Consider the following 223,216-nt stretch of genomic DNA (forward strand, 5'->3'; position numbering starts at 1 on the left):
GCCCAGGCCCCAGTTGTAGTGGAGTTTACACGTCACCACCGCCGATGACTGCCCGGTTTTGCCGTAAGTCGTTGAAAAATGGGGTCAAAGCTAAATGCAGCCGGCTCGCCGTCGTTTTCAAAGGTGCCCTTGTGCCCACTGAGCATCGCCTGGCCTGCCCAGGCGACATTCTTTTCACCGGAGAGTAACGAGGAATCCATGAAGGTTCTTGTAGCTGTCAAACGAGTGGTCGACTATAACGTCAAGGTCCGTGTCAAAGCGGACAACTCCGGCGTCGATCTCGCCAACGTCAAGATGTCCATGAACCCTTTCTGCGAAATCGCCGTGGAAGAGGCCGTGCGTCTGAAGGAAAAGGGCGTTGCCACTGAAATCGTCGTGGTCACCATCGGCCCGAGCACTGCCCAGGAACAACTGCGCACTGCGCTGGCACTGGGCGCCGACCGCGCCATCCTGGTGGAAGCCGCCGAAGAGTTGAACTCCCTGGCCGTGGCCAAGCTGCTCAAGGCCGTTGTCGACAAGGAACAGCCACAGCTGGTGATCCTGGGCAAACAGGCCATCGACAGCGACAACAACCAGACCGGCCAGATGCTGGCCGCGCTGACCGGTTTCGGCCAGGGTACCTTCGCCTCCAAGGTCGAGGTTGCTGGCGACAAGGTCAACGTAACCCGTGAAATCGACGGCGGCCTGCAGACCGTGGCGCTGAACCTGCCTGCCATCGTCACCACCGACCTGCGTCTGAACGAGCCTCGTTATGCGTCCCTGCCTAACATCATGAAGGCCAAGAAGAAGCCGTTGGAAACCGTGACCCCGGACGCCCTCGGTGTTTCCGTCGCCTCCACCAACAAGACCATCAAGGTTGAAGCCCCGGCTGCACGCAGCGCTGGCATCAAGGTCAAGTCGGTCGCAGAACTGGTCGAGAAACTGAAAAACGAAGCGAAGGTAATCTGAATGACTATCCTGGTTATCGCTGAACACGAGAAGGGTGCTGTAGCCCCGGCTACCCTGAACACCGTCGCAGCTGCCGCGAAAATCGGTGGTGATGTGCATGTGCTGGTCGCTGGCCAGGGCGTGGGCGCCGTGGCTGACGCTGCTGCCAAGATCGCGGGCGTCGCCAAGGTGCTGGTCGCCGACAACGCTGCCTACGCGCACTTCCTGCCGGAAAACGTCGCGCCGCTGGTGGTCGAACTGGCCGCCAACTACAGCCACGTGCTGGCGCCGGCCACCTCCAACGGCAAGAACGTGCTGCCGCGCGTGGCTGCCCAACTGGACGTGGACCAGATCTCCGAGATCATCTCGGTGGAATCGGCTGACACCTTCAAGCGTCCGATCTACGCCGGTAACGCCATTGCCACCGTGCAATCGAGCGCCGCCATCAAGGTCATCACCGTGCGTGCCACCGGCTTCGACGCCGTGGCCGCCGAGGGTGGTTCGGCCGCTGTCGAAGCCGTGGGCGCTGCCCATGACGCCGGCAAATCGTCCTTCGTGGGTGAAGAACTGGCCACGTCCGATCGTCCTGAACTGACTGCTGCCAAGATCGTCGTGTCCGGCGGCCGCGGCATGCAGAACGGCGACAACTTCAAGCACCTGTACGCCCTGGCCGACAAGCTGGGCGCTGCCGTCGGCGCCTCGCGCGCTGCGGTCGACGCAGGCTTCGTGCCCAACGACATGCAGGTCGGCCAGACCGGCAAGATCGTCGCGCCACAGCTGTACATCGCCGTCGGTATCTCCGGCGCCATCCAGCACCTGGCCGGCATGAAGGACTCCAAGGTGATCGTCGCGATCAACAAGGACGAAGAAGCGCCGATCTTCCAGGTGGCTGATTACGGCCTGGTCGCTGACCTGTTCGAAGCGGTACCCGAGCTGGAAAAGCTGGTCTGATCCAGCGGCTTCACTTATAAAAGAGCCCGGTCCTGTGACCGGGTTTTTTTATGCGTGTGGATAAGGAACACGGCATGACGCGAGCTACAACAATGGGCGCCTGGATACTGGTGATAATGGCGGCGCTGCCGTCGCTGGCAACTGCCGCGGGCAAGTGCGAGCGCCTGGTGGCCACCGGCAGCCCGGATGCCCAGCCCTTCTCCTGGCGCGACCCCGACGACCCCCAGCACCTGATCGGCGCCAACGTCGACCAGCTCAAGCGCATTGGCGAGGAGTTGGGCATCCAGGTGGAGGTGTTGTACAGCGGCAAGCGCGCCCAGGCACTGGACGAGGTGCGCAGTGGGCGCATGGACCTGCTGGTGGATGCGCCCATGGCATTCGACGAGCTCGAGACCCTGGACTACATCCACCCACGCCTGGCACTCAACGACTACCTGGTGTGGACCCGTGCAGGCTCGTCAATGGTGTACCACACCGTCGGCGACCTCCATGGCCATGCGGGCACGGTGTCGGCCAGGGCGCGCCTGGGGGCCTCATTCAAGCGTTTTGCTGACGAGAACCTGGGGCTGGTGCCGGCCGACTCACTGACGGCAGCGTTCCAGCAACTGATGCTGGGCAAGGTTGAATACGTGGTGGCCGGCCGCTACGCCGGTCAAGCGGTGTCACAGGCCCTGGGCCTGGGTAATGACGTGGTGGCCCATGAGACCCCGCTCGACCGCCCAGGCCTGTATCTGGCGCTGTCGCACAACTCCGCCTGCAATGACCCGTGGCTGCGCGGACAACTGGCGAAAAAGATGACAGAATTGCCCGCGGCCGGCCAGCCCGAAGCGGTATTGCAGCGCAATGTCGAACGGTGGAAGGCGCGGCTGAAGCAACCGCTCAGTGCCCCAGAACAGTAGGGAACCCGTGTGAGAATTCAAGCTTTTACCGCCATCGTGGCACTGCTGGCCCTGGCGGGTTGCGCCAGCGACCCGGCGCCCAGCGAGCAATTGCGCCTGACTGAACAGGCAGTGGAGCAGGCGCGCGCCGTGGGGGCCACCGACGACGTGGCGGAAATGAAACTGGCCAGCGATAAGCTGGCCGCTGCGCTGGCGGCCAATGGCAGTCAGTCGTATCGCCAGGCTCGCCTGTTGGCCGAGCAGGCCGAACTCGACGCACGGCTGGCGGAAGCCAAGGTGCTGACCGAAAAGAGCCAACAGCAGCTGACCCAGGTCAACACCCGTATCGTGCGCCTGCACAAGCAGCTGGGAGAAGTACAATGAGCCTGTCATCGCGCCTGGGTGGCGGCCTGATCGCCTTGGGTTGCGTGGGCCTGTTCGGTTGCGCCACCCATGAAAGCCCGCAGGTGACCGTGCAGCAGGCCAGCGCTAGCCTGCAGAAGGTCAAGGACGATGCCGATGTGCTGCGCAGCGCGCCCCGTGACGTCATTCGTGCCAGCGAGTCGTTGTCGCGCGCCGAACGCTTGGCCAGTTACTGGGGGACACGTGAAGACGTCGCCCAGTACGCCTACCTCAGCCAGCGCTACAGCGAAATCGCCCGCGAGCACACGCAATTGGTGCTGAACAAGGAAAAGCTGGCCCGCCAGGACCTGGAGCGCCAGCGCCTGCAACTGGCCCTGCGTGAGTCCAAGCTCAATAGCGTCCAGCAGCAAGGCAAGGCGTTGGAGGAGCAGTTCGTCAGCATGGCTACCACCGAGACTGACCGCGGCCTGGTGCTCACCTTGGGCGACGTGTTGTTCGACAGCGGCGAGGCCGACCTGAAGCCTTCCGCGAACCGGATGATTCTCAAGCTGGTGCAGTTCCTGCAATTGAACCCCAAGCGCGTCGTGCGCATAGAGGGGTATACCGACAACACGGGTGACAGCGACTTCAACCTGGAGCTGTCCAAGGACCGCGCCCAGACCGTCGCCGACACCCTGGTAGACCTGGGCATCGATGAGAAGCGTCTGCAGGTCCAGGGCTATGGCGACCAGTACCCGGTGGAAGCCAATGCCTCGGAGCGGGGCAGGGCGATGAACCGTCGGGTCGAGATCGTCTTTTCCGACGAAAAGGGCGTGCTCGGCGCTGCTCGCTGACCTGTCAAGGTGCCTGGGCCCGCTGTGGGCCTGGGCGTCATGCGCTGACCCTGACCCCGCAAGCTGCTCGCATTCGAGCAACTGTCCCCGTACACTTTTCAACTGTTCCGGTATTACCCTTACAATATCGCCTGATCAGCCGAGAAGCACGCCATGACCAGCCTTCTGCTCTACCAGCGTATCGCCCAGCAATTGGCCGAGGACATTCGCCGTGGCGTGTACCAGCCGGGGGAGCGCGTACCGTCGGTGCGCAAGATGAGTTCGCAGCTCAATGTCAGCCATGCGACGGTGCTGCAGGCTTATGCCAACCTTGAAGACCAGGGGCTGATCCGGGCCCGGCCTCAGTCGGGCTACTATGTGCACCAGACACCAGCCCTGACCGCGCCTACCCCGGACATCGCTCGCGTCGAGCGCCCCGGGCTGGTGACCCGCGCCAGCATCATCCAGCAGGTGCTGGTTGAGTCGAGACGCGAGGGCGTGTTTCCCCTGGGGGCGGCGGTGCCCCATGTGGATTACTTGCCGGTACGGGCGCTGCACCAGCAGATCGCCAAGGTGACCCGCTTCCACAGCCCGCGGGCGTTCAGCTACATGTTCAGCCCGGGCTTTGAGCCTTTGCGTCGCCAGGTAGCGATTCGCATGCGCGACGCGGGGGTGGTGGTCGACCCCTCCGAAGTGGTCATCACCCACGGTTGCGTGGATGCACTGCAGATGTCGCTGCGGGTGCTGACCCGGCCGGGCGACCTGATCGCCGCCGAGTCGCCCACCTACTATGGCTTGCTGCAATTGGCCGACCTCCTGGGCCTGAAGGTGATCGAGATCCCCAGCGACCCCGCCACGGGGATCAGCCTGGAAGCCCTGCAATTGGCCGCCAACCAGTGGTCGATCAAGGCGCTGGTGCTGACCCCGCGCCTGAGCAACCCCTTGGGCGGTACCATGCCCGAAGAGCGCATGAAGCACCTGCTGCGCCTGGCATCGGATTTCGATATCCAGATCGTCGAGGACGATATCTACGGCGAGCTGATGTTCGACCAGGGCAAGACCAAGGCCCTCAAGGCGTACGACCGCCTGGGCCATGTGGTGTACTGCTCGAGTTTTTCCAAGACCCTGTCGCCCGGCGTGCGCATCGGCTGGATGATTCCCGGCAAATACCTGGCGGAAATACAGCGCCTGCAGACCTTCAGTACCCATTCGGCGTGCAGCGTGACCCAGATGGGTATCGCCAGCTACCTGGAGAACGGCGGCTATGACCGCCATCTTCGCTATATTCGCCACGAATACCGCAAGAACCTCAGCGCCTACCAGTTGGCGGTGCAGCAGTATTTTCCCGATGGCACCCAGATAACCCGGCCCTTGGGCGGGTTCATTCTATGGGTCAGCCTGCCTGGGCGGGTCAACACCCAGGCCCTGCATGTGCGTGCGCTCGAGCAAGGCATCAGTATCGCCCCGGGGCTGATCTTCAGTAATACCGAGCAGTTCAACCATTGCATCCGCCTCAATTGCGGTATTCCGTGGAACAAGGAGGCGGAACGGGTGCTGATGACCCTGGGCATGCTGGCGGAGCAGCTGTGCCAGGAAGTGGCCAGCGGCCAGTTTTACTGAGTCTTTACCCTCCGCGGTGAGCAGGGGGCTTGCCAGCGAGCGCTCTAACGGGGAGCATAGAGGCTTGTGCTGCCACTTCTGCCCGTGTCTATGAATGCTCTGCGTTGTATTGGACTGCTCGTGCTGTGCCTGGGATCCGGCGTTGTCTTTGCTCAATCGACTCCCCCGGCCGTGAACCCTCTGCTCGTTGCCCAGGCGGACGCTGCCGCCGCGCCTGCGAGCAAGCCGGCGAAAAAGGCGGTGCCGGTGAAAAAGCCGGTAGCCAAGGCCAAACCGGCGAAGAAACCCGTGGCCGCCAAAAGCAAGGGCCGCAAGCAGGAGGATGCCATCGCCACCGACCTGCCCAAGGCGAAGCTGGACCTGTCTTTGCCCAAGACCATGGTCAATGAGCTGCAACCGGAGAAAAAAATCCAGGCTGCGGCGCCCGCGCGGGAAAAATCTCTGTTGCCTTCCTATTTCGACGAGAAGAAGACCGAGGACTTTCAGCTCAACGGTCGCTTGCTGAGCAACGAGCTGCAACTGCAGCGCCGCGGCGATAACGCCCGTGACGTTGAGGGCGCGGCGCTGGATTTCGAGTTCAAGCAATAATCGGACGGGCGGATGGCAGGATCGCCCGGTCGAATTTCCTGGCTGCCCGATTTCAAACGTTCGTTTAAGCCGCTACTATCCCGGTTCATTCCATTCATTTGCCCCACGTGAGGTCGCTGTCGTCATGATGTGCCGTGAAGGCTGTGGCGCTTGCTGCATTGCCCCTTCCATTTCTTCGCCCATTCCCGGTATGCCCCAGGGCAAGCCGGCGGGGCAGCGCTGTGTGCAGCTCAACGCCGATAACCTCTGCCAGTTGTTTGGCCGGCCAGAGCGGCCGGCGGTGTGTGGCGGTTTTCAGGCCGACCCCGAAGTGTGCGGTGAAAGCACCGAGCAAGCGATACAGTTGATTGGTTGGTGGGAAGCGATGACGTCTGTGGCCTGACACCCGTGAATGAATCCGATGTGCCTCTAGGACGATAAGGAAGATAAATATGGGTTCGCTGCATCGTATGGCTGTTGTGGGTGGGTTGATGGCGTTGGTCGCCACCGGGGCGTATGCCGAAGACTGGCAGACTGCCAGGGACGAAGACGGCATCAAGGTGTCCTTGGCCGCGGTGCCAGGGTCTGATTACAAAGCCTATCGGGGTATGACCACCATCAAGGCGCCGCTGGCCAAGGTCAGGGCGCTGCAGGAGGATGCAGCGGGCTCATGCGCCTGGATCCATGAATGCAAGATGCAGAAGCTGCTCAAGGCCGAGGGTGACAAAACCTGGGTCTATGCCCAGTTCAACACGCCTTGGCCAGTGACGCCACGTGACTCCGTGCTGGAGATAACCACCGTGCAGGCGGCTGATGGCAGCCTGACGCGCAACCTCAAGGAAGTGCCAACCTATGTGCCTGCAGAGAAGGGCTTCGTGCGGGTCGCCCAGGTGGACGGTTTCTGGAAGCTGGTGCCCAAGGGGGCTGACAGCACTGAAGTGACCTATCAGGTGCACACCGAGCCAGGTGGCAGCGTGCCATCCTTCGTCGCCAACAAGTTCGTGGTGGACGCGCCGTTCAATACCCTCAAGAACCTGCGCGAAAAAGCCGAAAAATAACCGAGAATCGCGAACACAAAAAAAGCTGCCCTCGGGCAGCTTTTTTCGTCAGGCCTGAAAACTTACGTGCGGTCTTCCAGGCTGCTCACGTCGCGCGAGTCGTAGCCGGTGTACAGCTGGCGCGGACGGCCAATCTTGTACGGGCTGGAGAGCATTTCCTTCCAGTGCGAGATCCAGCCCACGGTGCGAGCCAGGGCGAAGATCACGGTGAACATGCTGGTGGGAATGCCGATCGCTTTCAGGATGATGCCCGAGTAGAAATCGACGTTCGGGTACAGCGAGCGCTCGATGAAGTAAGGATCGGTGAGGGCGATCTCTTCCAGGCGCATGGCCAGTTCCAGCTGCGGGTCGTTCTTGATGCCCAGTTCGTTCAGGACTTCGTCGCAGGTCTGCTTCATCACGGTGGCGCGCGGGTCGCGGTTTTTATACACGCGGTGGCCGAAGCCCATCAGCTTGAACGGATCGTTCTTGTCCTTGGCCTTGGCGATGAACGTGTCGATGTTGGACACGTCGCCAATTTCGTCGAGCATGGTGAGAACGGCTTCGTTCGCACCGCCGTGGGCAGGGCCCCACAGCGCGGCGATACCGGCAGCGATGCAGGCGAACGGGTTGGCACCCGACGAGCCCGCCAGGCGCACGGTGGACGTCGAGGCATTCTGCTCGTGGTCGGCGTGCAGGATGAAGATGCGGTCCATGGCCTTGGCCAGGATCGGACTGATCGGTTTGATCTCGCACGGGGTGTTGAACATCATGTGCAGGAAGTTTTCCGCGTACGTCAGGTCGTTGCGCGGGTACATCATGGGTTGGCCCATGGAGTACTTGTACACCATCGCTGCCAGGGTCGGCATCTTGGCGACCAGGCGCACGGCGGAGATCTCGCGGTGCTGCGGGTTGTTGATGTCCAGCGAGTCATGGTAGAACGCCGACAGGGCGCCAACCACGCCGCACATCACGGCCATGGGGTGGGCGTCACGGCGGAAGCCGTTGAAGAACGTCTTCAGCTGCTCGTGAACCATGGTGTGGTTCTTCACGGTGCTGACGAACTGGGCTTTCTGCTCGGCGGTCGGCAGTTCGCCGTTGAGCAGCAGATAGCAGGTTTCCAGGTAGTCGGATTTCTCGGCCAGCTGTTCGATCGGGTAGCCGCGATGCAGCAGAATGCCGTTGTCACCATCAATGTAGGTGATCTTCGACTCGCACGAGGCGGTCGACATGAAGCCGGGGTCAAAGGTGAAGCGGCCCGTGGAAGTCAGGCTCCTGACATCGATAACATCGGGACCAACGGTGCCGGTTAAAATGGGCAGCTCGACGGGGGCTGCGCCCTCGATGATCAACTGCGCTTTTTTGTCAGCCATGTGGCCTCCTATTAATGCTTGAAATCATCAGACAGACCCCCCACGCAGGGCCCGCACCACTATAGTGTGATAAATCCGAATGTCAATTTGCTTAAAGTCAGGCTGTACAAGGCTTTTAGCCTGGTTTTTCATCGCTGTTCCCTGCCATTTACGCCTTTTTTTCCCATAGCGCAATCAGCTCTTCGGGGTAGGCGGGCGCGTTGTCATTAGTATCCTAACTGTCTATACTCGGCAGCCGACCGTCAGGGGCTTTTCAGCCCGTTTCCGCTGGCGTCGTCACTCCCTGGGTGGTGGGTACCTGACCAGTACACTTCCCGACAACTTGCCCTGCTTGCTAGGGGCTCTTCAGTGTGAAAAAAAGCCGTGAATAGCCAACGACCTGTAAACCTAGACCTAAGGACCATCAAACTCCCCATAACCGGCGTAACGTCGTTCCTTCATCGCGTATCGGGCATCATCCTGTTCCTGGGTATCGGCTTCCTGCTTTATGCATTGGGCAAATCCCTGGGTTCGGAGGAAGGCTTCGCCGACGTGAAGGACACCTTGACCAGTCCACTGGCCAAATTCGTTGCGTGGGGGCTGTTGTCCTCCCTGCTGTACCACCTGGTGGCCGGTGTGCGCCATCTGATCATGGATGCGGGTGTCGGTGAGACGCTGGAAGGCGGTCGCCGAGGCTCCAAAATCATCATCGGCGTTTCCGTGGTGCTGATTGTTCTGGCAGGAGTTTGGATATGGTAACCAGCGTTACGAATCTTTCGCGTTCGGGCCTCTACGACTGGATGGCACAGCGTGTGTCGGCGGTTGTTCTCGCGGCTTATTTCATTTTCCTGATCGGATACCTCGTTGCGCATCCAGGCATTGGCTACGACCAATGGCATGCGCTGTTCGCCCACAACGCCATGCGCATCTTCAGCTTGCTGGCGCTGGTTGCCCTCAGTGCTCACGCCTGGGTCGGCATGTGGACGATCGCGACCGACTACCTGACGCCGATGGCGCTGGGCAAGTCCGCGACAGCAGTGCGTTTCCTGTTCCAGGCAGTATGCGGCGTAGCAATGTTCGCTTACTTCGTCTGGGGTGTGCAGATTCTTTGGGGTATCTGATTCATGGCTAGCATCAATTCAATGACTTTCGACGCCATCATCATCGGTGGCGGCGGCGCGGGCATGCGTGCCGCGCTGCAACTGGCGCAGGGCGGTCACAAGACTGCCGTGGTCACCAAGGTGTTCCCGACGCGCTCGCACACTGTATCGGCCCAGGGTGGCATCACCTGCGCCATCGCTTCGGCCGACCCGAACGATGACTGGCGCTGGCACATGTACGATACCGTCAAGGGTTCCGACTACATCGGCGACCAGGACGCTATCGAATACATGTGCTCCGTAGGTCCGGAAGCGGTCTTCGAGCTGGAACACATGGGCCTGCCGTTCTCCCGTACCGAGCAGGGCCGCATCTACCAGCGCCCGTTCGGCGGCCAGTCCAAGGACTTCGGTAAAGGTGGCCAGGCTGCCCGTACCTGCGCCGCGGCCGACCGTACCGGCCACGCACTGCTGCACACCCTGTACCAGGCCAACCTGAAGGCCGGTACCGTATTCCTGAACGAATACTATGCCGTTGATCTGGTCAAGAACGCCGACGGTCAGTTCGTCGGTGTGATCGCCATCTGCATTGAAACCGGTGAAACCTCTTACATCCGCGCCGACGCGACCGTACTGGCTACCGGTGGTGCCGGCCGTATCTACTCCTCCACCACCAACGCCCTGATCAACACCGGCGACGGCGTGGGCATGGCCCTGCGTGCCGGCGTGCCGGTGCAGGACATCGAGATGTGGCAGTTCCACCCCACCGGCATCGCCGGCGCCGGTGTACTGGTGACCGAAGGTTGCCGTGGTGAAGGTGGTTACCTGATCAACAAGCACGGCGAGCGTTTCATGGAGCGTTATGCTCCGAACGCGAAAGACCTGGCAGGTCGTGACGTGGTTGCCCGTTCGATGGTGAAGGAAATCATCGCGGGCAACGGTTGCGGCCCTGACGGCGACCACGTGATGCTCAAGCTCGACCACCTGGGCGAAGAAGTACTGCACAGCCGCCTGCCTGGTATCTGCGAGCTGTCCAAGACCTTCGCCCACGTCGACCCGGTGGTCGCGCCGGTGCCGGTCGTTCCAACCTGCCACTACATGATGGGCGGCATCGCCACCAACATCCATGGCCAGGCCATCACCCAGGACGCCGACGGCAACGACACCATCATCCCTGGCCTGTTCGCGGTCGGTGAAGTGGCGTGCGTATCGGTTCACGGTGCCAACCGCCTGGGCGGCAACTCGCTGCTCGACCTAGTGGTATTCGGTCGCGCCGCGGGTCTGCACCTGGAGCAGGCCCTGAGCGAAGGCGTCGAATACAGCCGCGCCAGCGACACCGACATCGAGGTCGCCCTGGCTCGCCTGAACGGCTTGAACACCCGTACCACCGGCGAAGACGTCGCTACCCTGCGCAAAGAACTGCAGCAGTGCATGCAGAACTACTTCGGCGTGTTCCGTACCGGCGAATACATGCAGAAGGGCATCGCCCAGCTGGCGACGCTGCGCGAGCGTATCGCCAACGTCAAGATCAACGACAAGAGCCAGGGCTTCAACACGGCTCGCATCGAAGCGCTTGAGCTGCAGAACCTGCTGGAAGTGGCCGAGGCCACGGCGATCGCCGCCGAGCATCGCAAAGAGTCCCGCGGCGCCCACGCCCGTGAAGACTACGAAGACCGCGACGACGAAAACTGGCTGTGCCACACCCTGTACTTCCCGGGTGAGAAACGCGTCGCCAAGCGCGCTGTGAACTTCGCGCCGAAAACCGTTCCCATGTTCGAACCAAAAGTCCGGACTTACTAAGGGTGGCCGCCATGTTGCAAGTCAGTGTTTATCGCTACAACCCGGACGTTGACACCGCACCGTCCATGCAGACCTTCCAGATCGATACCGGCGGCAAGGACCTGATGGTCCTGGACGTCCTGGCGCTGATCAAGGAGCAGGACGAGGGTTTCTCGTACCGTCGCTCGTGCCGCGAGGGCGTTTGCGGCTCCGATGGCATGAACATCAACGGCAAGAACGGCCTGGCGTGCATCACGCCGCTGTCTTCCGTCGTAAAAGGTAACAAGTTGGTGGTGCGTCCGCTGCCAGGTTTGCCGGTGATCCGTGACCTGGTCGTCGACATGAGCATCTTCTACAAGCAGTACGAGAAGGTGAAGCCTTTCCTGCAGAACGACACGCCGGCTCCGGCCATCGAGCGCCTGCAGTCGCCGGAAGAGCGCGAGAAGCTGGACGGTCTGTACGAGTGCATCCTGTGCGCTTGCTGCTCGACTTCCTGCCCGTCCTTCTGGTGGAACCCCGACAAGTTCCTGGGCCCTGCTGCACTGCTGCAAGCCTACCGTTTCCTGGCTGACAGCCGTGACACCAAGACCAACGAGCGTCTGGCGTCCCTGGATGACCCGTTCAGCGTGTTCCGCTGCCGGGGCATCATGAACTGCGTGAACGTTTGCCCCAAGGGTCTGAACCCGACCAAGGCAATCGGTCATGTACGTAACATGCTGCTGCAAAGCGGCGTCTGATTGACCGCTACACCGTAAACCCCTGGGGCGCAGGTCTTCTTCAACCTGCGCCTCAGGTAACAACCCGAGCGTGGCCCACAAGGCTGTCGCTTTTACTTTGAAGCAATGAGACCAGCAGGGGCATCCGGGCTGGTACCCGGACTACTTGCGTGATACTCGGTGGCTTGTTGTAGTCGCTGCATTCGGACTTATTCAAGCTTGCTGTGGCGTCAACGCCGGTGGAGTCCCCAAACGAGGGTGACCAAGCATGCAAGAAAGCGTGATGCAGCGCATGTGGAGCAGTGCCTACCTTTCCGGTGGTAACGCTGCCTATGTGGAAGAGCTCTACGAACTCTACCTGCACGACCCTAACGCTGTGCCAGAAGAGTGGCGCACCTACTTCCAGAAGCTGCCTGCCGATGGTGGCGCAGCGACCGACGTTTCGCACTCCACCATTCGCGACCATTTCGTGCTGCTGGCCAAGAACCAGCGTCGCGCCCAACCGGTTTCCGCCGGAAGCGTGAGCAGCGAGCACGAGAAGAAGCAAGTTGAAGTGCTGCGACTGATCCAGGCCTACCGCATGCGCGGCCATCAGGCGGCCCAGCTGGACCCGCTGGGGCTGTGGCAGCGACCTGCACCGGCAGACCTGTCAATCAATCATTACGGCATGACCAATGCCGATCTCGATACAACCTTCCGTGCCGGCGACCTGTACATCGGCAAGGAGGAAGCGAGCCTACGCGAAATTCTCGAAGCGCTGCAGCAGACATATTGTCGCACCATCGGCGCCGAGTTCACCCACATCGTCGATTCCGAGCAGCGCCAGTGGTTCCAGCAGCGTCTGGAAAGCGTGCGCGGGCGTCCGGTGTACTCCGCTGACGTCAAGGGCCATGTGCTGGAGCGCGTGACCGCGGCAGAAGGTCTGGAAAAATACCTGGGCACCAAATACCCGGGCACCAAGCGTTTCGGCCTGGAAGGTGGCGAAAGCCTGATTCCGATGCTGGACGAGATGATCCAGCGTTCCGGCTCCTACGGCACCAAGGAAGTGGTCATCGGCATGGCCCACCGTGGCCGCCTGAACGTGCTGGTGAACACCTTCGGCAAGAACCCGCGCGAGCTGTTCGACGAGTTCGAAGGCAAGAAGAAGGTCGAGCTGGGTTCCGGTGACGTGAAATACCACCAGGGCTTCTCGTCCAACGTGATGACCACCGGTGGCGAAGTGCACCTGGCCATGGCGTTCAACCCGTCCCACCTGGAAATCGTTTCCCCGGTGGTCGAGGGTTCCGTGCGCGCCCGCCAGGACCGCCGCAATGATGCGGTCGGCGACAAGGTGCTGCCGATTTCCATCCACGGCGACGCGGCATTCGCCGGTCAGGGCGTGGTCATGGAAACCTTCCAGATGTCCCAGACCCGCGGTTTCAAGACCGGCGGCACGGTGCACATCGTCATCAACAACCAGGTCGGCTTCACCATCAGCAACCCGCTGGACTCGCGTTCTACCGAGTACGCCACCGACGTTGCCAAGATGATCCAGGCGCCGATCCTGCATGTGAACGGCGATGACCCGGAAGCGGTACTGTTCGTGACCCAGCTGGCCGTCGACTATCGCATGCAATTCAAGCGCGACATCGTCATCGACCTGGTCTGCTACCGCCGCCGCGGCCACAACGAGGCCGACGAGCCCAGCGGCACCCAGCCGCTGATGTACCAGCAGATCACCAAGCAGCGCACCACCCGTGAACTGTACGCCGAGCGCCTGATCCAGGCCGGCAGCCTGAACGCCGATGCCGTCCAGGCCCAGGTCGACGAGTACCGCAACGCGCTGGACAACGGTCTGCACGTAGTGAAGAGCCTGGTCAAGGAGCCGAACAAGGAGTTGTTCGTGGACTGGCGCCCGTACCTGGGCCACGCGTGGACCGCGCGTCACGACACGCGCTTCGACCTCAAGACCTTGCAGGAACTGTCCGCCAAGCTGCTGGAAATTCCGGAAGGCTTCGTGGTTCAGCGCCAGGTCGCCAAGATCTACGAAGACCGTCAGAAGATGCAAGCCGGCGGCCTGCCGATCAACTGGGGTTACGCTGAAACCATGGCGTACGCGACCCTGGCGTTCGAAGGCCACCCTGTGCGCATGACCGGCCAGGACATCGGCCGCGGTACGTTCTCGCACCGTCATGCCGTGCTGCACAACCAGAAAGACGCTTCGACCTACGTGCCGCTGCAGAACCTGTACGCCGGCCAGCCACGTTTCGACCTGTACGACTCGTTCCTGTCGGAAGAGGCGGTACTGGCGTTCGAATACGGCTATTCCACCACCATGCCGAATGCGCTGGTGATCTGGGAAGCCCAGTTCGGCGACTTCGCCAACGGCGCGCAAGTGGTGATCGACCAGTTCATCACCAGCGGCGAGCACAAGTGGGGCCGCCTGTGCGGGCTGACCATGCTGCTGCCGCACGGTTATGAAGGGCAGGGGCCTGAGCACTCCTCGGCACGTCTGGAGCGTTACCTGCAGCTGTGCGCCGAGCACAACATTCAGGTCTGCGTACCGACCACGCCGGCACAGATCTACCACCTGTTGCGTCGTCAGGTCATCCGTCCGCTGCGCAAGCCGCTGATCGTGCTGACACCCAAGTCGCTGCTGCGTCACAAGCTGGCGGTCTCGACCCTGGAAGACCTGGCCGAAGGCTCGTTCCAGACCGTGATCCCGGAAATCGACGTGCTGGAACCGGCCAAGGTCAAGCGCCTGGTGCTGTGCAGCGGCAAGGTCTACTACGACCTGCTGGAGAAGCGCCGCGCCGAAGGTCGTGATGACATCGCGATCGTGCGTCTGGAGCAACTGTACCCGTTCCCTGAAGACGACCTGATGGAAACGCTCGCCCCCTACACCAACCTCGAACACGTGGTGTGGTGCCAGGAAGAGCCGATGAACCAGGGCGCCTGGTACAGCAGCCAGCACCACATGCGTCGCAGCTTCAACAACCACAAGAAGGGCCTGGTCCTGGAGTACGCCGGTCGCGATGCTTCGGCCGCGCCAGCCTGTGGTTACGCTTCGATGCACGCCGAGCAGCAGGAAAAACTGCTGCAAGACGCCTTCACCGTTTGATGCCATCGCGCACTAGAAACCGAATTTAAGGAACCACTGATAATGGCTATCGAGATCAAAGCCCCTACTTTCCCGGAATCGGTTGCCGATGGCACCGTTGCCACCTGGCACAAGCAACCGGGCGAAGCGGTCAAGCGCGACGAACTGATCGTCGACATCGAAACCGACAAAGTAGTGCTGGAAGTACTGGCCACCGCTGATGGCGTCCTGGGCGATATCGTCAAGGGCGAAGGCGAAACCGTGCTGTCCGACGAAGTCCTGGGCTCCATCGTGGAAGGCGGCGCTGCCGCCGCTGCTCCGGCTGCCGCACCGGCCGCTGGCGCTGCTGCGCCTGCCGCTGCCCCGGCTGCCGCCGACGAGGACGCCATCGGCGCCCCGGCCGCGCGCAAGCTGGCTGAAGAAAACGGCATTGCCCTGAGCAGCGTCAAGGGCACCGGCAAGGACGGCCGCGTCACCAAGGAAGACGTGGTCGCTGCCATCGAGGCGAAGAAATCCGCCCCGGCTGCCGCGCCTGCCGCCAAGCCAGCCGCCCCTGCCGCCGCCGCGCCAGTGCTGGCTGCCGGTGACCGTGTCGAGAAGCGTGTGCCGATGACCCGCCTGCGTGCCAAGGTTGCCGAGCGTCTGGTCGAAGCCCAGTCGAACATGGCCATGCTGACCACCTTCAACGAAGTGGACATGACCGAAGTCATGGCCCTGCGCTCGAAGTACAAGGACCTGTTCGAGAAGACCCACAACGGCGTGCGCCTGGGCTTCATGTCGTTCTTCGTCAAGGCTGCCACCGAAGCGCTGAAACGCTTCCCGGCCGTCAACGCCTCGATCGACGGCGCCGACATCGTCTACCATGGCTACGCTGACGTCGGCGTGGCCGTGTCCAGCGACCGTGGCCTGGTGGTACCGGTACTGCGCAACGCCGAGCTGATGAGCCTGGCCGAGATCGAGAACGGCATCGCCACCTTCGGCAAGAAAGCCCGCGACGGCAAGCTGTCGATGGAAGAAATGACCGGTGGCACCTTCACCATCACCAACGGTGGTACCTTCGGTTCGATGATGTCGACCCCGATCGTCAACCCGCCACAGGCCGCTATCCTGGGCATGCACAACATCATCCAGCGCCCGATGGCCGTCAATGGTCAGGTCGTGATCCGTCCGATGATGTACCTCGCGCTGTCTTACGATCACCGCCTGATCGACGGTAAAGAAGCCGTGACCTTCCTGGTGACCATCAAGAACCTGCTCGAAGATCCAGCTCGTCTGCTGCTGGACATCTGACAAAGCAGCCGAAAGCTGTAAGCTACGAGCCTCAAGCCGTCCGCGGCGGGGCTTTGGCCTGCAGCTTGCGGCTTGAAGCTTGAAGCTAATAGGAAGCTATTTATGACTCAGAAATTCGACGTGGTAGTGATTGGTGCGGGCCCTGGCGGCTACGTGGCCGCCATCAAGGCAGCACAGCTCGGTCTTTCGACTGCCTGCATCGAGAAGTACACCGACAAGGAAGGCAAACTGGCCCTGGGCGGTACCTGCCTGAACGTCGGCTGCATTCCGTCCAAGGCGCTGCTGGACAGCTCCTGGAAGTTCCACGAAGCCCAGGATGGTTTCGCCATCCACGGCATCAGCCACAGCGGCGTGTCCATGGACGTGCCGGCGATGGTCGGCCGCAAGGCCAACATCGTCAAAGGCCTGACCTCCGGCGTCGCCACCCTGTTCAAGGCCAACGGCGTCACGTCGATCCAGGGCCACGGCAAGCTGCTGGCTGGCAAGAAAGTCGAAGTCACCAAGCCTGACGGTACCACCGAAGTCATCGAAGCCGAGAACGTCATCCTGGCCTCCGGCTCGCGTCCTATCGACATTCCGCCAGCCCCGGTCGACAACAAGGTCATCGTCGATTCCACTGGCGCCCTGGAATTCCAGGCCGTGCCAAAACGCCTGGGCGTGATCGGCGCTGGCGTCATCGGCCTGGAGCTGGGTTCGGTATGGTCGCGCCTGGGGGCCCAGGTGACTGTCCTGGAAGCCTTGGACACCTTCCTGATGGCCGCTGACGCCGCCGTCTCCAAGGAAGCCTACAAGACCCTGACCAAGCAGGGCCTGGACATCAAGCTGGGCGCGCGCGTTACCGGCTCCAAGGTCAACGGCGAAGAAGTCGAAGTCACCTACACCGACGCCAATGGCGAGCAGAAGATCACCTTCGACAAGCTGATCGTGGCCGTGGGCCGTCGCCCGGTGACCACCGACCTGCTGGCCGCCGACAGCGGTGTCAACATCGACGAGCGTGGCTTCGTCTTCGTTGACGACTACTGCGCCACCAGCGTGCCGGGCGTCTACGCCATCGGCGACGTGGTACGTGGCATGATGCTGGCCCACAAGGCTTCGGAAGAGGGCATCATGGTCGTCGAGCGCATCAAGGGTCACAAGACCCAGATGAACTACGACCTGATCCCGTCGGTCATCTACACCCACCCGGAAATCGCATGGGTCGGCAAGACCGAACAGGCCTTGAAGGCTGAAGGCGTTGACGTTAACGTGGGCACCTTCCCGTTCGCCGCCAGTGGCCGTGCCATGGCAGCCAACGATACCGGCGGTTTTGTAAAAGTGATCGCTGATGCCAAGACTGACCGCGTACTGGGTGTGCATGTCATCGGCCCAAGCGCAGCAGAACTGGTTCAGCAGGGCGCGATCGGCATGGAATTCGGCACCAGTGCCGAAGACCTGGGAATGATGGTCTTCTCCCACCCGACGTTGTCCGAAGCACTGCATGAAGCAGCGCTGGCCGTGAATGGCGGTGCCATCCACGTTGCCAACCGTAAGAAGCGTTAAGTTAAACAATAAGAAACCACGACGGGCCGCCCGTCGTGAGTCTTGCGTGCACGACTCACCGCGGAAAGTTCGTCGGACTCACCTCTCGGCGCTTCAAGGGACCACGCATCCCCTGAAGCGTCACGAGCAGCAGTCACAGGTGGCGCGGCACTCCACAGAGAGCGCAGCGCCGAAGCGCAGTACCTAACGAAGACGGTAATAAGCATGAATCTTCACGAGTATCAGGGTAAGCAGCTGTTCGCTGAGTACGGCCTGCCAGTATCCAAGGGTTACGCGGTAGACACCCCGGAAGAAGCAGCAGAAGCTTGCGAAAAAATCGGCGGGTCCGAATGGGTCGTCAAGGCCCAGGTCCACGCCGGTGGTCGCGGTAAAGCGGGCGGCGTCAAGCTGGTTCGCAGCAAGGAAGACGCCAAGGCCTTCGCCCAGCAGTGGCTGGGCAAGCGCCTGGTGACCTACCAGACTGACGCCAACGGTCAGCCTGTTACCAAGATCCTGGTCGAATCCTGCACCGATATCGCCAAAGAGCTGTATCTGGGCGCAGTCGTGGACCGCTCCAGCCGTCGTATCGTGTTCATGGCCTCCACCGAAGGCGGCGTGGACATCGAGAAGATCGCTCACGACACTCCTGAAAAGATTCTGAAAGCTACCATCGACCCACTGGTCGGCGCACAGCCGTTCCAGGGTCGCGACCTGGCGTTCCAGCTGGGTCTGGAAGGCAAGCAGGTTGCCCAGTTCGCCAAGATCTTCGTAGGCCTGGCCAAGCTGTTCCAGGACCACGACCTGGCCCTGCTGGAAGTCAACCCGCTGGTGATCAAGGCCGACGGCGATCTGCACTGCCTCGATGCCAAGATCAACATCGACGCCAACGCCATGTACCGTCAGCCCAAGCTGAAGACGTTCCATGACCCGTCGCAAGACGACGCCCGTGAAGCCCACGCTGCCAAGTTCGAACTGAACTACGTGGCACTGGAAGGCAACATCGGCTGCATGGTCAACGGTGCCGGCCTGGCCATGGGTACCATGGACATCGTCAACCTGCACGGCGGCAAGCCTGCCAACTTCCTCGACGTGGGTGGCGGCGCAACCAAGGAACGCGTGACTGAAGCGTTCAAGATCATCCTGTCCGACTCCAACGTCGCCGCAGTACTGGTCAACATCTTCGGCGGCATCGTTCGCTGCGACATGATTGCCGAAGGCATCATCGGCGCCGTGAAAGAAGTCGGCGTGAAAATCCCGGTTGTTGTTCGCCTTGAAGGTAACAACGCTGACCTGGGCGCCAAAGTACTGGCAGAAAGCGGTCTGAACATCATCGCGGCCACCAGCCTGACCGACGCTGCTCAACAAGTCGTTAAAGCTGCGGAGGGCAAGTAATGAGCGTCCTGATCAATAAAGATACCAAAGTCATCTGCCAGGGCTTCACCGGCTCGCAGGGTACTTTCCACTCCGAACAAGCCATCGCCTACGGCACCAAGATGGTTGGCGGCGTGACCCCGGGCAAGGGTGGCACCACCCACCTGAACCTGCCTGTGTTCAACACTGTCGCCGAGGCTGTCAAAGCCACCGGCGCCACCGCCAGCGTGATCTACGTTCCGGCTCCGTTCTGCAAGGACTCGATCCTTGAAGCGGCATTCGGCGGCATCAAGCTGATCATCTGTATCACCGAAGGCATTCCTACCCTGGACATGCTGGATGCCAAGGTCAAGTGCGACGAGCTGGGTGTCACCCTGATCGGCCCGAACTGCCCAGGCGTCATCACCCCGGGCGAGTGCAAGATCGGCATCATGCCAGGTCACATCCACCTGCCAGGCAAGGTAGGCATCGTGTCGCGTTCCGGCACCCTGACCTACGAAGCCGTGAAGCAGACCACCGACGCCGGCTTCGGCCAGTCGACCTGCGTCGGCATCGGCGGTGACCCGATCCCGGGCTCCAACTTCATCGACATCCTGAAGCTGTTCCAGGAAGACCCGAAGACCGAGGCGATCGTGATGATCGGCGAGATCGGCGGTTCGGCTGAGGAAGAAGCGGCTGCCTACATCAAGGCCAACGTGACCAAGCCAGTAGTTTCCTACATTGCTGGTGTGACTGCCCCTCCAGGCAAGCGCATGGGCCATGCTGGCGCGATCATCTCCGGCGGCAAGGGCACTGCGGACGAGAAGTTCGCTGCCCTGCAGGACGCCGGCGTGAAAACCGTGCGTTCGCTGGCCGACATCGGCAAGGCCCTGGCCGAGCTGACCGGTTGGGAAATCAAGAAGGCCTGAGCCTTTCCTGATTAGCTGAACCCCACAAAGGCCACCTTCGGGTGGCCTTTGTCGTTTCTGCTCGCGGGTAATGGATCACCTGGAGATGAAGCGTTTCACCTGATAAAACAGGCAAAAAATGTCTTTTCTGCGACATTATCGCGCGTTCATCGGACGGAACGTGCAATAACAGTGCGTTTATCGCCCGAATCCGATACGCTATCCGCCATCTCTGCGACTCGCCCCCAAAAGGGGCGGCCGCGCGCTGCAAGGGCCTGGCTTTATCCCGCCTGGCCGCATTTCCCTGACCCATGGGGAGATCCCTCTCTAAATTCCGATTCAGTAGTGTGGATTCCTTGATGAAAGTGTTGAAAGGCCAGGACATCCTGGCACTTGGTTTCATGACGTTCGCGTTGTTCGTGGGTGCTGGCAACATCATCTTCCCACCCATCGTCGGTTTGCAGGCTGGCCCCCACGCATGGATGGCCGCCTTTGGCTTCCTGATCACCGCCGTGGGCCTGCCAGTGGTCACCGTGGTTGCCCTGGCGAAAGTCGGTGGCGGCATGGACGCGCTCAGCAGCCCCATCGGCAAGGTCGCCGGCGGCTTGCTGGCGGCGGTCAGCTACCTGGCCGTGGGCCCGCTGTTCGCTACCCCGCGTACTGCCACCGTGTCGTTCGAAGTGGGCCTGGCGCCCCTGACCGGCGACAGCCCCACGGCGCTGTTCTGCTACAGCCTGGTGTACTTCATCGTCGTGCTGGCGGTGTCGATGTACCCGGGCAAGCTGCTGGACACCGTGGGCCGCTTCCTGGCGCCGCTGAAAATCATCGCCCTGGCGGCTCTGGGCATCGCCGCGTTCGCGCTGCCGGCCGGCCCCGTGGGTGACGCGCAGCCGGCCTACCAGGCCGCGCCGTTCTCCCAGGGCTTCATCAACGGTTACCTGACCATGGACACCCTGGGCGCGCTGGTATTCGGCATCGTCATCGTCAACGCCATTCGCTCGCGTGGCGTGGAATCGCCGAAGCTGATCACCCGGTACGCCATCATCGCCGGCCTGATCGCCGGTGTCGGCCTGGCCCTGGTGTACGTCAGCCTGTTCCGCCTGGGTGAGGGCAGCCACGTCATCGCCGCCGACGCCACCAACGGCGCCATGGTGCTGCACGCCTACGTGCAACACACCTTCGGCTCCCTGGGCAGCGGTTTCCTGGCTGTGTTGATTTCCCTGGCCTGCCTGGTCACCGCCGTGGGCCTGACCTGTGCGTGTGCCGAGTACTTCAGCCGCTGCCTGCCGCTGTCGTACAAGACCCTGGTCGTACTGCTGGCGGGCTTCTCGCTGCTGGTGTCGAACCTGGGCCTGACCAAGCTGATCGCCTTCTCGATTCCGGTGCTGACGGCCATTTACCCGCCGTGCATCGCGCTGGTGGCCCTTAGCTTCTGCAAGGAGTTCTTCCGCTCGCCGGCGCGCGTGTTCGCCCCGGTCATGGCTGTTTCCCTGGCCTTTGGCCTGGTTGACGCCCTGAAGGGCGCGGGTTTCAGCGACTGGCTGCCGGACTCCCTGGCCCACCTGCCGCTGAGCGACCAGGGCCTGGCCTGGCTGGTGCCCTCGGTTGTCGCCCTGGCGGCCGCCGTGGTGGTCGACCGCCTGATCGGCAAGCCTGCCGAAGCCGTCGCCTGATTCGATGCTGTACCCGGTGCAGGCCGGCCAAAAGCTGATCCCCTGCACATGAAATGCCCTGTATCGACGGATGCAGGGCATTTTTCATGGGCGCCGGCTCCCGCAAGGAGTGCTATACCCCTCCTGACCGTTCGCGCCGCGAACCCCTCGGAGGAATCCCCCCATGAGTATCCCGTTCTGGTGCGTGTTCATCGCCGCCATCCTGATCTACATCGCCCGCATCCCCGTGGCCAAGGCCATGAAAGAGCAGGGCGGTTACGATAACCATAATCCGCGCGCCCAGCAGGCACGCCTCACCGGTTTGGGCGCTAGAGCCGTGGCGGCCCATCAAAACAGTTTCGAGGCATTCATGCTGTTCGCGGTCGGGGTGTTGATGGCCCATACCACCCAGACCCAGGGATGGTTCGTCGACCTGCTGGCCATCGTGTTTATCATCGCGCGCATTGTTTACCTGTACTTGTACCTGAATGACAAGGCGTCAATGCGCTCGCTGGTGTGGACGGTGGGCCTGGTGTGTTCGTTGTTGTTGATGTTGACCCCGGTATATCGGTACTGGGTACTGTCGACGCTTCAATAAAAATAACGCCCATGAAAAAGCCCGGCGATGGCCGGGCTTTGTTTGACGCCAACTGCAACTCAGTTCTTTGCAGGTTCGCTAGGCGTGGTGGCCTGTGGCGCCGGCTGCTGCACGTTGGAGGCACCGTCGGAGTTTTCCTTGGCGCGTGCCTGGTTGGCTTCGTCGTTGGATTTGGCAGCTTCGGCGTTTTCTTTAGCGGCGTCGTTCATTTTATCCTGAGCGTCATCCATCTTCTGTTGCGCTTGCTCGGCATGTTGCTGCGCATCCTGGGCTTTATCTTCGGATTTCTTGTCGCAAGCAGCCAGGCCCAGGGAGGCGGCCAGCATCAGGGCATAAGCTAAAGTTTTACGCATGGGGTGTTTCTCCTTATTGAAGATATCTACTCCCCCTTCGAGCGTTACCGCGCAAATTAAGTTCCATCCCGTTGTGCGATATATAAGTGATGGATCCATATAGACTTTTCGTGCGCGGTATGCTGTTTCAAAAAATAATAATCAAGGCCTGGCACATGACTGAAACACCGTTGTTACAGCAGGCTCGACGCTTCCTCGCGGCCTTGCCTCACTGCCAGGCCATTGGTCTGAGTGTGACGGCCATCGACGCTCGGGGCGTGACCCTGACGCTGCCTTATTCAGCAGCCATCGTCGGTAACCCATTTACTGGAGTGATTCACGGGGGCGCGGTGACCACGCTGATGGACACAACCTGCGGCATTGCGACCTTATGTGTGCTGCCGGTGTTCGAGGTGTGCCCCACGCTGGATTTGCGCATCGACTATATTCACCCTGCCCAGGCGCACAAGGCCATTCACGGCCATGCCCAGTGCTATCGGGTGACCCGTGACGTGATCTTCACCCGCGGCTTCGCCTACCAGGACGACCCCGAGCAACCCATTGCCCAGGTCATGGGCACCTTCATGCGCTTGGGCGCGGGTATCAAAGGGGGGGCGGCGTTCGCGGGTGCATTGGCCCAGGGTGGGCAGCCATGATCGACCCGGCACTGCGCGAACGGATACGTGTGGCCCATGCGCAAAATGACTACACAGCGCTATTGGCCCTGATCCCTTATGCGACGCTGATCGGCATTCAGTGCCGTCGCGAGGACGAAGGCGTGCTCTATTGTCTCCCGGCCAAGCGCGGCAACATTGGTAACCCTTTGTTGCCGGCCCTCCATGGTGGGGTCATCGCCGGGTTCATGGAGCTTGCCGCCGCGCTGCACCTGATGTTGTTCACCGACACCGGGCAGGTGCCGAAAATCATCGATTTCTCCATTGATTATCTGCGAGCCGGGCTCTATCGCGACACCTACGCGCGCTGCCAGCTGTGGCGCCAGGGGCGCCGGGTGACCAATGTGGCCATCACGGCGTGGCAGGCCAGTGCCGGTGAGCCGATCGCCACTGCGCGCGCACATTTCAAAATTGATGAACACACAGCCCCTTGAAATCACTCCCTGTGCCCCCATCTGGTTGTCATCCCGCCGCAAATGCGCTTGAGCCCGCGGCCTGTGCCATCTGATTGGAGTTTGATGACCATGAGTGTGGAAACTCAAAAAGAAACCCTGGGCTTCCAGACCGAGGTGAAGCAACTGCTGCACCTCATGATCCATTCGCTGTATTCCAACAAGGAAATCTTCCTTCGCGAATTGATCTCCAACGCATCCGACGCTGTCGACAAGCTGCGCTTCGAAGCCCTGGCCAAGCCAGAGCTGCTGGAAGGTGGCGCAGAACTGAAAATCCGCGTGAGCTTCGACAAGGCGGCCAACACCGTTACCCTCGAAGACAACGGCATCGGCATGAACCGTGACGACGTGATCACCCACCTGGGTACCATCGCCAAGTCCGGCACCGCCGACTTCATGAAGAACCTGACCGGTGACCAGAAGAAAGACTCGCACCTGATCGGCCAGTTCGGTGTGGGCTTCTACTCCGCGTTCATCGTCGCCGACCAGGTTGACGTGTATAGCCGTCGCGCCGGTACCGCTGCCAGCGAAGGCGTGCACTGGTCGTCCAAGGGCGAGGGCGACTTCGAAGTCGCGACCCTCGACAAGGCCGACCGCGGCACCCGTATTGTCCTGCACCTGAAAGCGGGCGAAAGCGAATTCGCCGATGGTTGGCGCCTGCGCAACATCATCAAGAAGTACTCCGACCACATCGCCTTGCCGATCGAACTGCCGAAAGAACAGGAAGCGGCCGAAGGCGAGGAGCAGCCAGCCGTCGAATGGGAAACCGTCAACCGCGCCAGCGCCCTGTGGACCCGTCCGCGTACCGAGGTCAAGGACGAGGAATACCAGGAGTTCTACAAGCACATCGCCCACGACTATGAGAACCCGCTGACCTGGAGCCACAACAAGGTCGAAGGCAAGCTCGAATACAACTCGCTGCTGTACGTGCCGGCCCGCGCGCCGTTCGACCTGTACCAGCGCGAAGCGCCACGCGGCCTGAAGCTGTACGTGCAGCGCGTGTTCGTCATGGATCAGGCCGAGTCGTTCCTGCCCCTGTACCTGCGCTTCATCAAGGGTGTGGTCGATTCCAACGACCTGTCCCTGAACGTGTCGCGCGAGATCCTGCAGAAAGACCCGATCATCGACTCGATGAAAACCGCCCTGACCAAGCGCGTGCTGGACATGCTGGAGAAGCTGGCCAAGAACGAGCCTGAACAGTACAAGGGCTTCTGGAAGAACTTCGGCCAGGTGCTGAAGGAAGGCCCGGCGGAAGATTTCGCCAACAAGGAAAAGATCGCCGGCCTGCTGCGCTTTGCGTCCACCCACGACGACAGCGGCGAGCAAACGGTGTCTTTGGCTGATTACCTGGCTCGCGCCAAGGAAGGCCAGGATAAGGTCTACTACCTCACCGGCGAGTCGTACGCGCAGGTCAAGAACAGCCCGCACCTGGAGGTCTTCCGCAAGAAAGGCATCGAAGTGCTGCTGCTGACCGACCGCATCGACGAGTGGCTGATGAGCTACCTGACCGATTTCGACGGCAAGGGCTTTGTCGACGTCGCCCGCGGCGACTTGGACCTGGGCAAACTGGACTCGGAAGAAGACAAGAAAGCCCAGGAAGAAATCGCCAAGGACAAGGAAGGCCTGATCGAGCGCCTGAAAGCCGCCCTGGGTGATAGCGTCAGCGAAGTACGCGTGTCGCACCGCCTGACCGACTCGCCCGCCATTCTGGCTATCGGCGAGCAGGACCTGGGCCTGCAGATGCGCCAGATCCTGGAAGCCAGCGGCCAGAAGGTGCCGGACTCCAAGCCGATCTTCGAATTCAACCCGAGCCACCCGCTGATCGAGAAGCTGGACCACGAGCAGAGCGAAGACCGTTTCGCCGACTTCTCGCATATCCTCTTCGACCAGGCGGCACTGGCGGCCGGTGACAGCCTCAAGGATCCGGCGGCGTACGTGCGTCGCCTGAACAAGCTGTTGGTTGAGTTGTCCGTTTAAGCTGTTGCAGCAAAAACCCGCTTCGGCGGGTTTTTGCGTTTAAGTCCTACTCTCTTTGTATTGGGGAAATTACATGACCGTTACCGTTCAATCCGTTGTCTATCAGATCGATGGCAAGCCGTATGAAAGCCGTCTGGTGTATGACGATGCGGTGGTATCCCCGCGTCCGGGTCTGCTGATGGCGCCTAACTGGGCAGGTATCAGTGAGGGCGCCGAGCGGATCGCCCAGTCCGTGGCAGCCGAAGGCTATGTGGTGCTGCTGGCCGACCTGTACGGCCAGGGCGTGCGCCCAAAGGGCAATGAAGAATGCCTGGCCGCCATGATGCCGCTCAAGACGGACCGTGCCTTGCTGCGCAAGCGCATGCAGGCGGCGTTCGAACAGCTGCAAGCCCAGACCACGGCATCGGTGGACAAGGACCAGCTGGCCACTTTCGGTTTCTGCTTCGGGGGTTGCTGCTCCCTGGAGCTGGCCCGCACCGGCGCGCCGCTGAAAGCGGCCGTGTCGTTCCACGGCACCCTGGACACCCCGAACCCGGCCGATGGCAAGAACATCGTCGGCAAGGTACTGGTGCTGCACGGCGCCAGCGACCCGCTGGTACCGAAAGAGCAACTGCCGGCGTTCGAAGAAGAAATGAACGCCGCCGGCGTGGATTGGCAGCTGACCAGCTACGGGGGTGCCTACCACTCGTTCACCGACGTTGAAGCCAACAACCCTGGCGTGCAGATGTACAACAAGACCGTGGCCGACCGTGCGTTCAAGGCCATGCACAACTTGCTGGAAGAAGTGTTTAAGCCAGCCGTCTGATCGGTGCGCCACGCTTCGCTGTAGCGGGCCTGGGCGCGTCGCCGGTGCATGGGGTTTTCCTGATGCTGCGCGGCGTTCGTGACGCGGCCAGGTCCGCTGCTACGGGGTGGCAGCGGTCGCTAGCGGCATCATCCGGGCAATTCGATGCGCTCGGTTTCGCCGGGCACCGTGGGCCAGTCCCGTGCCGCCCACCGGCTACGCGCCTGCTCGATCAGCTTCGCGTGGCTGGCCACGAAATTCCAGTTCATCCGGCGTGGCCCGTCCAGTGGCGCACCGCCAAGCAGCACCAGGTGGCAATCGGTCTGTGCCAGCAGCGTGGGTGTTTCGCCCGCGTTCAGTACCAGCAGCGTCAGCGGCTGCACCGCTTCGTCCTCCAGTTCACCCTCGCCCTCCAGTACATACAGCGCCCGTTCCTGATGCTCGTCCGGAATCGATAGCGTGCTGCCTGCCGCCATGTGCACCTCGGCATACAGGGTGGGGGAGAGCACCGGCACCGGTGACGCCAGGCAAAAGCCCGCTCCTGCAATCAAGCGAATCCGAACCCCCAGGGCTTCGCTGACAGGCAATTGGTCCTCTGGGTGGTAGCTGTAGTGGCTCTCGCCCTGTTCGTGGCGCTGGGGCGATGCCAGCCACACTTGCAGGCCATGCAGGCGCGAGCCGCTGGCGCGCAGGTCGTCGGGTGTGCGTTCCACATGGGCAATGGCCTTGCCGGCGGTCATCCAGCTCACGTCGCCCGGCCCCACGTGCTGGTCCGAACCCAGGCTGTCCTTGTGCAGCAGTGCGCCTTCGAACAGGTAGGTCAGGGTCGACAGGCCGATATGCGGGTGCTGGCGGATGTTCACGCCGTCACCGGGTGCGTAGGAGGTGGCCAGCATGTGGTCGAAAAACACGAAGGGCCCCACCGCACGGCATTGGCGTGACGGCAGCGGGCGCAGGATCGGCTGGCCTTCGACGTGTTCGGCGGGTGGCTTGATCACCAGGTGTGGCATGGCGAGGCTCCTGTCACTGGCTGAACGCGCCTTCGGCCAGGGTGGTGGTGATGGTGACTTCGGTGGTGGTCATCAGTTTGTGCACGGGGCAGCGGTCGGCCACGCGGTGCAGTTCGGCGCGCTGTTCGGCGGTGAGCACGCCCTTGAGGGTCAGGGTCACGTTGATGGCGTATTTGCCTTTCTGTTCCTGGCTGTCATCACGCTGCAAGTCGACTGAGACGCCTGTCAGGGGAATGCCTTTCTTGCGGGCGTAGTACTTGAGCGTCAGGGCCTTGCAGGCGCCCAGGGCTGCGTCGAAGTAGTCGTGGGGGGAGGGTGCGGAGTCGTCGCCGCCCAAGGCCTGGGGCAGGTCGGTGAACAACTGATGGTCGTCGATTTGCAGGCTATGGCGGTAGCTGTCGGCGGATTCGGTGTTGAGGGTGATGGTCATCGGGCTGTCCTTGGGCGTGATGGGAACAGGCAGCATAACCTTTTTGGGATTTGTGTTGCCTGCGAAGCAGGCGCCGCAAAACCAAAAAAAACGGCACCCGAAGGTGCCGTTCCTTGCAGCAAGGGGGTGAGCCCTTACTTGCCCTGCCAGCGCTTGAGTACCAGCGTGGCGTTGGTGCCGCCGAAACCGAAGCTGTTGCTCATCACGGTGTCGATCTTGGCGTTTTCCTGCGTCTGGCGCAGGATCGGCATGTCGGCGACGGCTGGGTCCAGCTCGTCGATGTTGGCGGAGCCGGCAATGAAGTTGCCTTCCATCATCAGCATGCAGTAGATCGCTTCGTGAACGCCAGCAGCGCCCAGGGAGTGACCGGACAGGCTCTTGGTGGAGCTGATGGCCGGAGCCTTGTCGCCGAACACTTCGCGAACACCTTTCATTTCCGCGACGTCGCCGACCGGGGTCGAGGTGCCGTGGGTATTCAGGTAGTCGATCGGGGTGTCGACGGTGGACAGCGCCTGCTGCATGCAGCGGATAGCGCCTTCGCCGCTCGGGGCAACCATGTCGTAACCGTCGGAAGTGGCGCCGTAACCGACGATTTCCGCGTAGATCTTGGCGCCACGGGCCAGGGCGTGTTCCAGCTCCTCGACCACTACCATGCCGCCACCGCCGGCGATGACGAAGCCATCACGGTCGTTGTCGTAGGCGCGGGAGGCTTTTTCCGGGCTGTCGTTGCGCTTGCTGGACAGTGCGCCCATGGCGTCGAACAGGAACGACTGGCTCCAGTGCTCTTCTTCACCGCCGCCGGCGAAGACGATGTCCTGCTTGCCCATCTGGATCTGCTCCATGGCGGTACCGATGCAGTGAGCACTGGTGGCGCAGGCAGAAGCGATGGAGTAGTTCAGGCCCTTGATCTTGAAGGGGGTGGCCAGGCACGCCGACACGGTGCTGCTCATGGTGCGGGTGACGCGGTAGGGGCCGACGCGCTTGACGCCTTTTTCGCGCAGGATGTCCAGCGCTTCCATCTGGTTCAGGGTCGACGCACCGCCGGAGCCGGCGATCAGGCCGGTACGCGGGTTGGAGACCTGCTCTTCGGTCAGGCCCGAATCCTTGATGGCGTCGGCCATGGCCAGGTAGGCATAGGCAGCGGCGTGGCCGACGAAACGGTACACCTTGCGGTCGATCAGTTCTTCGAGGTTGAGGTCGATGGAGCCGGAAACCTGGCTGCGCAGACCCATTTCGGCATATTCCGGGTTGAAGCGGATGCCAGGGCGGTTTGCACGCAGGTTTGCGGAGACGGTGTCTTTGTCATTGCCCAAGCAGGAAACAATGCCCAGACCAGTGATAACGACGCGGCGCATGCGGATAACCCTTAGAAATTTTCGGTGGATGTGAACACGCCGACCCGAAGGCCTTCGGCGGTGTAGATCTCTTTGCCGTCAACGCTGACAGAACCATCGGCGATGGCCAGGTTCAGCTTGCCGCGCAGGACGCGTTTGATATGGATGTTATAGGTGACTTTCTTGGCGGTAGGCAGGACCTGGCCGAAGAACTTCACTTCGCCCGAACCCAGCGCGCGGCCACGGCCCGGCAGGCCTTGCCAGCCCAGGAAGAAACCGACCAGTTGCCACATGGCGTCGAGGCCCAGGCAGCCTGGCATCACCGGGTCACCTTCGAAGTGGCAGGCGAAGAACCACAGGTCCGGGTTGATATCCAGCTCGGCGACCAATTCACCTTTGCCGTACTTGCCACCTTCGTCGCTGATGTGGACGATGCGATCGACCATCAGCATGTTACCGGCGGGCAGTTGCGCGTTACCGGGGCCGAACATTTCGCCGCGGCTGCAGCTCAGTAGTTCGTCCCGAGTAAAGGCGTGTTGTTTGGTCATGCGAGCTCCTCAATAGTCCCGTGTGGCAGTGGGGCAAATTCTCCCAGCCGTGCCAAAGCGATTGCGCCTTTGGCAAGGCAGCCTACACATAGACTATTGCGTTGTAGTGAAAGTCACAGCGCCAGGGACAAAGAAGTACACCTGTGCACTGAAATTTTTTATCCAGGCTGTTCATTTTGCCTGACATAACGTCTAAGACTGCCGCACTTTAACATTTATCGCCAGCCCCGGCTGCCTCTGGGGCGTATTTAGGCTACCAGCCAGCGCTGCAGGATCTGCTTGAGATCGGTACGTTTGAACGGTTTGGCCAGGTAATCGTTCATGCCGGCGCTCAGGCAGGCTTCGCGGTCGCCCAGCAGGGCGTTGGCGGTCAGGGCGATGATGGGTAGTTGCGCATGTTCAGGCAGCTGGCGAATGCGCCGGGTGGCCTCGTAGCCGTCGACGATCGGCAGGCGGCAGTCCATCAGCACCGCGTCAAAGGGCTGTTGGCCGACTTCATGGATGGCCTGGGCGCCGTCACCGACCACGCATACCACGCAGCCCAGGCTGCGCAGCATGGCCTCGATCACTGTCTGGTTGACCGGGTTGTCCTCCACCAGCAGCACCCGCTTGCCCACCCCGTGGGCTTCCTCGCCCAGGCGTGGCTCGCGCAGCGGCGCCACGCTGCGCTGGCTAAAGGCCAGGGGAATTTCCAGCGTGAACAGGGAGCCGTTGCCTTCACGGCTTTCGGCCTGCAGCGTGCCGCCCATGCGTTCGGCCAGGGTGCGCGCGATCGGCAAGCCCAAGCCAGTACCGCCGTAGCGGCGGCTGATGCTGCTGTCGGCCTGCTGGAAGGCCACGAACATGCTTTCCAGGCGCTCGGCGCTGATGCCGATGCCGGTATCGCGCACAGTGCAGGTCAACCAGATCAACTGGTGGTCCAGCACCTGCCAGTGGGCATCGATCTGCACGCTCCCCACCTCGGTGAACTTGATGGCGTTGCCAATCAGGTTCACCAGTATCTGGCGGATGCGCGTGGGGTCACCCTCGACCTGCAGATGGTCGATGCCGGGGGGCAGATTGAGGTTCAGGCTCAGGTTGCGGGCGCTGGCGTTGTGCTGGAAGGCCTGGGCGCAGCTGGCCACCAGCTCGCCAAGATTGAACGGAATATGCTCCAGCTCCAGGGCCGCGCGCTCGATGCGCGAGAAGTCGAGGATGTCGTTGATGACCTTGAGCAAGTGCTCCGTGGACTGAGTGGCCAAGGCCGCGTACTCGTGCTGCTCCTCGGTCATGACCGTGGTTTCCAGCAGTTGCAGCATGCCCAGCACGCCATTCATGGGGGTGCGCAGTTCGTGGCTCATCATGGCCAGGAAGTCTGACTTGGCGCTGTTGGCGCGCTCGGCCTGCTCACGGGTGCTGACCAGTTGCTCGATGGTCTGGCGCTGCTCGCGGCCGGCCTTCTCCAGGCCCGTGGCAAGATTATTGATGTGCTGGGCCAGGCTGCCCAGCTCGGCGTCGTCGACGATCGGCAGGGGTGCCTTGAAATCGCCTTCCTGGATCGCCTTCACGGCCAGGCCCATCTGGCTGATGGGGCGTGCCAGGCTCAAGGCCAGGCGGCGTGCGAGCAGGAAGCTGAACAGCAGGGCGAACAAGGCCAGCACGGCGGCTTTGAGCAGAATTTCCTGCTGGCGCTGGTTGAAGGCGTCGTTGGACATGCCGACGATGACCCGCCCCACGCAGTCGGGCTGGCCCACGCGCAGGTAATTGTCATGGCCCTGGTCGGCGCGCTGCAGGCGGATGCTGGCCTGGAACACCTGGACCTTGGCGCTGTGGTCCTGATTGGCGTCGGGCTGCTCCACGTACAGCAGCACGCGTTCGCTGCTGTCCTGTACTTCCAGGAAGCGCACATGGGGAATTTCCAGGGTGGCGCGCAACAGGCTGTCGAGCACCGTGGTGTTGTTGCTGATCACACCGAATTCGGCCGCCGGCGCCAGCTGGTTGGCGATCAACTGGCCGGTGCGGGTCATTTCTTCATGCAGGTCATGCAGGCGCACGAAGGTGAAGAAGCCCGTCAGCAGCAGTGTCAACAGCAAGGCGGGGCCCAGGCAGATGACCTGGGTGCGGCTATGGATGTCCCAGCCGGGGCGCCATTTCATGAGCGGCTATTTCGCACGGTGCGACCTTGGAAGGTGGGCAAAAGCCGGACATTCTAACCGCATGTGTCAACATTTCCAGTGATGTCTACACACGCGGCTACGCTTTGCCTGCACCGGCTTTGCCTGTGGGACTGGCCGCGGCGGCCACGCTCCGTATAATGCAGGCATCGCCCACTTTTTTGGTTTTGATGGATTGGATATGACTGAACAGCAGCCTGTCGCAGTGCTGGGGGGCGGGAGTTTCGGCACCGCCGTGGCGAACTTGCTGGCCGAAAATGGCCATGCCGTGCGCCAATGGATGCGCGACCCGCAGCAGGCCGAGGCGATCCGCACCCAGCGCGAGAATCCGCGCTACCTCAAGGGCATCAAGATCCACCCCGGTGTCGAGCCGGTCACCGACCTGCTGGCGACCTTGCAAGGCAGCCAGCTGATCTTCGTCGCGCTGCCTTCCAGCGCCTTGCGCAGCGTGCTGGCGCCTCATGCGCAGTTGTTGGCCGGGCGCATGCTGGTCAGCCTGACCAAGGGCATCGAAGCCCAGACGTTCAAGCTGATGAGCGAGATCCTCACCGACATCGCGCCCGCCGCGCGCATCGGCGTGCTGTCGGGCCCGAACCTGGCCCGTGAAGTGGCCGAGCACGCGCTGACCGCCACGGTAGTGGCCAGCGAGGACGACGCACTGTGTACCGAGGTGCAGGCCGCGCTGCACGGGCCGACGTTTCGCGTGTACGCCAGCAGTGACCGCTTCGGCGTCGAGCTGGGCGGGGCACTGAAGAACGTCTACGCCATCATCGCCGGCATGGCCGTGGCGCTGGGCATGGGAGAGAACACCAAGAGCATGCTGATCACCCGCGCGCTGGCCGAGATGACCCGCTTCGCGGTCAGCCAGGGCGCCAACCCCATGACCTTCCTGGGCCTGGCCGGGGTGGGTGACCTGATCGTCACCTGCTCCTCGCCCAAAAGCCGCAATTACCAGGTCGGCCATGCGCTGGGGCAGGGGTTGAGCCTTGAAGAAGCCGTGACGCGCCTGGGCGAAGTCGCCGAGGGCGTCAATACCCTCAAGGTGCTCAAGGCGAAGGCCCAGGAGCTGAACGTCTACATGCCGCTGGTAGCCGGGTTGCACGCGATCCTGTTCGAAGGGCGTACCCTGGCCCAGGTGATCGAGCTGCTGATGCGCGCTGAACCCAAGACCGACGTCGATTTCATTTCCATCAGTGGTTTCAACTGATACGCAGGAGCAACGGACATGAGTGATTCGCCTCTCAAACCCAGCCAGGAATCGATCCTGCTGCGGGTGCTGTGGATGGTGCTGTACGTACTGGTGTGGCAAGCGGCGCAGTTGCTGCTGGGCGCCGTGGTGCTGATCCAGTTGATCTACCGCCTGGTGTACGGGGCACCGAACCTGAGCCTGATGAACTTCGGCGACAGCCTGAGCCAGTTCATGGCCCAGATCGGCCGCTTCGGTAGCTTCCACACCGAGCAGAAACCCTGGCCCTTCGCCGATTGGCCCGCGGCCCGCGCCCCCGAAGGCGAGGCGCCCCACAGCGTGCCGCCGGCGGCGCACCCGGCGCGCGACGAGGAGCCCAAACTGTGAAGCTATGGATCCTGCGCCATGGCGAGGCCCAGGGCCACGCCGCCCAGGACAGCCTGCGCGAACTCACCGACCACGGCCGCGAACAGGTGTTGCGCAGTGCCGCGCACCTGCTGGGTGAGCCGCTCACCGTCCTCTTTGCCAGCCCCTATGTCCGCGCTCAGCAAACCGCCGGTATCGTTCATGAGGCGTTGGCGCTGGAACGCCCCATCGTCACGGTGCCGTGGTTGACGCCCGAGACCGACCCTGGCGAAGTGATCAGCCAGTTGGATGCGCTGGCCGAGGACAATGTGCTGTTGGTGAGCCATCAGCCGTTGGTGGGTGCGTTGGTTGGCCTGCTGGAGAACGGGCACCTGAAAACCCCGCGCGCCATGGACACCGCCAGCCTGGCGGTCCTGGAAGGCGAGTGGCCGCTGGCCGGGCTGCTGACCGTCAAAGCCGTGCATCACGCTTGAGCGCCAGGCGCAGAGCGGCAACGGCGGCGTAACGGCCAAATGCCAGCCTGGAACCGCCCCCTCGCTTGTCACCCTGGTGGGTGGCAAAGATAGTGGCGTGGTTGATTGCGGCAGCCTTGAACCTGGCCCGGCCAGGCGCAGGGTTGCCATGAATATTCCGGTACAAGGACATTTCCATGACCCTATGGCGCACCGAACCCAACCTCGATCAGTTCAACGAGGCGCAGAAAAACACCATCGGCGAAGTGCTCGACATTCGCTTCGAGGCTGTCGACGCCGAATCGCTCACGGCCAGCATGGCCGTCGACCACCGCACCCACCAGCCCTACGGCCTGCTGCATGGCGGTGCCTCGGTGGTACTGGCCGAAACCCTGGGCTCCATGGCCAGCTACCTGTGTATCGACCCCAGCACCCATTACTGCGTGGGCCTGGAGGTTAACGCCAACCACGTGCGCGGCGTGCGCAGTGGCAGGGTCACCGGCGTGGCGCGGGCAGTGCACATTGGACGCACCACCCACGTGTGGGACATTCGCCTGAGCGACGAGCGCGGCAAGCTCAACTGCATTTCGCGGCTGACCGTGGCCGTGGTCCCGCTGGGCGAGAACCCGCCAGGCCGGTAAGGGCGAAGGCTGCTGCGCTGGATGTCAGGCATTCATGGCACGGACAACGCTGGCATGGATGCAGTTGGCGACGATACGGCTGCGCAGGCTCCAATCGGTGTTGATGATGTAGAACTTCTGGATATAGCTGTTCTCGTCCTCGGAGTGAAACCACTGGTCGATTTTGTTACTGAAGTCGTCTGGCACAAACAGCGGCAGCGCGTATTTGGCGCACTGAATGGCACGTAGTTGTCCATTGGGCTTCCACTCTTCGGCAACCTCGTCCATGAACGTTTTCAGCGTGGCGGTGGTATTGGTGTTGCTGCCGCTCCATCGCTGCGTCACGGCGTTGCAGAAAGAAGGATGAAAGGCAGGGCCGGCGTAGGCCAGCACCAGGTTCTTGCCGGGGTGGTTCAACCACAGATGGACGAGGTTTTTGCCCAGTACATCGGCCGGCAGGCAGCGCGGCCCCAGGCGCCCTATCAGCATTGCCTGAAATTCCTGGTGTATGGCAGAGGTAAAACCGTGCAGCTCGTGAAAGTCCAGAATGATGATCTCTTTCTGGGTGTCGGCGGCCTTGAAGTAGTCCAGCAAAGGCTCGAGAAGGTCGGCTTCCAGGCTCACCCCCGTGCTAGTGAAATGCCTCAGTTGAAAGCGCCTCGGATCCCCGGGCCGGAACTGTTCACAACAGTGGACACGCAGGTCCAGTACGCGGATGCCGCCTCGAATCTGTTTGATCAGGGAGACATCCTGGGTCACCTCGTGGGGCAGTTGCATCTGGTCCCGGCGTTCCTTGGTGCTGCCTGAATCGTGGCTGCCCGGCAGTACCAGCTTGTTGATGGGCAGGTTGCCGATGATGGCGTTATTTCCCATCCAGGTATGCAGACGGTCTTGATTGTTGACTCTCATGATGGCCCTTCCTTGGCAATGCTCGTGGGTGATGTATCGACGCGTCGATACCCGACCATGCTAAGGCGGGGAAGATGAGCGGCCGAGCCGGAAAGCTTGCCTCTGGGGCCATGCGGGGAATTCGCATTGGGCCGATTGACATAAATGCCATCGTTTTACTAGGATGACACCCAAGCGCCGATTTAAGACAGCTACTTGCGGGGCGCGGAACTTCCTTTTCCAAGGGGTTCGAAATACCGCTAAAACGCTGGTTCGGTGTCGCCTCCCACCGCAGCCCAGCGGGACTTGCGAGGCTTGGAAGACACCACCATGAGTTGCCCCCGTCCTATCGTTTGCCTGGCGCCGCTGCCCGCGAGCAGCACGGCCCGTACCCCTCGTATTCTTCTGGTCGGCCAGCATCAGCCCACGTTGCTGCGTTACCTCGATGGTTGGCCACGGCGGGCGGGCAGGGCCAGTGCCTCCCTGATCCAGTTCGTCGCCCCAGGCGAGTCTCTGGTCGGCCTGGCCAACGACCGCTTCGATCTGGCAGTCGTGCATTCGCCCTGTTCCGAGCAGGCCGCCCAGGTCATTGGCCACCTGACGCGCGTGGCACGTCAGGGGCTGGTAACGTTTCGCCAGCCGCGTTGACCGGCCCGAGATTTGGCCGGGCGGCCCGCCTCATGCCGTGGGGTGGCTGGCGTTACCCTTCATAACTGATGCTGTTCACGTACCACGTCGCTTCGCCCGATGGGGTCTGAACACGCACTTCGTCGTCGCGTTCTTTCTTCAGCAGCGCGCGCGCCATGGGGGAGTCGATCGAGATGTAGTCATTGCGGCCGTAGATTTCGTCATAGCCCACGATGCGAAATTTCTTCGTCTCCCCTTCGTCATTCTCGACCTCGACCCAGGCACCAAAAAACACCTTGCCCTCTTGCTCAGGGGAATAGTCGACCACCTTGACGTCTTCCAGGCGCTTGCGCAGGTAACGCACGCGCCGGTCGATTTCACGCAACAGTTTCTTGTTGTACTGGTAATCGGCGTTTTCGCTGCGGTCGCCCAGGGACGCAGCCCACGCGACCTTCTGGGTAATTTCGGGGCGGTACACACGCCACAGGTGGTCGAGTTCGCCCTTGAGCGCCTCGTGGCCTTTTCGGGTAATGATGTTGGTGGCCAACGCTATCTCCTGACTGTAATTAAGAACCGCTGGCTCAGCTGTCGCGCAACACGGCCAATGGGCTGGCGTTCAGCGCACGGCGGGTGCCGAACACCCCTGCGCCACCGATCAGCAGGGCCCCCACCAACGGCAGCATCAGCAACCAGGGATGTGGGTGCCACTGCAAATTGAAGGCATAGCGGTACAGCGCCAAGCTGATCAGTTCGGTGCCTACCGCTGCCAGCACGCCGCTGGCCGCCCCCAGCAGCCCGAACTCGATGCGCCGCGCCTTGACCAGCAGCCGGCGCTCGGCGCCCAGGGCGCGCAGCAGGGCGCCTTGACGGATGCGTTCGTCCAGCGTGGCCTGCAGGCCGGAGAACAGCACGGCCATGCCCGCGGCCAGCACGAACAGCAGCACATATTCCACCGCCAGGGTGACCTGGGCGAGAATGCTGCGCAGTTGCTCCAGCAACGCCTCGACCTGCAGCAAGGTCACGGCCGGGAAGGCTCGGGCCAGTTCCACCACCTGCTGGTCGTGCCCTGGGGCCAGGTAGAAGCTGGTCAGGTAGGTGGTGGGCAGGTCGGTAAGGGTGCCGGGCTGGAAGATCATGTAGAAGTTGGGCTGAAAGCTGTCCCAATGCACGTCCCGCAGGCTCGTGACCTTGGCCTGGCGCTCGCTGCCGCCGATGTTGAAGGTCAGGGTGTCACCCAGTTTGAGTTTCAGGCTGTTGGCCAGCTTGGCCTCCACCGAAACGCCCGGCAGGCCGGGTGCCGGGGTGGCGCCCCACCATTGGCCCAGGCTGAGGCTGTTGCCGGGCGGCACGTCGGCGGACCAGGTCAGGCTCAAGTCGCGTTCCGTGGCCTGCTCGCCACGGGAGTCCTTGGTCACCAGTTGGCGAACCGCCTCGCCGTTGACGGCAGTCAGGCGCCCGGGAATCACCGGGTACAGGGGCGCCGACCGAGCCGAATAGCTGCTCAGGCGCTGGGCGAAACTGTCCTTGTCGCTGGGCAGGATGTTGAGGGCGAAATAGTTCGGGGCATCCTTGGGCAACTGGTTCTGCCAGGTGTCCAGCAGTTCGCCGCGCAGCAGCGCGATCAAGGCCATGGACAGCAGGATCAGGCCGAATGCCAGGGACTGGCCGGCTGCCGCCAGGGGGTGGCGCAACAGTTGTCCCAGGCCCAGGCGCCAGGGCAGGGTGGCGCCCGCCAGCACGCGTCGCAGGCTTTGCAGAGCCAGCAGCAACACGCCGCCCAGCAGTACCGCCGCCACCGCGCCGCCGGCCAGCAGCGCAAAGGTCAGCACCAGGTCCAGGCTCAGGCGCCACATGATCAGGCCCAGGGCCAGCACTGCCAGGCCGTACACCAACCAGGTGCTCGGGGGCACGGGCAGCAGGTCGCGGCGCAGGACCCGCAGCGGTGGCACACGGCCCAGGGCGGCCAGGGGCGGCAGGGCGAAGCCGGCCAGGGCCACCAGCCCGGTACCGATGCCGGCCAGGGCCGGCAGTGCGCCGCCGCCGGGCACCACACTGGGGAGCAGGCCCTGAAGCAGCTTGAACAGCCCCAGTTGCGCCAGCCAGCCCAGCACCGCGCCACTGACGCAGGCGAGCACGCCTAGCACGGTCAGTTGAATGCAGAACGACAACAGCACTTCCCGACGCGACAGGCCCAGGCAGCGCAGCAATGCGCTGGCATCGAAGCGCCGGTTGGCAAAGCGACTGGCCGATAGCGCCACCGCGACGCCAGACAGCAACACGGCCACCAGGCTGGCCAAGTTCAGGTAGCGTTCGGCCTTGCTCAGGGCGCCGCCAATCTGCTGGTTGCCGTCGCGCGCATCCTGCAGCCGCTGGTTGGGTGCCAGGCCGGCACGCACGGTCTGGGCGTAGGCGGCCAGGGCGGTGGGCTTGCCGCTCCACAGTTCACGGAAGGTGACACGGCTGCCGGGTTGGATGACCCCGGTGGCGGCCAGGTCGGCTTCGTTGATCATCACCCGCGGCGTAAGGCTGTAGAAGTTGCCGGCGCGGTCAGGCTCATAGGTCAGCACCCGCGCCAGGTGCAGGGTCTTGTTGCCTACATCGATGCTGTCACCGATCTTCAGGTTCAGTGCCGCCAGCAACCGCGACTCCACCCAGGCCTGCCCGGGCTCGGGGCGCCCGCCGGCGGTTTCTTCGCCATAGGGCTGGGCAGCGCTCTTGAGCTGGCCGCGCAGGGGGTAATTGTCATCCACCGCCTTGATGCTGGACAGCTGGATACCGTTGTCGGTGGCCACCACGCTGGCGAATTCCACCACCCGCGCGTGGTTCAGGCCTTGCTCGCGGCCCAGGCGTATCTGCTCCGGGCGCGCAGGCGTGGTGCCCTGCAGCACCAGGTCGGCGCCCAGAAATTCGGTGGCCCGCAGCAGCATGGCGGCGTTCAGGCGGGCACCGAAATAGCCGATGGCGGTGCTGGCCGCCACGGCCACCAGCAGGGCGAAAAACAGTACGCGCAGTTCACCTGCGCGGGCATCGCGAAGCAACTGGCGCACCGACAGCGACATCAGGCGCGAGAGTGGCAAACCAGCCATCAGGGCTCCAGGGGGCCGACCAGGCGGCCGGCATCGAGGCGGATCAGGCGCCGGCAACGGTGCGCCAGGCGTTCGTCGTGGGTTACCAGCACCAGGGTGGTACCGCGTTCCTTGTTCAGTTCGAACAGCAGGTCGCTGATGCGCTCACCGGTGTGGCTGTCGAGGTTGCCGGTGGGTTCGTCGGCGAACAGCACGTCGGGCTCCGCCGCGAAGGCACGGGCAATGGCCACCCGTTGCTGCTCACCGCCGGACAATTGCCGGGGGGCGTGGCTCAGGCGCTGGCCCAGGCCAACGCGCTCCAGCAGGCCCCGGGCAATGTCGCGGGCGTCGGCGCGCCCGTCCAGCTCCAGGGGCAGCATGACGTTTTCCAGGGCGTTCAGGCTGTCGAGCAACTGGAAAGACTGGAACACGAAGCCCACGTGCTCGGCCCGTACCCGGGCGCGCTGATCTTCGTCCAGCTGGCTGAGGTCACGCCCGGCCAGGTTCACGTTGCCACCGCTGGGCAGGTCCAGCCCGGCCAGCAGGCCCAGCAAGGTGGATTTGCCAGACCCCGACGCGCCAACGATGGCCAGGCTGTCGCCCTTGTTCAGGTCCAGTGACAATTCATGCAGGATGGTGAGTTCACCTTCCGCGCTGGGAACCACTTTGCTAAGGTTCTGAGCTTTGAGGATGCTTGGGCCCATGGAGAATCCGATGCGAGTGTGGTGGTTGAGTGCTGGTCTGGCGCTGATGCTGATGGCGCAAAACGCAGCGGCGGGTACCGTGCTGGTCGTGGGCGATAGTATCAGCGCCGGTTTGGGCCTGGATACCAGCAAGGGGTGGGTGTCGTTACTGCGACAACGGCTTGAGCACGAGGGTTTCAAGGATTCGGTGGTCAATGCCTCGATCTCCGGCGACACCACTGCCAACGGCCAGGCGCGGCTGCCGGCGCTGCTGGCGGCCAACAAGCCAAGCGTGGTGATCGTGGAGCTGGGCGGCAATGACGGCTTGCAGGGGCACCCTCCGGCGCAAATGCAACAGAATCTTGCGGCGATGATCGACGCGTCCCGCGCAGCCGGTGCCAAGGTACTGTTGCTGGGCATGAAGCTGCCCCCCAACTACGGTGCGCGCTACACCCAAGCCTTTGCCCAGGTCTACAGCCAGTTGGGTGAGCAGAAACAGGTGCCGCTGGTGCCGTTTTTCCTCGAAGGGGTAGGGGGTGTGCCTGCGCTGATGCAGGCCGATGGCATTCACCCGGCGGTGAATGCCCAGGGCAAGTTGCTGGAAAATGTCTGGCCGCAGCTCAAACCGCTGCTTTGACGCTTTTCTAGTGACCGCCTTTCGGCTAATGTGGCGCCCCCCGATCTGGAGCCCCCAATGCCGCGTCCTGCCTGGTCCCTGTTTGCCTACCAACTTATCGAGCCCGATGAGCAGCTCGATCTGTTCGCGTGCCAGGAAATTCGCGTGCACCTGATCGCACGCCAACTGGAACTCGGTGGCTCCGCCGATCGCACCCTGTGTGGCACCCTGCTGCCCGCGCAACCGCGCTGGTCCGGGGTGGCGCCCTCTATCTTTCGCGACAAGCGCCTTTGCCCCCTGTGCAAGGCCATCCTTCACGCGCAAAAACAGGGCACCCGGCCCGTGTGGCCCCAGCTCTAGGCATTCCTGAACAACTGCTCATCCAACAACCGCCGGGATGCCTCCCGGTCGGCGGAACGCCAGTGTACAATCGGCCGATTATTCCTCTCGTTTTGCAAAGGATCCTCGGATGTTGCCGCGCTTTTCCGTCGTCACCCGTTGCCTGGCCCTGACCGCCGCGATCGCTGCCGGCTCGGCTGGCGCTACCGAATACCCGCTGCCGCCGCCGGGCGAAGACATCGTCGGCCAGGTCCAGGTGATCAAGGCCAAGTACGAAGACACCTTTGCCGACCTGGGCGAAGCCAACGACCTGGGTTACCTGGAAATGATCGCCGCCAACCCGGGCGTCGATGCCTGGTTGCCCGGCGCCGGTACCGAGATCGTGCTGCCCACCCGCTTCATTCTGCCCCCGGGCCCGCGCGAAGGCATCGTGATCAACCTGCCCGAGTACCGCATGTACTACTTCCCCAAGGGCCAGAACGTGGTGTACACCTACCCCATCGGCATTGGCCGTGAGGGCTGGGGGTCGCCCATTTCCCAGACCAAGGTCACCGGCAAGATCCCCAACCCCACCTGGACGCCGCCGGCTTCGATCAAGGCCGAGCACGCTGCCGACGGCGACCCGTTGCCCAACGTGGTACCGGCCGGCCCGGACAACCCCCTGGGGCCGTTCAAGTTCACCCTGGGCCTGCCGGGTTACCTGATTCACGGTTCCAACAAGAAGTTCGGCATTGGCATGCGCACCAGCCACGGTTGCTTCCGCATGTACAACTTCAACGTGCTGGAACTCTCCAAGATGGTGCCAGTGGGCACGCCGGTACGCATCATCAACGAGCCCTACAAGTTTGGCGTGAGCGGCGGCAAGGTCTACATCGAGGCGCATACCCCGCTGGACGCCAAGGGCGACCCGTCGGCCGTGGACAAGCACACCTCGGTGATCAACGCCATGCTCAACCGCCCGGACCTCAGCGGCAACATGCAGATGAACTGGGACACCGTGCGCGACGTGGTGGCCGCCGAAGACGGCATGCCGGTGGAAATCGCTGCCCCAGGTGTGGCGGGCTCTGCCAGCGACGCCATCATTTCCACCGCGCCGGTCAAGCCGACACCGCAGGTGCCGGTACAGCCGATGGATTGATCGGCAGCCGACTCGCAAAAGGGGAAGCCTCGGCTTCCCTTTTTCATGGCCGATGGTTTTTCAGGCATGGCGTTTGACGCGGGCATAAAAAAGCCAGCCCACCTGAGGTGGGCTGGCCTGGCAACAATCCCGGGGGGATTATTACTTGCGGCTTGCCTTGTCCAGCATGCGCAGAGCGCGCTCGTTGGCTTCGTCAGCAGTCTGTTGAGCTTTCTGGGCAGCAGCCAGAGCTTCGTCAGCCTTGCGATAAGCTTCGTCAGCACGAGCTTGAGCGCGAGCCGAAGCGTCTTCGGTAGCGGTCAGGCGAGCGTCGGTTTCTTTGGAGGCGCTGCTGCAACCGGCGGCCAGAACAGCGGCCAGGGCCAGAGCAGAGAATTTCAGAACGTTGTTCATCGTGATCCCCTTGAAGGACTTTCTATTTAAAGCCATCTCTCGTGAGTGAGAAAATAGCCGGCGTACATAGTACCCATTACTTGTAGTAAGTAAAATGACCTAACGCAAGAACCAAAAAAAAATCTTGGCGCCCCTTCGACGCGCTTCACCGGCGTCGGCAGGGAGCTTTGCGCACCCCGTGCAAGTTCGCCCAACGGCGTTTGGCCACTACCGATTGAGCGAGAGCTGTATCACTCTTCAATGGCGGAACAATGAAACAACAGCGCCTGGCCTAACCTGTTTCACACAGCCTGCTAAAGTGTTTTTTACTGAACTAATAGTGACTTGAAGTGTCGGCAGTCGTCTTAGCTTTAACATTCGGCAATGTTCAGTCGGGGCTGCCTTCAGATGTTCGGTCGCGCTATTTCAATGCGCAGCCGGGCGGGTATCTTGAGTGTCGGTGGCAACGGCGCCTACTATTGACTACGTGCTCATTTGCAAGAGAACGACACGGCTCGTCTCGGTGTCGAAACAGGCACGGGGTGGCGTAGAGGTTCCTTCGCCGGAAAAACATCGGTAAGGTAAGGGTCAAATTCCAAGACCCGCGAGGAGTTGTGATGAGCGAGGCGTTGTCCATCCACCATGACCAGGCTGGTCATCAGTTCGAGACCAATGTGGACGGTCATCGTGCTTACCTGACCTACATGGACCTGGGTAAGCAGACACTGGATATCTACCGTACCTTCGTGCCCAACGCGCTGCGCGGTCGCGGCATTGCCGCGGCCCTTACCGAACAGGCGCTGGCTTATGCCGAGCGCATGGGCTACACCGTGATCCCGTCGTGCTCGTATGTGGAGCGCTACATGGAACGGCACCAGCGGCGCGCTGCCAAGATCTGACCGCACATGAACGCAAACGCCGGGGCATGCCCCGGCGTTTGCGTTTCTGCGCGCAGCCTCAGCCGCGGGCGCGCTTGGGCAGCACGTGCTTGAGCTTGGCATGCATGCTGCGCAGGGTGGTCTCGGTGCTGGCCCAGTCGATGCACGCATCGGTAATGGATACGCCGTACTGCAGGTCGGCCAGGTCCTTGGGAATGGCCTGGCAGCCCCAGTTCAGGTGGCTCTCGACCATCAGGCCGATGATCGAGTTGTTGCCTTCCACGATCTGGTTGGCCACGTTGTCCATGACCAGCGGTTGCAGGGCCGGGTCCTTGTTGGAGTTGGCGTGACTGCAGTCGACCATGATGTTGGCGCGCACGTTGGCCTTGGCCAGGGCCTGCTCGCACAGGGCGACGCTGACCGAGTCATAGTTGGGCTTGCCGTTGCCGCCACGCAGTACCACATGGCCGTAGGCGTTGCCCTTGGTGGTGACGATGGACACGCCGCCTTCCTGGTTGATGCCCAGGAACCGATGGGGGCTGGACACCGACTGCAAGGCGTTGATGGCCACGGTGAGGCCGCCGTCGGTGCCGTTCTTGAAACCGACCGCCGAGGACAGGCCCGAGGCCATTTCACGGTGGGTCTGGGATTCGGTGGTGCGCGCGCCGATCGCCGACCAGCTGATCAGGTCCTGCAGGTACTGCGGCGAAATCGGGTCCAGCGCCTCGGTGGCGGTGGGCAGGCCCATTTCCGCCAGGTCCAGCAGCAACTGACGGCCGATGTGCAGGCCATCCTGGATCTTGAAGGAGTCGTCCAGGTACGGGTCGTTGATCAGGCCTTTCCAGCCCACGGTGGTACGCGGCTTCTCGAAATACACGCGCATCACCAGGTACAGGGTGTCGCTGACCTCCGCGGCCAGGGCTTTCAGGCGCTCGGCGTATTCATGGGCGGCCTTGATGTCATGGATGGAGCACGGGCCGATGACCACGAACAGGCGGTGGTCCTTGCCGTCGAGGATGTCGCGCACCACCTGGCGGCCTTCGGAAACGGTCTTCAGCGCGCTGGCGCTCAGGGGAATGTCCCGCTTGAGCTGTTCAGGGGTAATCAGGGTGTCGTTGGAGGCGACGTTGAGGTCGTCGATCGGTAAATCAGCCATCGTGTTACTCGTCAGGTCACGGGTGCCGGCCGCCAGCGATCCCCGCGCGGCGGAGCACAGCTTATTTTAGGCGCAGCGGGGAGCCGAACCTTAGCGCGATCCCGGTGGCGCGACAATGGGCCGCTGTGTAAATGCCGCCAACAAGCGGTGACGGCAGGTTACAGGTGGGCGTTTCCGGCGGACACCGCCTCGCCCAGGCTGGCACGGGAAAACTCCGCGGCGTGCTGTTCTACCCACTGGCGTGCCAGCGCATCGATGCTTTCCACGTTATCGGAAAAGGGCGAATGGGTTTCACAATAGCGCTGAATCTGGCACACCTGTTCACCCATGCGCGCCCCGAAGAGTGTCTGTTCGTCGGTAAAGGCCACGCCAATCAGGTAGCCTTGGGCTGCTTCGCGGCACCAGGCCACGTAACCGGGATAGTGCGTGCCGTTGCCCAGGGTCGGCATGTTCAGCTCGATGGCGGTGCCCACCGGGTAGCGGCGATGATGCCGGCACGCCACGCCGCCCAGGCTGACCCGGTGCAGACGGCGAGCGGATAAACGAGGGCGGTGGCACAGGCGCAGCTCCACGGGAACATCGACAGGATGAGGCAGGAAACGACCCATGAACACAGGCTCCGAGTGCCGGTTGGTTGACGAGACTTCCCGCGATGTCGTGCAGGAACTGGAACTGACTGATTTGACTATAGATCACGTATTGCTCGACGCGCCGGGCACCTCCCTGCTGGTCTTCACCAGCGTGGGCTGCGCCAGTTGCCGGGTGGCCCGGCGCGAGCTACCGAACATGCCGCTGGCGGTGCAGCGCGTGTGCTGGGTCGACGCGGGGGACAACGGCGGGGCGGTGCAAAGGTACGAGGTCTTTCACCTGCCCGCAATCTTTGTCGTGCGCGACGGCCAATTTCATGGCCCGCTGCAGGCCAGGCTGCTGGCAGGGGAGATCAACCATCGCCTGCTCGAAGCGCTGAACCGAGCGCCAGACGAATTGCCTTGAAACGCTAGCAATTAACGGAGAGCGTTCGACCATCGCTCAGGTTATGAGCGGAGCCCCGGACTGTGGGAGGCGCTGCTAAGCTTGAGCAAGCTCTGCCGTTTTGGCAGTCGAGGAGATCATATGATCCGTTCGATGCTGTATGCCACTGATCTGGGCTTGTACGCCCCCTACGTCATGCAACACGCCCTTGCCCTGGCCCGCTCCTTCAAGGCCGACCTGTACGTCATCCATGCCGTGGAGCCGATGGGGCTGTTCGCCGAGTCCGTGTTGCAGAGCTACCTGGACGAACCCACGCTCAATGAGCTTCACACCGAAGGCCTGAGCACCATGATGGCGGGCATCGAGCGCAAGGTGCTCGACGGTTTTCGCGAGGAATTGGGCGAGGGTCAGCAAGACCTGGCGCTGATTACCGCGGTGCGGGTGCGCCAGGGCGACCCCGCCCAGGTCATCCTCGACCAGGCCCAGCGCCTGGCGGTCGACCTGTTGATCGTCGGCAGTCACAGCCAGGGCGCGGGTACCGACACTCCCTTGGGCCGCACGGCGGCCAGGGTATTGCAGCTCTCGCCCGTGCCCGTGTACATGGTGCCGCTGTCCCAGCAATTGGGTCGCCGCAAAGCCTGAATGCGCGGCGAAGGTGCGCTCACGTACAAAATTTGATAAAAAGTTCTAGATTTCTCCCCTAGACCATTAATATAGTTATAAATCGTCGCTGTTGGCGTCTACTTGCTTTGAGGGATACATATGAAGCTTCAACAACTGCGCTACATCTGGGAAGTAGCGCACCACGACCTCAACGTCTCCGCGACAGCACAAAGCCTGTACACCTCCCAACCTGGCATCAGCAAGCAGATCCGCCTGCTGGAAGACGAACTGGGCGTCGAAGTCTTTGCCCGTAGCGGCAAGCACCTGACCCGCGTCACGCCGGCAGGGGAGCGCATCATCACCACCGCCGGGGAAATCCTGCGCAAGGTGGAGAGCATCAAGCAGATCGCCCAGGAGTTCTCGAACGAGAAGAAGGGCACCCTGTCGATCGCCACTACCCACACCCAGGCGCGCTATGCCTTGCCGCCGGTGATCAGCAACTTCATCAAGCAATACCCGGACGTGGCGCTGCACATGCACCAGGGCTCGCCCATGCAGATCGCCGAAATGGCCGCTGACGGCACGGTGGATTTCGCCATCGCCACCGAGGCCCTGGAGCTGTTCGGTGACCTGATCATGATGCCGTGCTACCGCTGGAACCGTTGCGTGGTGGTGCCCCAGGGCCACCCGTTGACCAAGCTGCCCAAGCTCACCCTGGAAGTGCTGGCCGAATACCCCATCGTTACCTATGTGTTCGGTTTTACTGGCCGTTCCAAGCTGGACGAGGCGTTCAGCCACCGCGGCCTGACCCCCAAGGTGGTTTTCACCGCGGCCGACGCCGACGTGATCAAGACTTACGTGCGCCTGGGCCTGGGCGTGGGCATCGTCGCCAAGATGGCGGTGGACACCAAGCTGGACAACGACCTGGTGATGCTGGACGCGGACCACCTGTTCGAAGCGAGCATCACCAAGATCGGCTTCCGCCGTGGCACGTTCCTGCGTGGCTTCATGTGCGACTTCATTGAAAAGTTCGCCCCGCATTTGACCCGTGATGTCATGGCCAAGGCCATCCAGTGCCACAACAAGCAAGAGCTGGAGGAGCTGTTCGACGGCGTGGAGCTGCCGGTCCACTGAAATGTCGGCGCCCTGTGGGCGACCATGAAAAAACCGGCCAATCTGGCCGGTTTTTTTGTTCAGGCTTTCTGGATCAGGTTGCCGGCGTGCAGCCCGCATTCCTTCTGGGTGGCTTCCTCCCACCACCAGCGGCCTTCGCGTTCGTGCTGGTTCGGCAGCACCGGGCGGGTGCAGGGCTCGCAGCCGATGCTGATGAAACCGCGTTCGTGCAAACTGTTGTACGGCAGTTCGAGCATGCGGATGTAGCCCCAGATTTCCTCGCTGGTCATCTGCGCCAATGGGTTGAACTTGTACAAGGTGCGTTCGGGTGTCGAGAACGCGCCGTCGACTTCCATCACCGAGACCTGGCTGCGGGTGCCCGGGCTCTGGTCGCGGCGCTGGCCGGTGGCCCAGGCGCTGACGGTGGACAGTTTGCGGCGCAGCGGCTCGATCTTGCGGATGCCGCAGCATTCGCCATGGCCGTCACGGTAGAAACTGAACAGGCCCTTTTCCTTGACGAACGGCTCCAGCCTGGTGTGGTCGGGCGACACCAGTTCGATGGCAATCTTGTAGTGTTCACGCACCTGGTCGATGAACCGGTAGGTTTCCGGATGCAGGCGGCCGGTGTCGAGGCTGAACACCTTGACGTTCTTGTTCAGCTTCCACGCCATGTCCACCAGCACCACGTCCTCGGCACCGCTGAAGGAGATCCACAGGTCATCGCCGAAGTGCTCGAAGGCGAGCTTCAGGATGTCCTGGGCGGACTTGTTGGCATAAGTCGCGGCGAGTTCGGCGACGTCGAGGTTCAGGCTCATCAGGCGGCTTCCTAGTTCATTCGGCGCTTGGGCGCTCATTTGTGACCGATGGTAACAAAACGGGCAGCGGCAAGCTTCAACCATTCAGTCTGAGGCCAGCCTGCCGCTTTCGGCTTACAGCTGTATCAGGGTATCCATCAACACCTGGACCTTGAACACCGATTCGGCATATTCGTCTTCCCAGCGCGAATCGGCGACGATGGCGCCCCCGCCCCAGCAACTCACTTGCCCGTCCTTCACCAGCAGGCTGCGGATGGCGATGGAACTGTCCATGTGCCCGCGCACGTCCAGGTACAGCAGCGAGCCGCAATACAGGGCGCGGCGGGTGGGTTCCAGTTCGTCGATGATCTGCATCGAGCGGATCTTCGGTGCGCCGGTGATGGAACCGCCGGGAAAACTCCCGGCAATCAGGTCCAGGCAGTCCTTGCCCTCGGCCAGTTCGCCCACCACGGCGCTGACCATGTGGTGCACGTTGGGGTAGCTCTCCAGGGCGAACAGCTCGGGCACGCGCACCGAGCCGATGCGGCAGGTGCGCCCCAGGTCGTTGCGCAGCAGGTCGACGATCATCAGGTTTTCCGCGCGGTCCTTGACGCTGGCCAGCAGCTCGCGGCCGTTGGCGGCATCGCGCTCGGGGTCCCTGTCGCGCAGGCGGGTGCCTTTGATGGGGCGGGTTTCCACCTGGTGGTCGTGGACTTGAATGAAGCGTTCGGGCGACAGGCTGAGGATCGCGCTGCCGTCTTCCAGGCTCAGGTAGCCCGAAAACGGCGTGGGGCAGGCTTCACGCAGGGCACGGTAGGCCGTCCAGGGGTCGCCGTGGCAAGGCGCGCGAAAGCGCTGGGTCTGGTTGACCTGGTAGCAGTCGCCCGCGGCGATATAGGCCTGGATGCGTTCGAACGCCAGGCGGTACTGTTCAGGGCTCAGGTCCGGGCGCATGGGGGCGCCGAGCTTGAACGGCGCCCCCCGCGGGTCAGCGGGCTGTTGAAACAGTTCCAGCAGGCGCAGGCGCTCGTCGGCCTCCAGGGTCGGGTGGAAGACCAGTTGGCTGGTCTCGCGCTGGTGGTCGCTGATCAGTGCCCAGCCGTACAGGCCCAGGTGGGCGTCGGGCAGGTGCAGGTCGTCCGCGGCGAGGCTGGGCAGGTGCTCCAGGCGGCGGCCGAAGTCGTAGCTCAGGTAGCCGATCAGGCCGCCGGCGAAAGGCAGGTCCAGGCCGTCGGGCAGCTGTGCTTCGCCCAGTCGGGCCAGCGCGACACGCAAGCGTTGCAGGAAGGCTTCGCCGTTCTCCTCGGGTTCGGCGCGCAGCACCGCCAGGGGCCAGGCGCTGAGGATGTCGAAACGCCCGCGCTCGGCGGCGGGTTTGGCGCTGTCGAGCAGAATCGCCCCCGGCGCATGGCGGACCGTGGAAAACCAGGCGGCGGGGTCGGGGCGGTAGGGCAGGGGGTGTACAAAACAGATGGACATGTGGCTGATACGGCACCAGGCAGGCGAGGGGGCGATTGTAGTCCTGTCGTCACAAACTGTGTAGCGGCGACTACCTGGGCGGCCGAGGCGCTTTCATGCAGTGGGCACATGCCCGAACAACCCCTGGGTAAAGCGCACTCGCTCTTCGGGGGTTTCCACCCGGCTTTCGCTGGCCAGTTCCGCCAGGCGCGCTTCCACCGCCTGGGTGCGGTGGGTCAGGCCGCAGTCGTTGGCGATCTGGATGTTCAGCCCGGGGCGGGCGTTGAGTTCCAGGATCAGCGGGCCTTTTTCCTGGTCCAGCACCATGTCCACCCCGATGTAGCCCAGGCCGCACAGCTCGAAGCAACCGGCGGCCAGCTTCATGAAGCCGTCCCAGTTGGGCAGTTGTACGCCGTCCACCGCGTTGGTGGTGTCCGGGTGCTTGCTGATAATGGTGTTCAGCCAGGTGCCGCGCAGGGTCACGCCGGTGGCCAGGTCCACGCCCACGCCGATGGCGCCCTGGTGCAGGTTGGCCTTGCCGTTGGACTGGCGCGTGGGCAGGCGCAGCATGGCCATCACCGGGTAGCCCATCAGCACGATGATGCGGATGTCCGGCACGCCTTCGTAGCTGATGCTGCGAAAGATCTGGTCCGGGGTGACGCGGTATTCGATCAATGCCCGGTCACGGTGGCCGCCCAGGGAATACAGGCCGGTGAGGATGCTGGAGATCTGGTGTTCGATCTCGTCATGGCTGATCAGGCGCCCCGACACCGTGCGGTAGCGGTCCTCGAAACGGTCGGCGACCACCAGGATGCCGTCACCGCCCGCGCCCTGGGCCGGCTTGATGACGAAGTCGCTGCGCCCGCCGATGATGCCTTTGAGCCCGGCGATTTCCTTTTCGGTGGAAATCACCCCGTACATTTCCGGCACATGGATGCCTGCGGCGATGGCCCGCGCCTTGGTGATGATCTTGTCATCGACGATGGGGTACAGGCTGCGCTTGTTGTACTTGAGTACGTAATCGGCGTTGCGCCGGTTGATGCCCATGATGCCCCGCGCCTGCAGGGCCTTCCAGGTCTTGATCAGGCCGAACATTCAACTGTCCGCCTTGACGAAGGCGCGAAAGCGCAGCAGTTCGGTCAGCCGGTAGCCGCGGTAGCGCCCCATGGCCAGCATGAAACCCACCATGATCAGCAGAATGGCCGGGAAGGTGAAGACGAAGTACACCAGGTCCGGCACGGTCATCAGCAGGTGAGCCAGGGACGCGGCGAACAAGGTGCCTATGGCGACCTTCATGGCATGGCTGGCGCCGCGCTCTTCCCAGGTGATGGACAGGCGCTCGATGGTCATGGTCAGGATCACCATGGGGAACAGCGCCACCGACAGGCCGCGTTCCAGTCCCAGTTTGTGGCTGAACAGGCTGATGGCGGCGATCAGCACCACCACGAAGGTCAGGACCACGGAAAGCCGTGGCAGCATCTGCAATTTCAGGTGTTCAAGGTAAGAGCGCAGGGTCAGGCCCAGGGCCGTGATCACCGTGAACAGGGCGATGCCGAAGCCCAGCTGGGTCTCGCGGAAGGCCAGGGCGATCAGCACCGGGGTGAAGGTACCCAGGGTCTGCAGGCCGATCAGGTTGCGCAGGATCAGGATCACCAGCACGCCGATGGGGATCATCACCATGATCATGAAGGTCTGCTGGGTCTGCAGCGGCAGGCTGTACAGCGAGTATTCGAGGAAGTCGGCGTCAGTGTTCTCGTCGGTCAGCTTGGCCAGGCGAATGGCGTTCATTTCGCTGTTGTTCAGCGTAAACGTCACCAGGGCCTTTTTCCCCCCTTCCACGCTGATCAGGTTTTCATCACCGGTCCACCACAGCAGGCGGTCACTGGGCAGGCCCTGCTCGCCGGTGTCGGGGTTGAAGTACAGCCACTGGCTGCCATTGAAGCTGCGCAGCCACAATTCAGGCGCCTGGGGCTGGTCGGCCACCAGGCGGATGGTGTGTACCTTTTCCAAGGGCACGTGGGCGATCGACAGCAGCAGGTCGACGATGGCCGCCTTGTGCGGCGTGGAGGGGTCGCCGGCCAGCAGCAGCTTGACGTTGTCGTCGCTGAGGTTGTTGACCCGCTTGATGGTTTCGCTGACGAAGGTTTCGACGTCCGCCGAATGCTGGCGAATGGGGGCCAGCAGCGCCTCGGCGGCAATCTTTTCCGGACCGTCGATGGCCATGCTGTCACGGAAGGTCGGCCCCTTGACCTTGGGTTTTTCGCTGCTGTAGCGCTTGGTCAGCACCAGGCGGTAGTACAGGGTCTGGTTGCCGCTGGCCCGGCGCGCCGACCAGGTGACCTTGCGGTTGCCGTCCACGCGGTTGACGTTCACCCCGTAGTTGTTGGAAATGAAGCTTTCGTTGAGGCTGACGAAGTCGCGGGTCAGCGGCGGCACGAACATCTGGATCTTGACCGGGTCCTTGGTGCTGGCGACGAACTCGACCTTGGCGTCGATGTTCCACAGGTCGTCGGTCTCGTCTTCGGTCATGGGAATGCCGAGCACGAAAATCTGATAGGCCGTGATCGCCAGGCCCAGGGTGACCAGGACGGCGATAAGGACTTTCAGGTGGAGGGTAAGCGAGCGCATTGAGGTTACTCTGCGGTATGAGCGTCGTTGCTGCAGGCAGGCTTGCCGGCTGCGTATTTTAGACTGGGGTCGACCAGGGCGTTGAAATGCTTGAGCGCGTCGCTGCCGATCAACAGGGGGTACTGGAAGGCGCTGCGGTCGGTCAGGTTGACTTCGATGGAGCGCAGCTCGGTGCCCATGCACACGTCCAGGTTGATCACCGGGCGTGCGGTGTAATGCTCGCCCTGCTCGGGGTCGTAGTCGCCAGCCCGACGCTTGATATGGCTGACCCGGGCCAGCGGGCGTTCGATGGGGTGGCTGTGGGCCGAGTCGATGGCCAGGTAGAAGCGCACCCAGTGTTCGCCGTTGCGCTTGAAGCGCTTGATGTCGCGCGCACTGAGCGAGGCGGTCTTGGCGCCGGTGTCGAGCTTGGCCGCCACTTGCAGGTCGATGTCGTCCAGGCGGGCGTATTCGTTGAGGCCGTAGGTGGTCTTTTCCGCGGCCGTGGCCAGGCCTGGCACGAAAAACAGGCAGAAAAGGCTATGCAGAGGCTTGATGGTCATGGTTCCCGGTGGTTGGCCCCACATGGCGGGCCGCGCATTCTAGCATGATGGTTTTATGACGCCAGCGCAGGGGCGCGGGGGGCGCCATGTTGACCCGCGCCGAGGCCGAAGGTTGCGTGGGGTGGCGTTTTTACTAGGCTGTGGTGATCCGTCTCGGCGGTCTTCAGCGCAGCTGACCGGTGGCAGCGGCCATGAGGCCAGCACCGTACGTTCCGGTCGATCCCCAGGAGTACCCCCATGAGTCTCAACGCCGACAGCAACAACCGCCCCGATTACGAGCTTTTGTTGCAGGAGATTGCCGACTATGTACTCGGGTATGGCGTCGATTCTGCCGAAGCGCTGGTCACCGCCCGTTACTGTCTGATGGACACCCTCGGCTGTGGCCTGCTGGCCCTGCGCTTTCCCGAATGCACCAAGCACCTGGGGCCGCTGGTGGAGGGTACCGTGGTGCCAAACGGCGCGCGGGTGCCGGGCACAGCCTGGCGCCTGGACCCGGTCAAGGCGGCCTGGGACATCGGCTGTATCGTGCGCTGGCTGGATTACAACGACACCTGGCTGGCGGCGGAGTGGGGGCATCCGTCGGACAACCTGGGGGCCATCCTGGCGGTAGCCGACCACTTGTCCCAGCGCCGTGTGGCCGATGGCGAGCCCCCGCTGCCCATGCGCCGGGTACTGGAGGCGATGATCATGGCCCACGAGATCCAGGGTGTGCTGGCGCTGGAGAACGCGTTCAACCGCGTGGGCCTGGACCATGTGTTGCTGGTGAAGGTCGCCAGCACCGCGGTCAGCGCCTGGCTGATGGGGGCCAGCCGCGATCAGCTGCTGTCGGCGCTGTCCCACGCCTTCGTCGACGGCCAGGCACTGCGCACGTACCGCCATGCGCCCAACGCCGGTTCGCGCAAGTCCTGGGCGGCGGGGGACGCCAGCAGCCGTGGGGTGCGCCTGGCCGATATTGCCCTGCGCGGTGAAATGGGCATCCCCGGGGTGCTGGGAGCGCCGCAGTGGGGGTTCAACGACGTACTGTTCAGCCACACCAACAAGGACCTGGCCCTCAAGCCTGAAGCCGACCGGCACCTGCGCCTGGCGCGGCCCCTGGGCAGTTACGTGATGGAAAACGTGCTGTTCAAGATCAGTTTTCCGGCCGAATTCCATGCCCAGACCGCCTGCGAGGCCGCGGTGACCTTGCACCCGCAGGTACGGGGGCGGCTGAGCGAGATCGACCGCATCGTCATCACCACCCATGAATCGGCGATCCGCATCATTTCCAAGGTGGGGCCGCTGGCCAACGCCGCCGACCGCGACCATTGTCTGCAATACATGGTGGCCGTGCCGTTGGCGTTCGGCACCCTGGTAGCCGAACATTACGAAGATGCCTTCCATGCCGCCCATCCCATCATCGACCAGTTGCGCGACAAGATGCAAATCGTCGAAAACCCGGTGTACAGCCGCGAGTACCTGGAGCCCGACAAGCGCTCGATCGCCAACGCCGTGCAGGTGTTCTACCGTGACGGCAGCAGCACCGAGCAGGTCGAGGTGCATTTTCCTATCGGTCATCGGCGCCGACGGGGGGAGGGCATGCCGCTGTTGCTGGACAAGTTCCGCACCCACCTGGCGACCCGTTTCGTGGGGCAGCGCTGCCTGAAAATACTGGAAGCGTGCCGGGACCAGGACAAGCTGGAGGAAATGGCGGTGCAGCGGTTTGTAGACCTGTTCGTCCCGTAGCCCGCCTGGGGCCGGGTGGGGCTATTTGAAGCGGCGCTCGACGCCTTTTTCCACCAGTATCTTGGCCGATATTTCTTCCACGGAAAAATGCGTGGAATTGATGTGGGGGATGTTTTCCCGGCGGAACAGGCTTTCTACTTCACGCACTTCGAACTCGCACTGGGCGAAGCTGGAATAACGGCTGTTGGGTTTGCGCTCGTGGCGAATAGCCGTCAGCCGGTCGGGGTCGATGGTCAGGCCGAACAGTTTGTGCCGGTGGGCCTTCAGCGCGGCAGGCAGTTCCAGGCGCTCCATGTCGTCCTCGGTCAGCGGGTAGTTGGCCGCGCGGATGCCGAACTGCATGGCCATGTACAGGCAGGTGGGCGTCTTGCCGCAACGGGAAACACCGACCAGAATCAGATCGGCCTTGTCGTAATAGTGAGTACGAGCACCGTCGTCGTTGTCCAGGGCGAAATTCACCGCTTCGATACGCTCCATGTAGTTGGAGTTGTGCCCGATGGAGTGGGACTTGCCCACCGAATACGACGAATGGGCACTGAGCTCTTGCTCCAATGGCGCGAGGAAAGTGGAAAAGATATCGATCATGAAACCATTGGAAGTGGCCAGGATTTCACGAATGTCCTGGTTCACGATAGTGTCGAAAATGATCGGACGTACGCCATCTCGCTCAGCTGAATCGTTTATTTGCCGAACCATGTTGCGCGCTTTGTCTACGCTGTCGATGTAGGGGCGTGTGAACTTGTTGAACGTAATGTTTTCAAATTGTGCCAGGAGGCTCTGGCCCAGTGTCTCGGCGGTGATACCGGTGCCGTCGGAAATAAAGAAAGCAGATCGTTTCATTTGCGCCCTGGGCCTTAAGCTGGTGACGATTCTTGGATATGATAGGCCCGATTTGCCGGCCCTGAGTGTCTGGCATTCTCACTTATTTTCCAGGTCCAGGCCATGGTCGCCCACGCGCCGTCAACGGCAGCCGCAGCACCCTGAGCTATTCCAACAACGTCAGTGGAGAGATCACCTTGGTAGAGTACGTAGTTTCCCTCGATAAGCTCGGCAAACACGATGTTGAGCATGTGGGGGGCAAGAACGCATCCCTTGGCGAGATGATCAGCAACCTTGCCGGTGCCGGCGTATCGGTACCCGGTGGCTTCGCCACTACGGCTCAGGCTTATCGCGATTTTCTCGAGCAAAGTGGTCTCAACGACCAGATCCACAAGGCGCTCGACGCCCTGGACGTGGATGACGTCAATGCCCTGGCCAAGACCGGCGCGCAGATCCGCCAATGGATCATGGACGCCGAGTTTCCCGAGCAACTGAACGCCGAAATTCGCACCCACTTCGCCGAATTGTCCAAGGGCAACCCGGACATCGCCGTGGCCGTGCGTTCCTCGGCCACCGCCGAAGACCTCCCGGACGCCTCCTTCGCGGGCCAGCAGGAAACCTTCCTGAACATCCGCGGCGTGGACAACGTCATCCGTGCGGCCAAGGAAGTGTTCGCCTCGCTGTTCAACGACCGCGCCATTTCCTACCGCGTGCACCAGGGCTTCGACCACAAGCTGGTGGCCCTGTCCGCCGGTGTGCAGCGCATGGTGCGTTCGGAAACCGGTACCGCCGGCGTGATGTTCACCCTGGACACCGAGTCTGGCTTCCGCGACGTGGTGTTCATCACCGGCGCCTACGGCCTGGGTGAAACCGTGGTGCAAGGTGCAGTCAACCCCGACGAATTCTACGTGCACAAGCACACCCTGGAAGCCGGCCGTCCGGCCATCCTGCGCCGCAACCTGGGCAGCAAGGCCATCAAGATGATCTACGGCGCCGAAGCCAAGGCCGGCAAGTCGGTGCAGACCGTCGACGTCGACAAGGCCGACCGCGCGCGTTTCTGCCTCACCGACGCTGAAGTCAGCGAACTGGCCAAACAGGCGATGATCATCGAGAAGCACTACCAGTGCCCGATGGACATCGAATGGGCCAAGGACGGTGACGACGGCAAGCTGTACATCGTGCAGGCCCGCCCGGAAACCGTGAAAAGCCGTTCCCAGGCCAACGTCATGGAACGCTACCTGCTGAAGGAAAAAGGCACCGTGCTGGTGGAGGGTCGTGCCATCGGCCAGCGCATCGGCGCCGGCAAGGTCCGCATCATCAAGGACGTGTCCGAGATGGACAAGGTGCAGCCGGGCGACGTGCTGGTCTCCGACATGACCGATCCGGACTGGGAGCCGGTGATGAAGCGTGCCAGCGCCATCGTCACCAACCGTGGCGGGCGTACCTGCCACGCGGCCATCATTGCCCGCGAACTGGGTATTCCGGCGGTGGTCGGTTGCGGCAATGCCACCCAGCTACTGGTCGACGGCCAGGGCGTGACCGTTTCATGCGCCGAAGGGGACACCGGGTACATCTTCGAAGGCGAATTGGGCTTCGACATCAAAAAGAACTCGGTGGACGCCATGCCCGACCTGCCGTTCAAGATCATGATGAACGTCGGCAACCCCGACCGTGCCTTTGACTTCGCCCAGCTGCCCAACGCCGGTGTCGGCCTGGCGCGCCTGGAATTCATCATCAACCGCATGATCGGCGTGCACCCCAAGGCGCTGCTGAACTACGACGGCCTTCCTGCCGACATCAAGGACAGCGTCGACAAGCGCATCGCCGGCTACAGCGCGCCGGTGGACTTCTACGTCGACAAGCTGGTGGAAGGCATCAGTACCCTGGCCGCGGCGTTCTGGCCGAAGAAGGTCATCGTGCGCCTGTCGGACTTCAAGTCCAATGAATACGCCAACCTGATCGGCGGCAAGCTCTACGAGCCGGAAGAAGAGAACCCCATGCTGGGCTTCCGTGGTGCGTCGCGCTACATCAGCGAGTCGTTCCGCGAGTGCTTCGAACTCGAGTGCCGTGCGCTCAAGCGCGTGCGCAACGACATGGGCCTGACCAACGTCGAGATCATGGTGCCGTTCGTGCGCACCCTGGGCGAGGCGAGCCAGGTGGTCGACCTGCTGGCCGAGAACGGCCTGGGCCGTGGCGTCAACGGCCTGCGCGTGATCATGATGTGCGAGCTGCCGTCCAACGCGCTGATGGCCGACGAGTTCCTGGAATTCTTCGACGGTTTCTCCATCGGCTCCAACGACATGACTCAGCTGACCCTGGGCCTGGACCGCGACTCGGGCATCATCGCCCACCTGTTCGATGAGCGTAACCCGGCGGTCAAGAAGCTGTTGGCCAGTGCCATCGCCGCCTGCAACAAGGCTGGCAAGTACATCGGCATCTGTGGCCAGGGCCCTTCCGACCACCCGGACCTGGCCAAATGGCTGATGGAGCAGGGCATCGAAAGCGTGTCGCTGAACCCGGACTCGGTGCTGGAGACCTGGTTCTTCCTGGCCGAAGGCCAAGGCGCCGCGTAAGCGTCCAGCCCCTGCCTGGCAGGGGCTGTTTTTCTGTGGGAGCTGGCGTGCCAGCGAGCTTTTTCCTGAACGAAAGCTCGCTGGCACGCCAGCTCCCACAGCATTTCTGTATCCTTCACCCTGATGTGTTTCTGTTAACCCTTTCTGTAAAAGCACCCTATGCAAAGCAGCAGCAATCTCTTCCCGGTCGCCTTGCTCAGCGCCGAGCGGCGTGGCGACCTGAGCGAAGACGTTTACCGCATCAAGGCCGCCAACAGCCCTGATGCCAGCGTGGAACTGGCCGTGACCCGCCTGGGCATGGCCGATCAGGCGCAGCCCGGCGGCGTGCCGGTCATTCTGCTTCATGGCAGTTTTTCCAACCGCAGGTTCTGGGTCTCGCCCCGGGGCATCGGCCTGGGTGCCTGGCTGGCGCGGGCCGGGTTCGACGTGTGGATCCCGGAAATGCGCGGCCACGGGCTGTCGCCACGCAACCTGGCCTACGCCAAGAACCGTGTCGCTGACTATGCGCGCTTCGACCTGCCGGCCATCGGTGCCTTCGTTCAGGAACAGAGTGGCCAGAAGCCCCACTGGGTCGGCCACTCCCTAGGCGGCATCAGCCTGGCGGCCGCCTTGGGTGGCGGTTACCTGGCGCAGGACAACGTCGCCTCGGCCGCGCTGTTCGGCTGCCAGGTCAGCCGTACCTACTGGCCGCTGAAAATGCCGCCGGTGGAATGGAGCGCGCGGTTGCTGCTCAAGCGCTTCGCGCATATTTCCGGTTCGCGCCTCAAGCGCGGCCCTGAGGACGAGCCCATCGGCCTGGCCCTGGAGGCCATGCGCTGGCATGGCCTGTTTGGCCGCTTTGGCGACGGCAAGCACGACTGGTGGGCGGGCCTGGCCGAGGTGCAGGTACCGTTGCTGGCGGTGGCGGCCACGGGCGACCACCAGGACCCGCCATGGGCCTGCCGCAAGTTGTTCGAAGCCTTCGGCGGCGAGTACCGTCAATTCGTGCAACTGGGGCGCGACCACGGCTTCGCCGACAACTTCGGCCACGTCGAGATGCTGGTCAGCAAGCCGGCCCAGGCCGAGGTCTGGCCCTTGGTAGGGCGCTGGTTGAACGACCCGTTGGCACCGCTGCTGCCACAGGCATCGGCGCTCCCCTTGGGCGCGTGACTTCACGGTCAGCGGCGGGAAGGCTAAGCTGTGACGATTGCGCCGGCCGCTGCTGGTCGGTGCAGGGTAAATGCGCGGCGTATCGGCTCGTCACTCAATGAGCGTTCGCCACTTCGATCGTCGTTGTCCTCAGCTGACAGGAGTTACCCCATGCATTACCTCACCCCCGATTTGTGCGACGCCTACCCCGAGCTGGTCAAGGTGCTGGAGCCCATGTTCAGCAATTTCGGTGGTCGCGACTCCTTTGGTGGCCAGATCGTCACCATCAAGTGCTTCGAAGACAACTCGCTGGTCAAGGAGCAGGTCGACAAGGACGGCAAGGGCAAGGTGCTGGTGGTCGATGGCGGCGGCTCGCTGCGCTGCGCGCTGCTGGGTGACATGCTGGCCGAGAAGGCCGCCAAGAGCGGTTGGGAGGGCATCGTCATTTACGGCTGTATCCGCGATGTGGACGTCATCGCCCAGGTTGACCTGGGGGTGCAGGCGTTGGCCAGCCACCCGCTGCGCACCGAGAAGCGCGGTATCGGTGACCTGAACGTGCCGGTGACCTTCGCCGGTGTCACGTTCACGCCGGGAGAATTCATTTACGCCGACAACAATGGGGTTATCGTGTCGCCCAGCGCATTGAAGATGCCAGAGTGATTCTTTTTGCAATTGGTTGATGGGGTGTGGATGTACGAGGAAGAAAACGCGCAGCGGGGGCTGGTACATGCCCTGGTGCTGGATGGTAAAGGTGGCGCGCGTTTGCTTGCCCGTGACGAGATCGACGACCTGGTGCTGGAGCCACAGCAGAGCCTGTGGCTGCACTGGGATCGCGGCCACCCGCTGACACAGGCCTGGTTGCGCGAAGACAGCGGCCTGAACGAGTTCAGTTGCGACCTGTTGCTGGAGGAGAATACCCGTCCGCGCCTGTTGCCGCTGCCCGATGACCAATTGCTGCTGTTCCTGCGTGGCGTCAACCTCAATCCCGGCGCCGAGCCTGAAGACATGGTCTCGGTGCGCATCTTCGCCGAAGCCCAGCGGGTCATTTCCCTGCGCCTGCGCCCGTTGCGCGCCACCGACGAACTTATGGTGCTGCTGCAACAGGGCAGGGGGCCGCGTACCGCCTCGGAGCTGATTCTCTACCTGGCCCAGTACCTCACCGAAAAAGTCCAGACCCTGGTCAGCGACCTGGGCGAAATCATCGACAACGAAGAAGACAAGATCGACGCCGACGAACGGTATGCGCCTGAACACGGCAGCATCCTGCAGATCCGCCGCCGCGCCGCGGGCCTGCGTCGTTTCCTGGCCCCGCAGCGGGAGATATTCGCGCAGCTGTCGCGCAACAAGTTGCCCTGGTTCGTGGACGACGACGCCGACTACTGGAACGAACTCAACAACAGCCTGACCCGTTACCTGGAAGAGCTGGAACTGACCCGCGAGCGCGTAGGGCTGGTGCTGGAGGCCGAGGACCGGCGCCTGAACGAGCGCATGAACCGCACCATGTACCGCTTCGGCATCATCACCGGGGTGTTCCTGCCCATGAGTTTCCTGACCGGGCTGCTGGGCATCAACGTTGGCGGTATTCCCTTGTCCACCAACCCCTACGGGTTCCTGGTGGCCTGCGTGTTGATGGTGGTCGTGGCGCTGGGGCAGTGGTGGCTTTTCCGCCGATTGCGCTGGGTTTAGCTGCCGTTCAGGACACATATGGTTGCATAACCCCCTGTGCCTTATGTGACCCGTCCCAGGAAGCTCTCGTCTTTGAAGGATAATTCGTGAGGTGCCGAATGCACGATCCGTTTGAAGAATCATTGCGTGACATGCTCAAGGCGTCCTCCTCCGCGGAGCGGGACGACGACGCATGCCTGGGTAGGGTACTCAAGACCGCCAACCGGCAGGTAGGCGCGGGAGATCTGTTCAGCTTGATGGGCCGCTGGTTGCAGGCCTTCATGATCGCCGTGGACAATGGATCTGGCCATGTGGCACCGGTCTCGCGACGCAAACCTCGTACTGCTGATAAGGCTGATTGACTATGCAACTTGATCTCTGGACTCAGAGCCTGGTGACGGCCATGACCGCACTCTGGACTAAGGTCGCGAATTTCATCCCCAACCTGTTCGGTGCGTTGGTGGTGCTGCTGCTGGGCTTCGTGGTCGCCAAGCTGCTCGACACGCTGCTATCCAAATTGCTCGCCAAGCTGGGCCTTGACCGCCTGATGGCCGGCACCGGCCTGACCAAGCTGATGAGCCGCGGCGGCATTCAGGTACCGATCTCGACCCTGGTGGGCAAGATCGTCTACTGGTTCGTGTTGCTGATTTTTCTGGTGTCCGCTGCCGAATCCCTTGGCTTGCAGCGAGTTTCAGCTACGCTCGACATGCTGGCGCTCTATTTGCCCAAGGTTTTTGGTGCTGCGCTGGTGTTGCTGGTGGGTGTGCTGCTGGCGCAAGTGGTCAACGGCCTGGTGCGTGGCGCTGCCGAAGGGGTGGGGCTGGATTATTCGGCCGGCCTCGGGCGAGTGGCACAGTGGATGGTCATCATCATCAGTATCTCGGTGGCCATTAGCCAGCTCGAGGTCAAGACCGACCTGCTGAACCATGTGATCGTCATTGTTCTGATTACCGTTGGTCTGGCCGTGGCACTGGCCATGGGCCTGGGAAGTCGAGAAATCGCCGGGCAGATCCTGGCAGGAATTTACGTGCGGGAATTGTATCAAGTGGGGCAACAAGTGCGGGTTGGAGAGGTTGAAGGCCAGATCGAAGAGATCGGCACGGTCAAGACGACGCTGCTGACGGACGATGGGGAACTGGTTTCCCTGTCCAATCGGATCCTTCTGGAACAGCGGGTAAGTAGCCGCTGAGCCGGCGTTTTCTGCTACTGTATGCCGCCGCAAAATGGCCCGGGTGTCGGGCCATGGTGGATATTGACCTGACTGCCGGCCCGACCTGTTTTGAATAAAGTTCATTCGTTGCCCCTGCGTTACGACCCCCGCACGCTCACAGACGAGGAGCTGGTGGCGCGTTCGCATGTGGAACTTTTCCACGTCACGCGCGCCTATGAGGAGCTGATGCGACGCTATCAGCGCACCCTCTTCAACGTTTGTGCACGTTATTTAGGGAACGATCGTGACGCTGACGATGTCTGTCAGGAGGTGATGCTGAAGGTCCTCTACGGCCTGAAGAACTTCGAGGGAAAATCGAAGTTCAAGACCTGGCTCTACAGCATCACGTACAACGAATGTATCACGCAGTACCGTAAGGAACGGCGCAAGCGCCGCCTCATGGATGCCCTGAGCCTTGATCCGCTCGAGGAGGCTTCCGAAGAGAAGGCGCCGAAACCGGAGGAGCGTGGTGGATTGGATCGTTGGCTGATACATGTCAACCCGATCGACCGAGAAATACTTGTGCTTCGATTCGTCGCAGAGCTTGAATTTCAAGAGATTGCGGACATCATGCACATGGGCTTGAGCGCGACGAAAATGCGATACAAACGCGCGCTCGACAAGCTACGTGAGAAATTTGCGGGCATTGCCGAAACTTAGTTCGGTGCAAATATCTCTAAACGTGGGGCGAGTTCTGCTAGACTTGCCGCCGAGTTGTCCCCGTGTAACGGGGTACTGCTTAACAATCACCAGATGGGGATTTAACGGATGAAACTGAAAAACACCTTAGGCATTGCCATTGGTTCTCTTGTTGCCGCAACTTCTTTCGGCGCTTTGGCACAAGGCCAAGGCGCGGTCGAAGGTGAAGCCTTCTACCAGAAGAACTACAACGACAGCGTCAAGCACGTGGAAGACGGCCGCACCGCCGGCGGTTCCCTGGGCTACTTCCTGACCGACGACGTTGAAGTCATCCTGGGCTACGGCAAGACCAACTACACTCGTTCGAACGATGGTACTGGCAGCCAGAAAATCCACGGTGACACTGGCTCCCTGACCGCCATGTACCACTTCGGTACTGTTGGCGATGCCATTCGTCCATACGTTTCCGGTGGCTTCGCGCACCAGAGCCTGAGCAACGTGCAAGCTGACGGCCACAGCGGTCGCGACAGCTCCACTTTCGCTACCATCGGCGCTGGCGCCAAGTGGTACATCACCGACAACCTGTACGCTCGTGCCGGTATCGATGCTGACTACAAGCTGGACAACGGCAAGTGGGACTACGCGCCTACCGTTGGCCTGGGTGTGAACTTCGGTGGTAACGGTGGCAAGGCTCCGGCTCCTGCTCCAGAACCAGCTCCGGCTCCAGTGGCTGAAGAGCCAGCTCCAGCTCCAGTTGCTGAAACCGTTCGCGTTCAGCTGGACGTGAAGTTCGACTTCAACAAGTCGGTCGTCAAGCCAAACAGCTATGCTGACATCAAGAACCTGGCTGACTTCATGAAGCAGTACCCACAGACCACTACTCGTGTTGAAGGCCACACCGACAACGTCGGTCCAGACGCCTACAACCAGAAGCTGTCTGAGCGTCGCGCTGCTGCCGTTAAAAACGTTCTGGTCAACCAGTACGGTATCCAGGGCAACCGTGTTGACTCCATCGGTTACGGCGAAAGCCGTCCAGTGGCTGACAACAAAACTGAAGCTGGCCGCGCCGTTAACCGTCGCGTAGAAGCTGAAGTAGAAGCTCAATCCAAGTAATTGGGTAGCGCTTGAAAAAAACCCGGCCTCGGCCGGGTTTTTTTTCGCCCGAACGTTGAGGGGGCGTGCCTTGCCGTTCGCCGCCGGTAGCTTGCGGCTACCCAAAGGGCCTATAATCACGCCCCCCACGTTCTTCCAACGAGTCATGCCCGCCCATGTATAACCTGGCCCGCCAGCTGTTGTTCAAACTCTCTCCGGAAACCTCCCACGACCTGTCCCTGGACCTGATCGGCGCAGGTGGCCGCCTGGGGCTCAACGGTTTGCTGACCAAGGCGCCGGCGCGGTTGCCGGTGCAGGTGATGGGGCTGTCGTTCGACAACCCGGTGGGCCTGGCCGCGGGCCTGGACAAGAACGGCGCGGCCATCGACGGTTTCGCCCAGCTGGGTTTCGGTTTCGTCGAGATCGGCACCGTCACCCCGCGCCCTCAGCCTGGCAACCCCAAGCCGCGGATCTTCCGCCTGCCTGAAGCCACGGCCATCATCAACCGCATGGGCTTCAACAACTTGGGCGTCGACAACCTGCTCAAACGCGTGCGCGCTTCGCAGTACAAGGGCGTGCTGGGCATCAATATCGGCAAGAACTTCGACACCCCGGTCGAGCGCGCCGTGGACGACTACCTGATCTGCCTGGACAAGGTCTACGCCCACGCCAGCTACATCACCGTCAACGTCAGTTCGCCCAACACCCCGGGGCTGCGCAGCCTGCAGTTCGGCGAGTCGCTCAAGCAGTTGCTCGATGCCCTGGCCGAGCGCCGCGAAGCCCTTGCCAGCCTGCATGGCAAGCGTGTGCCGGTGGCGATCAAGATTGCCCCGGACATGAGCGACGAGGAAACCGTGCAAGTGGCCCAGGCCCTGCTGGGCGCGGGCATGGATGCGGTGATCGCCACCAACACCACCCTGAGCCGTGAAGGCGTGGAAGGGTTGGCCCATGGTGATGAGGCGGGGGGGCTGTCGGGCGCGCCGGTGCGCGAGAAGAGCACCCATATCGTCAAGGTGCTGGCTGGCGAATTGGCCGGGCGCATGCCGATCATCGCCGCAGGCGGCATCACCGAAGGCAAGCATGCGGCCGAGAAGATCGCTGCCGGTGCCAGCCTGGTGCAGTTGTATTCGGGCTTTATCTACAAGGGTCCAGCACTGATCCGCGAGGCGGTGGATGCCATTGCGGCACTGCCGCGCACGTGACGCTTAAAAAAGGGGCCCTCTAGAAGGGCCCCTGGGCTCTCGCCCGCCGCCCGTTGGGGCGCGCATGGTTAATCAGCGATGTGAATGTAAGAGAAAAATCGTCCTCGTCAGCCGACCGCGTGAAGTTCGTTGAGTCTGTGGATACCCGCAGTGCCGGTCATACCGTCCCAGTTGTCGCCGCGTCCTTCGCGCCAGCCATTGATCCAGGCTTGGCGAACCGACGGTAGAGTAAAAGGGCAAAGCTCGCGGGATTTGCCATGGATGCCGTATTGGTATCCGCGTAAAAATGCTCGTTCCAACGGATCACGCTTAAGTCTTCTCATAGGGTGTTGCCCTCGTCTGTTGACTGTTATGTCCCGTCGGCCTCGTCTGAGGCCGGGCAGAGTCTTTCTGCCGGTTTTGGTGCTCGCTGCCGGCGTGGCGAGCAGTGGTGCCGTACCATTGCGGTGCGGCCTGGTTAGATTTCTAAACAATGCGTTGGCCGGTGTGAACGACCGTTTTGTCATAAGCACGTAATGATTATGGTGTGCGAACCATAAGTAAGCGGATGCGTTCAAGCCAGAGATGCGCGAAAGCCCGCTATGATCAGGGCTACAGCGCGAATGGCGGGAAAATGCCATCGAAAATGATGGCGAAATGCTTTTCAGTATTAAGCGACGAAGGGTCATTTTCACCCTCGTCTTTTTGCAGAATTTTTTTCTGCCGGGGCGATCAAAGGCTTTTTGACGGCCGATATCGGTCCCGGCGGTCGGCACCATGGTGGTGTCACACGGGCGCTTCTTCAGAAAGGCGCCTGGTTAAACTCGGGAAGGGTGATGCGTTGCCCTTTCACTTATGGCTCAAGACCCTGGATACCCCATGTCGGATCGTTACGAACTCTTCCTCACCTGCCCCAAGGGCCTCGAAGGCCTGCTGATCGAGGAAGCCACCGCGCTTGGCCTTGAAGAGGCCCGTGAGCATACCTCTGCCGTGCGCGGCATGGCCGACATGGAAACGGCTTACCGCCTGTGCCTGTGGTCGCGCCTGGGCAACCGCGTGCTGCTGGTGCTCAAGCGCTTCGCCATGAAGGACGCCGAAGACCTTTACCACGGCGTCCACGACGTGGAATGGCAAGACCACCTGCTGCCCGATGGCACCTTGGCGGTCGAGTTCAGCGGCCATGGTTCGGGTATCGACAACACCCATTTCGGCGCCTTGAAGGTCAAGGACGCCATCGTCGACAAGCTGCGCACCCCCGAGGGTGAACGCCCCAGCGTCGACAAGCTCAACCCTGACCTGCGTGTGCACCTGCGCCTGGACCGTGGCGAGGCGATCCTGTCCCTGGACTTGTCCGGGCACAGCCTGCACCAGCGCGGCTACCGCCTGCAGCAGGGCGCGGCGCCCCTGAAGGAAAACCTGGCTGCTGCGGTGCTGATCCGTGCTGGCTGGCCGCGGATCGCCGCCCAGGGCGGCGCGCTGGCCGACCCCATGTGTGGCGTGGGTACCTTCCTGGTGGAGGCGGCCATGATCGCCGCCGACATCGCCCCTAACCTGAAGCGCACGCGCTGGGGCTTCAGTGCCTGGTTGGGCCATGTCCCGGCCCTGTGGCGCAAGCTGCATGACGAAGCCCTGGCCCGTGCCGAAGCCGGCCTGGCCAAACCGCCGCTGTGGATCCGCGGCTATGAAGCCGACCCGCGGCTGATTCAGCCGGGCCGCAACAACGTCGAGAGGGCGGGCCTCAGTGACTGGATCAAGATCTACCAGGGTGAAGTCGCGACGTTCGAGCCGCGCCCGGACCAGAACCAGAAAGGCCTGGTGATCTGTAACCCTCCCTACGGTGAGCGCCTGGGGGATGAAGCCAGCCTGCTGTACCTCTACCAGAACCTGGGCGAACGCCTGCGCCAGGCGTGCCTGAACTGGGAAGCCGCGGTGTTCACCGGTGCCCCGGACCTGGGCAAGCGCATGGGCATTCGCAGCCACAAGCAATACGCCTTCTGGAATGGCGCGCTGCCGTGCAAACTGCTGCTGATCAAGGTGCTGCCCGACCAGTTCGTCACCGGCGAGCGTCGCACCCCTGAGCAGCGCCAGGTGGAGCGCGAGCAGGCCCAGGAGCAGGCCGCCGTGCCTGCCGCCGATCCGTATGCACGGGTCAACAAGAACGGTAACCCGATCAAGCCGGCGCCCGTGGTGGTCGAGCAGGCGCGCCTGAGCGAAGGCGGGCAGATGTTCGCCAACCGCTTGCAGAAGAACCTCAAGCAACTGGGCAAGTGGGCCCGTCGCGAGAAAGTCGACTGCTACCGCGTTTATGATGCCGACATGCCCGAGTACGCCCTGGCCATCGACCTGTACCACGACTGGGTGCACGTGCAGGAATACGCGGCGCCCAAGTCCATCGACCCGGAAAAGGCCCAGGCCCGCCTGTTCGATGCCCTGGCCGCCATTCCCCAGGCGCTGAACATCGACAAGAGCCGCGTCATCATCAAACGTCGCGAGCGCCAGAGCGGTACCAAGCAGTACGAGCGCCAGGCTGCCCAGGGGCAGTTCACTGAGGTGCAGGAAGGCGGCGTCAAGCTGCTGGTCAACCTGACCGACTACCTGGACACCGGTCTGTTTCTGGATCACCGCCCCATGCGCCTGCGCATTCAGCGCGAGGCTGCGGGCAAGCGTTTCCTCAACTTGTTCTGCTACACCGCCACCGCCAGCGTGCACGCGGCCAAGGGCGGCGCCCGCAGCACCACCAGCGTCGACCTGTCGAAAACCTACCTGGACTGGGCGCGCCGCAACCTGTCGCTCAACGGGTTCTCCGACAAGAACCGCCTGGAACAGGGTGACGTGATGGCCTGGTTGCAAGCCAGCCGCGACGAGTACGACCTGATCTTCATCGACCCGCCGACCTTCTCCAACTCCAAGCGCATGGAAGGGGTGTTCGATGTGCAGCGCGACCACGTCGAGTTGCTGGACCTGGCCGTCGCACGCCTGGCCAAGGACGGGGTGCTGTATTTCTCCAACAATTTCCGCAAGTTCCAGCTCGACGAGCACCTGGGTGAGCGTTACCAGGTAGAGGAAATCAGTGCCCAGACCCTGGACCCTGACTTTGCCCGCAACAGCAAGATCCACCGTGCCTGGAAGATTCAGGCCCGATGAGCGGTAGCCCACGGCAGGCGCGCCTGTCGTACAGTTTTGGCTAGATTGTAAAAAGGGCTCCCAGGAGCCCTTTTTGCTGCACGACCGATCAACATTTTCGCTTGATGGCTCACTAGGCAAACTACTGGCAAATAGCTATAACTGAGCCAAAGCCAATGTGACAACCGAAGCACGCCGGCGTTGTGAGTTCCGCTTATGTCGTTGCATGCCGTTCGCCCCAAAATACTTGGCTTTATCAGTGAAGATGCTTCGGCGTGGCTGATCGCTTCCCTGGCGTTGGCTGCCGGTGCATTGGTGACCAGCCTGCTGGCGGTGGGCACGGCGGAGCTGTACCAGCGCCAATTGCGTCAGCGCTTTGAATTGCTGGCCAACGAGCGCTTCAGCCGAATCGAGGAGCGTTTCGAGGACCAGACCCAGCGCCTGGATGGCCTGCGGCGTTTCTTCAGCTATTCCGATGACGTCACCCGCCGTGAATACGAGGGCTATGCCGGGCCGTTGCTGATGCGTACCCAGGCCTATTCATGGCTACCACGTGTCACGGCCGCCGAACGCCCGGCGTTCGAGCAGCGCGCCCGCGCAGAAGGCATCGCCGATTTTGCCATTCGTGACCAGGCCGCTGACGGCAGCCTGGTGCCCGCCGGCCCGCGGGACGAGTATTACCCGGTGTTCTATACCCAGTCCCAGACGCGGCAGCGCTTGCCCCTGGGCTTCGACGTCAACTCCCAGGCCTCGCGCCACGAGACCCTGATGCGCGCCTTGCACACCGGCACGCTGGCGGTGACCCCGCCCGTCAACCTGGTGGGGGTCAGCCCGCGTTTCAGTCGTGGGGTGCTGATGGTCGCTCCAGTGCCGGGCAAGCCTGGCGAACCGCCCCTGGGGTTCGTTTCAGCGGTGGTCAGCCTGGGGCAACTGATGGGGGAGGGGCTGCCTGCGCAGAACGACGACAACCTGCACGTGCGCATCCTCGACTTGTCATTGGCCGGCAACCACGAAGTGCTGTATGAATCGAGCAACACCGTGGTGCCGCAACCCCTGGCGGCGTCGCACCTGCTGCACCTTGCCGACCGCGACTACCAGCTGGACATCAGCCCCAGCACTCTGTTCGTCGAGGCCAACCATTCTTCCCCCGTCACCGTGGTGGTCACGCTGGGGGCCCTGCTCAGCCTGTTGCTCAGCGCGTTGCTGTACAGCCTGGTCAGCCAGCGTCAGCGTGCCCTGAAGCTGGTGGAGCAACGTACGTCGCAACTGCGCAGCAGCGAGCAGGCCTTGCGCGTTACCCACAACCAGTTGCGCAGTGTGCTCAATGCCGCCACCCAGGTCGCGATCATCGCCACCGACCTGCACGGCCTGATCACCACCTTCAACGCCGGCGCCGAACGCATGCTGGGCTATGCCGCCAGTGACGCGGTCGGCCACTTGACCTTGCAGAACCTGCACTTGAGCGAAGAACTGGTAGCTCGCGCCTGTACCCTCACGGCCTATTATGAGCGCGATATCCCGCTGGCCCAGGCGATGCTGGTGGAGACCCCCGGCGAAGGCAATCATCAGGCACGGGAGTGGACCCTGGTGCGGCGTGACGGCAGTACGGTGGCGGTGAACATGCTGGCCACCACCTTGCTGGACGAGCAGGGTATGTGGGTAGGGCACCTGGCGATCTGCATCGACATCACCGAGCGCAAGCGCGTGCACGAGGCCCTGGCCGCACGGGACCAACTGTTGCAGAAGCTCAGCGCCGAGGTGCCGGGTGGCATTTACCAGTTCCGGCTGGACCCGGATGGCCACACCAGCTTCAGTTGGGCCAGCGAAGGTATCCGCGACATCTACGAAATGGAGCCCAGTGTGCTGCGTGACGACGGTCGGCGTGTCATGGAGCGCATCCACCCCGACGATGGTGAACGGGTACTGGACTCCATTCGTTTCTCGGCCCAGCACCTGACGCCGTGGCGCGAAGAGTACCGTGTGCTTCTGCCCCGCCAGGGCCTGCGCTGGGTGCGCGGTGAAGCGACACCCGAGCCGTTGGCCGGTGGCGGCACGTTGTGGCACGGCTACCTGACCGATATCACCGACCTCAAGCGCGTGGAAGAAGAGCTGCGGGCGCTATCGGTCACCGATGTGCTGACGGGTATTCACAACCGGCGCTACTTTCAGGAGCGCCTCAAGGCCGAGCTGGATCGGGCCGAGCGCGATCACCTGCACCTGGCGGTGATCATGCTGGACATCGACCATTTCAAGCGTATTAACGATCAGTTTGGCCATGCCGTGGGCGACCGGGTGCTTCAAGGCATCTGCGAAAAGATCGGCCATCGCCTGCGGCGCACGGATGTGTTCTGCCGGCTGGGTGGTGAGGAATTCATGGTGCTCTGCCCCGGCAGCAGCACCGAACAGGCCCATGCCCTGGCGCTGGAACTGTGGCAAGGGCTGCGGCACACGCCCATCGACGGTGTCGGTATCGTCACCGCCAGCTTTGGTGTCGCCAGCTGGCGCCGCGGGGAAGGCGCCGATGCGCTGCTACTGCGCGCCGACTCCGGCGTGTATGCGGCCAAGCAAGCGGGCAGGGACCGGGTAGAACCAGAGCTGCCCTGAGGCGGGAGGGGGAAGGACCCTGTGGGACCGGGCGAAGCTCGGGAAGGCCACCCCGCGGTATCCCTGGCGCACCGCAGCGCCTGCTTCCCGAGCTGGCGCCCGGTCCCACAGAGAACGGCCGCAATGGCGGTTCACCCTGTGAGACCGGGCGAAGCTCGGGAAGGCCACCCCGCGGTATCCCTGGCGCACCGCAGCGCCTGCTTCCCGAGCTGGCGCCCGGTCCCACAGAGAACGGCCGCGGTGGGGTTGACCCTGTGGGACAGGGCGAAGCTTGGGAAGGCCACCTCGCAGTGTGCCTGATGCACCGCAGCGCCTGCTTCCCGAGCTGGCGCCCGGTCCCACAGAGAACGGCCGCGGTGGGGTTGACCCTGTGGGACAGGGCGAAGCTTGGGAAGGCCACCTCGCAGTGTGCCTGATGCACCGCAGCGCCTGCTTCCCGAGCTGGCGCCCGGTCCCACGGAGTATGGCCGCGATGGTGGGGTTGACCCTGTGGGACCGGGCGAAGCCCGGGAAGGCCACCCCGCGGTATCCCTGACGCACCGCAGCGCCTGCTTCCCGAGCTGGCGCCCGGTCCCACAGAGAACGGCCGCGGTGGGGTTGACCCTGTGGGACAGGGCGAAGCTTGGGAAGGCCACCTCGCGGTGTGCCTGATGCACCGCAGCGCCTGCTTCCCGAGCTGGCGCCCGGTCCCACGGAGTATGGCCGCGATGGTGGGGTTGACCCTGTGGGACCGGGCGAAGCCCGGGAAGGCCACCCCGCGGTATCCCTGACGCACCGTAGCGCCTGCTTCCCGAGCTGGCGCCCGGGCGCATAGATAGCGGCGGCGGGCCGTCAAGGATTCAAGGAAACCCCTTGCTCCCCGACCTTGGGCTGGCGGTACAGGTCCAGCAGCGCCTGGTCCAGTACCGACGAGGCGCCCCAAGGCTTGGAGTCGTTCAAGATGGCCACCACGGCCCAGGTGTTGCCATTGTCATCGCGGCTGAAGCCGGCAATGGCGCGGACGTTGTTCAGGGTGCCGGTCTTGACGTGGCCTTCGCCGGCCAGCGCGGTGGTCTTCAGGCGTTTGCGCATGGTGCCGTCGGTGCCGATGATCGGCAACGAACTCATGAACTCGGCGGCGTATGGGCTTTTCCAGGCCACTTGCAGCATGGTCGCCAGTTCCCGGGCGCTGACGCGCTCGTCACGGGACAACCCCGAGCCATTTTCCAGCACCAGGTGGCTGGCCGGAATGCCCTTGCGTGCCATCCAGGCGCGGATCACCCGCTGCGCCGCCTTGGCGTCGTCGCCATCAGCGTCGGTACGGTAACGCGCGCCGATGCTGAGGAACAGCTGCTGGGCCATAGTGTTGTTACTGTATTTGTTGATGTCTCGGATGATTTCCGCCAGGTCCGGGGAGAACGCCCGGGCCAGCAGCTTGGCGTCCTTGGGCACCACGGCCTCGCGGTCGCGGCCGGCGATGGTGCCGCCCAGCTCGTTCCAGATTGCCCGTACTGCGCCCGCGGCATAGGTGGGGTGGTCAAGCACGGACAGGTAGGTCTGGGAACTGCAACCATCCGCCAGGCCGCCACTGACCACCACGCTGATGCTACCGTCCGGCGCCGTCACCGGGTTGTAGCGCACGTCGCCGCTGCACTGCTTGCCCGCCAAGGCCTTGACCTGGTTGTCGACATGGACAGTGGCGATCGGTGGTTCCACCGACACCATCACCTTGCCGCCATCGTTGCGGGCCACGAAACGCAGCGCCTTGAGGTTGACCATCAGGGCGTCAGGCCGCACCAGGAACGGCGCGTTTTCATCGCCGCCGTCGTCGTTGAACTCAGGCAGGTTGGGTTGGATGAAGTAGCTACGGTCCAGCACCAGGTCACCCGTGACCTGCTGCACGCCGTTGGCGCGCAAGTCGCGCATCAGCAACCAGAGCTTTTCCATGTTCAGCTTGGGGTCGCCACCGCCCTTGAGGTACAGGTTGCCGTGCAGCACACCGTTGCTGAGGGTGCCGTCGGTATAGAACTCGGTCTTCCACTGATAATTGGGGCCCAGCAGCTCCAGCGCGGCGAAGGTGGTGATGGTCTTCATGGTGGAGGCCGGGTTCACCGACACATCGGCGTTGAACACCGTGGGGGTACCTGGGCCCGTGAGCGGCACCATCACCAGGGACAGTGCGTTGTCAGCGATCTTGTTAGTCTTGAGCGCCTGCTGCACCTTGGCCGGTAGCGCGGTGATGATGGGCGCGGCGTGAACAGGCAAGGCCAGGGGCAGCATCAGGCCGGCGAGCAGTAGAGGGCGAAACGATTTGATCATGAGCAATGGAACCCTGCAGGCGAGGGGTGAAAAAAAGAGGGCGCGAAAAGGTGAAAGCCCCCGGACATAAAGAGTCGGCATTATGCCCCAAGGGATTGGCGCTTTGGCTCGGCTGGCGCGTATTTCATGATTTTTTCGACACTTGGGCGGGTTTATCGGTATCAGTCAGGCAGCCGCGTGCCGAAACTGGTAAAGTGCCGCGCGTTAATACTCAAGAGGATTGTTTCATGGCCACTAACCGTTCCCGCCGTCTGCGCAAAAAACTCTGCGTGGATGAATTCCAGGAGCTGGGTTTCGAACTGAACCTGGACTTCAAGGAAAACCTGGACGACCAGGCAATCGACGCATTCCTCGACGCGTTCCTGGCTGAAGCCATGGACGCCAATGGCCTGGACTACGTCGGCACCGACGACGTCGGCCTGGTGTGCACCGTCGAGCGTGGCTCGGTCACCGAAGAGCAGCGCGCAGCCGTCGAAGCCTGGCTCAAGGGCCGCGACGAACTGACCAAGATCGAAGTCAGCCCGCTGCTGGACGCCTGGTACCCGGAAAAGCCGATCAACCCGGTCGCCTGATCCGAATCATACGAAGAAGCCGCTGACCCCAGCGGCTTTTTTGTGCCTGGTGTCACCGCCGTAGCAGCGGACCCGGCCGCGTCCCAGGCGCCGCGCACTACCAGGTATAGATTCACGCGGGCTGTACGGTCACCCCCGCCTTGACCAGCACCTGCTCGATGTCCACCTCATCCAGCTGCGGCGCCGGCAAATACTGCTGGGCGTATTCCAGGTACACCCCGCTGCGCAGGAACAGCTCGAACAGCTCGGCATCGATGTGCGCGTCGCGGCACATGAAGGCCATGATCCCCAGCGCCTCGCTGAGGGTCTTGCCTTTCTTGTACGGCCGATCGGCGGCGGTCAGCGCTTCGAAAATATCGGCGATGGCCATCATTCGCGCCGGCAGGCTCATCTGCTCGCGGTTGAGGCCCCGGGGGTAGCCGGTGCCGTCCATTTTCTCGTGGTGCCCGCCAGCCATTTCCGCGACGTTCTGCAGATGGCTGGGGAAGGGTAGGCGGCTGAGCATCAGGATGGTCTGCACCATGTGGTGGTTGATGATGTAGCGCTCTTCGGCCGTCAGGGTGCCCCGGCCGATGCTCAGGTTGTACAGTTCGCCACGGTTGAATTTGTGCTGGGGCACGTTCATGTTGAAGCCCCAGGGGTTGTCGTCCGGCATGCGCTCGTAGTCCGGGCGTTCGAACAGGTGCTCGGGGCGGTCCGCCAGCAGCGGTTCGCGCACCGGCAGTTCCGCCGCCGGGCGGCGCTCCTGGCGGCGGTTCTCTTCCCAGGACACCCCCAGGCGGTCGTCCAGGGTGCGCAGCCAGGTCCGCTCGGCGATGCGTGCCAGGCGCTGCTGGCTGTCGGGGTCCATGAATTCGCCGCCCAGGTTGCAGCGGGCGACGAAGGCAAAGTCGTCGTCCAGGGCCTGCAACTGCGCGTCGCGGGCGTCGGCCAGGGCCGCCGCGTCGCCGCCTTCGGCCAGGTGCTGCCAGTAGTCGATCCAGGCGTCGCGCTTGAGGACTTCAAAGCGCGTGCGAACCTCGTGGATACGATCGTAGAGGGTCTCAAGCTTGGTGGCCTTGTCCACCACGTATTCGGGGGTGGTGACCTTGCCGCAGTCATGCAGCCAGGCGGCGATGTGCAGGGCCTCCCACTCTTCGTCAGTGGGTTGGTAGTCGGCGAACGGCGCGGCCTGGCTGTCGGCGGCGGCCCGAGCGAGCAGCTTGGTCAGCACCGGTACGCGCTGGCAGTGCCCACCGGTGTAAGGGCTCTTGGCGTCAATGGCGCCGGCGATGATCTGGATGAAGGCGTCCAGCAACTGTTGCTGGCGCACTTGCAGGCGCTGGCCTTCGATGCTGGCGGCGGCCACGCCCGACACCGCCAGGATGAAGGCGATACGGTCAGGGCTGAACTTGACCAGATCGCTGCGGCTGCCGGTGTCGCGGTGCAGCAGCACCAGTACCCCGATGGTTTCGCCACGGCGGTTGTGCAGGCGTACGCCGATCAGGTCCAGGCGTGGGCTGTCGAGCTTGAGCATGATCTGCTTGAGTTCGCGGGCCTGGTCAAAGCCGATCGAGGTGACCACGCTGTTCTGCTGGCCGTCCAGCGTGCCCAGCCAGGCCGGGGTGTCGCTACCGTTCAGGGTGTGGCTGGTCAGGCCGTAGCGGGTCACGTTGCGCAGTTTGTCGTTGATGATCAGGCCGCTGGGCTTTACCTGGCCGGTGTCGCTGTCGTACAGGTAAATGATGCCGGCCTGGGCGTCGCTCAGGCTCACGGTTTCCTGGAGCACGCGCTTGAGCAGCGGTTCGAAGCGGGTTTCGGCCGACAGGCTGGCGGTAATCTCGAAGAAGCTTGCCAGCGTCTGTTTCATGCGCTGCATGGACTCGGTCAGTTGGTCCACTTCCAGCACGGGCGAGCGCTGGCTGGCGGGGCGCTTGAAGTTGAAGCTGCGGATGGCATCTGCTTCCTTGACCAGCGCATACAGCGGCTTGACCAGCAGGCGCGAGGTCAGCCAGCCCACCGGCAGGCACAGCAGCAAAATCGTCAGGGTCACCAGCGCCCCTTGCCAACGCAGCCGATAGGCGTCGGCCAGCAACTCGTCCTCGGGCACCAGCAGGGCCAGTTGCAGGCCGTCCGGGCCGCCCTGGTCGATGGTGCTGCGTGACACCACCCAGTCTCGGCCGTCGGCGTGCAGGCGGTTGCCTTCGGCGTCGCCCCGCGCCAGCAGGGCAGCCAATGCTGGCGCCAGGTCGGCGACTTTGGTCAGCTCCACGCTGCCGTCCCGGCTGACCAGGCGTTGGCTGTCGGGGTAGGCCACAGCGTTGTCGTTGTGGTCGAACAGGGCGATCTGGGTGTGGGGCGTGACCCGGTGCTTGGCCAGGGTGGCGCTGAGGTCTTCCAGGGTCAGGTCGGCGCCCAGTACCACATGGTCGCTGACCCGCACCGCCAGGGTGGTGCCGACCGCATGGCTGGAAAAGAATACGTAAGGGTCGGTGGTCACTTGCCCGCGGTCGGTGAGCGCCTGGCTGAACCAGGCGCGGGTACGCGGGTCGTACTGGTCGTCGGGCAGGTCTTGATGGCCGATGAGGTTCAGGGTGCGGTCCAGCATCAGCGACTGGGCGTGGCGCGCGCCGGTGGCGTCGTGTTCGATGCTCCACACCTGATACGCCGCGGCCGCGGGGGCGCCGAAGCGCTGCCTGAGGTCATCGGTGCGCAACGGCCGCACCATGAAGAAGTCACCATTGCCGTAGCCAGTGTACAGCGATGCCAGGTTGGGGTTGTCGGCCAGCGACTGGGCCATGGGCTCCAGCAGTGCCAGGCGTTGCTCAAGGGTGGTGGCCTGGGCGGCATCGTTGAGCGCCAGCAGGCTGAGCAGGTGGCGGATGGGCTGGTAGGTGTGGTCGATGTCCAGGCGTACATCCTGGTCTATGCGTGAAAACAGGCTCTGGCTGCTGGACAGGATGATCTGCGACGTCTGTCGGTAATTGAACAGGCCCAGCACGGTGCCGGTGAGCAATAACAACAGCGTGAACATGGCGCTGATATGCACATGCAGGGGAAAGCGGCGTTCTGTGAGCCTGGGCATCGCGAATCACTCCTTGAGGATGCGTTCACCGCTCGCCGGGCAGAGCCAGGGCACAGCGTGCAGAGCCTCATCACCGCAGCCCTGGCCGGTTGATAATGGCTAAGGGCCCCGCGGTTGACAAGCCTTTACCTCACGCCTCGGGCAAGGCATCCAATCGTTGTCGCACAATGGTTTCCACGTGCTGCATGGCGCGCACCACGGCGCCGGTCCACAACCTCGGGTCGCCGCTCTCGCAGGCTTGCTCCAAGGCCTCGCACGCCTGTATCAACGGCGCGGCGGCGACGATGTTCGCGGCGCCTTTGATGCGGTGAGCCAGGTCGCTCAAGGCCCTGCAGCCTTCGGCCGTGAGCAGGGCCTGGCGGTCTTCCACGCAGCTGTCCAGCACCTGTTGCAGCAGACGACGCTCCAGCGCAGGCTGACCGCCGGTCAGGGCCGCCAGCGGGCCCAGGTCGAGCGCGGCCGCGCAGGGCATGGCCTTGACGGTCGCCAGCACCCGGGTGAGGTCCGCCAGGCTGATGGGTTTGAACAGGCAGTCGTTCATGCCGGCGGCCAGGCAGCGCTCCCGTTCCTGCGGCAGGGCGCTGGCGGTGTAACCGAACACCACGCAGGGCGCATCGCCCGCCTGCTGTTCCTGGCGGCGTAACTGGCGGGTCATGTCGTAGCCATTCATGCCGGGCATGTTGCCGTCGACGAACAGCACATCGAATGCACCGGCCTGCCAGGCTGCCAGGCCGGTGAGGCCGTTGTCGGCCGTCTCGACGTGCAGGCCCAGAAAGCCCAGCTGTTCGGTCATCAGCAGGCGGTTGGCCGGGTGGTCATCGACCACCAGCACCCGCAAAGCAGCCAGTTCGACGGTGGCCTTCGGCGCCGCCGGCGGGGCGGCCAGCGGCGCCAGTTCGAGCGCCGGCAGTAGCAACTCGATTCGCGTGCCTTCGCCGGGCTGGCTGTCGAGGGTCAACCGCGCGCCCATCAACTGGCTCAGGTTCTGGCTGATCACCAGGCCCAGCCCCGTGCCGCTTCGCGCCCGGCGGCTGTCGGGGTCGACCTGGGCGAATGGCTGAAACAGCCGCTGGCGGTCAATGGCGCTGATACCGATACCGGTGTCACTCACGGTCACGCGCACTGCACGTGTGCCGGAACTGTCAGCGGCGGCCATGGCCAGTTCAAGGCGTACATGGCCGCGGTCGGTGAATTTGATGGCGTTGCTCACCAGGTTCGACAGCACCTGCTTGAAGCGCAACGGGTCGAGCATGACATCCGGTTGCGGCAGCACTGGCAGTTGCACCTGCAGCGCCAGCCCCTTGTCCCGCGCCAGGCCTTCGAAGATGCGAGCCACGTCACGCACCAGGTCGCCGGCCTGCACCCGCTCGGGTTTGAGGCTCAGGTGCCCGGCTTCGATGCGCGAGACATCGAGGATGTCGCCAATCAGGTTCAGCAGGTCGCGGGCCGAGCCGTAGGCCACCTCGATGGCATGGCGGTCCAGCTGTTGCCGATCGGCCCGGCGCAAGGCCAGCTCGAGCATGCCGATCAAGGCGTTCATGGGGGTGCGTATTTCGTGGCTCATGGTCGCCAGGAACGTACTTTTCGCACGGTTGGCCTGATCGGCCTGCTCCTTGGCCTGGCGCAGGTCCTCGAGCAGTTGGCGCCGTTCGCTGACGTCGATCCAGCCGCCGATCACACCGCGCACCCGGCCCCCGGAGTCGCGGTAGGGCAGAATCCAGTGGTAGATGTTCAGGGCCTGGTCACCGATACGCAGGGGGCGGTCCATGACCATCGGCTCACCCCGGGCCATCACTTGCAGGTAATCCAGGTGGTACGCGCGCGCCTGCTCGGCGTCGATCAGTACCCCGTCCAGTACCGTCTTGCCCAGCACTTCATCGCGACGGGCGTTGAAGGTTTTCAGGTAGCTGTCGTTGCAGCTCAGCAGCAAGCCCTGGTCGTCGCGCACGTAGATGGGGTGCGGCGTGCCGTCCACCAACGCGCGCATGAACTGCAGTTGGTCCCCCAACGCCCGTTCGGCTTCCACCCGCTGACGGATCTGCCGGCGCATGTAGCCGATCCATACCAGCAGCGCCAGCAACAGCACGCTGGCCGCGGCGACGATCTGCAGGATCAGGCGGTGGTAGTTGCGCCAGGAACCTTGGGTATCCGGGCTGTAGCTGCGCCAGCGAGCTGCGATGGCGGTCAGTTCCTGGGGGCCGATGCTCAGCAGCGCCTTGTCGAGGATAGAGGCCAGTTCGGTGGCCTGGTGACCGGTCGCCAAGGCGAAGCGCGCCGGTTCGGTGCCCACGGTGCTGCGGATGGCCAGGCGCTCCTGGAACAAGGGCGAGGCCAACAGCGGGCGGGCGACGACCAGCGCGCTGATCGCGCCGTCGGCCTGGCCCTGGGCGAGCCGGTCAAGGCTGGCGAAGGCGTCGTCGGTCTCCTGCACCTGGATGTCCGGGTAATGCTCACGCAGCCACTGCACCAGGGGGTTGCCACGGGTAATGGCCAGGCGGCGACCGGCGAACTGGCCAAGGTCCTGCAAGCCCTGACGGTCGCGCGCGGTCACCAGCACGTAGGAGTTGCTCAGGTAGGGGCGGCTGAATTGCAGGTCGTGCGCGCGCTCTTCGCTGGGAATGATGGCGGCGATGATATCGGCCTGGCCGCGCTGCACCTGGTTCACCATATCCACCACGCCGGTGGCACGGCCGATCTCGAACTGCAGCCCGGTGCGCAGGCGCACCAGCTCCAGCAGATCGGCGCTCACGCCGCGCAGGTTGCCGTAGCGGTCGAAAAACGTCAGTGGCGCGAAGGAGTCGTCCACCACCACCCTGGCGCTGGGGTGCGCGGCCAACCAGCGTTCCTCCCGAGGTGTCAGCTGCAGCTTGCGGTCGGTGAGCAGCAGGTCACTGGCGCCGCTCCAGCGCTGGAAGATACTTTCGCGCCGGGAGGGGGCGATGGCGGCGAGTGCTTGGTTGACCTGTGCCAGCAGCGGATCGCCACGGCGCGCGGCGAAGCTGAACCCCGACGGTTCATCACGGCTGAAATTGACCATGCGCACGTTGTTCAACAACCCCTGGTCAATCTGGTAATGGGTGGAGATGGTGTCACCCAGGAACACGTCAGCCTGCTCGAACGCCACCGCGTTCAAAGCATTCTGGTAAGAGGGGTAATAGGTGACCGTCGCCTTGGGATACTGGGCCTTGATATAGGCGTCGGGCAGGTAATGGTTCACCACGCTCAGACGCCGCCCGGCCAGGCGATCACCCAGTGGGTCGTCATCATCGGCGCGCGCCACCAGCACCGGACGGTCCACCGCGTAGGCGTCGCTCAGTGCTACCCCCGGCATGGCTGCCTCATAACCGTTGGCACTGGGCAAAAGGTCGATGTCGCCTTGGCGCAGCGCCTCCACGGCCGCATCGCGGTTTGGGTAGCGCTGCACCACGATAGGCCGGCCCAGCGCCTGGCCAACGAGGGCGGCGTAATCGGCACTCAGGCCTTCGTATTCCTGGCCATGGGTAATGTCCAGTGGTGGGTAGTCGGGTGTGGAAATACCCAGGCGCAGCGGCGCGCCTGCGGCGTCAGGCGCATCGGGCAGCCCTGCGGTGGCTTCGTTGTGGCTGCGCAGTGCCAGCCTGTCGGCGCCCTGCACGCCGGCCATGCTGGTGGTGCAAGCCAGCATGATGGGCAGCAGCAGGTATCGCAGCGCGCGGTTCATACCAGGGCGTTGCGCTTGGCAATGTCAATCAAGTCCACCAGCGACGCCACCTGCAGTTTTTGCATCAGGCGTTTTTTGTAGGTGCTGACGGTTTTGTTGCTGAGAAACATGCCCTTGGCAATTTCTTTGTTCGAGCGCCCTTGCGCAAAGAGTTGCAGAACCATCAGTTCCCGATCATTGACGCCTTTGAATAATCTGATTTCATTGCGCGCGGTGTCATCGACATCCGGCGGGTTGAGTGCTTCGCTGGGGAAGTAGTTATAACCGGACATCACCGCACGGATGGCACTGCTCAACTCCCCCAGCGCTTCCTGTTTGCAGACATAGCCCGCGGCGCCCGACTGCATGCAGCGGAAGGTGAACAACGCGGGGGCCTGGGCCGTCAACACCAGAATCTTGGGACCCAGGTTCATGGTCTGAAAACGCGTGAGCACCTCCAGCCCATCGAGGCGCGGGATACTGATATCGAGAATGATCAGGTCCGGTGGATTTTCGCGGATGGTTTGCATCGCATCGACCCCGTTGTCGCACTCGCCAATAACCGTATACCCCTCTTTTTCCAGGAGAAAACGGACAGCCAGGCGAATGACCGGGTGGTCGTCGATGATAAAGGCAGTACTCATGAAATAGGTTTCCCATACAGGCAGCGAATAAAAAGCGCACATTAGCTCAGTTGCCGAAGGCGGCATATGAAGAACGGGCGCCGTCGGCGCTATATAGGAAATTTCCTACAGCTATTGTTGTTTTAGAATACACCGCCGTGGGGGTTATTAAAGTGTCAAGGCGATAGTCGGTTGACGTTGTGACGAAATGAAAAACAATATTCAGATCCCGTTTTTTGTATAAGATTGCTTGAATAAGGAAGCGTGGTTTTTCCCGGGTTAAACACGTTTTCAATTGCCCTGTTACGGCTTTTATCGCCTTGCCCACGAAACTCAGGGAACTTGCCCTACAAACAAAATGGATTATTCCCCAACCGCCCCCAGGCGGCGAGGGGGACGGTTCTGAAAGTTTTGTAGGAAAGTTCTGACGGTGGCGGACACCGCCCCTGTGCCCGCCCGGCATTTACTGCGGGCTGGAGCGACCGGTCATTTCCCGGGCCATTTCGCTGGCGTAGCTGTCCGTCATGCCCGCGATGAAGTCGATCATGCGCAGGAAGGATGCGTGCAGCGAGCCGTCCGGGTCCGGGGCGCTGTTGCCGAGCAGGTCGAGAATGCGCCGGTTCTTGAAGGACGGACGCTTGCCACCATGTTGCTCCAGGGCCGCCCCGCACAGGGCATTGAGCAGGATTTCCAGGGTGGTATAAGCGCCGATCTCGTGCAGGGTCTTGCGTTTGTCCTGGAAGATTTTCTTGCGCGCCATGTCCTTGGCATTCAGCACGCAACGCTTCGCCGGGCCGTGCATGTGTTCCACCAGATCGCCGCTCAGCGTGCCAGCCAGCAATGCGTCCTGCTGCTCGACGAAAGCGCGTGCCGCAGCGTTGGTCAGGTGTTCGATGGCCTTGCCGCGCAAAATCGCCAGTTTGCGCCGGCGCGAGTCCTGCGGCCCTAGCTGGCGATAGGTTTCCGGCAAGTCGTCGCCCACCAGGCCCAGCAGCAGCGATTCGACTTCGGCGTATTCGAGCAGCTCCATCTCCAGGCCGTCTTCCAGGTCGATCAGCGCATAGCAGATGTCATCGGCCGCCTCCATCAGGTACACCAGCGGATGGCGTGCCCAGCGTTGGTCTTCCACCTGGGGCAGGCCCAACTTGTGGGCGATCTGTTCGAGCAGCGGCAATTCGCTCTGGTAACAGCCGAACTTGTGTTTCTTGTAGCCCAGGGAGTCGGCGTGGCGGGCGGTCCAGGGGTATTTCAGGTAGGTGCCCAGGGTGGCGTAGGTCAGGCGCGTGCCTCCATCGAACTGGTGGTACTCCAGTTGGGTGAGCACGCGAAAGCCCTGGGCATTGCCTTCGAAATTGAGGAAGTCGTTGCGCTGCACCTCGGTCATGCCGTCGAGCCAGCCGCGCCCGGCGGCCTGTTGGAACCAATGGCGGATGGCATCCTCACCGGAATGGCCGAATGGTGGGTTGCCGATGTCGTGCGCCAGGCAAGCGGATTGCACCACCATGCCCAGGTCGCTGGGTTCGCACCAGGCAGGCAGGCGGTCGCGCAGCGTTTCCCCGACCCGCATGCCCAGGGAGCGGCCCACGCAGCTGACTTCCAGGGAGTGCGTGAGGCGGGTATGGATATGGTCGTTGCTGGTGACCGGGTGCACCTGGGTCTTGCGGCCCAGGCGGCGAAACGCGCCGGAGAAGATGATGCGGTCATGGTCCTTGTGGAACGGGCTGCGGCCCAGTTCCTCGGGGCTGTGCAGGGTCTTGCCCAGGCGTTCGCGGTTGAGCAGGGTGGGCCAATCCAAGGCGGTGTCTCCTGAAGGCTGGGGGTGGTGTGAGCTTCGGTTGTTTGGGGGTGGAGGTGCAACTGGTTTGTGCGCCGCCTCCACGGTGGCGTACCCCCGCTAGGCTCTGTACGAAATGCATCCCAACTCGGCCATGCTGCGTTGAAAACAGGCTCGGAATGCTCATTTACAACACGTAAACTCCGCTTCCTCGCCTGTTTTCGCCTTGCCTGGCCTTCGCCGGAATACATTTCATACAGACCCTAGAACCTCACCGCATCCACATCGATCAACAACAGCCGCTGGCCGTTGTCAAAAAACTGCCCTGCGGTCAGGCAGTACTGGTTGCTGGTGGCATCCCGGTAGGTATTGGACAGGATCAACCGGCGCTCGTCCCAGCCCTCGGCCAGCAAGTGGTAGAAGTATGGCCGCCAGGACCAGTTGTGCCCTACGTAGCTGGTGTCGGCATGCCAGGCATGCTGGCGCCATTCCATGTTGGGGGTCAGTTGGGTACCGTGGCGGTCGCACTGGTAGAAACGCAGCAGCCAGGGATAGGCGTCCAGTTTCGGCAGCTCACTCAACGGTGCGCCCGCCTGTGCCCAGGGGTGCAGGAGGGCCATCAGCTTGATCAACTGCTGACGCAGTTGCATCAGGCGCGCCCGCTCTTGAAGTTTTCCCTGCACGTAGCGCTCGCGCAACGCCGCGAAGCGCGAGACGAACGCATCGGTGGGGAAGAAGTCCGGTTCGGCACGCGCGAACAGGTAACCCTGCACATAACGTGAGCCGCATTCCAGGGCGAAGTTGAGCTCGGCTTCGGTTTCAACGCCCTCGGCGATGATCCAGCAGCCGGTCTTTTCCGCCATCTGCGCCAGTGCCTTGACCACCTCGCTGCTGGGGCCTCCGCGGGCGGCTGCCTGGAACAGGCGCATGTCGAGTTTGAGAATGTCGGGCTGCAGGGCCAATACGCGGTCAAGCTGCGAGTAACCGGCGCCGAAGTCATCGATGGCAATGCGCGCACCGGCGTCTCGGTAGCGTTGCACCACTTCGGTCAACCGACGGCTGTCACCGCCCAGTTCAGTGATTTCGAAGACGATGCGCTGGGGCGCCACGCCATGACGTTGCAGTTGACTGAGGCTGGGCAGTGGCTGGTTGTCGCGCAGCCGGCTGATCCAGCGCGGGGACATGTTCAGGCTCAGGAACCATTCAGGTGGCGCTTCGTGCAGGCGGCTCAGGGCATTGCCGCGGATCTGCCGGTCCAGGCGCCGCAAGGCGGCGGGCAGGGTGCGGGGGTCAGTGAACAGCGGTCCCACCGACTGCACCTGGCCGTCGTCCTGGCGCAAGCGGCCCAAGGCCTCTACGCCGGCAATGCGGCCGGTGGCGGTGTCGATGAACGGTTGAAACCAGGCGAGCGGTAGCCCGTCGAACACGGCGACTCCTCAGGTTATTGCAGGGCAAGACACAACCTGCCACCGGCTTGAGCCGGGGCAGGGCAGGTGTCGTTGCAAGAATGCAGCCAAATAGTGGCGATTAGCCTTTGCGCTGGAGCGCGAGTTTGATCACTGGCATCAGGCTGGTACCCAGACGTACCAGGCGGGTCAGGCCGCCGACCCCGTTGCTGCGGGCGCCTTTGCCCGTCAGAAAGCCCAACAGCACAACGCCGGCCAGGCCCCACAACGGTGCGTGCTTGATACCCAGCCCGTCTTGCACGGACTGGCCCATGCCGCGCAGGCGGTTCAACGGGTTGATCAACTGCCCGGATTCGTGGCGAATCTCTTGGCGGTGCATTTCCATGCGCAGGCGAATCAAGGCCTTGCGCATTTCGCGACGTGACTGGTTCTGTGGCAAGTTGGGGGCAGTCATGGCAGCAGGCGCTCCCGGTCGTTGGCCAGTTCTTCCAGGGTGCCGTGGAAGGGTGACGACTCATCGAAAATGGCGGCCTTGAGGCGAAACGCGCAGAACAGGCCCGCCAGCAGGTAGAACACGCACAGGCCGATCATGCCTTGCATGCGGTAGTTATCCCACAGCAGAATCAAGATAAGCCCGGACAGCGCCACCAGCGCCAGCAACGCGAACACCAGCGCCAGCCCGGCGAACAGCAGCAGGCTCAAGGTGCGCGATTTCTGTTCCTGCAATTCAATGCCGAACAATTCCACGTGGCTATGAAGCAAGCCCAGCAGGGCAGCGCCCAAGCGCCGCGACGACGGCCCGGCGGCCGTCGATTTCGAGTCCATGTCCAAGGCCATGGGCTTAGCGCCTTGTAGCCAGCAGGCCGATCAGAAAGCCCACGCCGGCTGCGATGCCGATCGCCTGCCAAGGGTTTTCCTGTACGTATTCCTCGGTCTTGGCCACGGCGGCCTCGCCCTTCAGGCGCAGCGACTGTTCGGTGGCCTTGAGGGTCTCGCGGGCGCGCAGCAGGCTGTCGTGGATCTGCTCACGCAGTTCATCGGCCTGGTCGCCGGCCAGGGTCTTGGTGTGGTCCAGCAGCTTTTCGGTGTCGCGCACCAACGTCTGAAAATCAGCCATCAGTACGTCTTGCGCAGTCTTTGCCGTGGTGCGGGCCATGATGTTCTCCATTGTTGGCGTCTGGTGGTTCGAGTAGCGAGGCTTTCTGAAGGTTCCTTCATTGTTGCCTGGTACAGCTTTTGCTTTTCGTTGGTGCATGGCACCGGGGCTGTGCGCCGAATCGGCGCGTCAGTGCCTGAGCACTGTGCCAAACCTTAACCCAAACGAAATAACCCCGAGGAAAAATAACCCGGCTGGCGAGTAATGAATGCGTTGCCCGTTCCATATTGGTGCAATGGCTCATGAGTCGACCTGCTTTGGTGCTGTTTTTCCGGATTTTCAGGCCTGCCCTCTCGATGGATAATCTGCAAAGCGCCGTGCAAACGCTGATCCACGGCTCCAATACCCTGTTCCTGCTGATGGGCGCCGTCATGGTGCTCGCCATGCACGCCGGCTTCGCGTTTCTGGAAGTCGGCACTGTGCGGCAGAAAAACCAGGTCAATGCCCTGTCCAAGATCCTCAGCGACTTCGCCATCTCGACCTTGGCCTATTTCTTTATAGGCTATTGGATCGCCTATGGCGTGACGTTCATGGCGCCAGCCAGCGAACTGAGTGCCGACCACGGTTACGCACTGGTGAAGTTTTTCTTCCTGCTGACCTTTGCCGCGGCCATTCCGGCGATCATTTCCGGCGGCATCGCCGAGCGTGCCCGTTTCGTGCCGCAATTGTGCGCCACTACCCTGATCGTCGCCTTCATCTACCCATTCTTCGAAGGCATGGCCTGGAACGGCAACCTCGGCGTGCAGCCATGGCTGCTGGCGCATTTCGGCGCCACTTTCCATGACTTCGCCGGTTCCGTCGTGGTGCACGCCATGGGTGGCTGGCTGGCGCTGGCGGCCGTGTTGCTGCTGGGGCCGCGCCAGGGGCGCTACCGCGATGGGCGCCTGGTGGCGTTCGCGCCGTCCAACATTCCGTTCCTGGCGCTGGGTTCGTGGATTCTGATCGTCGGCTGGTTCGGCTTCAACGTCATGAGCGCGCAAAGCGTCGCGGGCCTCAGCGGCCTGGTGGCGATCAACTCGCTGATGGCCATGGTCGGCGGCACCATCGCGGCGCTGGTGGTGGGGCGCAATGACCCCGGCTTCCTGCACAACGGCCCGCTGGCCGGCCTGGTGGCGGTGTGCGCCGGTTCCGACCTGATGCACCCCATCGGCGCCCTGGCGACGGGCGCCATTGCGGGCGCGCTCTTCGTGGGTTGCTTTATCGCCGCCCAGGGTAAATGGAAGATCGACGATGTGCTGGGTGTATGGCCGCTGCATGGCATCTGCGGCGTATGGGGCGGCGTGGCCTGCGGGATCTTTGGCCAGCAGGCCCTCGGTGGTATGGGTGGGGTGAGCTTGACCGTGCAACTGCTCGGTAGCCTGGCCGGCGTGCTGGTGGCCCTGGCGGGTGGCTTCGCCGTGTATGGGCTGCTCAAGGCAGTGTGCGGCATTCGCCTGAGCCAAGAGCAGGAGTACTACGGTGCCGACCTGTCGCTGCACAAGATCGGCGCGGTCAACCACGACTGACCGACAGCCTGCTGACGCCGCGAAACCGGCGCTGGCAGGCCCGGAGCAGACCGTTTGAAGGGTGTTCCCAGCGAGGCGTATTCGTCATAGCATGGTGGCAACTAGCCGCAAGTCAGCCTGCGCAGGACGCCGCCATCCGATGGGGACACATATGGAACGCCTGTATTCGCTTCAGGGCATGAGGGGCGTCGCCGTGGTCGGCGTCGTGCTGTTTCACATGGCCTCGGTGGAGGCCAAGTACAGCGGTGGCGACCTATTGCTGCCATCGCTGGTGGACTTCTTCCAGCTGGGCGTCGACCTGTTCTTTGTCATCAGCGGTTTCGTGATGGTCATCGTCACCCGCGGCCGCCATCAGGACTGGGTACAGGGCCAGCGGTTCGTGTACCACCGCCTGGCGCGTATCTACCCCAACTACTGGCTCTATTACGCCATTACTCTGGCCATCTACCTGGCGGCGCCGGGCATGGTCAATTCCGCCCACGGCGGCTCCAACCTGGGCATGTCGTTCCTGTTGTTGCCCAGTGACAAAGTACTGCTGGTGATGGTGGCCTGGTCACTGGTGTTCGAGTTGTGGTTTTACCTGGTGTTTGCCGGCCTGCTGTTCCTGCGCGAACGCTGGCTGACCGTTTGCCTGGCCGCCTGGGCGCTGCTGCTGGTGGGCTTCAATCTGGTGGCGCAGTGGCAGGATTATTCCCAGGCGGTCAAGATCATGCTGCACCCCTACGCGCTGGAGTTCATCGCCGGGTGCGCCATCGCCCGCTATTTCTATTCCCCCCGCAGTGCGTCGCTTGCCACTCGCCATGTGTGGGCCATGTTGCTCGTGTCGGTACTGGTTGGCATGCCGTTGATTGCCGCCCTGGGCCTGTACCGCACCGAAGGCCTGTCGCGCATGCTGCTGGTAGCCGCTGTATTCAGTGGCCTGACGCTGTCGCTGGTCTTGCTGGAGCGTCGTGGCCAGTTGTCGGTGCCTCGCTGGTTGGCCCACATCGGCGACATGTCCTACACCGTGTACTTGTCGCATCTGCTGGTGCTGGGGGTGATGGGCCAGCTCTGGCGCCTGGTAGGCGCGCGTCCCGACAGCCTCTGGGACAACGCCGCGTTTGTCGTGCTGATGCTGGCGGCGACCTTGTGTTATGGCTGGGTAGCCTACCGTTTGATCGAGAAACCCCTGCTCGACCGTGCCACGGCCTGGGGCAACCGGCGATTCCACAAGGCGGTGGCGCGCAAAGTGTACGATGCAGCGTAAGCGCATGGCACTGGCTCGGCCGGGGGCTTAAAATGGCGGTCCATCACCTTCCGCCGGTGTGCCGCCATGACACCTGAATGCCAACTGTTCGGAACCCTGGGTTGCCACCTGTGCGAGTTGGCCGAGGCCGAACTCATGCCGCTGGTCGGTCACGGGCTGCAGGTGGAACTGCTCGACATCGCCGACGACGCCTCGCTGTACGACAGCTATTGCCTCCATATCCCGGTATTGCGTCGCATCGATACCGGCGCCGAGCTGGCGTGGCCCTTCGACACCGAACAGGTGGTTGCCTTCCTGCGCTGACACCTTGGCAACGGTTCCCGCTGCCCCTGGCGGCTGCTCCATTGAACACTGCGTGCGCACCTCCGTGATGGGGGCTGCCGGCCCCGGGCCGATACGCTGTCAAGGAGCGACACGATGAACCTCAGCGAACACTTCACCCTGCAGGAGCTGACCCTGTCCCCTAGCGCCGCGAAGGCGGGCATCGACAACACCCCGGACGCGACCGTCATCGCCAACCTCGTGCGCCTGTGCCAGACCCTCGAAGGGGTGAGGGCCCTGGTGGGCGCCCCGGTGATGATCAGCAGCGGCTACCGATGCCCGGCGCTTAATGAATGGATCGGCGGCGCCCCCAACAGCGCCCATGTCCTGGGGCTGGCCGCGGACTTCACGGTGTCGGGGCTGACGCCGCGCCAGACCGTCGAGTTGCTGGACGAAAGTGGCCTGGTGTTCGATCAATTGATCCTCGAATTCGACCGCTGGGTTCACTTGGGCTTGAGCGAAAACAAGCCCCGGCGCCAGGTGCTGACGCTGCGCAAGGGCGGCGGTTACCTGCCCGGTATCGTATGAGGCGCCCAGGCACCGCCGATCATTGTGCGATTGACGGCGGGGCGGGCAGCACCTTAAGCTGTATAAAGATACAGTATTGCGCAAGTGCGAGGTACCTCGGTACCCATGCCTGCCTTGCGCGCCGAAGCCAGAGGATTGCCCGCGTGGTCAACGTCGAACAACTGAAATACAGCGTCAACCGCATGAACCCCGACGTGGTCAGCGAAGCGGTACTTGAGCTGCGCCTGGATGGCCTGGTGACCGAGGGCAAGACCCCGTTCAACAAGCTGCATTTCAACACCTGTTTCGCCGAAATCGAAGCCCTGTTCCAGCGTGCTGGCTACCATCGCCCGTTGGATGTGGTCGGCTACGAGGGCTTGCTTTACGCCTTGTACGACCCCACCCGCTGGGAGGCCGTCCAGGTGCTGCGCTGGCTCAAGGAGTTCACCGATGCGGCGCGTGTGGCCCAGGCCCGATGACAGCGGGCGGGGGCTTGGGGGATAATACCAGGCTGCCTTGACCTCAGAGCCCGCCATGCCCGACGCCCCGTTCAACCCCGCCCACCATCAGGCCAGTACGCTCAGCCTGCCATCCGGTACGTGGGCCACGGTGCTCGATTGCCTGTGTGACCACTTCAAGGCCATCGACCGTGCCCAGTGGCTCGACCGTATCGCCCGCGGCCGTGTGCTGGACGCCCAGGGAAAGCCCATTGACGTCGACCTGCCCTACAAACAGGGGCTGCGCATTCACTACTTCCGCGAAGTGGCCAATGAACGGCCCATCGCGGCACAGGAAAGCATCCTGCACGTCGACGAACACCTGGTGGTCGCGGACAAACCCCACTTCCTGCCGGTGACGCCTACCGGCGAGTACGTGGAGCACACCTTGCTGCGCCGCCTGATTCGACGCCTGGGCAACCCGCATTTGGTACCCCTGCACCGTATCGACCGCCATACTGCCGGGTTGGTACTGTTTTCCGCCAACCCGGCCAGCCGCTCGGCGTACCAGGCGCTGTTTCCCAACCGCCAGATCGACAAATGCTACGAGGCCATTGCCCCTGCGTTGCCGCACCTGACATTTCCCCTGGTGCACACCAGCCGCATGGTCCATGGCGAACCTTTCTTCCGCATGCAGGAAGTGGCGGGGGTCATCAACAGTGAAACCCGCGTGGAAGTGGCGCAGAAGATGGGCGACCTGTGGCGGTATCGGCTGTACCCCATCACCGGCAAGACCCACCAGTTGCGGGTGCACATGACTGCGTTGGGGGCCAGCCTGTGCAACGACCCGTTCTATCCCGAGGTTTGCGCCCAGGGGGAGGAAGATGACTACACCAAGCCACTCAAGTTGCTAGCCAAACGCCTGGCGTTCAACGACCCCTTGACTGGTGAGCCGCGCTTTTTCGAAAGCCGCTTGACCCTCGACGGTTGATGCACCAGAAGCGCTCACATTTTCCAGTGATATGGTTATGCAATAACGATATTTAAACTTCGGTTCTTATGCCTATAGAGTTTCGACATCACTGTCTCGTACTCAATAGCCAGAGCCGGAGCCCCGCATGTCCGCCTTATCGTTCGCCCCCCTGCCTTCCCAGACCTTCGAAGTTCGCCCGCTGCAAGGCCTGGTGGGCGCCGAGATCGTCGGTCTGGACCTGAGCCGTCCGCTCAACGATGAAGATTTTGCCCGCATTCACCGTGCGCACCTGGATTACCACCTGGTGGTGTTCCGCGACCAGCACATTACCCCGCAGCAACAGATCGACTTCAGCCGCCGTTTTGGCGTGCTGCAGATCCATGTGCTCAAGCAATTCCTGCTGGCCGGCCACCCGGAAATCCTGATCGTCTCCAACATCGTCGAGAACGGCCAGCCGGTCGGGCTGGGTGACGCTGGCAAGTATTGGCATTCGGACCTTTCCTATAAGGAACTGCCAAGCCTGGGTTCGATGCTCTACGCCCAGGAACTGCCCAGCGAAGGTGGAGACACCCTGTTTGCCGACATGCACCGCGCCTGGGACACGCTGCCGCAGCACCTGCAGGACGCCGTGGAAGGCAAACTGGCGGTGCATTCCTACACCGCTCGCTACAGCGAGGGCAAGAATGCCGCCAACTGGCGCCCCACCCTGACGGCGGAGCAACTGGCCCAGGTCGTGACCGTCAGCCACCCGGTGGTGCGTACGCACCCGGAAAACGGCCGCAAGGCGTTGTTCGTCAGCGAGGGGTTCACCACCCATATCGTTGGCCTGCCGGAAGACGAAAGCCGCGACATCCTCGACCAGTTGTACGCGCACAGCGTGCGCCCGGAGAACGTCTACCGCCACCAGTGGCAGCCCCACGACATGGTGTTCTGGGACAACCGTTCGCTGATCCACCTGGCCGCTGGCACGCCCGAGCACCTGCGTCGCAAGCTGTACCGCACCACCATCCAGGGCGATGCGCCGTTCTGAATCAGGAGTCACCATGAACGCTGTACTGCAAGGCCACACGGCCAGCGATGTGTTACCTGCGCAGCCAGGCCATCAGGTGACCCCTGAAGCCCTGCTGCAAGTGAGCAACGTCAGTCTCGAATATCGCACTCCTGAGCGCGTGGTGCGGGCCACCCATCAGGTCAGCTTCGAAGTGGACCGCAGTGACCGCTTCGTGCTGCTGGGCCCCTCGGGCTGCGGCAAGTCAACCCTGCTCAAGGCCGTCGCCGGCTTCATCAAGCCCAGCGAGGGCGAAATCCGCCTGGGCGGCGATATCGTCACTGAACCAGGGCCTGACCGCATCGTGGTGTTCCAGGAATTCGACCAGTTGCCGGCGTGGAAGACCGTGCTGGAAAACGTCATGTTCCCGCTGCTGGCCTCCCGTACGCTCAAGCGTCGCGAAGCCGAAGAGCGTGCACGCCACTACCTGGAAAAGGTGGGCCTGAGTGCCTTTGCCAACGCCTACCCGCACACCCTGTCCGGCGGCATGAAGGCGCGCGTGGCTATTGCCCGCGCCCTGGCCATGCAGCCCAAGATCCTGTTGATGGACGAGCCCTTCGCCGCGCTTGACGCATTGACCCGGCGCAAGATGCAGGAAGAGTTGCTGGAGCTGTGGCAGGAAGTGCGTTTCACCTTGCTGTTCGTCACCCACTCCATTGAGGAGGCGCTGGTGGTGGGCAACCGCATCCTGTTGCTGTCGCCACACCCGGGCCGCGTGCGTGCCGAGATCAACAGCCACGAATACGATTTGCAGAGCCTCGGTGGCGTGGCCTTCCAGGCCAGTGCCCAGCGGATTCACCGGTTGCTGTTCGACGAAGCCCAGGGGCCGGTCGAGCAGGACCTGGGTTTCCACGATATCCGCATCGCCTACTGACCCCGGAGCCTTGCCATGAGCCTGCAAACGCCTGTGCGTGAAGAATATGAAATCACGCTCGAACCTTTTACCCAGGCCGCCCTGGCCCGGGACATTTCCCTGGCCCAGCGTATCTGGCAACAGGGCTGGGTGCGCAAGACCGTGATCCTGATCGCCCTGGCGGTGCTCTGGGAGGTTGCCGCGCGTATCCAGAACAACGACCTGCTGCTGCCCAGCTTCCTGCAGACGGCCCACGCCTTTGTCGATGGCATCGTGACCGGTGAGCTGCTGGGCAAGGTGTGGATTTCCCTGACCGTGCTGGTCAAGGGCTACCTGATCGGTATCGTCCTGGCGTTCGGCCTGACCACGCTGGCGGTCTCCACCCAGTTGGGGCGTGATCTGCTCAGCACCCTGACCGCCATGTTCAACCCATTGCCGGCCATCGCACTATTGCCGCTGTCGCTGCTGTGGTTCGGCCTGGGCGACAACAGCCTGATCTTCGTGCTGGTGCATTCGGTATTGTGGGCGTTGGCGCTCAATACCTATTCAGGCTTCCTGGCCGTGTCGGAAACCCAGCGCATGGCCGGGCGCAACTATGGCCTGCGCGGCTTGCGGTTCGTCTGGTACATCCTGATCCCCGCGGCGCTGCCGTCGATCCTGGCGGGCCTGAAGATTGGCTGGGCGTTCGCCTGGCGCACCCTGATCGCCGCCGAACTGGTGTTCGGTGCCTCGTCGGGCAAGGGCGGCCTGGGTTGGTACATCTTCCAGAACCGCAACGAGCTGTATACCGACAAGGTCTTCGCGGGGCTGGCGGCGGTGATCATCATCGGCTTGCTGGTGGAAAATCTGCTGTTCAACACTTTCGAGCGCCTCACCATCAAGAAATGGGGCATGCAGCGCTGAAGCGCTGCGCCATGAGCTGCACGTCAATAGCGGTAAGTGGCGTCATCGCGGTCTGTCTTTACGTGCGGCTTGCCGCTTAAATCAAGGAACTTTCATGCCAATGCTTTCCCGAATTACCCTCGCCCTGGGCCTCATGGGTGCGGTCCTCACCACCAGCGCCCACGCCGAGGGCAAGATCAGCATCGCCCAGCAGTTCGGCATCGGTTACCTGATCCTCGACGTGGTGCGTGACCAGAAACTGATCGAGAAGCACGGCAAGGAAGAGGGCATCGACATCACCGTGGACTGGAACAGCATTTCCGGTGCCACTGCGATGAATGAAGCGCTGCTGGCCGGCGCCCTGGACGTGGTGTCGGCAGGTGTGCCGCCGATGCTGACCATCTGGGACCGCACCAAGGACCGGCAGAACGTCAAGGCCATCGCCTCCCTGGGCTCGATGCCCAATTACCTGCTGACCAACAACCCGAACATCAAGACCCTCAAGGACTTCACGGACAAGGACCGCATTGCCGTGCCGGCCGCGGGCGTGGGCTTCCAGTCGCGCACCTTGCAGATCGAGACCGCCAAGGTCTTCGGTGACGCCGACTTCAAGCGCTTTGACAACTACTCGGTGAGCATCCCGCACCCGGACGCCACCTCGGCGCTGATCGCCGGCAGCTCGGAGATCACCGCGCACTTCTCCAGCCCGCCGTTCCAGTATCAGGAACTGGAAAACCCGAAGGTGCACGAAGTGCTCAGTTCCTACGACGTGCTGGGTGGCCAGGCGACGTTCAACGTGCTGTACACCACGCAGAAATTCCACGACGAAAACCCCAAGACCTACAAGGCGTTCTACGACGCCCTGGCCGAGGCGTCGCAGTACATCAAGGCGAACAAGACCGAAGCGGCCAAGACCTACATCCGCGTCGAGCAGTCGAAGTTGCCGTTGGCATTGGTTGAGAAGATCGTCAACGACCCGGAGATCGACTTCACCATCGTGCCCCAGCGCACCGGGGTGTATGCCGAGAAGCTGAATGAGCTGGGCGTGTTGAAGAACAAGGCGGGTAGCTGGAAGGACTTCTTCTTCGAAGAAGCCCATGGTGGGGCAGGGAGCTGAATGTCGCTCCCGTGAGGCTGCATTTCAGCGGTTGAGGAAGCTCTGGCGTGGGGGTGGCCGGACGTGTCCGCTGTCTGCGGGGCACTACCGGTGCGTTTCCTGGAAGAGTGGGCCTGCCAGCGAGCACCCCACGTCTCAGAAGCTCATCGCCGTTTCCAGCTGGGAGGAAAACTGTCAGATTCGCCACTGTTGGTTTTGACAGTTGTGCATCCCCTCTGGTGCAACGTTCAATGGCATTTCACCCTTGTTTCAAGGAATGTTGCGATGCCTTCTTCCCTATTTAGCGTTCCGCGCCCACTGCTGCTTGCAGCGCAGGATTCAGGTGGCTTGGTACAACCTCTGTCGAGCGAACCCATCACGCAGGCGCTGCAGCAAATGGGCGGCCCGTCCTCGGGGGTTTTTCGGGTGCACTACGATGGAGTGGTGATCGTACAACGGCAGTCCCCTTGTGTACTGCCTACCCCGCAAATTGCGGAGGCGCTATGTGGCTTGCTTGACGTAAACCTTCTTGCAGGTGATGCGCAGGTGACTGTTGCCAACTGGCCGGCAATGGCCATGGGGCAACGGGTCTGGCTGGCCGCAGTTGGTGTGACCCGCAACGGGCGCGCGTTGGTGATCCCCCTGAGTGACGGTGATCCGGTGACCGAAGCGGACATCGCCAATGGTTTCGGGCGGTCGCTCCCAAAGACCGAACTCGAGAAATTGGTTCCTTGCAGCACGCTTCGGCTCGAGATGAAAGTTAGCTTCAACCCCGAATCCTGTGTCGCCGAGCAGGAAGCGTTTCGCTTTCCCGAAGGGGCTTGCATGCTGGCCCTCTATCGCGAGCTGACAGATTTTGAAGATGGCACATTCAATGGCTGGCAGCATGGGCCAGCAGCGTCTGAAGATCTCACCTATTTCAAAATAGGCGGTACAGATAGCGACCATTACCTGTACGTCGGTACGCCGAACCCTACGATTGCAGGCGTCATCCTGGTTAAAACGTTCAACGATCTGAAATGCGGTGCGCCTTATTGCTTCAGGCTATCGTACCGATCAACCAATAATTACACTAACACGCAGCTTTACCTGGAGGTTCCAGAGGCGGGCGGTCGAATCGCCGAAGCATCGCCTATCACCCGCGAATGGCAAGTCCTGGAGGGAACCTTCGTGGCACCGTCGTCGTCTGTCCAATTGCATATCGGGAACGACTGCGCGGAAAGTCTGGGTAATGATTACCACATTGATGATATCGAACTCGTCTACGCAGGACAGTGTTGAAAAGACTGGCGCGGTCTACCGGGCAATCAGGGGGCTTTGTCCTGCAGGATGGCAAAGCCCTGCTTGTTTTCGCTGACGATCCGTACCCGCGCGTCCTGCCCCGCCGGGGCCTGGACCATGATCTCGCGGGACAGGCTGCCCTTGCCGCACAGGGTGTCATCGGCCTTGTCGGTGGCAATGCCGACCACGCGTTCGCCAGCCGGCACCTTGAAGGTGGCCACCTCGCCGATGCCGATGCGCGCTGCCACGGTGCGGTCGATGAGCACCGCCACGTAGCAACCGCCACCGAGCATGCCGATATCACGGTGCACCACCAGGGTACTGCCGTTATCCACCGCCGCCTGATAGCCCAGCAAGCGCTCCTGGGGCACGGGGTCGGGATGGTCGGAACGGTAGGAGGAACAGCCACCGACCAGCAACACGCATAACGCAGTGCACATCAGGCGCATGGGCGGTCCTCTATTTGGTGTCCCAGGGCATCGGCTGGCCAGCGCGAACCTTGGCGCTCAACGCCTTGAGGTACTCCAGCGGCTCGCCCTCGGAATGGGCATGGGCCTGTTCGTCCACCCAGGTCATGACCTTTTGCCGGTCCAGGCTGGGGCGGGCATGCAACATCTCCTTGATCACCCGCTCGCAGTGCTGCGAATAGGCGATAACGCTGGAAAACATCTGATGGGCCATGATCGCTCCTTGAAGAGATACGCGGGATGAGATCAAGGTAGCACTCAATGGTGACAGGTGATGGACAATTCTTCGTCGGGGGTGCCGATGCAAGCAGGACCTGGGGGCGTGCGCGGTGCATGCGGTATGCCGGATGCAACGCAGTGCCTGTGACGCGGCCGGGTCCGCTGCTACAAGGCGAGGCTACTTCTTGTAGGTTTTCTGCAAACGCGTGGCCATTTTCTCATGGCGCTGCACGTCTTTCAGTTGCGCGGTGGCGAAGGCCTTCAGGTCCGGGTCGTCATTGCTGTTGGCCTCTGCGGTGTAAAGGTCGAGCAAATGCTGAGTGACCTTGACCTGGCCAATGGCGAAACTGGCCTCCGGGCTCTTGCCCGCCACGGCCGGGGAGGGGATGACCCGGGTCGGCGGCACTGGCACGTCGATGTCGTGCTTTTTCGCCAGTTCCGTCAGTTGCTCATTGAAGATCGTGTGGTCCTTGACCATCACGCCGACGTAGGTTTGCATGTCGGCTTGCTTGAATTTATCGCCCGCTTGCTGGACCAGTAGAATCTCAGCAGCGCCGGCGTTCAGCGCATTGGTGACAAAAGTATTGGGCGCGGCGAAGGCGGTGCCAGTGCCAGCGAGCAGCAGGGCCAGGCCGATTTTCAAGGGTGTGCGATGGTTCATCAGGGCGTCTCGCGGTAGGCATGGGGGCAAATGGGCGTATGAGAATCCGTTTGCGTGCGCAGGGCAAATGAAGCTTTGCTCACCTTGCCCAGCCTAGCCCAAAAGTTTGCTGGCAAGCCAGCGCCGCCACGGCCGATGGCCGGGCCAGGGTGGACAAAGCGGGCGAGGCGGGGCAGGCTCTGGGCGAGTGATTTTCCAGTGTGGAGTGAAGCATTGAGCATTGAAGGCGTTATTTTCGACAGCGACGGCACCCTGGTCGACAGCGAACGCATGGCGGCGGGCCTGCTGCGCGAACTGCTGGCCGAGCGCGACATCCATTTGCCCCATGACGAAGTGTTGCGGCGTTTTCGCGGCGTGCAGTTCGCTATTTTCGTCGGCGAATTGTGCGAAGAACATGCGCACCTGGACGCTGAACCCTTCATGAGCGACTTCCGCGGCCGCAGCCTTGATCTGTTCGCCCAAGGTCTCGACGCGATGCCCGGCGCACTGGATTTTGTCCGCGAACTGAAGTTGCCCAAGTGCGTGGCCACCAATGGCCCGCGTGCCAAGGTCGAGACGTGCCTCAAGACGGCCGGGCTGTGGGAGGCTTTTGCAGGCAATATCGTCAGTGCCTACGAGGTCAACGCCTGGAAGCCGTCGCCGGAATTGATTCTGGCCGCCGCCCAGGTGCTCGACCTGGCGCCACAGCAATGCCTGCTGGTCGATGACAGTGTGCCTGGTGTGCAAGCGGGGCTGGCGGCGGGCACCGTGGTGGCGGGCTACGGCGATACCGATTTTTCTGCCTTCCACGGCCAGCCGGGTTTCCACCACGTGCCCGACTACGCGGCCCTCAAGGCGCTGCTGGCGAGCCTTGGCTAACCGTGCCGGTGCCGGCGCTCGTAATGGTCCAGCAGCGGCTGGGTGCTGATGCCATGCAACAGGATGCTCAGGGCCACTACTGACAAGGTCAGGCTGATCGCGGTGTGTTGAAGGTCGGCAGGCAAACCGTGGGCAATGGCGAAGCACAGGTAATACAGCGAGCCGATGCCACGGATGCCGAACCAGCCCAGCAGGGCGCGCTGGTGGCCGTCCAGGTGCTTGCCGCGCACCAGCAGCCAGACGCTGGCCGGGCGGATGATACAGAACAGCGCCAGGCCCAGACCGATGGCGCGCCAGTCCCAATACAGCGACAGTGCTGCGCCCAGCAGGGTAATCAGCAGCACTTCCATGGAGCGCTCCACCAGGTCGCCGAAGGTCAGGATGTCGTCCATCATCACCCCGGCGGCCAGTTGCTCACCCGCCAGTTCATCCGGCGCCGGTACCGCGGCGTGGGCGTCGCGTGGCTTGGCCAGGTGCTCGGCCGGGACTTCGGAATGGGACGCGCGCGCCTCGGCCTGGCGCAGGCCCACCCCAGCGGCGAATACCGACAAGAAGCCGAAAGCTCCCACCCCGTAGGCCACTACATAGCTGATGGCGATGAGCGCCAGCGCCAGGAAGTCGTTGGGCGACTCGATGCTGTCCTTGTTGCGTACCCGTTGGCGAATCATCAACTGCCCCAGCAGCCGCCCCAGCCCGTAGCCGATGGCCAGCCCCGCCGGTACCCCCCAAGCCAGGTTCTGCAAGGCCCACATGCCGATATCGGCCATGCCCATGTCCAGGTGGTCGATCATCATCAGACTGAAAATCACGAAGGGAAAGGCCACGCCGTCGTTGAGCCCGGCCTCGCCCGACAGCCCATAGCGCACCCGATCGAAATCATGGGCGCTGTTGACCTGGACCATCGCCGCCAGCACTGGGTCGGTGGGGGCCAGCATCGCGCCCAGCAGCGCCGACAACCCCCACGACAGATGTAGGCCGTAATGGGCCACGGCCGCAACCCCGGCGATGGACAGCAGCATCACGGGGCCTGCCAGCAGGTACGAAGCGCGCCAAGCCGTGCGGCGCAGCCCCAGCCGCAGCTTGACGCCGGTGCTGAACAGCGAGAACAGCACCGCCATCTCGGTCAGGCGCTGCAACCAGGTCGAGGCCCGGGCGAAATCCATGTTCACCAGGCCCAGGCCAAGGGGCCCCAGGCCCATGCCAAAGGCCAGGCACACGGCCGACGTCGTTACCGGCAGCCAGCGAAGGTAGGAAGACGTCAAGGCCAGCAACAGCAGCAGGGCGCCCAGCACTGACATCCACAGTATGAAACTCATCGAACTCCTAAGGCCTGGCGGCAATATGATGTGGGGCAATCATTAACTGTGACTTTGCCGCGACCGGTTAGTTGAATTGGCGCTACTATCGTGCGGACAATTCTTTGCCCAGGAGAACGCCATGATCAAAGTCAGCGTGATGTACCCCTACCAGAACGGCGCGCGGTTCGATTTCGATTACTACCGCGACAAGCACATGCCCTTGCTCAAGGAACTGATGGGGGCCGCGTGCCTGAAGTACTCGGTGGAGAAAGGGCTGGCAGGTGGCGCACCCGGAACTCCGCCGACGTACCTGGGGTTGTGCCACTTCTATTGCGACACGCTGGAAAGCTTCACTGAAGCCTTTGGTCCCCACGCCGACGTGCTCAATGGCGATATTCCCAATTACACCGACCTGGTGCCCGTGATCCAGATCAGCGAAGTGCTGGCCGAAGTCTGAGAAGTTGCCGCTGTGGGCCCGAGGTTCACCCGGGCCCGCAGGGCGGCTCAGGCGTCGTGATCATCCTTGAGGGTGGTGGTGGACTCCGTCACCTCGATGGTTTCGTTGGTGCCCATCGCCTTGTACTGTTTGCGGATGGTCTTCAATTCCTTGGCATCCAGATCTTCCAGGTCCAGCGCCGCGTTCTGCGCTTCATGGGTGGCGCGCAGCAATTCGTCGATCTTGATGTGCAGCATGTCGTTGTCGCGGTTCTGGGTGTTCTGGATCACGAACACCATCAGGAAGGTGATGATGGTGGTCGAGGTATTGATGATCAGTTGCCACGTATCGTTGTAATGGAACAGCGGCCCCGTGGCCGCCCAGATCACGATCAGCACCACAGCGGCGACGAAGGTGCGCGAGCTGCCGGCAGCTTTGGACAAGGCATTGGAGAACAACGAGAATTTCATGGCAGTGGTTCCGTAAAGGGGGTCACTGGGTAGACCCCGCTCGACGGTTGAAATTCTTTGTTACATGCACGGTTTCATCTAGTTGATCTGGATCATCACGGCAAACACGCCCAATCCCACCCAGAAGCCGGCGAACAACCACGGCGCTCGAATGGAGAACATCAGCGATTTGCGATAGCCCTTGTGCGTAGACTCCATTTCGCTGAACAGCGGCCCGTCGTCATAGGCCAGGCCCATGGCCGGCAGGTCGCGCAGCAGGCCACTCTGCTTGAAGTGCCAGTGGTCGATGATGTCGTAGGCCGCGCGAATGCCTGGCCAGGCATTCAGCGAGCACAGTACTCCCAACAGCGCCAGCACCGGTGGCACCACCAGGGTGAACACCTTGCCCCACTCGGGGTTCAGGTTGGCCATGGACGAGGCGTAGGCGATCACCAGGAATGACTGCGCCGACAGGTAGCTGTTGGTACGGTTGGAGAGAATGGCGGTTTCATACTGGATTTCACGCCGGTAGAAATCCAGGCGGTCCTTGGGGGTGCCGAACATCAGCGCGTTTTCGCTATCGCTGCTGTCCTCGGCACCCGGCACGCGTGAAGTGATGATCCTGCTCAAGCGCGCTTCCTCGGTGTCAGTCATTCGGTTCGGCAGTGTTGATGTAGGCCGGCACCTTGGCCAAGGGCAACTGGCGAGCTTGCCCCGGTTGGATATCGGCGCGTGGCGCCAGGGGCTCCAGGCGTTGCGGTTGGCCGGTTTCCAGGGCTTTCTCGATGGCCGCCAGCACGCGCACGTCACGCCAGCCTTCATCGCCGTCCGGGCCGGGTTTCTCGCCCTTGAGAATGCAGTCGGAGAAGTACTGGGTTTCGCCGCCGAACTGGTCCACTACCGGAGCACTGTGTTGCTCGGTCTTGCCGTCGACGATCAGCTGGTAACCGATCGCCACCCCTTCGCCGAAGCCGAAGCACGGTGAAGCGTCGATCTCGCCCTTGCTGCCGAACAGCTGGAAGCGCTGGCTGCCGGGCAGGCTGTAGCTGACCGTGAAATGTGCCAGGCGCTCGTCGCTGAAGCGCAGGGTCACACTGACCGTGTCGTAGGTGTTGATGTCGCGGCCTGGGGTGTTCACGCCCATGGCCGAGACTTCCAGGGGCTCGCCCCCGAACAGGTTGCGCACCGCGTTAAGCGGGTAGGGGCCCATGTCCACGACGGGCCCGGCCCAATAGCCATGCTGGGCGCGGTGGTTGGAGGTCTTGGTCAACTGGCTGAACGAGGAGGTGAACAACCGAGGTTCGCCGATGGCGCCAGCGCGCAACGTGCCAACCAGCTCCACGGTGGCGGGTTCGCAGTGCAGGCGGTAGGCGATCATCAACAGCGCATTGCCGCGTTCGGCGGCGGCGTTGATCGCCAGGCAATCTTCCTCGCTGGTGGCCATGGGTTTTTCCAGCAGCACATGAATGCCGGCTTCCAGTGCCGGTACCGCGAACTCACGGTGGCGGAAGTTCGGTGTGGCAATGTACACCGCATCGATTTCGCCGCTGGCCAGCAAGGTGGCGTAGTCGTCGTAGTGGTAGCTCTTGAGGTGATAGTGGGCGGCCAGGTCCCGGCCCTTCACGGGGTCGCCGGTCACCAGCGCGGTCATCACCGAGTTGTCGGTCTGGCCGACACCGGGCATGAACGCACCCTGGGAAATCCAGCCGCCGGCGACGACCGCGTAACGAACCTTGCCTTGAGCATCGGGCATGTCATGACTCCTGAAAGCGGGCGGGTGGAATACCAGCCCCTCAGGAATGGGCAAGCCTGGGCCGGACAAGTTCCCCCGGCGTGTGTCAGAAGCGGTTGAGCGGGATCTTCAGGTAACGCACGCCGTTGTCTTCGGCCGGCGGCAGTTCCCCCGCACGAATGTTCACCTGCACCGCCGGCATCAACAGCACCGGCATGGCGAGCGTCGCATCGCGGGCCGTACGCATGGCCACGAACTGCGCCGCGTCGATGCCATCGCGTACATGGATGTTGCCCTGGCGCTGGGCGGCCACGGTGGTCTGGGACTGTTCAGTGCGGCCCTCGGGCGGGTAGTCGTGGCACAGGTGCAAGCGGGTGTCGGCGGGGAAGGCCAGCAAGGTGCGAATGGACCGGTACAACTGCGCGGCGTCGCCGCCGGGGAAGTCGCAGCGGGCCGTGCCCACGTCGGGCATGAACAGCGTGTCGCCGACGAACAGGTCCTGCTCGCCCACCAGGAATGCCATGTCGGCGGGGGTGTGGCCGGGCACGTGCAAGGCTCGCACGCTCATGTCGCCGATGGCGAAGGTTTCGTCCGGCTGCAGCAGCCGATCGAACTGCGAACCGTCCAGGCGGAAGTTCGGTTCCAGGTTGAACACGGCCTTGAACACTTTCTGCACCTGACGGATACCCTCGCCAATGGCGATCTGGCCGCCCAGTTGGCTGCGCAGGTAGGGGGCGGCGGAAAGGTGGTCGGCATGGGCATGGGTTTCGAGCAACCACTGCACGCTCAGGCCGTTCTCGCGCACGAAGGCGGCGATGGTGTCGGCATGCTCGGTGCCGGTTCGGCCGGACTTGGGGTCGAAGTCCAGCACCGAATCGATGATGGCGCAGGCGCTGCCAGGCGCCTGGTACACCACGTAGCTGAAGGTCGAGGAACCCTGGTCGAAGAAAGGCTGGATCAGTGGGCTCATGAATTGCTCCACACTCTATTGTTCAATAATCTATATTTAAACATAATGTAATCACAGAAAGTGATCGAGAGCGACCCCTGCCCATGGAAACCTGCCTGACCACCGACGACGTCGTACGCCTGCGCGCCAGCGCCTCCAAGGCCTGCGCGCTGCTCAAGGCGCTGGCCAACGAGGACCGCCTGCTGATCCTCTGCCAGTTGACCCAGGGTGAGCGCAATGTCGGCGAGCTGGAAGCCGGCACCGGCGTGCGCCAGCCCACCCTGTCCCAGCAACTGGGGGTGTTGCGCGACGAAGGCCTGGTGGCCACGCGCCGCGAGGGCAAATACATTTTCTACGGGCTGGCCAGCCATGAAGTGATCCAGGTCATGAAGACCCTTTCGGGCCTGTACTGCGGCACCGTGCTGACCAGCCTTGGTGCGCAACCCCTTACCCAATGACAGTGTGGACGGCATGCACGATAACCTGCAGCAACAGGATGCGACCGCCAGCAACGCGGACATCCTGATCATCGGCGGCGGCGCCGCCGGCATCGGCCTGATCGCCAGTTTGCTCAAGCGCCAACCTGGCCTTTCGGTCACCCTGGTCGAACCCTCCGACACCCACTACTACCAGCCGGCCTGGACCCTGGTAGGGGGTGGCGCCTACGCTGTCGGCAAGACCGCACGGCCCATGGCCGACGTGCTGCCCAAGGGGGTGCAGTGGCTCAAGGCCGCGGTGCACGCCATTGACGCCGAGGGCCAGCGGGTGGTGCTGGACGACGGTCGCCAGGTGGCGTACCAGCACCTGGTGGTATGCCCAGGCCTGCGCCTGGCCTGGGAGCAGATCGAAGGTCTGGAAGAGACCCTGGGCCGCAACGGGGTGACCTCCAACTATCGTTTCGACCTGGCGCCCTACACCTGGGAACTGGTTCAGGGGCTGCGGGGCGGCAAGGCCATCTTCACCCAACCGGGCATGCCGATCAAATGCGCCGGAGCGCCGCAGAAAGCGTTGTACCTGTCGTGCGACCATTGGCGCCGTGGCGGCGTTTTGAACGCCATCGACGTGGAGTTCAACCTCGCCGGCCCGGCATTGTTCGGGGTGGCGGCGTACGTGCCGGCCCTGATGCAGTACGTCGACAAGTACCGCGCGCGGCTGGCGTTCGGCTCGCAGTTGGTGAAGGTCGATGGCCCGGCGAAGACGGCCTGGTTCGACAGCCAGGATGCCGACGGCAACCTCGTGCGCCAGGCCAAGGCCTTCGACCTGCTGCACGTGGTGCCGCCGCAGGTGGCACCTGATTGCGTGCGCCACAGCGCCCTGGCCAACCCGGGCGGCTGGTGCGAGGTGGACCCCGCCACCTTGCAGCATGTGCGTTACCCCCAGGTGTTCGGCCTGGGCGACGTCTGCGCCACCAGCAACGCCAAGACGGCCGCAGCGGTGCGCAAGCAGATCGTGGTGGTGGCCGAGAACCTGCTGTCCCAGCGTGCGGGCCGCTCGCTGTCCTTGCGTTATGACGGTTACGGTTCGTGCCCGTTGACCGTGGAGCGGGGCCGGGTGGTCCTGGCCGAGTTCGGCTATGGCGGCAAGCTGTTGCCCACTTTCCCCTTGGACTCCACCGTGCCACGGCGGTCGGCCTGGTGGCTCAAGGCGCATTTCCTGCCCTGGTTCTACTGGCATGGCATGCTCAAGGGCCGCGAATGGCTGACGCGCTGCACAACCACTGAATAGGGGCAGGTGATGCTGGCACTGCTGTTGGGTGGTTTGATCGGCCTGGTGCTGGGATTGACCGGTGCCGGTGGCGGCATTCTGGCCGTCCCGGCCCTGGTGCTGGGCTTGGGATGGCCCATGACCCAGGCGGCACCGGTGGCCTTGCTGGCCGTTGGCGTGTCGGCGGCGGTTGGCGCCATCGATGGCCTGCGTCAACGTATCGTGCGCTGGCGCGCAGCACTGTTGATGGCGCTGTTGGGTACCTTGTTCACGCCCGTCGGCCTGCTGCTGGCCCACCGGTTGCCAGAACGCTGGCTAATGGGGTTGTTCTGCGCGGTGCTGCTGGTGGTGGCCTGGCGCATGTTCAGCCAGTCCCGTGACCGGCCGTGCGCGGGGTCGGGTATCGACCACAGCTGGGAACAGAAGAACTGCATGCTCAACCAGCGCACCGGGCGCCTGGACTGGACCTGGCGGTGCAGCCTCACCCTGTCGGTGGTGGGCTCCTGCTGCGGGTTCCTCACCGGTTTGCTGGGGGTGGGCGGTGGCTTCCTGCTGGTGCCAGCGTTCCGGCAACTCACCGATATCCGCGTGCACGGCATCATCGCCACGTCGTTGATGGTCATCGCCCTGGTATCGGGCACGGCGATCCTCGGCGCCTTGCACGCGGGCGTGCGCATCCCGCTGGCGGGCGGGTATTTCATTGGCGCCAGTGTCGTCGGCATGCTGGCAGGCCGGGTGCTCTCGCCCAGGTTGCCCGCGCGGGTATTGCAGGTAGGCTTCGCGGCGTTATGCGTTGGGGTGACGTTGTACCTGGGGTCGCAGGTGCTCTGACCGTCCGGAGGTTCCTGTGGGACCGGGCGAAGCTCGGGAATGGAGCGCCGCGCCCTGTCAGGCTCCCCACAGGGGTACGGCACGGTCTGTTTCCCGCAAGTGAGTCCTGAGGCGGCGGCGATCCGGTATGCTGCGGACCGATTTGCAACAAAACGTTGCAGCAATAATCGTCCAAAGAACAAGGAGCACCCAGTGGACCCTACCGCCATCGCCTGGCTCGCCCACGACACCCGTCTCATCCTCTGTTGCCTGGTGGCCATCGCCACCATCATCGTGCTGATCAGCGTCACTCGCCTGCCGCCTTTTCTGTCCATCCTGGTCGGCACCTTCATCGCCGGGGTCGGCGCCGGCTTGGCACCGGAGGAGGTGGCCAAGGCCTTCAGCAAAGGCGCCGGGGGGATCCTCGGCGAGGCGGGCATCATCATCGCGCTGGGCTCGATGCTGGGGGCGGTGATGGCCGAGTCCGGCGCGGCAGACCGCATCGCCAGCACCTTGCTGGGCCTGGGCAAGGGCCGCAGCCTGCCGTGGGTGATGGCGTTGGTGGCAATGGTCATCGGCCTGCCGCTGTTCTTCGAGGTGGGGCTGGTGATGATGGTGCCGATCATCTTCGTCATGGCCCGCCAGTCGGGCCAGCCGCTGCTGAAGATCGCCATTCCAGCGCTGGCGGGGATGACGACCTTGCACGCGCTGATGCCCCCACACCCTGGCCCGTTGATCGCCGTCAGCGCGCTGCACGCCGACCTCGGCCTGACCATGCTGCTGGGCTTCACCCTCGCGGTACCGGCGGTGATCCTTGCTGGCCCGCTGTACGGCAACTGGCTGTCGCGCCGCATGGACGTGCAGGCGCCTGCCGAACTGGGGGCGTTGTTCGACGCCAAGCCGTCCGGTCAGCGCCAGCCGGGCTTCGGCATTTCCTTGTTGATCATCCTGCTGCCGGTGCTGCTGATGCTCGGCAGTACCCTGGCCAAGGTGGCCCTGGCCCCTGAAACCTCGCTGTCCGTGACCTTGAAGTTTCTCGGTGAACCGCTGATCGCCCTGGGTATCGCCGTGCTCGCCGCCGTGGTCTGCCTGGGCTGGGCCAATGGTCTGCCCCGTGAGCAGGTGGGCACTACCCTGCGCAAGGCCTTGGCGCCGATTGCCGTGTTGCTGCTGACCATCGGCGCGGGCGGCGGCCTCAAGCAGACGTTGCTCGATGCGGGTGTCAGCCAGACCATCAGCAAGGCCGCCGAAGGCGCACACCTGCCATACCTGCTGCTGGCCTGGCTGATTGCCGTGGCATTGCGTCAGGCCACCGGCTCGGCCACCGTAGCGACGACCACCACGGCGGGCATCCTGGCGCCGATGATGGCGGGGTTGGCGGCGACCCAGAGTTCACTGGTGGCCTTGGCCATCGGTGCCGGCTCGGTGTTTTTCTGCCATGTCAATGACGCGGGTTTCTGGATGGTGCGCGAATACTTCGGCCTGCAGCTCAAGCAGACTATCTGGGTATGGTCGGTGTTGCAGACCATTGTCTCGGTGGTCGGGCTGGTGGGAACGTTGCTGCTGTGGTGGTGGCTGACGTAACGGCAGTCCGGCGGATCTGGCCGCGTTTTGCCACGCGGCCTATCTGGCGTTGCGCGGTGGGGGTGACGCGGCCAGGTCCGCTGCTACGACGCCTGCATTTTCGCGTCCCATATATGGGGATTTGAATTCACATATTGAATGTTTGGCTCCCGCTGGTTTAAGGTCTGGGCAAGGGCACCCATTGCCACTCGATAACGACAATAACGAGAGACCCCTCATGACCCAGCCGACGCTGAACGACGGCTTGCATGCCAGTACCCTGGCCAAGCTGAACCTCAAGCTGATCCCGTTCCTGATGCTGCTGTACATGGTGGCCTACATCGACAAGTCGAACATTTCGGTGGCGGCGTTGCAGATGAACGCCGACCTGGGGTTGTCGGCGTCCATGTACGGCCTGGGCGTAGGCCTGTTCTTTCTCACCTATATCCTGCTGGAGGTGCCCAGCAGCCTGATCCTGACCAAGGTCGGTGCCCGGCGCTGGATCGCCCGCATCATGATCACCTGGGGCATCGTCGCCGCCGGCATGAGCCTGGTGCAGACCGCCAATCAGCTCTATGTGATGCGGTTGCTGCTGGGGGCCGCCGAAGCCGGTTTCACCCCCGGCATCATCTATTACCTGTCCCAGTGGTACCCACGCAGCGACCGGGCCAAGGCCATGTCATTCTTCTACATCGGCGCGGCCCTCGCGTCGGTGATCGGCTTGCCCTTGTCCGGCGCTTTCCTGCATCTGGATGGACTGGGGTCGGTCAGCGGCTGGCGCTGGTTGTTCCTGCTCGAAGGCATTCCTGCCGCCGTGCTCGGCGTGGTGGTGCTGCGCTACCTGCCGGATTCGCCCCAAAGCACCCACTGGCTCGACGAACCGCAGAAAGCCTGGCTGTCGACCACCATGGCCGCCGAACAGGCGGGCACGCTGATTTCCCACAACGACGCCTGGCACGCGGCCTTTCGCAGCCCCCGTGTGTGGCTGCTCAGCCTGTTCTGGCTGCTGCAGGCATTCGGCACCATCGGCATCACGCTGTTCTTGCCGCTGATCGTGCAGTCGGTGTCCGGGCAGGGCTCCTTCGTGGTCAGCCTGATGTCAGCCTTGCCCTTCCTGTTGGCCTGCGTGTTCATGTATTTCAACGGCCGGCATTCGGACCGGCGCGGCGAGCGCTCTCTGCACCTGGGCGGCCCGCTGCTGGTGTCTGGCCTGGTGCTGGGCGTGGCCGTGCTGTGCGGCAACCAGGGCCTGGCCTATGGGCTGTTGGTGCTGGCAGTGGCCCTGAACTGGGCGGCAACGCCGGTGTTCTGGGCCACCACCACCGAAACCCTGTCGGGCCCGGCGGCGGCCGTGTCCATTGCCCTGATCAACTCCATCGCCAACCTCGCCGGGCTGGGCCTGCCGCCGGTGATGGGCTGGATCAAGGACGCCACCCATACCTACGACTACGCCCTGCTGCTGGTAGCCTGCGCCTTGCTGGTGGGCGGCATGCTGGGGGTGTACCTGGGCGCCGATCGCGCCCGTGGCCACATTCATGTGCAAGGAACTTCAGATGAACGCAAACGTGCTTAAGATCGCCCGCCTGCCGGACATGCTCAGCGAGCGTCTGTTCGCCGATTTCGCCGTGCTGGACAGTGACGAGCAGGGCACCGGGTTAGGGGAGGGGGCGGGACAGATTCGTGCCCTGGTGGCCAACGGCGAGTCCAAGGTTACCCGCTACTTGCTGGAGCGTTTGCCTGCGCTGAAGATCATCGTGGTCTTCGGTGTAGGGTATGACGGCGTCGATGTGGCGGCCGCCCGCGAACGGGGTATCGCCGTGACTCACACCCCGGACGTACTGACTGACGACGTCGCCGACCTCGCCATGGCCCTGCTGCTGGGGATTGCCCGTGGCACAGCCCCGGCCGACCGCTTCGTGCGCCAGGGGCGCTGGGCCGATGGCCCCATCGCGTTTACCCGCAAGGTCAGTGGTGCCCGCCTGGGCATTATCGGCCTGGGCCGCATCGGCCGGGCCATCGCCCGCCGCGCCGAGGGCTTCGGCATGCGCATCGCCTACTGCGGCCGCACCCGCCAGGCGGTTGACTAAACCTGGTACGCCGACGCCCGGCAACTGGCGGTCGAGGTCGACTTCCTGGTGGTGGCTGTGGGCGGCGGCGCACAGACCCGACACCTGGTCGATGCCTCGGTGCTGGCCGCACTGGGTCCCGAGGGCTTCCTGATCAACGTCGGGCGCGGCAGCGTGGTGGACGAGACCGCGCTCTTCCAGGCCCTGGCCACCCGGCAACTGGCAGGCGCGGCGCTGGACGTCTTCGAAGACGAGCCGCGACCGCACCCGGGCTTGCTGGGGCTGGACAATGTACTGCTGACGCCGCATATGGCCAGCGCCACCTGGGCCACACGGCGGGCCATGGCAGACCTGACCCTCGCCAACCTGTCGGCGTTTTTCAATGGCCAGCCGCTGCCCACGCCGATCCCGGCCTGAGGGTCACAGCCTCAGCGCCTTGATGTAGTTGAGCAGCGCGCCAAACCTGGCGGTGTACATGCGCGAATGCGGCCACACCGCGTACACCGGGTAGCGCGTGGTCGCGCTGCCCAGGTGCAAAGGAACCAGGCGCCCGTCGGCCAACGGCTCGCGGATCACCAGGTCGGGCAGGCAGGCAAGGGCCAGGCCCTTGGTGGCGAACTCGATGCGCGCAGCCATGTCATTGCAGATCAGCGTGACCGGCAACTCGACACCGGCGGGAAGCCGGACGGGCCAAGGCTCGATCTTGCCGCTCTTGGGCTGGCGATAATGCAGCAACTTGTGTTCGGTCAGTGCTTGCATGCTGGTGGGCGTGCCGTGTTCCTGCAGGTAGCGCGGGGAGGCGACGATCAGCCGGGTGAAGTCGCCCAGCCAGTGGCTGCGCAGGTTGCTGTCGCTGATCTCACCGACGCGTATCGCCAGGTCGAAGTCTTCATCCACCAGGTCGATGAGCCGGTCGGTGTACTGGACCTCAAGTTCGATCTCGGGGTATTGCCGGCTGAATACCGCCAGTGCGTCGACCAATCGATCGCTGATGGGCGCCACCGTTACCTTCAAACGGCCACGGGGCAGTTGCGCGGACTGCGCCACTTCGCTGGTCAGGTGTTCGAATTCCTCGATGATGCGCCGGCTACGGTCCAGCAGGCGCTGGCCATCGACCGTCAATGTCACGCTGCGGGTCGTGCGCTTGAACAGGGGCACCCCCAGGGTTTCCTCCAGCCGCGCGATACGTTTTCCCACCGCCGACGCCGAGACCCCCAGCGCCCGCCCAGCGCCGACAAAGTTGCCTATCTCGGCCACTTGCACGAACACTGAAATGGCCGCGACAGACTCCAACATATGACCTCCCTTTCCGGACATCCATGGCCGTACAGACTGGAACCATACCTGGGTTTCTCCGCAATGACTAACCCTCTAGTCTGTTAGTTAGCCCAATACGGCCAAAGACAGGGGAGTGTCACAGATGAAAGCGTTCGTAACCGGGGTCACCGGGTACATCGGCGGCTCGCTAGCCGTTGCGCTGCTCAAGCGCGGCTATGAAGTGCGGGGCCTTGTGCGTACCAACCATCACGTCAAGGAATTGGGCAGGCTGGGGGTGATACCGGTGCTCGGGAGCCTGTTCGATACTGAAATCGTCGCGGCCCACGCGCGCGACGCCGACCTGGTGGTCAATGCAGCGGATGCCGATAACGCCTACGTGGTCAGTACCTTGCTGGATGCGCTCAAGGGAACCGCCACCAAGGTCTTGCATGTCAGCGGTGCCAGCGTGGTGGGGGATCGCGCCGGGGGAGCATTCAGTGAACACCGCTGGAGCGAGGATGCACCCCCCAAGCCGCGCCTGGAGAAGGTGGGCCGCGTGGCCATCGATCATGCGTTGCAGGACGCCGCGCGCGGCGGTGTGCATAGTCTGGTAGTGTGCCCCACCCTGGTCTACGGCGAGGGCCTGGGCCTGGGCCTGCGCAAGCAGTCTATCCAGATACCCCTGCTGCAAGCGTTGGCGCGCAAGCATGGGGTGGCGGTGTATGCCGGCCTTGGCGAGAACCGCACCGCCCATGTGCATATTCAAGACCTGGTCAGCCTGTGCCTGCTGATGATCGACAAGGCGGCGGCAGGCACCTTTCTCTACGCCGAGAACGGTGAGGTGGCCATGAAGGATCTGGCCCAGGTGTTGGGCTACCAGATGGGCTTCCTCGCTCCGGCGCAGTCCAAGTCCATGGCCTATCTGCTGAAGAGCTGCTGTTTCGATGATCCTCAGGAGGCCGAATATGGCCTGGGCTCCAACATCCGCGTATGTGCCGACCGTGCCCGGGCCTTGGGGTGGGTTCCCAAGCACAGTGATCTGCTGGCGTGGTTGAGCCATTGAGGGCCGCGCAGGCGTAGGAACAAGGGGCGTGGTGGCGCGGGGGGAGCTTTGGCACCGTTGCGGGCTGCAGCGCCCGGTTGGGTAAAGGTAGTGCGAGGAGTGTGTGTGCTGATCAGTGAATTGGCTCGCCAGAGTGGAATCAGCCCGAGAATGTTGCGCTACTACGAGGACCAGGGGTTGCTGCGGCCGGTGCGCCGCGCGTCCGGCTACCGTGAATACCGCCGCGTCGACCAGGTACGGTTGACGCACATCGTCACGCTGCAGGCCACGGGCATGACGTTGGAGGTTATCCGTCGGATTCTTCCGCCGCTGGTGGCGGAGGTACCCTTGCCTCAGGCCGATTCCCCTTTGGTGGCGGCGCTGCGTGAACAGCGCCGCCAGGTGGTGAATGCAATCCATGAGCAGCGCCGGGCGCTGAGAATCATCGACCAGTACCTGAGTGACCTGGGCCAGGTCGACGTCCTGCCGGTTGCCAACCAGAACCTGGAGGCTGAGACGCCCAGGCTTCAGCAGGGATGATGCGCAGCTGCAAGCTGTTGGGACTCACCCGAGTACCTCCAGGCCGTGCAGGTCGTTGCTCCAGCGTTCGCCGCTCAATGCCGCGGGCGCCAGCGTGGTGGCGACCGCCAGTACCTGGCAGCCAGCGGCATGGGCGGCCCTCAGCCCGGCAGGGGCATCCTCCACGGCCAGGCAGTCCGAGGGTGGCAAGCCTAGCCACTTGGCCGCTAGCTCAGGTGGTTCAATAGCGCGCCCAATTGGCGCAGCTCGGCCGCCAGACCGTCCAGGCCCTGGCGATAGTCGTTTTCGAGGAAAAAAACGCAGCCAGCGGGCGGCCTGTCGACGCTGTCGAGCCATCGTTTCAGGCACGCCGGGGTAGGCATCGCGCCCTTGATGTGGATTTGCCCGCACCAGCGCCCCGTCAGTGTCTTCAGCAGTGGCGCCAGCGCATGCCCGGCGCGCATGAGGTTATCGGGGTCCAGCAATAGCTTGAAGTTACGGCGCCCTACCTGGCGCATCAGCGCCAGGCTCGGCGCCGCACCCAGATCGCCCTCGTAGGCCACTTCCAGCCCCCGGGCTTGCGCCAGGTCGCAGGCCCAGGCCAGTTGGCGGCCGGTGTCGCGCAGGTGTTCGACACTGCGGACGCAACTTCGACGAAACCCTGGTACCAGTATCATTGGCGCCTGCAGGGCATGCGCCACCGCCACGGCCTGCGCCAGGGTCTGCCTGACCCGTTCGGTATGGTGGTGATCATGCAGGCCCAGGTCGTTGAGGCGGTTGCACGCTACGGCATCAATGCCCACCCCGTGGTCGCGGCAGGCATCAAGCAGCCGGGGCAGCCGGGGGGCCAGTGGCGGCGCACGTCCGGGTCCGCCCAGGTCTACCTGCAAGTGGTTCACGCCCAGGTTGGCCGCCACGGCCACGGCCTCGGCAGCGCTCACGGGCAGCCGCCAGTCCACCAGGCCCAAAGGCACGTCTGGGCTCATGTCGGCTGGCGGCTTTGGGAGGCGGGCAGGTGCTGGTTCACGTCGCGCACCTGGCTATGGGCGTCTACCACCAGTGCTCGGCCATGGGCGCCAAAGCCCCGCGTGCGGTACAACTGAACGGCCACGGTCTGGAAGCAGGCGCTGTTCATGTAGCCGCTGCAGTCGAAGCTGGCATCACGGCGCTTGCGGATACCGGGGGTGTCCACCATTTCAGCCGGCAGCAACTGCACGACACGCACCTGGGACTCGGGGTATTCCTGTGCCACCGACTGCAGCAGGTTCGAGGCTGCGGCCTTGGTGGCGGCATAACCGGCACGTAACGGGCCGCCGTTGTAGACCACTTCCGAGGACAGCCCCACGAACAGTCCGGGTGGGCGCGCCAGCAGGGCCGGCAAGGTGGCGCTCAGGGTGTGCCACAGGCCCTCGAGGTTGGTGGCCAGTTGCTCGCGCCATTGGCTGTCGAGCACCTCCAGCAGCGGCGCGCGCCGCGGCCCATAAGCCACCGCGCTGTAGAACACCGCTGCCAGGCGTGAACCGAAGCGGGTAACGGCCCGTGCCAGTTCGCGGCGGCTGTCGTCACCCCGCGTCAGGTCCAGGGGCCACCAGTGCGCCCCTTCGAGGCCTGGGTAGGCAAGTGGATCGGAACGGCTGAACACCACCACCTGGGCGCCCTCGGCCAGGAGCGCCTGGGCAATGGCCCGGCCTATGCCTGCCGAGCCGCCTATCACGAAGACACAAGGAACGTCGCTGCTTACGGGGTGCATGGCATCGCCTCCGCGGGAGTGGCCCGCAAAATCGCGGGGCAGGGGTTGATGGTGATGGCGACTTTCACGAAGCGGCGCCCGTGCAGAAGCCGGTCGTGGCTGTTGGCGATCTGCTGCATCAGGGCCGCCGCTTCTTCCAGGGGCACCTGGTGAGTGACCAGAGGCATGAACAGTTCGGGTTGGCGTGCCAACCAGCGGCAGCTGTCTACCAGATGGCAAGTGGCGACGCCTCGGTGCCCAAACAGCACGCGGGGTCGGCGCCAGCGATCCCGTGTGTGGACGAATGCACCTTGCTCGGGCAAGCCGCCGCAGTTCAGCGCGCGAACGGCGGCCAAATCCGCGACGTCGGGCAGCTCGGCCAGAGGGCTGCCGCGGGCAACTCCCCCCAGCAGATCGATCACGGCGTCATCGGCGAGGTAGTCCAAGGCGTGTGCCAGGCTGCGCAGCGTGGCGTTGCGGGGGGTGGCCAGCACGGCAGCGGTGGCACCGCTGTGGCGCAACCGCGCGTCCAGCTTAGGGTCGTCACGCAGCAGGCAACGGGTGTGGGCCAATGCATGGTGCTGGCTCCATTGCAGGCCGCTGAGGCTGTTGTGGATCAGCAGCACCGGGCTGTCGGGCCCCAGCAGGGCGCGCGCGCACCGCGCCACCAGGTGACCGATGGTGCCATCGCCATACACCAGCAGTGGTCCCGGGCGTTTGTGCCGGGCCATCAGCTGCAGGCCGTAGATCACGCTGGCCAGCGGCTCTATCAGCGTGGCCAGAGGCGCGGGCAAGTCGACCGGTAACGGTACCACCAACCCGGCTTCGACCAGGCCGGCGGGCACCCGCAGGCGTTGCTGGAACAGGCCGTCCTGCAAGTGGCCGAGCAACTGGGCTGGGTCGTGGGGGTGGGTGGGGTTGAGTATCACGTGCTGGCCAGGCTGCCAGTGGGCGCCTGCCGACCGACCACAGGCGACGATCCGCACTACGCCTTCATGTCCCAGTACGCTGGCCGGGTCATGGCGCTCACCGCGCAGCACCTGCAGGTCGGTGCCGCATAGCCCTGCCAGCAGGGGGGCGACCAGCAGATCACCGTCGTGCAGGGCTGGCAGCGGACGCTCACGCAAGGTTAAGTGGCGGGGGTAGCGGACGATAGCCAAGGGAGAGGTGCTCATGGCGTCCACTCCCGCGCCATTTCGCGCATCTGCAGGCCCGCCCCGTAAAGGCCATCAGCGCTGCCGGGGGTGGCGATAACGATTCGGCTCATGATGTAGCCGGGGTCGAACCTGCTCGTGAGGTACAGTCCGGCTTCGTCAAAATGGGAGGCCAGGGCCCTCAGGTAATGCTCGCCCAGGTGGGTGCTGACGCCACCGGTCAGCACGATCCGGTCCAGCTCGGGGTCCAGCGCCAGGGCGCACCGCAGGGTGTCGGCCATGGCCCGGGTACTCAGGTGCAGCAGCATCAAGGCATAAGGGTCACCCGCCTGCAGCGCCTCGGCCAGGGCCGCTTCATGCGCGGCACCGGCGGCGCGCAGGCGGGCCAGCAACGACCCCGCCCACAGGGGGTGGCCCTGGTCGCGCAGCGCCCGGTGCAGGTTGCGCAGGCCGCGGCCGGAGCTGAACGCCGCCAAGTGGTTGTGGCCACCGCAGTCACAGCGCAGGTCCACGGTTCGGCGCGGTGCCCATTGGGGTGGTGCCACGGGCAGGTGGCCGATCTCGCCCTGCAGGCCGAAGCTATCGACGGGCACCTCCCGAGTGCGCAGGTCCAGGGTGCGACAGGCGATGCCGGTACTCACGGTAATCAGCATGATCTTGCGCAGCGGTGGCGACTGGGGTGCCAGTTGGCTGGCGTAGTGCAGCAGGGCGCAGGTGACGTCATTGGCTACCTGCCAGCGCATGCCGGGGGTGCGGCGTGCCAACTCGCCAGGCAGGTCCAGCGTGCCGCTGTCGCTGCCCCATAACGGGCCGGAGCCGTAGACCTGGCCGCTGCGCGCGTCCATGGCGGCGCCCAGGGACACGCCACACTGGCGCGCACCCTGGCCCACGGCGGTGTCCACCAGATAAGCGATCAGGCCCTCCTTGAGTGAGGCGGGGCTGGCCTGGCGGTCACTGTGAAAACTGAGCGCCGGGCGGTGCTGTACCTGGGCCAGGGGGCGGCCGGGGCTGAAATGCGCCGACCGAAACCAGGTGCCGCCAATATCGAAGACCAAGGTCGGCGGCGCGGGGTCACTCGCGGCAGTGGCTCGCAGTGGGACGGTGTGCATGGCTACCCCTCAGGCGCTCAGGCGCTCGGTGGACGCGCGGTAATGAGTGAGCCACGCCAGGGCGTTGGCCAACTCCTCGGGGCGCAGGTCATTGACGAAGACGCAGTGGCCCAGGGGGCCGGGTAGCGGCAGCCGCTGCTGGCCGTCACGGTGCTGGACCGCCTGTGCCAGGGCCTGTTGCAGCAGGGCCAGGTTGAACACCGGGTTCTGGATGGGCAGCCCGCACCGCTCGATGAGGCGCAAGGCTCTGACGCCTTCGTCCTGGCTCAGGTAGCCACGGCCGGTCGCCAGGCCCAGGCTCAGAGCCATGTCCACGGCCACGGCCTCGCCGTGCAGCAGCACCGGTTTGGCGTGCAGCTCCAGGGCCGGGCTGAAGGTATGGCCGAAGTCCACGCTGCGCGAGAGTTCCTGTTCCCACAGGTTGGGAATCAAATGCGCGAGCATGCCGTTGATGGCGCGTTCCATGACGGCTGCAAGGGGGCCGCCCGGGGCCGCCCAGGCGCCGGGAGCCATGTGGCCGACCGTGTTTTCCAGGGCGTGGAACAGTTGTTCGTCGTCAATCAGGGCCATCTTGATGATTTCCGCCACGCCGTTGTTGAGGTGGCGTTGGTCAAGGCTGGCCAGAAAGCCAGGGTCGATAAGCACCCCGGCTGGGGCGAAGTAGCTGCCCAGGCGGTTTTTATGGCCACCCTGGTTGACCCCCGTCTTGATACCGATGCCGGCGTCGATCTGGCCCATGAGGGTCGTGGGCACGCGCAGGTACGGTACTCCGCGGCGGTAAAGGCTGCAGGCAAAGCCGACCAGATCGGTGAGCACGCCACCGCCGATGGCGACGACGGTTTCATGGCGCCGCAGCAGGCCCATGCGCTCCATGGCCTGAACGATGACCAGGGCGTGCTCCAGCGTCTTGTGGCTTTCATCGATATCCAGTACCTGCCATGTGGCCTGGATTCGCCAATGGTCGAAGTAACGACGCAATGCTTCGCCATACAGTGCGTCGACATTGCGGTCCACCACGACCAGTCGGCGTTGTGGGGTATGGCGCGTGCCCCCGCACTGCTGAGCCAGCAGCGGGTTGGCAGGTTCCAGCAGGCCATGGGCGATGCGCACGCTGAAATGCACAGGTTGGCTGGCGTCGACATGCCAGGCCGCGGGCCGGCGCGCAGGCAGCGTGGCTTCAGCGCTCGACAGGGGGGCGGTGATTGTGTTCATGGTGCACTCCTGCTTGAAGGGAAGGTCAGGCGACAGGCGCGTGGTCCACGTCGATCCAGCAGCGCTCGCGGGCGGAAGTCAGGATGGCGTCGGTGATTTCACTGCACCGCAGGCCGTCGACGAAGTTGGGGGCCGGCGATTCGCCTTGGCGCAACGCCTGACTGAAATCGCGAAAGCCCAGCACGAACGCATCGCCGTAGCCCATGCCCTGGGCGGTGACACCCACGTCCTGCTCCCCGCCCAAGGCCGGGAACCAGAACAGCTCGGCGCCGGGGTGGGCACGGCCCAGGGGGATGGTGCGGTACCCGGACAGAGGGGCAGCGTCAGCGCTGTCGAACACCTGCAGTTCGTTGCTGCGCTCCCAACTGAAGCGGATCGCGCCGTGCTCGCCCACTACCACGAAGTACACATCGTTCTTGTAGCCGGGCAGCGCCCAGCTGGCCTTGAGCGTGCCGCTGGCGCCGCTGCGAAACTGCACCAGGGCGCACGCCAGGTCGTCGACCTCCACCGCCCCCTGGCGCTGACGGTCGTGGGGCAAGGGGCGCTGATCGATGAAGCGCTGGGTGGTGGCCACCACACTGTCGACCTCGCCGACCAGGAACCGCGCCAGGTCGATGATATGTGCGCCCACGTCGCCCAGGGCGCCTGCACCGGCCGGGCCCTGGCGGAAGCGCCAGTGCAGCGGGATGGTGGGGTCGTTGTTGTGGTCCTGGAAGAAATGCCCTTCGAAATGGCGCACGGCGCCAATCGCGCCCTGGCTGATCAAGGCCTTGGCCTGGGCGATGGCCGGCCAACTGCGATAGGTGAAATTGACCCGGTGCACCCGGCCACTGGCGTGGGCCGCCCGGGCCAGTTCCAAGGCGCTCCGGGCGCTGGTGGCCAAGGGCTTTTCGCACAGCACATGTTTGCCATGACGAAAGGCGTCCAGGCATATTTCATGATGCAGGTCGTTGGGCGTGGCGACGCTGACCACGTCGATGTCGGCGCTGCGGGTCACCTGCCGCCAGTCATCGCCGAATGCCTTCCAGCCCCAGCGCCCGGCCTCTTGCTCGGCCGCCGCCAGGTCGCTATCGACAATGCGCACCAGTTCGAAACGGTCACGGGGGTCCTGGCTCAAACCCGCCAGGTTATTCATCGACAGGCTATGCAACTTCGCCATGTAGCCGGCACCGACCATGCCGGTTCGCCAAGGGGTGGTTCTGTTCATGGGCCGTGCTCCTGTAAATGAGGTTGCAGGCACATGGCACCCTTGACAGCGCTGTGAAGGTCAATGGCTTTGTGCAAATATTTTCGTCGGCCCTTCAGGCCGAGGCGTCGGGTGCTGCTTCGGAGGGGAGGGAAATTCTGTATGGCCGGGTACCCGGCGCAGCCAAGCGCCTGGTACCCGGCAAGGTGAGGAAGGTCAGGCCGCCGCTTCCTGCTTGAGGGTGGCGATGTCAATGACGAAGCGGTACTTCACATCGCCCTTGAGCATGCGCTCATACGCCTCGTTGATGCCCTGGATCGCGATCAATTCGATGTCCGAGACAATCCCATGCTTGTCGCAGAAGTCGAGCATCTCCTGGGTTTCCTCAATGCCACCGATCAACGAACCGGCCAGGCTGCGGCGCTTGAAGATCAGGTTGAACACCGTGGGCGAAGGGTGCGGTGAGTCCGGCGCACCGACCAGGGTCATGGTGCCGTCGCGCTTGAGCAGCGCCAGGAACGGGTCGAGGTTGTGCGGCGCCGCCACGGTATTGAGGATAAAGTCCAGCTGATTGGCCTGGGTGGCCATCTGTCGCTCGTCCTTGGAGACGATGACTTCGTCGGCGCCCAAACGCAGGCCATCTTCACGCTTGTTCGGCGAGGTGGTGAACAGCACCACATGGGCGCCCATGGCATGGGCGATCTTCACGGCCATGTGGCCCAGGCCGCCGAGGCCGACCACGCCGACTTTCTTGCCCGGCCCCACTTTCCAGTGCGCCAGCGGCGAGTAGGTGGTGATACCGGCGCACAGCAGTGGCGCCACCGCCGCCAGGTTGTCGGTGGGGGCGATGCGCAGCACGAACTTTTCCTTGACCACGATATGGTCGGAGTAGCCGCCGAAGGTGTTCTCGCCGCCGAACACCGGGCCATTGTAGGTACCGGTGAAGCCGTTTTCGCAATACTGCTCTTCACCCTCGGCACAGGATGCGCAGTGCTGGCAGCTGTCGACCATGCAGCCGACGCCCGCCAGGTCGCCCACCTTGAATTTTTTCACATTGGCGCCCACCGCCGTGACTTTGCCAACGATTTCGTGGCCAGGCACGGAGGGATACAGGGTGTTGTGCCATTCGTTGCGCACGGTGTGCAGGTCGGAGTGGCACACTCCGCAATAGAGAATGTCGATCTGTACATCATCGGCGCCCGGGGCGCGACGCTCGAAGCGGTAAGGCTTGAGGGCGTCGCTGGCGTGTTGCGCGGCATAGCTGTACGTCTGGGGCATGACGGTCACCTCGGTGGGGATGGCCTGGAGCAGGCCGTGAAAAAACTTGGAACAGCATAGTCGCGCTAAAGTGCCCTGAACCGTTTCACCGACCAATGATGCCATTGTTCGTGCCGTGCCCCGGTGCCTTGAAATGATGAAACCTTAGCCCAAGGTAATGATCAGATTGAGTTGCTGGAAAGCGACCTGTTAGGCTGGGAGATCAGCGCGTCGTCGGCACAGGCGGCCGCTGCATGAATCTTCCGCTCCAAGACCTTAGGAGAACTACTGCAATGGCAACCCCAACGAAGAAGCCCGCTGCTGTGAAGAAACCTGCAGCGGCCAAGAAGCCAGCCGCGGCGGCCAAGCCGGTAGCCGCCAAGGCGCCTGCCACCCCCAAGGCAGCAGTGGACAAGTCTGCTGCGCTGAAGAACCGCGTACGTGCCCTGGCCACCCCCACCGACCTGGGCAGCGACGCCACCCGCGACCTCAGCGGCGCGCTGAACAAACTGCTGGCCGACGTGTTCGCCCTGTACCTCAAGACCAAGAACTTCCATTGGCACGTCAGCGGCCCGCACTTCCGTGACTACCACCTGCTGCTGGACGACCACGCCACCGAAATCTTCGCCATGGTCGACGCCATCGCCGAACGTACCCGCAAGATCGGCGGTAACTCCCTGCGTTCCATCGGCCACATCGCGCGCCTGAAGTCCATCCTCGACAACGACGCCGATTTCGTCCAGCCGCTGGACATGCTCTCCGAGCTGCAGGGTGACAACAAGGGCCTGGCCGCCTACATGCGCGAGGTCCACGAGCTGTGCGACAAGTACAACGACATCGCCACGGCCAGCCTGATCGAGAACTGGATCGACGAAACCGAGCAGCGCACCTGGTTCCTGTTCGAAACCAGCCGCCAGGGTGACGTGACCACCGGTCACTGATCCCTCACAACCCGCTCCTGCTCTGTAGGTGCAGCTGCAGGACCCACCGGTCCTGCAGCCCGCTCCGACAAGAGCGCTGCCGCGGCGCTAGACTCAACCGGTAATCACTGCTCAAGAGGCTTGAGTCAAGCGATGCAATTTCTTTCCGAACACTTCGGCTGCGAGGGTTGGCGCGGCGAAATGTCCGCGCGCATACGCGCCTTCGACTGGTCGGTGACCGAGCTCGGCCCCTTGCAGCACTGGCCGACCAGCTTGCGCATGGCGGTGCAGTTCCTGCTGGCGTCGCCGGTCCCGCTGGTGATGCTGTGGGGCCGCCACGGCTACATGATCTACAACGATGCCTATTCCGTGTTCGCCGGTGGCCGTCATCCCTACCTGCTGGGTTCCCCCGTGGAACTGGGCTGGCCCGAGGTGGCTGACTTCAACCGCAACGTCGTCGATACCTGCCTGGCCGGCGGCACGCTGTCCTATCGCAACAAGGAACTGGTACTGCTGCGCAGCGGTGTGCCCGAAGACGTGTGGATGGACCTGTACTACAGCCCCGTGCCGGGGGACGACGGCAGCCCCGCCGGGGTCATGGCCATCGTCGTGGAAACCAGCGCCCACGTGCTGTCGGAACGGGCGCGCGAGCAGGCCGAAGCGGCGTTTCGCACCACCAACGAGCGCTTGCAGATGGCGCTCAACACCGGTGCGGTCCTGGGTTCTTTCGTCTGGGATGTGCAACTGGACTTCCTCTCGGGCGATGAGCGTTTCGCGCGTACTTTCGCCTACCCTGCGCCCTATGACCTGAATCGGCTGCCCTCAGGCATTGCAATGCAGCGGGTGCACGAGGACGACCGCGGGCGCGTTCGTGCGTTGATCGACGAGGCCGTGCGCGACGGTGGGCCGTACACCGCCGAGTACCGCGTTCGCCACGGCCAGGGCGAGCAGTACCGCTGGGTGCTCGCCAGCGGCCGTTGCGACTATGACGACCAGGGCCGGCCCTTGCGTTTTCCTGGCGTGCTGATCGACATCCATGAACGCAAGGTCGCCGAAAGCGCGCTGGTGCAGTTGACGCGCGACCTGGAGCAGCGTGTCGAGCAGGAAGTGCGCGCCCGTTCCGAGGCTGAAGAGCGCCTGCGCCAATCACAGAAACTGGAAGCCATTGGCGGCCTCACGGGCGGCGTGGCGCACGACTTCAACAATGTCCTGCAGGTCATCGCTGGCAACCTGCACCTGCTGGCGCGCCAGCAGCGCGACAACCCCGGGGTGCAGCAGCGGGTGGCGGCGGCCATCACGGCGGTGGAGCGGGGCGCCAAGCTGTCCTCGCAGTTGCTGGCCTTTGCCCGGCGCCAGCAACTGTCACCGGCGGTGTACAACCTGCGGCGCCTGTCCGACGGGCTGGGCGAACTGCTGGCGCGGGCGCTCGGGGAGACCGTGCGGGTGAGCATGCAGGTCCCCGACCAGCCGTGGTGTATCCATGTTGACCGCAACCAGCTGGAAAACGCGGTGCTCAACCTGGTAATCAATGCGCGCGATGCCATGAATGGCGAGGGGGTGATCGCCATCAGTGCCGACAACCTGGTGCTGGGGGCCGAGTTCTGCGCCGGCAAGGAAATTCAGCCCGGCGACTACGTGCGCCTGTCCGTGCGCGACCATGGCGTGGGCATGGCGCCGGCCACCCTGGCGAAGGCCTTCGAACCGTTTTTCACCACCAAGCCCGACGGGCACGGCACCGGGCTGGGGCTGAGCATGGTATTTGGCTTCGTCAAGCAAAGTGCCGGGTATGTCGACATCCTCAGCACCGAGGGGCAGGGCACCACGGTGCAGATGTACTTTCCGCGCAGCGAGGCGGCTGAAGCCCAGGAAGAACAGGCTCCTCCACCGCGCCTGTTGCAGGGCGAGGAAACCATTCTGGTGGTGGAGGATGACGACCAGGTCCGCATCACCGCCGCCGAACTGCTTGAGCAGTCCGGCTACCGGGTGGTCACCGCCGAGAACGGCGACGTTGCCATGCGCTTCCTGCTCGATGGCCTGCGGGTGGACCTGATCTTCACCGACGTGGTCATGCCTGGGCAGGTCAAGAGCGCCGACTTGGCGGCCTGGGCCCAGGCGCGTACGCCACCGTTGCCGGTACTGTTCGCCTCGGGCCACACCCGGGATATCATCTCGCGCAACAATCAGCTGGCACCCCACCAGCACCTGCTGCGCAAACCCTACAGCCCCGACGCCTTGACGGCCATGGTGCGCCAGGTGCTGCAAGCGAGCACGTGATCAGCGTTCGCGCTCCAGCAGCCGGCGTTTGCGCTCCACCCCCCATCGGTAGCCTGACAGGCCACCGTCGCTGCGCACCACCCGGTGGCAGGGGATGGCCACGGCGAGGCGGTTGGCGCCGCAGGCCTGGGCCACCGCGCGGGTGGCGGTCGGCGCGCCAATGCGCCGCGCGACTTCAGCGTAGCTGGCCGTAGCCCCCACCTCGATGCTGCGCAGCGCTTGCCACACCCGCTCCTGGAAGGCCGTGCCGCGTACATCCAGTGGCAGGTCCAGGCCTATGCCCGGGGCCTCGACGAAGCCCACCACTTGCGCCACCCACTGCTCGAACGCCGCATCGGCGCCAATCAGTTCGGCGTTGGGAAAACTGTCCTGCAGTTCGCGCAAGAGCTGCTCCGGGTCGTCCCCCAACAGAATCGCGCAAATGCCACGCGTGCTGCCGGCCACCAGAATGTCCCCCAGCGAACACTCGCCCAGGGCAAAACGGATGGAAGCCCGCGCCCCGCCATTGCGAAATTGCAACGGTTTCATGCCCAGGCGCTGGTTGCTCGACTCGTAGAACCGGCTATTGGAGTTGAACCCCGCTTCATAGAGCGCGTCGGTGACCGAGCCGCCGGGCTTGAGTTGCTCGCGCACCCGCTGGGCACGCCGGGCATCGCCATAGGCCTTGGGGGTCAGGCCGGTGATGCGCTTGAACAGCCGATGGAAATGGTAGGGGCTCAAGCCCACCTCGGCCGCCAGGTGGGACAAGGGCAACGGGCTGGCAGCGGCGTCGAGCAGTTGGCAGGCGCGCGTCACCAGCGCAGCCTGGCTGGCCTGGGCACGCCCGGCCAAGGCATGGCGGCTGGGACGATAGCCAGCGGCTTCTGCCTGCTCGGGGGTGTCGAAGAACTCCACGTTTTCCCGCCGAGGCGGCCGGGCCGGGCTACCAGGCGGGCAGTACAGGCCGGTAGTGCGCACCGCGTAGACAAACGCGTTGGCGGCGCTGGCGTCGCGGGCCAGCACCGCCTGCCAGCGGGGGTCGGTTTCGTGTACGGGGCTCATGGGAGAACGCCTTGCTGTTGAACAGGTTTGCAGCTTACCCCCACGGGGCGTTGCAAACACTCCGAGTCTTGCGCGGCAATTCCCCCAGCCCTGACACCACTTTGTTCAGAGAAAATCCTTTACCGTGGCGCAAAACTGTACGACTTCACCATCACCAGGGCCGGCCACCAGGTGCAGTCGGTGGGTATTCTGCCCGGTCAGGATGCTGGCAGGGGTGGTGAAGGGTTGGCGCAACGAGACCCTGTAGCCGTCGCTGTCGCGCCATTGGAAAAACAACTGGCCAGTCTTTGGCGAATAACTCAGTACCTCCATTTTCCACGGCTCGGTGACGGCTGCCTTGCGGTAAAACCCCAGGTAGCCGTTGCTGCTGAGCCCCAGTTTGGCCCCTGTGTACTCGCCGGCCGCCTGCCCGCCTTCGATATCGAACAGAATGCGGTCTTCGGTATGAGCGCGGTAGTTGAACCGCAGCGACACTGAGCCGCGGGAGGTACCCGTCCGGATAAGCCATCCGTTGTCGAAGGGCGCGTCGTCGGTGACGCCAATGAAGCCATAATGTCCAGGAGTGAAGATGAAAACCTGGGTGTCAAACGATTTCCCGATCAATGCGTTCATGGCAATTCCTTTTGCCTTGTGGCAAGTCTGAAGATGATGTGAGGGGGAGTCCCCGGCATCATCTGAACATGCCGCGCGATCGCCGCTGCATTAACTATTCATGGCGGGCTCGCCTCAGAAGTTCGCCGGCGTGTTGGCACTGATCACTTCGGCTTCGTCCTGGCCAATGTTGCGGAAGCGGTGCGGCAGGGTGGTGGGGATGTAGTACCCGTCCCCCGCGTTGAGAATGCTGGTCTGTCCATCGATGGTCAGCTCGATGGTACCGCGAGTCACCACGCCGCATTCCTCGCCTTCATTGTGCACGATCAACTCGTCGCCCGAATGCGCGCCGGGCGCGTACAGCTCACGCAACATGCGCATGTCGCGCCCGGGCAGGGTAGCGCCTACCAGCAGCAGGCGCAGGCCTTCGCGGCCCAGGTCCGGCTGTTCGTCGGAGCGGAACACGAAACGCTCCTGCTTGGGCGGCTCGTCGAAGGTGAAAAAGTCGGCCAGGCTCATGGGGATGCTTTGCAGCAGCTTCTTCAGCGAGCTGACCGACGGGCTGACGCGGTTCTGCTCGATATTGGAAATGGTCGAGTTGGTCACGCCGCTGCGGCGTGCCAGTTCCCGTTGGGACAGTTGAAACCGTTCGCGCACCAACTTCAGTCGTGTTCCGGTATCCATAGGTGCCTTATTGTTCAGAGGGTTTCATGTCGAAAATAACCTGACCTTTATAACCGTCGCGGCGTGCAGGTCAAGCCGTTTTGGCGGTGGTGGCGTCAGTCGTCGCGGGTCAGCACTTCCAGCAGCTCGATCTCGAACAGCAGATTACTGTGGGGCTTGATGTGCGCGCCCATGCTGCGCTCGCCGTAGGCCAGGTGTGCAGGGACGAACAGCTTGCGCTTGCCGCCGACCTGCATGCCCATCAGGCCCATGTCCCAGCCCTTGATGACCCGGCCCGTGCCGATCACGCACTGAAACGGCTTGCCCCTGGACCAAGAGGAATCGAACTCGGTGCCGTCCTCAAGTGTGCCGCGGTACTGGGTGGTGATCAGCGCGCCCTTGACCACGGCCTTGCCGGTGCCGGGGTGCAGGTCTTCGATCAGAAGCTCGGTGGTCATGCAGGGGGCCTTGGGTTGTTCGGGGTGAGCAGTTTACGCAATTTTATCCGGACTGGCTCGCGCTGATCCACGGTGTGCGAGACCGGGCGAAGCTCGGTCCGACAGGGGTTGCGACGGACTCCATGGGGCCACCCCCTGGCTTGAAGGGGTCGGTTCAGAGGGTTTCCAAAAAAGTCAATGCGGCAATTGTTCGCTAACCGGTAACAATGATTTGCACAAACATGGATATTTAGTGAACTAACTAGTTGGTTACAATTGCGTACCGTCCACAGCAATGGCAACCCTATGAAACTGCACTCTTTTTTCGCCGCCGGCCTGCTGGCCATCGCCTCTTCCAGCGCCTTCGCCGCCACCCACTCGCAACTGGACAACGCCCAGGCCCTGCAGGTAATCAGCAGCGTCAAGGCCAGCCTGGCTGCGCAGAAGAGCTTCGGTTGCGTGGCGGTGGTCGACGTCTCCGGCACCTTGCTGGCGTTCGAGCGTCTGGACGGCGCGCCGCTGGGCTGCGTTGACGCGTCCATCGGCAAGGCCCGCACTTCGGCGCTGTACCGCGCCCCCTCGGTCAAGTTCATGGACCGCCTGCAGAAAGGCGAGACCACGGTGCTGGAAATTCCCCACGCCGTGGCGTTGGGCGGTGGTTACCCGCTGACCCTGAACGGTGAAGTGGTCGGCGCCGTCGGCGTCAGCACCCCGGTGCAGGCCCTGGACAACCAGGCCAGCGAAACCGCGGCACAAGCCCTGAAATAACCGCTACCGCGGTCCTGTTCCAACCGGTACCACGACAGGCCCTGGCCAGTCGTGGCGCCCCCCTGTGCACAACACTAAAAGCCCTGGAGCCTCGGCTACCGGGGATGAGATCACAACGGACGATCAACCATGATGAACCTCAGCCGACGCCAATTGGTCTTCGGTGCCTCCAGCCTCGTGGCTGCCGGGGCGCTGGGCAAGACCCTGCTGGTGTCCAATGCCTTCGCCAGCGCCCCGCTGACCGGCACCCTGACCTTGCCCGCCGACTTCCTCGCGCTGTCCATGCGCCTGACCGGCATCGACAAGCCCGACCTGCAACTGGGCCAGCGTCTGTATGACTGGCTGACCCACGCGGATGCACAACTGGCTACCCACCTGAGCGCCCTCAACGCGCTGCTGGATGCCAATCAGGCCGCCACGCCGGAGGCTTTCCAGGCGCAATTGGCGGCCCAGCCGGCCGAAGTCGTGGCGCTGTACCAGGCCCTGCTGGGTGGTTGGTACCTGGGTGTGGTGGGCAACAAGATGAGCCCCACCTGCATCGGCTTCGAGACCATCGTCAGCTACCAATTGCTGAGCACGTCCTTTACCCCGCCGAGCTACTGCGCTGGCGAACCGAATTTCTGGATTCAACCTCCCCAGTCCGAGAGCGTGGCCCATGTCTGATTCCCTCAGTGCAGATGTAGTCGTCATTGGTGCCGGCATCGCCGGTTCCCTGTCGGCGCTGAAAATGGCCAAGGCCGGCGCTTCGGTACTGATGCTGGAGTCGGGCCCGGAGATCAAGCGTGACGAGGCCGTGGAGCTGTTCCGCAACAGCCCGCTCAAGGGCGACTTCACCGAACCCTACCCGCCAAAACCCTGGGCGCCACAGCCCAAGTTCCAGCCGGTGGACAATGGTTACCTGATCCAGAAAGGTCCGGACCCGTACCTGGCTTCCTACCTGCGCGGCGTCGGTGGCACCACCTGGCACTGGGCGGGGCAGGCGTTCCGTATTCTGCCCAACGACATGAAACTGCAGTCGCTGTATGGCGTGGGCGTGGACTGGCCGCTGAGCTACGAAGAGCTGGAGCCTTACTACTGCGACGCAGAGTTCCAGATGGGTGTGTCTGGCGACAGCGACCTGGGCTCGCCACGTTCCCAGCCATACCCGCTGCCAGGCATCCCGCTGCCCTACGGTTTCGAGCGCATGAAGCAGCGCCTCAAGGGCCTGGGCTACGAAGTGGGCATCGGCCCGCAGGCGCGCAACAGCGTGCCGTTCGACGGCCGCCCGGCCTGCTGCGGTAACAACAACTGCATGCCCGTGTGCCCGATCGACGCCCAGTACCACGGTGGCATCGCCGCGCGCAAAGCCCTGGACGCCGGCGTGCGCATCGTTGCCAACGCCGTGGTCTACCGCATCGAAGCCGACGACAAGGGCCGCATCGTGGCGGTGCACTACCTGGACGCCAACAAGACCAGCCACAAGGTCACCGGCAAGCAGTTCGTGCTCACCGCCAACGCCATCGAAAGCAGCAAGCTGCTGCTGATGTCCACCAGCGACCGCCTGCCCAACGGCGTGGCTAACAGCAATGACATGGTGGGCCGCCACCTGATGGACCACCCCGGTTCGTCCGTGGAGTTCCTGGCCGACGAGCCGATCTACTTCGGCCGTGGCCCGATGCGCCCCAGCAGCATCAACAACATCCGTGACGGTGCTTTCCGTGCCGACCGTTCGGGCCTGCGTATTGACCTGGCGAACACCAACCCGACGCGCATGCTGACCGAGCGCCTGATCAAGCAGGGTTACTACGGCAAGGCGCTGAACGAGAAGCTCAAGTACCAGGCCGACCACTACGTGCTGCTCAAGGGCATGATGGAAATCCTGCCCGACCGCGACAACCGCGTCATGCTCAGCAAGACCGAGAAGGACGCCTGGGGCTTGCCGCGCATTGAAGTGCACTACAAGTTCCCGGAGTACGTGCACAAGGGCTACGACCACTCCATCGACGTGTACAGGGAAATCGCCAGCGCCATGGGCGGTACTGAAGTGGTGTTCAGCAAACGCGGCGTGTACGACAACAACCAGCACATCACTGGCACCCTGAGCATGGGCGCGGACCCGGCCACGTCCGTGGTGGACCGTGACCTGCGCAGCCACGAACACGAAAACCTGTTCATGGCCGGCACCGGCGTGATGCCGACCGCCGCCATCGTCAACTCGACCCTGACCGGCACCGCGCTGGCACTGCGCATGGCAGACACCGTGCTCAAGGCATTGGCATGAACCGGGAGCTCTCCATGAAAAAATTCCTGATGGCGGTTCTCCCGCTCGTGGCCAGCCTGGGTGCCCAGGCGGCCGAACAGCCGGCCGACTCGGCGCTGATCAGCCGCGGTGAATACCTGGCCCACGCGGCTGACTGTACGGCTTGCCACACCACGGCCAAGGGCAAGGCTTTCGGTGGCGGCTACCCCGTAGGCACGCCGTTCGGGGTGATCTACGGCACCAACATTTCTTCCGACAAGCAGCACGGCATCGGCGCCTGGACCGACGACCAGTTCGTCGCCGCGGTACGCGACGGCGTGGGCAAGGACGGCGAACAGCTGTACCCGGCCATGCCTTACGACTCGTTCACCAAGATGTCGCGCGACGACGTGCTGGCCATCAAGGCCTACCTGATGTCGTTGCCACCGGTGGCCGAGGCATCGCCGAAAACCGACCTGCCGTTCCCGTTCAACCAGCGTTGGGGCATGACGTTCTGGAAGTTCTTCAACTTCAAGGCCGGCGAGCTCAAGCCCGACCCGAGCCAGACCGCCGAATGGAACCAGGGCCGTTACCTGGTCGAAGCCCTGGCCCACTGTGGTACCTGCCATACGCCGCGTAACCTGACCATGGGCATGGACACCAAGAAGCCGTTCGCCGGTGGCGACCTGGGCAGCTTCGTGGCCTACAACATCACCCCGGACAAGGTCGCCGGCATCGGCAACTGGACCCAGGCCGAGCTGGTCACCTACCTCAAGACCGGCCACGTCGACGGCCGGGCCAGCGCGTCGGGCCCGATGGCCGAGGCCATCGAGCACAGCCTGCAGTACCTGCCCGACACTGACCTGACGGCCATCGCCACCTACCTGCAGTCGGTGCCGGCCCTGGCCGACGACAAGCAGCCAGGTTCGCGTTCCAGCTTCGGCAAGCCCAGCGACGGCTACGTCGGCCTGCGCGGCCAGAGCCCGCTGGTGCTGGCCCAGGACCCGGGCCGTGCCCTGTTCATGGGCAACTGTGCCACCTGCCATGGCGCCAAGGGCCAGGGGGCTGGTAGCGGTTTCGGTGCGTACCCTGCGCTGTTCAACCACACCACCACCGGTGCGGCGGATGCCAAGAACGTGGTTTCGGTGATCCTGGGGTCGGTGAACCGCAGGATGGAGAAGGGCGACATCCTGATGCCGTCGTTCGCCGAAGACCTGACCGACGAACAGGTGGCCCAGGTCACCAACTACGTGTTCACCCAGTTCGGCAACCCCGCCGCGGCCACGGTCGATGCCAAGCAGGTGGCCAAGTTGCGTGACGACCTGGGGCAGCGCCGGCCGCCCGTGGTGCTGGAAGGCGATAAGCTGTGAGGTGATGTGAGATGTGGAAAAGGCCGACCCCATGGGGTCGGCCTTTTTTATTCAGGGGTGCGCGAATGATGAAACCGGCACGCCTAGCCCGCCTGGCGCTGCGCGAACCACTCATACCCACTCACACACAAGATCCCCACCATCACCAACCCGGCACCCATCAAAAAGTTGGCCTCCAGTGGCTCGTCCAGCAGCCATACCCCGAAGCCGATGCCATACAGCGGTGTGAGAAACGCCAGCACTCCCAGCCGCGAAGCCAGGTAGGTGCGCAGCAGCCAGAACCACGCCAGCAGGCTGGCAAACGACATCACCAGCACCTGATAGGTCAAGTTGGCCAGCACCGTGGGCGTGAGGTTCACCCTGGCCTGGTGCATGGCCAGGGCCGCGGCCACCAGCAACACGCAAGCGCCCAGCAACTGGTAGAGCAGGGTCTGGGTCGCAGGGGCCGAGGACAAGCGGCTGGTGCGCACCACCACCGTGGTCGCGCCCCACGCGGCGCCGGCGGCCAGCCCCAGGGCGTCGCCCAGCAGGCTGCTGGTGCCCGCGCCGCCATGGCCACTGAAAGCCACCACGATGCCCAGGAACGCCAGGGCGATGCCGCCCCATTGCGGCGCCTTCAGGCGCTCGGCGGGCAACTTCCAGTGCAGCCCCAGGGCGGCGAAGATGGGTGAGGTGTAGAGGAATATCACCATATGCGACGCCGTGGTATGGCGCAGGCCTTCGCCCACCAGCAGGTATTCCAGGCCAAACAGCCCGCCGATGGCCAGCCCCGGTAACCAGTGGCTGTCGCCGGCCCTGGGTTGCTCGCTGCGCCAGAACATCAGCGCGGCCACCAGCAGGGCAGCCACGCCAGAGCGCACGCCAATCTGCAGAATGGGGGAAATGTCGGTGGCGATCGACTTGATGGCCACTTGTTGCAAGCCCCAGATGGCGCACAAGACCAGCATCATGCCGCTGGCCCGGCCATCCAGCGCGCTGCGCGGTTGCATAGGAAACTGCCTGTAGTCGGAATAAGTGCAGTCATTATGCCGGTGACGGGTTTTATAGATATAGTTTGAATCTGACAGTCGATCCCATTGTTCCGCCATCCATGAAAACAGACCTTACCGATCACCAGCCGCTCCCGTATTTCGGCTATGAACTGCCGGCACCGATTTTCTTCCGTTCGGCCTGCGTGCCGGCGCGTGCCACCTACCCACGCCACCGGCATGCCTGGGGTGAGTTCGTCTATTCGTTCAGCGGGGTGATGGAGATCGAGATCGACAACCATCATTATCTGTCGCCCTCGCAGTACGGCATCTGGCTGCCGCCCCAGGCTGAGCACCTGAGTTTCAACCGCCATGCGGCTTGCCATTGTTCGGTGTACCTGGCCCCGGAGTTATGCGTGCGCATGCCCACCGGCCATTGCGCCCTGACCCTCAGCCCATTGATCCGCGCCCTGTTGGAGCAACTGCGGGTCGACCCGCCCGCCCTGCCGCAAACCGAGGAGCAACAGCGCCTGTTGCAGGTGCTGGTCGATTGCCTGGCCCGCGCGCCCGTTGCCGGCAGTTATTTGCCGAGTTCCAGCGACCCCTTGCTGGGCCCGGTGCTGCAAGCCCTGGAAGCCAACCCTGGGGACAGCCGCTCGTTACCCGAATTGGCAAAAGCCGTGAACACGACGGAACGCACCTTGGTACGCCGCTGCCAGCGGGATCTGGGGATGACCTTCGCAGAATGGCGCCAGCGCCTGAAAGTGGTGGAGGCCCTGGCGAAGTTGGAGCAGGGCCACACCGTGGAAGCCATTGGCCTGGACCTGGGCTACAGCAGCGCCTCGGCCTTCATCAGCATGTTCCGGCGCATGACTGGCACTACGCCCGACGAATACCGCAAGGGCAACGGCCCGACGCTGTCAAGCAGTGGCCTGCGGTTGTCATCGCCGTAGCGGCTGGGGCGGTGTACCCGACGCAACGCAGCTTGGGCACGTGTGCCGTTGTAGACCGGGCGCAAGCTCGGGAAGCGGACAACGCGGTCGATCTGGCGGGCCCCTTCCCGAGCTTCGCCCGGTCCCACAGGGTCGCCATGGCCCGGTAGCAGCGGACCTGGCCGCGTCGACGGTGCACGCGGTGCGCCTGATGTTACGCAGCGCCGGGACACGCCAGGTTCGCGGTCCCACAGGGTTGCCATGGCCCGGTAGCAGCGGACCTGGCCGCGTCGACCGGGCACGCGGTGTGCTTGATGTTACGCAGCGCCTGCGACGCGGCCAGGTCCGCTGCTACAAGGTCCCACAGGGGCCAGAGCCCTGTACTCAGTCCGCCGTAGCCACCAGCGCTTTCAGCGAAGCGTCGAACTGCGCCAGTGCCGCCGTCTGCCGGGCATCGTTACTGCGCACTTCGCCGATGTAGGTCAGGTTGGCATCGAAGAACTGTGCCTGCAGGAAGGCGCCGTGCTGGTTAGCGCTCTTGAGCACGACGATCACGTCAGGCCGGGCGGCCATGACCTTGTCCAGGCTGGAATAAAATTGCACGGCGCTGAAGTGCTGCTGCAGCGAGCCGCGCACGGCTTCCAGCGCGGCGCGGGTAGTGCCGTCGCGCTGCAACAGGGCCGCCTGGGTGCGCTCGTTGAGGATCACGCCGACGCTCTGGGAGTGCCGCAGGGTCACGGAAGAGACCTGGGTCGCCGGGCGAAACATGCCTTCGTCGTCGCTGGGACGCGGGGCGGCCATGACCGAGCCAGTGGCCAGGGCAAGGGCAAGCAGGGCGGCGATAGGACCTTTCATGGTGCGGACTCCAGAGCTTCGTGTTCGTGAGGCCATGGTGAACTTGTCCAGGCGGTCGCGGAACATGTGATTATCGATGGTCGCTATTGATATCGATGATGTCACTCGCCGCTTGGTTCCACTGGGCCAGCCTCGTCGGTCGATCAGCGGGGTGCGCTGCGCAGCGACGACGGGCCGCCACTCACTTCAATACGCTTGTTGCTGTCCACCAGCTTGCCGTTCTCGATGCTGTACAGCCCCAGTTGGTGCTCGACGTTGAACTGCACGATCACATGCTTGCCGTCGGCGCTGAAGACCACACCCTGTGACGAGTTGCCGTCGGCCACCTGGTTGACCTTCACGGCGTGGCCATCGCGAAGGGCAAACAGCGTCAAGGTGCCATGGGCCTTCACACCCGGGTTGTCGGGCAACAGGTTGGAGCCGTCGATGGACTGCGCGACGATCCACTTGCCATCGGGGGAAATGGCCACCCCTTCGGGCACCGAAGGCACGGTGAGCTGTTGCACGGCGCGGAACGGCGTTTTCGATACGTCGATCAGCGTCACGCTGTCGGCATCGCCCAACAGGCGGCCCTTGTAGTTGGCCAGGCCCGCCAGGCCCACGTTGCTCACCACGGCCCAATGGCCGTCGCTGGACACGTCGATGGTGTAGGGCGCCACCCCGGTGCTCACGCGGTCACCGCTGTCGGCCCAATGGCCGTCCACCAGGTTCAGCACTGCCACGCCCGATTCGTCCCGCAGCGATACCAACAGGTGCTGGCCGTCGTGGGTGAAGGCCGCACCGGCCAAGCGTTTGCCAGCGATGCCGATGCGGTCGAGCAGGGTGACCTTGTTACCTTCAACGCGCAGCGGGCGCACGCCGCCGTCAACGCAGGTCACCACCGCCCAGTGCCCACTGCGGTCGAACGCCACGGCCTGTGGGTGGCTGCCCAGCTCTATCCTGCTGACGGTGGCGGGCTTGGCGCTGAGGTCCACCACCTGCAGGAAGGTGTCCATCTGCAACTGCTGGGTGGCAGAGTCGTAGCGCGTCGGCGCGGCCACCAGCGCCAGCTTGCCGTCGGTGCTGATGGCGGCGGCCTGGGGTGGGCCCTGAATGCCGTTTTCGACTTCCACGGTCTGGTTGACCGTGGGCGGTAACACGCTGGCGTCCAGCACCGTGAGCGTGTCGGGCTTGGCGTTGTCGGGGTAGGTATCGCGACCCTGGACCCGCTGGTATTTGCCGTCGTTGGCGGAAACAACCCAGTCGGCGGCGCTCACCGATTGAGCGGCGAGCAGCATCAAGGCCAGGGCTGAAACCGGTTTCAGTACAGCGCGCAAAGAAAGCGTCGAAGGCACAGTGACATCCTTGAGAAAGGCAGGGTGGGAAGCTCGACACTATAGCCCAGGTGCCGCACGGCGGCACATGACAAAAGGCTCAGTCGAGCTTCCCCGCCCATCAATCGATACGCGGGTGCTGTTGCACCAGGTGCTCGCGCTTGGCCTGCAGTTCAGCGATCTGCGCGTCGATGTCTTCGATTTTCTGCTCGATGTTGTCGTGGTGCTCCTGCAACAACTCGCGCGCCTCTTCCAGGTCCGATGCCGCCGGTGCCGCGCCGCGCAGCGGCTTGTTGGCGGTTTCCTTCATCGACAGGCCGGTCGCCAGGCCAATCACCGCCATCACCATCAGGTAATAGGCCGGCATGTACAGGTTGTTGGTGGTTTCCACCAACCAGGCCGCCAGGGTCGGGGTCAGGCCGGCGACCAGTACCGAGATGTTGAAGGCACTGGCCAGGGCGCTATAGCGGATGTGCGTGGGGAACATCGCCGGCAGGGTCGAGGCCATCACGCCGATGAAGAAGTTGAGCAACACCGCCAATATCAGCAAGCCGGCGAAGATCAGCCCGGTGGTGCCGCTGATGATAAGCATGAAGGAAGGAATGGCCAGGAAGAACAGGCCGATGCTGCCACAGATGATGAAAGGGCGACGGCCCACCTTGTCGCTGATGAAGCCGAACAGCGGCTGCACGAACAGCATGCCCACCATGATCGCGATGATGATCAGCACGCCGCGGTTTTCTGAGTAGTGCAGGTTATGCGACAGGTAGCTGGGCATGTAGGTCAGCAGCATGTAGTAGGTGACGTTGGTCGCCACCACCACCCCGACGCACGTGATCAGGCTGCGCCAGTGCTGGGTCGCCACTTCCTTGAACGACACCTTGGGACCGGCCGCCAAGCCTTCGCGGTCACCCTGTTCGAGTTTCTCCACGTGTTGCTGGAACGCCGGGGTTTCTTCCAGGGCATTACGCAGATACAAGCCCAGGATGCCCAGGGGCAAGGCCAGGAAGAACGGCAGGCGCCAGCCCCACTCCTGGAACTTCTCTTCACCGATGACGCTGGAGATCAGCACCACCACGCCGGCACCCAGGACGAAACCGGCGATGGAACCGAAGTCCAGCCAGCTGCCCAGAAACCCGCGCTTGCGGTCCGGGGCGTACTCGGCGACGAAGATCGACGCGCCCGTGTATTCGCCGCCCACCGAGAAGCCCTGGGCCATCTTGGCCAGCAATAGCAAGATAGGCGCCCATATGCCGATGCTGGCATAGGAGGGAATCAGGCCGATGGCGAAGGTACTCAGCGACATGATGACAATGGTCGCCGCCAGCACCTTTTGCCGCCCCAGGCGGTCGCCCAGTGCCCCGAAGAACAGACCGCCCAGGGGGCGAATCAGGAAGGGTACCGAGAACGTCGCCAGCGCGGCGATCATCTGCACGCTGGGGTCGGCGCCGGGGAAGAATACCTTGCCCAGCACGTAGGCGACGAAGCCGTACACGCCGAAGTCGAACCACTCCATGGCGTTGCCCAGCGCGGCGGCGGTGATGGCTTTGCGCATCTTGGCGTCGTCGACAATGGTGATGTCTTTCAGACCAATGGGTTTGACCCGTTTTTTACGTAGTTTCATTCACGTTACTCTGTGACCAAGCTGAGGGTGCCCGCCGGGCGGGGCTCTATGGCATCAGATACCCGGGCACGCTAAATAATTCAGTTCAAACGAAATTTTATGGCCCATGGCCATGTCGTCAGTGCCAGCAGCCCCCGGTCGATCTTCGACTCCTTACTGTTACTTACCTGTAACAGCCCCGCGTCAAGCGCCCAGCGTCAACGCCGAGTCAAACTTCAGTGCCTCTCGCGCACTTTTCTATTTCCCAAAATATCAAGGCTGCCATAGGTTTGAGGGACAACAGTTTGTCCTGGGCAAGGTGTGCTGTTTTTTTGTCGGTCACTTGCAGCGGAAACTGAGGGGGGCGAGTTGTTGGCGCCAGACGATCGATATTCAAGCGAGCCCGCACGATGACTACACGTGATATCTACGACAAGCTGAACCCCGTCTTTGCAGACGTCTTTGATGAAGATGACCTGGTTATCACCCCGACGACGACCGCTGGCGATATTGACGGCTGGGACAGTCTCGCCCATATACGCCTGATGATGTCGGTTCAAAAGGCGTTCGACATAAAACTGTCCGCGAACGAAATAGGCACGCTTAACAATGTAGGCGACCTGGTGGCGATCATTACCCGTAAAAAGTATCCGGACGGGGACGCCGCTCATGCCTAATCAACTCAGCACGCTGCCTTGGCTGGTGCAGCCTCCGGCAGACTTTTCGGTTAAGTGTCGCGCCTTCACTGCTGACACTTCCGACCTCGGCCGCTTAGTCCAGGCATTGGCCAACTGTGCCATGGACGGCAACCATTTGCAGAAACTGGCCAACGCCATCAGGAAGCTGCAATCCGCGGGCGCATCGTTGCAACCCCTGACTGCGCTGCGCCTGGGCCTGCTGGGCAATGGCACCCAGGACTTCGTCGCCCCGGCCCTGGTGGCCAGTGCCGCGCGCCATGGCCTGGCGCTGGAAGTGGTGAAGGGCGAGTACGATCAGGTGCTGCAGGAAGCCATTGAAGAACATTCAGCCCTCAACGCGTTCCGCCCCCACGCCGTGCTGATCGCCGTGGACTACCGGGCGCTGCCGTGGCAACCGACACCGGGCGATGCGGGCACCGCCGCGGCCAACGTGGAAATGGCGTTCAACTACCTGCAGAGCGTGCGCGACGCCGTGCACCGCAACAGCGGAGGCCTGTGCATCGTACAAACCCTGGCGCCGCCGCCCGAGAGCCTGTTCGGCAGCTACGACCGCCGTGTACCAGGCACCCTGTTGTGGTTGGTGGAGGAACTGAACCGGCGGCTGGTCGCCGCGCTGGCCAACAGTGAAGACCTGCTGTTCGACGTGGCCCACCTGGCGGCCTTGGCAGGGCTGGACGCCTGGCATTCCCCGGCCGAGTGGAACATGGCCAAGCTGCCGTTCGCCAGCGAGTTCCTGCCGCTGTACGCCGAGCACATGGTGCGCATCCTCGCAGCGCTGCGGGGGCGCAGCCGGCGTTGCCTGATCCTGGATCTGGACAACACGGTGTGGGGCGGCGTCATCGGTGACGACGGCCTGGAAGGGATCCGTGTCGCCCAAGGGGACGCGGTGGGTGAAGCCCACTTGGCGGTGCAGCGCATGGCCCTGGCGCTGCGCGAGCGCGGCATCGTGCTGGCGGTGTCGTCGAAAAACACCGATGAGGTGGCCCGCAAGCCGTTCCAGGAGCACCCCGAGATGCTGCTGCGCGAAGACCACTTCGCCGTGTTCCAGGCCAACTGGCAGGACAAGGCCACCAACATCAAGGCCATCGCCGAGGAATTGGCCCTGGGCCTGGACGCCATGGTGTTCCTGGACGACAACCCCGTGGAGCGCGGCCTGATCCGCCAGATCCTGCCCCAGGTGGCCGTGCCTGAACTGAACGAAGACCCGGCGTCCTACGCCCGCACCCTGGCGGCTGCCGGTTACTTCGAGACCGTGGTGTTTTCCGAGGAAGACCGCCAGCGCGCCGCGCTGTACCAGGAAAATGCCCGGCGCATCACCCTGCAACAGCAAGCGGGCGACGTGGGCGCTTACCTGGCCTCGCTGGACATGGAAATCGTGTTCAAGCCGTTCGACGCCACCGGCCGTTCGCGCATCGTGCAACTGATCAACAAGTCCAACCAGTACAACCTCACCACCCGCCGCTATACCGAAGCCGACGTGCTGGCGGTGGAGAACGACCCTGCTCAGTTCAGCCTGCAAGTGCGGCTTATCGATCGTTTCGGCGACAACGGCATGATCAGCGTGGTCATCTGCAAGCCCTCGGCGCCTGGCACCTGGACCCTCGACACCTGGCTCATGAGTTGCCGGGTATTGGGCCGCCAGGTGGAGGACAGCGTGCTGTGCGAGATCCTGGCTCAGGCGCGCCAGCGAGGCATCACCCGCTTGGTGGGTGAATACATCCCCAGCGAACGCAACACCATGGTGCACAAGCATTACCAGAAATTGGGCTTCGAGCAGACCGGGGAGGGGCCCGATGGCACCACCTTCTGGGCCCTCGACACCCAGGTCGAGAAATCGGCGCCGCTGATGCGCGTCAGGCACGAATGACCCCACCCTTTCACACAGGCAGCGCACGCCGATGGACAACACGACTGACGACGGTGCCCGCACCGTGCTTGCGAAACGCGATTTGCTGATCATCCCGCTGATTGTGGTGCTGACACTCGCCTGCCTGTTGGGGGCGAGTGAAATGCTCGCGCGGTATTTCTACCCGGCCCAGCCGCTGGATGCCTGCCAGGTGCCGGATGACACCATGGGCACGCGCTTCAAGGCCGGGTGCACCTCTACCACCAAGGCCCCCGAGGGGCCCTGGGTCACCAACCACTACAACGAATGCGGGTTTCGCTCGGCCGCTTCCTGTGCGCTGAAACCGCCTGGCAGCCTGCGCGTGGTGGCGTTCGGGTCTTCGTTGACCCAAGGCTACCTGGTGCCCGACGAGCAGTCGTACCCCGAGCGGGTAGGCACTGCACTGGGTGCCATCTGCCACCGCCCGGTGGACGTGCAGAACGTCGCCAGCATCGGTTACAACTGGAGCCGCGCTCAGCTCAATTTCGACGAGGCGATCAAACTGTCACCCGACGTCCTCATCACCAGCATCGTGCCCTTCGACCTCGAGCGCGACCCAGACAGTTTCGCCCCGGCGGCCGCGCCCTCGGCGCCCGCAACCCCTGCGCCACCGCCGCCATTGCTCAACCGCCTGTACGTCGCCATCAAGGAGCAAGCCCGCTCGGCCTATGTGGCGCAGTATTTCTACTTCAAGAACGCCCAGGCGTTCACCGACCTTTACCTGCACTACGGCGAAAAGGCCAACTTCCTGCGCACGCCGTTCTCGCCGTTCTGGCAGACGCGCCTGGACAGCTACGAGAAACTCCTGGCCGACATGGCCCGCCAGGCCCAGGCTGCCCAGGTGCCGCTGGTGCTGGTGTACGTGCCGCAACGGGCCCAGGTCGCGCTGATCAGCGGCACCCCCGCGCCCGAAGGCGTCGACCCTTGGGCGTTCAGCAAGGCCATCGGCGACATCGCCCGGCGTCACGGCATCCTCTACGTCAACACCAGTGACGATTTCAGCCGCCTGAAAAATGCCGCCGACCTGTATTACCCCGTCGATGGCCACCCCTCCGGTGCGGGCCACGCGGTGATCGCCGACGCCGTGATTTCCCGCCTGTCCACCCTCAGCGACACGCCGTTGGGCAGTTGCACCGCCCTGGTCGCCCACGCCGCCCTGTCCCAGAGGACCACGCCATGAACGTGCCGTCATTCGAGTTTCTGGCGTTCGCTGCCGTCGCCGCGCTGGTGTTCAACCTGTTCCGCCAGGCGGGCTGGCGGCAGGCAGTGCTGCTGGCCACCAACCTGATCTTCTTCGCCAGCCTGGTGCACGGCGTGGTGGCGTGCCTGCCATTTCTGCTGTTCCTGACGGTGGGCTATGGCCTGATGCGCCTTGCTCAACGCACGGCCGCAGGTGACGGCCGGCTGCTGTTCGGCACCTCGGTGGTGGTGCTGATTCTGCTGTTCGCCTGGTTGAAGCAATACGGTTTCTTTCCGGCCCAGGTGTTCCTGGACTTTCCCTACGCCACCATTGGCCTGTCATACGTGTTCTTCCGGGTGCTGCACCTGGTCATCGACGCCCGCGGCGGTGCGCTGCCGGCCATCACCCCGCTGGCCTACATCAACTACACGCTGAACTTCACGGCGCTGATTTCCGGCCCCATCCAGCGTTACCCCGATTACCAGGAACAAGCCAAGCGCATGGCGCGGCCACACCTGGTGGGCGCGGGGCGGGCGCTGGAGCGCATCGCCGTGGGCTTCTTCAAGGTGTTTCTGTTGTCCCATGTGTTCCATGACCTGCAACTGCAAGCCCTGGGGGCATTGCCCGGGGCGGTGGGCACCGGGGCGCTGGTGACCCAAGGGTTGATCATCGCAGCCAGTTACCCGCTATTTCTCTACTGCAATTTTTCCGGCTACACCGACGTGGTCATCGGCGTCGGCTACTTCTTCGGCTTGCGCCTGCCGGAGAACTTCAATAACCCCTTCATTGCCGAGAACTTCATCAACTTCTGGGGCCGTTGGCACATGTCGTTGTCCAACTGGCTGAAGACCTATGTCTACAACACGCTGTTGATGAGGTTGATGGAGCGCTTCCCCAGCCGGGCCGTCGAACCTTTCCTGGGGGTGGTGGCGTTTTTCGTGACCTTTTTCCTCGTGGGCATCTGGCATGGGCAGACCTCTGAATTCGTCATGTTCGGCCTGCTCCAGGGCGGTGGCGTGGCAGTGAACAAGCTGTACCAGATCCAGATGGCCCTGCGCCTGGGCAAGAAGCCGTACAAGGCCCTGTGTGCCAACCCGGTGTACCTGATCGCCTCGCGGGGGCTGACGTTCACCTGGTTCGCCTTCACGCTGTTCTGGTTCTGGTCCACCTGGGGGCAGATCGAGGCCTACTACGCCTCCCTGGGCTGGCTGGGGTCGTTGCTGGTATGGGGCTGCCTCTGGGTGGGTGCCGCCGTGGTGATCGAAGGCGTTCGCCGGGCCTGGGCCCTGCTGTTGCGCCTCAAGGCCGGCGACGCACCGCTGGCGCTGTCGCGCTACACCCGCACCGTGGGCTTCACCGTCATCGCCACCCTGACCACCGTGTTCATTTTGCTGGCCAACTCACCGGCACCGGACATCGTCTACAAAACTTTCTAGGACAGCAGCAGCCCCAAGGCCCATGGGGCAGGGAGCTCAACGCAGCAGCGGGCCAATGACCTCGGCGGCGAGCCTGGCCTGCCGGGCCTGGCCTTCGGCGGTGAGGTGCACGCGGTCGGCGGCGAAAAGCGGTGGTGGGTAGTCGCCTGTCTGCTGGTTGAAGGCGGGCACGCTGGCCCAGTCGATCACCGCGTCGCAGCCCGCCAGGGGCTGGCGCAACGCGGCGTTCACCTGGGCGATGGCGTGGTTGGTGACCGCCGGGGCATTGCGCAATACGTTGGCGACACACACGGCCTTGGCGCCGGCCATGTGCGCCAGCACCGCGCCGCGCTGGTAGGTGGCGATGATCTCGTTGGCGCTCTGGCCGTAGAGCTGGTCGTTGTAGCCGCCCTGCAGAATCACGATCTTGTGCGCCGCGGTCGAGGCCAGCAGGTTGGGCTGTGCGTATTGCTTCCATTGCTCGATGGCCGTGGCCAGGCGGCCACCGTAACGGGCACCATTGACCAACTGCACGTCGCTGCGGCCCAGCAGCGTGATCATCTGGTGCGGCCAGCCTTGCTGGAAGGGCGCGCCGCTGCCATCGGAGTGGCTGTCACCCAACACCACGATGACCCCCTGGGTAGGGGGCGTCAGCCCGAAGCTGCCTTGCAGGGATGCCCCCAGCGCGGCGCGGGTAGCGGCGTCCAGCGGCCACGGCACGATGATCGCCGCCGACAGGTTCACCAGCCCCGAGCGCCCCTCGCCACTGAGCCCCAGGCTGCCGCCGCTCAACGGGCTGTCATTACCGCCGACAGCGGTGCTGGTCGTGCCGAGCATGTCGATGACTTTGCCATGGGCGTCCGCCGTGCAGACGATCACGGCGGGCGTTTCCGTGGGCACCACCGCCGCGTAGGCGTTGTCGCCGGCGCCGTCGCAGGCGGTGGGTTGCGCGCTGTAATGGCCGAACTCCAGGCCAGCGTTCTTGCCGGCGATATCCCCCACTGCGACAAAAGCGGCGGGCGCGAAGACCGAGGTGGCCGCGCCAATCACCGCCAGGGTGAAATGGTTGGCCTGCAGCGCCACGCCAGTGGGCAAGTCCAGAAAAGTATTAGCCGGGTCCCAGTCGCCCGCACCACCATGGGCATCGAACACCACGGCACGGCTGTTGCCGTGCACGCGGTCGGCGGTGAGGGTGGGGCGCTGCTGGGCATCGGGCTGCACCGCATCGTTACCGCCGCCGCCCTGGTCATGCCACCGGGACACGCGGGGCGTGACACCGGCGTCGAAGGTGGTGTAACTGCGCAGGGTTTGCGCCGGCACGGTGAAGCGGTCCAGGGCAGCGGTATCCAGCCCGCCGTCTGTTAGCAAACCGATGGACAACGCCGCCTGCGTATCGGAACGCTGCACCGTCAGTGCCGGCCCGGTATAGCACTCGGTTAGCTGGCGCGTGCCGTAGCCGGTCGGTGCCAGCCAGGTCAGGGAAAACGTCGCGCCGCTGCCCTCGGCCGATTGCGCCGCCAGCGGGCCGTCCGGCGCGCAGGCATGCATCTGCGGCTGCGCCACCTGCACCTGCGCCACGCCGGCGTCGGCACTGACGTGCGTCACGGTAAGCGTCACCCCGCCGGGCAGGGTGAGGGTGTCATTCACGCGATAACCCGTGCCGCCGGCCACCGGGCTGGCGGCCGTGACATACAACCCGATGACATCCAGCGGCAGTGGCGTGGCGCCCAGTGTGCCCAGGGCGCCGAGCAGCGTAATCACCTGTGGAGCCTTGAATGGACACGCCATGGCCACCTCCCGGTCGGCTGGTTCGGCTGATGTGTGGCAGCTCGCAACAAAGCGTTGCGAAAGAGAGGCCCGGCGTCGTTGCCCTGGGGCCAGGGTGGCCAATAGGCCTACTGACTATAGCCGGCATCAGGCGGATGCCCAGGCCGACCGCCACGATCGCGCTTTGATACCTTGATTTCGTGCTGATGCGAGCGTGTTAAGATGGCCGTCCTGCCGGCACGGGCCCGGTTATCGAGGGGCACGGGGTGTTCGAAAAAAGGCCTTCAATTCGTGAAATCGCCGAGCTGGCGGGTGTCGGTGTCGCTACCGTCGACCGCGTGCTGAGCGATCGGGCCAAGGTGTCCCATGCCACCACCATGAAAGTACTGGGCGCATTGCGCACGCTGGGTGTCGGCCAGCGCCTGCCTTCCGGCGCCCGCCATCTGTTTCGCTTCGAAGTGTTCATGTCCCTGAGTGACGAGACCTTCTTCGCCCGCTACCAGGCTGCGTTCCAGGCCTGCGCCAAGGCACAGGGCGTTCAGGTGCGCTTGCGCCGCTTCGACTCGGCGGCGGGCAGCGACGCCCTGTTCCAGGCACTCCAGGGGTTGGAGGGGCGCTGCCACGGCCTGGCGCTGATTGTCGAGGACAACCCCACCCTGCGCCAGTATTGCCAGCGGCTGCGGCTGCAGGGCAAGGCGGCGGTGTTCATGACCAGCGCAGTGGCCAGCCAGGGCTGGGCCTACGCCGGCATCGACAACGAAGCCGCGGGGCGTACGGCAGGCTATCTGCTCGGTGGTTTTCTGGCTGGCACGGGGCGGGTGCTGCTGGTGACCCACCATATGCTGTTCCAATCGCACCGCCAGCGCATCCAGGGGTTTCGCGCGGTGTGCCAGGCACGCTTTCCCGGCATCGAGATCGTCGGCCCCGTGGAGTGCAGTGACACCGACGACCACGCCCACGCGGTGGTGACTGAATGCCTGCAGGGGGTGGGGCCTGTCGATGGCATCTACCACACCGGCGCGGGCAACGACGGCATCGCCCGTGCCGTCCAGGGCCACCCGGTGAAGGGCTGGATCGGCCACGAGATAACGCCGGCCAATGCCCGGCTGCTGCAGGAAGGAAAAATATCGGCGCTCATCGACCAGAATCCCGAGTTGCAGGCCAAGGTCTGCATTCAGGTGATGCTCCACCAATTGGGCGCCATCGATTCCTCGCCCCGCAGCACCGTACCGTTTTCCATCGTCACGCCGGAAAACCTCGACAATGTGCTGAGCGTCGACGCCCTCTAGGCGAGCCACGGCCGCGAAAAGGCAGAAGCCCGCGCAAGGCGGGCTTCCTGAGTAGTGGTCGGGGAGACAGGATTCGAACCTGCGGCCTTCTCGTCCCGAACGAGACGCGCTACCTGGCTGCGCTACACCCCGATGCCGAAAATTCTATGCAAAACCCTCGGCTCTCGGCAAGCCCCGCGAATGGGCGGGGCGGGCCTGAATCAGAACGCTTTATCAGAGCTCCTTGACGGTACGAACCTGATCCTTGTTGATGCGGGTTTCCTTGCCATCCAGCTGCTTGATTTCGTAGAAACCCGAATCTTCATCGTATTTAGGCGTGTCCACCGCCTGGATCTCGCGCCCGTCGTTGAGGGTGATGACCGTAGGCGTGGAGCAACCCGCCAGGGCGGCCAGGCCCATGGCCAGAAGCAGAGCGGGAAGGGTCCGGTTAGTCATTTTCTAATTCTCCAAAGGGGGACGATTGATCCATGTACAGCTTTTGAGACGTTTGTACCGGATACGAGTTCCGTTTTTTTGACAGTCTTTATTCCCCCAGCAAGTGCAGGGTGTTGAGGTTGGCCAGGCGCGGGTCTTCGGGCGAGCATTGCAGCGCCTGCGCGCCCAGGGTCAGCATGACCTGGCGCGGGCTGCGTTCGCCAGCCTGCCAGGCGTGTTCGAATGCCGCCGCATGGGCCACGGGGATCACGCACAGCAGGGGTTCCCAGTGCAGGCCTTGGCGCACCATCAGGGGCTGGTCCGGGTGGCGGTAGGCGGCCTGGAGCATCGCGGTCAACAGTGCGTGGTCGATGCCCGGCACATCGCAGGGCAGTACCAGCATGTGGCGGTGGCGGGCCTGCGCCAGGCCTGCGCGGATCCCGGCCAGGGGGCCGGGGAAGTCGTCGCTGTCGTCGCTCACCAGGTGGTCGGCATAAGGGGCATAACGGGCCTGGTTGCGGTTGCAGGAGACGATCAGGTCATCGCCCAGGCCACGTACCTGGCGGTGCAGGTGGGCGATCAGCGGTTCGCCGCGCCAGGGCAGCAACCCCTTGTCGCGGCCGCCCATTCGCTGGCCACGGCCACCGGCCAGCAGCAGGACGGAACAGGCGGGCAGGGCGGCATCGGGCATGGCAGGTCTCGGTCTTCAGATCAGGGCTGCTGTGATATAACACTGCCTATTCATACACACAACCGGACGAGCCCTGATGAAAGCCAAGGCTGATGTACCTTTTGTGCCGCTCAATATCGCGGTGCTGACTGTCAGTGATACCCGTACCCTGGAGACCGACACCTCCGGGCAGATGTTCGTCGACCGCCTGACCGCCGCCGGCCACCTGCTGGCCGAGCGCGTGTTGCTCAAGGACGACCTCTACAAGATCCGCGCGAAAGTGGCTCACTGGATCGCCGAAGACGTGGTGCAGGTGGTGTTGATCACCGGCGGCACCGGGTTTACCGGCCGCGACAGCACGCCTGAAGCCGTGTCCTGCCTGTTGGACAAGCAAGTGGATGGCTTTGGCGAACTGTTCCGCCAGATCAGCGTGCCCGACATCGGCACCTCCACCGTGCAGTCGCGCGCCCTGGCGGGGCTGGCCAACGGCACCCTGGTGTGCTGCCTGCCGGGTTCGACCAACGCCGTGCGCACCGGTTGGGACGGTATCCTCGCCGAGCAGTTGGACGTGCGTCACCGGCCCTGCAATTTCGTCCCGCACCTGAAGCAGGCCGAGCCCTGCCAGTCCCGTGGCTGAGCTGGGCGCGGCCACGCCGCTGATGCCGCTGGAACAGGCCCTGGAGCGCCTGCTGGCCCTGGCCGACCAGGCGCCGCTGGAAGGCACCGAGCGGGTGGCCCTGGCCGACGCTGACGGCCGGGTCCTGGCCCAGGCGCTGGTGTCCACGCTTGACCTGCCGCCCTGGTCCAACAGCGCCATGGACGGTTACGCCTTGCGCCTGGCCGACTGGGCCGGTGAGCCGCTGGTGGTCAGCCAGCGCATCCAGGCGGGCCAGGCCCCCCTGCCATTGGCCGCGGGCACCTGCGCGCGCATCTTCACCGGCGCCCCCGTGCCGGCGGGTGCTGACTGCGTGGAAATGCAGGAAAACGCCGAGGTACTGAGCGACGGCCGCGTGCGCTTTACCGAGCGCCTCAGCCTGAACCAGAACATCCGCCCTCAGGGGCAGGAAACGCGCATCGGCGAGCAAGTGCTGCCTGCCGGTACCCGCCTGGGGCCGATCGAGCTGGGCCTGGCGGCCTCCCTGGGGCATGCCACGCTTGAGGTGGTGCGCAAGCCGCGCGTGGCCGTGTTGTCCACCGGTGATGAACTGGTGGACCCCGGCCAGCCGCTGGGCCCGGGGCAGATCTACAACAGCAACCGGCGCCTGCTGGTCAGTTGGTTGCAGCGCCTGGGGTGCGAGGTGATCGATGCCGGCATCCTGCCCGACGACCTGGCCAAGACGCGCGCGCGCCTGGCCGAGCTGGGCCAGGCCGACCTGATCCTGTCCACGGGCGGCGTGTCGGTGGGCGAGGCGGATTTCCTCGGGGTGGCGTTGCGCGAAGAAGGCGAACTGGCCTTGTGGAAACTGGCCATCAAGCCCGGCAAGCCGCTGACCTTCGGGCACTTTCGCGGCACCGCGGTCATCGGCCTGCCCGGTAACCCTGCCTCCACCCTGGTCACCTTCGCGCTGCTCGCCCGGCCCTACCTGTTGCGCCGCCTGGGCGTGGCCGACGTCGCGCCGCTGGCGATCGAGGTGCCGGTGGCGTTCACCTGGGGCAAGCCGGGCAACCGTCGCGAGTACCTGCGTGGCCGCCTGGAAAACGGCCGGGCAGTGATCTACCCCAACCAGAGTTCTGGCGTGCTGCGCAGTGCCGCCTGGGCCGAAGGCCTGGTGGAAGTGCTGGAAGGCCGGACCCTGGCGGAGGGCGACCGGGTGCGCTTTATCCCGCTCAGCGAATTGCTTCGCTGAATATTTTGTTACTGAAAAGGCGGCGGTGTGCGCTAGTCTTCCAGCTGGTGTGATGCAACCTGGGAACCGCTGCCGGTCGGCGTCGCCGAACCGGCAGCGGTCGAGATCAAAGGACTTGGCAACGTGGGGATCGAGCCATGACGACTTTGAAAGTGGCATGCGTGGTCCCAACCTATAACGGTCGCGCGGATCTGCAGCGCCTGCTGGACTCGCTGGGCAACCAGACGATGGATTTTGACACCCTGATCGTGGACTCCACGTCCAGCGATGGCAGCGACGTACTGGGGCGCGAGTGCGCCGACCATTTCGTGCAGATTCCCAGCCGTGAGTTCAACCACGGCGGAACGCGCCAGCGCATGGTCGACCTGTATCCCGACTACGACGTGTACGTGTACATGACCCAGGACGCCTACCTGGAAGACCCTGACGCGATGGCGCGCATCGTCGCGCCGTTCGCCGACGAGACCGTGGGTGCGGTCTGCGGCCGGCAACTGGCGCACAAGGACGCCACGCTGCTGTCCCAGCATGCCCGCCTGTTCAACTACCCAGCCACCTCACAGCTCAAGAGCCTGGCCGACGCCGGGCGCCTGGGCATCAAGACCTGCTTCATGTCCAACTCCTTCGCCGCCTACCGGCGCCGGGCGTTGATGCAGGTCGGTGGCTTCCCCTTGCACGTCATCCTGTCCGAGGACATGTACGTCGCCGCGCGCATGCTCCTGGCCGGGTGGAAGACTGCCTACGCCGGCGATGCCCGCTGCCGTCACTCACACAACTACACCCTGGCCGAGGAATTTCGCCGTTACTTCGACATTGGCGTGTTCCAGGCCCGCGAAGCCTGGATCCGCGAACAATTCGGAGGCGCAGGGGGGAAGGGTTGCGCTATGTGAAGTCGGAACTGAAGTTTCTCGGCCTGCGCCGGTTCTGGCTGTGGCCCGGGTCTTTTCTGCGCAATGCCCTGAAGCTGGTCGCCTACAAATTCAGCCAGCAGGAGCAGCGCTTGCCGATGAAGTGGAAGAAGCGGTTGGGGATGCACAAGCGGTATTGGGACAGCCCCTATGCCTGAAGGCGCGCCGGGCGCCCGGCGCCGCGACCTCGTTCATCCTTTCCAGCCCGACCCACGGATCACCTGGCAGAAATTGCCACGCACGAAGGCCGGGTCCTTGTCGGCCAGCACATCGGCCTTGACGTTGCCAAACGTCGTCTCGGGCTTGTGCTTGATGCCGTCGTAGAACGCCTGAATGATGTCCTCCTTGAACTGCGCGCTGCGCGGGTGGGCGGCGACGATGGCGTCGCGTTCGGCCTTGCTGTACTGCGGGTAGGTCAGCCCCAGCACGTCCATCTCCACGCCAGCGGTCACCAGCGCCACCACCGGGTGCATGTGCTGGGGAATGCCCGGCGTGGTGTGCAGGGCGATGGCGGTCCAGACGGTGTCGATGTCGTGCTGGTCGATGTGGTGGCCCTTGAGAAAGTCCCGGGCGGCGTTGGCGCCGTCCACTTCGAAGCGCTCGCAGGCGCTGCTGCACCGGTGGGTCAGGCCCATGTCATGGAACATGCAACCGGCGTACAGCAGCTCGGCATCGAAGGCCAGCCCGCGCTTGCGGCCGGCGAGGGCGCCGAAGTAATACACCCGGCTGGAGTGGTGAAACAGCAGCTCCGATTCCGTGTCGCGCACCAGTTCGGTGATTTCGCGGGCCATGGCGGTGTCGGGGATGCGGATGTCGTCGAGGGTGAAGGTCATGACAGGTGCCTGCGCTGTGAGTGGGTAAGCCCAGTATCCGGTCGTCCGGCGATGGCCTCAATTGGCGCAATACGTCATATACTGCCATTTTCCTTCCCAAGCGGACGCCACCATGACGCACGTACGCACCATCGCCGTGGTCGCCTTGCCCAACGTGCAACTGCTCGATGTCAGCGGCCCGCTGGACGTGTTCGCCGAAGCCAACCGCGAGGCCGGCTGCGAGCGCTATAGGCTGCTGCTGGTGGGCTGCGGCAGCGGCCCGGTAACCAGCTCATCAGGCACCCGGCTGTTGCCCGAGACCCATACCGGCCACGCCTTGGCCGGTATCGACACCCTGCTGGTGGCCGGCGCGCCCAACGCGCCCCAGGCGCGCTTCAGCCAGGCGCTGCTGGACTGGCTGCGCCTGCACGCACCCCAGGCGCGGCGCTTCGGCTCGGTGTGCACCGGGGCGTTCGCGCTGGCAGCGGCGGGGCTGCTGGATGGCCGCCGGGTCACCACCCACTGGGTGGCGGCCGAGGCGCTGGCCAGCCGCTACCCGCAGGTGCAAGTGGACGCTGACGCCATCCACGTGCGCGACGGCAAGTTGCGCACGGCCGCCGGGGTGACGGCCGGCCTGGACCTGGCGTTGGCCCTGGTGGAGGAAGACCTGGGCGAGGACATCGCCCGGCGCGTGGCCAGCCAGCTGGTGATGTTTTTCAAGCGCCCCGGCGGCCAGTTGCAGTTCAGCCGCAAGGGCGAATCGCTGCCGGCCGGGCGCTCGGCGTTGCAAGAGGTGCAGCGCTATGTGGCCGCGCACCCGGCCGAGGACCACAGCATCAAGGCCCTGGCTGCACGCGCCGGCCTCAGCCCGCGGCACTTCGCCCGGCTGTTCCATCAGGAGGTCGGTGAAACGCCGGCCAGTTGGGTCGAGCAGGCCCGCATACAGGCCGCCCGCGAACGCCTGGAACAGGGTCATGAAACCCCCAAACAGGTGGCAGCCCACTGCGGCTTCGCCAACGCCGACACCCTGCGCCGCGCCTTCAGCAAGGCCGTGGGCGTGAGCCCCGCCGAATACCGCAAGCGCTTCGCCGGCCGTGGTGGAAACGTTTGATCGTCGTGGGGGCCTCGGGATTTTGTGTGATACGCAGCCGCAGCCTATGATGATGCACTTCCCACCCTGCAGGGGCGCACCATGAGCATTCACCACGCCGCCGAAGGCTACGACACCCCGGCCACCGCCGACACCTACGTCCGCGGTCGCCCGGACTACCCGCCGGCGCTGGATGCCTGGCTGCGCGACACCCTCAACCTGCACACCGGCAGCACGGTGCTGGACCTGGGCGCCGGCACCGGCAAGTTCACCGCGCGGCTGCTGGCCACCGGCGCCCGCGTGGTGGCGGTGGAGCCGGTGCCGGCCATGCGTGAGAAACTCCATGCCACCTACGGCCATGTGCAGGCCCTGGACGGCCGCGCCGACGCCATTCCGCTGCCCGATGCCTCCCTGGACGCGGTGGTGTGCGCGCAGTCGTTCCACTGGTTCGCCACCCCTGAAGCCGTGGCCGAAATCCGCCGCGTGCTCAAGCCCGGCGGCCGCCTCGGCCTGGTGTGGAACCTGCGTGACAACAGCGTGCCGTGGGTGGCGCGCCTCGACGCGCTGGTCAACCAGTACGAAGGCGACACGCCCCGTTACTACAGCGGCGCCTGGCGCCAGGTATTCCCCGCGCCCGGCTTCAGCGCGCTGCAGCACGCCCATTTCGGCAACGGCCACACCGGCAGCCCTGACGCGGTAATCCTCGACCGCGTGCGCTCCACCAGCTTCATCGCCGGGCTTGCCGCTGCCCAGCGCGAAGCGGTGGACGCCCAGGTGCGCGCATTGATCGCCAGTGAACCTCTGCTGGCCGGCAAGGCCGAAGTCACTGTCCCTTATACGACCGCTGCCTTCTGCGCAGTTAAATCGGAGACTCCATGATCAAACGAATGGCCCTTGCGCTGTTGCTGGTGTCGGGCCTGGCCCACGCCGCCGACCCCGTGCTGCACACCGACCTGCCGTTGAACTACCTGGAACAGGCGCCGACGGTCACGCGCGGCAAGCCGCTGGTGATCTTCCTGCATGGCTACGGCAGCAACGAGGCCGACCTCTTCGAGCTGAAAGACTCGCTGCCCGACGGCTACACCTACCTGTCGGTGCGCGCCCCGCAGACCCTGGAAGAGGGCAGCTACCAGTGGTTCCACCGCCAGGGCGACGGCCCCTACGACGGCGTCCCCGGGGACTTGGCCAGCAGCCGCCAAACGCTCAAGGACTTCATCAGCCAGGCCGTGGCCAAGTACCACACCGACACGTCGAAAGTGGTGCTGATCGGCTTCAGCCAGGGCGCCATCATGAATTACGAGCTGGGCCTGCGCGAACCCCAGGCGGTGCGGGGCATCGCGGTGTTGAGCGGCAAGATTCTGCCGGTACTGCGCAGCGAGCTGAAACCGGACCCTGCGCTGAAGTCGCTGGCGATCTTCATCGGCCATGGCGTGGACGACCCGCAGGTGCCATTCACCGACGCCAGCGAAGCCCAGCGCATCCTGCATGAGCTGGGCCTGGAGCCGGACTTCCATGCCTACGCCGACTTGAAGCACTCCATCAGCAAGACCGAAATCGAGGATCTCAGTGCCTGGCTGGGTGACGTGCTGGCGCCCCAGGCCCTATAAGGGCCTGCCTGGCTGGCGGTGGCCAGACAATGACACTCAAGGAATTGACTGCCGGGCAGCTGAAAGAAAAAATCTTCTCTTTCGAGGGCAATACTCGTCCTGTCGGCTCAAGCTTCCGCATTCGGGCCTTCAGCACGGAACCCGTTTTTTCGGGCGTTACCAATCACAATGAAGGGTGGCGCAGGAGGCGTTAGCCTTTCTAGTGGGACTGGGCAGCTACGCCCCGGCAACCCAACGTTCGAGGGCCGGGGCGGGCTGCTTGCAGGCCGCGTCAGTGGCGCACCGGAATCGCGTGGTGGTGCGCCTTCACTGCCTCATCGGCCTTGGCCACTTCCCACGCGTCACGGGGTTCATCGAGGTCGCGGTTCAGGGTTTCCGGCGTCTTGAACGTGGTGTACAGCGTGGTCGCGGTCAACAGCGCCAGGTAGCAGGCAATCGGCACCCAGGCGCCGATGCCGGCGTTGCTGTCGCCTTCATGGGTGGCCATGACCACGGCGATGATGCCCGCGCCAATCATCGGCGCGATGCCGCCGGCGATCACCGCCGACACTTCCCGCGCAATCGACACGCCCATGTAACGGTGACGTGAGCCGAACAGCTCGGGCATCAGCGCCGCCTGCGTGCCGAACATACCCCACGTGCCAATACCCAGGGCGATGGAGATGGCGACGATGCTGGCGACGATGTTGCCCAGGCTCAGCACCCACCACACCGGGAACGCCAGGGCCAGTTGCAGCAAGGCAAAGGCGCGGTACACCACCACGCGGCCGAAACGGTCGCTGAGCTTGCCGGCAATGGGCACGGTCAGCGCGCCCAGGCTGGCGGCGCAGATCAGTGTCAACACGCCCACCGGGCCCTTGAGGCCGACCACGCCGACGATGTAGCTCACCGCCAGGGCCTGGTAGATGGACGAACCGCCGTTTTCCGCCAGGCGCAGGCCGATGCCCAGCAGCAGGGTCGGCTTGGAGTGTTGCATGGCGCTTTTCAGCGGGTTGGCGCACTCACGCTTCAGCGCCTTGAGACGCACGAAGGTCGGTGATTCCTTAAGCTTGAGGCGCATGTACAGGCCGAGCGCGACGATGACCACACTGATGAAGAACGGCACGCGCCACAGGTTGGTCTGGGTGATGTTGTCGTTGCCGCTGACCACCAGGAAGTACACCAGGGCGGCCATGATGGTGCCCAGCTGGATGCCCAGGAACGGCAGCGCGGCGTAGAACCCGCGACGGCCCTTGGGCGCGTACTCGGTCATCATCACCGCCGCGCCGGCCTGCTCGGCACCGGCGCCCAGGCCTTGCAGCAGGCGCAGCACCACCAGCAGCACCGGCGCCAGGTAGCCTACCTGGTGAAAGGTGGGCAGGGCGCCGATCAGGGTGCTGGACACGCCCATCAGCAGCACCGTCGCTGAGAGCACGAACTTGCGCCCCACGCGGTCGCCGATCATGCCGAACAGCACGCCGCCCAGGGGACGGATGGCAAAGCCGAGGAAGTAGGTGCCGAAGCTGGCGATCAGGCTCATGGCGCGGGTCTGTTCGGGGAAGAACAGCGGCCCGAAGATCAGCGCCGACGCCAGGGTGTACAGGGCGAAGTCGTAGTACTCCAGGGCGCTGCCCAGGGAGCAGGCCCAGGCGGCGCGGTGCAGGTCCTTCTTCACTTGCGGGTCAACGGGCTCGGCGGTGTCGGACGGGGAGCGGGCGTGGGTCATGTGCGTTCCTCCAGGCGCCTTCATGGCGTCTTGTTATTGATAGGCAACCGGGATGGGTTACAGGTTCAACCGCTGGATTTCCTGGAGCATGGCCTGCTCCATGACGTCGATGGGCGCGTCGTGCCCGGTGTACAGTTCGATCTGCCGGCAGGCCTGGTGCACCAGCATGCGCGTGCCGGCCACGGTGCCGCAACCCAGGGCGCGGGCCTGGCGCAGCAATGCGGTCTGCACCGGCATGAAGGCTACGTCCATGACGATCAGGTGGCTGGCCAGGCGGCCGTCCAGCGGGTTGCTGTCGGGCTGTTTGAAGCCTACCGAGGTGGCGTTGACGACGATGTCGTAGTCCTTGGCGACAAAGCGCTCGACACTGCCGCCCCAGCGCGCGCCCAGGGTCTGGGCCAGCTCGCTGCCGCGTTCGGCGCTGCGGTTGAACACGGTCACCTGGGCGTCGGCTTTCACGCAGCCGTAGACCACGGCACGGGCCGCGCCACCGGCACCCACCACGGCGATGCGCTTGCCCTTGAGGCGGGTCACTTCCTGCAGGGCACGCACGGCGCCCAGGTAGTCGGTGTTGTAGCCGGTCAGCACGCCGTCGACGTTATTGATGGTGTTCACCGCGCCGATCACCTGGGCCGATTCGTCGATGGCGTCCAGGTGCGGCATGACGGCCTGCTTGTAGGGCATCGACACGTTCATGCCGCGCACGCCCAGGGTGCGAATCGCGCCCACGGCGGCCACCGGGTCCTCAACGCCGAAGCACACGAAGGTGTAATCCAGGCCCAGGGCCGCGTAGGCGGCGTTGTGGATCTTGGCCGAGAGGGAAAACGGCGAGCCCATGATCGAGCCGCACAGGGTGGGGAGTGATTGAGGCATGGTGGCATCCTTGTGCAAAAAAGTTAGACGACGCTGGTCAGGCCGCCGTCGACGAACAGGGTTTGGCCGTTGATGAAGTCAGCCGCCGGCGAGGCGAGGAACACCGCCGCGCCACACAGCTCCTCCACCTTGCCCCAGCGCCCGGCCGGGGTGCGTTTCACCAGCCAGTCATCGAACGCCGGGTTGTCAGCCAAGGCCTGATTCAGTTCGGTGCGAAAGTACCCGGGGGCCAGGGCATTGACCTGCAGGCCGTGACCAGCCCAGTCGGCGCACATGCCGCGGGTGAGCATGCGCACCGCGCCCTTGCTGGCCGCGTAGGGGGCGATGGAAGGGCGGGCGAGCTCGCTTTGCACTGAGGCGATGTTGATGATCTTGCCGTGGCCGCGGGCAATCATGTGCCGGGCCACGGCCTTGGACACATTGAACACGCCATCCAGGTTGGTGCTCATCAGGCGGTGCCAGTCTTGCTGGCTGAAATCCTGCAGCGCCTGGCGGTGTTGAATGCCGGCGTTGTTGACCAGAATGTCGATGGCACCCACCCGCTGTTCCAGGCCATCGACAGCCCGAGCGGTGGCGTCGTGGTCAGCGACGTCGAACACCGCGTATTCGGCGTTCAGGCCTTCGTCGCGCAGCAGGGCGCAAGCCGCCTGGGTGCGCTCGGCGTCGCGGCCGTTGAGCACCACGTGGGCGCCGGCCTGGGCCAGCCCACGGGCCAAGGCCAGGCCGATGCCGCGGGCGCTGCCGGTGATCAGCGCCCGGCGGCCGTTCAGGCGAAAGCTGTCGATCATGTAGGTCTCCCGGTATTGGATTTATGGGGTCAGGGATGGTGCTACTGTCAGCCGCTACCGCTTCGGTGTGCCAATCGTTTATGGTGATGTGGTAATCACCGTTCGTGATCACCAGGCAAGGGAGGCTGCATGGAACTCAAACACTTGCGCGCGTTCGTGGCGGTCGCCGAAGAGCTGCATTTTGGCCGTGCGGCCGAGCGCTTGCACATCGTCCAGCCGGCCTTGAGCGCGCAGATCCGCGGGCTGGAAGAGGACGTTGGCGCGCAGTTGTTCGAGCGCGACCGCCATGGCGTGGAACTGACCGAGGAGGGCGCGCTGTTCTTGCCCGAGGCGCTGGCGACCCTGCGCCAGGCCGGGCGCGCGCGGGAGGTCCTGCAACAGGCCGCGGCCGGGGAAGTGGGGGTGCTGCGCCTGGCGTTCGTGTCCTCGGTGCTGTCGCACTTGCTGCCGGCGCTGGTGCGCACCCTGGAACAGCGGTTTCCGCGCATCGAGCTGGAACTCAAGGACATGCCTTCATTGCTCCAGGCCAGGGCATTGCACGACAACGCCCTGGACTTTGGCCTGGTGCGCCTGCCATTGAGCGTGCCGGGGCTGCATACGCGCATGTTGTTCGAAGAGTCGCTGGTGGTGGCGGTGCCCGAGGCCGACCCGTTGGCCAAGGTGCGCCGGGTGCAGCCCCAGGACCTGGCAGGGCGCCCGGCACTGGTGCTGGCGCGCAAATATGCGCCGGGGCTGCATGACCAAATGCTGGTGGGCTTTCAACGGCGCAAGGTGACGCTGACCATCGCCCGGGAAATGGGGGAATTCACTACCTTGCTGGCGCTGGTGGCGGCGGGGCTGGGGGTGGGTATCGTGCCGGCGGGGGCGGCCTCGGCGCTGCCGGCCGGGGTCGTCACCCGGCCGTTGGCGGTGGCCATGAGCGGCGCGGGTATCGGGGTGGCCTGGACGGGGCTGGAAAGCCCGCGCAAGCGGGCGCTGATGCAGGTGCTGGATGAACTGTATCCACCTGCCTGATGGGGCGCGCTGTTTCCGGGCGTCGCCCGGCCCTACGCGGTACCTGCGACGAACACCATGGCTACCCCATTCATGCAATAGCGCAATCCTGTGAGGGCTGGGCCATCGTCAAAGACATGCCCCGGATCCCCGCCGCTGCGGCGCTTCCCCCGGTCCTGAACCAGGCTTGAACGTTTTGTGACGCCTTTCGCAATTTCCCTGCATTTCGTCTGGAAAAATGCCGGACGGTAGACGTAAAACCCTTTTTGCGGTCCTAGAATCTGTGGATCCAGGGATTCAGGAGGGCGTCATGGATATGTCAGCTGACCAACTCGCCAGTGTCGTTACCCTCAAGACCGCCGCGCCCACGGGGACGGGCTGCATCGACAAGGTGCTGCGCGCCTTGCGCACCCACCTGGGCATGGACGTGGCCTTCGTTTCGCAGTTTCGGACCACCGACCGTGTGTTCGTCAACGTCGACACCGACGGCGATGGGCCGATCAAGCCGGGGGACTGCCTGTCACTGGACGTGGGCTATTGCCTGCGGGTCGTGGAGGGCGTGCTGCCCGAACTCATCGCTGACACCGCCCACTACCCGGTAGCCATGGAGCTCCCCGAAACCCAGGCACTGCCTATCGGCTCGCACCTGAGCGTGCCCATCTACCTCAGCGATGGTCGGTTGTACGGCACGTTCTGCTGCTTCGGCTACAGTGCCGATGACAGCCTGAACCAGCGCGACCTGCTGGTGATGAAGGTCTTCGCCGAACTGATCGCCGACCGCATCGAAGGCGACCTGACCCAGGTGCGCGACCGCGTGGCCAAGCACCGGCGCATCTCCGCCGTGCTGGCCAGCAACCAACCCGCCATCGTCTACCAGCCTATCTTCGACTTCCACAGCATGGCCATTTGCGGTTGGGAGTGCCTGTCACGCTTCAACGTCGAGCCGCTTCGCAGTCCTGACCAGTGGTTCAACGAAGCCGCCGACGCCGGGCTGGGCGTGGAACTGGAATGCCATGCCATCGCCGCCGCCCTGCGCGGCATGGACGCCTTGCCGTCGGGCACTTACCTGACCATCAACTGCTCCCCGCAACTGATGCTCAGCGGCCGCCTGACCGAACTGCTCGGCCCGTGCCCGGCCAGCCGCCTGGTACTGGAAATCACCGAGCACGCCGTGGTCAACGATTACACCGGGCTGATCAAGGCCCTCAAACCCCTGCGCCAGAACGGCGTACGCGTGGCCATCGACGATGCGGGCGCAGGCTACGCTAGCATGCGCCATATCCTGCAACTGCGCCCGGACATGATCAAGCTGGACATGAGCCTGACCCAGAACATCGACACCGACCCGCAGAAACGCGCCATGGCGTCGGCGTTGATCGCCTTCGCTCGCGAGACCGGCAGCACCATCGTGGCCGAAGGTGTGGAAACCCAGTCCGAATTGGACGCTTTGCGCTTGTTGGGGGCAAACAAGGTGCAGGGGTACCTGCTGGGTCGGCCGCTGGCATTGCCGGATGCATTGGCGCTGGTGGAGCGGGTGGCGGTGAACAGCCTGGAGGAGGCGCAGCCGAGGGTGACGTCGGGATGAGGGGCAGTACGGCGCTTCCTGGGTAAGGATTCCGCGCCCCCTCCACGCCTACTGGCCGTGCGGCGCCAGGAACGCAGCCTCCAGCAATTGCTGCGTGTACGGATGCTGCGGGGCGGCGAACACCTGCGCCGCCGGCCCCTGTTCCAGCACTTGCCCACCCTTGATCACCATCAACTGGTGACTCAATGCCTTGACCACCGCCAGGTCATGGCTGATGAACAGGTACGTCAGGTTGTACTTGAGCTGCAACGAGCGCAGCAGTTCCACCACCTGCCGCTGCACGGTGCGGTCCAGCGCCGAGGTGGGTTCATCGAGCACGATCAGGGCCGGCTTGAGCACCAGGGCGCGGGCGATGGCGATGCGCTGGCGCTGGCCGCCCGAGAATTCATGGGGGTAGCGGTGCCGGCTGTCGGGGTCCAGGCCAACCTCCACCAGCGCCTGGACGATGGCCTGCTCCTGGTCCTCGGGGGTGCCGATGCCATGGATGCGCAGGCCTTCACCGACGATCTGCGCCACGCTCATGCGCGGACTGAGGCTGCCAAAGGGGTCCTGGAACACCACCTGCATCTGCCGGCGCAGCGGGCGGACCTGTTCGCGGCTCAGGCCGTCCACCGCCTGGCCGTGGAAGCGGATGCTGCCTTGGCTGGCGATCAGCCGCAGGATGGCCAGGCCCAAAGTGGATTTGCCCGAGCCGCTTTCGCCGACGATGCCCAGGGTCTGGCCGCGCGGAACGCTGAAACGGATGCCATCCACCGCCTTGACGTGGTCGACGGTGCGCTTGAAGAAGCCTTTCTTGATGGGGAACCACACCTTCAGGTCGTCGACTTCCAGCATCGTTTCGCCGGCCATGGTGGCAGCCGGTTCGCCACGCGGTTCGGCGCCCAGCAGTTCACGGGTGTAGGGGTGTTGGGGGGCGCTGAACAGTTGCTCGCAGTCACCCTGTTCGACAATGCCGCCCTGCTTCATCACGCACACCCGCTGCGCCACGCGCCTCACCAGGTTGAGGTCATGGGTGATCAGCAGCAAGGCCATGCCCAGGCGTTGTTGCAGAGACTTGAGCAGCTCGAGGATTTTCAGCTGCACGGTCACGTCCAGGGCCGTGGTCGGCTCGTCGGCGATCAGCAGTTCAGGCTCGTTGGCCAGGGCCATGGCGATCATCACCCGCTGGCGCTGGCCGCCGGACAGCTCGTGGGGCAGGGCCTTGAGGCGCTGGCGTGGCTGGGGAATGCCGACCATGTCCAGCAGTTCCAGGGTACGCGCGGTTGCGGCCTTGCCGGTCAGGCCCTTGTGCAGGCCCAGCACTTCGTTGATCTGCTTCTCGATGCTGTGCAGCGGGTTCAGCGACGTCATGGGCTCCTGGAAAATCATGGCGATGCGGTTGCCACGAATCTGCCGCAGGCGCTTTTCGTCCATGCGCAGCAGGTCCTGGCCTTCATACGTCACGGTGCCGCTGGGGTGGCTGGCGATGGGGTAGGGCAACAGGCGCAAGATGGAATGCGCGGTCACCGATTTGCCCGAGCCGCTTTCGCCCACCAGGGCCAGGGTCTCGCCGCGACGGATGTCGAAGCTCACGCCTTCCACCACCCGCGACGAGCGTTCGCTGGTGTCGAACTGGACTGCCAGGTCGCGGATTTCGATCAGGTTGTCGGGGTGCATGTCATTTCCTCGGGTCGAACGCGTCACGGGCGGCTTCGCCGATGAACACCAGCAGGCTGAGCATCAGCGCCAGCACGGCGAAGGCACTGATGCCCAGCCACGGCGCCTGCAGGTTGGATTTGCCCTGGGACACCAGTTCACCCAGCGACGGCGAACCGGCCGGCAGGCCGAAGCCCAGGAAGTCCAGGGCGGTGAGGGTGCCGATGGCGCCGGTGAGGATGAAGGGCAGGAAGGTCATGGTCGAGACCATGGCGTTGGGCAGGATGTGCTGGAACATGATGCTGCTATCTCGCATGCCCAGGGCACGGGCGGCGCGCACGTATTCCAGGTTGCGCCCGCGCAGGAATTCGGCGCGTACCACGTCCACCAGGCTCATCCAGGAAAACAGCAGCATGATGCCCAGCAACCACCAGAAGTTGGGCTGCACAAAACTGGCCAGGATGATCAGCAGGTACAGCACCGGCAGGCCCGACCACACTTCCAGGAAGCGTTGCCCGGCCAGGTCGACCCAGCCGCCGTAGAAGCCCTGCAGGGCCCCGGCAATCACGCCGATGATGGAACTGAGAAGGGTCAGCGTCAGGGCAAACAGCACCGACACGCGGAAACCGTAGATCACCCGTGCCAGCACGTCCCGGCCCTGGTCGTCGGTGCCCAGCCAGTTCTGCGCCGAGGGCGGCGCGGGGGCGGGTACCTTCAGGTCGTAGTTGATGCTCTGGTAGCTGAACGGAATGGGCGCCCACAGGGTCCAGCTGTGCTTGGCCGCCAGCAGTTGCTGGATGTAGGGGCTCTTGTAGTTGGCCTCCAGCGGGAATTCGCCGCCGAAGGTGGTTTCCGGGTAGCGTTCGAAGGCCGGGAAGTACCAGCCGCCGTCGTAATGCAGGGCCAGTGGCTTGTCGTTGGCGATCAGTTCGGCACCCAGGCTGGCCACGAACAGAATCACGAACAGCCACAGCGACCACCAGCCGCGCTTGTTGGCCTTGAACCGCTGCAGGCGGCGCTGGTTGAGGGGGGACAGGCTCATCTCAATGCTCCCTGCGTTCGAAGTCGATGCGTGGGTCGACCAGGCTGTAGGTCAGGTCGCCGATCAGTTTCACCAGCAACCCCAGCAGGGTGAAGATGAACAGGGTGCCGAACACCACCGGGTAGTCGCGGTTCACCGCGGCCTCGAAACTCATCAGGCCCAGGCCGTCGAGGGAGAAGATCACCTCCACCAGCAGCGAGCCGGTGAAGAAGATGCCGATGAAGGCCGATGGGAAGCCGGCGATCACCAGCAGCATGGCGTTGCGGAACACATGGCCGTACAGCACGCGGCGGTTGCTCAGGCCCTTGGCCTTGGCCGTCACCACGTACTGCTTGCCGATCTCGTCCAGGAAGCTGTTTTTGGTGAGGAAGGTCATGGTCGCGAAGTTGCCGATCACCAGTGCCGTCACCGGCAAGGCCAGGTGCCAGAAGTAGTCCAGCAGCTTGCCGCCCAGGCTCAGTTGTTCGAAGTTGTTGGAGGTCAGGCCACGCAACGGGAACCAGTCCAGGTAGCTGCCGCCGGCGAACACCACGATCAGCAGAATGGCGAACAGGAACGCCGGAATGGCGTAGCCGACGATGATCGCCGAGCTGGTCCACACATCGAAATGGGTGCCGTGCCGGGTGGCCTTGGCGATGCCCAGGGGAATGGACACCAGGTACATGATCAAGGTGCTCCACAGCCCCAGGGACACCGACACGGGCATTTTTTCCAGGATCAGGTCGGTGACCTTGGCGTCGCGAAAGAAACTGGAGCCGAAGTCGAAGTGGGCGTAGTTCTTGATCATCAGCCACAGGCGTTCAGGGGCTGACTTGTCGAAGCCGTACTGCTTTTCGATTTCCTTGATCAGCGCCGGGTCCAGGCCCTGGGCACCGCGGTAGCTGGAGCCGCCCATGGACACTTCAGCACCGCCGCCGGCGAAGCGGCTGGTGGCGCCCTCGAAGCCTTCGAGCTTGGCGATGGCCTGTTCCACCGGCCCACCCGGCGCCGCCTGGATGATCAGGAAGTTGATGACCAGGATGCCGAACAGGGTGGGAATGATCAGCAGCAAGCGCTTGCAGATATAAGCCAGCATCTCAGTGCTCCTTGCCAGGCGAGTCGGTACCGGTGCTCACCGGAATGGCCGGTGTCACGTCGGGCTTGGCCCACCAGGTCATGGTGCCCACGTCATAGCGTGGCGACACGGCAGGGTGGCCCAGATGGTTCCAGTAGGCCACGCGCCAGGTCTTGATGTGCCAGTTGGGCACCAGGAAGTAGTTCCACAGCAATACCCGGTCCAGGGCGTGGGCGTGGCTGATCAGGCTCTTGCGCGTGTCGGCATTGATCAGGCTCTCGGTGAGCTGGTCGATGGCCGGGTCCTTGATGCCGATCCAGTTGTAGCTGCCCTGGCGGTCGGCGCTGGCCGACTCCCAGTATTCACGCTGTTCGTTGCCCGGCGAATCGGACTGCGGGAAGCTGGACACCATCATGTCGAAGTCCCGCGAGCGGCGGCGGGTGACGTACTGGGAGGCGTCGACGCGGCGCAGCACCAGTTCGATGCCCAGGTCCGCCAGGTTGCGCTTGTAGGGCAGCAGCACCCGTTCGAACTCGGGCTGGGCCAGCAGGAATTCGATGGTCACCGGCTTGCCGGTGGTGTCCACCATGCGGTCGTTGACCACGTGCCAGCCGGCGTCCAGCAGCAGCTTGTAGGCCTGGCGCTGTTGGTCGCGGATCATGCCGCTGCCGTCGGTCACCGGGTTCTTGAACGGCGTGGTGAACACCGCGTCAGGGATCTTGCCGCGCAGGGGTTCGAGGATTTTCAGCTCATCGGCGTCCGGCAGGCCAGAGGAAGCCAGGTCGGAGTTCTCGAAATAACTGTCGGTGCGGGTGTAGGCGCCGTTGAACAGCTGGCGGTTGCTCCATTCGAAGTCGAACATCAGGCCCAGGGCCTGGCGCACCCGCGCGTCCTGGAACAGCGGGCGGCGCAGGTTGAAGATGAAGCCTTGCATGCCCACCGGGTTGCCGTTGGGCAGCTCTTCCTTGATCAAGCGTTTTTCGCGCACCGCTGGTACGTCATAGGCGGTGGCCCAGTTCTTCGCGGTCATTTCCTGCCAGAAGTCGAACGCACCGGCTTTCAGGGCTTCGAGGGCCACGTTGTTGTCGCGGTAGTAGTCGGTGGTCAGCACGTCGAAGTTGTATGAACCGCGGTTGATGGGCAGGTCCTTGGCCCAGTAGTCCTTGACCCGCTCGTAGCGGATCGAACGCCCGGCGTTCACCGCCGCCACCTTGTAGGGGCCGCTGCCCAGCGGCGGTTCGAGGCCGCTGCGGTTGAAGTCGCGGGTGGCCCAGTAGTGCTTGGGCAGCACCGGCAGTTGCCCGAGGATCAATGGCAGCTCGCGATTGTCCCGGGTCTTGAAGTCGAAGCGCACCTGGAGGGGGTTTTCCTCGACCACGTCGGCGACCCCGGCGTAATAGGTGCGGTACAGCGGCGAGCCGTCCTTCATCAAGGTGTTGAAGGTGAACACCACATCTTCGGCGCGCATGGGGTGGCCATCGTGGAAGCGGGCTTCGGGCCGCAGGGTGAAACGCACCCAGCTGTTGTCCGGCGCTTTCTCGATGGTCTTGGCCACCAGGCCGTATTCGGTCAGCGGCTCGTCCAGGCTCTGGCGCGCCAGGGTGTCGTAGATCAGGTTGATGTCGCCTTCCGGCACGCCCTTGCTGATGAACGGGTTGAGGCTGTCGAAGCCGCCGGAGCCGGCCGTGCGGAAGGTACCGCCCTTCGGTGCGTCGGGGTTCACGTAGTCGAAGTGCTGGAAATTGGCCGGGTACTTGGGGGCTTCGTTGTACAGGGTCACGGCGTGTTGCGGGGCGGCATGGGCCAGCCCGCTCAGCAACAGGCCGCACACCGGCAGCAGGGCGCGCAGGCGCGTCATGGCAGGGTCTCCACGGGCTTGAGCCACCACGTGTTCAGCCCCAGGGTGTAGGGCGGTGTGGTGACGAAAGCGAAACGGTTGCGGTACGCCAGACGATGGGCGTCCAGGTACCAGTTGGGAATCATGTAGTGTTCGAACAGCAGCACGCGGTCCAGGGCGCGCGCGGCGGCCACCTGGTCATCGCGGCTCTGGGCCGCCAGCAAGTCGTCGAGCAGGTGGTCGACCACCGGGTTGGCGATGCCGGCGTAGTTCTTGCTGCCCTTGACGGTGGCCTGGCTGGAGTGGAAGTACTGCCACTGTTCAAGGCCGGGGCTGAGCGTCTGGTTGAGGGTCATCAGAATCATGTCGAAGTCGAACTGGTCCAGCCGCTGCTTATACTGGGCGCGGTCCACGGTACGCAAGCGGGCATCCACCCCAAGGCTTCGCAGGTTTTCGACATAAGGTTGCAGGATCCTTTCCAGGCCGGGGTTCACCAGCAGCAATTCCAGGCGCAAAGGCTGGCCGTGGGCGTCGACCAGGCGCTGGCCGGACAACGTCCAGCCCGCGTCGGCCAATAGACCCAAGGCACGGCGCAGGGTTTCACGGCCAATGCCATGGCCGTCGGTCTGCGGCACCGTGAACGGTTGGGTGAACAGCGCGGCGGGCAGTTGCGCGCGGTAGGGCGCCAGCAGCAGGAATTCCTTGCCGGTGGGCAGGCCGCTGGCGCTGAACTCACTGTTGGGGTAGTAGCTGGTGGCGCGCCGGTAAGCGCCATTGAACAGCGCGCGGTTGGTCCATTCGAAATCCAGCAGCAGGCCCAGGGCCTCGCGCACGCGCACGTCCGCCAGGGCGGGGCGACGGCTGTTCATGAACAGGCCCTGGGTCTGGGTGGGTATCTGGTGGTGGATCTGCGCCTTGACCACGTCGCCGCGCCGGACCGCAGGGTAGTTGTAGCCATTGGCCCAGTTCTTGGCCTGGTGCTCCAGGTAGAGATCGAATTCGCCCGCCTTGAACGCTTCGAAGGCCACGTCGTTGTCGCGGTAGAACTCCACGTCCACACGGTCGAAATTGTATTTGCCGCGGTTCACGGCCAGGTCCTGGCCCCACCAGTCCTTGACCCGTTCGAACACCAGGCGCCGGCCGGGTACTACCTGGGTGATGCGGTAGGGGCCGCTGGTGACGGGCGGTTCGAAGGTGGTGGCCTGGAAGTCACGGCCTTTCCAGTAATGTTCCGGCAGGATCGGCAGTTCGCCCATGCGCAGGATCAGCAGCGGGTTGGCGCTGCGGCGGAACACGAAACGGATGCGCCGGGGGCCGAGGATATCGACCCGTTGCACTTCCTGCAGGCTGGTGCGGTACAGCGGGTGGCCCTGGGTGAGCAGGGTGCGGTAGGAAAACGCCACGTCGCGGGCGGTGATCGGCTGGCCGTCGTTGAAGTGGGCCTCGGGGCGCAGGTTGAACACGACCCAGCTGCGGTCTTCGCTGTACTCCAGGCTCTGGGCGATCAGGCCGTAGCTGGACGTGGGTTCATCGCCTGACGGGTCGTATTGGCCCGTGCCGACCATCAAGGGTTCGTTGAGCTCGCTGACCCCGTACTGAATGAAATTCGGCGTGCTGACCGGGCTCGTGCCCTTGAAGGTGTAGGGGTTCAGGGTATCGAACGTGCCGAACGCCATGACCCGCACGGTACCGCCCTTGGGCGCCTGGGGGTTGGCCCAATCGAAGTGGCTGAAGCTGGCGGGGTATTTGAGCGTGCCGAACTGGGCATAGCCATGGCTTTCGAACACCGTCGCGCCAGCGTGACAGCTCAAGGCCAGTCCAAGTGTGAGCAGCAGGGGCGAACGCATCAAGTCAGAGATCCGGTTTATTACCGGTACAGTAACAGTTTGTCTCAACTTGAAGAAGGGTGCGCCGGGCGGCTTTTATTCGGCGGCAACGGGCGCCTGGGTCAGGGTCTTGACCCGCGCTTCGATGGCCTGGCGCTCTTCCTGGCTCAGCACGCCGCGGTCCCACAGTTCCATGGCGGCCGACAGCACCCAGCCGTGGAAGAACGCGCGGGCGACGTCCCGGGTTTCAGCGCTCAGGGCTTCGATGACGGCGTCCAGGTGGGCCAGTTTGCGGGCCTTGAGGGCTTCGGGTGTTTCGGGGGCTTCGGGGGCTTCGAGGGTCATGGTCAAACCTTGGTGTGGGGCAATGGCGCTGGGCGTGTGGCCGCGACCGCCAGGGCCGTCCCGTTCCACGCCCGGCGTCTGAGACAAGGCCTGGCGGTGGCCGCCAGGCACGGGGGAGGTATTAGCGGTCGCGGTACACGACCAGGGTCTGGCCGGGCTTCAGCGCGCGCGCCGTGTTGGGGTTCCAGCGCTTGAGGTGGTTGACCTCGACATTGAAACGCTGGGCCACCACGTACAGCGAGTCGCCCTTGCGGATCTTGTAGCGGGTGGCGACCTGGCGGTTCTTGCCAGTGCCGGCGCTGGCCACGGCGGTGGTCTTGCCGCGGCCCTTGGTCACGGCGCGGGTATTGTCCTGCATCACCAGGGTCTGGCCGACCTTCAGGTGCATGCCCGACAGCTTGTTCCAGCGCTGCAGGTCACGCACGTCGACCTTGTTGGCCTTGGCGATCAGGCTCAGGTTGTCCCCGCGCTTGACCTTGTACGCCCGGCGGCGGGCCGGCAGGTCGGCGCGGGCGATGTCCGCCATGACCTGGCGCGTGGGCGCCAGGCTCAGCAGTTCTTCGGGGCCCATCTTCGCCAGGCTTTCGGTCAGCATGTGCGCCTTGGCGGTCGGCACCAGCAGGTGCTGGGGGCCGTCCACGGTCATGCGCTGCTTGAGGGCTGGGTTGAGCTGGAACAGCTCGTCCTCGTCGATGTTGGCCAGGGCGGCGACACGGCCCAGGTCCATCTGCTGGTTGACTTCCACCACCTCGAAATACGGCTGGTTGGCGATGGGGTTCAGGTTCACGCCGTAGGCCTCGGGGGACATCACCAATTCCGACAGTGCCAGCAGCTTGGGCACGTAGTCCTTGGTTTCCTGGGGCAGGGGCAGGTTCCAGTAGTCGGTGGGCAGGCCCAGTTTCTCGTTGCGTTCGATCGCCCGGCTGACGGTGCCTTCGCCGGCGTTGTAGGCCGCCAGCGCCAGCAGCCAGTCACCGTTGAACATGTCGTGCAGGCGGCTCAGGTAATCCAGGGCGGCGGCAGTGGAGGCGGTGACGTCGCGGCGGCCGTCGTAGAAACGGGTCTGGCGCAGGTTGAAGTAGCGGCCGGTAGAGGGAATGAACTGCCACAGCCCGCTGGCATCGCTGCGCGAATAGGCCATGGGGTTGTAGGCGCTTTCGATCACGGGCAGCAGCGCCAGCTCCAACGGCATGTTGCGCTCTTCCAGGCGCTCCACGATGTAGTGCATGTACAGGCTGCCACGGCCGCTGGCGTTCTCCAGGAACGAGGGGTTGCTGACGAACCACAGGCGCTGCTGCTCCACCCGCGGATTCACCGCTACCCCGTCCTGCAACTGGAAGCCCTGGCGCATGCGTTCCCACACGTCCTGGGGGGCCTGCTGGGCCTGTTGCGCCGCCGGGAAGATAGGTTTTGGCTTGATGCGGGTGTTCAGGCTGTGCAGCCGAACGCTCTCGGCATCCGGAACCTGGCTGGTGCTCTGGCAGCCTGCCAGGACAACGGGCAGGGCCAATGCAACGGCTTGGGCGAGCCGCGTCAATGCGTCGGAAGTGAAGGGCTTTCGAATGGTGGACGACATTGGCTGGGAGGAAGTTCCGGGCAAAAATGTCGGGCGATTCTAGAAAGTGCCCCTCCCTGGGTCAACCTTTCAGAATTTTTCGGCGTAACCGCAACCGCTTTAGAACTTATCTTTCCACGCCCTCAGTGCAGCAAAAACAGTGTCGGGAGAAGGGTTTGCGTGCCCTGTCCGTTCGTCTGCTTTTTCTTTGACGCCAGGCTCTTGAACCCGCAAAAAAGGATTGGTCTGCCGTTCCAGGCCGATGGAGGAGGGCAGGGTGATGCGATTTTGCTCGCGCAGGCGGGTAACGTCGGCAAAGCGCTGGGCAACGTGCGGGTTGTCGGGTTCCACCGCGCAGGCGAAGCGCAGGTTGCTGAGGGTGTATTCGTGGGCGCAGTACACCGCGGTGTTTTCCGGCAATGCGGCCAGGCGCTGGAGCGATTGATGCATCTGCGCCGGTGTGCCTTCGAACAGGCGCCCGCAGCCACCGGCAAACAGGGTGTCGCCACTGAACAGCAGCGGCACGCTGCCGGCATGGTAGAAGGCGATATGGCCCAGGGTGTGGCCGGGCACCGCGAACACCTGGAAGCCCAGGCCCAATACCTGCAGGGTGGCGTTGTCCTGCAACGCCACGTCGCGGGCCGGAATGGTTTCGTTCGCCGGCCCGTATACCCTGGCGCCGGTGAGCTGCTTGAGCTCGGCGACGCCGCCCACATGGTCGTTGTGGTGGTGGGTGACCAGAATGTCGGTCAGTTGCCAGCCGGGGTGCTGTGCAAGCCAGGCCCGAACCGGCGCCGCATCGCCCGGATCGACGACGGCGCAGCGCTTGCTTGCAGCGTCTTGTAACAACCACAGGTAGTTATCGTTGAAGGCTGGCAGTGCGTCGATCTGTATCATGGCGCGATTCGCTAAGCATTGAATAATGGTGCATCTTAGAGCCTGATGGGCTGTTGGTGAACCTCTTCGAGTGGAGACGGCAATGACCGATAAAGCGTTTGCGCAGGCTGACCCCGAATGGCTGGAGTTGATCGGCCAGGCCCGCGACTGGTTCGAGGGGCCCGTGGGGCACTTTTTGCTGCGTCAGGAACAGGCCTTGCTCGAAGAAGAACTGGGACGTTTCTTCGGCGGTTACCTGGTGCATTACGGTCCCAGTGCGCAGGTGCCCCCGCAGGCCCCTCAGGTTCAGCGCAACGTGCGTCTGGGGGCGCCCTTGCCCGGGGTGGAGATCGTCTGCGAGGAGCAGGCCTGGCCCCTCAGTGAGCACGCGGCCGACGTGGTGGTGCTGCAGCATGGCCTGGATTTCAGCCTGTCGCCCCATGGCCTCCTGCGCGAGGCCGCCAGCGCGGTGCGGCCCGGCGGCCACCTGATCATCGTCGGCATCAACCCCTGGAGCGCCTGGGGCCTGCGCCGGGCGTTCGCCCACGATGCCTTGCGCAAGGCCCGCTGCTTTTCCGCGTCGCGGGTGGGCGACTGGCTAAACCTGCTGGGCTTCGCGCTGGAGAAACGCCGCTTCGGGTGCTATCGTCCGCCGCTCGCGTCCCCCGCCTGGCAAGCCCGCCTGGCCGGCTGGGAGCGCTGCGCCGGGCGCTGGCAGAGTGCCGGCGGCGGCTTCTATATTCTGGTCGCGCGCAAACTGGTGGTGGGCCTCCGGCCCTTGCGCCAGGTGCGCCGCGAACCCATGGGCAAGCTGATCCCGTTGCCGATGGCCAAGGTCAATCGACGCAACAGCGAACCCTGACATCGACGGATAGGTAGTAATGAGCGATAGCGTTGAAATCTTCACCGACGGTGCCTGCAAGGGCAACCCGGGCGTCGGCGGCTGGGGCGCCTTGCTGGTGTGCAAGGGCGTTGAAAAGGAATTGTGGGGGGGCGAAGCGGCCACCACCAACAACCGCATGGAACTGATGGCCGCCATTCGTGGCCTGGAAGAACTCAAGCGGCCCTGCGAAGTGCTGCTGGTGACCGACTCCGAATACGTGATGAAAGGCATCAACGAGTGGATGGTCAACTGGAAGAAGCGCGGCTGGAAAACCGCCGCCAAGCAACCGGTGAAAAACGCCGACCTGTGGCAGTTGCTGGATGAACAGGTTGGCCGCCACACCGTGACCTGGAAATGGGTGCGCGGGCACACCGGGCACCACGGCAACGAACGGGCTGACCAGTTGGCGAACCGTGGGGTGGATGAGGTGCGGGCGCTGAAGCGCTGAGTCGATTGCAGCCTGACGGCCGGAGACCACAGGGGCAACCCCGCCATGGCGGCCGTTCTCTGTGGGACCGGGCGCCAGCTCGGGAAGCAGGCGCTGCGGTGCGTCAGGGATACCGCGGGGTGGCCTTCCCGAGCTTCGCCCGGTCCCACAGGGGCAACCCCACCATTGCGGCCGTTCTCTGTGGGAAGGGCGCCAGCTCGGGAAGCAGGCGCTGCGGTGCGCCAGGGATACCGCGGGGTGGCCTTCCCGAGCTTCGCCCGGTCCCACAGGGGCAACCCCACCATTGCGGCCGTTCTCTGTGGGAAGGGCGCCACCTCGGGAAGCAGGCGCTGCGGTGCGCCAGGGATACCGCGGGGTGGCCTTCCCGAGCTTCGCCCGGTCCCACAGGGGCAACCCCACCATTGCGGCCGTTCTCTGTGGGAAGGGCGCCAGCTCGGGAAGCAGGCGCTGCGGTGCGTCAGGGATACCGCGGGGTGGCCTTCCCGAGCTTCGCCCGGTCCCACAGGGTAACCCCGCCATTGCGGCCGTTCTCTGTGGGACCGGGCGCCAGCTCGGGAAGCAGGCGCTGCGGTGCGTCAGGGATACCGCGGGGTGGCCTTCCCGAGCTTCGCCCGGTCCCACAGGGGCAACCCCACCATTGCGGCCGTTCTCTGTGGGACCGGGCGCCAGCTCGGGAAGCAGGCGCTGCGGTGCCTCAGGGATACCGCGGGGTGGCCTTCCCGAGCTTCGCCCGGTCCCACAGGGGCAACCCCACCATCGCGGCCGTTCTCTGGGGGACCGGGCGCCAGCTCGGGAAGCAGGCGCTGCGGTGCGCCAGGGATACTGCGGGGTGGCCTTCCCGAGCCTCGCCCGGTCCTGGCGCAAGGGCTAATGCGGTGGCGCGTTCCTGGTTTCCAGAGCCTGCGCCATGCGCGCGATGCCTTCCTCGAGCAACGCCCGCGGGCAGCCGAAGTTCAAGCGCACGAACTGCCCGGCGCCTTCATCGGCGAAGTCCGTTCCCGGGCTCAACCCCACCTTCGCTTCCTTCAGGAAGAACGCATGCGGGTCTTCCAGGCCCAGGGCCGTGCAATCCAGCCATGCCAGGTAGGTGGCCTGGGGCGTGATCATGCTGACGCCCGGCAACCGGGTCGCCACGGCATTGACCAGGTAATCGCGGTTAGCCTGCAAATACGCAATGACCTCCGCCAGCCACTCCTTGCCGTGCTTGAACGCCGCTTCGGTCGCCACCAGCCCCAGGGTGCTGACACTGTCCACCATGCCCTGGCGCGCCGTGTTGAAACGGTGCCTCAGCGCCGGGTTTCGGATGACCGCGAACGCGTTCTTCATGCCCGCGATGTTGAACGCCTTGGTTGCCGACATCAGGGTAATGGTGCGCTGGGCAATCTCGTCGTTCAGGCTGGCGATGGGAATATGCTTGCGCCCGTCGAACACAATCTGGGCATGAATCTCGTCACTGATCAGCAGCGTGTCGTGCGCGACGCAGGCATCGGCGATGGCCTGCAGCTCGGCGCGGTCGAACACCTTGCCCAGCGGGTTGTGCGGGTTGCTCAGGATCATCGCCCCGGCGTTGCCCAACGCCGCTTCCAGCGCCGCCAGGTCGGTGGGGTACAGGCCATTGGCGTCGGCGTGGAACGGCAGGTCGATGCGCGGCAGCTTCCAGTGGCCTGCGGCGTTGAGCAACGGCCGGTAGTTGGGTGTCTGCACCACCACACCGGTGCCCGGTGCCAGCAGGCCGTTGAGCGCCATGTTCACGCCACCTTCCACCCCTGGCAGGAAGACCAGTTCTTCAGGCGCCACCTCCCAGTCGAACAGCTCGCGCAGGGCCGTGACCAAGGTCTCGCGCAGGCTGTCCTGGGCCACGCTGTAGCCCAGCATCGGGTGGGTCAGGCGCGCCTGCAGGGCCTGGATGATGCCCGGGGCCACGGCGAAGTCCATGTCGGCAATCCACAACGGCAGAACATCGGCCGGGTAGCGGTTCCATTTGGTACTGCCGGTGTCGTGCCGGTCGTGGACGGTGTCCAGGTGTGATGTCATGGCCGTGGGGCGCTCCAGTCAGTTCAGGGCGTTAATATGCGGTAGCCGAACCCGCCTGGCAACGATGTTCCCGCTGCCCACCTGTGCTAAAGTGCACGGCTGTTCCCGCGGTTGAAATGACGAGAGTGTTGTACCCATGGCGACGAGATACGTAGTCCTCGATACCGAAACCACCGGTATGCCGGTCACCGATGGCCACCGGATCATCGAAATCGGTTGTGTCGAAGTCATCGGCCGGCGCCTGACCGGGCGCAATTTCCACGTGTACCTGCAGCCGGACCGCGACAGCGACGAGGGCGCCATCGGGGTGCACGGCATCACTGACCAGTTCCTGATCGGCAAGCCACGCTTCGCCGAAGTGGCCGATGAGTTCTTCGAGTTCATCAAGGGCGCCGAGCTGATCATCCACAACGCGGCGTTCGACGTTGGCTTCATCAACAACGAATTCGCCTTGATGGGCCAGCTCGACCGCGCCGATGTGACGACCTACTGCACGGTGCTCGACACCCTGGCCATGGCCCGTGAACGCCACCCGGGCCAGCGCAACAGCCTCGACGCCCTGTGCAAGCGCTATGGGGTAGACAACTCGGGCCGTGAGTTGCACGGCGCATTGCTCGACTCCGAGATCCTGGCGGACGTGTACCTGGCCATGACCGGTGGCCAGACCAGCCTGTCGCTGGCGGGCAACGCCAGCGATGGTGCCGAGGGATCGGGCAACCAGGGCAGCGAGATCCGCCGCCTGCCGGCCGACCGCCGTCGTGCGCCGGTGATTCTGGCCAGCGAGGCCGAGCTGGCCGAGCACGAGGCGCGGTTGGCGATCATCGCCAAGTCAGCCGGCGCCCCGGCACTGTGGACGCAGTTGCTGGAGGCACAGCAGGGCGCGTCGGCCTGATGGCCAGCGCCGGCATCAGTGTGCGCGTGGCCGATGATGGCTTCGCGCCCTATGTGCTGGGCAGTGAATACGCTTTTCAGGTGCGCGGCTACGCCAGGCCGCAGATCGGCCGGCCAGTCGCCCAGTGGCCGGTCGAGCCCGTGGCGCCTTATCGAAAATGCTATGGCATCGACCCCGACGAATTCAGCAGCTACCGCGACAAGGACGACAGCGCCATCTTCGTTGCCTGGCTCCAGGGCGAGGCGGTGGGCCATGTGGTGGTCAGCACCAATTGGAACGGGTTGGCCCATGTGGATGAACTGGCGGTGCACGCCCCCGCGCGCCGCCATGGCGTGGCCCGGGCGTTGTTGGATGTGGTCAGCTGGTGGGCGCAGAAGAAGTGCCTGCCGGGGGTGATGCTGGAAACCCAGAACAATAACCTGGCGGCCTGCCGGTTGTACGAGGCCTACGGGTTCGAACTGGGTGGGCTGGACCACCTGCGCTATCGCGGCATCGACCCGCAGACCAGCGAGGTCGCGATGTTCTGGTACCTGATGTTCTAGCGTGATCTCCAGCACTCAAGGGGTCAGCAACGCCTGGCCTTTCTGCTCGACGATTTCCAGCAGCGCCTTGAGCGCTGCGCTCGGTTCCTGTCCCTTGAGCGTCAGCGCATAGAGGGTCACCGGCAGCGCCGGCGAGATCGGGCACACGTCCAGCCCGGCCTCACGGGCCCCCGCTGCGGTAAACGGGTCGACCACCGCCAGTCCTTCGCCTGCTTCCACCATGCTGCGCATCATCGAATAGTTCTGCACTCGGGTCTGCACCTTGGGTGCCGGGCGCAGGGCTTCCAGGCGGGCGTCCAGGCGCAGGCTGATGGGGTCGTGGCCTTCCAGGCCGATCATGGCTTGCCCGGCCAATTCCTGGATGCCGATGTATTTGTGTTTCGACGACAGCCAGCCATGGGGCGCCAGCAGGTGCAGCTTGCCTTCCAGCAACGCGACACACTGAATGTCCGGGTGGTTGGGGTCGTGCAGGCTCAGGCCCAGCTCGCCCTCGCGCAGAAGCAAAGTGCGCACGATGATGGCGGTAGGTTGGCTCAGCAGTTGGCAGGGGGTGTCTTGAAAGCGTCGACGCAGGGCGGCCAGGCTTTGGGGCAGCAGGCGGTGGGCCAGGGCTTCGGTGCACACCACGCGCAAGGGTGTTTCCTGGTGCAGGCGCAGGTCAGCGGCCACCCGGCGTACCTGTTCCAGCGGGCCATCGAGGGAGGTCAGCACCGTGGCCAGCTTCAGCGCTTCGTCGGTGGGTTGGAAGCGCCCGCGTACCCGGGCGAACAGCAACAGGCCGCTCTGGCTCTCGGCATCCTGAAGCAGGGCGGCCACGCTGTCCTGGGGCAGTTGCAGCAGTTCGGCGGCAGTGCTGAGGCTGCCGCCGTGCATGAGCGCCTGAATCACTTCAATGTGGCGTAGTCGCATGGATGGAGTCCGTGCCCGGGGAGGGGAGCGTGCATGCTCGAACGGCCATTATGCCGGGCGATCCGCGACCACCGCCAGCGGCGCAGGTACGGCTCAGGGAATGCGGACGATCTCGACGCCGCTCTGCACCAGTTGAAAGCGATCGTCGCCCAGGTGGGTAACGCGATCGCCAATGGCCAGGCGATAGGTGGTGGTGGGGGCCGAACTGCTGCTGCCATCGGGCTCCAACGTGGCTTCCTGGAATTCATGCACCGGGTAGATCCGACCTTCGGCATCCCGTGCATGAAACTGTCCAACGAGTACTGCAGCCATTGAATTACAACCTCTGAATATATCCACGTGTGAAACTTGCGCCCTGTAGACCACTGTTTTAGCTGGGAAGTTTTACCGTCGATGAAAAAAAACCGCCGTGGCGATCCGGGAAGGCAAACCTGGCCACGCTCATCTATACCTACACCTTCTTTTTCACATTGAAGGTGCAGCAGCCATGAGCAAGGTGTATTCGGTGGCCGTCCTGGTCGGCAGCTTGAGAAAAGCGTCCCTCAACCGCAAGGTAGCCCAGGCATTGATCGCGCTGGCGCCGCCAAGCCTGTCGTTGAAGATCATCGAAATAGGCGAATTACCGCTGTATAACGAAGACATCGATGGTACACCACCGGCGGCCTACACGGCGTTCCGCGAACAGCTCGGTTCGTCGGATGCCGTGCTGTTCGTCACCCCGGAATACAACCGCTCCGTGCCAGCGCCCCTGAAGAACGCCATCGACGTGGGGTCGCGCCCCTATGGCAAGAGCGCCTGGTCGGGCAAGCCGGGGGCCGTGATCAGCGTGTCCCCAGGCGCGATCGGCGGGTTTGGCGCCAACCATCACCTGCGCCAGTCGCTGGTGTTTCTGGATGTGCCGTGCATGCAGCAGCCCGAAGCCTACGTCGGCCATGCAGCGGCGCTGTTCGATGAAGCGGGGGCGTTGGCGGAAAAGAGCAAGCCTTTCCTGCAAGGGTTCGTTGATGCTTATGCCCAGTGGGTGGAGCGCTACCACAAGGCTTGAACCAGGGGCGCCTGCCCGGGCAAGGCCCGGGAACAGGCGCGCTGGATCAGCAGGCCTGCGGCATCTCGCCAGCGGCGAGGCGCCGGTCGATGTCGGCGATCACTTCGGGGAGCTGGTTGATGGTGTCGATCAGGTAGTGCGGGCGGGCGCCTTCGAACAGGCGGTGGATACGCGTGCGCTCGCTGTCAAGGGTGGTCGCATCCAGCGCCTGATACCCTTCGTACGTCAGCCCCAGGGCGTTGCCCGAGCACACCAGCGCCACGGTCCACATCCCGGCTCGCCGCCCTTCCAGGATGCCGGGCACGGTGTCATCCACTTTCACGCACGCCGCCACATCGTCGATGCCCAGGGCAATGACATTGGCCAGCGCCTGGGAAGGCCATGGCCGGCCATTGGGCACTTCATCGGTGGCCACCACGTGGTCGGCGACATAGCCGTTCTGCCGGGCCAGTTCCACCACCTTTGCCATGACCACGGCCGGGTAGCCGGAGCATGAGCCGATCTTCAGACCGTCGTTGCGCAGCCGGGCGATGGTGTCCAATGCGCCGGGAATCAGGGCCGAATGGGTAGCGATCTTTTCGATCTGCAGGGGCATGAAACGCTCGTAGATGGCGGTCACGTCATCGTCGCTGGGTGCGCGGCCGAACACCTTGGCGTAACGCTCGCTGATGGCCGGCACGTCGCACAGGGTGCGAATGTGGTCCCACTTGCCCATGCCCATGGGCCCGCGGGCTTCTTCGATGGACACCTGCACGTCGAACTCGGCGAAGGCCTCGACGAAAATCTGCGTGGGCGCGAATGAGCCGAAGTCGACGACAGTGCCGGCCCAATCGAGGATCACGGCCTGGGTTTTGTGCGGGGTGCGGTAGTTCATGATGACGGTCCTGAAGAGGAAAAACGTGAGGTCGGGTGACGGCCGGTTCAGATGTCCAGCACTTCCATCTCGCGCAGCACCTGGGCCACGGCGTCCACGGCGGCTTGCATGCCGCTGCGGTCCACGCAACCGATACAACCGACGCGGAAAGTCTCCACTTGGGTCAATTTGCCGGGGTAAAGGATGAAACCCTTGGCCTTGACCCGCTCGTAGAAGTCCTTGAACCGGTAGCGCGCGTCCCGCGGGGCATGGAAGGTCACGATGATCGGTGCCTGAATGGCCGCCGGCAGGAAGCTGCGCAGGCCCAGGGCCGCCATGCCGTCCAGCAATGCCTGGCAATTATCCGCGTAACGCGCATGGCGGGCGCTCAGGCCGCCTTCTTCGTTGTATTGCAGCAGGGCCTCATGCAGCGCCGCCACCACGTGGGTTGGCGGGGTGAAGCGCCATTGGCCGGTCTTGGCCATGTAGGCGTGCTGGTCGTGCAGGTCCATGGCCAGGGAGTGGCAGTTGCCCTCGGCTTGGGCCAGGGCTGCTTTGTGGGCGAACACGAACCCCATGCCCGGTACCCCTTCCAGGCATTTTCCCGAAGCGGCGATCAGGGCGTCGAAGGGTACCTGGCTGGCGTCGATGGGCAGGGCGCCGAATGAACTCATGGCGTCGATGATCAGGCGCTTGCCGTGGCGCGCTACCACCTGGGCGATATCGGGCAGCGGGTTGAGGATGCCGGTACTGGTCTCGCAGTGGATCAGCGCCACGTGGGTGAAGCTGGGGTCGTCACGCAGCAGGCGGTTGACATCGTCGGCGGTGGTGGGTTGGTCTTCGGCGGTCTGGAAGGTGCTGTAGGACCGGCCCAGCACCGCGCAGATCTTCGCCAGCCGCTGGCCATAGGCGCCGTTGATCAACACCAGCACCTTGCCGTTGCGCGGCACCAGGGTGCCGATGGCCGCTTCCACGGCAAAGGTGCCACTGCCCTGCAGGGGCACGCAATGGTGGCTGGCGGCGCCGTTGATGATGGTCAACAGTTGCTCGCAGACACTGGCGGTCAGCTGGTTGAAGCCGGTGTCCCACGACCCCCAATCCATCATCATGGCCTGACGGGTACGGGCCGAAGTGGTCAAAGGGCCTGGGGTAAGCAGGAGGGGGGCGCGGGTGCTCATGGGTGTTCCTCGCAAGCGGTGGGCTGAACCTACGGCGCCTACGTTGCAATTACACGAAGCATCAATCAAATTGTTTGTTGTTATCCCAACTATAAGTCAGGCCGATTCATAAACCTGTTTCAACTGCGTGCCTTCGATGCCGTGGCCCGCGAGGGCAGTTTTACCCGGGCCGCCGAGCGCCTGTTCATCAGCCAGCCGGCCGTGACGGGGCACGTCAAGGCCCTGGAAGACCACTACCAGATAACCCTGTTGCGGCGCACGGCCCGACGGGTGGAACTGACCGAAGAGGGGACCCGGCTGGCAGCCATTACCCGCGCCATGTTCGGTTTGGCCGAAGAGGCCCGGGCGATGCTGGAGGCCAACCGCCAACTGTTGACCGGGCGTCTGGAAGTGGCCGCCGACGGCCCGCACCGGGTGATGCCGATGCTCGCCAGCCTGCGCGCCCGGTACCCCGGCGTGACCGTCAACCTGCGCTTGGGCAATGCCCAGGAAACCCTGGCGGCGCTGACGGCCGAACATGTGGACGTGGCGGTGATGACCGAGGTGGAGCCGCGCAAGGGCCTGCACCTGCACCCCCTGAGTGCTTCGCACATCTGCGCGCTGGTTCCGGCTGCCCACCCGTGGGCGGGGCACACCCTGGACCTGGCGCAGTTGCACCAGCAGATCATGGTGTTGCGCGAGCCTCATTCGATCACGCGCCGTACCTTCGACCAGGCCTGCGCCCAGGCGGGCGTGGTGCCGCGGGTGCTGCTGGAACTCGACAGCCGCGAGGCGGTAACGGAGGCAGTGGCGGCGCAGCTCGGCATCGGCATCGTCTCGTCGGTGGAAGTGGGCCATGACCCGCGCGTGGTCGCGGTGCCGTTGCGTGGGCAGGGGCTTGAGAACCGGCACATGATCGGCTGCCTGGAGCGACGGCGTGAGCTGCGCCTGATTCGAGCGTTTTTCGAGCTGGCCCCCCCGGTGTGAGCCGGAACCCAGGGTGCACGCTCGCTGGCAAGCGTGCTCCCACAACGTATAAACTGGCAGGATGCGCTGATCGATACCGGTATCGGCGCCAGAGAAAGAGAGTTGAAATGGGCGCACAGTGGAAAGCTAAACACAGAGAAGCAGCAGCCAACGCCAAAGGGCGCATCTTCGGCAAGCTGTCCAAGGAAATTTCGATTGCCGCGCGGGCCGGTACCGACCCTGACACCAACGCGCGTCTGCGCCTGGTCATCGAACAGGCCAAGAAGGCCTCCATGACGCGTGAAACCCTGGAACGCGCCATCAAGAAAGGCGCGGGCATCGGCGGCGAGGCGGTCAACTACACCCTGGTCAAGTACGAGGGTTTCGCCCCGCACCAGGTGCCGGTGATCGTCGAATGCCTGACCGATAACGTCAACCGCACCGTATCGCAGATCCGCGTGCTGTTCCGCAAGGGCACCCTGGGCGCAGAAGGCTCGGTGTCGTGGGACTTCAACCACGTAGGAATGATCGAAGCCACCCCGGCCAACGGCGACGCTGACCCGGAAATGGCTGCCATCGAAGCCGGCGCCCAGGATTTCGAGGCGGGCGAGGAAGAAGGCTCGACCCTGTTCGTCACCGACATCACCGACCTGGACGCCGTGTGCAAGGCACTGCCTGAGCAGCACTTCACCGTGGTGGCGGCGAAGATCGGCTACATGCCGAAGAACCCGGTCTCGGGCCTCAGCGACGAGCAGATGGCCGAGGTGGAAGCCTTCCTGGAAGCCATCGACGAAAACGACGACGTGCAGAACGTCTACGTCGGCCTGGCCGGCTGATACCGGGGCATCCGGCCCTGCACGCGGTGCGTGATGCACCGTGATTCCGCTATGGGGCCGGGCGAAGCTCGGGAGGCATGCGCTGTGGTGTGACGCCCAGTGCGCGTTGCCGGCTTCCCGAGCTTGCGTCGATTCTGCAACCGGACGACCTCAGCGGTGCAGGTCGGCCTTGAGGCGTTCCCCGGCGTAAGCCTGGGCCTGTGCCGCCTGCTGCACCAACGCCCCCAGGCCAAAGAATTCATGGGTCACGCCGCTGTAGACCCGGCGCTCCACACTCACCCCAGCCGCTTTCAGCGCGGTCTCCATCAGCGCGCCGTCGTCACGCAGCGGGTCGACCTCGGCATTGATCAGCGTCACCGGTGCCAGGCCTTGCAGGTTGGCATGCAGCACGTCCAGGCGTGGGTCCTGTTTCTGCGCCGGATCGGCGAGCAACTGATTGAAGAACCAGGGCATCATTGCCGCGTTCAGCGGTTTGGCATGGGCGTACTTGGCATAGGACTCCGTATCGCTGCCGGTCTGCGTGACCGGGTAGATGGCCAGCACCTGCTTGGGCGCCGCCAGGCCTTGTTCATGGGCGGCGATAGCGGTGGCCAGGGCCAGGTTGCCGCCAGCGCTTTCACCGGCCAGGGCCAGGTGCTGGGGGTCACCACCCACGGCCTTGGCGTAATGGGTCAGCCAACGGTATACCGCCACGCCGTCATCGGCCGCGGCGGGAAACCGGTCCTCAGGGGCACGGCGGTAATCGATGGACACCACCACCGCGTCGGCCAGCTTGGCCAGGGCACGGGCGCTGCTGTCGTACACCTTGCGGTCGGCCAGGACCCAGCCGCCGCCATGGAAATACAGGATCACCGGTTTGTAGTTATCCCCCGGCGGGGTATAGACCGTGGCAGGAATCTGCCCGGCTGCACCGGGGACCGTGCGGTCGTAGGCGCTGACACCGGGGGCCAGCACCGCCGGGTCGCTGTCGCGGCCCTGGTCGGCCATCAATGCCTTGGCGGCATCCGTCAGGGTAGGCTGCAGCCTGGCGGTGCCGACATCCAGGTTCTCGATGGGTTGCGGGTTGAGGCTGGCCAGTTTGTCCAGCACCTGGGCCATGTCGGCATCGGTGTGCAGGTTGGCGGCTTCGATCTGCGCCAGTTGTTCGGGGGTCGGTGGCGGGGGCGTGCTGGAACAGGCCGCCAGGGCCAGGGTTAACAGGGCGAGCAACGTTTTGGACATGGGTGTGGAGCCTGAACGGTCAAGGTCGCTTCACTATAGGCGAAAATGCCCCGGGTAAATATGCAGCACCTGCGTTGGCTGCCGGGCTGGTTTGCTGGGCGCTTCTCGACACAGGAGCGCCACCATGGCCACCACCCCCGATTTACCTGCCGCCCACCCTAACACTGCGTTCGTCCTCCAGCGCCTGCCAGGCTGGATGACAGCCTTGGACAAACCGGCGCTGGACGCCCTGGGCGCTAGCTTGCTGAGCGAGCAGTACCTTCCCGGTGGCCAATTGGCGACGTGGTTCAGCCAGTCGTCAGTGACCCGCCAGCACGCGCTGCTGGCAAGCCAGAAAGTCCGTGCCCGCGCCCGCGCCGCGGTATCGGCAGCGCTGGGGGAATTCAAGGGGGTGATGGCGTTCGCCGAACCCCTGCTCAATGAGCGCCTCACGCGGGTGTGCGGGCGCGCGGTCAACGTCCACGAAACCCTGTTGGTGCAAGTGCGGGAACAGGCGTCGTGGCTGGGTTCGGCCGTCTCGCGTACGCCGTTGGAGCAGAGCCTGTTACTGGCTGCGCTGCATAATTTCAACCCGGATCAGGTGTTTGACCCCAACAGCGGCCTGGTCACGCGGGGTGGCTACACCATCGACTACGTCCCTGCGCCGTCCCCCGCGCGTCCGTTGCCGCCGAACACGGGCGATCAGAGCGGTGACTTCAGCGACCTGGTGCCGGAGGCGGTTGATTTTCCGGTCTTCCAATTCAACCCGGACAGCAAGCTGCCGATCACCCCCCAGGTCTTTGCGCGCGAGTGTCGCGACCTGGATATCGGCCAGCAGTACCAGCACTACCTGGACCGCGTGTTGCTTCCCGCGTCCGTGCGCACGACCCTGGTGGCGGCCCGGGCCGCAGAGCTCGCCTGCCTGCGCCAGGTGGCGTTGCTCAAAGGCGATATCGATGCAGCGACCTTCGCCATGTTCGACCAGGTGCTGGAGGGCAAACCGCTGCTGCGCGAGGGGCTGCCCATGCAAGCGGTGCGCTTGGAACTGCTGCAGGCGGTGCTGCATGATGTGGTGGTCTTCAAACCCGCCACCTCCACCGCGGCGACCCAGCCGTGCATCGTATGGATGCCGGGAGACAGCCAGGCACCGTTGCGTCAATACGCCAGCGCAGGTGACTTCACCACGGCACTGGCCAACCGGCTGCGCGACCCTGCGTACCGCCGCGAGTTTCTCGACCGTGTAGGCATGGCCAGCCGCCCTGACTTCCTGCAGCGCCTGACCGCGCAGTTGGCGCGTGAGCGGGTCACCCTCGGCGGTTTCACCGCTGCCCTGCCAGTGCCGCTGCTCGAGCATCTTCACGACCGGCACATGGCCTGGCTGCGTGGCGAGGCGGCGTGCCTGGCGATCCCCACGGCGCGGGTAGACTACCTGGCCACGCTGGACCGCTGGGAAGGTTACCTGCAAAGCGGGATCAACGTGCTCAACCTCGCCGCACTGTTCGTTCCCGGGCTTGGCCAAGTGATGCTGCCGATCATCGCGGCCCAGGCCATGGGCGAGCTCTACCACGGCCTGGCGGACCTGGCCGACCACCATCTGGAGTCGGGCTGGGAGCACCTGGGCGGCCTGGCGCTGAATCTGGTGGTGGGCGTGGTGGCGCATCAGTCGGTGAAATTCTATGGCAGCATCAACCCTTTCGTCGAAGACCTGGTGCCGGTAGAGCTGGCGGATGGCTCGCAACGGCTGTGGTACCCGGACATCACGGCGTATGCCAGCGAACTCGAGCTGCAACCGCAGTGGTTGCCAGACGCTCAGGGCCTGTACGAACGAGACGGTGCCGCTTACGTTGCCCTGGACGGAAGGCTCTACCTGACCGACGTCAACGCCCGGACCGGCGAGCGGGTGATCTGCCGGCCCGGCGACCCCCAGGCATACCGACCTCCGGTGACCAGTGACGGCCGCGGCACCTGGACACATCAAGGCGAAAGCCCGCTGCGCTGGTCGCGCGCACGCTTGCTGCAGCGTATTACCCCCCAGGCCGCGGCCCTGAGCGACGTTGAGTTGGAGCAGGCGCTGTCGATTACCGGTGAGGACGAAGCCGTGTTGCGCCAGGCGGTGGTTGAGGGCTCGCCGCCCCCGTTGGAGTTCAGCGACACCGTGGCGCGCCTGGCCGCGGCCCGCAGGGTGGAGCGTCTGGTCGCCTGCGTGCGCGATGGGCAGGCTATCCCTGAAGGTTGGCCGGTGCCGCTGGAGGTGCTGGTGGAGCACCCCCGCTGGCCTTCGACGCTGGTGCTCAGGTTGTTCGAGGGCAATGAGCCCTGGGGCGTGTCCACGGACTACGGGGAGGTCGGCAACCCTGCGGCGCGGTGGGTTTCGCTGGTGCGTGCCGACCTTGCCAGCGGCGAACGGATGGGCGCGTTGCTCGATGGCTTGGGCGACAGCGCGTGCGACGCGTTGCTGGGGCACGTCGGCAGCCGCGGGCGCGCGGCGCGCGTGGAAGGGCTGCAGGCGCTGCTGGCCGAGCAACTGGAAGGTCGCCGCCCTGAGCTCCTGCCGGCCATGGTGCCCACCGAGATGGTGCCCCAGGCCCCAGGCAGCGAAGCCCTCGGCCGCGATTTCCCGAGCCTGGAAAGCGCTCAGCAGCGAGCGCTTATCGAGGGCGCTACCTTTGAAGAACTGGAGCGCCTGAAGGCCGGCCGGGTACCGCTGCGCATGGCTGAAGAAGCGCGAGTGCTACTGCGGGAACGACGCATCAACCGCGCCATCGCCGGGGTTTTCCAGCCCGCGCTGGCGAATGCCGACAGTGTCGTGCTCAACGAGGCATGGGGAAGCACGCCGCCCGCGGGCACTATTGATCGCAACCAGGTTGCCACGCTGTTGGGTATTCAGCGAGGCCGACAGGGCGGTTTCAACAGCCCGGTGCGGGTAGGGGCGCGCATCGGTTACCCGGCCAGCGGGCGCGGTCGCTTGCCCTCCTTCGATGCCGACCTGGTCGCCGGTGTAGGTGAGCTGTACCCTAATCTGGAGACCACCGAAATTTTCGACATGCTCACGGCATTGGAGCGGCCCCAGCCACAACTGCGGGCTTGGTTACAGGGCAAGCGTAGCGAACTCAAACGGCTGAGCAAGCGGTTGGACCAGTGGGTGTCGGCCGGCAAGACGCTCTACGGCAAAAATACCCCGCAGGCGCTGAACCGTGCCAACGTAGCGCAGGAAATCACCCGCGCGGCGCGGCGCGTCACCCCCAGGGTGGTCACCCATGCAGGCATGCGGGTGGGGTTCGAGTTGAACCTCACGGGCATGCGCCTGGATGGGCTGCCACCGCTGGAGACCGATTTCAGCCACATCAAAAGCCTGCTCCTGCAATCCACCGGTCTCTCGGGCGAGGGCCCCACGGCGTTCCTGGAGCAGTTCAGCGAGCTGCGTCACTTGAACCTGAGGCGCAACGAGTTGACGGCACTGCCCCCGGCGGTCGGTAAAATGTCAGGACTGACCCGTTTGCACGTGAGTCAGAACCGTATTGTCTGGAACGACGCCTGCGCCGTGACGCTCAACCCGCTCACCCGGTTGCGCGACCTCGACCTGGGGTTCAACCCCCTGGGCAGAACCCCTGACCTGGCCAGCCTGCAGGCGCTGCGCGGGGTCAGACTGCCTGGCACGGGCCTGGAAGACTACCCGGTCAGCGTGCTGCGGCTGCCCGAAATGAGCGTCTTGGACTTGCGGCACAACCGCTTGGGTACGTTGCCCGCCGAGGTGCTGGCGCCGTTCGCCGAACAGACCGAGACGGTCAGGCGCATCAACCGGGAAACCCATCTGGAGGGCAACCCGTTGAGCGCGCCCACCCTGGATGCCCTGCGTGACCAGTACACGGTCACGGGCAATCGTTTCGGCCTGGCTTCGTTTACCGCCCCTGCGCCTGTCGCGCCGGGTACCGAAGGCGTCGCGCGGTGGCTGCAGGGCGTGTCGGGCACCGAGCACGAGGGCTTGATGGCGAAGTGGCAAGCGTTGCGCGCCGAACCGGGCGGCAATGCGTTCTTTCAGGTGTTCGATGAGCTGGCCGAATCCAGCGACTTCCGGCAGGCCGAGACCTACACGGACCTGCGCGATCGAGTGTGGAAGATGATCGAGGCGGCCACCCACAACACCGAACTGCGCGAGACGCTGTTCACGGAAGCAGCCCATGGCACGACATGCGGCGATGGTGCGTCACTGCTGTTCAGTGTGCTGCAGGTGCGTACGCTGGTGTTCGAAGCGTCCCGGGGCGTGACCGGCGAGGCCCGGCAGTTGCAGCTGTTGAAGTTGGCAAAGGGGCTGTTCCGCCTCGACGAGGTGGACAAGGCGGCGTTTGCCGACGTGCGCGGCCGCACCACGACACCGGACGTGGCCGAGGTACAGTTGGTCTACCGCACCCGCTTGGCCGATACGCTGGACCTGCCGGGGCAGCCCAAGGGCATGCGGTTTGCCCGTACCGCGGATGTAACCGAACAAGCCATTGCCACTGCCCAGGCGAACATTCTGGCCATGGATGGCACCCCGGCGATGGTCGAGTCGGTGGCGGCACGTGACTTCTGGGCCGCCAACCTGCGCAGCGTCAAGGCCAATGAAGCACGCTTCAGCGCCCATGACACCACCTACGTCAACCTGGTGACCGCGCTGCACACCGACGCCGAAGCGGGGGCATTCAATAGCGGCCGCTACCTGAAAAAGGTCGAGCAAATGGTGGCCCGGCGCGATGCGGCGGAAAAGCGCCTCGTGCTGGAATTGACCCAGGAGGTGTTTGACCGGGAGGTACAGGTCACAGAGCTGTAGGTCACCCGCGGCCTCTGTAGCGGCCAGGCCATGTCCAGCCTTACGCGGCCTGTAAAGCAGGCGTGACGACCATGGCCCCCCCCTGAAACGACAAACCCCGCCGAGGCGGGGTTTGTCGTTCATCCGGCGGTGGGTCAGCCGATCAGTTGAAACCCGGCATGCTGCACCAGGTCCAGCAGCGGTTGCGGGTAGATACCCAGGGCGAACGCCAGCAGGGCGATGGCCAGCAGCATCACGCCGCCGGTACGCTGTTCCCAGTTGAACGGTGCATCGTGGCGACGCAGGTTCGGTTCGATCAGGTACAGGGTCACCATCACGCGCAGGTAGTAGAACACGCCGATGGCGCTACCGATCACCAGCGAGCCGGTCAGCCACCACAGTTGCGATTGCACGCCAGTGGCGATGATGTAGAACTTGCCGATGAAGCCGGCGGTCAGCGGAATACCCGCCAGCGACAGCATCATCACGGTCAGCACTGCCGTCAGGTACGGACGGCGCCAGAACAGGCCGCGGTATTCGTACAGGGCGTCGGCATCACGGCCGTTGTAGGGCGAGGACATCAGGGTGATCACGCCAAAGGCGCCCAGGCTGGTGATCACGTAGGTCACCAGGTACACACCGATGGCTTCCAGCGCCAGGCCCTTGCTGGCCACCAGGGCAATCAGCAGGTAGCCGAAGTGGGCGATGGAGGAAAAGCCCAGCAGGCGCTTGAGGTTGGTCTGGGTCACGGCCAACAGGTTGCCGATCAGGATCGACGCCACGGCAATGACCTCCAGCACGGTGGTCAGCACACCGCTGCTGGCCGCTGGCGACAGTTGGAACAGACGCACGACGACCGCGAACACCGCTACCTTGCTGGCGGTGGCCAGGAAGGCCGCCACCGGCGCAGGGGCGCCTTCGTAGACGTCCGGCGTCCACAGGTGGAAGGGCACCAGCGACAGCTTGAACGCCAGGCCCACGAACATCATCGCCAGGCCCAGGGAGGCCAGGCTGGTGGGCTTGCCGGTGGCGGCCAGGGCGCGGCCGATTTCGGCGAACTGCAGGCTGCCGGCGTCAGCGTAGAGCAAGGCCATGCCGAACAGCAGGAACGCCGAACCAGCGGCCGACAGCACCATGTACTTGATACCCGCTTCCAGCGACCGCTTGTTGAAGAAGGCGTAGGCGATCAGGCCATACACCGGCACCGACAGCAGCTCCAGGCCGATGAACAGGCTCGACAGGTGCTGCGCGCTGACCAGTACCATGCCACCGGCCGAAGCCATCAGGATCAGCAGGTACAGTTCTTCGCGGTTGCCCGGGTAGCCCGAGCCACCGTCGCCCAGGTAGGCGTGGGCCAGGGTCACGCACGCCAGGGTGGCGACCAGGATCAGGGCAATGTACAGGCAGGCGAAATGGTCGATCTGGATCAGCGAGGTGACGCTGATGGGCGACACCTTGAGGGCCGGCAGCACCGACAACAGGGCCAGGTTCAGCCCCGCCACCGACAGCAGGAAGGTTTGCGAGTGATTGCGCCGCCAGGCGATCGCCAGCATTACCACCACGACGGTGAGGCTGGTGATCAGCAGCGGTGCAAGCGCGATAAAGTGTTGAAGGGTCAGGTCCATAGCGCTCTTACCGGGCCGAAGCGAGTTGAGTGAAAGCGGTGCCGAACCATTGCTGGACACCGGCCATGGTGGCGGCCGAAGTGTCCAGGAACGGTTGCGGATAGACGCCAAGCAATACCAGCAGGGCCGCCAGGCCCAGCACCATGATCAGTTCGCGGTTGTCCATGCCGGCCAGCACGGTGTCGGATTTCGACGGACCGAAGTAGGCGCGGTGGATCATGATCAGCGAGTACACCGAGCCGAACACCAGGCCGAAGGTGGCAATGATGATGACCACCGGGGCAATCGGGAAGCTGCCGATCAGAATCAGGAACTCGCCGACGAAGTTGCCGGTGCCCGGCAAGCCCAGCGACGCAGCAGCGAAGAACAGGCTGATGGCCGGCAGGTAGGCGATGCGTGACCACAGGCCGCCCATTTCGCGCATGTCACGGGTGTGCAGGCGCTCGTACAGTTGGCCGCTGAGGATAAACAGTGCCGCCGCCGACAGGCCGTGGGCGAGCATCTGTACCACCGCGCCTTGCAGCGCTTGCTGGGAACCGGAGTAGATGCCGATCAGCACGAAGCCCATGTGCGAGACGCTGGAGAAGGCGATCAGGCGCTTGATGTCGGTCTGCGCGAACGCCAGGAAGGCGCCGTAGAAGATCCCGATCAGGCCCAGGGTCATGGCAATGGGCGCGAACTCTGCCGAGGCGTGCGGGAACAGCGGCAGGGCAAAGCGCAGCAGGCCGTAGGCCGCCGTCTTCAGCAGGATACCGGCCAAGTCCACGGAACCGGCGGTCGGCGCCTGGGCGTGGGCGTCAGGCAGCCAGCTGTGGAACGGCACGACCGGCAGCTTCACCGCGAAGGCGATGAAGAAGCCCAGCATCAGCAGGTATTCCACGCCGTGTGGCAGCTTGGCCTTGAGCAGGTCGGCGTAGTTGAAGGTCATCACGCCGGTGTTGCTGTAGTTGAACAGCACCAGGCCCAGGATCGCCACCAGCATGATCAGGCCGCTGGCCTGGGTGAAGATGAAGAACTTGGTGGCCGCGTAGATACGGGTTTTCTTGCCGTCCGCCGAGCTGTGACCCCAGAGCGCGATGAGGAAATACATCGGCACCAGCATCATTTCCCAGAAGAAGAAGAACAGGAACAGGTCCAGGGCCAGGAACACCCCGACCACGCCGCCCAGGATCCACATCAGGTTGAGGTGGAAGAAGCCGACGTGGCGCTGGATCTCTTTCCAGGAACACAGGACCGAGAGCACACCCAGCAGGCCGGTGAGCAGGATCATCAGCAGCGACAGGCCGTCCAGGCCCAGGTGCACGCTGATGCCGAAGCGCTCGATCCACTGGACCTTGAACTCGTAGGCCCACGCCGGGGCGGCGCCCGGGGCAGGGGACAGATGGTAGTCACCGTGGGCCCACAGCCAGAGGCCGATGGCAAGTTCCAGGGACATGGTCAGCAACGCGATCCAGCGTGGCAGGGTGGCGCCGGAGCGCTCACCCAGCCAGCACAGAAGGCCGCCGATAAAGGGGATCAGGATCAGCCAGGGCAAAATCATGACGGGCTCAATTCCTTTCGCAAAGTCGCAAGGTTCATATCAGACCGAAGCCAGCACTACGGCACCGAGTACCAGTACGGCACCGGCAACGATGGAGGCGGCATACCAGCGCAGTTGACCCGTCTCGGTACGGCTCATGGCGGTGTTGCCGCCTTTCGCCATGCGCGGGATCAGGCCGATGGTGCGGTCTACCGGGTCCTTGCGCAGCAGGTGGCTGATGCCAAGGTACGGTTTGACGAACAGTTTGTCGTAGATCCAGTCGAAGCCCCAGGCAGCGAACCACCAGGCCGACAGCACGCGGCCAGGGCCGCTGTTGGCGATGGCGGTGGCGACGCGGCGCTTGCCCAGGAACAGCAGGGCGGCCAGCAGGATACCGGCCAGGGCGATGGCGCCCGAGGCGATTTCCAGGCTGTGCTTGGCTTCGCCGCCGGCGTGGCCGACGCTTTCCGGCAGCACGCCGGCCAGTGGCGGGTGAATCCAGGCGCCGACGAAGGTCGACAGCACGATCAGCACGCCCAGCGGCAGCCAGTGGGAAATACCGTGGCCAGGGTGGGCATCGGTCTTCGCTTCGCCGTGGAAGGCGATGAAGATCAGGCGGAAGGTGTAGATCGAGGTCATGAACGCGCCTACCAGGCCGGCGTACAGCAGGTAGGTGTGGCCGCTGGCGAAGGCTTCCCAGAGGATCTCGTCCTTGGAGTAGAAGCCCACGGTCAGGATCGGCAGGGCCGACAGGGCCGCGCCACCGACGATGAAGCAGGCGTAGGCCAGGGGCAGCTTCTTCCACAGGCCGCCCATCTTGAAGATGTTCTGCTCGTGGTGGCAACCCACGATCACCGCACCGGAGGCCAGGAACAGCAGGGCCTTGAAGAAAGCGTGGGTCATCAGGTGGAAGATCGCGCCTTCCCAGGCGCCGACGCCCAGGGCCAGGAACATGTAGCCGATCTGGCTCATGGTCGAGTAGGCCAGGATGCGCTTGATGTCGGTCTGCACCAGGGCGGCGAAGCCGGCCAGTACCAGGGTCACGCCGCCGACGATGCCCACCAGGTGCAGGATATCCGGCGCCAGGGCGAACAGGCCGTGGGTACGGGCGATCAGGTACACGCCTGCGGTCACCATGGTCGCGGCGTGGATCAGTGCCGATACCGGGGTAGGACCGGCCATGGCGTCTGCCAGCCAGGTCTGCAGCGGCAGTTGCGCGGACTTGCCCACCGCACCGCCCAGCAGCATCAGGGTGGCGGCGACGATCCAGAAGTCACCGGCCTTGAAGTGCTCGGGCGCACGCACCATCAGTTCCTGGATGTTCAGGGTACCCAGTTGCTGGAACAGGATGAACAGGCCGATCGCCATGAACACGTCACCGATGCGGGTGACGATGAAGGCCTTGAGTGCGGCGTTACCGTTGTTGCGGTTGCTGTAGTAGAAACCGATCAGCAGGTAACTGCACAGGCCCACGCCTTCCCAACCGAAGTATAGGAACAGCAGGTTGTCGGCCAGGACCAGGAACAGCATGCTGGCGATGAACAGGTTGGTGTACGAGAAGAAGCGCGAGTAGCCCTCTTCACCGCGCATGTACCAGGACGCGAACAGGTGGATCAGGAAGCCCACCCCCACCACCACGCCCAGCATGGTGATCGACAGACCATCCACGTACAGGGCGAAGTTGGGCTCGAAGCCATCCACCGACATCCAGCGCCACAGCACCAGGGTGTAGTGACCCGCTTCGGGCGGGGCGACGTTGAACTGCCAGATCACGTAGGCGGCGACGATGGCCGACAGGCCGATGGAGCCGACACCGATCAGCGCCGAGAGGTTTTCGGAAAAGCGCCCGCGCGAGAACGACAGCAGCAGGAAGCCGATGAGGGGAAATACGAAGGTCAGAAAGATCAGGTTCATCCGCGCATCTCACTGGCAGCGTCGATATCAAGCGTGTGGAAGCGGCGGTACAGCTGCAGCAGGATCGCCAGGCCGATACTGGCCTCGGCGGCTGCCAGGGTGATGACCAGGATGAACATGATCTGCCCATCCGGCTGCGCCCAGCGTGCACCGGCCACGACGAACGCCAGCGCAGCGGCGTTCATCATGATTTCCAGGCTCATCAATACGAAGAGGATGTTGCGGCGTACCATCACGCCCATGAGGCCCAGGCAGAACAGCACACCGGCGACGGCCAGGCCGTGTTCCAGAGGAATCGATGACATGGTTTACTCCTTCGCCTCGTTGCGGCCCAGGTGGAAGGCGGTGACCACGGCGGCCAGCAGCAGCATCGAGGCCAGTTCAACCACCAGCAGGTAAGGGCCGAACAGGCTGATGCCCACGGCCTTGGCGCTCACGGTTTCCTGGCCGATGGCAGCGCCAGTCGGTTCGGCGAACAACACGTAGCACAGTTCGAACAGCAGCATGCCGGCCAGGAAGATCGGCCCGGCCCAGATGCCCGGCTTCAGCCAGCCCCGTTCCTGCAGCACCGACGCTGGGCCCAGGTTGAGCATCATCACCACGAAGACGAACAGCACCATGATGGCGCCGGCGTAGACGATCACCTCCAGCACCCCGGCGAACGGTGCGCCGAGGCTGAAGAAGGTCATGGACACGGCGATCAGCGAAATGATCAGGTAGAGCAGCGCGTGCACGGGGTTGGTGTTGGTGATCACCCTGAAGGTGGACACCACGGCGACTCCGGCTGCGAAATAGAAAGCGAATTCCATCTTTCTTCCTTAAGGGAGCAAGCTCTTCACGTTGATCGGCTCGGCTTCGTTCTGCGCGGCGCCCTTCGGCTTGCCGGCAACGGCCATCCCTGCAACGCGATAGAAGTTGTAGTCAGGGTTCTTGCCGGGGCCGGAGATCAGCAGATCTTCTTTCTCGTACACCAGGTCCTGACGCTTGAACTCGGCCATTTCGAAATCCGGGGTCAGCTGGATCGCGGTGGTCGGGCAGGCTTCCTCGCACAGGCCGCAGAAAATGCAGCGGGAGAAGTTGATGCGGAAGAAGTCCGGGTACCAGCGGCCGTCTTCGGTCTCGGCTTTCTGCAGCGAGATGCAACCCACCGGGCAGGCCACGGCGCACAGGTTGCAGGCCACGCAGCGCTCTTCGCCGTCGGGGTCGCGGGTCAGCACGATACGGCCGCGGTAGCGCGGCGGCAGGTACACGGCTTCTTCGGGGTACTGCAGGGTGTCACGCTTGCGGAAGCCATGGCCGAAAACCATCACCAGGCTGCGCAGTTGGGTACCCGTACCCTTAACGATGTCACCAATATATTTGAACATGGGTCAAATCCTCACTGGGCCGCAACAGCTGGCGTGTTCAACAACACGAGCGCAGCGGTCACCAGCAAATTGATCAGGGTCAGCGGCAGGCAGAATTTCCAGCTGAAATCCATCACCTGGTCATACCGTGGGCGCGGAATGGACGCGCGCAGCAGGATGAAGATCATGATGAAAAACGCGGTCTTCAAGGCGAACCATAGGAACGACAGTTGCGGCAGGATATCGAACGGGCCGTGCCAGCCACCGAAGAACAAGGTCACCAGCAGCGCCGAGATCATGATGATGCCGATGTACTCGCCCACGAAGAACATGCCCCATTTCATGCCGGCGTATTCGATGTGGTAGCCGTCGGCCAATTCCTGTTCCGCTTCCGGCTGGTCGAAGGGGTGACGGTGAGTCACTGCCACGCCGGCGACGAAGAAGGTGCAGAAGCCGAAGAACTGCGGAATGATGAACCACAGGTGCTGGGACTGGTATTCAACGATGTCGCGCATGTTGAACGAGCCCACCTGCACCACGATGCCCATCAGCGCCAGGCCCATGAACACTTCGTACGACACGGTCTGGGCCGAGGCCCGCAGGCTGCCCAGCAACGCGTACTTGTTGTTCGACGACCAGCCGGCGAACAGTACGGCGTATACCGACAGGCCGGCCATGGCGAAGAAGAATAGCAGGCCGATGTTCAGGTCGGCGATGCCCCAGGTGGGGGTGATCGGGATGATGGCGAAGGCGATCAGCAAGGCACTCATGGCCACCACCGGCGCCAGGGTGAAGATCACCCGGTCGACGAAGGGTGGGTTCCAGTCTTCCTTGAAGAACATCTTCAGCATGTCGGCGGCGATCTGGAACATGCCGAACGGGCCGACACGGTTCGGACCGTAGCGGTCCTGCCACCAACCCAGCAAGCGCCGCTCGATGAAGCTGAGCAGCGCACCGCAGACCACCACGGCCAGCATGATCACCAGGGCCTTCACGACAGCAATGATGATGTCGATCACTTCAGGGGTGAACCAGGTCATTGTGCTGCCTCCTGCAGGCCATCAACGGTGGCGCCGGCGAATGCAGGCGGGATACCGGCCAGGCCGGCGGGCAGGGCGACGAGGCCGGCGCCCAGTTCCTCGTTGATGCGCAGCGGCAGGCGCAGGGCCACGCCGGCGACGTTCAGGCTGAGCAGGGCGCCGTCGTTGACGCCCAGGCGGTCGGCTTCGCTCTTCGCCACGCTGACATAGGCGGGTTGGATGCGTTCCTGCACCGGGGCTGCGCGGGACGAGTTTTCCTCGGAACCGAACAGGTGGTGCACGGGCACGGCGGTCCAGGTGCCACGGGCCGGGGCGAAGGCGCCCGGAATGGCGGTGAACCAGTTCAGGTTGTCGCCCTGGGTTTCGATCAGGCGGGTGCCCGGGTCACCGGCACGCAGGTGGCCCCCCACTTCGTCTTGGAACTTGTTCCAGGCCTGTGGCGAGTTCCAGCCCGGCGACCAGGCGAACGGCACCTGTTGGCGCGGCTCGACGGAGCCCGAGTAACCTTCCATGGAGAAGGCGAACGCGGTGTCCTTGTCCTGGGAGGTGCGCGGTTCGTGCACGCTGATGTTGGCGCGCATGGCGGTGCGGCCGCTATAGCGCAGCGGTTCACGGGCCAGTTTCAGGCCCTTGATGCGGAACGCCGCCGATGGCGCGGCCTCGACGATGCGCGCCAGGGCTGGCTTGCTGTTGGCCACGGCCTGGGTCACCTGGTCCAGCTGGGTGAATTCGACCATGCGGTCCAACAGCGTGCTGCGCAGGGCATGCAGCCAGCGCCAGCCTTCGTGGATCAGGTTGCTGGCGTCCAGGTAAGCCGGGTCGAACACCTGGAAGAAGCGCTGGGCGCGGCCTTCCTGGCTGACCAGGGTGCCGTCGCCTTCGGCGAAGCTGGCCGCTGGCAGTACCAGGTGGGCGCGTTCGGCGGTGGCGGTCAGCTGGTGGTCGGCAACGATCACCACCTTGGCGGCGTTCAGGGCGGCGTCCACCTTGGCGGCCGGCAGGCGGGTGTACAGGTCGTTTTCGAGGATCACCAGGGCATCGGCGCGGCCTTCGATCACGGCGTCCAGCGCCTCGTCGACCGACTCGCCGCCCATCATGGCCAGGCCCAGGCTGTTGGCCTCGGGCACCACCAGGCTCAGGGAGCCTTGCTTGCCGGCCAGGTGCAGGGCCTTGGCGATGTTGCCGGCGGCTTCGATCAGCGCGCTGGAGCCCAGGGAGGTACCGGAAACGATCAGTGGGCGCTTGGCCTTGAGCAGCGCGTCGGCGATGCGTTGGGCCAGTTCCAGGGCCTCGGCGTCCAGGCCGCTGACGGCCGGGGCGCTGGCGTCCAGGGCGTGGGCCACGGCAAAGCCGATGCGGGCCAGGTCGTCGGGCGCGGCGTGCACGCACTCTTCGGCCACGTCATCGAGCTTGGTCTCGCTGAGGCTGGCGATGAACAGCGGGTGCAGCGCGTGCTGGCCGATATTCTTCACCGCGGCGTCCAGCCAAGGCTGCACGCGCATGGCGTCGGCCATTTCCTCGGCCTTGCCCTTGACCGACTGGCGCAGGGACAGGGCCAGGCGCGCGGCGGTCTGGGTCAGGTCTTCGCCGAGGACGAAGATGGCGTCGTGGTCTTCCACTTCGCGCAGGCTCGGGATCGGCAGCGGGCTGTTTTTCAGCACGTCCAGCACCAGGCGGATGCGACCCAGTTCAGCGGCTTCGATACCGCTGTAGAAGTGCTCGCCACCCACCAGTTCCAGCAGCGCGTAGTTGCTTTCCAGGCTGGCACGGGGCGAACCGATGCCGACGATGTTGCGACCACGCAGCAGTTCGGCGGCCTTGTCCAGGGCAGCGTCCAGGCCCAGCTTCTGCTGGCCCAGCAGCGGCTGGCGCGGGCGGTCCTTGCGGTTCACGTAGCCGTAGCCGAAACGGCCACGGTCGCACAGGAAGTACTGGTTCACCGAGCCGTTGTAGCGGTTCTCGATGCGGCGCAGCTCACCGTAGCGTTCGCCGGGGCTGATGTTGCAGCCACTGGAGCAGCCGTGGCAGATACTGGGGGCGAACTGCATGTCCCACTTGCGGTTGTAGCGCTCGGAGTGGGTCTTGTCGGTGAACACACCGGTGGGGCACACCTCGGTGAGGTTGCCCGAGAACTCGCTTTCCAGCACGCCGTCTTCGACGCGGCCGAAGTACACGTTGTCGTGGGCGCCGTACACGCCCAGGTCGGTGCCGCCGGCGTAGTCTTTATAGAAGCGCACGCAACGGTAGCAGGCGATGCAGCGGTTCATCTCGTGGGCGATGAACGGGCCGAGCTCCTGGTTCTGGTGCGTGCGCTTGGTGAAACGGTAGCGCCGCTCGTTGTGACCGGTCATCACGGTCATGTCCTGCAGGTGGCAATGGCCGCCTTCCTCGCACACCGGGCAGTCGTGCGGGTGGTTGGTCATCAGCCACTCGACGACGCTGGCGCGAAACGCCTTGGACTCTTCGTCGTCGATGGAAATCCAGGTGTTGTCGGTGGCGGGGGTCATGCAGGACATGACGATGCGACCGCGGGTGTCGTTCTCGTCGGTGTACTGCTTCACCGCGCACTGGCGACAGGCACCGACGCTACCGAGTGCGGGGTGCCAGCAGAAATAGGGGATGTCGAGGCCCAGCGACAGACAGGCCTGTAACAGGTTGTCTGCGCCATCGACTTCGAGCGCTTTGCCGTCTACGTGGATAGTGGCCATGGTTCAAAGTTCTTCGTTGGCCCGCGTGGGCGGGCGTGGCTAATGGAAAGCTGTGTGCCGGCCCGAACGCTCGTCACAGGCGGACCTGTGGCAGGGCAGGGGGCAAGCGGCCGGTGGCACGGACCACCGGCTTTGAGTCTTGTTATGCGCCGACGGTGATCGGGCGCGCCAGGTCCGGGCGCAGGCCGCTGTTTGCGGCGATGCCAGCCTCGAATTCCGGGCGGAAATATTTGATCGCACTGCCCAAGGGCTCCACGGCACCAGGTGCGTGGGCGCAGAAGGTCTTGCCCGGGCCGAGGAAACCGACCAGGCCCAGCAGCGTCTCGATGTCGCCTTGCTGGCCCTGGCCGTTCTCGAGGGCGCGCAGCAGCTTGACGCTCCACGGCAGGCCGTCACGGCACGGGGTGCAGAAGCCGCACGATTCGCGGGCAAAGAACTCTTCCATGTTGCGCAGCAAGGACACCATGTTGACCTTGTCGTCCACGGCCATGGCCAGGCCCGTACCCATGCGGGTGCCGACCTTGCCGATGCCGCCGGCGTACATCTGCGCGTCCAGGTGCTCGGGCAACAGGAAACCGGTACCGGCGCCGCCAGGCTGCCAGCACTTGAGCTTGAAGCCGTCGCGCATGCCGCCGGCGTAGTCTTCGAACAGCTCGCGGGCCGGGATGCCGAAGGGCAATTCCCACAGGCCGGGGTTCTTGACCTTGCCGCTGAAGCCCATCAACTTGGTGCCGTGGTCTTCACTGCCCTCGCGGGCCAGGGACTTGTACCAGTCCACGCCGTTGCCGACGATGGCCGGCACGTTGCACAGGGTCTCGACGTTGTTGACGCAGGTCGGCTTGCCCCACACGCCCACGGCGGCCGGGAACGGCGGCTTGGAGCGCGGGTTGGCGCGGCGGCCTTCCAGGGAGTTGATCAGCGCGGTTTCTTCACCGCAGATGTAGCGCCCGGCGCCGGTGTGCACGAACAGCTCGAAGTCAAAGCCCGACCCCAGGATGTTCTTGCCCAGCAGGCCGGCGGCCTTGGCTTCTTCCACCGCGCGGTTCAGGTGCTTGGCGGCGGTGACGTATTCGCCACGCAGGAAGATGTAGCCACGGTAGGCTTTCAACGCGCGGGCGCTGATGAGCATGCCTTCGATCAGCAGATGGGGCAGTTGCTCCATCAGCATGCGGTCTTTCCAGGTGTTGGGTTCCATTTCGTCCGCGTTGCACAGCAGGTAGCGGATGTTCATGGACTCGTCTTTGGGCATCAGGCCCCATTTGACGCCGGTGGGGAAGCCCGCACCGCCACGGCCTTTGAGGCCGGAGTCTTTCACCGTCTGGACGATGTCGTCCTGGGACAGGTCGGCGAAGGCCTTGCGGGCCGCCGCGTAGCCGTCCTTGCTCACGTACTCGTCGAACCACACCGGTTCGGCGTCGTCACGCAGGCGCCAGGTCAGCGGGTGGGTTTCCGGGGTGCGGGCGATGCGGTTGGCAGGCCCGAAGGAGGTAAGGGTCATACGTAGCCCTCCAGCAGTTTGGCAACGCCGGCTGGCTGCACGTCGCCGAAGGTATCGTCGTCGATCATCAGCGCCGGAGCCTTGTCGCAGTTGCCCAGGCAGCACACTGGCAGCAGGGTGAAGCGCCCGTCCGCGGTGGTCTGGCCCAGGCCGATGCCCAGCTTGCTCTGGATTTCGCTGACCACCGACTCGTGGCCGCCGATGTAGCAGACCATGCTGTCGCACACGCGAATGATGTGGCGGCCCACGGGCTGGCGGAAGATCTGGCTATAGAAGGTAGCCACGCCTTCGACGTCGCTGGCCGGGATGCCGAGGATCTCGCCAATGGCGTACAGGGCGCCATCGGGCACCCAGCCACGTTCCTTCTGAACGATCTTCAGGGCTTCGATGGACGCCGCGCGCGGGTCCTCGTAGTGGTGCAGCTCGTGCTCGATGGCCGAGCGCTCGGTTTCGCTGAGGGCGAAACGGTCAGTCTGGATAAGCGTGCTGTTCATGCTTAGCGGTCCACGTCGGCCATAACGAAGTCGATACTACCCAGGTACGCGATCAAGTCCGCGACCATGCTGCCTTTGATCACCGAAGGGATCTGCTGCAGGTGCGGGTAGCTCGGGGTGCGGATCCGGGTACGGTAGCTCATGGTGCCGCCGTCGCTCGTCAGGTAATAGCTGTTGATGCCCTTGGTCGCTTCGATCATCTGGAAGGATTCGTTGGCCGGCATCACCGGGCCCCACGAAACCTGCAGGAAGTGCGTGATCAAGGTTTCGATGTGCTGCAGCGTGCGCTCCTTGGGCGGCGGCGTGGTCAGCGGGTGGTCCGCCTTGTACGGGCCTTCGGGCATGTTGCGCATGCACTGGTCGATGATCTTGATGCTCTGGCGCATCTCTTCCACGCGCACCATGCAGCGGTCGTAGGCATCACCGTTGTGGCCTAGCGGCACTTCGAACTCGAAGTGCTCGTAGCCCGAGTACGGGCGCGCCTTGCGCAGGTCGAAGTCGCAGCCGGTGGAACGCAGGCCGGCACCGGTCACACCCCATTCCAGGGCTTCGCGGGTGTTGTAGGCGGCCACGCCCACGGTACGGCCCTTGAGAATGCTGTTCTGCAAGGCAGCCTTGGTGTATTCGTCCAGGCGCTTGGGCAGCCATTCGACGAAGTCCTTCACCAGCTTTTCCCAGCCGCGCGGCAGGTCGTGGGCCACGCCGCCGATGCGGTACCAGGCCGGGTGCAGGCGGAAGCCGGTGATGGCCTCGATCACCGTGTAGGCCTTCTGGCGGTCGGTGAAGGTGAAGAACACCGGGGTCATGGCGCCCACGTCCTGGATATAGGTACCCAGGAACAGCAGGTGGCTGGTGATACGGAAGAACTCGGCCATCATGATGCGGATGGTGTCGACCTTCTGCGGCACCTTGATGCCCGCCAGCTTTTCCACCGCCAGCACGTAGGGCAGGTTGTTCATCACCCCGCCCAGGTAGTCGATGCGGTCGGTGTAGGGGATGAAGCTGTGCCAGGACTGGCGCTCGGCCATTTTCTCGGCGCCACGGTGGTGGTAGCCGATGTCAGGCACGCAATCGACGATCTCTTCGCCGTCCAGTTGCAGGATGATGCGGAACGCACCGTGGGCAGACGGGTGGTTGGGGCCCAGGTTGAGGAACATGTAGTCCTCGTTGGTGCCCGAGCGTTTCATGCCCCAGTCTTCCGGCTTGAAGCGCGCGGACTCTTCTTCCAGCTGCTGCTTGGCCAGGGTCAGGCTGAACGGGTCGAATTCGGTGGCGCGCGCCGGGTAGTCCTTGCGCAGCGGGTGACCTTCCCAGGTGGGCGGCATCATGATGCGCGACAGGTGCGGGTGGCCCTGGAAGGTGATGCCGAACATGTCCCAGACTTCACGCTCGTACCAGTTGGCGTTGGGCCAGATACCGGTGACGGTGGGCAGGTTCAGGTCGCCTTCGTGCAGCGCTACCTTGATCATCACGTCGCTGTTCCGCTCCACCGACAGCAGGTGGTAGAACACGGTGAAATCGGCGCCCGGCAGGCCACGGCGCTGGGTGCGCAGGCGTTCGTCCACGCCATGCAGGTCGTAGAGCATGGAGTAGGGCTTGGGCACATTGCGCAGGAAGCTCATCACTTCCTTGAGCTTGGCGCGTTCGATCCACAGCACCGGCATGCCGGTGCGGGTTTCCTGAGCGACGAACGCTTCGGGGCCGAAGCGCTGGTTCAGTTCGACGACCACGTCCTGGTCGTCAGCCTTGTAAGGCGGGATATATAGAGCGGTGTCCGCTGTCATGGTCTCGGTCGCTATTCGTCAACGTACAGAATGAAGCCAGGGTTCTTTGTGGCGATGCCGCGTAAAGAGCTGGATCAGACTTCGTCGGGGCTGCGCAGGTTGGTGACCGCGATACGCTGTTCGCGGCGTTGTTCCTTTTGCGACGGCATCTCGGCGCGGTACACGCCTTGATCTCCGACGACCCAGGACAGCGGGCGACGCTCTTGGCCAATGGATTCCTGCAACAGCATCAGGCCTTGCAGGAAGGCCTCTGGGCGCGGCGGGCAGCCGGGCACATAAACGTCCACGGGCAGGAATTTATCCACCCCTTGAACGACCGAGTAAATGTCGTACATGCCACCGGAGTTGGCGCACGAGCCCATGGAAATGACCCACTTGGGTTCGAGCATCTGTTCGTACAGGCGCTGGATGATGGGGGCCATCTTCACGAAGCAGGTGCCGGCGATGACCATGAAGTCGGCCTGGCGTGGCGAGGCCCGAATCACTTCGGCGCCGAACCGGGCGATGTCGTGGGGCGCGGTGAAGGCGGTGGTCATTTCCACGTAGCAGCACGAAAGCCCGAAGTTGTACGGCCACAGGGAGTTCTTGCGCCCCCAGTTCACCGCACCGCTCAGGACGTCCGAGAGCTTGCCCATGAAGATGTTCTTGTGGACCTGATCCTCGAGCGGATCGGCTACGGTTTCCCGTTCGCCGATCGGATACTGGTCATTGGGTGCATCCGGGTCGATTCTGGTGAGATTGTATTGCATTGCCAAAGCCTCATTGTTTCAGCTTCGCCTGCCGCTTACGGCGACCTTCGGGAGCCCAATCGAGCGCCCCCACCCGCCAAAGGTAGACAAGACCTGCCAACAGAATTGCTATGAAAACGAGTGCTTCGACGAATCCGGCCCAGCCGCTTTCGCGTACCGACACAGACCATGCAAAGAGAAAGAGGGCTTCGATATCAAAGATCACGAATAGCATCGCGACCAGATAGAATTTCGCGGAGAGGCGCAGACGGGCGCTGCCGACCGGCAGCATGCCGGATTCAAAGGGTTCGTTCTTGCTGCGGCCCCAGGCCTTGCTACCCAGCAGGGCCGACAGCCCCAGCATGAAGGCACAGAGCCCGGCGACACCCAAAAGGAAGATGGCAAAGCCCCAGTTGTGGGCCATGAGTCCTGTCGAATCGGGCATGCTGGATTCCTTAACAGAGAGCAAAAATCTCTGGGCTTGAAAAGTAGTAAGGCAGTGACGATATGTCGCAGCTGAATCTATCGCGCTGATTTTATGGGTAAACCCGTGGCAAGTAAATTTTCTGCAGCAAATTTATTCGTAGGATTAAGCACATACACTCCCTGCAAGTGCCTTCGGGGCCCGTGGGCCGGGGGTTTGCGGGTGTTTTATTAATAACGCCGCAGCCCGCTCACTGACACTGCTTTAATGTGTAATGATAATTAATATCATTTAAAGGTGCGTAAGTTGTGTCAAGAGGGTTGGGACAGTTAACCAACTCGTACGTTCTACGTGATTTTCGCTCTATATATGTTGGCTTGGATCAAGACTTTGGTTGTAGAAGCGTAGTCGATGTGGGCGAAGGTGGTGGGAAGGGTTGGGGATTGGGTGGGGGCGGGCTGCCGGGTGCAGTCCAAAGCAAAAGGCCACCCGCAAGGGGTGGCCTCTTCTGCATCACCTGGGATCAATGAAACTGCTCTTCCTCCGTCGAGCCCGTCAGCGCCGTCACCGAGGACACCCCACCCTGAATCACCGTGGTCATGTCATCGAAGTACCCCGTGCCCACTTCCTGCTGGTGCGCCACGAAGGTGTAACCCTTCGCCGCATCGGCGAACTCCTGCTCCTGCAGCTTCACGTAGGCGGTCATGTCGTTGCGGGCGTAGTCGTGCGCCAGGTTGAACATGCCGTGCCACATGTTGTGGATACCGGCCAGGGTGATGAACTGGTGCTTGTAGCCCATGGCCGACAGTTCGCGCTGGAACTTGGCGATGGTGGCGTCGTCCAGGTTCTTCTTCCAGTTGAAGGACGGCGAGCAGTTGTACGACAGCAACTGGTCGGGGTATTCCTTCTTGATGGCCTCGGCGAAGCGACGGGCTTCGTCCAGGTCCGGCTTGGCGGTTTCGCACCAGATCAGGTCGGCGTACGGCGCATAGGCCAGGCCGCGGGCGATAGCCTGGTCGAGGCCGGCGCGCACCTTGTAGAACCCTTCAGGCGTGCGGGTGCCCGTCACGAACGGTTGGTCATACGGGTCGCAGTCTGAGGTCAGCAGGTCGGCGGCGTTGGCGTCGGTACGAGCCAGGATGATCGTCGGCACGCCGGCCACGTCAGCGGCCAGGCGCGCGGCGACCAGCTTCTGCACGGCCTCCTGGGTCGGCACCAGCACCTTGCCCCCCATGTGGCCGCATTTTTTCACCGACGCCAGCTGGTCTTCGAAGTGCACGCCAGCGGCGCCCGCTTCGATCATGTTCTTCATCAGCTCGTAAGCGTTGAGCACGCCGCCGAAGCCGGCTTCGGCGTCGGCAACGATGGGGGCGAAGTAGTCGATGTAACCGTCATCGCCCGGGTTCTTGCCGGCTTTCCATTGAATCTGGTCAGCGCGGCGGAATGAGTTGTTGATGCGTTTGACCACGGTGGGTACCGAGTCGACCGGGTACAGCGACTGGTCGGGGTACATGGATTCGGCCGAGTTGTTGTCGGCAGCCACTTGCCAGCCGGACAGGTAAATGGCCTGGATACCGGCCTTGACCTGTTGCACGGCCTGGCCGCCGGTGAGGGCGCCCATGCAGTTGACGAAGTCCTTGTCCGGACGGAAGGACGGCTTGGCGCCCTGGGTCACCAGCTTCCAGAGCTTCTCGGCGCCGAGGCGGGCCAATGTGTGCTCGGGTTGAACCGAGCCGCGCAGGCGCACAACGTCGGCCGCGGAGTAAGTCCGGGTCACACCTTTCCAGCGCGGGTTTTCTGCCCAGTCTTTTTCAAGGGCAGCTATTTGTTGTTCGCGTGTCAGTGCCATGGAGATAAACCTCGTCGCATAGGTTTGGATGAAAATTCTCGCTCCGCCGGCGCTGTCCTTACAGAAACACCATGGTGGCGCTCGCAGATCAGAAGCTTAGAAGGTCTGGGACGGGCTTGACGGAGAAGGCGACGATCGAACGGTCGTTCGAGAGGGGAGTGGCAGTTGGCCGGGCGTGCCCTGTGCGTGTACACCGACCGGTCGTGGCGGTGGTGCGGCGAACAGGCCTTGCCGTGTTACCAGAATGCGCTTCCGTCCCTCGGGACAACTTCTTCGTTCCAGTCGCAATCTCGTCAGGCTGCCTTGTGGGCGTTCCAGACACGAATCGGCTCCGGTGGGTAGGTTGGAGACCGATCCGAAGGCCCTTTCCAGGGCCCCTGATTAGCGGGAGCGAGGCCATCATGCCTCGGCGAAAAGGTGTCGTCAAACATTTTGTAGTGCTTTTTTCATAGCACTACATCTTTGGTTCAAGGCGACTTATCAGTCAGTTTCAGAGTCTTTGGTCGCTGACCATCAGGGTGTTTTCGCGACCCCTGGGTCACGATTTCAGTCAACGGGGTCCACTTTTACCCGCAAGGTCATGTCATTGCGCCCCTGGGTGGACCAATTTCGGGTATACCCGCGCTGGTTGTACTGGCTTTGCTCGTTGGTACCGGCCAAGATTATCCATTCGCCCAAGCGCCCGCTGACCTGCGTGTCGGTGCTTTGAACGTTCACTACATCCTGACGCTCCTGGCTCATCCGGTCATTGTTGGTACTGATGCTCAGGTGAACGGTCTCGCCAGTGACGCTGGCGGTCACGTAGAAGCCTTGGGTGACGTTCTTGTACTGGGTCTGGGTCTGCAAGCCGCCGTAGCTGTCGCTTTGGGCGGTGGTGAACGGCACGCTCTGGCCGACCTGAATCAGGGCGGGGGTGCCCTCGGTGGCTTGTACCTGCTGCACGCCGCCGGTACGGTTGGCCGTGCTGTAGTTGATGATCCGGGTATTGCTGCCGTTCACGGTGTAACCGCCACGGTCGCCGTCATTGCTGTCGCTGGTGTCCACGCTGATGAGCAGGCGCCGGGCGGCCACGTCCAGTTGCGTGATCAGGGCGCGCAGTTGCTGGATCTTGTCGGGGTCGGCGTTGACGATCAATTGGTTGCCGTAGGCGGTGACCTTGCCGTCGCGGCCCAGGAAATTCTGCGCCACGGGCAGCAGGTCGTCGCTGGTGCGGTTGTTCAGCGGCACGATTTCGGTGGCGGCGTGGGCAGCGAAGGAGGTGGCCAGGGCCAGGGTGGCGAGGAGGGGGCGTAGCGGCATGTCCGAATTCTCCATCATTGGAGCGGACATTATGGCAGACGGGGTTCGGCCGGGAAGCGCAGATCCCTGTGTGGGACCGGGCGGAGTTCGAGAAAAGGACGCTGCGGTATGTCGGATATACCGCGGTGTGCTGTTCCTGAGCTTCGCCCGGTCCCACAGGGGTGGGCAGCGGGTTAGCTGGAGCGGACCATGTCCACGTGCGGGATGCCCGCCTCGAGGAATTCTTCGCTCACGACCTTGAAGCCATGGCGCTCGTAGAAGGCCGTGGCGTGTACCTGGGCGCTCAGGCTCTGCTGCTTGAGGTCCTGCTGCTCGGCTTGGGCGATGGCGGCCTCAAGCAGGGCGTCGCCCACTTTCAGCCCGCGCCAGTCCTTGAGCACCGAGACCCGGCCGATCTGGCCGTCGGGCAGCAGGCGGGCGGTGCCGATGGGGTAGTCGCCCTCGCAGGCCAGGAAGTGCACGGCGTCGTTGTCGTCGGCGTCGAACTCCAGCTCCGGGGGCACCGATTGCTCGGCGATGAACACGGCCTCGCGGATACGTCGAATGTCGGCGATGTCCTTGTGCCAATCAGCCACGCGTACGCGAATCTTATTCATCGGCAGCGAACCCCAGACTTCCCTGTTTGACCAGCTCACAGATCAGTGTACGACCTTGCTCGTCGATCATCCATGGGCCCAGGTTTTCGATGTGCAGGGCGTCGGCGGCGCAGATCAGTTTCAGCAGGTCGCGCAGCTCACCCGGCAGCAGGCGGCTCTGGCCGCTGGCGAACAGCAGCAGGTCATCGCCCACTTCCGACCAGGCCATGCGCGCGCTCGGGTTGCGGATCAGGATGGCGCCTTCTTCCAGGCCGTCCAGCAGGTCGTCTTCTTCCAGGGTTTCGCCCGCTACCAGCTCCGGGTAGCGCGGCTCGGTCATGAACTGGCCGAACCAGGTCAGCAGCAGGCGCTCGTCGTTCATGTGCTCGTTGAGCAGCTTCTTCAGGCGGTCCAGGGCGTCGTGCTGGATCTGGTGCGGGTCGCTGACCGGTTGCGCGTCGGCATCGCTGTAACGGTCTTCGTCCGGGAGGAACTGGCTCAGGAAATCGGTGAAATGGGTCAGCACTTCGGACGCGCTCGGGGCGCGGAAGCCCACCGAGTAGGTCATGCAGTCGTCCAGGGCCACACCGTAGTGAGCCAGGCGCGGCGGCAGGTAGAGCATGTCGCCGGGCTCCAGGGTCCACTCGTCGCTTTGCTCGAAGTTAGCCAGGATGCGCAAGTCGGCGTGTTCGATCAGCGGGCTGTCGGAGTCGCACATTTGCCCGACCTTCCAGTTGCGCTTGCCGTGGCCTTGCAGCAGGAACACGTCGTAGTTGTCGAAGTGCGCGCCAACGCTGCCGCCCGGGGCGGCGAAGCTGATCATCACATCGTCGATGCGCCAGCTTGGCAGGAAGCGGAAATGCTGCAGCAGGTCGGCCACTTCCGGTACGAACTGGTCGACGGCCTGCACCAGCAGGGTCCACTCACGCTCGGGCAGTTGGCTGAAAGCGTCTTCTTCGAACGGGCCGCGGCGCATTTCCCACGGGCGTTCGCCGTGTTCGATGACGATGCGCGATTCGACTTCTTCTTCCAGGGCCAGGCCTGCCAATTCGTCAGGGCTGATGGGGTTTTCGAAATCGGTGAACGCCTGACGGACCAGCAGGGGCTTTTTCTGCCAGTAGTCACGCAGGAACTCGCGTGCGGTCAAGCCACCCAGAAGTTGAAGAGGAGTATCAGAGTTCATGTGTAACCTATTGAATGGTTGCGCTTTTATGTCACGAATAAAAACGCCCGGCTAAGCCGGGCGTCTGAACGACGGGGCAAGGCGTCAGATGCGCTTGGCCTGAGCCGCGGCGTTACCGATGTAGGAAGCCGGGGTCAGCTTCTTCAGTTCGGCGCGGGCTTCGGCTGGCATGTCCAGGCCGTCGATGAAAGTTTGCAGTGCTTCAGGGCTGATGCCCTTGCCACGGGTCAACTCTTTCAGTTTTTCGTACGGGTTTTCGATGTTGTAGCGGCGCATCACGGTCTGGATCGGCTCGGCCAGGACTTCCCAGCAGGCGTCCAGGTCTTCGGCGATGCGCACTTCGTTCAGTTCCAGCTTGCTGATGCCCTTCAGGCTCGCTTCATAGGCAATGACGCTGTGGGCAAAACCGACGCCCAGGTTGCGCAGCACGGTGGAGTCGGTCAGGTCACGCTGCCAGCGCGAAACCGGCAGTTTGCTGGCCAGGTGCTGGAACAGTGCGTTGGCGATACCCAGGTTGCCTTCGGAGTTTTCGAAGTCGATCGGGTTGACCTTGTGCGGCATGGTCGAGGAGCCGATTTCGCCGGCGATGGTGCGCTGCTTGAAGTAGCCCAGGGAGATGTAGCCCCAGATATCGCGATCGAAGTCGATCAGGATGGTGTTGTAGCGCGCGATGGCGTCGAACAGCTCGGCGATGTAGTCGTGCGGTTCGATCTGGGTGGTGTAGGGGTTGAAGCCCAGGCCCAGCTCGTCTTCGATGAAGGCGCGGGCGTTGGCTTCCCAGTCGATGTCGGCGTAGGCGGACAGGTGGGCGTTGTAGTTGCCCACGGCGCCGTTGATCTTGCCCAGCAGCGGCACGGCGGCTACCTGGGCGATCTGGCGCTCCAGACGGTAGACGACGTTGGCCAGTTCCTTGCCCAGGGTGGTCGGCGAAGCCGGCTGGCCGTGGGTGCGCGACAGCATCGGCACGTCGGCGAAGCGGTGGGCCAGCGCGCGGATGTCGTTGGCGATCTGGCGCATCAGCGGCAGCAGCACGGTGTCACGGCCTTCGCGCAGCATCAGGGCGTGGGACAGGTTGTTGATGTCCTCGCTGGTGCAGGCGAAGTGGATGAACTCGCTGACCTTGGCCAGTTCCGGCAGCTTGGCGGCCTGCTCCTTGAGCAGGTACTCGATGGCCTTGACGTCGTGGTTGGTGGTGCGCTCGATCTCTTTCACGCGCTCGGCGTGTTCGAGGGCGAAGTCATCGGCCAGGGCGTCGAGGATAGCGTTGGCTTCGGCGGAGAAGGCCGGCACTTCGCTGATTTGCGGGTGGGCGGCCAGGCGCTGGAGCCAGCGTACTTCCACCAGGGCGCGGAAACGGATCAGGCCGTATTCGCTGAAAATAGGGCGCAGGGCCTGGGTTTTGCCGGCGTAGCGGCCGTCAACAGGGGAAACCGCAGTGAGCGAAGAAAGCTGCATGGGGTGTTCTCGGACAGTCGGGCAACGAAATGGGGCGCGTATCATACATGAAAATTCATTGCAGGTCGGCAGCCCAGCGCCGACCGCGCCCGTGAAGTGACGAGCGTTAACCGCGCATCATCGGGTAAAGCTCTTTGAGCAGCTTGCGCCGGCTGAAGACCAGTTGCCAGCGGTGGCCGCCCAATTGCCGCCACAGGCGTGCCGAGCGGATGCCCGCCAGCAGCAGGGCGCGTATTTTCGCGGCATTGCTGGGCTGCTGCAGGTTGCGCATGTCGCCTTGCACCTGAATGCGCTGGCGCAACGTGCTCAGGGTATCCTGGTACAGAGCGCCACTGGCGGCGATAACGTTCTCGTGGGTAATGCCGAAATGTTCTACCTGGGACTGGATTTGCGGCAGGCGCTTGCCGATCACCTCCAGCAGGTCGTCACGCTTGCCCAGTTGGCGCTCCAGGTTGAGCATCGACAGGGCGTAGCGCAGCGGTTCGCGCTGCAGGCTCGCCGGGTCGCGCTCCAGCGCACTGACCAGGGCGCGGTAGCCCTCGCGCAGGTTCAGGTCGTCACCGCCAAACACCTCCAGGGTGTCCTTGGGGTCGCGGATCAGCAGGCTGCCAAGCATGCAGCCCATGGCTGCCTCGGTGCTCTGGCCAGTCTTGGCGATGCGGTCCACCAGCACGGCGGCCTCGAACACGCCGCCCAGGGCAATCAGTTGCTCCTGAATCTGGTTCATGCCTGGCCCTTGCTGGTCCAGGGCTCGGCCACTTCGATGACACCGCCACCCAGGCAGATCTCACCGTCGTAGAACACCACGGACTGGCCCGGGGTGACGGCGCGCTGCGGCTCGTCGAACACGGCGCGGTAGCCCTGGGCGGTCTGTTCCAGGGTGCAGGCCTGGTCGCTCTGGCGGTAGCGCACCTTGGCGGTCAGGCGGCGCGGGCTGCTCAGGTCGACAGGGTTCACCCACCAGATTTCCGAGGCCAGCAGGGCCCGGGAGAACAGCCATGGGTGGTCATTGCCTTGGCCGACCACCAGCACGTTGCGCGCAAGGTCTTTTTCCAGCACGTACCACGGCTCGTCGCTGGCGTCTTTCAAGCCGCCGATGCCCAGGCCCTGGCGCTGGCCGATGGTGTGGTACATCAGGCCATGGTGGCGGCCGATCACTTCACCTTCGGTGGTCTGGATCTCGCCAGGCTGGGCGGGCAGGTACTGCTTGAGGAAGTCACTGAAACGACGCTCGCCAATGAAGCAGATACCGGTGGAGTCCTTCTTCTTGGCGGTGGCCAGGCCGTGTTTCTCGGCGATGGCACGTACTTCCGGCTTTTCCAGCTCGCCTACCGGGAACAGGGTCCGGGCGATCTGTTCGCCGCCCACGGCGTGCAGGAAGTAGCTCTGGTCCTTGTTCGGGTCCAGGCCCTTGAGCAGTTCGGTACGGGCGTCGACATCGCGGCGGCGCACGTAGTGGCCGGTGGCGATAAGGTCGGCGCCCAGGGACAGGGCGTAGTCCAGGAAAGCCTTGAACTTGATTTCGCGGTTGCAGAGGATGTCCGGGTTCGGCGTGCGGCCGGCCTTGTACTCTTCCAGGAAGTGTTCGAAGACGTTGTCCCAGTATTCGGCGGCGAAGTTGGCCGTATGCAGCTTGATGCCGATACGGTCGCACACGGCCTGGGCGTCGGCCAGGTCTTCGCGGGCGGTGCAGTATTCGGTGCCGTCGTCTTCTTCCCAGTTCTTCATGAACAGGCCTTCCACCTGGTACCCCTGTTCGAGCAGCAGGAGGGCGGACACGGAAGAGTCAACGCCGCCGGACATGCCGACGATAACGCGCTGGGTTTCAGGGGCAGCAGCTGAATCACGCATAGGAATTGAGTGTGTGTCTGGGAAAAGCAGGGGATTCTATCACCAAGCGCCCGGTTGCGCTTGCTGCTGATCAAACCTGACCCTGATGGGTAGTGCGGCTCAATTACGAATCAGGCTGAGGCTGTGCAGCGGGTGCTCCAGGTAGTCGTCGATGCATTGCAGCAACAGTTCGCTGCGCCAGCGGGCTTTCTGCGCGATGATCTCGTCGCGGGTCAGCCATTGCGGGCCGATGATGCCGTGGTCCAGCTTTCGCTCGGGGTCATGGTGCAGCGGCCTGCCGGCAAAACACACCCGCTGGTACGTGATGCCGTTGCTGGGCGCGGTATACAGGTAGATGCCGACCACGCCGGTGAGCTCGACGTCGTAACCGGTTTCCTCGACGGTTTCGCGAATGGCCGCCTCGATCAGGCTCTCGTCGGGCTCCAGGTGCCCGGCAGGCTGGTTGAGCACGGCGCGACCGCCCTTGAGTTCTTCGACCAGCAGGAAACGGCCTTGGTCTTCGATGACGGTGGCGACGGTGACATGGGGGATCCAGGGGCGCATGGGCCCTCCTTTCAGTCGGGAGCAGGTCGTTTGTAGCTTACAGTCTGTGGCAAAAAAGTTTTCCACGGATTGCCGAGAAAACTGGTGGTCTTTACAAAGATCTGTAGTGAACAAACAAGGCAGACGAGGTGATCTCACAGGCGTAACTGGCCCGAAACGGATGTGGGACCGGGCTTGCCCGGGAAGCGCCGTGCGGACGGCGCTCGATCTCAACAGCGACACAACAACATCGCCTGGCGCCTGGGGGCCCTGTGCGATCTCAAGCCAGGAGCTCCGCTGAGCCTTCTGTCGGCATGGCTTGAAATCGCACCAGGGCCAATAGGTGCATGTCTTGGTTTTTCCTGCGCCTTTGAAACCGAGCGCCGCCCGCGCGGCGCTTCCCAGGCAAGCCTGGTCCCACATCTGTTTCGGGCCAGTCATGTCTGTGAGAGCACCTGGTCCGCCTTGTTTGTTCACTACAGATCTTTGTAGGCGCCACCCACGTTTCCGGCAATCCGTGAAGAACCAAAAAAAAGCCCCAGCGCAGGCTGGGGCTTTCTTGAGGCTTGAAGCTTACTTCAGTGCAGCGATGGCGGCGTTGAAGGTCGCGCTAGGGCGCATCACCTTGGCAGCCAGCTCGGCGTTGGCGTGGTAGTAGCCAGCGATGTCCACCGGCTTGCCTTGCACGGCGTTGAGCTCGGCGACGATCGTCGCTTCGTTCTCGGTCAGTGCCTTGGCCAGTGGGGCGAACTGGGCTTGCAGCGCGGCGTCTTCGGTCTGCGCGGCCAGGGCCTGGGCCCAGTACAGCGCCAGGTAGAAGTGGCTGCCGCGGTTGTCGATGTTGCCGACTTTGCGCGATGGCGACTTGTTGTTGTCCAGGAACTGGCCAGTGGCCTGGTCCAGGGTGGCGGCCAGAACCTTGGCCTTGGCGTTGCCGTTGGTCACGCCCAGGTGTTCCAGGGAGGCCGCCAGGGCCAGGAATTCACCCAGCGAGTCCCAGCGCAGGAAGTTTTCTTCCACCAGTTGCTGCACGTGCTTGGGCGCCGAACCGCCGGCGCCGGTTTCGAACAGGCCACCGCCGTTCATCAGCGGCACGATGGACAGCATCTTGGCGCTGGTACCCAGTTCCATGATCGGGAACAGGTCGGTCAGGTAGTCGCGCAGCACGTTGCCGGTCACCGAGATGGTGTCCTGGCCCTTGCGGATGCGCTCCAGGGAGAACTTCATGGCGTCGACCGGGGACATGATGCGGATGTCCAGGCCCGAGGTGTCGTGGTCTTTCAGGTAGACCTGGACCTTCTCGATCATCACGCCGTCGTGGGCACGGGCCGGGTCCAGCCAGAACACCGCCGGGGTGTTGGAGGCGCGGGCACGGTTGACGGCCAGCTTGACCCAGTCCTGGATCGGCGCGTCCTTGGTCTGGCACATGCGGAAGATATCGCCGGCTTCGACTTTCTGCTCCAGCAACACGCGGCCCTTGCCATCGACGACGCGAACGGTACCGTCGGTCTTGATGTGGAAGGTCTTGTCGTGGGAGCCGTACTCTTCGGCTTTCTGCGCCATCAGGCCAACGTTCGGCACGCTGCCCATGGTGGTCGGATCGAACGCGCCGTGTTTCTTGCAGTCTTCGATGACAGCCTGGTAGATGGTGGCGTAGCAACGGTCCGGGATCACCGCCTTGGTGTCCTGCAGGTTGCCTTCGGTGTTCCACATCTTGCCCGAGTCACGGATCATGGCCGGCATCGAGGCGTCGACGATCACGTCGCTTGGCACGTGCAGGTTGGTGATGCCCTTGTCGGAGTTGACCATGGCCAGCGCCGGGCGGGTAGCGTACACGGCCTGGACGTCGGCTTCGATCTGCGCTTTCTGCTCGGCAGGCAGCGACTGGATGCGGGCGTACAGGTCGCCGATACCGTTGTTCAGGTTGAAACCGACCTGCTCCAGCACGGTGGCGTGCTTGGCCAGGGCTTCCTTGTAGAACTCGGCAACGACCTGGCCGAACATGATCGGGTCGGAAACCTTCATCATGGTGGCCTTGAGGTGCAGGGACAGCAGCACGCCCTTGGCCTTGGCGTCGTCGATTTCAGCGGCGATGAAGGCGCGCAGGGCCTTTTTGCTCATCACGGCGCAGTCGATGATTTCGCCGGCCTTGACCGAGGTCTTTTCCTTCAGGACGCTGGTGGAGCCGTCAGCGGCCAGCAGCTCGATGCGCACGGCGTCCGCGGCTTCGATCAGGGCGGCCTTTTCGCTGCCGTAGAAGTCGCCGTTGCTCATGTGAGCCACGTGGGACTTGGAGTCGGCGGCCCAGGCGCCCATCTTGTGCGGGTGCTTGCGGGCGTAGTTCTTGACCGACAGCGGAGCGCGGCGGTCGGAGTTGCCTTCGCGCAGTACCGGGTTCACGGCACTGCCCTTGATCTTGTCGTAGCGCGACTTGGCTTCTTTCTCGGCGTCGGTGGCCGGGTTTTCCGGGTAGTCCGGGATGTTGTAGCCCTGGGCCTGCAGCTCGACGATGGCGGCCTTCAGTTGCGGTACCGAGGCGCTGATGTTCGGCAGCTTGATGATGTTGGCTTCCGGCGTGGTGGCCAGGGTGCCCAGCTCGGCGAGGTCGTCAGCGATGACCTGGTCGGCTTTCAGTTGCTCAGGGAAGCTCGACAGGATGCGGCCAGCCAGCGAAATGTCGCGGGTTTCCACGGCAATATCAGCCGAAGCGGTGAACGCTTCTACGATAGGGAGCAGGGAATAGGTGGCGAGGGCCGGAGCTTCGTCGGTGAAGGTGTAGATGATCTTTGAGCGGGTGGGCATATTCGGATTAACTCTCTTCTTTGCTAAGCGTGCACAGAATCTCGAGATGCGCAGGGTAGGCGCTTTCGTCCAATGTCATCAATGAGCCGAAAGTCGAGGATTCGTCGCGATGATGTGGGGTGCATCAGTAGAGCGTCAAGCGACCGAGCTGCGGTACAGCGCAGTCTTTTTCAAGCTTTTTCAAGGGCCTGGCGCCCGCGGGCAGGTGCCAGGCCAGTGGTGACTCGATGGTCACTGCGACAGTATACCACTGGTCATGGTCTATAAATGATGCTCTTCGGCAGATTCACGGTTCAAACAGCTGGTTGCGGTCCCGGGCAGGTGGTTTACGCTCAGGGATAGCCAGGATGTTCAACCCCAAAAAACGGAGTCCAGCATGGGATACCAGAAGATTCAGGTTCCGAGCGTCGGCGAAAAGATCAGCGTCAATGCAGACCATTCTCTCACTGTTCCAGACCAACCGATCATTCCGTACATCGAAGGCGACGGCATTGGCGTGGACGTCACGCCGGTCATGATCAAAGTGGTGGACGCCGCGGTGGCCAAGGCCTACGGCGGCAAGCGCAAGATTTCCTGGATGGAAGTGTACGCGGGCGAGAAAGCCACCCAGGTGTATGACCAGGACACGTGGCTCCCCCAGGAAACCCTCGACGCGGTGAAGGACTACGTGGTGTCTATCAAAGGCCCCCTGACCACACCAGTGGGGGGTGGTATCCGGTCGCTGAACGTTGCCTTGCGCCAGCAGCTTGACCTTTATGTCTGCCTGCGCCCGGTGGTCTGGTTCCAGGGTGTGCCCAGTCCGGTGAAGAAGCCCCAGGACGTGGACATGGTGATCTTCCGCGAGAACTCCGAGGACATCTATGCCGGCATCGAATGGAAAGCCGGCACCCCCGAAGCGCAGAAGGTGATCAAGTTCCTGAAGGAGGAAATGGGTGTCACCAAGATCCGTTTTGACCAGGACTGCGGCATCGGCGTCAAGCCCGTGTCCAAGGAAGGCACCCAGCGCCTGGTGCGCAAGGCCCTGCAATACGTGGTGGACAATGACCGCGAGTCGCTGACCCTGGTGCACAAGGGCAACATCATGAAATTCACCGAGGGCGCCTTCAAGGACTGGGGCTACGAGATTGCCCGCGACGAATTCGGGGCCACCTTGCTCGACGGCGGGCCGTGGATGCAATTCAAGAACCCCAAGACCGGGCGCAACGTGATCGTCAAGGACGCTATCGCCGACGCCATGTTGCAGCAGATCCTGCTGCGGCCGGCCGAATACGACGTGATCGCCACCCTCAACCTCAACGGTGACTACCTGTCCGACGCGATGGCGGCGGAGGTGGGCGGTATCGGCATCGCGCCCGGCGCCAACCTGTCCGACACGGTGGCCATGTTCGAGGCGACGCACGGTACGGCGCCCAAGTACGCGGGCAAGGACCAGGTCAACCCGGGGTCGGTGATCCTGTCGGCGGAAATGATGCTGCGCCACCTGGGCTGGACCGAGGCGGCGGACCTGATCATCAAGGGGACCAACGGCGCGATCGGGGCGAAAACCGTTACCTATGATTTCGAGCGGCTGATGGACGGTGCCACGCTGGTGTCCAGTTCGGGGTTCGGCGAGGCGCTGATCAAGCATATGTGACCGGCGGTACGAAAAAAGCCGGCCTTCCTGGCCGGTTTTTTGTTTCGAGATTTGTGTTGGCTGGCCCCCGGGCAAGCCTCGGGAGCCAGGTGGCACAGTCTCAGGCGTTGGCGGCCTGGTGTTCGGCCACAGGAGCGGCGACAGGCGAGGGGGTGTCAGTGGCAGCGCTAATTTCGACGGCGTGCAGGCCCTTGGGGCCCTGGATGATTTCGAATTTGACGGGCTGGCCGGCCTTGAGGGTCTTGTAGCCATCCATCTTGATGGCCGAGTAGTGGGCGAACAGGTCTTCGCTTTTGCCCTCTTCAACGATGAAGCCATAGCCTTTGGCGTTGTTGAACCACTTGACCTTACCGTTTGCCATGCTCATATCCCTCTGCAAAGGACTCCATCTCTGGAGTATCATCCACTTCATCCGGCATCGGACCGATCAAAAAATTTGGTTGACTGCGCGGACCTTTATTCCCCAATGTGGGTTCTATTGTTTGTAACACCGTTTTGCCGATAGTCAAGGTCATGCGGCGGCCGGGCTTACAGCCGGTCACAAGGTCAACACCCAACCCTATTCGCTCAACCATGAACCTTCTTTCCATGCATGCAATCAGCCAGATTCGACTAACATTCAATCAGGATCGCCCGCAATCGGATGAGGACGATTCAGCGGGCCTGGCCGTACAGGAATCCAAGCCGGCCTTGAAGGCGCCACCCATGTATAAGGTGGTTTTGTTTAACGATGACTACACACCGATGGATTTCGTCGTCGAAGTGCTCGAGGTGTTTTTCAACCTTAACCGCGAGCTGGCGACCAAGGTCATGCTCGCCGTCCACACGGAAGGGCGAGCCGTATGTGGATTGTTCACCCGCGACATCGCCGAGACAAAGGCCATGCAGGTCAATCAATACGCCAGGGAAAGCCAGCATCCGCTACTCTGTGAAATCGAGAAGGACGGTTAATCGCCGACCACTTGGGTATGAGGTGAAGCTATGTTAAACCGCGAGCTCGAAGTCACCCTCAATCTCGCCTTCAAGGAGGCCCGTTCCAAGCGTCATGAGTTCATGACCGTGGAGCACCTCCTGTTGGCATTATTGGATAATGAGGCCGCCGCCACCGTTTTGCGCGCTTGTGGCGCAAACCTCGACAAACTCAAGCACGACTTGCAGGAGTTCATCGACTCCACCACGCCGCTGATCCCCGTTCATGACGAGGACCGCGAAACCCAGCCAACCCTGGGCTTCCAGCGCGTGCTGCAACGTGCCGTCTTCCACGTACAGAGCTCGGGCAAGCGCGAAGTCACCGGTGCCAACGTGCTGGTCGCCATCTTCAGCGAACAGGAAAGCCAGGCCGTGTTCCTGCTCAAGCAGCAGAGCGTGGCGCGCATCGATGTGGTCAACTACATCGCCCACGGCATCTCCAAGGTGCCGGGGCACGGCGATCATTCGGAAGGTGAACAGGAAATGCAGGACGACGAGGGCGGTGAGTCTTCTTCTTCAGGCAACCCACTGGACGCCTATGCCAGCAACCTTAACGAACTCGCGCGCCAGGGCCGTATCGACCCGCTGGTAGGCCGCGAGAACGAAGTGGAGCGCGTGGCGCAGATCCTCGCCCGTCGGCGCAAGAACAACCCGTTGCTGGTGGGTGAAGCCGGCGTCGGCAAGACCGCCATCGCCGAGGGCCTGGCCAAGCGCATCGTCGACAGCCAGGTCCCTGACCTGCTGGCCAACAGCGTGGTCTACTCCCTGGACCTCGGCGCCTTGCTGGCCGGTACCAAATACCGCGGCGATTTCGAAAAACGCTTCAAGGCGCTGTTGGGCGAATTGAAGAAGCGTCCGCAGGCGATCCTGTTCATCGACGAGATCCACACCATCATTGGTGCCGGCGCCGCGTCGGGCGGGGTCATGGACGCTTCCAACCTGCTCAAGCCGCTGCTGTCCTCGGGTGATATCCGTTGCATCGGCAGCACTACGTTCCAGGAATTCCGGGGCATCTTCGAGAAAGACCGGGCCCTGGCGCGGCGCTTCCAGAAGGTGGATGTCAGCGAGCCGTCGGTGGAAGACACCATCGGTATCCTGCGCGGCCTGAAAGGGCGCTTCGAGCAGCACCACAGCATCGAGTACAGCGACGAGGCCCTGCGGGCCGCCGCCGAGCTGGCCTCGCGCTACATCAATGACCGGCACATGCCGGACAAGGCCATCGACGTGATCGACGAGGCGGGCGCCTACCAGCGTCTGCAGCCGGTGGAGAACCGGGTCAAGCGCATTGATGTACCGCAGGTCGAGGACATTGTCGCCAAGATTGCGCGTATTCCGCCAAAGCACGTCACCAGTTCCGACAAGGAGCTGCTGCGTAACCTGGAGCGCGACCTGAAACTGACCGTGTTTGGTCAGGACGCTGCCATCGACTCGCTGGCCACCGCGATCAAGCTGTCCCGTGCTGGCCTGAAGTCGCCGGACAAGCCGGTCGGTTCCTTCCTGTTCGCCGGCCCTACCGGCGTGGGCAAGACCGAAGCCGCTCGTCAGTTGGCCAAGGCGTTGGGCGTTGAACTGGTGCGTTTCGACATGTCCGAGTACATGGAGCGCCATACCGTGTCCCGTCTGATCGGCGCGCCTCCGGGTTATGTCGGTTTCGACCAGGGCGGCTTGCTGACCGAGGCCATCACCAAGCAACCGCACTGCGTGCTGCTGCTCGATGAAATCGAGAAGGCCCACCCGGAAGTCTTCAACCTGCTGCTGCAGGTGATGGATCACGGTACCCTGACCGACAACAACGGGCGCAAGGCGGACTTCCGCAATGTCATCTTGATCATGACCACCAACGCCGGTGCCGAGACCGCGGCGCGTGCCTCCATAGGGTTCACGCACCAGGACCACTCGTCCGATGCCATGGAAGTGATCAAGAAAAGCTTCACGCCAGAGTTCCGCAACCGTCTGGACACCATCATCCAGTTTGGTCGCCTCAGCCACGAGACGATCAAGAGCGTGGTCGACAAGTTCCTCACCGAACTGCAGGCCCAGCTGGAAGACAAGCGCGTGTTGCTGGAAGTCTCGGACGCGGCGCGCAGCTGGCTGGCGGCCGGCGGCTACGACGCGACCATGGGTGCCCGCCCGATGGCGCGGCTGATCCAGGACAAGATCAAGCGGCCATTGGCCGAGGAGATTCTGTTCGGGGAGCTGGCCGAGCATGGTGGCGTGGTGCACGTCGACGTGAAGGACGGCGAAATGACGTTCGACTTCGAGACCACGGCGGAAATGGCCTGACGCCGTTGGGGCCGCTGCCGTCACGCGGCAGCGGCTACCCAGGCGGGCGTGCAAATGTAGCGGCCACACAAAAACGCCCGGCATGCGCCGGGCGTTTTCGTGTGTGCTGCTTAACGAGCGCGGTAGGTAATGCGCCCTTTGCTCAAGTCATAGGGCGTCAGCTCGACGCGCACCTTGTCACCGGTCAGAATACGAATGTAGTTCTTGCGCATCTTGCCGGAGATATGCGCGGTTACGACGTGCCCATTTTCCAACTCCACGCGAAACATGGTGTTAGGTAGGGTGTCGACGACAGTGCCTTCCATTTCGAAGCTGTCTTCTTTCGACATGCAGTAAAGCCCTCGGTGTCCAGTTAATGGCCCGGTGCAACTGCGCCAGGCAAAAGCGGCGTGCATTGTGCCTGAAAAAGGGGCGGAACGCCAAGACCCTTCAGTTTAACGTAACCCAACGCTGGTTGATCAGCAGCTCGATGGGCCGATACTGAGTCTTGTAATTCATTTTTTTACAGTTCTTGATCCAGTAGCCCAGGTACACCGCGTCCAGCCCCAGGCGCGAGGCCTCGCCTATCTGCCACAGAATGGCGAAACGGCCCAGGCTGCGGCGCTCTTCAGCCGGTTCGTAAAAGGTGTAGACCGCCGACAGCCCATTGGGCAACAGGTCGGTGACTGCCACCGCCAATAGTTGGCCGTCACGGCGGAATTCATAGAAGCGCGAAAATGGCAGATCGCGTACCAGGAACGTTGAGAATTGGTCCCGGCTGGGCGGGTACATGTCGCCGTCGGCATGGCGCTGTTCGATATAGCGCTGGTAAAGATCGAAATATTCCTCGCTGAACGCCGGCTTGCTGGAGGTCACCTGGATATCGGTATTGCGCTTGAGGATGCGTTTCTGCTGGCGGCTGGGGCTGAAGCTGGAAGCAGGAATGCGCGCCGGCACGCACGCATTGCAGCGCTGGCAATGGGGGCGGTAGAGGTGATCGCCGCTGCGCCGAAAACCCATTTCCGACAGGTCGGCGTAGACGTGCACGTCCATCGGCTGGCTGGGGTCGAGGAACAGGGTGGTGGCCTGTTCTTCCGGCAAATAGCTGCACGAATGGGGTTGAGTGGCATAGAACTTCAACCGCGCCAACTCAGTCATGATCAACCCTCGGATCGAAACCTTTGGATAAGTGTAAGCCAGCTGTGACCAACTCGCCTAACAAACCCAGGTTGCGCTGCTGGGCTGGTCCAGGTAAGTGCGCAGGTGCCAGGCGAAGTCATCACGGCTGATGGACCGCGCGCCCAGGCTGATCAGGTGGTCGGTGGGCATCTGGCAGTCGATCAATTCGAAGCCGGCGCCCTGCAGGTGGCGCACCAGGGTAGCGAAGCCGACCTTGGAGGCGTTGTCGGCGTGGCTGAACATCGACTCGCCGAAAAACAGCCGGCCCATGGCCAGACCGTAAAGGCCGCCTACCAGGGTGTCGCCGTCCCATACCTCTACCGAATGCGCCAGGCCCTGCTCGTGCAACTTGATGTAGGCCGCCTGCATGCTGTCGGTGATCCAGGTGCCATCGGCGTAGGCGCGGGGGCCAGCGCAGGCCCGGATCACCGCGGGGAAGTCCTGATCGAAGCTGACGCGGTAGCGCTGTTGGCGAAGCACCTTGGCCAGGCTGCGGGACACATGCAGTTCGGCAGGAAATAGCACCGTGCGCGGGTCGGGGGACCACCACAGGATGGGCTGGCCGTCCTGGTACCAGGGGAAGCAGCCATGGCGGTAGGCCTGCACCAGGCGCTCGGCGCTCAGGTCGCCACCGGCGGCCAGCAATCCGTTGGGCTCGCGCAGGGCCTTGTCCAGCGGGGGGAAGCTCAGGTCGTTCTTCTTTAACCAGGTCAGCATGGGGTCTTTTGCGGTGGGGGAGGGGAGGATGCGTGGCCTGACGGGGCATTGGCAGGTCCCGAGCCAGGCGCTTTGAGGGCAGTATTGAGGATAAAAACCCCTGCCTGCAACTCCGCGCGCATCTCGCGGTCGTAATCCTTCGCCATCTCGTTTGAAAAGCCTGCATAAGCCTTTGTCACGAAAGGTAATGCATGCTCCAATTGGCTGGCGCCAGACGCGCTGGGCTATGCTGTGGCGAACCCGTACAATGCGCCATTCATTTGCATGATTTTTTTAGTCAATCATCCGTTGTGCGCGCCCAAGGGCGCAGGAAAAGACCTGTTTTGAAGAAATCCACCGCGACACCCAATCCCGTAGTGCCCCTGTGGCGTCAGCAAATGCACTACCGGCTCAAGGAAGGTGCCCTGATCGCCATGGGCGCCTTGTGCCTGTACCTGTGGATGGCACTGCTCACCTACGACCAGGCCGACCCGGGCTGGAGCCACACCAGCACGGCCCATGAGGTGCAGAACGCTGCCGGCCGCGCCGGGGCCTTCGCGGCTGACATCCTGTTCATGGTATTGGGCTACTTCGCCTATATATTTCCGTTGCTGCTGGCGGTGAAAACCTGGCAGATCTTCCGTGAACGGCACCAACCCTGGCAGTGGAGCGGCTGGCTGTTCTCCTGGCGGCTGATCGGCCTGGTGTTCCTGGTGCTGTCCGGTGCCGCGTTGGCGCACATCCATTTCCATTCCACGCCAAACCTCCCGGCCTCGGCGGGCGGTGCCCTGGGCGAAAGCCTCGGCGACCTGGCCCGCAACGCCCTGAACACCCAGGGCAGCACCTTGCTGTTCATCGCCCTGTTCCTGTTCGGCCTGACGGTGTTCACCGACCTGTCGTGGTTCAAGGTCATGGACCTGACCGGCAAGATCACCCTCGACCTGCTGGAACTGGTGCAGGGCGCCGCTGGCCGCTGGTGGGCCGCGCGCAACGAGCGTCGCCGCCTGGAAGCGCAGTTGCGCGAGGTAGACGTGCGCGTGCACGACGTGGTCGCGCCCGTGACACCGGACCGTCGCGAGCAGGCCAAGGCCAAGGAGCGCATCATCGAACGGGACGTGTCGCTGGCCAAGCACACCAGCGAGCGCGAGAAGCAGGCGCCACCGGTGATCATGCCGGCCCCGGCCATGGCCAAGGCGCCAGAGCCGAGCAAGCGCGTGCAGAAGGAAAAACAGGTGCCGCTGTTCATCGACAGCGCGGTGGAAGGCACCTTGCCGCCCATCTCGATCCTCGACCCGGCGGAAAAGAAGAAGGTCAACTATTCGCCGGAATCCCTGGCGGGCGTGGGCCACCTGCTGGAAATCAAACTCAAGGAATTCGGCGTCGAGGTGTCGGTGGACTCCATCCACCCGGGCCCGGTCATTACCCGTTACGAGATCCAGCCGGCCGCGGGCGTGAAGGTCAGCCGCATCGCCAACCTGGCCAAGGACCTGGCGCGGTCCCTGGCCGTGACCAGCGTGCGCGTGGTGGAAGTGATTCCCGGCAAGACCACCGTGGGGATCGAGATTCCCAACGAAGACCGGCAGATCGTGCGTTTCTCCGAGGTGCTATCGTCGCCCCAGTACGACGAAGCGAAATCGCCGGTCACCATGGCCCTGGGCCATGACATCGGCGGCAAGCCGGTCATTACCGACCTTGCCAAGATGCCCCACCTGCTGGTGGCCGGTACCACCGGTTCCGGTAAGTCGGTGGGCGTGAACGCCATGATCCTGTCGATCCTGTTCAAGTCCAGCCCCGAAGACGCCAAGCTGATCATGATCGACCCGAAAATGCTCGAGTTGTCGATCTACGAAGGCATTCCGCACCTGCTCTGCCCGGTGGTCACCGACATGAAGGACGCCGCCAACGCACTGCGCTGGAGCGTCGCCGAGATGGAACGGCGCTACAAGTTGATGGCGGCCATGGGCGTGCGTAACCTCGCCGGCTTCAACCGAAAGGTCAAGGACGCCCAGGAGGAGGGCACGCCGCTCACCGACCCGCTGTACCGTCGCGAGAGCATGGACGACGAGGCGCCACTCTTGAAAACCCTGCCGACCATCGTGGTCATCGTCGACGAATTCGCCGACATGATGATGATCGTCGGCAAGAAGGTCGAAGAGCTGATTGCCCGTATCGCCCAGAAGGCCCGTGCCGCCGGTATCCACCTGATCCTGGCCACCCAGCGCCCCTCGGTGGACGTGATCACCGGCCTGATCAAGGCCAACATCCCCACCCGCATGGCGTTCCAGGTGTCGAGCAAGATCGACTCCCGGACCATCATCGACCAGGGCGGCGCGGAGCAACTGCTGGGCCACGGCGACATGTTGTACATGCCACCCGGCACCAGCCTGCCGATCCGCGTGCACGGTGCCTTCGTCTCCGACGAGGAAGTGCACCGCGTGGTGGAAGCCTGGAAATTGCGCGGCGTGCCCGATTACAACGAAGACATCCTGGCGGGTGTCGAGGAAGCCGGCAGCGGCTTCGAGGGTGGCGGCGGCGGTGGCGGCGACGGTGAAGACAGCGAGTCGGACGCGTTGTATGACGAAGCGGTCAACTTCGTGCTGGAAAGCCGCCGGGCGTCTATTTCCGCGGTGCAGCGCAAGCTCAAGATCGGCTACAACCGTGCGGCGCGCATGATCGAAGCCATGGAAATGGCTGGCGTGGTCACGCCCATGAACACCAACGGTTCGCGAGAAGTGATCGCCCCTGGTCCTGCGCGGGACTGAATGACCCAACCGGTTGTCGAATGAACGGCGACCGGTCTTTTTCTACTGTACGAGGATTCCCATGCGCCTGATTCGCATGCTGTTGGTTTCTGCCCTGGCCTTCTCCACGCTGCCGGCCCATGCCGCCGACCAGGACGTGTCGAGCCTGACCAAGCTGCTGGAAAATTCCCAGACCCTGTCCGCCCGTTTTTCGCAGTTGACCCTGGACGGCAGCGGCACCCAGCTGCAGGAAACCGCGGGTGAAATGGTCTTGCAGCGCCCTGGCCTGTTCTACTGGCACACCGACGCGCCGAACGAGCAGACCATGGTCTCCGATGGTCAGAAAGTGACCCTGTATGACCCGGACCTCGAGCAGGTGACCATCAAGAAACTCGACCAGCGCCTGACCCAGACCCCAGCGTTGCTGCTGTCCGGTGACGTGTCGAAGATCAGCCAGAGCTTCGACATCAGCGCCAAGGAATCGGGTGACGTGATCGACTTCATGCTCAAGCCCAAGACCAAAGACACGCTGTTCGATTCCCTGCGCCTGTCGTTCCGCAAGGGCCTGATCAATGACATGCAGCTGATCGACAGCGTCGGCCAGCGCACCAACATCCTGTTCACCGCGGTCAAGGCCAACGCCCCCGTGGACAAGAGCAAGTTCACCTTCGTCGCGCCCAAGGGCACCGACGTGATCCAGGAATAAGAGGACCCGAGCGCCGTCATGGACCTGTTTCGCAGCGAGCCCATCGCCCAGCCCCTGGCCGCCCGCCTGCGGGCCCGCAACCTGGACGAATACGTCGGCCAGGAGCACCTGCTGGCGCGCGGCAAGCCGCTGCGCGAGGCACTGGAGCAGGGCGCCCTGCACTCGATGATCTTCTGGGGGCCGCCCGGGGTGGGCAAGACCACGCTGGCGCGGCTATTGGCGGAAGTCTCCGATGCCCATTTCGAGACCGTCTCGGCGGTGCTGGCCGGGGTCAAGGAAATTCGCCAGGCCGTGGAAGTGGCCAAGCAGCAGGCAGCCCAGTACGGCCGGCGTACCATTCTGTTCGTCGACGAAGTGCACCGTTTCAACAAGTCCCAGCAGGATGCCTTCCTGCCTTATGTGGAAGACGGCACGCTGATCTTCATCGGCGCCACCACCGAAAATCCTTCGTTCGAGCTCAACAACGCGTTGCTATCGCGGGCGCGGGTATACGTGCTGAAAAGTCTCGACGAGCCGGCTTTGCGCCGGTTGGTTGACCGCGCCTTGAACGAGGAGCGTGGCCTGGGCAAGCGTCAATTACGCCTGGGTGACGAAGCCTTCGCCATGCTGCTGGCGGCCGCCGACGGCGATGGCCGGCGCATGCTCAACCTGCTGGAGAATGCGTCGGACCTGGCCGAAGACGGCGAGGAAATCGGCACCGACCTGTTGCAAAGCCTGCTGGGTGATACCCGCCGGCGCTTCGACAAGGGCGGCGAAGCGTTCTACGACCAGATATCGGCGCTGCACAAATCCGTGCGCGGCTCCAACCCCGACGGCGCGCTGTACTGGTACGCCCGCATGATGGACGGTGGTTGCGACCCGCTGTACGTGGCACGGCGCGTGGTGCGCATGGCCAGCGAGGACATCGGCAACGCCGACCCCCGCGCCCTGAGCCTGTGCCTGGCGGCCTGGGACGTACAGGAGCGCCTTGGCAGCCCCGAGGGCGAGCTGGCCGTGGCCCAGGCCATCGTCTACCTGGCCTGCGCGCCGAAGAGCAATGCCGTGTACATGGGCTTCAAGCAGGCCATGCGTGAAGCGGCCGAGTTCGGCTCCATGGAAGTGCCGCTGCACCTGCGCAATGCGCCGACCAAGCTGATGAAGCAATTGGGTTACGGTGAGGAATACCGCTACGCCCACGACGAGCCTGATGCCTACGCCGCCGGTGAAGACTACTTCCCCGACCAGCTGGAACCGCGGCCGTACTACCAGCCCGTGCCCCGCGGCCTGGAACTGAAGATCGGCGAGAAGCTCAAGCACCTGGCCCAACTGGACCGCCTGAGCCCGCGTCAGCGCCGCAAGCCTTGAGAAACCTGCAACACTCAACTGGAAACAGCCCTTCTATCCCGGTACGCTGGCCGCTAATATGGTCGGCTGCCCGGTGTCCTGCCCGCAACAAGGGCTGACCAAGACTTAATTTGATAACGAGAGACCGACATGCTCGATCCCCTGATTTTGCGTACCAAGCTCCACGAAACCGCGGATCGCCTCGCAGCCCGTGGCTACAGCCTGGACGTGGCGCGCCTGGAAGCGCTGGAAGCCCAGCGCAAGACCGTACAGACCCGCACCGAGCAACTGCAGGCCGAGCGTAACGCCCGCTCCAAATCCATTGGCCAGGCCAAGCAGCGCGGCGAAGACATCGCGCCGCTGATGGCGGACGTCGACCGCATGGCCGGCGAGCTGGCCGAAGGCAAGGCCGAGCTGGACAAGCTGCAGGGCGAGCTGGACGCCATCGTGCTGGGCATCCCCAACCTGCCGCACGAATCGGTACCAGTGGGCGAAGACGAAGACGGCAACGTCGAAGTGCGCCGCTGGGGCACCCCGGCCGACTTCGGTTTCGACGTCAAAGACCACGTCGCCCTGGGCGAAAAGTTCGGCTGGCTGGACTTCGAGACCGCGGCCAAGCTGTCGGGCGCCCGTTTCGCCCTGCTGCGCGGCCCGATTGCCCGCCTGCACCGCGCCTTGGCGCAGTTCATGATCAACCTGCACGTCACCGAACACGGTTACGAAGAGGCCTACACCCCTTACTTGGTACAGGCCCCGGCGCTCAAAGGCACTGGTCAGCTGCCCAAGTTCGAGGAAGACCTGTTCAAGATCAGCCGCGAAGGCGAGGCCGACCTGTACCTGATCCCGACCGCTGAAGTGTCGCTGACCAACATCGTTGCCGGCGAGATCCTCGACGCCAAGCAACTGCCATTGAAACTGGTTGCCCACACCCCGTGCTTCCGCAGTGAAGCCGGTGCTTCGGGCCGTGACACCCGCGGCATGATTCGCCAGCACCAGTTCGACAAGGTCGAGATGGTGCAGGTGGTCGAGCCGTCGAAATCCATGGAAGCCCTGGAAAGCCTGACCGCCAATGCCGAGCGCGTCCTGCAGGCCCTGGAACTGCCCTACCGCGTGCTGGCCCTGTGCACGGGCGACATGGGCTTCAGCGCGGTGAAAACCTACGACCTGGAAGTGTGGATTCCCAGCCAGGACAAGTACCGCGAAATCTCCTCGTGTTCCAACACCGGTGATTTCCAGGCCCGCCGCATGCAGGCGCGCTTCCGCAACCCGGAAACCGGCAAGCCGGAGCTGGTGCACACCCTCAACGGTTCGGGCCTGGCCGTGGGCCGTACCCTGGTGGCCGTGCTGGAAAACTACCAGCAGGCTGACGGTTCCATCCGTGTGCCGGACGTGCTGAAGCCTTACATGGGCGGCCTTGAGGTCATCGGCTAAATGGAGTTTCTGCCGCTGTTCCACAAGCTCAAGGGCAGCCATGTGCTGGTCGTGGGCGGGGGCGAGATCGCCTTGCGCAAGTCGCGTCTGCTGGCTGATGCCGGCGCGCTGCTGCGCGTGGTCGCCCCGGCGATCGAAACCCAGCTGGGCGAATTGCTCCAGAGCAGCGGCGGTGAAGCCGTGCTGCGCGGTTATCAGGAAAGCGACCTGGACGGTTGCCAACTGATCATTGCCGCCACCGATGACGAAGCCCTCAACGCCCAGGTGTCTGCCGACGCCAAGGCGCGTTGTGTGCCAGTCAACGTGGTGGACGCGCCAGCCCTGTGCAGCGTGATCTTCCCGGCCATTGTCGACCGTTCACCCCTGGTGGTGGCGGTGTCCAGTGGCGGTGACGCCCCGGTGCTGGCGCGCTTGATCCGCGCCAAGATGGAGGCCTGGATTCCTGCCGCCTACGGCGAACTGGCCGGCCTCGCGGCGCGCTTTCGTGCCCAGGTCAAAGGCCTGTACCCGGACGTGCAGCAACGCCGTGCGTTCTGGGAGGAAGTGTTCCAGGGCCCGATCGCCGACCGCCAGCTGGCGGGGCAGGGCGCCGAAGCGGAAAAGATGCTGGTGGAGAAAATCCACG

The 223,216-nt window shown here is 63.7% G+C and carries 209 protein-coding genes, 1 tRNA gene and 3 pseudogenes (2 of these 213 cut by a window edge); 107 read left to right on the forward strand and 106 right to left on the reverse strand.

The features are described 5' to 3' along the window. A protein-coding gene (locus tag HWQ56_RS08615; protein ID WP_158155914.1) for a hypothetical protein crosses the window boundary here: on the forward strand, nucleotides 1-19 show its end. It extends 131 nt beyond the left edge of the window; the window shows 19 of its 150 coding nt (coding positions 132-150); the start codon falls outside the window, past its left edge; its stop codon occupies nucleotides 17-19. Between the two features lie 13 nt (nucleotides 20-32). Here the strand turns inward: HWQ56_RS08615 and HWQ56_RS08620 are convergent, their stop codons facing one another. Then, nucleotides 33-200, reverse strand: coding sequence for a hypothetical protein (locus HWQ56_RS08620; RefSeq protein WP_158155912.1), 168 nt, complete (start codon nucleotides 198-200; stop codon nucleotides 33-35). On the opposite strand from HWQ56_RS08620, the gene HWQ56_RS08625 reads away from it, so the two are divergent. The 9 genes from HWQ56_RS08625 to HWQ56_RS08665 all read left to right on the forward strand — a co-directional run bounded on the left by HWQ56_RS08625 (nucleotide 199) and on the right by HWQ56_RS08665 (nucleotide 7,176). Then, nucleotides 199-948, forward strand: a complete 750-nt coding sequence (locus HWQ56_RS08625) for an electron transfer flavoprotein subunit beta/FixA family protein (protein WP_158155910.1) — start codon at nucleotides 199-201, stop codon at nucleotides 946-948. The two genes, HWQ56_RS08620 and HWQ56_RS08625, sit on opposite strands and share 2 nt — an antisense overlap. Then, a complete protein-coding gene (locus HWQ56_RS08630) occupies nucleotides 949-1,878 on the forward strand; it encodes an electron transfer flavoprotein subunit alpha/FixB family protein (RefSeq protein ID WP_158155908.1) in 930 nt (309 codons plus the stop codon). Nucleotides 1,879-1,952: 74 nt separating this feature from the next. Continuing rightward, entirely contained in the window at nucleotides 1,953-2,777 is an 825-nt protein-coding gene (locus HWQ56_RS08635) for a substrate-binding periplasmic protein (RefSeq protein ID WP_425331938.1), read from the forward strand. 9 nt (nucleotides 2,778-2,786) lie between these two features. Continuing rightward, nucleotides 2,787-3,140 carry a DUF4398 domain-containing protein gene (locus HWQ56_RS08640; RefSeq protein WP_158155906.1) on the forward strand — a complete coding sequence of 118 codons (354 nt, stop codon included), beginning with the start codon at nucleotides 2,787-2,789 and terminating at the stop codon, nucleotides 3,138-3,140. Then, complete coding sequence (locus HWQ56_RS08645; protein WP_158155904.1) at nucleotides 3,137-3,952, forward strand: OmpA family protein; 816 nt, start codon at nucleotides 3,137-3,139, stop codon at nucleotides 3,950-3,952. Before HWQ56_RS08640 ends, HWQ56_RS08645 begins: the two co-directional genes overlap by 4 nt. Nucleotides 3,953-4,105: 153 nt before the next feature. Beyond that, a complete protein-coding gene (locus HWQ56_RS08650) occupies nucleotides 4,106-5,551 on the forward strand; it encodes an aminotransferase-like domain-containing protein (RefSeq protein WP_158155902.1) in 1,446 nt (481 codons plus the stop codon). Between the two features lie 90 nt (nucleotides 5,552-5,641). Beyond that, a complete protein-coding gene (locus HWQ56_RS08655; RefSeq protein ID WP_158155922.1) occupies nucleotides 5,642-6,139 on the forward strand; it encodes a translation initiation factor 2 in 498 nt (165 codons plus the stop codon). Nucleotides 6,140-6,263: 124 nt separating this feature from the next. Continuing rightward, nucleotides 6,264-6,521 carry a YkgJ family cysteine cluster protein gene (locus HWQ56_RS08660; RefSeq protein ID WP_158155900.1) on the forward strand — a complete coding sequence of 86 codons (258 nt, stop codon included), beginning with the start codon at nucleotides 6,264-6,266 and terminating at the stop codon, nucleotides 6,519-6,521. Nucleotides 6,522-6,570: 49 nt separating this feature from the next. Further along, nucleotides 6,571-7,176 carry an START domain-containing protein gene (locus tag HWQ56_RS08665; protein ID WP_158155898.1) on the forward strand — a complete coding sequence of 202 codons (606 nt, stop codon included), beginning with the start codon at nucleotides 6,571-6,573 and terminating at the stop codon, nucleotides 7,174-7,176. A gap of 62 nt (nucleotides 7,177-7,238) precedes the next feature. Here HWQ56_RS08665 and gltA read toward each other — a convergent pair whose 3' ends face one another. Next, a complete protein-coding gene (gene gltA / locus HWQ56_RS08670; RefSeq protein ID WP_176570229.1) occupies nucleotides 7,239-8,528 on the reverse strand; it encodes a citrate synthase in 1,290 nt (429 codons plus the stop codon). A gap of 363 nt (nucleotides 8,529-8,891) precedes the next feature. Between gltA and sdhC the strand changes: the two genes are divergently transcribed. The 11 genes from sdhC to HWQ56_RS08725 all read left to right on the forward strand — a co-directional run bounded on the left by sdhC (nucleotide 8,892) and on the right by HWQ56_RS08725 (nucleotide 22,494). Next, complete coding sequence (gene sdhC, locus HWQ56_RS08675) at nucleotides 8,892-9,266, forward strand: succinate dehydrogenase, cytochrome b556 subunit (protein WP_158155893.1); 375 nt, start codon at nucleotides 8,892-8,894, stop codon at nucleotides 9,264-9,266. Continuing rightward, on the forward strand, nucleotides 9,260-9,628 hold the full coding sequence (gene sdhD / locus HWQ56_RS08680) for a succinate dehydrogenase, hydrophobic membrane anchor protein (protein ID WP_158155891.1): 369 nt from the start codon (nucleotides 9,260-9,262) through the stop codon (nucleotides 9,626-9,628). Before sdhC ends, sdhD begins: the two co-directional genes overlap by 7 nt. A gap of 3 nt (nucleotides 9,629-9,631) precedes the next feature. Further along, a complete protein-coding gene (gene sdhA, locus HWQ56_RS08685) occupies nucleotides 9,632-11,404 on the forward strand; it encodes a succinate dehydrogenase flavoprotein subunit (protein WP_158155889.1) in 1,773 nt (590 codons plus the stop codon). An 11-nt stretch (nucleotides 11,405-11,415) separates the two neighbouring features. Then, nucleotides 11,416-12,120, forward strand: coding sequence for a succinate dehydrogenase iron-sulfur subunit (locus tag HWQ56_RS08690; RefSeq protein WP_158155888.1), 705 nt, complete (start codon nucleotides 11,416-11,418; stop codon nucleotides 12,118-12,120). Between the two features lie 247 nt (nucleotides 12,121-12,367). Continuing rightward, nucleotides 12,368-15,199, forward strand: a complete 2,832-nt coding sequence (locus HWQ56_RS08695; RefSeq protein WP_158155886.1) for a 2-oxoglutarate dehydrogenase E1 component — start codon at nucleotides 12,368-12,370, stop codon at nucleotides 15,197-15,199. Between the two features lie 42 nt (nucleotides 15,200-15,241). After that, nucleotides 15,242-16,468, forward strand: a complete 1,227-nt coding sequence (gene odhB, locus HWQ56_RS08700; RefSeq protein ID WP_158155884.1) for a 2-oxoglutarate dehydrogenase complex dihydrolipoyllysine-residue succinyltransferase — start codon at nucleotides 15,242-15,244, stop codon at nucleotides 16,466-16,468. Nucleotides 16,469-16,570: 102 nt separating this feature from the next. Next, the gene (gene lpdA, locus HWQ56_RS08705) at nucleotides 16,571-18,007 is read left to right on the forward strand and encodes a dihydrolipoyl dehydrogenase (RefSeq protein ID WP_158155882.1); all 1,437 of its coding nucleotides are present in this window, start codon (nucleotides 16,571-16,573) and stop codon (nucleotides 18,005-18,007) included. Nucleotides 18,008-18,211: 204 nt separating this feature from the next. Then, nucleotides 18,212-19,378 (forward strand): ADP-forming succinate--CoA ligase subunit beta, encoded by a 1,167-nt coding sequence (gene sucC / locus HWQ56_RS08710; RefSeq protein ID WP_158155880.1) that lies wholly within the window; start codon nucleotides 18,212-18,214, stop codon nucleotides 19,376-19,378. Next, on the forward strand, nucleotides 19,378-20,265 hold the full coding sequence (gene sucD / locus HWQ56_RS08715; RefSeq protein ID WP_158155878.1) for a succinate--CoA ligase subunit alpha: 888 nt from the start codon (nucleotides 19,378-19,380) through the stop codon (nucleotides 20,263-20,265). The genes sucC and sucD overlap by 1 nt, the downstream gene beginning before the upstream one ends. A gap of 338 nt (nucleotides 20,266-20,603) precedes the next feature. After that, nucleotides 20,604-21,917, forward strand: a complete 1,314-nt coding sequence (brnQ, locus tag HWQ56_RS08720; protein ID WP_158155876.1) for a branched-chain amino acid transport system II carrier protein — start codon at nucleotides 20,604-20,606, stop codon at nucleotides 21,915-21,917. A gap of 163 nt (nucleotides 21,918-22,080) precedes the next feature. Further along, nucleotides 22,081-22,494, forward strand: a complete 414-nt coding sequence (locus HWQ56_RS08725) for an MAPEG family protein (protein WP_158155874.1) — start codon at nucleotides 22,081-22,083, stop codon at nucleotides 22,492-22,494. Between the two features lie 59 nt (nucleotides 22,495-22,553). On the opposite strand, the gene HWQ56_RS08730 is transcribed toward HWQ56_RS08725, so the two are convergent. Further along, nucleotides 22,554-22,847: a hypothetical protein gene (locus HWQ56_RS08730; RefSeq protein ID WP_158155872.1), complete on the reverse strand. Its 294-nt coding sequence runs from the start codon at nucleotides 22,845-22,847 to the stop codon at nucleotides 22,554-22,556. A 155-nt stretch (nucleotides 22,848-23,002) separates the two neighbouring features. Here HWQ56_RS08730 and HWQ56_RS08735 point away from each other — a divergent pair, with 155 nt between their 5' ends. The 4 genes from HWQ56_RS08735 to HWQ56_RS08750 all read left to right on the forward strand — a co-directional run bounded on the left by HWQ56_RS08735 (nucleotide 23,003) and on the right by HWQ56_RS08750 (nucleotide 26,734). Beyond that, nucleotides 23,003-23,482, forward strand: coding sequence for a PaaI family thioesterase (locus HWQ56_RS08735; protein WP_176570230.1), 480 nt, complete (start codon nucleotides 23,003-23,005; stop codon nucleotides 23,480-23,482). Beyond that, nucleotides 23,479-23,934 (forward strand): PaaI family thioesterase, encoded by a 456-nt coding sequence (locus HWQ56_RS08740; protein WP_158154796.1) that lies wholly within the window; start codon nucleotides 23,479-23,481, stop codon nucleotides 23,932-23,934. The genes HWQ56_RS08735 and HWQ56_RS08740 overlap by 4 nt, the downstream gene beginning before the upstream one ends. Nucleotides 23,935-24,024: 90 nt before the next feature. Continuing rightward, on the forward strand, nucleotides 24,025-25,929 hold the full coding sequence (htpG, locus tag HWQ56_RS08745; RefSeq protein WP_158154795.1) for a molecular chaperone HtpG: 1,905 nt from the start codon (nucleotides 24,025-24,027) through the stop codon (nucleotides 25,927-25,929). 73 nt (nucleotides 25,930-26,002) lie between these two features. Then, nucleotides 26,003-26,734: a dienelactone hydrolase family protein gene (locus HWQ56_RS08750; protein WP_158154794.1), complete on the forward strand. Its 732-nt coding sequence runs from the start codon at nucleotides 26,003-26,005 to the stop codon at nucleotides 26,732-26,734. Nucleotides 26,735-26,862: 128 nt separating this feature from the next. On the opposite strand, the gene HWQ56_RS08755 is transcribed toward HWQ56_RS08750, so the two are convergent. The 5 genes from HWQ56_RS08755 to HWQ56_RS08775 form a co-directional block, all read right to left on the reverse strand. Further along, nucleotides 26,863-27,723: a pirin family protein gene (locus tag HWQ56_RS08755; protein WP_176570231.1), complete on the reverse strand. Its 861-nt coding sequence runs from the start codon at nucleotides 27,721-27,723 to the stop codon at nucleotides 26,863-26,865. A gap of 13 nt (nucleotides 27,724-27,736) precedes the next feature. Further along, complete coding sequence (locus HWQ56_RS08760; protein WP_158154792.1) at nucleotides 27,737-28,153, reverse strand: OsmC family protein; 417 nt, start codon at nucleotides 28,151-28,153, stop codon at nucleotides 27,737-27,739. A 134-nt stretch (nucleotides 28,154-28,287) separates the two neighbouring features. Beyond that, on the reverse strand, nucleotides 28,288-29,508 hold the full coding sequence (gene fabB, locus HWQ56_RS08765) for a beta-ketoacyl-ACP synthase I (RefSeq protein WP_158154791.1): 1,221 nt from the start codon (nucleotides 29,506-29,508) through the stop codon (nucleotides 28,288-28,290). 11 nt (nucleotides 29,509-29,519) lie between these two features. Further along, complete coding sequence (gene fabA / locus HWQ56_RS08770) at nucleotides 29,520-30,035, reverse strand: 3-hydroxyacyl-[acyl-carrier-protein] dehydratase FabA (protein WP_158154790.1); 516 nt, start codon at nucleotides 30,033-30,035, stop codon at nucleotides 29,520-29,522. A 248-nt stretch (nucleotides 30,036-30,283) separates the two neighbouring features. Beyond that, entirely contained in the window at nucleotides 30,284-32,170 is a 1,887-nt protein-coding gene (locus HWQ56_RS08775; RefSeq protein ID WP_176570232.1) for a response regulator, read from the reverse strand. A 199-nt stretch (nucleotides 32,171-32,369) separates the two neighbouring features. Between HWQ56_RS08775 and HWQ56_RS08780 the strand changes: the two genes are divergently transcribed. The 4 genes from HWQ56_RS08780 to HWQ56_RS08795 all read left to right on the forward strand — a co-directional run bounded on the left by HWQ56_RS08780 (nucleotide 32,370) and on the right by HWQ56_RS08795 (nucleotide 34,833). Then, complete coding sequence (locus HWQ56_RS08780; protein ID WP_158154788.1) at nucleotides 32,370-33,395, forward strand: NAD(P)H-dependent glycerol-3-phosphate dehydrogenase; 1,026 nt, start codon at nucleotides 32,370-32,372, stop codon at nucleotides 33,393-33,395. Nucleotides 33,396-33,413: 18 nt separating this feature from the next. After that, nucleotides 33,414-33,761 carry a DUF4389 domain-containing protein gene (locus HWQ56_RS08785; protein WP_176570233.1) on the forward strand — a complete coding sequence of 116 codons (348 nt, stop codon included), beginning with the start codon at nucleotides 33,414-33,416 and terminating at the stop codon, nucleotides 33,759-33,761. After that, nucleotides 33,758-34,213, forward strand: a complete 456-nt coding sequence (gene sixA / locus HWQ56_RS08790) for a phosphohistidine phosphatase SixA (RefSeq protein WP_176570234.1) — start codon at nucleotides 33,758-33,760, stop codon at nucleotides 34,211-34,213. The genes HWQ56_RS08785 and sixA overlap by 4 nt, the downstream gene beginning before the upstream one ends. A gap of 176 nt (nucleotides 34,214-34,389) precedes the next feature. Next, nucleotides 34,390-34,833 carry a hotdog fold thioesterase gene (locus tag HWQ56_RS08795; protein ID WP_176570235.1) on the forward strand — a complete coding sequence of 148 codons (444 nt, stop codon included), beginning with the start codon at nucleotides 34,390-34,392 and terminating at the stop codon, nucleotides 34,831-34,833. A 24-nt stretch (nucleotides 34,834-34,857) separates the two neighbouring features. Here the strand turns inward: HWQ56_RS08795 and HWQ56_RS08800 are convergent, their stop codons facing one another. Next, a complete protein-coding gene (locus HWQ56_RS08800; protein WP_176570236.1) occupies nucleotides 34,858-35,721 on the reverse strand; it encodes a PI-PLC domain-containing protein in 864 nt (287 codons plus the stop codon). Between the two features lie 309 nt (nucleotides 35,722-36,030). Here HWQ56_RS08800 and HWQ56_RS08805 point away from each other — a divergent pair, with 309 nt between their 5' ends. After that, nucleotides 36,031-36,348 carry a hypothetical protein gene (locus HWQ56_RS08805; protein WP_176570237.1) on the forward strand — a complete coding sequence of 106 codons (318 nt, stop codon included), beginning with the start codon at nucleotides 36,031-36,033 and terminating at the stop codon, nucleotides 36,346-36,348. A 52-nt stretch (nucleotides 36,349-36,400) separates the two neighbouring features. On the opposite strand, the gene greB is transcribed toward HWQ56_RS08805, so the two are convergent. From greB to HWQ56_RS08820, 3 genes are read right to left on the reverse strand one after another with little or no spacing between them, the layout of a single operon-like run. Continuing rightward, nucleotides 36,401-36,874 (reverse strand): transcription elongation factor GreB, encoded by a 474-nt coding sequence (greB, locus tag HWQ56_RS08810; RefSeq protein ID WP_176570238.1) that lies wholly within the window; start codon nucleotides 36,872-36,874, stop codon nucleotides 36,401-36,403. A 34-nt stretch (nucleotides 36,875-36,908) separates the two neighbouring features. Further along, nucleotides 36,909-39,413, reverse strand: a complete 2,505-nt coding sequence (locus HWQ56_RS08815; protein ID WP_176570239.1) for an ABC transporter permease — start codon at nucleotides 39,411-39,413, stop codon at nucleotides 36,909-36,911. Continuing rightward, nucleotides 39,413-40,096, reverse strand: a complete 684-nt coding sequence (locus HWQ56_RS08820; protein ID WP_158154781.1) for an ABC transporter ATP-binding protein — start codon at nucleotides 40,094-40,096, stop codon at nucleotides 39,413-39,415. The genes HWQ56_RS08815 and HWQ56_RS08820 overlap by 1 nt, the downstream gene beginning before the upstream one ends. 10 nt (nucleotides 40,097-40,106) lie before the next feature. Here HWQ56_RS08820 and HWQ56_RS08825 point away from each other — a divergent pair, with 10 nt between their 5' ends. The 3 genes from HWQ56_RS08825 (at nucleotide 40,107) to HWQ56_RS08835 (ending at nucleotide 42,168) form a co-directional block, all read left to right on the forward strand. Beyond that, the gene (locus tag HWQ56_RS08825) at nucleotides 40,107-40,712 is read left to right on the forward strand and encodes an arylesterase (protein ID WP_176572364.1); all 606 of its coding nucleotides are present in this window, start codon (nucleotides 40,107-40,109) and stop codon (nucleotides 40,710-40,712) included. 57 nt (nucleotides 40,713-40,769) lie between these two features. Further along, complete coding sequence (locus HWQ56_RS08830) at nucleotides 40,770-41,051, forward strand: hypothetical protein (RefSeq protein ID WP_158154779.1); 282 nt, start codon at nucleotides 40,770-40,772, stop codon at nucleotides 41,049-41,051. A 109-nt stretch (nucleotides 41,052-41,160) separates the two neighbouring features. After that, complete coding sequence (locus HWQ56_RS08835; protein WP_176570240.1) at nucleotides 41,161-42,168, forward strand: L,D-transpeptidase family protein; 1,008 nt, start codon at nucleotides 41,161-41,163, stop codon at nucleotides 42,166-42,168. Nucleotides 42,169-42,309: 141 nt separating this feature from the next. Here HWQ56_RS08835 and HWQ56_RS08840 read toward each other — a convergent pair whose 3' ends face one another. Next, on the reverse strand, nucleotides 42,310-42,561 hold the full coding sequence (locus HWQ56_RS08840; RefSeq protein ID WP_158154777.1) for an Lpp/OprI family alanine-zipper lipoprotein: 252 nt from the start codon (nucleotides 42,559-42,561) through the stop codon (nucleotides 42,310-42,312). 596 nt (nucleotides 42,562-43,157) lie between these two features. Here HWQ56_RS08840 and HWQ56_RS08845 point away from each other — a divergent pair. Next, nucleotides 43,158-43,439, forward strand: coding sequence for a GNAT family N-acetyltransferase (locus HWQ56_RS08845; RefSeq protein ID WP_158154776.1), 282 nt, complete (start codon nucleotides 43,158-43,160; stop codon nucleotides 43,437-43,439). A 58-nt stretch (nucleotides 43,440-43,497) separates the two neighbouring features. Here HWQ56_RS08845 and HWQ56_RS08850 read toward each other — a convergent pair whose 3' ends face one another. Together HWQ56_RS08850 and HWQ56_RS08855 are read right to left on the reverse strand one after the other, a co-directional pair. Beyond that, a complete protein-coding gene (locus tag HWQ56_RS08850; protein WP_158154775.1) occupies nucleotides 43,498-44,574 on the reverse strand; it encodes a 3-deoxy-7-phosphoheptulonate synthase in 1,077 nt (358 codons plus the stop codon). Nucleotides 44,575-44,732: 158 nt separating this feature from the next. Further along, nucleotides 44,733-45,182, reverse strand: coding sequence for a PilZ domain-containing protein (locus HWQ56_RS08855; RefSeq protein ID WP_158154774.1), 450 nt, complete (start codon nucleotides 45,180-45,182; stop codon nucleotides 44,733-44,735). On the opposite strand from HWQ56_RS08855, the gene HWQ56_RS08860 reads away from it, so the two are divergent. The 3 genes from HWQ56_RS08860 (at nucleotide 45,181) to cysB (ending at nucleotide 47,283) form a co-directional block, all read left to right on the forward strand. Further along, on the forward strand, nucleotides 45,181-45,567 hold the full coding sequence (locus HWQ56_RS08860) for a YbbN family protein (RefSeq protein WP_158154773.1): 387 nt from the start codon (nucleotides 45,181-45,183) through the stop codon (nucleotides 45,565-45,567). The genes HWQ56_RS08855 and HWQ56_RS08860 overlap by 2 nt on opposite strands. A 120-nt stretch (nucleotides 45,568-45,687) precedes the next feature. After that, complete coding sequence (locus HWQ56_RS08865) at nucleotides 45,688-46,188, forward strand: universal stress protein (RefSeq protein ID WP_158154772.1); 501 nt, start codon at nucleotides 45,688-45,690, stop codon at nucleotides 46,186-46,188. A 120-nt stretch (nucleotides 46,189-46,308) separates the two neighbouring features. Next, nucleotides 46,309-47,283 carry an HTH-type transcriptional regulator CysB gene (gene cysB / locus HWQ56_RS08870; protein ID WP_158154771.1) on the forward strand — a complete coding sequence of 325 codons (975 nt, stop codon included), beginning with the start codon at nucleotides 46,309-46,311 and terminating at the stop codon, nucleotides 47,281-47,283. A gap of 59 nt (nucleotides 47,284-47,342) precedes the next feature. On the opposite strand, the gene HWQ56_RS08875 is transcribed toward cysB, so the two are convergent. From HWQ56_RS08875 to rloA, 5 genes are all read right to left on the reverse strand, one after another. Next, nucleotides 47,343-48,077 carry a phosphoadenylyl-sulfate reductase gene (locus tag HWQ56_RS08875; protein ID WP_158154770.1) on the reverse strand — a complete coding sequence of 245 codons (735 nt, stop codon included), beginning with the start codon at nucleotides 48,075-48,077 and terminating at the stop codon, nucleotides 47,343-47,345. A gap of 114 nt (nucleotides 48,078-48,191) precedes the next feature. After that, on the reverse strand, nucleotides 48,192-49,535 hold the full coding sequence (gene pabB, locus HWQ56_RS08880; protein ID WP_176570241.1) for an aminodeoxychorismate synthase component I: 1,344 nt from the start codon (nucleotides 49,533-49,535) through the stop codon (nucleotides 48,192-48,194). Between the two features lie 93 nt (nucleotides 49,536-49,628). Continuing rightward, nucleotides 49,629-50,609: an alpha-L-glutamate ligase-like protein gene (locus tag HWQ56_RS08885; RefSeq protein ID WP_176570242.1), complete on the reverse strand. Its 981-nt coding sequence runs from the start codon at nucleotides 50,607-50,609 to the stop codon at nucleotides 49,629-49,631. Next, nucleotides 50,610-52,142 carry an osmotic stress tolerance membrane protein RloB gene (gene rloB, locus HWQ56_RS08890; RefSeq protein ID WP_158153985.1) on the reverse strand — a complete coding sequence of 511 codons (1,533 nt, stop codon included), beginning with the start codon at nucleotides 52,140-52,142 and terminating at the stop codon, nucleotides 50,610-50,612. Nucleotides 52,143-52,147: 5 nt separating this feature from the next. Continuing rightward, nucleotides 52,148-52,684, reverse strand: coding sequence for a retropepsin-like aspartic peptidase RloA (rloA, locus tag HWQ56_RS08895; protein ID WP_158153984.1), 537 nt, complete (start codon nucleotides 52,682-52,684; stop codon nucleotides 52,148-52,150). 237 nt (nucleotides 52,685-52,921) lie between these two features. Here rloA and prpD point away from each other — a divergent pair, with 237 nt between their 5' ends. After that, nucleotides 52,922-54,406, forward strand: a complete 1,485-nt coding sequence (gene prpD / locus HWQ56_RS08900) for a 2-methylcitrate dehydratase (protein WP_158153983.1) — start codon at nucleotides 52,922-52,924, stop codon at nucleotides 54,404-54,406. A 21-nt stretch (nucleotides 54,407-54,427) separates the two neighbouring features. Here prpD and ppsR read toward each other — a convergent pair whose 3' ends face one another. Then, the gene (ppsR, locus tag HWQ56_RS08905; protein ID WP_158153982.1) at nucleotides 54,428-55,246 is read right to left on the reverse strand and encodes a posphoenolpyruvate synthetase regulatory kinase/phosphorylase PpsR; all 819 of its coding nucleotides are present in this window, start codon (nucleotides 55,244-55,246) and stop codon (nucleotides 54,428-54,430) included. Nucleotides 55,247-55,422: 176 nt separating this feature from the next. Here ppsR and ppsA point away from each other — a divergent pair, with 176 nt between their 5' ends. From ppsA to HWQ56_RS08950, 9 genes are all read left to right on the forward strand, one after another. After that, complete coding sequence (gene ppsA / locus HWQ56_RS08910; RefSeq protein WP_158153987.1) at nucleotides 55,423-57,798, forward strand: phosphoenolpyruvate synthase; 2,376 nt, start codon at nucleotides 55,423-55,425, stop codon at nucleotides 57,796-57,798. Nucleotides 57,799-57,957: 159 nt separating this feature from the next. Then, nucleotides 57,958-58,947, forward strand: coding sequence for an alpha/beta fold hydrolase (locus HWQ56_RS08915; protein WP_158153981.1), 990 nt, complete (start codon nucleotides 57,958-57,960; stop codon nucleotides 58,945-58,947). Between the two features lie 150 nt (nucleotides 58,948-59,097). Next, nucleotides 59,098-59,586 (forward strand): ribonuclease E activity regulator RraA, encoded by a 489-nt coding sequence (rraA, locus tag HWQ56_RS08920; RefSeq protein WP_158153980.1) that lies wholly within the window; start codon nucleotides 59,098-59,100, stop codon nucleotides 59,584-59,586. 30 nt (nucleotides 59,587-59,616) lie between these two features. After that, nucleotides 59,617-60,612 (forward strand): zinc transporter ZntB, encoded by a 996-nt coding sequence (locus HWQ56_RS08925; RefSeq protein WP_158153979.1) that lies wholly within the window; start codon nucleotides 59,617-59,619, stop codon nucleotides 60,610-60,612. Between the two features lie 98 nt (nucleotides 60,613-60,710). Next, on the forward strand, nucleotides 60,711-60,953 hold the full coding sequence (locus HWQ56_RS08930) for a CrfX protein (RefSeq protein WP_158153978.1): 243 nt from the start codon (nucleotides 60,711-60,713) through the stop codon (nucleotides 60,951-60,953). 2 nt (nucleotides 60,954-60,955) lie between these two features. Beyond that, a complete protein-coding gene (locus HWQ56_RS08935) occupies nucleotides 60,956-61,780 on the forward strand; it encodes a mechanosensitive ion channel family protein (protein ID WP_158153977.1) in 825 nt (274 codons plus the stop codon). 90 nt (nucleotides 61,781-61,870) lie between these two features. Then, entirely contained in the window at nucleotides 61,871-62,461 is a 591-nt protein-coding gene (gene sigX / locus HWQ56_RS08940) for an RNA polymerase sigma factor SigX (RefSeq protein ID WP_008368464.1), read from the forward strand. A 108-nt stretch (nucleotides 62,462-62,569) separates the two neighbouring features. Next, nucleotides 62,570-63,553, forward strand: a complete 984-nt coding sequence (locus HWQ56_RS08945; protein WP_158153976.1) for an OmpA family protein — start codon at nucleotides 62,570-62,572, stop codon at nucleotides 63,551-63,553. 155 nt (nucleotides 63,554-63,708) lie between these two features. Then, the gene (locus tag HWQ56_RS08950) at nucleotides 63,709-64,734 is read left to right on the forward strand and encodes a quinone-dependent dihydroorotate dehydrogenase (RefSeq protein ID WP_176570243.1); all 1,026 of its coding nucleotides are present in this window, start codon (nucleotides 63,709-63,711) and stop codon (nucleotides 64,732-64,734) included. Nucleotides 64,735-64,841: 107 nt separating this feature from the next. Here the strand turns inward: HWQ56_RS08950 and rmf are convergent, their stop codons facing one another. Then, nucleotides 64,842-65,057, reverse strand: coding sequence for a ribosome modulation factor (rmf, locus tag HWQ56_RS08955; protein WP_008368461.1), 216 nt, complete (start codon nucleotides 65,055-65,057; stop codon nucleotides 64,842-64,844). A 535-nt stretch (nucleotides 65,058-65,592) separates the two neighbouring features. Here rmf and rlmKL point away from each other — a divergent pair. Both rlmKL and HWQ56_RS08965 read left to right on the forward strand, forming a co-directional pair. Then, the gene (rlmKL, locus tag HWQ56_RS08960; RefSeq protein ID WP_158153974.1) at nucleotides 65,593-67,857 is read left to right on the forward strand and encodes a bifunctional 23S rRNA (guanine(2069)-N(7))-methyltransferase RlmK/23S rRNA (guanine(2445)-N(2))-methyltransferase RlmL; all 2,265 of its coding nucleotides are present in this window, start codon (nucleotides 65,593-65,595) and stop codon (nucleotides 67,855-67,857) included. A gap of 195 nt (nucleotides 67,858-68,052) precedes the next feature. Beyond that, complete coding sequence (locus HWQ56_RS08965; protein WP_158153973.1) at nucleotides 68,053-70,440, forward strand: sensor domain-containing diguanylate cyclase; 2,388 nt, start codon at nucleotides 68,053-68,055, stop codon at nucleotides 70,438-70,440. 831 nt (nucleotides 70,441-71,271) lie between these two features. Here the strand turns inward: HWQ56_RS08965 and dacB are convergent. After that, nucleotides 71,272-72,738 (reverse strand): D-alanyl-D-alanine carboxypeptidase/D-alanyl-D-alanine endopeptidase, encoded by a 1,467-nt coding sequence (gene dacB / locus HWQ56_RS08970; protein WP_158156809.1) that lies wholly within the window; start codon nucleotides 72,736-72,738, stop codon nucleotides 71,272-71,274. A 227-nt stretch (nucleotides 72,739-72,965) separates the two neighbouring features. Between dacB and HWQ56_RS08975 the strand changes: the two genes are divergently transcribed. Continuing rightward, a complete protein-coding gene (locus HWQ56_RS08975; protein WP_176570244.1) occupies nucleotides 72,966-73,310 on the forward strand; it encodes a YggL family protein in 345 nt (114 codons plus the stop codon). A 112-nt stretch (nucleotides 73,311-73,422) separates the two neighbouring features. On the opposite strand, the gene HWQ56_RS08980 is transcribed toward HWQ56_RS08975, so the two are convergent. From HWQ56_RS08980 to HWQ56_RS09015, 8 genes are all read right to left on the reverse strand, one after another. After that, complete coding sequence (locus HWQ56_RS08980) at nucleotides 73,423-76,374, reverse strand: HD domain-containing phosphohydrolase (protein ID WP_176570245.1); 2,952 nt, start codon at nucleotides 76,372-76,374, stop codon at nucleotides 73,423-73,425. A 130-nt stretch (nucleotides 76,375-76,504) separates the two neighbouring features. Continuing rightward, entirely contained in the window at nucleotides 76,505-80,074 is a 3,570-nt protein-coding gene (locus tag HWQ56_RS08985; protein WP_176570246.1) for a transporter substrate-binding domain-containing protein, read from the reverse strand. After that, complete coding sequence (locus HWQ56_RS08990; RefSeq protein ID WP_158156802.1) at nucleotides 80,071-80,697, reverse strand: response regulator transcription factor; 627 nt, start codon at nucleotides 80,695-80,697, stop codon at nucleotides 80,071-80,073. Before HWQ56_RS08990 ends, HWQ56_RS08985 begins: the two co-directional genes overlap by 4 nt. 442 nt (nucleotides 80,698-81,139) lie before the next feature. After that, nucleotides 81,140-82,471, reverse strand: a complete 1,332-nt coding sequence (locus HWQ56_RS08995; RefSeq protein WP_158156800.1) for a deoxyguanosinetriphosphate triphosphohydrolase — start codon at nucleotides 82,469-82,471, stop codon at nucleotides 81,140-81,142. 242 nt (nucleotides 82,472-82,713) lie between these two features. Continuing rightward, nucleotides 82,714-83,877, reverse strand: a complete 1,164-nt coding sequence (locus HWQ56_RS09000) for an EAL domain-containing protein (RefSeq protein WP_176570247.1) — start codon at nucleotides 83,875-83,877, stop codon at nucleotides 82,714-82,716. A 100-nt stretch (nucleotides 83,878-83,977) separates the two neighbouring features. Continuing rightward, the gene (locus HWQ56_RS09005) at nucleotides 83,978-84,310 is read right to left on the reverse strand and encodes a hypothetical protein (protein WP_176570248.1); all 333 of its coding nucleotides are present in this window, start codon (nucleotides 84,308-84,310) and stop codon (nucleotides 83,978-83,980) included. Then, entirely contained in the window at nucleotides 84,307-84,693 is a 387-nt protein-coding gene (locus HWQ56_RS09010) for a phage holin family protein (RefSeq protein ID WP_158158449.1), read from the reverse strand. Before HWQ56_RS09010 ends, HWQ56_RS09005 begins: the two co-directional genes overlap by 4 nt. Before the next feature lie 4 nt (nucleotides 84,694-84,697). Beyond that, the gene (locus tag HWQ56_RS09015) at nucleotides 84,698-85,012 is read right to left on the reverse strand and encodes an ElaB/YgaM/YqjD family protein (protein ID WP_158158450.1); all 315 of its coding nucleotides are present in this window, start codon (nucleotides 85,010-85,012) and stop codon (nucleotides 84,698-84,700) included. Nucleotides 85,013-85,308: 296 nt separating this feature from the next. Between HWQ56_RS09015 and HWQ56_RS09020 the strand changes: the two genes are divergently transcribed. The 11 genes from HWQ56_RS09020 to HWQ56_RS09070 all read left to right on the forward strand — a co-directional run bounded on the left by HWQ56_RS09020 (nucleotide 85,309) and on the right by HWQ56_RS09070 (nucleotide 95,161). Then, entirely contained in the window at nucleotides 85,309-86,517 is a 1,209-nt protein-coding gene (locus HWQ56_RS09020) for an ammonium transporter (RefSeq protein WP_158158451.1), read from the forward strand. A gap of 151 nt (nucleotides 86,518-86,668) precedes the next feature. Continuing rightward, nucleotides 86,669-87,763, forward strand: a complete 1,095-nt coding sequence (locus tag HWQ56_RS09025; RefSeq protein WP_176570249.1) for an acyltransferase family protein — start codon at nucleotides 86,669-86,671, stop codon at nucleotides 87,761-87,763. A 66-nt stretch (nucleotides 87,764-87,829) separates the two neighbouring features. Continuing rightward, complete coding sequence (locus HWQ56_RS09030) at nucleotides 87,830-88,066, forward strand: glutaredoxin family protein (protein ID WP_158158453.1); 237 nt, start codon at nucleotides 87,830-87,832, stop codon at nucleotides 88,064-88,066. 114 nt (nucleotides 88,067-88,180) lie between these two features. Continuing rightward, nucleotides 88,181-88,612: a D-Ala-D-Ala carboxypeptidase family metallohydrolase gene (locus HWQ56_RS09035; protein WP_158158454.1), complete on the forward strand. Its 432-nt coding sequence runs from the start codon at nucleotides 88,181-88,183 to the stop codon at nucleotides 88,610-88,612. A 143-nt stretch (nucleotides 88,613-88,755) separates the two neighbouring features. Continuing rightward, nucleotides 88,756-89,070, forward strand: a complete 315-nt coding sequence (locus HWQ56_RS09040) for a transcriptional regulator (protein WP_158158455.1) — start codon at nucleotides 88,756-88,758, stop codon at nucleotides 89,068-89,070. A 55-nt stretch (nucleotides 89,071-89,125) separates the two neighbouring features. Next, entirely contained in the window at nucleotides 89,126-90,019 is an 894-nt protein-coding gene (locus HWQ56_RS09045) for a pseudouridine synthase (protein ID WP_176570250.1), read from the forward strand. A 127-nt stretch (nucleotides 90,020-90,146) separates the two neighbouring features. Then, a complete protein-coding gene (locus HWQ56_RS09050) occupies nucleotides 90,147-91,031 on the forward strand; it encodes a TauD/TfdA dioxygenase family protein (protein WP_158158457.1) in 885 nt (294 codons plus the stop codon). 13 nt (nucleotides 91,032-91,044) lie between these two features. Beyond that, entirely contained in the window at nucleotides 91,045-91,923 is an 879-nt protein-coding gene (locus tag HWQ56_RS09055) for an ABC transporter ATP-binding protein (protein WP_158158458.1), read from the forward strand. Nucleotides 91,924-91,938: 15 nt separating this feature from the next. Beyond that, nucleotides 91,939-92,805 (forward strand): ABC transporter permease, encoded by an 867-nt coding sequence (locus HWQ56_RS09060; protein ID WP_158158459.1) that lies wholly within the window; start codon nucleotides 91,939-91,941, stop codon nucleotides 92,803-92,805. A gap of 94 nt (nucleotides 92,806-92,899) precedes the next feature. Next, complete coding sequence (locus tag HWQ56_RS09065) at nucleotides 92,900-93,901, forward strand: ABC transporter substrate-binding protein (RefSeq protein WP_158158460.1); 1,002 nt, start codon at nucleotides 92,900-92,902, stop codon at nucleotides 93,899-93,901. A 264-nt stretch (nucleotides 93,902-94,165) separates the two neighbouring features. Beyond that, complete coding sequence (locus tag HWQ56_RS09070; protein ID WP_158158461.1) at nucleotides 94,166-95,161, forward strand: hypothetical protein; 996 nt, start codon at nucleotides 94,166-94,168, stop codon at nucleotides 95,159-95,161. 26 nt (nucleotides 95,162-95,187) lie between these two features. Here the strand turns inward: HWQ56_RS09070 and HWQ56_RS09075 are convergent, their stop codons facing one another. From HWQ56_RS09075 to HWQ56_RS09085, 3 genes are all read right to left on the reverse strand, one after another. After that, on the reverse strand, nucleotides 95,188-95,610 hold the full coding sequence (locus tag HWQ56_RS09075) for a 3-isopropylmalate dehydratase (protein WP_158158462.1): 423 nt from the start codon (nucleotides 95,608-95,610) through the stop codon (nucleotides 95,188-95,190). 10 nt (nucleotides 95,611-95,620) lie between these two features. Further along, on the reverse strand, nucleotides 95,621-95,842 hold the full coding sequence (locus HWQ56_RS09080; protein ID WP_158158463.1) for a hypothetical protein: 222 nt from the start codon (nucleotides 95,840-95,842) through the stop codon (nucleotides 95,621-95,623). A gap of 183 nt (nucleotides 95,843-96,025) precedes the next feature. Further along, a complete protein-coding gene (locus HWQ56_RS09085) occupies nucleotides 96,026-96,508 on the reverse strand; it encodes a DUF4142 domain-containing protein (RefSeq protein ID WP_176570251.1) in 483 nt (160 codons plus the stop codon). A 213-nt stretch (nucleotides 96,509-96,721) separates the two neighbouring features. Here HWQ56_RS09085 and HWQ56_RS09090 point away from each other — a divergent pair, with 213 nt between their 5' ends. After that, a complete protein-coding gene (locus HWQ56_RS09090; RefSeq protein WP_158158465.1) occupies nucleotides 96,722-97,366 on the forward strand; it encodes an HAD family hydrolase in 645 nt (214 codons plus the stop codon). Here the strand turns inward: HWQ56_RS09090 and HWQ56_RS09095 are convergent. Further along, nucleotides 97,363-98,682 (reverse strand): cation:proton antiporter, encoded by a 1,320-nt coding sequence (locus tag HWQ56_RS09095; protein WP_176570252.1) that lies wholly within the window; start codon nucleotides 98,680-98,682, stop codon nucleotides 97,363-97,365. The two genes, HWQ56_RS09090 and HWQ56_RS09095, sit on opposite strands and share 4 nt — an antisense overlap. Before the next feature lie 121 nt (nucleotides 98,683-98,803). Here HWQ56_RS09095 and HWQ56_RS09100 point away from each other — a divergent pair, with 121 nt between their 5' ends. Then, nucleotides 98,804-99,121, forward strand: a complete 318-nt coding sequence (locus tag HWQ56_RS09100; protein WP_158158194.1) for an EthD family reductase — start codon at nucleotides 98,804-98,806, stop codon at nucleotides 99,119-99,121. 47 nt (nucleotides 99,122-99,168) lie between these two features. Here the strand turns inward: HWQ56_RS09100 and HWQ56_RS09105 are convergent, their stop codons facing one another. From HWQ56_RS09105 to HWQ56_RS09120, 4 genes are all read right to left on the reverse strand, one after another. Beyond that, complete coding sequence (locus tag HWQ56_RS09105; RefSeq protein WP_158158193.1) at nucleotides 99,169-99,570, reverse strand: low affinity iron permease family protein; 402 nt, start codon at nucleotides 99,568-99,570, stop codon at nucleotides 99,169-99,171. 78 nt (nucleotides 99,571-99,648) lie between these two features. Further along, nucleotides 99,649-100,179, reverse strand: coding sequence for a hypothetical protein (locus HWQ56_RS09110; protein ID WP_176570253.1), 531 nt, complete (start codon nucleotides 100,177-100,179; stop codon nucleotides 99,649-99,651). Nucleotides 100,180-100,195: 16 nt separating this feature from the next. Then, nucleotides 100,196-101,302 (reverse strand): Gfo/Idh/MocA family protein, encoded by a 1,107-nt coding sequence (locus HWQ56_RS09115; protein ID WP_176570254.1) that lies wholly within the window; start codon nucleotides 101,300-101,302, stop codon nucleotides 100,196-100,198. Between the two features lie 85 nt (nucleotides 101,303-101,387). Further along, nucleotides 101,388-102,251, reverse strand: coding sequence for an MBL fold metallo-hydrolase (locus tag HWQ56_RS09120; protein WP_176570255.1), 864 nt, complete (start codon nucleotides 102,249-102,251; stop codon nucleotides 101,388-101,390). 83 nt (nucleotides 102,252-102,334) lie between these two features. Here HWQ56_RS09120 and HWQ56_RS09125 point away from each other — a divergent pair, with 83 nt between their 5' ends. The 6 genes and pseudogenes from HWQ56_RS09125 (at nucleotide 102,335) to HWQ56_RS09150 (ending at nucleotide 108,790) form a co-directional block, all read left to right on the forward strand. Further along, complete coding sequence (locus HWQ56_RS09125; RefSeq protein ID WP_158158189.1) at nucleotides 102,335-102,688, forward strand: ArsR/SmtB family transcription factor; 354 nt, start codon at nucleotides 102,335-102,337, stop codon at nucleotides 102,686-102,688. Nucleotides 102,689-102,701: 13 nt separating this feature from the next. Continuing rightward, nucleotides 102,702-103,955 carry an NAD(P)/FAD-dependent oxidoreductase gene (locus tag HWQ56_RS09130; RefSeq protein ID WP_158158188.1) on the forward strand — a complete coding sequence of 418 codons (1,254 nt, stop codon included), beginning with the start codon at nucleotides 102,702-102,704 and terminating at the stop codon, nucleotides 103,953-103,955. A 6-nt stretch (nucleotides 103,956-103,961) separates the two neighbouring features. Then, nucleotides 103,962-104,765: a sulfite exporter TauE/SafE family protein gene (locus HWQ56_RS09135; RefSeq protein ID WP_176570256.1), complete on the forward strand. Its 804-nt coding sequence runs from the start codon at nucleotides 103,962-103,964 to the stop codon at nucleotides 104,763-104,765. 192 nt (nucleotides 104,766-104,957) lie between these two features. Continuing rightward, on the forward strand, nucleotides 104,958-106,328 hold the full coding sequence (locus HWQ56_RS09140) for a GntT/GntP/DsdX family permease (RefSeq protein ID WP_158158186.1): 1,371 nt from the start codon (nucleotides 104,958-104,960) through the stop codon (nucleotides 106,326-106,328). Nucleotides 106,329-106,545: 217 nt separating this feature from the next. Then, complete coding sequence (locus tag HWQ56_RS09145; protein WP_176570257.1) at nucleotides 106,546-107,880, forward strand: MFS transporter; 1,335 nt, start codon at nucleotides 106,546-106,548, stop codon at nucleotides 107,878-107,880. Then, nucleotides 107,861-108,790, forward strand: a pseudogene (locus HWQ56_RS09150) (2-hydroxyacid dehydrogenase). Before HWQ56_RS09145 ends, HWQ56_RS09150 begins: the two are co-directional and overlap by 20 nt. A gap of 3 nt (nucleotides 108,791-108,793) precedes the next feature. On the opposite strand, the gene HWQ56_RS09155 reads toward HWQ56_RS09150, so the two are convergent. Then, on the reverse strand, nucleotides 108,794-109,669 hold the full coding sequence (locus HWQ56_RS09155; protein ID WP_209008704.1) for a LysR family transcriptional regulator: 876 nt from the start codon (nucleotides 109,667-109,669) through the stop codon (nucleotides 108,794-108,796). Between the two features lie 124 nt (nucleotides 109,670-109,793). On the opposite strand from HWQ56_RS09155, the gene HWQ56_RS09160 reads away from it, so the two are divergent. Then, nucleotides 109,794-110,693 (forward strand): NAD-dependent epimerase/dehydratase family protein, encoded by a 900-nt coding sequence (locus tag HWQ56_RS09160; RefSeq protein ID WP_176570258.1) that lies wholly within the window; start codon nucleotides 109,794-109,796, stop codon nucleotides 110,691-110,693. A 105-nt stretch (nucleotides 110,694-110,798) separates the two neighbouring features. Next, nucleotides 110,799-111,212, forward strand: coding sequence for a MerR family transcriptional regulator (locus HWQ56_RS09165; protein WP_158158182.1), 414 nt, complete (start codon nucleotides 110,799-110,801; stop codon nucleotides 111,210-111,212). A 24-nt stretch (nucleotides 111,213-111,236) separates the two neighbouring features. On the opposite strand, the gene HWQ56_RS29035 is transcribed toward HWQ56_RS09165, so the two are convergent. The 8 genes from HWQ56_RS29035 to HWQ56_RS09200 form a co-directional block, all read right to left on the reverse strand. After that, complete coding sequence (locus HWQ56_RS29035; protein WP_245217825.1) at nucleotides 111,237-111,401, reverse strand: hypothetical protein; 165 nt, start codon at nucleotides 111,399-111,401, stop codon at nucleotides 111,237-111,239. A gap of 17 nt (nucleotides 111,402-111,418) precedes the next feature. Next, a complete protein-coding gene (locus HWQ56_RS29040; protein WP_245217826.1) occupies nucleotides 111,419-112,177 on the reverse strand; it encodes a TIM barrel protein in 759 nt (252 codons plus the stop codon). Continuing rightward, on the reverse strand, nucleotides 112,174-112,941 hold the full coding sequence (locus HWQ56_RS09175; protein ID WP_158158179.1) for an SDR family NAD(P)-dependent oxidoreductase: 768 nt from the start codon (nucleotides 112,939-112,941) through the stop codon (nucleotides 112,174-112,176). The genes HWQ56_RS29040 and HWQ56_RS09175 overlap by 4 nt, the downstream gene beginning before the upstream one ends. Continuing rightward, complete coding sequence (locus HWQ56_RS09180) at nucleotides 112,929-114,095, reverse strand: alcohol dehydrogenase catalytic domain-containing protein (RefSeq protein WP_176570260.1); 1,167 nt, start codon at nucleotides 114,093-114,095, stop codon at nucleotides 112,929-112,931. Before HWQ56_RS09180 ends, HWQ56_RS09175 begins: the two co-directional genes overlap by 13 nt. Further along, nucleotides 114,092-115,183: an ROK family protein gene (locus tag HWQ56_RS09185; RefSeq protein WP_158155472.1), complete on the reverse strand. Its 1,092-nt coding sequence runs from the start codon at nucleotides 115,181-115,183 to the stop codon at nucleotides 114,092-114,094. Before HWQ56_RS09185 ends, HWQ56_RS09180 begins: the two co-directional genes overlap by 4 nt. A gap of 9 nt (nucleotides 115,184-115,192) precedes the next feature. Continuing rightward, a complete protein-coding gene (locus HWQ56_RS09190; protein WP_176570261.1) occupies nucleotides 115,193-116,395 on the reverse strand; it encodes a sedoheptulose 7-phosphate cyclase in 1,203 nt (400 codons plus the stop codon). 25 nt (nucleotides 116,396-116,420) lie between these two features. After that, nucleotides 116,421-117,602 carry a Gfo/Idh/MocA family protein gene (locus HWQ56_RS09195; protein WP_176570262.1) on the reverse strand — a complete coding sequence of 394 codons (1,182 nt, stop codon included), beginning with the start codon at nucleotides 117,600-117,602 and terminating at the stop codon, nucleotides 116,421-116,423. A gap of 195 nt (nucleotides 117,603-117,797) precedes the next feature. Next, complete coding sequence (locus tag HWQ56_RS09200) at nucleotides 117,798-118,859, reverse strand: NAD(P)-dependent alcohol dehydrogenase (protein ID WP_158155467.1); 1,062 nt, start codon at nucleotides 118,857-118,859, stop codon at nucleotides 117,798-117,800. A 272-nt stretch (nucleotides 118,860-119,131) separates the two neighbouring features. Between HWQ56_RS09200 and HWQ56_RS09205 the strand changes: the two genes are divergently transcribed. Further along, the gene (locus HWQ56_RS09205) at nucleotides 119,132-119,779 is read left to right on the forward strand and encodes a Dps family protein (protein WP_199267102.1); all 648 of its coding nucleotides are present in this window, start codon (nucleotides 119,132-119,134) and stop codon (nucleotides 119,777-119,779) included. A gap of 132 nt (nucleotides 119,780-119,911) precedes the next feature. Then, a complete protein-coding gene (locus HWQ56_RS09210; protein ID WP_176570263.1) occupies nucleotides 119,912-122,032 on the forward strand; it encodes a hybrid sensor histidine kinase/response regulator in 2,121 nt (706 codons plus the stop codon). On the opposite strand, the gene ada is transcribed toward HWQ56_RS09210, so the two are convergent. From ada to HWQ56_RS09230, 4 genes are all read right to left on the reverse strand, one after another. Beyond that, nucleotides 122,033-123,073: a bifunctional DNA-binding transcriptional regulator/O6-methylguanine-DNA methyltransferase Ada gene (ada, locus tag HWQ56_RS09215; protein WP_176570264.1), complete on the reverse strand. Its 1,041-nt coding sequence runs from the start codon at nucleotides 123,071-123,073 to the stop codon at nucleotides 122,033-122,035. A gap of 105 nt (nucleotides 123,074-123,178) precedes the next feature. Next, a complete protein-coding gene (locus HWQ56_RS09220; protein ID WP_158155461.1) occupies nucleotides 123,179-123,685 on the reverse strand; it encodes a hypothetical protein in 507 nt (168 codons plus the stop codon). 114 nt (nucleotides 123,686-123,799) lie between these two features. Next, the gene (locus HWQ56_RS09225) at nucleotides 123,800-124,348 is read right to left on the reverse strand and encodes a cupin domain-containing protein (RefSeq protein ID WP_158155459.1); all 549 of its coding nucleotides are present in this window, start codon (nucleotides 124,346-124,348) and stop codon (nucleotides 123,800-123,802) included. A gap of 95 nt (nucleotides 124,349-124,443) precedes the next feature. After that, nucleotides 124,444-124,785 (reverse strand): FKBP-type peptidyl-prolyl cis-trans isomerase, encoded by a 342-nt coding sequence (locus HWQ56_RS09230; RefSeq protein ID WP_176570265.1) that lies wholly within the window; start codon nucleotides 124,783-124,785, stop codon nucleotides 124,444-124,446. 285 nt (nucleotides 124,786-125,070) lie between these two features. Between HWQ56_RS09230 and HWQ56_RS09235 the strand changes: the two genes are divergently transcribed. The 4 genes from HWQ56_RS09235 to HWQ56_RS09250 all read left to right on the forward strand — a co-directional run bounded on the left by HWQ56_RS09235 (nucleotide 125,071) and on the right by HWQ56_RS09250 (nucleotide 129,120). Continuing rightward, nucleotides 125,071-125,532 (forward strand): GlcG/HbpS family heme-binding protein, encoded by a 462-nt coding sequence (locus tag HWQ56_RS09235; protein ID WP_158155455.1) that lies wholly within the window; start codon nucleotides 125,071-125,073, stop codon nucleotides 125,530-125,532. Nucleotides 125,533-125,661: 129 nt separating this feature from the next. Then, the gene (locus HWQ56_RS09240) at nucleotides 125,662-126,195 is read left to right on the forward strand and encodes a sugar dehydrogenase complex small subunit (RefSeq protein ID WP_176570266.1); all 534 of its coding nucleotides are present in this window, start codon (nucleotides 125,662-125,664) and stop codon (nucleotides 126,193-126,195) included. Then, the gene (locus HWQ56_RS09245) at nucleotides 126,188-127,792 is read left to right on the forward strand and encodes a GMC family oxidoreductase (RefSeq protein ID WP_158155451.1); all 1,605 of its coding nucleotides are present in this window, start codon (nucleotides 126,188-126,190) and stop codon (nucleotides 127,790-127,792) included. The genes HWQ56_RS09240 and HWQ56_RS09245 overlap by 8 nt, the downstream gene beginning before the upstream one ends. Nucleotides 127,793-127,806: 14 nt before the next feature. Beyond that, nucleotides 127,807-129,120 (forward strand): c-type cytochrome, encoded by a 1,314-nt coding sequence (locus tag HWQ56_RS09250; protein ID WP_176570267.1) that lies wholly within the window; start codon nucleotides 127,807-127,809, stop codon nucleotides 129,118-129,120. A gap of 83 nt (nucleotides 129,121-129,203) precedes the next feature. Here HWQ56_RS09250 and HWQ56_RS09255 read toward each other — a convergent pair whose 3' ends face one another. After that, nucleotides 129,204-130,109: a DMT family transporter gene (locus HWQ56_RS09255; protein ID WP_176570268.1), complete on the reverse strand. Its 906-nt coding sequence runs from the start codon at nucleotides 130,107-130,109 to the stop codon at nucleotides 129,204-129,206. Between the two features lie 101 nt (nucleotides 130,110-130,210). Here HWQ56_RS09255 and HWQ56_RS09260 point away from each other — a divergent pair, with 101 nt between their 5' ends. After that, nucleotides 130,211-131,041, forward strand: a complete 831-nt coding sequence (locus HWQ56_RS09260) for an AraC family transcriptional regulator (protein WP_176570269.1) — start codon at nucleotides 130,211-130,213, stop codon at nucleotides 131,039-131,041. A 363-nt stretch (nucleotides 131,042-131,404) separates the two neighbouring features. Here the strand turns inward: HWQ56_RS09260 and HWQ56_RS09265 are convergent, their stop codons facing one another. The 3 genes from HWQ56_RS09265 to proP all read right to left on the reverse strand — a co-directional run bounded on the left by HWQ56_RS09265 (nucleotide 131,405) and on the right by proP (nucleotide 134,812). After that, complete coding sequence (locus tag HWQ56_RS09265) at nucleotides 131,405-131,875, reverse strand: hypothetical protein (protein ID WP_245217827.1); 471 nt, start codon at nucleotides 131,873-131,875, stop codon at nucleotides 131,405-131,407. Between the two features lie 143 nt (nucleotides 131,876-132,018). Further along, the gene (locus HWQ56_RS09270; RefSeq protein ID WP_209008705.1) at nucleotides 132,019-133,209 is read right to left on the reverse strand and encodes a YncE family protein; all 1,191 of its coding nucleotides are present in this window, start codon (nucleotides 133,207-133,209) and stop codon (nucleotides 132,019-132,021) included. Between the two features lie 100 nt (nucleotides 133,210-133,309). Then, nucleotides 133,310-134,812, reverse strand: coding sequence for a glycine betaine/L-proline transporter ProP (proP, locus tag HWQ56_RS09275; protein ID WP_158158339.1), 1,503 nt, complete (start codon nucleotides 134,810-134,812; stop codon nucleotides 133,310-133,312). 389 nt (nucleotides 134,813-135,201) lie between these two features. Between proP and HWQ56_RS09280 the strand changes: the two genes are divergently transcribed. The 4 genes from HWQ56_RS09280 to HWQ56_RS09295 are packed head-to-tail and all read left to right on the forward strand — an operon-like array spanning nucleotide 135,202 to nucleotide 139,990. Next, nucleotides 135,202-135,468 (forward strand): acyl carrier protein, encoded by a 267-nt coding sequence (locus HWQ56_RS09280; RefSeq protein ID WP_176570270.1) that lies wholly within the window; start codon nucleotides 135,202-135,204, stop codon nucleotides 135,466-135,468. After that, the gene (locus tag HWQ56_RS09285; protein WP_176570271.1) at nucleotides 135,461-137,356 is read left to right on the forward strand and encodes an HAD-IIIC family phosphatase; all 1,896 of its coding nucleotides are present in this window, start codon (nucleotides 135,461-135,463) and stop codon (nucleotides 137,354-137,356) included. The genes HWQ56_RS09280 and HWQ56_RS09285 overlap by 8 nt, the downstream gene beginning before the upstream one ends. A 31-nt stretch (nucleotides 137,357-137,387) precedes the next feature. Further along, nucleotides 137,388-138,554, forward strand: coding sequence for an SGNH/GDSL hydrolase family protein (locus tag HWQ56_RS09290; protein ID WP_176570272.1), 1,167 nt, complete (start codon nucleotides 137,388-137,390; stop codon nucleotides 138,552-138,554). After that, complete coding sequence (locus HWQ56_RS09295) at nucleotides 138,551-139,990, forward strand: MBOAT family O-acyltransferase (RefSeq protein ID WP_176570273.1); 1,440 nt, start codon at nucleotides 138,551-138,553, stop codon at nucleotides 139,988-139,990. The genes HWQ56_RS09290 and HWQ56_RS09295 overlap by 4 nt, the downstream gene beginning before the upstream one ends. A 36-nt stretch (nucleotides 139,991-140,026) precedes the next feature. Here HWQ56_RS09295 and HWQ56_RS09300 read toward each other — a convergent pair whose 3' ends face one another. Next, a complete protein-coding gene (locus tag HWQ56_RS09300) occupies nucleotides 140,027-141,757 on the reverse strand; it encodes an SGNH/GDSL hydrolase family protein (protein ID WP_176570274.1) in 1,731 nt (576 codons plus the stop codon). 245 nt (nucleotides 141,758-142,002) lie between these two features. On the opposite strand from HWQ56_RS09300, the gene HWQ56_RS09305 reads away from it, so the two are divergent. Continuing rightward, on the forward strand, nucleotides 142,003-143,025 hold the full coding sequence (locus HWQ56_RS09305; protein WP_176570275.1) for a LacI family DNA-binding transcriptional regulator: 1,023 nt from the start codon (nucleotides 142,003-142,005) through the stop codon (nucleotides 143,023-143,025). A 55-nt stretch (nucleotides 143,026-143,080) separates the two neighbouring features. On the opposite strand, the gene HWQ56_RS09310 is transcribed toward HWQ56_RS09305, so the two are convergent. From HWQ56_RS09310 to mobA, 3 genes are all read right to left on the reverse strand, one after another. Continuing rightward, a tRNA-Pro gene (locus HWQ56_RS09310) sits at nucleotides 143,081-143,157 on the reverse strand. Nucleotides 143,158-143,238: 81 nt separating this feature from the next. Further along, nucleotides 143,239-143,460, reverse strand: coding sequence for a YgdI/YgdR family lipoprotein (locus tag HWQ56_RS09315; protein WP_158158346.1), 222 nt, complete (start codon nucleotides 143,458-143,460; stop codon nucleotides 143,239-143,241). A gap of 88 nt (nucleotides 143,461-143,548) precedes the next feature. After that, nucleotides 143,549-144,130: a molybdenum cofactor guanylyltransferase MobA gene (gene mobA, locus HWQ56_RS09320; protein ID WP_176570276.1), complete on the reverse strand. Its 582-nt coding sequence runs from the start codon at nucleotides 144,128-144,130 to the stop codon at nucleotides 143,549-143,551. A 76-nt stretch (nucleotides 144,131-144,206) separates the two neighbouring features. Here mobA and moaB point away from each other — a divergent pair, with 76 nt between their 5' ends. The 3 genes and pseudogenes from moaB to HWQ56_RS09335 all read left to right on the forward strand — a co-directional run bounded on the left by moaB (nucleotide 144,207) and on the right by HWQ56_RS09335 (nucleotide 147,019). Continuing rightward, nucleotides 144,207-144,746 (forward strand): molybdenum cofactor biosynthesis protein B, encoded by a 540-nt coding sequence (gene moaB / locus HWQ56_RS09325; RefSeq protein ID WP_158158348.1) that lies wholly within the window; start codon nucleotides 144,207-144,209, stop codon nucleotides 144,744-144,746. A gap of 22 nt (nucleotides 144,747-144,768) precedes the next feature. Continuing rightward, nucleotides 144,769-145,956 carry a molybdopterin molybdotransferase MoeA gene (locus HWQ56_RS09330; RefSeq protein ID WP_158158359.1) on the forward strand — a complete coding sequence of 396 codons (1,188 nt, stop codon included), beginning with the start codon at nucleotides 144,769-144,771 and terminating at the stop codon, nucleotides 145,954-145,956. A 137-nt stretch (nucleotides 145,957-146,093) separates the two neighbouring features. Then, a pseudogene (locus tag HWQ56_RS09335) lies at nucleotides 146,094-147,019 on the forward strand (glycosyltransferase family 2 protein). Nucleotides 147,020-147,052: 33 nt separating this feature from the next. Here HWQ56_RS09335 and HWQ56_RS09340 read toward each other — a convergent pair. Then, nucleotides 147,053-147,694: an HD domain-containing protein gene (locus HWQ56_RS09340; protein WP_158158350.1), complete on the reverse strand. Its 642-nt coding sequence runs from the start codon at nucleotides 147,692-147,694 to the stop codon at nucleotides 147,053-147,055. 112 nt (nucleotides 147,695-147,806) lie between these two features. Here HWQ56_RS09340 and HWQ56_RS09345 point away from each other — a divergent pair, with 112 nt between their 5' ends. From HWQ56_RS09345 to HWQ56_RS09355, 3 genes are all read left to right on the forward strand, one after another. After that, nucleotides 147,807-148,784 (forward strand): GlxA family transcriptional regulator, encoded by a 978-nt coding sequence (locus HWQ56_RS09345; protein ID WP_176570277.1) that lies wholly within the window; start codon nucleotides 147,807-147,809, stop codon nucleotides 148,782-148,784. An 81-nt stretch (nucleotides 148,785-148,865) separates the two neighbouring features. Next, the gene (locus HWQ56_RS09350) at nucleotides 148,866-149,642 is read left to right on the forward strand and encodes a class I SAM-dependent methyltransferase (RefSeq protein WP_176570278.1); all 777 of its coding nucleotides are present in this window, start codon (nucleotides 148,866-148,868) and stop codon (nucleotides 149,640-149,642) included. Then, nucleotides 149,639-150,370: an alpha/beta hydrolase gene (locus HWQ56_RS09355; protein ID WP_176570279.1), complete on the forward strand. Its 732-nt coding sequence runs from the start codon at nucleotides 149,639-149,641 to the stop codon at nucleotides 150,368-150,370. The genes HWQ56_RS09350 and HWQ56_RS09355 overlap by 4 nt, the downstream gene beginning before the upstream one ends. A 271-nt stretch (nucleotides 150,371-150,641) precedes the next feature. Here HWQ56_RS09355 and HWQ56_RS09360 read toward each other — a convergent pair whose 3' ends face one another. From HWQ56_RS09360 to HWQ56_RS09370, 3 genes are read right to left on the reverse strand one after another with little or no spacing between them, the layout of a single operon-like run. After that, nucleotides 150,642-152,075, reverse strand: coding sequence for an MFS transporter (locus HWQ56_RS09360; protein ID WP_176570280.1), 1,434 nt, complete (start codon nucleotides 152,073-152,075; stop codon nucleotides 150,642-150,644). 57 nt (nucleotides 152,076-152,132) lie between these two features. Then, nucleotides 152,133-152,948 carry a shikimate dehydrogenase gene (aroE, locus tag HWQ56_RS09365; protein ID WP_158158355.1) on the reverse strand — a complete coding sequence of 272 codons (816 nt, stop codon included), beginning with the start codon at nucleotides 152,946-152,948 and terminating at the stop codon, nucleotides 152,133-152,135. Between the two features lie 23 nt (nucleotides 152,949-152,971). Then, the gene (locus HWQ56_RS09370) at nucleotides 152,972-153,736 is read right to left on the reverse strand and encodes a glucose 1-dehydrogenase (RefSeq protein ID WP_176570281.1); all 765 of its coding nucleotides are present in this window, start codon (nucleotides 153,734-153,736) and stop codon (nucleotides 152,972-152,974) included. Nucleotides 153,737-153,865: 129 nt separating this feature from the next. Between HWQ56_RS09370 and HWQ56_RS09375 the strand changes: the two genes are divergently transcribed. Beyond that, nucleotides 153,866-154,750, forward strand: a complete 885-nt coding sequence (locus HWQ56_RS09375) for a LysR substrate-binding domain-containing protein (protein ID WP_176570282.1) — start codon at nucleotides 153,866-153,868, stop codon at nucleotides 154,748-154,750. 32 nt (nucleotides 154,751-154,782) lie between these two features. On the opposite strand, the pseudogene HWQ56_RS29045 reads toward HWQ56_RS09375, so the two are convergent. Next, nucleotides 154,783-154,893: pseudogene (locus tag HWQ56_RS29045) on the reverse strand (peptide-methionine (R)-S-oxide reductase); the annotation flags it as partial. Between the two features lie 146 nt (nucleotides 154,894-155,039). Here HWQ56_RS29045 and HWQ56_RS09385 point away from each other — a divergent pair. Beyond that, nucleotides 155,040-156,314: a sensor domain-containing phosphodiesterase gene (locus HWQ56_RS09385; RefSeq protein WP_176570283.1), complete on the forward strand. Its 1,275-nt coding sequence runs from the start codon at nucleotides 155,040-155,042 to the stop codon at nucleotides 156,312-156,314. 48 nt (nucleotides 156,315-156,362) lie between these two features. Here HWQ56_RS09385 and HWQ56_RS09390 read toward each other — a convergent pair whose 3' ends face one another. The 8 genes from HWQ56_RS09390 to gloB form a co-directional block, all read right to left on the reverse strand. Then, complete coding sequence (locus HWQ56_RS09390; protein WP_176570284.1) at nucleotides 156,363-157,970, reverse strand: ABC transporter ATP-binding protein; 1,608 nt, start codon at nucleotides 157,968-157,970, stop codon at nucleotides 156,363-156,365. A 1-nt stretch (nucleotide 157,971) separates the two neighbouring features. Then, complete coding sequence (locus tag HWQ56_RS09395; protein WP_158153789.1) at nucleotides 157,972-158,991, reverse strand: ABC transporter permease; 1,020 nt, start codon at nucleotides 158,989-158,991, stop codon at nucleotides 157,972-157,974. Between the two features lies 1 nt (nucleotide 158,992). After that, nucleotides 158,993-160,066, reverse strand: coding sequence for a microcin C ABC transporter permease YejB (locus HWQ56_RS09400; RefSeq protein ID WP_158153790.1), 1,074 nt, complete (start codon nucleotides 160,064-160,066; stop codon nucleotides 158,993-158,995). A gap of 1 nt (nucleotide 160,067) precedes the next feature. Next, entirely contained in the window at nucleotides 160,068-161,903 is a 1,836-nt protein-coding gene (locus tag HWQ56_RS09405) for an extracellular solute-binding protein (protein ID WP_176570285.1), read from the reverse strand. Further along, the gene (locus HWQ56_RS09410; RefSeq protein ID WP_158153792.1) at nucleotides 161,900-163,729 is read right to left on the reverse strand and encodes an extracellular solute-binding protein; all 1,830 of its coding nucleotides are present in this window, start codon (nucleotides 163,727-163,729) and stop codon (nucleotides 161,900-161,902) included. The genes HWQ56_RS09405 and HWQ56_RS09410 overlap by 4 nt, the downstream gene beginning before the upstream one ends. Nucleotides 163,730-163,804: 75 nt before the next feature. Beyond that, the gene (locus HWQ56_RS09415) at nucleotides 163,805-164,053 is read right to left on the reverse strand and encodes a hypothetical protein (protein ID WP_158153793.1); all 249 of its coding nucleotides are present in this window, start codon (nucleotides 164,051-164,053) and stop codon (nucleotides 163,805-163,807) included. A 121-nt stretch (nucleotides 164,054-164,174) separates the two neighbouring features. Further along, entirely contained in the window at nucleotides 164,175-165,629 is a 1,455-nt protein-coding gene (locus HWQ56_RS09420) for a transglycosylase SLT domain-containing protein (protein ID WP_158153794.1), read from the reverse strand. A gap of 99 nt (nucleotides 165,630-165,728) precedes the next feature. Beyond that, nucleotides 165,729-166,505: a hydroxyacylglutathione hydrolase gene (gene gloB, locus HWQ56_RS09425; RefSeq protein ID WP_176570286.1), complete on the reverse strand. Its 777-nt coding sequence runs from the start codon at nucleotides 166,503-166,505 to the stop codon at nucleotides 165,729-165,731. 82 nt (nucleotides 166,506-166,587) lie between these two features. Between gloB and HWQ56_RS09430 the strand changes: the two genes are divergently transcribed. Both HWQ56_RS09430 and rnhA read left to right on the forward strand, forming a co-directional pair. Continuing rightward, entirely contained in the window at nucleotides 166,588-167,346 is a 759-nt protein-coding gene (locus tag HWQ56_RS09430; protein WP_158153796.1) for a class I SAM-dependent methyltransferase, read from the forward strand. A 19-nt stretch (nucleotides 167,347-167,365) separates the two neighbouring features. Next, nucleotides 167,366-167,815: a ribonuclease HI gene (rnhA, locus tag HWQ56_RS09435; protein ID WP_158153797.1), complete on the forward strand. Its 450-nt coding sequence runs from the start codon at nucleotides 167,366-167,368 to the stop codon at nucleotides 167,813-167,815. 867 nt (nucleotides 167,816-168,682) lie between these two features. On the opposite strand, the gene HWQ56_RS09440 is transcribed toward rnhA, so the two are convergent. Then, a complete protein-coding gene (locus HWQ56_RS09440) occupies nucleotides 168,683-169,849 on the reverse strand; it encodes a MalY/PatB family protein (RefSeq protein ID WP_176570287.1) in 1,167 nt (388 codons plus the stop codon). Nucleotides 169,850-169,985: 136 nt separating this feature from the next. Here HWQ56_RS09440 and dnaQ point away from each other — a divergent pair, with 136 nt between their 5' ends. Further along, complete coding sequence (gene dnaQ / locus HWQ56_RS09445) at nucleotides 169,986-170,741, forward strand: DNA polymerase III subunit epsilon (RefSeq protein ID WP_158156535.1); 756 nt, start codon at nucleotides 169,986-169,988, stop codon at nucleotides 170,739-170,741. Then, nucleotides 170,741-171,283, forward strand: a complete 543-nt coding sequence (locus HWQ56_RS09450; RefSeq protein WP_158156537.1) for a GNAT family N-acetyltransferase — start codon at nucleotides 170,741-170,743, stop codon at nucleotides 171,281-171,283. The genes dnaQ and HWQ56_RS09450 overlap by 1 nt, the downstream gene beginning before the upstream one ends. 15 nt (nucleotides 171,284-171,298) lie before the next feature. Here the strand turns inward: HWQ56_RS09450 and HWQ56_RS09455 are convergent, their stop codons facing one another. Together HWQ56_RS09455 and HWQ56_RS09460 are read right to left on the reverse strand one after the other, a co-directional pair. After that, nucleotides 171,299-172,192, reverse strand: a complete 894-nt coding sequence (locus HWQ56_RS09455) for a LysR substrate-binding domain-containing protein (RefSeq protein WP_176570288.1) — start codon at nucleotides 172,190-172,192, stop codon at nucleotides 171,299-171,301. A gap of 93 nt (nucleotides 172,193-172,285) precedes the next feature. After that, nucleotides 172,286-172,504, reverse strand: a complete 219-nt coding sequence (locus tag HWQ56_RS09460; protein ID WP_158156541.1) for a hypothetical protein — start codon at nucleotides 172,502-172,504, stop codon at nucleotides 172,286-172,288. Nucleotides 172,505-172,679: 175 nt separating this feature from the next. On the opposite strand from HWQ56_RS09460, the gene HWQ56_RS09465 reads away from it, so the two are divergent. Beyond that, the gene (locus tag HWQ56_RS09465; RefSeq protein ID WP_158156543.1) at nucleotides 172,680-173,237 is read left to right on the forward strand and encodes an NADPH-dependent FMN reductase; all 558 of its coding nucleotides are present in this window, start codon (nucleotides 172,680-172,682) and stop codon (nucleotides 173,235-173,237) included. Nucleotides 173,238-173,283: 46 nt separating this feature from the next. On the opposite strand, the gene phnX is transcribed toward HWQ56_RS09465, so the two are convergent. After that, nucleotides 173,284-174,111 (reverse strand): phosphonoacetaldehyde hydrolase, encoded by an 828-nt coding sequence (gene phnX, locus HWQ56_RS09470; protein ID WP_158156545.1) that lies wholly within the window; start codon nucleotides 174,109-174,111, stop codon nucleotides 173,284-173,286. A gap of 47 nt (nucleotides 174,112-174,158) precedes the next feature. Beyond that, nucleotides 174,159-175,268: a 2-aminoethylphosphonate--pyruvate transaminase gene (locus HWQ56_RS09475; protein ID WP_158156547.1), complete on the reverse strand. Its 1,110-nt coding sequence runs from the start codon at nucleotides 175,266-175,268 to the stop codon at nucleotides 174,159-174,161. Between the two features lie 108 nt (nucleotides 175,269-175,376). Here HWQ56_RS09475 and HWQ56_RS09480 point away from each other — a divergent pair, with 108 nt between their 5' ends. Beyond that, entirely contained in the window at nucleotides 175,377-176,234 is an 858-nt protein-coding gene (locus HWQ56_RS09480; protein WP_176572370.1) for a LysR substrate-binding domain-containing protein, read from the forward strand. A gap of 107 nt (nucleotides 176,235-176,341) precedes the next feature. Further along, the gene (locus HWQ56_RS09485; RefSeq protein WP_176570289.1) at nucleotides 176,342-177,049 is read left to right on the forward strand and encodes a YebC/PmpR family DNA-binding transcriptional regulator; all 708 of its coding nucleotides are present in this window, start codon (nucleotides 176,342-176,344) and stop codon (nucleotides 177,047-177,049) included. Nucleotides 177,050-177,199: 150 nt separating this feature from the next. On the opposite strand, the gene HWQ56_RS09490 is transcribed toward HWQ56_RS09485, so the two are convergent. Beyond that, nucleotides 177,200-178,270, reverse strand: coding sequence for an alpha/beta hydrolase (locus tag HWQ56_RS09490; RefSeq protein WP_158156553.1), 1,071 nt, complete (start codon nucleotides 178,268-178,270; stop codon nucleotides 177,200-177,202). A gap of 124 nt (nucleotides 178,271-178,394) precedes the next feature. Here HWQ56_RS09490 and HWQ56_RS09495 point away from each other — a divergent pair, with 124 nt between their 5' ends. Continuing rightward, nucleotides 178,395-183,056: an NEL-type E3 ubiquitin ligase domain-containing protein gene (locus HWQ56_RS09495; RefSeq protein ID WP_176570290.1), complete on the forward strand. Its 4,662-nt coding sequence runs from the start codon at nucleotides 178,395-178,397 to the stop codon at nucleotides 183,054-183,056. Nucleotides 183,057-183,190: 134 nt separating this feature from the next. Here the strand turns inward: HWQ56_RS09495 and nuoN are convergent, their stop codons facing one another. The 22 genes from nuoN to HWQ56_RS09605 form a co-directional block, all read right to left on the reverse strand. Then, a complete protein-coding gene (gene nuoN, locus HWQ56_RS09500) occupies nucleotides 183,191-184,660 on the reverse strand; it encodes an NADH-quinone oxidoreductase subunit NuoN (protein WP_158156558.1) in 1,470 nt (489 codons plus the stop codon). Between the two features lie 7 nt (nucleotides 184,661-184,667). Further along, the gene (nuoM, locus tag HWQ56_RS09505) at nucleotides 184,668-186,200 is read right to left on the reverse strand and encodes an NADH-quinone oxidoreductase subunit M (RefSeq protein ID WP_158156560.1); all 1,533 of its coding nucleotides are present in this window, start codon (nucleotides 186,198-186,200) and stop codon (nucleotides 184,668-184,670) included. Between the two features lie 39 nt (nucleotides 186,201-186,239). Further along, nucleotides 186,240-188,093: an NADH-quinone oxidoreductase subunit L gene (nuoL, locus tag HWQ56_RS09510; protein ID WP_158156562.1), complete on the reverse strand. Its 1,854-nt coding sequence runs from the start codon at nucleotides 188,091-188,093 to the stop codon at nucleotides 186,240-186,242. Beyond that, on the reverse strand, nucleotides 188,090-188,398 hold the full coding sequence (gene nuoK, locus HWQ56_RS09515) for an NADH-quinone oxidoreductase subunit NuoK (RefSeq protein ID WP_158156564.1): 309 nt from the start codon (nucleotides 188,396-188,398) through the stop codon (nucleotides 188,090-188,092). Before nuoK ends, nuoL begins: the two co-directional genes overlap by 4 nt. Nucleotides 188,399-188,401: 3 nt before the next feature. Next, nucleotides 188,402-188,902: an NADH-quinone oxidoreductase subunit J gene (nuoJ, locus tag HWQ56_RS09520; RefSeq protein WP_158156566.1), complete on the reverse strand. Its 501-nt coding sequence runs from the start codon at nucleotides 188,900-188,902 to the stop codon at nucleotides 188,402-188,404. 9 nt (nucleotides 188,903-188,911) lie between these two features. Further along, complete coding sequence (gene nuoI / locus HWQ56_RS09525; RefSeq protein WP_003174725.1) at nucleotides 188,912-189,460, reverse strand: NADH-quinone oxidoreductase subunit NuoI; 549 nt, start codon at nucleotides 189,458-189,460, stop codon at nucleotides 188,912-188,914. Between the two features lie 11 nt (nucleotides 189,461-189,471). Beyond that, the gene (nuoH, locus tag HWQ56_RS09530; protein WP_158156568.1) at nucleotides 189,472-190,479 is read right to left on the reverse strand and encodes an NADH-quinone oxidoreductase subunit NuoH; all 1,008 of its coding nucleotides are present in this window, start codon (nucleotides 190,477-190,479) and stop codon (nucleotides 189,472-189,474) included. Then, nucleotides 190,476-193,187, reverse strand: coding sequence for an NADH-quinone oxidoreductase subunit NuoG (gene nuoG / locus HWQ56_RS09535; RefSeq protein ID WP_158156570.1), 2,712 nt, complete (start codon nucleotides 193,185-193,187; stop codon nucleotides 190,476-190,478). Before nuoG ends, nuoH begins: the two co-directional genes overlap by 4 nt. A 142-nt stretch (nucleotides 193,188-193,329) precedes the next feature. Further along, on the reverse strand, nucleotides 193,330-194,685 hold the full coding sequence (gene nuoF / locus HWQ56_RS09540; protein WP_158156572.1) for an NADH-quinone oxidoreductase subunit NuoF: 1,356 nt from the start codon (nucleotides 194,683-194,685) through the stop codon (nucleotides 193,330-193,332). Next, nucleotides 194,682-195,179, reverse strand: coding sequence for an NADH-quinone oxidoreductase subunit NuoE (gene nuoE, locus HWQ56_RS09545; protein WP_007970445.1), 498 nt, complete (start codon nucleotides 195,177-195,179; stop codon nucleotides 194,682-194,684). Before nuoE ends, nuoF begins: the two co-directional genes overlap by 4 nt. A 2-nt stretch (nucleotides 195,180-195,181) precedes the next feature. Continuing rightward, entirely contained in the window at nucleotides 195,182-196,963 is a 1,782-nt protein-coding gene (gene nuoC / locus HWQ56_RS09550; RefSeq protein WP_158156574.1) for an NADH-quinone oxidoreductase subunit C/D, read from the reverse strand. Nucleotides 196,964-197,037: 74 nt separating this feature from the next. Next, nucleotides 197,038-197,712: a NuoB/complex I 20 kDa subunit family protein gene (locus HWQ56_RS09555; protein ID WP_158156576.1), complete on the reverse strand. Its 675-nt coding sequence runs from the start codon at nucleotides 197,710-197,712 to the stop codon at nucleotides 197,038-197,040. A 10-nt stretch (nucleotides 197,713-197,722) separates the two neighbouring features. Then, nucleotides 197,723-198,136, reverse strand: a complete 414-nt coding sequence (locus HWQ56_RS09560; RefSeq protein ID WP_008369061.1) for an NADH-quinone oxidoreductase subunit A — start codon at nucleotides 198,134-198,136, stop codon at nucleotides 197,723-197,725. Nucleotides 198,137-198,638: 502 nt separating this feature from the next. Then, entirely contained in the window at nucleotides 198,639-199,964 is a 1,326-nt protein-coding gene (aceA, locus tag HWQ56_RS09565; RefSeq protein WP_158158930.1) for an isocitrate lyase, read from the reverse strand. 546 nt (nucleotides 199,965-200,510) lie between these two features. Beyond that, nucleotides 200,511-201,263: a secretin N-terminal domain-containing protein gene (locus HWQ56_RS09570; protein ID WP_176570291.1), complete on the reverse strand. Its 753-nt coding sequence runs from the start codon at nucleotides 201,261-201,263 to the stop codon at nucleotides 200,511-200,513. Nucleotides 201,264-201,436: 173 nt separating this feature from the next. Next, nucleotides 201,437-201,859: a GNAT family N-acetyltransferase gene (locus tag HWQ56_RS09575; RefSeq protein ID WP_158158926.1), complete on the reverse strand. Its 423-nt coding sequence runs from the start codon at nucleotides 201,857-201,859 to the stop codon at nucleotides 201,437-201,439. Beyond that, a complete protein-coding gene (locus HWQ56_RS09580; RefSeq protein ID WP_158158924.1) occupies nucleotides 201,852-203,021 on the reverse strand; it encodes a ribosomal protein uL16 3-hydroxylase in 1,170 nt (389 codons plus the stop codon). Before HWQ56_RS09580 ends, HWQ56_RS09575 begins: the two co-directional genes overlap by 8 nt. Nucleotides 203,022-203,105: 84 nt before the next feature. Further along, entirely contained in the window at nucleotides 203,106-204,476 is a 1,371-nt protein-coding gene (purB, locus tag HWQ56_RS09585; protein WP_176570292.1) for an adenylosuccinate lyase, read from the reverse strand. Nucleotides 204,477-204,582: 106 nt separating this feature from the next. Then, the gene (hflD, locus tag HWQ56_RS09590; RefSeq protein ID WP_176570293.1) at nucleotides 204,583-205,203 is read right to left on the reverse strand and encodes a high frequency lysogenization protein HflD; all 621 of its coding nucleotides are present in this window, start codon (nucleotides 205,201-205,203) and stop codon (nucleotides 204,583-204,585) included. After that, a complete protein-coding gene (mnmA, locus tag HWQ56_RS09595) occupies nucleotides 205,200-206,327 on the reverse strand; it encodes a tRNA 2-thiouridine(34) synthase MnmA (protein WP_176570294.1) in 1,128 nt (375 codons plus the stop codon). Before mnmA ends, hflD begins: the two co-directional genes overlap by 4 nt. A 99-nt stretch (nucleotides 206,328-206,426) precedes the next feature. After that, entirely contained in the window at nucleotides 206,427-206,870 is a 444-nt protein-coding gene (locus tag HWQ56_RS09600) for an NUDIX hydrolase (protein WP_158158917.1), read from the reverse strand. A gap of 552 nt (nucleotides 206,871-207,422) precedes the next feature. Then, nucleotides 207,423-209,651, reverse strand: a complete 2,229-nt coding sequence (locus HWQ56_RS09605; protein ID WP_176570295.1) for an NADP-dependent isocitrate dehydrogenase — start codon at nucleotides 209,649-209,651, stop codon at nucleotides 207,423-207,425. Between the two features lie 376 nt (nucleotides 209,652-210,027). Between HWQ56_RS09605 and icd the strand changes: the two genes are divergently transcribed. Continuing rightward, complete coding sequence (gene icd / locus HWQ56_RS09610; protein WP_176570296.1) at nucleotides 210,028-211,284, forward strand: NADP-dependent isocitrate dehydrogenase; 1,257 nt, start codon at nucleotides 210,028-210,030, stop codon at nucleotides 211,282-211,284. Between the two features lie 100 nt (nucleotides 211,285-211,384). Here icd and cspD read toward each other — a convergent pair whose 3' ends face one another. Beyond that, complete coding sequence (gene cspD / locus HWQ56_RS09615; RefSeq protein WP_425331939.1) at nucleotides 211,385-211,651, reverse strand: cold shock domain-containing protein CspD; 267 nt, start codon at nucleotides 211,649-211,651, stop codon at nucleotides 211,385-211,387. After that, nucleotides 211,632-211,859, reverse strand: a complete 228-nt coding sequence (locus HWQ56_RS09620) for a hypothetical protein (protein WP_158158966.1) — start codon at nucleotides 211,857-211,859, stop codon at nucleotides 211,632-211,634. The genes cspD and HWQ56_RS09620 overlap by 20 nt, the downstream gene beginning before the upstream one ends. Before the next feature lie 13 nt (nucleotides 211,860-211,872). On the opposite strand from HWQ56_RS09620, the gene clpS reads away from it, so the two are divergent. Together clpS and clpA are read left to right on the forward strand one after the other, a co-directional pair. Continuing rightward, nucleotides 211,873-212,235 (forward strand): ATP-dependent Clp protease adapter ClpS, encoded by a 363-nt coding sequence (clpS, locus tag HWQ56_RS09625; RefSeq protein ID WP_158158973.1) that lies wholly within the window; start codon nucleotides 211,873-211,875, stop codon nucleotides 212,233-212,235. A 30-nt stretch (nucleotides 212,236-212,265) separates the two neighbouring features. Then, a complete protein-coding gene (gene clpA / locus HWQ56_RS09630; protein ID WP_158158967.1) occupies nucleotides 212,266-214,536 on the forward strand; it encodes an ATP-dependent Clp protease ATP-binding subunit ClpA in 2,271 nt (756 codons plus the stop codon). 110 nt (nucleotides 214,537-214,646) lie between these two features. On the opposite strand, the gene infA is transcribed toward clpA, so the two are convergent. The 3 genes from infA to aat form a co-directional block, all read right to left on the reverse strand. Then, nucleotides 214,647-214,865: a translation initiation factor IF-1 gene (infA, locus tag HWQ56_RS09635; RefSeq protein ID WP_002553999.1), complete on the reverse strand. Its 219-nt coding sequence runs from the start codon at nucleotides 214,863-214,865 to the stop codon at nucleotides 214,647-214,649. 100 nt (nucleotides 214,866-214,965) lie between these two features. Next, nucleotides 214,966-215,673, reverse strand: a complete 708-nt coding sequence (locus HWQ56_RS09640) for an arginyltransferase (protein WP_176570298.1) — start codon at nucleotides 215,671-215,673, stop codon at nucleotides 214,966-214,968. Between the two features lie 57 nt (nucleotides 215,674-215,730). Then, a complete protein-coding gene (aat, locus tag HWQ56_RS09645) occupies nucleotides 215,731-216,411 on the reverse strand; it encodes a leucyl/phenylalanyl-tRNA--protein transferase (protein ID WP_176570299.1) in 681 nt (226 codons plus the stop codon). A 323-nt stretch (nucleotides 216,412-216,734) separates the two neighbouring features. On the opposite strand from aat, the gene ftsK reads away from it, so the two are divergent. The 5 genes from ftsK to cysG all read left to right on the forward strand — a co-directional run. Beyond that, nucleotides 216,735-219,152 carry a DNA translocase FtsK gene (ftsK, locus tag HWQ56_RS09650; RefSeq protein WP_176570300.1) on the forward strand — a complete coding sequence of 806 codons (2,418 nt, stop codon included), beginning with the start codon at nucleotides 216,735-216,737 and terminating at the stop codon, nucleotides 219,150-219,152. A 61-nt stretch (nucleotides 219,153-219,213) separates the two neighbouring features. Further along, a complete protein-coding gene (gene lolA, locus HWQ56_RS09655; RefSeq protein WP_158156918.1) occupies nucleotides 219,214-219,837 on the forward strand; it encodes an outer membrane lipoprotein periplasmic chaperone LolA in 624 nt (207 codons plus the stop codon). Nucleotides 219,838-219,855: 18 nt separating this feature from the next. Continuing rightward, complete coding sequence (locus HWQ56_RS09660; protein WP_158156920.1) at nucleotides 219,856-221,181, forward strand: replication-associated recombination protein A; 1,326 nt, start codon at nucleotides 219,856-219,858, stop codon at nucleotides 221,179-221,181. Between the two features lie 129 nt (nucleotides 221,182-221,310). Further along, nucleotides 221,311-222,591 (forward strand): serine--tRNA ligase, encoded by a 1,281-nt coding sequence (gene serS / locus HWQ56_RS09665; RefSeq protein ID WP_158156922.1) that lies wholly within the window; start codon nucleotides 221,311-221,313, stop codon nucleotides 222,589-222,591. Beyond that, nucleotides 222,592-223,216, forward strand: partial view of a siroheme synthase CysG gene (cysG, locus tag HWQ56_RS09670; RefSeq protein WP_158156924.1) — the start only. Its footprint extends 770 nt past the window's final position; the window shows 625 of its 1,395 coding nt (coding positions 1-625); the start codon lies at nucleotides 222,592-222,594; the stop codon falls past the right edge of the window.

This window comes from Pseudomonas eucalypticola (genome assembly GCF_013374995.1).
Classification (GTDB): domain Bacteria; phylum Pseudomonadota; class Gammaproteobacteria; order Pseudomonadales; family Pseudomonadaceae; genus Aquipseudomonas; species Aquipseudomonas eucalypticola.

What these genes read in the sequence shown, in the direction of transcription:
- HWQ56_RS08630 (WP_158155908.1), top strand. Translation starts at nt 949, where the DNA reads ATGACTATCCTGGTTATCGCTGAACACGAGAAGGGTGCTGTAGCCCCG.
- HWQ56_RS08835 (WP_176570240.1), top strand. Translation starts at nt 41,161, where the DNA reads ATGTTGCCGCGCTTTTCCGTCGTCACCCGTTGCCTGGCCCTGACCGCC.
- HWQ56_RS09490 (WP_158156553.1), bottom strand. Translation starts at nt 178,270, where the DNA reads ATGTCCAAAACGTTGCTCGCCCTGTTAACCCTGGCCCTGGCGGCCTGT.
- HWQ56_RS09360 (WP_176570280.1), bottom strand. Translation starts at nt 152,075, where the DNA reads ATGACCCACGCCCGCTCCCCGTCCGACACCGCCGAGCCCGTTGACCCG.
- serS (WP_158156922.1), top strand. Translation starts at nt 221,311, where the DNA reads ATGCTCGATCCCCTGATTTTGCGTACCAAGCTCCACGAAACCGCGGAT.
- HWQ56_RS09420 (WP_158153794.1), bottom strand. Translation starts at nt 165,629, where the DNA reads ATGTCGTCCACCATTCGAAAGCCCTTCACTTCCGACGCATTGACGCGG.
- nuoF (WP_158156572.1), bottom strand. Translation starts at nt 194,685, where the DNA reads ATGACCCTTACCTCCTTCGGGCCTGCCAACCGCATCGCCCGCACCCCG.
- rloB (WP_158153985.1), bottom strand. Translation starts at nt 52,142, where the DNA reads ATGCGCTCGCTTACCCTCCACCTGAAAGTCCTTATCGCCGTCCTGGTC.
- HWQ56_RS09185 (WP_158155472.1), bottom strand. Translation starts at nt 115,183, where the DNA reads ATGCACACCGTCCCACTGCGAGCCACTGCCGCGAGTGACCCCGCGCCG.
- HWQ56_RS09195 (WP_176570262.1), bottom strand. Translation starts at nt 117,602, where the DNA reads ATGAACAGAACCACCCCTTGGCGAACCGGCATGGTCGGTGCCGGCTAC.
- HWQ56_RS09045 (WP_176570250.1), top strand. Translation starts at nt 89,126, where the DNA reads ATGCCCGACGCCCCGTTCAACCCCGCCCACCATCAGGCCAGTACGCTC.
- lpdA (WP_158155882.1), top strand. Translation starts at nt 16,571, where the DNA reads ATGACTCAGAAATTCGACGTGGTAGTGATTGGTGCGGGCCCTGGCGGC.
- HWQ56_RS09375 (WP_176570282.1), top strand. Translation starts at nt 153,866, where the DNA reads ATGGAACTCAAACACTTGCGCGCGTTCGTGGCGGTCGCCGAAGAGCTG.
- HWQ56_RS08690 (WP_158155888.1), top strand. Translation starts at nt 11,416, where the DNA reads ATGTTGCAAGTCAGTGTTTATCGCTACAACCCGGACGTTGACACCGCA.
- HWQ56_RS09105 (WP_158158193.1), bottom strand. Translation starts at nt 99,570, where the DNA reads ATGAAATTCTCGTTGTTCTCCAATGCCTTGTCCAAAGCTGCCGGCAGC.
- brnQ (WP_158155876.1), top strand. Translation starts at nt 20,604, where the DNA reads ATGAAAGTGTTGAAAGGCCAGGACATCCTGGCACTTGGTTTCATGACG.
- HWQ56_RS09025 (WP_176570249.1), top strand. Translation starts at nt 86,669, where the DNA reads ATGGAACGCCTGTATTCGCTTCAGGGCATGAGGGGCGTCGCCGTGGTC.
- HWQ56_RS09560 (WP_008369061.1), bottom strand. Translation starts at nt 198,136, where the DNA reads ATGCCCGATTCGACAGGACTCATGGCCCACAACTGGGGCTTTGCCATC.
- HWQ56_RS09620 (WP_158158966.1), bottom strand. Translation starts at nt 211,859, where the DNA reads ATGGTTGAGCGAATAGGGTTGGGTGTTGACCTTGTGACCGGCTGTAAG.
- nuoM (WP_158156560.1), bottom strand. Translation starts at nt 186,200, where the DNA reads ATGATTTTGCCCTGGCTGATCCTGATCCCCTTTATCGGCGGCCTTCTG.
- HWQ56_RS09570 (WP_176570291.1), bottom strand. Translation starts at nt 201,263, where the DNA reads ATGCCGCTACGCCCCCTCCTCGCCACCCTGGCCCTGGCCACCTCCTTC.
- HWQ56_RS08950 (WP_176570243.1), top strand. Translation starts at nt 63,709, where the DNA reads ATGTATAACCTGGCCCGCCAGCTGTTGTTCAAACTCTCTCCGGAAACC.
- HWQ56_RS08650 (WP_158155902.1), top strand. Translation starts at nt 4,106, where the DNA reads ATGACCAGCCTTCTGCTCTACCAGCGTATCGCCCAGCAATTGGCCGAG.
- cspD (WP_425331939.1), bottom strand. Translation starts at nt 211,651, where the DNA reads ATGAGCATGGCAAACGGTAAGGTCAAGTGGTTCAACAACGCCAAAGGC.
- HWQ56_RS09005 (WP_176570248.1), bottom strand. Translation starts at nt 84,310, where the DNA reads ATGACTGCCCCCAACTTGCCACAGAACCAGTCACGTCGCGAAATGCGC.
- nuoG (WP_158156570.1), bottom strand. Translation starts at nt 193,187, where the DNA reads ATGGCCACTATCCACGTAGACGGCAAAGCGCTCGAAGTCGATGGCGCA.
- HWQ56_RS08825 (WP_176572364.1), top strand. Translation starts at nt 40,107, where the DNA reads ATGCGAGTGTGGTGGTTGAGTGCTGGTCTGGCGCTGATGCTGATGGCG.
- HWQ56_RS09125 (WP_158158189.1), top strand. Translation starts at nt 102,335, where the DNA reads ATGGAAACCTGCCTGACCACCGACGACGTCGTACGCCTGCGCGCCAGC.
- HWQ56_RS08935 (WP_158153977.1), top strand. Translation starts at nt 60,956, where the DNA reads ATGCAACTTGATCTCTGGACTCAGAGCCTGGTGACGGCCATGACCGCA.
- HWQ56_RS09415 (WP_158153793.1), bottom strand. Translation starts at nt 164,053, where the DNA reads ATGACCCTCGAAGCCCCCGAAGCCCCCGAAACACCCGAAGCCCTCAAG.
- sdhD (WP_158155891.1), top strand. Translation starts at nt 9,260, where the DNA reads ATGGTAACCAGCGTTACGAATCTTTCGCGTTCGGGCCTCTACGACTGG.
- pabB (WP_176570241.1), bottom strand. Translation starts at nt 49,535, where the DNA reads ATGTCCATCTGTTTTGTACACCCCCTGCCCTACCGCCCCGACCCCGCC.
- HWQ56_RS09190 (WP_176570261.1), bottom strand. Translation starts at nt 116,395, where the DNA reads ATGAACACAATCACCGCCCCCCTGTCGAGCGCTGAAGCCACGCTGCCT.
- HWQ56_RS09050 (WP_158158457.1), top strand. Translation starts at nt 90,147, where the DNA reads ATGTCCGCCTTATCGTTCGCCCCCCTGCCTTCCCAGACCTTCGAAGTT.
- HWQ56_RS09145 (WP_176570257.1), top strand. Translation starts at nt 106,546, where the DNA reads ATGACCCAGCCGACGCTGAACGACGGCTTGCATGCCAGTACCCTGGCC.
- HWQ56_RS08885 (WP_176570242.1), bottom strand. Translation starts at nt 50,609, where the DNA reads ATGTTCGGCCTGATCAAGACCTGGAAGGCCCTGCAGGCGCGGGGCATC.
- HWQ56_RS08660 (WP_158155900.1), top strand. Translation starts at nt 6,264, where the DNA reads ATGATGTGCCGTGAAGGCTGTGGCGCTTGCTGCATTGCCCCTTCCATT.
- fabA (WP_158154790.1), bottom strand. Translation starts at nt 30,035, where the DNA reads ATGACCAAACAACACGCCTTTACTCGGGACGAACTACTGAGCTGCAGC.
- HWQ56_RS09075 (WP_158158462.1), bottom strand. Translation starts at nt 95,610, where the DNA reads ATGCGCCTGATGTGCACTGCGTTATGCGTGTTGCTGGTCGGTGGCTGT.
- HWQ56_RS29040 (WP_245217826.1), bottom strand. Translation starts at nt 112,177, where the DNA reads ATGAGCCCAGACGTGCCTTTGGGCCTGGTGGACTGGCGGCTGCCCGTG.
- HWQ56_RS09175 (WP_158158179.1), bottom strand. Translation starts at nt 112,941, where the DNA reads ATGCACCCCGTAAGCAGCGACGTTCCTTGTGTCTTCGTGATAGGCGGC.
- HWQ56_RS08750 (WP_158154794.1), top strand. Translation starts at nt 26,003, where the DNA reads ATGACCGTTACCGTTCAATCCGTTGTCTATCAGATCGATGGCAAGCCG.
- gltA (WP_176570229.1), bottom strand. Translation starts at nt 8,528, where the DNA reads ATGGCTGACAAAAAAGCGCAGTTGATCATCGAGGGCGCAGCCCCCGTC.
- HWQ56_RS08645 (WP_158155904.1), top strand. Translation starts at nt 3,137, where the DNA reads ATGAGCCTGTCATCGCGCCTGGGTGGCGGCCTGATCGCCTTGGGTTGC.
- HWQ56_RS08795 (WP_176570235.1), top strand. Translation starts at nt 34,390, where the DNA reads ATGACCCTATGGCGCACCGAACCCAACCTCGATCAGTTCAACGAGGCG.
- HWQ56_RS09405 (WP_176570285.1), bottom strand. Translation starts at nt 161,903, where the DNA reads ATGACGCGCCTGCGCGCCCTGCTGCCGGTGTGCGGCCTGTTGCTGAGC.
- proP (WP_158158339.1), bottom strand. Translation starts at nt 134,812, where the DNA reads ATGAAACTACGTAAAAAACGGGTCAAACCCATTGGTCTGAAAGACATC.
- HWQ56_RS09340 (WP_158158350.1), bottom strand. Translation starts at nt 147,694, where the DNA reads ATGACCTTCACCCTCGACGACATCCGCATCCCCGACACCGCCATGGCC.
- lolA (WP_158156918.1), top strand. Translation starts at nt 219,214, where the DNA reads ATGCGCCTGATTCGCATGCTGTTGGTTTCTGCCCTGGCCTTCTCCACG.
- HWQ56_RS08730 (WP_158155872.1), bottom strand. Translation starts at nt 22,847, where the DNA reads ATGCGTAAAACTTTAGCTTATGCCCTGATGCTGGCCGCCTCCCTGGGC.
- HWQ56_RS08815 (WP_176570239.1), bottom strand. Translation starts at nt 39,413, where the DNA reads ATGGCTGGTTTGCCACTCTCGCGCCTGATGTCGCTGTCGGTGCGCCAG.
- HWQ56_RS08875 (WP_158154770.1), bottom strand. Translation starts at nt 48,077, where the DNA reads ATGAGCCTGAACCTCGACGTCGCCGAACTCGCCGCGACTTATGCCAAC.
- HWQ56_RS09495 (WP_176570290.1), top strand. Translation starts at nt 178,395, where the DNA reads ATGGCCACCACCCCCGATTTACCTGCCGCCCACCCTAACACTGCGTTC.
- HWQ56_RS09600 (WP_158158917.1), bottom strand. Translation starts at nt 206,870, where the DNA reads ATGCGCCCCTGGATCCCCCATGTCACCGTCGCCACCGTCATCGAAGAC.
- HWQ56_RS09580 (WP_158158924.1), bottom strand. Translation starts at nt 203,021, where the DNA reads ATGAACTCTGATACTCCTCTTCAACTTCTGGGTGGCTTGACCGCACGC.
- HWQ56_RS08945 (WP_158153976.1), top strand. Translation starts at nt 62,570, where the DNA reads ATGAAACTGAAAAACACCTTAGGCATTGCCATTGGTTCTCTTGTTGCC.
- HWQ56_RS09430 (WP_158153796.1), top strand. Translation starts at nt 166,588, where the DNA reads ATGACCGATAAAGCGTTTGCGCAGGCTGACCCCGAATGGCTGGAGTTG.
- HWQ56_RS08865 (WP_158154772.1), top strand. Translation starts at nt 45,688, where the DNA reads ATGATCCGTTCGATGCTGTATGCCACTGATCTGGGCTTGTACGCCCCC.
- HWQ56_RS09200 (WP_158155467.1), bottom strand. Translation starts at nt 118,859, where the DNA reads ATGCCCCAGACGTACAGCTATGCCGCGCAACACGCCAGCGACGCCCTC.
- HWQ56_RS09120 (WP_176570255.1), bottom strand. Translation starts at nt 102,251, where the DNA reads ATGAGCCCACTGATCCAGCCTTTCTTCGACCAGGGTTCCTCGACCTTC.
- HWQ56_RS08800 (WP_176570236.1), bottom strand. Translation starts at nt 35,721, where the DNA reads ATGAGAGTCAACAATCAAGACCGTCTGCATACCTGGATGGGAAATAAC.
- moaB (WP_158158348.1), top strand. Translation starts at nt 144,207, where the DNA reads ATGAAAGCCAAGGCTGATGTACCTTTTGTGCCGCTCAATATCGCGGTG.
- HWQ56_RS09155 (WP_209008704.1), bottom strand. Translation starts at nt 109,669, where the DNA reads ATGTTGGAGTCTGTCGCGGCCATTTCAGTGTTCGTGCAAGTGGCCGAG.
- HWQ56_RS09300 (WP_176570274.1), bottom strand. Translation starts at nt 141,757, where the DNA reads ATGGCGTGTCCATTCAAGGCTCCACAGGTGATTACGCTGCTCGGCGCC.
- dnaQ (WP_158156535.1), top strand. Translation starts at nt 169,986, where the DNA reads ATGGCGACGAGATACGTAGTCCTCGATACCGAAACCACCGGTATGCCG.
- HWQ56_RS09605 (WP_176570295.1), bottom strand. Translation starts at nt 209,651, where the DNA reads ATGCCCACCCGCTCAAAGATCATCTACACCTTCACCGACGAAGCTCCG.
- HWQ56_RS09410 (WP_158153792.1), bottom strand. Translation starts at nt 163,729, where the DNA reads ATGCGTTCGCCCCTGCTGCTCACACTTGGACTGGCCTTGAGCTGTCAC.
- HWQ56_RS08975 (WP_176570244.1), top strand. Translation starts at nt 72,966, where the DNA reads ATGGCCACTAACCGTTCCCGCCGTCTGCGCAAAAAACTCTGCGTGGAT.
- HWQ56_RS09035 (WP_158158454.1), top strand. Translation starts at nt 88,181, where the DNA reads ATGAACCTCAGCGAACACTTCACCCTGCAGGAGCTGACCCTGTCCCCT.
- HWQ56_RS09290 (WP_176570272.1), top strand. Translation starts at nt 137,388, where the DNA reads ATGGACAACACGACTGACGACGGTGCCCGCACCGTGCTTGCGAAACGC.
- nuoI (WP_003174725.1), bottom strand. Translation starts at nt 189,460, where the DNA reads ATGTTCAAATATATTGGTGACATCGTTAAGGGTACGGGTACCCAACTG.
- HWQ56_RS09245 (WP_158155451.1), top strand. Translation starts at nt 126,188, where the DNA reads ATGTCTGATTCCCTCAGTGCAGATGTAGTCGTCATTGGTGCCGGCATC.
- HWQ56_RS09065 (WP_158158460.1), top strand. Translation starts at nt 92,900, where the DNA reads ATGCCAATGCTTTCCCGAATTACCCTCGCCCTGGGCCTCATGGGTGCG.
- rlmKL (WP_158153974.1), top strand. Translation starts at nt 65,593, where the DNA reads ATGTCGGATCGTTACGAACTCTTCCTCACCTGCCCCAAGGGCCTCGAA.
- fabB (WP_158154791.1), bottom strand. Translation starts at nt 29,508, where the DNA reads ATGCGCCGCGTCGTTATCACTGGTCTGGGCATTGTTTCCTGCTTGGGC.
- rloA (WP_158153984.1), bottom strand. Translation starts at nt 52,684, where the DNA reads ATGACCATCAAGCCTCTGCATAGCCTTTTCTGCCTGTTTTTCGTGCCA.
- sdhA (WP_158155889.1), top strand. Translation starts at nt 9,632, where the DNA reads ATGGCTAGCATCAATTCAATGACTTTCGACGCCATCATCATCGGTGGC.
- HWQ56_RS09115 (WP_176570254.1), bottom strand. Translation starts at nt 101,302, where the DNA reads ATGCCCGATGCTCAAGGCAAGGTTCGTTACGCGGTCGTCGCCGGCGGC.
- HWQ56_RS09260 (WP_176570269.1), top strand. Translation starts at nt 130,211, where the DNA reads ATGAAAACAGACCTTACCGATCACCAGCCGCTCCCGTATTTCGGCTAT.
- aat (WP_176570299.1), bottom strand. Translation starts at nt 216,411, where the DNA reads ATGCTGACCTGGTTAAAGAAGAACGACCTGAGCTTCCCCCCGCTGGAC.
- HWQ56_RS09130 (WP_158158188.1), top strand. Translation starts at nt 102,702, where the DNA reads ATGCACGATAACCTGCAGCAACAGGATGCGACCGCCAGCAACGCGGAC.
- HWQ56_RS09095 (WP_176570252.1), bottom strand. Translation starts at nt 98,682, where the DNA reads ATGAGTTTCATACTGTGGATGTCAGTGCTGGGCGCCCTGCTGCTGTTG.
- HWQ56_RS08620 (WP_158155912.1), bottom strand. Translation starts at nt 200, where the DNA reads ATGGATTCCTCGTTACTCTCCGGTGAAAAGAATGTCGCCTGGGCAGGC.
- HWQ56_RS08830 (WP_158154779.1), top strand. Translation starts at nt 40,770, where the DNA reads ATGCCGCGTCCTGCCTGGTCCCTGTTTGCCTACCAACTTATCGAGCCC.
- HWQ56_RS09285 (WP_176570271.1), top strand. Translation starts at nt 135,461, where the DNA reads ATGCCTAATCAACTCAGCACGCTGCCTTGGCTGGTGCAGCCTCCGGCA.
- HWQ56_RS09205 (WP_199267102.1), top strand. Translation starts at nt 119,132, where the DNA reads ATGGCAACCCCAACGAAGAAGCCCGCTGCTGTGAAGAAACCTGCAGCG.
- HWQ56_RS09010 (WP_158158449.1), bottom strand. Translation starts at nt 84,693, where the DNA reads ATGGCCTTGGACATGGACTCGAAATCGACGGCCGCCGGGCCGTCGTCG.
- HWQ56_RS08845 (WP_158154776.1), top strand. Translation starts at nt 43,158, where the DNA reads ATGAGCGAGGCGTTGTCCATCCACCATGACCAGGCTGGTCATCAGTTC.
- HWQ56_RS08735 (WP_176570230.1), top strand. Translation starts at nt 23,003, where the DNA reads ATGACTGAAACACCGTTGTTACAGCAGGCTCGACGCTTCCTCGCGGCC.
- rmf (WP_008368461.1), bottom strand. Translation starts at nt 65,057, where the DNA reads ATGAGAAGACTTAAGCGTGATCCGTTGGAACGAGCATTTTTACGCGGA.
- htpG (WP_158154795.1), top strand. Translation starts at nt 24,025, where the DNA reads ATGAGTGTGGAAACTCAAAAAGAAACCCTGGGCTTCCAGACCGAGGTG.
- HWQ56_RS09210 (WP_176570263.1), top strand. Translation starts at nt 119,912, where the DNA reads ATGCAATTTCTTTCCGAACACTTCGGCTGCGAGGGTTGGCGCGGCGAA.
- HWQ56_RS09070 (WP_158158461.1), top strand. Translation starts at nt 94,166, where the DNA reads ATGCCTTCTTCCCTATTTAGCGTTCCGCGCCCACTGCTGCTTGCAGCG.
- HWQ56_RS08915 (WP_158153981.1), top strand. Translation starts at nt 57,958, where the DNA reads ATGCAAAGCAGCAGCAATCTCTTCCCGGTCGCCTTGCTCAGCGCCGAG.
- HWQ56_RS09345 (WP_176570277.1), top strand. Translation starts at nt 147,807, where the DNA reads ATGACGCACGTACGCACCATCGCCGTGGTCGCCTTGCCCAACGTGCAA.
- HWQ56_RS09440 (WP_176570287.1), bottom strand. Translation starts at nt 169,849, where the DNA reads ATGACATCACACCTGGACACCGTCCACGACCGGCACGACACCGGCAGT.
- mnmA (WP_176570294.1), bottom strand. Translation starts at nt 206,327, where the DNA reads ATGCGTGATTCAGCTGCTGCCCCTGAAACCCAGCGCGTTATCGTCGGC.
- HWQ56_RS09385 (WP_176570283.1), top strand. Translation starts at nt 155,040, where the DNA reads ATGGATATGTCAGCTGACCAACTCGCCAGTGTCGTTACCCTCAAGACC.
- HWQ56_RS08980 (WP_176570245.1), bottom strand. Translation starts at nt 76,374, where the DNA reads ATGCCCAGGCTCACAGAACGCCGCTTTCCCCTGCATGTGCATATCAGC.
- HWQ56_RS09235 (WP_158155455.1), top strand. Translation starts at nt 125,071, where the DNA reads ATGAAACTGCACTCTTTTTTCGCCGCCGGCCTGCTGGCCATCGCCTCT.
- HWQ56_RS09330 (WP_158158359.1), top strand. Translation starts at nt 144,769, where the DNA reads ATGCCGCTGGAACAGGCCCTGGAGCGCCTGCTGGCCCTGGCCGACCAG.
- HWQ56_RS09555 (WP_158156576.1), bottom strand. Translation starts at nt 197,712, where the DNA reads ATGCAATACAATCTCACCAGAATCGACCCGGATGCACCCAATGACCAG.
- sucC (WP_158155880.1), top strand. Translation starts at nt 18,212, where the DNA reads ATGAATCTTCACGAGTATCAGGGTAAGCAGCTGTTCGCTGAGTACGGC.
- HWQ56_RS09370 (WP_176570281.1), bottom strand. Translation starts at nt 153,736, where the DNA reads ATGATCGACAGCTTTCGCCTGAACGGCCGCCGGGCGCTGATCACCGGC.
- HWQ56_RS09030 (WP_158158453.1), top strand. Translation starts at nt 87,830, where the DNA reads ATGACACCTGAATGCCAACTGTTCGGAACCCTGGGTTGCCACCTGTGC.
- HWQ56_RS08740 (WP_158154796.1), top strand. Translation starts at nt 23,479, where the DNA reads ATGATCGACCCGGCACTGCGCGAACGGATACGTGTGGCCCATGCGCAA.
- icd (WP_176570296.1), top strand. Translation starts at nt 210,028, where the DNA reads ATGGGATACCAGAAGATTCAGGTTCCGAGCGTCGGCGAAAAGATCAGC.
- aceA (WP_158158930.1), bottom strand. Translation starts at nt 199,964, where the DNA reads ATGGCACTGACACGCGAACAACAAATAGCTGCCCTTGAAAAAGACTGG.
- HWQ56_RS08850 (WP_158154775.1), bottom strand. Translation starts at nt 44,574, where the DNA reads ATGGCTGATTTACCGATCGACGACCTCAACGTCGCCTCCAACGACACC.
- clpS (WP_158158973.1), top strand. Translation starts at nt 211,873, where the DNA reads ATGCATGCAATCAGCCAGATTCGACTAACATTCAATCAGGATCGCCCG.
- purB (WP_176570292.1), bottom strand. Translation starts at nt 204,476, where the DNA reads ATGCAGCTTTCTTCGCTCACTGCGGTTTCCCCTGTTGACGGCCGCTAC.
- HWQ56_RS09015 (WP_158158450.1), bottom strand. Translation starts at nt 85,012, where the DNA reads ATGGCCCGCACCACGGCAAAGACTGCGCAAGACGTACTGATGGCTGAT.
- HWQ56_RS08840 (WP_158154777.1), bottom strand. Translation starts at nt 42,561, where the DNA reads ATGAACAACGTTCTGAAATTCTCTGCTCTGGCCCTGGCCGCTGTTCTG.
- HWQ56_RS08855 (WP_158154774.1), bottom strand. Translation starts at nt 45,182, where the DNA reads ATGGGTCGTTTCCTGCCTCATCCTGTCGATGTTCCCGTGGAGCTGCGC.
- HWQ56_RS08860 (WP_158154773.1), top strand. Translation starts at nt 45,181, where the DNA reads ATGAACACAGGCTCCGAGTGCCGGTTGGTTGACGAGACTTCCCGCGAT.
- HWQ56_RS08655 (WP_158155922.1), top strand. Translation starts at nt 5,642, where the DNA reads ATGAATGCTCTGCGTTGTATTGGACTGCTCGTGCTGTGCCTGGGATCC.
- HWQ56_RS09020 (WP_158158451.1), top strand. Translation starts at nt 85,309, where the DNA reads ATGGATAATCTGCAAAGCGCCGTGCAAACGCTGATCCACGGCTCCAAT.
- nuoN (WP_158156558.1), bottom strand. Translation starts at nt 184,660, where the DNA reads ATGGACCTGACCCTTCAACACTTTATCGCGCTTGCACCGCTGCTGATC.
- nuoK (WP_158156564.1), bottom strand. Translation starts at nt 188,398, where the DNA reads ATGTCATCGATTCCTCTGGAACACGGCCTGGCCGTCGCCGGTGTGCTG.
- HWQ56_RS09475 (WP_158156547.1), bottom strand. Translation starts at nt 175,268, where the DNA reads ATGAGCACCCGCGCCCCCCTCCTGCTTACCCCAGGCCCTTTGACCACT.
- HWQ56_RS08760 (WP_158154792.1), bottom strand. Translation starts at nt 28,153, where the DNA reads ATGACCATCACCCTCAACACCGAATCCGCCGACAGCTACCGCCATAGC.
- nuoJ (WP_158156566.1), bottom strand. Translation starts at nt 188,902, where the DNA reads ATGGAATTCGCTTTCTATTTCGCAGCCGGAGTCGCCGTGGTGTCCACC.
- HWQ56_RS09255 (WP_176570268.1), bottom strand. Translation starts at nt 130,109, where the DNA reads ATGCAACCGCGCAGCGCGCTGGATGGCCGGGCCAGCGGCATGATGCTG.
- sucD (WP_158155878.1), top strand. Translation starts at nt 19,378, where the DNA reads ATGAGCGTCCTGATCAATAAAGATACCAAAGTCATCTGCCAGGGCTTC.
- HWQ56_RS08785 (WP_176570233.1), top strand. Translation starts at nt 33,414, where the DNA reads ATGAGTGATTCGCCTCTCAAACCCAGCCAGGAATCGATCCTGCTGCGG.
- HWQ56_RS09240 (WP_176570266.1), top strand. Translation starts at nt 125,662, where the DNA reads ATGATGAACCTCAGCCGACGCCAATTGGTCTTCGGTGCCTCCAGCCTC.
- HWQ56_RS09660 (WP_158156920.1), top strand. Translation starts at nt 219,856, where the DNA reads ATGGACCTGTTTCGCAGCGAGCCCATCGCCCAGCCCCTGGCCGCCCGC.
- HWQ56_RS08925 (WP_158153979.1), top strand. Translation starts at nt 59,617, where the DNA reads ATGTACGAGGAAGAAAACGCGCAGCGGGGGCTGGTACATGCCCTGGTG.
- HWQ56_RS08780 (WP_158154788.1), top strand. Translation starts at nt 32,370, where the DNA reads ATGACTGAACAGCAGCCTGTCGCAGTGCTGGGGGGCGGGAGTTTCGGC.
- HWQ56_RS08625 (WP_158155910.1), top strand. Translation starts at nt 199, where the DNA reads ATGAAGGTTCTTGTAGCTGTCAAACGAGTGGTCGACTATAACGTCAAG.
- HWQ56_RS09455 (WP_176570288.1), bottom strand. Translation starts at nt 172,192, where the DNA reads ATGCGACTACGCCACATTGAAGTGATTCAGGCGCTCATGCACGGCGGC.
- nuoE (WP_007970445.1), bottom strand. Translation starts at nt 195,179, where the DNA reads ATGAACAGCACGCTTATCCAGACTGACCGTTTCGCCCTCAGCGAAACC.
- HWQ56_RS08820 (WP_158154781.1), bottom strand. Translation starts at nt 40,096, where the DNA reads ATGGGCCCAAGCATCCTCAAAGCTCAGAACCTTAGCAAAGTGGTTCCC.
- HWQ56_RS09280 (WP_176570270.1), top strand. Translation starts at nt 135,202, where the DNA reads ATGACTACACGTGATATCTACGACAAGCTGAACCCCGTCTTTGCAGAC.
- nuoC (WP_158156574.1), bottom strand. Translation starts at nt 196,963, where the DNA reads ATGACAGCGGACACCGCTCTATATATCCCGCCTTACAAGGCTGACGAC.
- HWQ56_RS08775 (WP_176570232.1), bottom strand. Translation starts at nt 32,170, where the DNA reads ATGAAATGGCGCCCCGGCTGGGACATCCATAGCCGCACCCAGGTCATC.
- HWQ56_RS09220 (WP_158155461.1), bottom strand. Translation starts at nt 123,685, where the DNA reads ATGAACGCATTGATCGGGAAATCGTTTGACACCCAGGTTTTCATCTTC.
- gloB (WP_176570286.1), bottom strand. Translation starts at nt 166,505, where the DNA reads ATGATACAGATCGACGCACTGCCAGCCTTCAACGATAACTACCTGTGG.
- rraA (WP_158153980.1), top strand. Translation starts at nt 59,098, where the DNA reads ATGCATTACCTCACCCCCGATTTGTGCGACGCCTACCCCGAGCTGGTC.
- hflD (WP_176570293.1), bottom strand. Translation starts at nt 205,203, where the DNA reads ATGAACCAGATTCAGGAGCAACTGATTGCCCTGGGCGGCGTGTTCGAG.
- HWQ56_RS08755 (WP_176570231.1), bottom strand. Translation starts at nt 27,723, where the DNA reads ATGCCACACCTGGTGATCAAGCCACCCGCCGAACACGTCGAAGGCCAG.
- HWQ56_RS09390 (WP_176570284.1), bottom strand. Translation starts at nt 157,970, where the DNA reads ATGCACCCCGACAACCTGATCGAAATCCGCGACCTGGCAGTCCAGTTC.
- dacB (WP_158156809.1), bottom strand. Translation starts at nt 72,738, where the DNA reads ATGATCAAATCGTTTCGCCCTCTACTGCTCGCCGGCCTGATGCTGCCC.
- HWQ56_RS09640 (WP_176570298.1), bottom strand. Translation starts at nt 215,673, where the DNA reads ATGACTGAGTTGGCGCGGTTGAAGTTCTATGCCACTCAACCCCATTCG.
- HWQ56_RS09225 (WP_158155459.1), bottom strand. Translation starts at nt 124,348, where the DNA reads ATGGATACCGGAACACGACTGAAGTTGGTGCGCGAACGGTTTCAACTG.
- nuoH (WP_158156568.1), bottom strand. Translation starts at nt 190,479, where the DNA reads ATGACCTGGTTCACCCCTGAAGTGATCGACATCATCATTGCTGTCGTG.
- aroE (WP_158158355.1), bottom strand. Translation starts at nt 152,948, where the DNA reads ATGCCTCAATCACTCCCCACCCTGTGCGGCTCGATCATGGGCTCGCCG.
- HWQ56_RS09055 (WP_158158458.1), top strand. Translation starts at nt 91,045, where the DNA reads ATGAACGCTGTACTGCAAGGCCACACGGCCAGCGATGTGTTACCTGCG.
- HWQ56_RS09575 (WP_158158926.1), bottom strand. Translation starts at nt 201,859, where the DNA reads ATGAATAAGATTCGCGTACGCGTGGCTGATTGGCACAAGGACATCGCC.
- HWQ56_RS09355 (WP_176570279.1), top strand. Translation starts at nt 149,639, where the DNA reads ATGATCAAACGAATGGCCCTTGCGCTGTTGCTGGTGTCGGGCCTGGCC.
- HWQ56_RS09295 (WP_176570273.1), top strand. Translation starts at nt 138,551, where the DNA reads ATGAACGTGCCGTCATTCGAGTTTCTGGCGTTCGCTGCCGTCGCCGCG.
- infA (WP_002553999.1), bottom strand. Translation starts at nt 214,865, where the DNA reads ATGTCGAAAGAAGACAGCTTCGAAATGGAAGGCACTGTCGTCGACACC.
- HWQ56_RS09100 (WP_158158194.1), top strand. Translation starts at nt 98,804, where the DNA reads ATGATCAAAGTCAGCGTGATGTACCCCTACCAGAACGGCGCGCGGTTC.
- HWQ56_RS09350 (WP_176570278.1), top strand. Translation starts at nt 148,866, where the DNA reads ATGAGCATTCACCACGCCGCCGAAGGCTACGACACCCCGGCCACCGCC.
- HWQ56_RS08965 (WP_158153973.1), top strand. Translation starts at nt 68,053, where the DNA reads ATGTCGTTGCATGCCGTTCGCCCCAAAATACTTGGCTTTATCAGTGAA.
- HWQ56_RS09230 (WP_176570265.1), bottom strand. Translation starts at nt 124,785, where the DNA reads ATGACCACCGAGCTTCTGATCGAAGACCTGCACCCCGGCACCGGCAAG.
- prpD (WP_158153983.1), top strand. Translation starts at nt 52,922, where the DNA reads ATGAGTCTCAACGCCGACAGCAACAACCGCCCCGATTACGAGCTTTTG.
- HWQ56_RS09485 (WP_176570289.1), top strand. Translation starts at nt 176,342, where the DNA reads ATGGGCGCACAGTGGAAAGCTAAACACAGAGAAGCAGCAGCCAACGCC.
- HWQ56_RS09160 (WP_176570258.1), top strand. Translation starts at nt 109,794, where the DNA reads ATGAAAGCGTTCGTAACCGGGGTCACCGGGTACATCGGCGGCTCGCTA.
- HWQ56_RS08805 (WP_176570237.1), top strand. Translation starts at nt 36,031, where the DNA reads ATGAGTTGCCCCCGTCCTATCGTTTGCCTGGCGCCGCTGCCCGCGAGC.
- HWQ56_RS08665 (WP_158155898.1), top strand. Translation starts at nt 6,571, where the DNA reads ATGGGTTCGCTGCATCGTATGGCTGTTGTGGGTGGGTTGATGGCGTTG.
- phnX (WP_158156545.1), bottom strand. Translation starts at nt 174,111, where the DNA reads ATGAACTACCGCACCCCGCACAAAACCCAGGCCGTGATCCTCGATTGG.
- HWQ56_RS09400 (WP_158153790.1), bottom strand. Translation starts at nt 160,066, where the DNA reads ATGCTGGCTTATATCTGCAAGCGCTTGCTGCTGATCATTCCCACCCTG.
- HWQ56_RS09180 (WP_176570260.1), bottom strand. Translation starts at nt 114,095, where the DNA reads ATGAGCACCTCTCCCTTGGCTATCGTCCGCTACCCCCGCCACTTAACC.
- mobA (WP_176570276.1), bottom strand. Translation starts at nt 144,130, where the DNA reads ATGCCCGATGCCGCCCTGCCCGCCTGTTCCGTCCTGCTGCTGGCCGGT.
- HWQ56_RS09315 (WP_158158346.1), bottom strand. Translation starts at nt 143,460, where the DNA reads ATGACTAACCGGACCCTTCCCGCTCTGCTTCTGGCCATGGGCCTGGCC.
- HWQ56_RS08985 (WP_176570246.1), bottom strand. Translation starts at nt 80,074, where the DNA reads ATGAACCGCGCGCTGCGATACCTGCTGCTGCCCATCATGCTGGCTTGC.
- cysB (WP_158154771.1), top strand. Translation starts at nt 46,309, where the DNA reads ATGAAGCTTCAACAACTGCGCTACATCTGGGAAGTAGCGCACCACGAC.
- rnhA (WP_158153797.1), top strand. Translation starts at nt 167,366, where the DNA reads ATGAGCGATAGCGTTGAAATCTTCACCGACGGTGCCTGCAAGGGCAAC.
- HWQ56_RS09085 (WP_176570251.1), bottom strand. Translation starts at nt 96,508, where the DNA reads ATGAACCATCGCACACCCTTGAAAATCGGCCTGGCCCTGCTGCTCGCT.
- HWQ56_RS09060 (WP_158158459.1), top strand. Translation starts at nt 91,939, where the DNA reads ATGAGCCTGCAAACGCCTGTGCGTGAAGAATATGAAATCACGCTCGAA.
- nuoL (WP_158156562.1), bottom strand. Translation starts at nt 188,093, where the DNA reads ATGAACCTGATCTTTCTGACCTTCGTATTTCCCCTCATCGGCTTCCTG.
- HWQ56_RS08930 (WP_158153978.1), top strand. Translation starts at nt 60,711, where the DNA reads ATGCACGATCCGTTTGAAGAATCATTGCGTGACATGCTCAAGGCGTCC.
- HWQ56_RS08725 (WP_158155874.1), top strand. Translation starts at nt 22,081, where the DNA reads ATGAGTATCCCGTTCTGGTGCGTGTTCATCGCCGCCATCCTGATCTAC.
- odhB (WP_158155884.1), top strand. Translation starts at nt 15,242, where the DNA reads ATGGCTATCGAGATCAAAGCCCCTACTTTCCCGGAATCGGTTGCCGAT.
- HWQ56_RS09465 (WP_158156543.1), top strand. Translation starts at nt 172,680, where the DNA reads ATGAGCAAGGTGTATTCGGTGGCCGTCCTGGTCGGCAGCTTGAGAAAA.
- HWQ56_RS09265 (WP_245217827.1), bottom strand. Translation starts at nt 131,875, where the DNA reads ATGAAAGGTCCTATCGCCGCCCTGCTTGCCCTTGCCCTGGCCACTGGC.
- HWQ56_RS09460 (WP_158156541.1), bottom strand. Translation starts at nt 172,504, where the DNA reads ATGGCTGCAGTACTCGTTGGACAGTTTCATGCACGGGATGCCGAAGGT.
- ppsR (WP_158153982.1), bottom strand. Translation starts at nt 55,246, where the DNA reads ATGAAACGATCTGCTTTCTTTATTTCCGACGGCACCGGTATCACCGCC.
- HWQ56_RS09450 (WP_158156537.1), top strand. Translation starts at nt 170,741, where the DNA reads ATGGCCAGCGCCGGCATCAGTGTGCGCGTGGCCGATGATGGCTTCGCG.
- HWQ56_RS09395 (WP_158153789.1), bottom strand. Translation starts at nt 158,991, where the DNA reads ATGAGCCTGTCCCCCCTCAACCAGCGCCGCCTGCAGCGGTTCAAGGCC.
- HWQ56_RS09250 (WP_176570267.1), top strand. Translation starts at nt 127,807, where the DNA reads ATGAAAAAATTCCTGATGGCGGTTCTCCCGCTCGTGGCCAGCCTGGGT.
- HWQ56_RS09080 (WP_158158463.1), bottom strand. Translation starts at nt 95,842, where the DNA reads ATGGCCCATCAGATGTTTTCCAGCGTTATCGCCTATTCGCAGCACTGC.
- HWQ56_RS08695 (WP_158155886.1), top strand. Translation starts at nt 12,368, where the DNA reads ATGCAAGAAAGCGTGATGCAGCGCATGTGGAGCAGTGCCTACCTTTCC.
- HWQ56_RS08990 (WP_158156802.1), bottom strand. Translation starts at nt 80,697, where the DNA reads ATGAGTACTGCCTTTATCATCGACGACCACCCGGTCATTCGCCTGGCT.
- ada (WP_176570264.1), bottom strand. Translation starts at nt 123,073, where the DNA reads ATGAGCCCCGTACACGAAACCGACCCCCGCTGGCAGGCGGTGCTGGCC.
- clpA (WP_158158967.1), top strand. Translation starts at nt 212,266, where the DNA reads ATGTTAAACCGCGAGCTCGAAGTCACCCTCAATCTCGCCTTCAAGGAG.
- HWQ56_RS08635 (WP_425331938.1), top strand. Translation starts at nt 1,953, where the DNA reads ATGACGCGAGCTACAACAATGGGCGCCTGGATACTGGTGATAATGGCG.